The sequence below is a fragment of the Streptomyces sp. NPDC051452 genome (genome assembly GCF_044454765.1).
Taxonomy (GTDB): domain Bacteria; phylum Actinomycetota; class Actinomycetes; order Streptomycetales; family Streptomycetaceae; genus Streptomyces.
In genome coordinates, this window is record NZ_JBITEB010000003.1 from 170,820 (window position 1) to 399,808 (window position 228,989).

The window sequence follows — 228,989 nt, forward strand, 5'->3', positions numbered from 1 at the left end:
GATCAACGCCTTCGTACCGGAAGGGGTCTTCAGCCGGCTGCTGCCGCGGCGGCCCGCGCTCGCCGTCCCCGTCGCCGGCCTCGCCGGGGTGGTGCTGCCGGGGTGCGAGTGCGCCTCGGTGCCCGTCGCCGGCAGCCTGATCGGGCGCGGTGTCGCCCCGGCCGCGGCCTTCGCGTTCCTGCTGTCGGCGCCCGCCATCAACCCCGTCGTGCTCACCGCCACCGCCATCGCGTTCCCCGGGAATCCGGCCATGGTGCTGGCCCGGCTGCTCGCCTCCCTCGCCACCGCCGTCGTCATGGGCTGGCTGTGGCTGCGGTTCGGACGGTCCGAGTGGCTGCGGCCCGCCGTACGGCACACCGGGCACCGGCACGGGCGAAGCCGGTGGGACGAGTTCCGGCTCGGGTTCCAGCACGACTTCCTGCAGGCCGGCGGCTTCCTCGTACTCGGCGCCATGGCTGCGGCGACCTTCAACGTGGCCGTACCGCGCTCCGTGCTGGACACCTTCGCCGGGACGCCGTGGCTGTCCGTGCTCTTCCTGGCCGCGCTCGCCGTCCTGCTCGCCGTGTGCTCCGAGGCGGACGCCTTTCTCGCCGCCTCGCTGACCGGCTTCCCGGCCATCGCGCGGCTGGTGTTCATGGTGGTGGGGCCGATGGTGGACCTGAAGCTCATCGCCCTCCAGGCGGGGACGTTCGGGCGGGCCTTCGCCGTACGGTTCTCCGCCGCCACCATCGTCGTGGCCGTCGCGTGCGGCTCGCTGATCGGCGGGGTGCTGCTGTGAAACGGATCATGCAAGCGGCGCTGCTCGTGCTCTGCGGGCTCGGACTGCTGCACGTCTCCCTCTTCACCGACGTGTGCCTGCGCTACGTCAAGGAGGGGATGCGCCCCCTGCTGATCGCCTCCGGGATCGTGCTGCTGATGCTGGGAGTGGCCGCCGCCGTTCTCGACCGAGTCCGCGACCACCCCGGCGAGGACCAGGGACAGAGGGAGGAACAAGGGCACGAGCACGAGCACGAGCAGGGACAGGCGCACGGGCACGGGCACGATCACTCCGCGCTGCCACGTGTCGCCTGGCTGCTCCTGCTGCCCGCGCTCAGTCTGCTCTGCTACGCCCCGCCCGCCCTCGGCGCCTACACGGCCTCCCGGCAACCGGCCAAGCCCGTCACCCACACGCAGGACTTCGATCCCCTGCCGCGCACCTCACCGCTGCCCATGACGCTGTCCGACTTCACCAGCCGGGTGCGGCAGGACCGAGGGCAGGCCATCAGGGGGCGCGCCATCCGGCTGGTCGGGTTCGTCACGCCCGGCGGCCGGGACGGCGGCTGGGACCTGACCAGGATCATCCTCAACTGCTGCGCGGCGGACGCCCAGTCCGTGAAGGTACGCGTCTACGGCGGGCCCGCGCTGCCCGCGAACACCTGGGTGGCGGTCACCGGCACCTGGCACCCGGGCGGCGAGCTGGGCACCGCTTCCGCTCCGGTCGCGCTCGACGCCCGTACGGTCACCAAGGTCGCCCGGCCGTCGAACGGCTACCAGGACGCCCTGCCCCTGGGCTGAGTGCCGGGCATCGCCCCGCGGCTATGGCCAGTTGAAGCCGGTGCGCCTATCTTGCGTCCGGCTTCGGCTTCGGCTTCGGCTTCGGCTTCGTCCGTCGGGTCCGTCGGGTCCGTCGGGTTCGGCCGGTGCGCCGGTGGAGGTGGGTTCGGGTGCGGACGTCGTCGCGCGTGCGGGTCGTGGGGCACGGCGATCGGCGGAGGCGCACACGGCGACGGCGGGCACTGTGGGGCGGCGGCGAGCTGCTCGTCACCGTGGGGGTGCTGCTCATACTGCTGGTGGTCCACCAGCTGTGGTGGTCCAACCGGGAGGCTCGGCGCGGGGCCGAGCGGAAGGTGGAGGCGCTGGAACGGGAGTGGGGGAGTGACCGCGCCCGGGACGACATCGCCGGCGGCGCCGTGAACGGCGGCCCGAGTACGGTGCCCACGCCCGAGGCGGACGGCTCCGACGCCCCGGCGCGGCAGCGGCCGTCCACCCGGGTCACGCCACCCCGACGGTCCCAGGCCTACGCCGTGCTCACCATCGCCCGGCTGCATCTCCGGGTCCCCGTCGCCGAGGGTGTGGGCAAGGCCGACGTCCTCGACAAGGGGTACGTGGGCCACTACCCCGGCACCCAGCAGCCGGGGCACGCCGGGAACTTCGCGCTCGCGGGCCACCGGAACACGCACGGGGAGCCCTTCCGGTACCTGCCTCGGCTGCGGCCGGGGGACGACATCGAGGTGGAGACGCGGTCCGCGACGTACACGTACGACGTCGACCAGGTGCTGCCGCGGACCTCGGCGACGGACTCGGGGGTCGTCCGGCCCGTCCCGCGCTCCCTCGTCCGCCCCGGCCACGGCTACGACGCGCCGGGCCACTACATCACCCTGACCACCTGCACTCCCGAATTCACCTCGCGCTACCGGATGGTGGTGTGGGGGAAGCTCGTCTTCACGCGGTCCCGGTGAGGTCCGTCCCGTCAGCCCTCCAGGTGCGCGAGGGGCTCACCGGCGATGGTGTAGGGGCGTTCCGGCGGTAGCAGCCGGGCCGCCGAGTCCAGGTCACCGGCGGAGACGAGGGCATGGACCTCGTGGGAGAGCGGGGTCACGTCGCGGATGGCGACGGTCCACTCGTCGGCGTAGCGCCGTGCGGCCTCACCGGCGAGGCCGAGTTGCAGGGACCGCTACGGCAGGGGCCGTAGACGCAGGTCTCGCTCGGGGTCCCACTGCACACGCGTGGGCGCGCGCTTCAACTCCCGCTGCCAGGGCGGCCCGGTCGGGGGTGCACCCGGCTGAGGAGTCGGACCGGCCGGCTTGGGGGCTGACGCGGTGTCCGGGGTGAGGGTGCGCAGGGCGGTGCGGATGCGGTCGAAGGGTGCGATCGGGTATTGGCCGTCGTCGGACACGAACCGCAGGGGCCGTCAGGCGGTGATCTCCGCACAGCGGGCGGTGAGGCATTCGAGGGCGCCTTGAGCCTGCCCGATTCGCGGCGAGTTGTCTTGCTCGCCCAGTAGGCCGTTGCTATGCCTTGGGCACTCGACTCCAGGGAGCACGCTGTGTACCAAGAGCCCCCTCTTCCCACTCCTCCGCGTTCACGTGCCCGGGGATTCATCTGTGCCGTCGCGGTGATCGCCCTCGTGACGCTCACCGCCGCGACAAGTCCCTCCGACGCGCACACCGGGACCACGGCGGACCCGGCAGCCGTGGTCCGCGAGTGGAACGCCATCGCCACCGACACGATCAGGACCAGCCTCGGCCCACGCCCCTCCGGTCAGGCAGCGATCTGGGAGGGATTCGTCTCCGTCGCCGTGTACAACGCCGTGGTGGGGATCGAAGGCGGCTACGCCCTGTACAAATGGCACGAGCGCGGTCCGGCCAAGGCATCCTCCGCGGCGGCCGCCGCCACCGCGGCCCACGACGTGCTGCTCACCTACTTCCCCGCCTTCAAGGAGCGGCTCGACACCGCCTACGCGGACTCGCTCGCCGCTCTTCCGGCCGGTCATACCAGAGACCAGGGCGTGGACTACGGAAAGCGCGCCGCCGCCCGCATCATCGAACTCCGGGAAGGGGACGGAAGGTTCGCCGACGTTCCGTTCACCGCTGCCCCGGCACCGGGGGTCTGGCGGCCCACCCCGCCCGCGTTCCAGCCCTTCATCGACACCTGGCTCGCCAGGCTCCGCCCCCTCCTGCTCACCTCTCCGCAGCAGTTCCGGCCCGGCGGACCACCCGCCCTCTCCTCGGCCGCTTACGCCGAGGATGTCCAGGAGCTGAAGACCATGGGTGTGAAGACCGGCTCGGACAGGAGCGCGCAGCAGACCGGCACCGCCATGGGACGCCAAGCTCCATTACGGCACCTGGCGGCCGATCACCGCCATCCGCCTCGCCGACACCGACGGCAACCCCGCGACGACGGCGGACCCGGCCTGGGAGCCGCTGCTCCTCACCCCACCACACCCGGACTACATCGCCGGCCACACGACCGTCGCCGCCGCCGTGGCACGCGCCCTGACCGGCGTCCTCCGCACCTCGCACATCGACCTCTACGTCCCCTCCGAGGTCACCGGCACCACGCGGTTTTACGGGTCCGCCGACGACCTCAACCGGGACGTCGTCGACGCGCGTGTGTGGGGCGGCGTGCACTCCCGCACGGCGGACGTAGTCGGCTGCCGGGCCGGCACCCGCGTGGCCGCCTGGGCGCTGGACCACTACTTCACGCCGGTCGCCAAGGACGGCACCCAGCCGTCCCCGCCGACCCGAGCGGCGCGGCAGGACAGCCTCGCCGAGCCGGAGTGCGGCGACGACACCGACTGACCCACGGAGCCGCAGAGGATCCGGCGTCGAGCCGGGTCCTCTGCGCATCCTGCCTCGAGCGCTGGATCAGCGGGGAGACTTTTCCCTTGCGGGGGCCAGCCGCCAGCCACTTCCGACAGAGGGAAAAGGCCGTGAACGCGCCTTGATGACCCACGTCATCCTGTCCCGCTTCCACAGGGTGGGGAATCGGCCTTCGCGGGCGGCGGAGGGTGGTCAGCCGGGCAGGGTCGCCGGGCTGCCGCCGTTGGCCTCGTAGCCGGCTACGGCGAGGGCGCGGTAGACCGCGAACTCGGCTGCCGGGTCGGCGCACAGGGTCCAGGGCAGGGCGCCCACATGGCCGTCGACGTGTATCAGCTGGTGCATGGCCTCCGACCAGCGTTCCGCGCGGACCAGGAAGAAGATCAGCAGGTGGCGGACGTGGGCGAGGGTCGGGTCGTCCGGCCGCGCCGCGTGCACGGCGTGCAGCGCGCCGTGCACCGCCTTGGTGACCACCTCGCTCTGATGGAAGCCGACGACCAGGTTCACCTCCGGCAGGTGCTCGAAGACCGCGAAGAGCGGCAGCGCGGCGAGCATCGATCCCTGTGGGGCGCGGGCCGCGGCGGCCTCGGCGAAGGAGTAGGCCTGTTCCCGCGAACCGTGCCACTTCTCGCACCAGTAGTGCAGCGCGGCCAGATGCGCGCCCATGTGGTGCGGGGCTCGGTCCAGGATCTTCAGCCACAGCTGCTCGAACTCGGCCTGTGAGTAGTGAAGTCCCCGGCCGATGGACAGCTCGACGATGTACGGCACCGGGTCGCCGGGGGCCAGCAGGGCCGCCTGAGCGCAGGCGTCCCGGGCCTCCTCCATGATGATCCGGAAGTCGTCCGTGCCCGGTGTCGACGTACGCCAGGCCTGCTGCACCAGGAACTCCGCGTGTACGGCGGCGCCGCCGGCGTCCTTGGGCTGTTCGGCCCGCCAGATCCGCAGCCACTGGCCACCCGGCGTCTCGTGCACGCCGCCGGGGCGCTGCTGCAGCTCCAGCGCCGCCGCGCCGGCGAAGGCCTGTACCCGCTGCCAGCGCCGCTCGCCCTCGGTCTCGGTGCCGGCCAGCAACTGGGCGGCCGCCCGGTAGTCACCCGTGCGCTGCACCAGCTCCAGGACGTCCAGCAGGTCCTGGTCGGGGCCGGGCATGCGGATGTCCAGCTCTTCCTGGCGCAGGAAGCCGTAGTCCGCCGGGTCGGCGGCGTCGGGATGTCCCGGGGAGACCTGCTCGATCGCCCCGCGCCTGCGCCGCAGGACCGGGAGCAGCACGAAGCTCAGCATGAGCAGCGCCATGAGCAGCCAGAGAATCGCCATGCCCCAAGCGAACCAGACTCCGCGGACAATTGGCCAACCCCACCCGCGGCCTGTGGAAAACTCCGGAAAGGGCCATGACAAGGTGGGCTGCGGCGGGCCGAGGCGTGGCTCGCCGAGGTGTGGCAGATCGAGGCGTGGCAGGCCGAGGCGTGGCGGGTCGGCCTCGTAGGGAAAACCCTTCGGACCGTGCCGTATGACGGTGGCGGGCGTCAGCATCCGGCCAGGCGCACTACGCTCGGTGCAATGAGCGACAGGCACATCAGTCAGCACTTCGAGACGCTCGCGATCCACGCGGGCAACACCGCGGATCCCGCCACCGGCGCGGTCGTCCCGCCGATCTACCAGGTCTCCACCTACAAGCAGGACGGCGTCGGCGGGCTGCGTGGCGGCTACGAGTACAGCCGCAGCGCCAACCCGACCCGGACCGCCCTCGAGGAGAACCTCGCGGCCCTGGAAGGCGGCCGCCGCGGCCTCGCCTTCGCGTCCGGTCTGGCGGCCGAGGACACCCTGCTGCGTACGCTGCTCAGCCCCGGCGACCACGTGGTCATCCCGAACGACGCCTACGGCGGCACCTTCCGCCTCTTCGCCAAGGTCGCGACCCGCTGGGGCGTGGAGTGGTCCGTCGCCGACTCCGGCGACCCGGCCGCGGTCCGGTCCGCGATCACGCCGAAGACCAAGGCCGTCTGGGTGGAGACCCCCTCCAACCCGCTGCTCGGCATCACCGACATCGCCGCCGTCGCCCAGGTCGCCCATGACGCGGGCGCGAGGCTCGTCGTCGACAACACCTTCGCCACGCCCTATCTCCAGCAGCCGCTGGCGTTGGGGGCGGACGTGGTCGTGCACTCCCTGACCAAGTACATGGGCGGCCACTCGGACGTGGTCGGTGGTGCCCTGATCGTCTCCGACCAGGCGCTGGCCGACGAGCTGACCTACCACCAGAACGCGATGGGCGCGGTCGCCGGTCCCTTCGACTCCTGGCTGGTGCTGCGCGGCACCAAGACCCTCGCGGTGCGCATGGACCGGCACAGCGAGAACGCCACGAAGATCGCCGACATGCTGACCCGGCACGCGCGCGTGACGAGCGTGCTGTACCCGGGCCTGCCCGAGCACCCCGGCCACGAGGTCGCCGCCAAGCAGATGCGGGCGTTCGGCGGCATGGTGTCCTTCCGGGTCGAGGGCGGCGAGGAGGCGGCCGTCGAGGTGTGCAACCGCGCCCAGGTCTTCACCCTCGGCGAGTCGCTCGGCGGTGTGGAGTCCCTCATCGAGCACCCGGGCCGGATGACGCACGCCTCCGCGGCCGGTTCCGCCCTCGAGGTCCCCGGCGACCTGGTGCGCCTGTCCGTGGGCATCGAGAACGTCGACGACCTGCTGGCCGACCTGCAGCAGGCCCTGGGCTGAGCCCGACCCGTCCGAGGGCTGCCGCCCCGGCCGGGTCACCAGCCGGTGACCGGTGGAGTCGTCTGCGACGGCGGCTCCACCCACGGGTGCACCCGCGCCGCCCACACGGTGAACGCGACGGCCGCCGCGCAGGCCAGCAGCCACAGCGCGCGGCGGGCCAGCCGTCTGCGCCGCAGCAGCCGCTCGCCGCGGCGCACGGCGTCCGTGTGCACGTCCGGCGGCACCGGCGAGGGGACCCGCTCCATGATCTGCCGCACGGCCGCCTCCCGCTCGGCCCGATTCACCGCGGCCCCCTTCCCCGCCGGAGCCGACCGCACCTGAGCGGGCCATCCGCCTCCGCCGGCCGCGCTCGACCGCACCTGAGCGTTGCGTTCGCTTCCGCTCGCCGGAGCCGACCGCATCCGAGCGGGCTATCCGCCTCCGCCGGCCGCGCTCGACCGCACCTGAGCGTTGCGTTCGCTTCCGCCCGCCGGAGCCGACCGCACCCGAGCGGGCCACCCACCTCCGCCCGCCCGAGCCGACCGCATCCGAGCGGGTCACCCGCTTCCGCGGGCCGCGCTCGACCGCACCTGAGCGTTGCGTTCGCTTCCGCCCGCCGGAGCCGACCGCATCCGAGCGGGTCACCCGCTTCCGCCGGCCGCGCTCGACCGCACCTGAGCGGTGCGTCCGCTTCCGCTCGCCGGAGCCGACCGCACCCGAGCGGGCCACCCACCTCCGCCCGCCGCGCTCGACCGCACCCGAGCGGGCCACCCACCTCCGCCCGCCGCGCTCGACCGCACCCGAGCGGGCCACCCACCTCCGCCCGCCGCGCTCGACCGCGCCCGACCGGAGGGCCCACCTCCGCCCGCCGCGCTCGACCGCGCCCGACCGGAGGGCCCACCTCCGCCCACCGTGCCCGACCGCACCCGACCGGAGGGTCCACCTCCGCCCACCGTGCCCGACCGCACCCCGGTGGCCGGCTCGTGCTCCCCGCGCGGCTCATCGTGGCCCCGCCTTCGTCGGCAGGGCGCGCGGGGTGGGTGGATGCGTCGGGTGCAGCAGGGTGGCCGTCGCGCGGTCGCAGATGGTCCGGACGCGTTCCACCGGCAGTCCCAGCAGGGCTGCCGCCTGCTCCTCGGCGACTCCCTCGTACAGCCGTAGCACCAGGATCAGCCGTTCCCGCGGCGCCAGCGCGGCGAGCGGGTTGCGGGCGCTCGGCCGCCGGGCGTGGCAGAGGGGTCCGCGCTGGTGCCAGGTCGCGCGCGCGAAACGGGTGGCGAGGTGCTGCCGTGCGCTGTCGTACGGGTCCTCGCCGAGCAGCCGGTCCCAGCGGGCGTAGGTGTGGGCCAGCGCCAGCGACAGCAGGCGCCGCGCGCGCGGGTTGGCGTCCGGCGCCTCACCGGTGAGCAGGGTGGCGGTGTGCAGCAGGCGCCCGGCCGCGCCCGCGACGAACGACTCGAACTCCCTGGCCCGGCGGGCACCACGGGACATCCGCCGATCTCGCACCACGCCTCCCCCCGGAAGGGGCCCTGTCCGGTACGGGACAGGCGTGACCGCGTACGCCGCAGGGCCCGGTCTCATATGAGGCCAGCGGCGGCCCGGGGTCAAGGGCCCGGCGCCCACCGACCGGTACGGCGGCGGCACCGGGCGGTTCACGACATCGCGCGCGGCGCTCAGGAGGCGGGCGGCTGCTCCGTCGACGGCACTCCCTGCACCGTCATGCGCGCGGAGAGGGCGCTGTTGAAGCGGGTCAGCAGCGCGCAGAAATCCTCGCGCTCCTCCGTCGCCCAGTCCTGCGTCAGCTCGGCCATGAGCTGACGTCTGGACGAGCGCACCTCCTCCAGCCGTGCGGCCCCGCGCGGGGACAGCTGGAGCACCACCGCGCGGCCGTCCTCCGGGTGCGAGGTGCGCTTGACGAGCCCCGTGTCGACGAGCGGAGCCACCTGCCGGGTGACCGTGGAGGAGTCGATCCCCATGCTCGCGGCGAGTGCCTTGACGCCCATGGGGCCCTCGTTGTCGAGGCGGTTGAGCAGCAGATAAGCGGCTCGGTCCATGGAGTTGCGCACCTGCCCTACGCCGCCGAGCCGCGTCTGTTCGGCACGCCGGGCGAACACCGCCACCTCGTGCTGGAGGGCGTCGAGGAGGCCGGTGTCACCGACGGTCGTCATGTCCATCGACATTTCAGGTGTTGTGGGCATGGCCGGAGGCTCGCTTCATGAAGGGCTGCTGGTTGGGGGACAGGGTACGCGGCCCGGCGCCAGGTCGTACCGGCGCTGCGCAAACCGGTCTCGGAGCTTGGTCACACCCGTCGTGGACGACGGTGAACTGCGATGCTGGAACCATGAACTACGGCACGTCCGACGTCCTGCGTTCCGTCACCCTCGACGATGTGCGCGGGGCGCAGAAGATGCTCTCCGGCGTCGCACGGGCCACCGCGATGGAAGGCAGCCGGTACCTGTCCCAGCTGGTCGGCGCGCCGGTGCACCTCAAGTGCGAGAACCTTCAGCGGACCGGTTCGTTCAAGCTGCGCGGCGCCTACGTGCGCATCGCCGGGCTGCTGCCGGAGGAGCGGGCGGCCGGCGTGGTGGCGGCGAGCGCGGGCAACCACGCGCAGGGCGTGGCCCTGGCCTCCTCGCTGCTGGGCGTGCGCTCCACGGTGTTCATGCCGCAGGGCGCCCCGCTGCCGAAGATCAGCGCGACCCGGGAGTACGGCGCCGACGTGCGCCTGCACGGCCAGGTGGTCGACGAGACGCTGGCGGCCGCCGAGGAGTACGCGGCCGAGACCGGCGCGGTGTTCATCCACCCCTTCGATCACCCGGACGTCATCACCGGTCAGGGCACGGTCGGCCTGGAGATCCTGGAACAGTGCCCGGAGGTGCGCACGATCGTGGTCGGCGTCGGCGGCGGTGGGCTCGCGGCCGGCATCGCGGTGGCGGTGAAGTCGCTGCGGCCGGACGTCAGGATCATCGGCGTCCAGGCGGAGGGAGCCGCCTGCTACCCGCCCTCGCTCGCCGCCGGCCGTCCGGTGTCGCTGCGCAACCCGGCGACGATGGCCGACGGCATCAAGGTGGGGCGCCCGGGCGCGGTGCCGTTCGAGATCGTCGGCGAGCTGGTCGACGAGGTGCGCACGGTCGGCGAGGACCATCTGGCGGCCGGGCTGCTGCTCTGCCTGGAGCGGGCCAAGATGGTCGTGGAGCCGGCCGGGGCGAGCCCGGTCGCGGCGCTGATGGCGGCGCCGGACACCTTCGAGGGGCCGGTCGTCGCGGTGCTGTCCGGCGGCAACGTCGACCCGGTGCTGATGCAGCGCGTGCTGCGGCACGGCATGGCCGCGCAGGGCCGCTACCTGGCGGTTCGGCTACGGCTGACGGACCGGCCGGGCGCCCTCGCCACGCTGCTCGGGGTGCTCTCGCGGAGCGACGCCAACGTCCTGGACGTGAGCCACGTACGCACCGACCCCCGGCTGGGGTTCACGGAGGCGGAGGTGGAGCTCCAGCTGGAGACGAAGGGCCCGGAGCACTGTGTCGAGGTCGGCCAGGCGCTGCGGGACGCGGGGTACACGGTCATCGACTGAGGCCTCGCCCGGTCGGCGTGCGAGCCTTCCCGCCACGACGAATCTCCACGACGAACCCCTGACGACACATACCCGGATACCCACGACGAACCCCCGGCGCCATGCGCGGCTGCCGGGGGTTCTGGGTCGGCCGGACTCGGCCCGGGTCGGCCGGACTCTGCCGGAGGCCGGGTCAGCCGGAGTACGGCTCGGCCTTCAGGATCTTCACCGAGGCCTTCTTTCCGTTGGGCAGCTCGTACTCCGCGTCCTCGCCGACCTTGTGGCCGATCACGCCCGAGCCGAGCGGGGACTGCGGGGAGTACGTCTCGATGTCGGTGCTCGCGTACTCGCGCGAGGCGAGCAGGAACGTCATGGTGTCGTCCTCGTCACCGTCGAAGGCGATCGTGACGACCATGCCGGGCGCCACCGCGCCGTCCGCAGACGCCGGAGCCTCGCCGACCTGGGCCTTCTCGAGGAGCTGGGTCAGCTGGCGCACACGCAGCTCCTGCTTGCCCTGCTCCTCCTTGGCCGCGTGGTACCCGCCGTTCTCGCGCAGGTCGCCCTCCTCGCGCGCGGCCGCGATCTTGGCGGCGATCTCCGTGCGCGCAGGACCAGTAAGGTACTCAAGCTCGTCCCTGAGCTTGTTGTACGCCTCCTGGGTGAGCCAGGTGACGTTCTCGCTGGTCTGGGTCACAGGGTGCTCCTCGTCGGTACAGGGAATACAAAGCATCGCCCTACCCAGAAGAATGTTCCCTCTTGGATGGGCGAAACCACGAGCCTAACAATTCAACGGCGCAAGGGGGAGGACATAAGCCGTCAGAATTTCATCAATGCAGGTCAGCGGCGGTACGCCGACGGTGGACCGGGGAGTGTCCGGCGCAGACCTCAGCCCGCGTGGCAGCCGAGCAGCTCGGCCGTCGTCCCCCTGGCCGTCGTACGCAGCGTGACGACCCTGTCGATGCGTGTCGCCGATCCGGTGAACCGGAAGTCCGCGCGGCCCACCTCGGCGCCGCTCTCCCCCTGCGAGCGCAAGGTGCAGTAGCCGTCGGCGCCGGCGTCCTTGTGGACCTCCAGATGCACCTTGACGGCGTCGTCGGAGGCCCGGAAGGTGACGACCTGGGCGCTGATCTCGTTCTGCGCGACGTAGTGGTAGGCGAAGTAGCCGACCAGCGCGAGCAGCAGCGTGCCGAGGACGGCGGCGGCGATCCGGAGCCTGTGGTCGGCGCGCTCGTCCGAGGAACGGCCGTAGCGTCCCTCTGGCAGTCGCGTGCTCGCCGTGCTCATGATCGTCCTCTCGGCAAGGGGGGACGTATGTCCCGAAAGGGGCTGTGAGGTAGGACCCCGGAATTATTCGCCCCCCGATTCGGTCACTATAGAAGCCGCCGATCGCCCCCGAAGACACCGGGGCGCGCCGACTGACCGAGGATTGAGTCTTGACTGACCAGCTGCGACTGATGGCCGTGCACGCCCACCCCGACGACGAGTCGAGCAAGGGCGCGGCGACCATGGCGAAGTATGTGTCCGAGGGGGTGGACGTGCTGGTCGTGACCTGCACCGGCGGAGAGCGCGGGTCCATCCTCAACCCCAAGCTGCAGGGCGACGAGTACATCGAGGAGCACATCCACGAGGTACGCAAGAAGGAGATGGACGAGGCCCGGGAGATCCTCGGCGTCAGGCAGGAGTGGCTGGGCTTCGTCGACTCCGGCCTGCCCGAGGGCGACCCGCTGCCGCCGCTGCCCGAGGGCTGCTTCGCCCTCGAGGACGTCGACAAGGCGGCCGGCGAGCTGGTGAAGCAGATCCGCTCCTTCCGCCCGCAGGTGATCACGACCTACGACGAGAACGGTGGCTATCCGCACCCCGACCACATCATGACCCACAAGATCTCCATGGTGGCGTTCGAGGGCGCGGCGGACGCCGAGAAGTACCCCGAGGGCGAGTTCGGGCCCGCCTTCCAGCCGCTGAAGCTGTACTACAACCAGGGCTTCAACCGCCCCCGCACCGAGGCCCTGCACCAGGCGATGCTCGACCGCGGCCTGGACTCGCCCTACGGGGACTGGCTCAAGCGCTGGGCGGAGGCCGAGCGCAAGGAGCGGACCCTGACCACGCACGTTCCCTGCGCGGACTTCTTCGAGATCCGTGACAAGGCGCTGATCGCCCACGCCACGCAGATCGACCCCGACGGCGGCTGGTTCAAGATCCCGATGGAGCTCCAGAAGGAGGTCTGGCCGACGGAGGAGTACGAGCTGGCGAAGTCCCTCGTCGATACGTCCCTCCCCGAGGACGACCTCTTCGCGGGCATCCGGGACAATGCCTGACATGAGCGCAAGCGCAAGCCTGGCAACGACGCATCTTGTCTCCCTGGCCGACCAGTACGACAAGAACAAGGTCACCCCCGGTGTCCTCGGCTTCATCGTGTTCGCGGTGATGGCCCTGGCCGTGTGGGGCCTGATGAAGTCGATGAGCAAGCACATGCAGAAGGTCGACTTCAAGGAGGCGGACCTGGACGGCTCCGGCGAGGAGAGCCCGAAGGCCGGCAAGGCCGAGGCCGTCACCGCGTCCGAGCCACGCCAGAGCTGACACGGCGGCGGGCGCCGCGGGCGGCAGCGCTGGTCCGGCTCCGCCCGGCCCTCCGCAGGCCCGGCCGTCGCACCGGCCCTCCGAAGGCCGGCTGTCGGGCCGCGCCCGGCCGGCCGTAGGCCCCGCCTGTCGGCTCCATTCGGCCCCGTCGGCTCGATGGGGCCGGTTCCGCACGCCCCGCGGGCCGCGGCTCGCCGGAGCGGCGCACCGGCATGCCCGTACCCGTGGCCGTACCCGCTCACCGCGCCGACCGCACCCACCGCCGCGGCTCATACCTGCGCCCCCTCACCACTGCGCCCCGACCGTCACCCCCATCACCTCGCGGGCGTGCCGGCTGGGGGTCATGCCGAGCTGCCAGGCCTGCCAGCCCGCCTCCAGCTGGATGCCCCGCTCCAGCAGCAGGGCGTACGCCGGGGCGCAGTCGGTCAGCTTCTCGTCGCGCAGCGGATGCGCGGCGCGGGTCAGCCGGGCCAGCTCCTCCTGGGCGACCGCCGTGCCCACCTCCACCCCGCCCGGTGCCGCGTACGGCAGCAGCGTGCAGCGCAGGAACCGGGCCCAGTCCTCGCCACGCCGGTCCCCGTAGGACGTGAACAGGGCGAGTGCCTCGTCGCACAGGGCCAGCGCCTGCGGCGTACGGGCGTTGCCGGCGTCGACCACCGCCAGCTCCAGACAGGTCCAGGCCTCGCCGTGGGCGACGCCGATGCGCTGGAAGTCGGCGCGGGCGTCCACGAGCAGCTGACGGGCGAAGCCGGAGTTGCGCAGCGAGCCGGTCCGCGCGGCGCGCTGGTCGCGGGTGGCCCGCGCCGAGTGGTGGCGGGCGCAGGCCAGACCGTAGACGTCGCGCATCCGGGAGAACATCGTGCGGGACCGCTCCAGGTCGCGTACCGCCTGATCGAGCTCTCCGGACTCCTCCAGCGCCTGCCCCCGGTAGAACAGGGTCCACGCCTCGCCGCGCGCGTCCTCGTTCTCCCGGTGCCGGGCCGCCGCCTGCCCGAGGCTCTCCACGGCGGCCGAGGCGTCGCCGGCCACCAGCAGGGCCCGGGCCAGCTGGGTCAGCGCCCAGGCCTCACCCCGGGCGTCACGCGTACGGCCGTACCGCTCCAGGGCGGCCCGCAGCTCCGTCCGCGCGCGCGGTACGTCACCCAGGCGCAGCGCCAGCTGGCCGCGCTGGAAGTGGGCCCAGGCCTCGCCGTGCACCGAGCCGCCCTCGCGGTGCAGGGCCAGGGAGCGGGTGAGCAGATCCAGCGCCTCCGCGAGCCTGCCCCGGTCCCGCTGGACCGCGGCGAGAGCGTGCATGGTCCAGGCCCGGTCCGTGGCCAGCTCCGGCGCACCCTGTGCCTCCAGCGCCTCCTGGAGCCGGGCGGCCGCCTCGGTGAGGTTGCCCTGGTGGTGCAGGGTGATGCCGAGCGAGCACAGGGCGCGGGCCGCACCCGCGTCGTGGTGGGCCTCCCGGTACAGGTCGACCACCGAGGTCAGCGTGGTGCGCGCCTTGTCCAGCTCGCCCAGCTGCCGGGCCGCGATACCGGTGCGCCACTGCACCGAGCGCACCAGCAGCCCCTCGTCGACGGAGTGCGCCAGCTCGCTGATCTCGCCGAGCCGGTAGAGGTCGCCGCGCAGCAGGCAGTAGTCGCACAGGGCGCCGAGCAGGTTCAGCACCGAGGCCTGGTTCACGCCCTCCGCCTGGCGCAGGGCGGCGGTGATGAAGCTGGACTCGTCGTCCAGCCAGCGCAGCGCCTCGTCGAGGGAGGTGAAGCCGTGCGAGCCGAACCGGTTCGAGCGGGTCGACATGTTGCCGTCCACCAGCCGTAGCACCGACTCGGCCAGCTCCGCGTAGTTCGCGATGAGCCGTTCCTGAGCCGCCGCCCGCTCGGCGGGGTCCTCCTCGTCCGCCAGCCGGGCCTGGGCGAAGGCACGCACCAGGTCGTGCAGCCGGTACCGGTTGCCCCGCACATGGTCGATCAGCCCGGCGCGTGCGAGTGCCGCCAGATGCCGGCCGGCCTCGGTCTCGTCGGTGGCGAGCAGCGCGGCGGCCGCCGCGCCGCCCAGCGAGGCGCGGCCCGCGAGGGCCAGCCTTCGCAGCAGCCGGCGGGCGGGCTCGGGCTGATCGCCGTAGCGCAGCCACAGCACCCGTTCCACCGGTTCCACCGGGCCGTACGCGCCGAGGTCGGCGGCCAGCTGCCGGGGTGAGCGCGGGCCGAGCGCGGAGCCCGCGATCCGCAGCGCCAGCGGCAGCCCCCCGCACAACGCGCGGACCTGGCCGGCGGATTCGGCGTCGTACGGGCCCGGGTCGTCCTCGGCGGCGGCGCTCAGCAACTCCTCGGCGCCCGCCGCGTCCAGGGGTTCCACCGGCAGGTGGTGCACCCAGGCCGGGAGGTCCGCCGGCAGCTCCAGGGCGGTGCGGGCGGTGACCAGGACCAGACTGTCGGACCGTTCCGGCACCAGCGCCCGCACCTGCTCCGGATCCGACGCGTCGTCCAGGACGATCGTGACCGGCAGGCCCGTCAGATGCCGGTGGTACAGCTCGCCGAGCCGCTTGACCTGTTGGTCGGGGGAGGAGCGTTCCCGGAACAGCAGCTGCTCACGCGGCGCGCCCAGCCGGTTGAGCAGATGCAGCAGGGCGTCGCGGGTGGCCAGGGGAGCCTCCTCGCGGTTGTCGCCCCGCAGGTCCACGACCACCGCGCCCCGGAAGTGGTCGCGCAGCTCGTGTGCGGCGCGCACCGCGAGCGTCGTCCGGCCCGAACCGGACTCGCCGTGCAGGACGACCACCGTCGGCCGGGTCTCGGTGGCCACGCGGGCCGCCTGCGCCCACTGCCTGATCCGCCCCAGCTCCTGCCGTCGGCCCGCGAACGGCCCGTCGGGTTCGGGTAGTTGGCCGAACGACTGCTCCAGTACCGTGCGCCTGCGGGCCGCCGCGCTCTTGTCCGTGCCGCGCAGCACCGGACCGCCGCCCTTCTTCGGGCCGGTGGAGGCGCTGAGCATCCGCTGCTGGTCGAGGAACGGGCGGATGCCCCGCACCTCCAGCGCGGTCAGCCACTGCAACCGCAGCTGCTCCGGGCCGCCGGGCTGGCCGGCCCGGCCCGCGCGGTGATGCGCGGCCGGCAGATGCGACCCGGCCACCTTCACCACCGTCGCGGCGGCGCCCACCGCGCCCGCGACGGCACCGGCGCCCACGGCCGTGCCCGCGCCGGTGCCGAAGGACAGGTCCGCCACCGCGGCGGCCAGGGCGGTGACGGCGGCGGTCAGCAGGGCGGTGCCGGCACCCTCACGGGCGTAGCGCTGCCCGAAGGTCAGTCGGCCGGCCTCCGACTCGTCCAGGGCGCGGACGTAGGCCTCGTACTCCTCGCGGGCCGGCTCCGCCAGCGCGTCCAGCGCGGCGCGCGCCCGGGACAGCAGCGACTGACCGTCGTCGCGTCCGCCCGAGCGCCGTACCTCCTCCTCCACGGCCCGCGCCACCAGCCGCTCGGCCTCCGCCCGATGGTCGTCCCGCATGTCCCGTCCCCCTCCGGCGACAACTCCCTTGCCGCCCAGTGTCCTTCGGGGAGGGCGCGAACGCGAGGGGTGGTGATCCGTGAGCCGCCGGGGCGGCGCGCACAGGTCACGGGATGCCGCTGTCCGTCGCCCGCCTGCCGCGCTCGACACCGAACGCGTCCGGGGCTTCGTCGCCACCGGGCCGTGGGCGCTCCCGGGGACGTGGCCGGCCTGCTGGGCCTGGCGGTCCGGATCGTGCGACGGATGCCGGTATGAATCGACTGGCTGACTCCCAGTCGGGGAAGGGAAGGAGCCGCCCACCACGTAATGGCGCATCGGCGCGATTCGGCCAAGCGAGGCGGGCTCGTCAGTGTTTCGCCGGTCGCGGCGGACGCTGTGAGAGGCTGGGTCGTATGAACCGGTTGGCTGGTGTGACCTCGCCTTATCTGCTTCAGCATGCCGACAATCCGGTCGACTGGTGGCCGTGGGGACCTGAGGCGTTCGAGGAAGCAAAACGGCGTGATGTACCCGTCCTGCTGTCGGTCGGCTACTCCGCGTGCCACTGGTGTCATGTGATGGCCCACGAGTCCTTCGAGGACCAGGCCACCGCCGACTACCTCAACGAGCACTTCGTCAGCGTCAAGGTCGACCGCGAGGAACGCCCCGATGTCGACGCCGTCTACATGGAGGCCGTCCAGGCGGCCACCGGGCAGGGCGGCTGGCCGATGACCGTGTTCCTCACCCCGGACGCCGAGCCGTTCTACTTCGGCACCTACTTCCCGCCCGCCCCCCGGCACGGCATGCCCTCCTTCCGGCAGGTGCTGGAGGGTGTCGAGCAGGCCTGGAGCACCCGGCGCGACGAGGTCGGCGAGGTCGCCGGGAAGATCGTGCGCGATCTCGCCCAGCGGGAGATCGGCCACCAGGGCGCGCGGCCGCCCGGCGAGCAGGAACTCGCCCAGGCCCTGCTCGGCCTCACCCGCGAGTACGACCCGCAGCGCGGCGGGTTCGGCGGGGCACCGAAGTTCCCGCCGTCCATGGTGCTGGAGTTCCTGCTGCGCCACCACGCCCGCACCGGCGCCGAGGGTGCCCTGCAGATGGCGCGGGACACCTGTGAGCGTATGGCCCGCGGCGGCCTCTACGACCAGCTCGGCGGCGGCTTCGCCCGCTACTCCGTGGACCGTGACTGGGTCGTGCCGCACTTCGAGAAGATGCTCTACGACAACGCCCTGCTCTGCCGCGTCTACGCGCACCTGTGGCGGGCCACCGGCTCCGACCTGGCCCGGCGGGTCGCCCTGGAGACCGCCGACTTCCTGATGCGTGAACTGCGCACGCCGGAGGGCGGGTTCGCCTCGGCGCTGGACGCCGACAGCGACGACGGCACGGGCCGCAGCGTCGAGGGGGCGTACTACGTCTGGCGGCCGGAGCAGCTGACCGCCGTCCTCGGCGAGGACGACGGCCGGCTCGCCGCCCGGTACTTCGGGGTGACCGACGAGGGCACCTTCGAGCACGGCCAGTCGGTCCTGCAACTTCCGCAGAGCGACGGCGTGTTCGACGCCCAGAGGATCGAGTCCGTCAGGAGCCGGCTGCTCGCCGCGCGGGCCGGGCGTCCCGCACCCGGCCGGGACGACAAGGTCGTCGCCGCCTGGAACGGCCTCGCCATCGCCGCGCTCGCCGAGACCGGCGCCTACTTCGACCGGCCCGACCTGGTCGAGGCCGCCCTCGGGGCCGCCGACCTCCTCGTCCGGGTACACCTCGACGAGCACGCCCGTCTCGCCCGGACCAGCAGGGACGGCCGGGTCGGCCCCAACGCGGGCGTCCTGGAGGACTACGCCGACGTCGCCGAGGGCTTCCTCGCGCTCGCCTCCGTCACCGGGGAGGGTGTCTGGCTGGACTTCGCGGGGCTCCTCCTCGACCAGGTGCTGACCCGCTTCGCCGACCCGGAGACCGGCGCCCTGTTCGACACCGCCTCCGACGCCGAACAGCTGATCCGCCGGCCCCAGGACCCCACCGACAACGCCACCCCGTCCGGCTGGAGCGCCGCCGCGGCCGCCCTGCTGGGCTACGCCGCCCACACCGGCTCCGCATCCCACCGCACGGCCGCCGAGCGGGCCCTGGGCATCGTCGGCGCGCTCGGTCCGCGGGTGCCCCGGTTCGTCGGCTGGGGGCTCGCCGCCGCCGAGGCCCTGCTCGACGGGCCGCGTGAGGTGGCGGTCGTCGGACCGGCGAAGGACGACGAGCGGACGGCGGCCCTGCACCGCACGGCACTGCTGGGCAACGCTCCGGGTGCGGTGGTGGCGTACGGCACCCCGGACGGCGAGGAGTTCCCACTGCTCGCCGACCGCGCCCTCGTCGACGGCGCGCCGACCGCCTACGTCTGCCGCAACTTCGTCTGCGATCTGCCGGTGACGGACCCGGCGGCCCTGAAGGCGAGACTGGACGCCCGCTGACGGCGGCCTCGGCCGCGGGGGAGGGGGCTCCCGGGAGCCACCGCGGCCGAGGACCGGCGGGACCGGCGGGACCGGCAGGACCGGCGGCGACCGGGAGTTCCCGGGCGCTCCACCGCGGCAGCACGGCCCGGGCGCCGGTCACGCCCGTGATCGGCGCCGGTGCTCAACCGCCCTGGGTGCGCATGCCCAACGCCCGCTCCACGACCGCCTCCAGCTGTTCGTGGTGAGCGCCCTTCCAGTACGCGCGCCCGCAGGACGTGCACCGGGCGAAGACGTCGTAGGCGCGCTGCGTGCCACCCTTGAGCTGGTCGGCGACCTCCTCCTTGGTGGCCTCGGTCAGCAGGCCGTTGCAGGCGGTGCACCGGGTCCACGGGCGCAGGTCGGGGGCGAACCGGTCGAGGATGTCATCGAGCTGGTCCTCGGGGCGGGTGCTGTAGACGAAGGCGCCCGCCCACAGCTCGCGGCGGCGCAGCAGGCCCCGGTCGCGGCTGAGCATGACCCGTTTCTCCGCGGCCGAGCGGGCGGCGAGCGCCGGGTCGCCGATGTCGGTCGACTCGTAGGCGGCGTCCACGCCGAGGAGGCGCAGCCGGCGGGCGAGGGTGCCGAGGTGGACGTCGAGGAGGAAGCGGAGCGGGGCGCCGGGCACGCGCTGCGGCCGCCGGACCGGCCGGACGCTGACGTGTTCGCCCGCCCGTGGCACGTGCGAGGGTGGGGCCTCGCGGCCGTCCACCATCAGGGTGCCGACCTCGGTGAGCGGGACGCCGAGGGATTCCACGACATGACCGAGGGTCGCGACGCCGTCCGTGGTGAGTCCGGTGACGGCGGAGCGCCGGGCGGCGGGCACGAACACGTGCAGCGCGGGGGCGACTTCGACGTGGATCTCGGGTCCGTTCACCCCGTCAGGATGACACGGACCCCGACGCGGTCCGAGGCGTTTTGGTGGCAGCGGCCTCAGGAGCCCTCGGCGGGCAGACCGTGTTCCAGGACGTCCAGGGCCCGGTCGACGAGGTCGCGCGGCTCGCCCTCGAAGCCGTTCTCCGCCCAGTACAGGGAGACCTCCGTCAGACAGCCGAGGAGCGCGGTCGCGTAAATCCGGACCTCCAGGCTCTCGGGGTCGCGGCCGGTGCGTTCGGCGAGGGCCGGCCGCAGCAGGCGCCCGGTCTCCGACACGCTCTCGAACATCCGGGAGCGGACGGCGGGAACCTGGGCGCCGAGACGCGCCCGCAGGCGCAGCACCTCGGGTTTCTCCTCGCTGGACTCCATGGCCTGGGCCAGCACGTGCCGCAGCGAGTCCGTCCAGGGTTCGTCCGCGGGCCGCCCGCGCAGCTCCGCGAGCATCGAGGGGCCGTACGCGTCCGGCAGGACGATGTCCTCCTTGGCCGGGAAGTAGCGGAAGACGGTGGACTGCGACACCTCGGCCCGGCCGGCGATCTGCTCGATCGTCGTCGCCTCGTACCCCTGCTCCTCGATCAGCGCGTACGCGGCCGCGCGGATGGCCTCGCGGGTCTTGGTCTTCTTGCGTTCCCGCAGTCCGAGGCGGGAACGGCCGGCGGGGGAGACGGCGGGGGAGGAGGAGGGTCGAGCGGGTGTCATGGGGGTCATTCTCCGCCACCGGGGGCAAACGGGAACCGTTACGGGGGCACGGGAACCGCCACCGGGGGCGGACGAGAAACGGCCACGGCAGGGGAGCCGTGGCCGGGGAGCGCGTGGAACGGGAGGAGGGCAGGACGGGGGGCGACGGCTCTACGCGTGCTGGTAGGCCACCAGCGAGATGCCGACGTAGTGGACGGCGAACGCGGCGAGGGTGAGGGAGTGGAAGACCTCGTGGAAACCGAACCAACGCGGTGACGGATTCGGCCGCTTGATGCCGTAGACGACGCCACCGGCGCTGTAGAGCAGACCGCCGACGACCACCAGGACCAGGACGGCGATGCCGCCGGTGCGCATGAAGTCGGGCAGGAAGAAGACGGCCGCCCAGCCCATCGCGATGTAGCAGGGCGTGTAGAGCCAGCGCGGGGCGCCGACCCAGAAGACACGGAAGACGATGCCGGCCGCGGCCGCGCCCCAGACCCCCCACAGCAGCCACCGGCCCTTGCCGTCCGGCAGCAGCAGCATGGTCAGCGGGGTGTAGGTGCCCGCGATGATCAGGAAGATGTTGGCGTGGTCGAGGCGGCGCAGGATGCCGTCCATCCGGGGGCTCCAGTTCCCCCGGTGGTACAGCGCGCTGACGCCGAAGAGCAGACAGGCCGTCAGGACGTAGATGCCGCAGGCGATGCGGCCTCTGGTCGAGTGGGCGAGTGCGGTGAGCACGAGGCCGGCGATGAGTACGGCCGGGAACATGCCCAGGTGCAGCCAGCCACGGAGCCTGGGCTTGACCGGGTGCGGCAGGGATAGCGCGACCGGACCGCGGCCGTCGGCCGGCGGGTCCGTGGGCGCGTCGGAGGCGGACGCAGTCATGGGCGCATGGTACCGACGCCGCCGTAGGTCGTTCATCAACGCCCGGTCGAGAACGGCCCCGGATGGCCCGTCGGGCAAAAAGTCTTTCACCTGAACCCAACGTGTACGCAAAGAATCACGGAAACCGTGGGATTCCTCACGCCGCTCACCTGTGATGCCCTCTGGACAGATGGGCACTAAACTCGGATGATCAAATGAGTGCGGTCGGCACCGGATGAGCGGCTACGAAGCGTCCGGGCCGCGGCCCCCACGGGGCGAACAAGACAAAAATCCCTCATTTAGGAGCAATCGTGGCGCGCGACATCGCGGCTCCCACCGGCGTCCCCACCAAGCACCAGGAACTGATCTCGTGGGTAAACGAGATCGCCGAACTGACCCAGCCGGACAGTGTGGTCTGGTGCGACGGCTCCGAGGCCGAGTACGAGCGGCTGTGCGAAGAGCTCGTCGCGAAGGGCACCTTCACCAAGCTCGACCCGGTCAAGCGCCCGCACTCGTACTACGCCGCCTCCGACCCGACCGACGTCGCGCGCGTCGAGGACCGGACCTTCATCTGCTCCGAGAAGGAGGCGGACGCGGGCCCCACGAACCACTGGAAGGCCCCCGCCGAGATGCGGGAGATCTTCGCCGGTGACCAGGGCCTGTTCCGCGGCTCCATGCGCGGCCGCACGATGTACGTCGTCCCGTTCTGCATGGGCCCGCTCGGCTCCCCGCTGTCCGCGCTCGGTGTGGAGATCACCGACTCCGCCTACGTCGCCGTCTCCATGCGCACCATGACGCGCATGGGCCGGGCCGTCCTGGACGAGCTGGGCGAGGACGGTTTCTTCGTCAAGGCCGTCCACACGCTCGGCGCCCCGCTGGAGGAGGGCCAGGAGGACGTTCCGTGGCCGTGCAACTCCACCAAGTACATCTCGCACTTCCCCGAGGACCGCGAGATCTGGTCCTACGGCTCCGGCTACGGCGGCAACGCCCTGCTCGGCAAGAAGTGCTACGCCCTGCGCATCGCCTCCGTCATGGCCCGCGACGAGGGCTGGCTGGCCGAGCACATGCTGATCCTGAAGCTCACCCCGCCGCAGGGCGAGTCGAAGTACGTCGCCGCCGCCTTCCCGAGCGCCTGCGGCAAGACCAACCTCGCCATGCTGGAGCCCACGGTCTCCGGCTGGAGCGTCGAGACCATCGGCGACGACATCGCCTGGATGCGCTTCGGCGAGGACGGCCGCCTCTACGCGATCAACCCCGAGGCCGGCTTCTTCGGCGTGGCACCCGGCACCGGTGAGCACACCAACGCCAACGCCATGAAGACCCTGTGGGGCAACGCGGTCTTCACCAACGTCGCGCTCACCGACGACGGCGACGTCTGGTGGGAGGGCATGACCGAGGAGTCGCCCGCCCATCTGACCGACTGGAAGGGCAACGACTGGACGCCGGCCTCCGAGACCCCGGCCGCCCATCCCAACGCCCGCTTCACCGTCCCCGCCGCACAGTGCCCGATCATCGCGCCCGAGTGGGAGGACCCCAAGGGCGTGCCCATCTCGGCGATCCTCTTCGGCGGCCGCCGCGCCAGTGCCGTGCCGCTGGTGACCGAGTCCTTCGACTGGAACCACGGCGTCTTCCTGGGTGCCAACGTGGCCTCGGAGAAGACCGCCGCCGCCGAGGGCAAGGTCGGCGAGCTGCGCCGCGACCCGTTCGCCATGCTGCCGTTCTGCGGCTACAACATGGGCGACTACATGGGCCACTGGGTCGACGTGGCCAAGGGCCGGGACCAGTCCAAGCTGCCGAAGATCTACTACGTCAACTGGTTCCGCAAGAACGACTCGGGCAAGTTCGTCTGGCCGGGCTTCGGCGAGAACAGCCGGGTCCTGAAGTGGATCGTGGAGCGCCTCGACGGCAAGGCCGAGGGCGTCGAGACCCCGATCGGGATCCTGCCGACGCGGGACGCACTGGACACCAACGGCCTCGACCTGGCCGACTCCGACCTGGACTTCCTGCTCACGGTCGACAAGGAGATCTGGCGCGAGGAGGCCGCCCTCGTCCCCGAGCACCTGAACACCTTCGGCGACCACACCCCGAAGGAGCTGTGGGACCAGTACCGCGCGCTCGTCGAGCGCCTGGGCTGAGGCCCGCCGCACCCGAAGACCCCACGGCCGGCCCGGATGTGCCCTGACCAGCGATCGTCACGGCCGGCCGTGGTGCCGACACGAAGGCCCCGCACGCTGTGCGGGGCCTTCGCCGTCCACGGCGGCAGGGTGCGGGCGCCCGGGGGCCGGATCGGCCCCGGAGCCGCGCTGCGCGGCCGTCCGGGGGCGGACGCCGTGTTTGTGGCGCCCGGTCCGCGCGTCTCTTCGGGTGCGCGCGGACCGGGGCCGTTTCGGGGACCCCTGCGGGGTCAGTGGGAGGCGCTGAGTTCCTGCGGCCTGGACAGCGCGGCACCGTGCGCGTCCATCCGCTCGGCGGAGAGGATCGCCGCCGAGGTGTCGGCGCGGGAGGCGGCGACGACCAGCGCGCGCCCGGCGAGGGCGTGCGCACGGCGGTGCAGGGCGGCGCTGTCACCGGCGGCCGCCGGTGCCGTACGCAGGGGCGGGCGCCCTCCCCGCAGGCGGCTCACCTCGCCGGCCAGACGGTCCGCGGCCTTGTCGAGGTCCACGGACGTCAGCAGGGCGCGCAGCTCGTCGGTGACCGCGAGCAGGGCGGAGAGATGTCCGGCGAGCTGGATGTCCAGCTCCTCCTCGCGTGACCGGTGGGGGAAGTCGGAGGGGGTGCCGGCCATCGTGCTGTGGACCGACTTGGTGCGGATCGGCTCGTACATCGGGATGGCCTCCTGTGCTCTGACAGGAAACCATCCTAGCTTGGATTCCGTCTAAAGTTGAGTCGGCTCACGGATCGCGGTCCGCCGGCCCCGATCCGCTACGGCCGGCCGTGCTACGGCTGGCCGTAACCGTCCAGGAAGTTCCCGATGCGGGTCACCGCGTCCCTGAGGTCCACGACCGACGGCAGGGTCACCACGCGGAAGTGGTCCGGCTCCGGCCAGTTGAAGCCCGTGCCCTGGACGACCATGATCTTCTCCTGGCGGAGCAGGTCCAGGACCAGCTGCCGGTCGTCCTTGATCTTGAACACCCGGGGGTCCAGGCGCGGGAAGAGGTACAGCGCGCCCTTGGGTCGTACGCAGCTCACACCCGGGATCTGCGTCAGCAGCTCGTAGGCGGTGTCCGCCTGCTCCTTGAGCCGGCCGCCCGGAAGCACCAGGTCGTTGATCGTCTGGCGTCCGCTGAGCGCGGCGACCACGCCGTGCTGGCCGGGCATGTTGGCGCACAGCCGCATGTTGGCCAGGATCGTCAGGCCCTCGATGTAGGAGTCGGCGTGGGCGCGCGGGCCGGAGATCGACATCCAGCCGACGCGGTAGCCGGCCACCCGGTAGGCCTTCGACATGCCGTTGAAGGTGAGGGTGAGCAGGTCCGGGGCGACCTTCGCGGTCGGGGTGTGGGTGGCGCCGTCGTAGAGGATCTTGTCGTAGATCTCGTCGGAGCAGACCAGCAGGTTGTGCCGGCGGGCGATGTCCGTCAGCCCCTTGAGCATGGCCTCGTCGTAGACCGCGCCCGTGGGGTTGTTCGGGTTGATGATCACGATCGCCTTGGTGCGGTCGGTGACCTTGCGCTCGATGTCGGCGAGGTCGGGCATCCAGTCGGACTGCTCGTCGCAGCGGTAGTGCACCGCCGTGCCGCCGGACAGGGAGACGGCCGCCGTCCACAGCGGGTAGTCCGGCGCGGGGACGAGCACCTCGTCGCCGTCGTCCAGCAGGCCCTGCATGGCCATCACGATCAGCTCGGAGACGCCGTTGCCGATGAAGACGTGCTCGACGTCCGTCTCGATGCCGAGGGTCTGGTTGTGCATGACGACCGCGCGGCGGGCGGCCAGCAGGCCCTTGGCGTCGCCGTAGCCGTGCGCGGTGGAGACGTTGCGGAGGATGTCCTCCAGGATCTCCGGCGGGCACTCGAAGCCGAAGGCGGCGGGGTTGCCGGTGTTGAGCTTCAGGATGCGGTGACCGGCCGCCTCCAGCCGCATCGCCTCCTCGAGCACCGGGCCCCGGATCTCGTAACAGACGTTGGCGAGCTTCGTCGACTGGATCACCTGCATGCCCGCGAGCTTACGGGCCGCCACGCCCTCCCGGGCCGTGTTTTCCGACACGTGAGACGGGAGTTTTGCCCGGATATCGACATGTGCCGCCCGGGGGGCCGCGCGGCCTCCGGCGGTCGATGCCGTGTCCACCGAACGCGGGTGCGGGCGCGGCGTCCGTGGGGGCTCGCCCGGCCGGCCCGCACAGGGAAACCCCTATGACCTGATCCGGCTCCTTGTTCACACCCCTCCACGCATTGAGAATGCGCATGACAACCAAAGGGCGGCCGGAACGTGTCCGGTCGCCCAAGTCGTAAGAGGGGACCCCCACATGAACAAGCCTCTCCTTGCCGCGCTCTCCTCCCTGGCGATAGCCGGACTGGGCGCGACCCCCGCGGTCGCCGCGCCGCACACCGCGGCCAAGGTCGCCGCCAAGCCCGCCGCGGTGACCGTCAACTTCGCCGGTACCGTCTCGCTCAGCAACTGCTCCGGCTCGGTCATCCGCTTCCCCAACTCCGCGGACACCGACCCGGCGCTCGTACTCACCAACGGCCACTGCCTGGAGACCGGCTTCCCCGCGCCGGGCGAGGTCATCACCGGCCAGTCCTCCAGTCGCTCCTTCGGACTGTTGAACGCCTCCGGCAGCAAGGTCGCCACGCTCCGCGCCAACCAGGTCGTCTACTCGACCATGACGGACACGGACGTCACGATCTACCGCACCACCACCACGTACGCGGCGATCCGGAGTTCCTACGGCATCAGCCCGCTCACCGTGCAGGACACGCACCCGACCGCCGGCAGCGCCATCAAGGTCGTCTCCGGCTACTGGAAGCGGACCTACAGCTGCAACGTCGACGGTTTCGTGTACCGGCTGAAGGAGGGCGACTGGACCTGGAAGGACTCCCTGCGCTACACCTCCGCCTGTAACACCATCGGCGGCACCTCCGGCTCCCCGGTCATCGACACCGCCACCGGCAAGGTCGTCGCCGTCAACAACACGGGCAACGAGGACGGCGAGCGCTGCACCGAGAACAACCCGTGCGAGGTGGACGCCAACGGCAACGTGACGGTCCGCCAGGGCATCAACTACGCCGAGGAGACCTACATCATCCCGGCCTGCTTCACCACCGGCAACAAGCTCGACCTCAACGCCGCCGGCTGCACCCTGCCCAAGCCGTAGGCGCGGCCGCGGGCACGGCGGGGCGGGTGGTCACACCGGGGTACGACGGACCGCCCGCCCCGCCAGCACGTCCGTGCGCCTTCCGTCCTCGATCACGAACCGGCCGTCGATCAGGACGTGCGGGATGCCGGTCGGCAGGGTGCGGGGCTCGGCGAAACCGGCGCCGGCCGCCACCGTCCGCGGGTCGAAGAGCACCAGGTCGGCCCGGTACCCCTCGCGCACCAGTCCGCGGTCCGGCAGGCGCAGCCGGGCCGCGGGCCGGCCGGTGAGGCGGGCCACGCACTCCTCCAGCGTCAGCACCCCCAACTCCCGCACGTAGTGCCCGAGATAGCGCGGGAAGGTGCCGTACGCGCGCGGATGCGGCTTGGCGCCCTGGAGGATGCCGTCGGAGCCGCCGGTGTGGGCCCGGTGGCGCATGATCGCGCGGACGTTCTCCTCGTGCCCGACGTGCTGCAGGATCGTCGTGCCGAGCCGGTCCCCGACCAGCAGACGGCGGGCGGTCGTCCAGGGGCTCTCGCCGCGCATATCCGCCGCCTCGCGGACCGTACGGCCCACCAGGTCGCCGAGCGCGGGGTCGCGCACACCGGAGATCTCGATCGTCTCCCACTCCACCGGCACGCCGTGGCAGCCGTCCGAACCGGTCACCTCCAGGTCGTGCCGGATGCGCTCGGCCGTCGGCGGATCGGTGAGCCGCGCCAGGACCCTCTCCGGGCCGCCCTCGCTCGCCCAGCTCGGCAGCAGCGCGGCCAGCGTGGTGCAGCCGGGGGTGTAGGGGTAGGTGTCCAGCGTGATGTCCGCGCCCGCGTCCAGGGCGTCGTCGAGCAGGGCGAGCAGCTCGGGCGCCCGGCCCTCGTTCACCCCGAAGTTCATCGTCGCGTGCGCCAGGTGCAGCGGACAGCCGGCCTCACGCGTGAGGGCCACCATCTCGGCGTACGCCTCCAGGGCGCCGGCGCCGTAGGAGCGGTGGTGCGGGCAGTAGTAGCCGCCGTACCGGGCCACCACCCGGCACAGCTCGGTCAGTTCGGCGTCCCCGGCGTACATGCCGGGCGTGTAGGTGAGCCCCGAGGACAGTCCGACCGCGCCCTGCTCCAGCCCCTGCGCCACCAGTCGCCGCATCCGCTCCAGCTCCTCGGGGCCGGCCGCGCGGTCCTCCCAGCCGACGGCGAGCGCGCGGACCGTGCCCTGCGGGACCAGGTAGGCGGCGTTCACGGCGATCCCGCGGCCCTCGAAGCCGTGGTCCAGCCGGTCCAGGTACTCGCCGACCGTGCGCCAGGTGAAGTCGATGTCGTCGCCGTACCCGTTCCAGCCGGTGATCGCCCGCCGCACCTCCTCCAGCGTGCCGTCGTCCACCGGGGCGTACGACAGCCCGTCCTGCCCGATCACCTCCAGCGTGACCCCCTGCGCGGCCTTCGCGCTGTGGTCGGGGTCGCGCAGCAGGGCGAGGTCGGAGTGGGCGTGCATGTCGATGAAGCCGGGGGAGAGGACCAGGCCCTCCGCGTCCAGCTCCCTTATGGCGCGCGGCCGTTGGCAGCCGGCGCCGGCCGCCTCCTTGACGATCGAGACGATCCGGCCGCCGTCGAGCACGACGTCGGCGCGGTAGGAGTCCGCGCCGCTGCCGTCGACGACGTCGGCGTCCCGGATGACCAGGTCCTCCACGCGGGCCCTCCTAGAAGAACGTACGGATGTAGTCGACGACCGTTCCGTCCGCCTCGGCGACCGGGATCAGCTGCCACTTGTCGAACGACGTGCACGGGTGGGACAGGCCGAGGCCGATCCAGTCGCCCACCTCCAGGTCCGCCTCCGCCGTGGTGCGCAGCCAGGCGTGCTGGTCGGACAGGCCGGTCACGCCGACCCCGGCGGCCGGGCGCTCGGTGCCGTCCCGGCGGATCACCTGGGCGTCGGGCAGGTCCAGGTCGTAGGCCGCGTCGCGCTTGCCCGCGTTGGCGAAGGCCTGCTCGGGCGAGGGGCGGGACACCACCTGGGCCCACAGCCGGAAGGCGGGCTCCAGGGCGCCCTCCTCGGGGACGCGGGCGAACGGGGTGAGCCGGCGGTAGTGCCCGTCGTCGTGCGAGACGTAAGCGCCCGAGCGCAGCAGCTTCAGGACGGGCAGCGACAGCCCGGGGATCTCGGCGAACACGTCGGCCACCGCGTCGAACCAGGCGCTGCCGCCCGCGCTCACCACGATCTCCTCCGCCTCGCCGAACCGTCCGCGCTTGTCGAGGTCGGCGGCCAGCGCCGTGAGCCGGCGCAGATAGGCCGTCACCCGCTCCGGGTCGGCCCGCGGCACCTCGCCCTCGTACCCCGCGACCCCCACGAGCCGCAGCGTCGGTACGGCGGCCACGGCGTCGGCGACGGCGGCGCACTCGGCCTCGGTGCGCACCCCGGTACGTGCGCCCTCGCCCGCCGCCAGCTCCACCACCACGTCCACCGGGCGGCTCGCGCCGCGCAGGGCGGCGTCCATCAGCTCCACCCCGCGCACGGAGTCGACGTAGCAGACGAACCGGAACTCCGGATCGGCGGCCAGCTCACCGGCGATCCAGCGCAGCGCGGAGGCGTCCACCAGTTCGTTGGCGAGGAAGACCCGCTGGACACCGAACGCCCGGGCGACGCGCACCTGGTGGGGCACCGCCAGGGTGATACCCCAGGCGCCGCGCTCGATCTGGCGCCGGAAGAGCTGCGGGGCCATGGAGGTCTTGCCGTGCGGGGCGAAGGCGAGGCCGTGCCGGGCGGCGTACGTATCCATCAGCGCCAGGTTGTGCTCCAGGCGCTCGGCGGACAGGACGAGGACGGGGGTGGTGAAGCCGTCCGTGAACAGGTTGCGGCGCAGACCGGCCAGCTCGGCGACGGTGAGGCCCCAGGAGTCCGGCGGGAGGCCCTTGAAGCGGTGGTCGACCCGTTCCTCGGCGAGGCGGGCGAGCGCCTCGGTGCCGGTGTCCTGAGCCATCTGAGCCTCCTGATCAGGTGTGTTGCAAGTACTGCAACACCCATTGCGTATGTCGCTTACAGCTGTCTAACATCTCGGCCAACACGGGGTCAATGAAGCCGCCGCCCGGCGGACCCCACCCCGGAACCGACGAGGAGCCCCCACCATCGTGACCGCCGAAGGCCATCCGAGCGCCGCCCCCGAGGTCGTCGAGGTCGTCGCGCTCGGCGAGTCCATGGTCACCTTCCTGCCCAGCCGCCCCGGCCGCCTCGCCGACGTCCCGTCCTTCCGGCGGGCCATCGGCGGCGCCGAGTCCAACGTGGCCTGCGTGCTGGCGGCGGCCGGACACACCGCCCGCTGGGTGAGCCGGGTGGGCGCCGACGGGTTCGGGCAGCACCTGGTGGAGCGGATCGCCGGGTACGGCGTCGACACCGGCGCCGTACGCACCGACCCGGATCGGCCCACCGGCATCTACTTCCGCACCGCGGCCGACCGGGCCACCGACGCCCACGAGGTGGCCTACTACCGGGCCGGCTCCGCCGCCTCCGCGATGGCGGTGGACACCATGGACCTGGCCGCGGCACGGGCGGGCCGCGTCCTGCACCTGTCCGGCATCACGGCGGCGCTGTCGGCGCCGTGCCTGGAGCTGATGCGCGAACTGACCGCGCCCCGGCACGGCCGTCCGCTGATCTCCTTCGACGTCAACCACCGGCCCGCGCTGTGGCGCGACGCCGACGGACCGCAGGTCCTGCTGGAACTGGCCCGCCGCGCCGACATCGTGTTCGTCGGCGACGACGAGGCGCGCGACGCCTGGGGCCTGCACGGCCCCCGCGCCATCGTCGAAGCACTGCCCGAGCCGGGCACCGTCGTCGTCAAACAGGGCGGGGGCGGAGCGACCGTGTTCGCCCGGGACACCGGCCCGGCGCCGGACGGGCAGGGCGCGGGTGGAGGCGGGGGTGGAGTCGCCGCCTCCGCCCCGGACACCCGCCAGGCACGGGACGCCGGCGGCACCGCTACGTTCGTCCGCCCCCCGCGGGTGGACGTCGTCTCCCACATCGGTGCCGGGGACGCCTTCGCCGCCGGGTTCCTCTCCGCCACCCTGCGCGGCCTGTCCGTCAAAGACCGCCTCCGGCACGGCCACCTCTTCGCCGCCGCCGCCCTCACCGCCCCCGGCGACCTGGCCGCACCCCCCACGCGCGGCCACGCCGACCGCCTGGCCGCCCTGGACGACACGGCATGGGGGAGACTTCGACTCGGCCCCGGCTGGACGCAAGCCGAGCGGGCCACCGAGGAGGCGAACACCCCATGAGTCAGACCGTCGACCGCGCCCTGAGCATCCTGCCGCTGCTCGCCGAGGGCCCCGCCGACCTCGGCCAGGTCGCCGACCGTCTGGGCGTGCACAAGTCCACGGCGCTGCGCCTCCTGCGCACCCTGCACGAGCACGGCCTGGTGTACCGCCAGTCCGACCAGCGCTACCGCCTCGGCGCCCGCCTGTTCGCCCTCGCCCAGGAGGCGATGGAGAACCTCGACATCCGCGAGATCGCCCACCCGCACCTGGTCCGCCTGAACGAGCAGTGCGGACACACCGTGCACCTCGCCGTGCACGAGGAGGGCGAGGTCCTGTACATCGACAAGGTCGAGAGCCGCTACCCCGTGCGCATGTACTCGCGCATCGGCAAACCGGTGGCCATCACCGTCGCCGCCGTGGCCAAACTCCTCCTTGCCGACCTGCCCGAAGCCGAGCGCCGCGCCCTCGCGGACACCCTCGACTACCCCCTCTACACGGCCCGTTCCACCGCCAACGCGCCCGCCTTCCTGCGGGAGCTGGAGCAGGTGCGCGAACAGGGCTGGGCCACCGACCTCGGTGGCCACGAGGAGTCCATCAACTGCGTCGCGGCACCCATCCGCGGCGCCGACGGCCGGGTGGTCGCCGCGATGTCGGTGTCCGCGCCCAACGTCGTCGTCACCGCCGAGGAACTCCTCACCCTGCTCCCGCTGGTGCGCCGTACGGCGGACGCGATCAGCGGCGAGTACTCCGGCAGAACACCAGTAAGGGACCCCGCATGACCGACAAGACCGCGCTCACCCCGAAGACCCACACCACTCCGCCCGCGAAGTTCTCCCACGGGGTGCGCAAGGGCAACATCCTCCAGGTCGCCGGCCAGGTCGGCTTCCTGCCCGCAGAGGAAGGCAAGGCCCCCACACCGGCCGGCCCCACCCTGCGCGAGCAGACCCTGCAGACCCTCGCCAACGTGAAGGCGATCCTCGAAGAGGGCGGCGCGGGCTGGGACGACGTGATGATGATCCGCGTCTATCTGACCGACGTGGACCACTTCGCCGAGATGAACGACATCTACAACACCTACTTCGAGGAGCAGGGCCTCACCCAGCCCCCCGCCGCCCGTACGACGGTCTACGTCGGACTGCCGGCCGGCCTCCTCATCGAGATCGACGCGCTCGCCGTACTCGGCTGAGCCGCCGGCCCTCCCTCTCCACCCGCACCACGCACACGGCACGGCACCCCACGGGGCGCCGTGCCGCGCTCCCCCCTGCCCGAAAGCACGATGCACTTACAAAGAGGCCCCCCGTATGTCCCTCCCGCTCGCCGCGGCCGCCCCCGCCGCCCCGCCCCACACCGGCGGTCTGCTCCTGCTGATCGACGGCACCCCCGGACTGCTCATCGTCGCCGGGCTCGGCATAGCCCTGCTGCTCTTCCTGATCATCAAGGTCAGACTCCAGCCCTTCGTGGCCCTCCTCGCCGTCTCCATAGCCGTCGGCCTGCTGGCCGGCCTCTCGGTCACCGAACTCTTCGGCACCGTCCAGCGCTCCGACGCCGTCTCCACCATCGAGTCCGGCATGGGCGGCATCCTCGGTCACGTCGCGATCATCATCGGCCTGGGCACCATGCTCGGCGCGATCCTGGAGGTGAGCGGCGGCGCGGAGGTCCTCGCCTCGCGCCTGCTGACCCTCTTCGGCGAACGCCGGGCCCCTCTCGCCATGGGCCTGACCGGCCTGATCTTCGGCATCCCGGTCTTCTTCGACGTGGGCATCTTCGTCCTCGCCCCGCTCGTCTACGCGGCCGCCAAGCGCGGCGGCAAGTCGATCCTCCTCTACTGCCTGCCGCTCCTCGCGGGCCTGTCCATGACCCACGCCTTCCTGCCGCCGCACCCCGGCCCGGTCGCCGCCGCCGGACTGCTGCACGTCCAGCTCGGCTGGGTCATCCTCATGGGCGTCGTCTGCGGCATCCCGGCCGTGCTCGCCGCGTGGGCGTACGCCGCCTGGATCGGCAAGCGGATCTTCGTCGCCGTACCGCAGGACATGGTGGAGGCGGCCGAGGAGGCCAGGCGGGCGGTGGTGGCCGAACAGCGCGCCCAGGGAGTGGAGCCGCGGGAGAAGCCGGTGCCGCTCGGCACGGTGCTCGCGATCATCGGCACGCCCCTGATCCTGATCCTCGCCGCCACCTTCTCCTCGATCGCCCTGGACCCGTCCCCCGGCCGCTCGGTCCTGGAGTTCCTCGGCCACCCCTTCGTCGCCCTGACCATCGCCCTGCTGCTCGCCTACTACTTGCTCGGCATCCGGCGCGGCTGGTCCCGCAAGTCCCTGGAGGCGGTGTCCACGTCCTCCCTCAAGCCGGTCGGCAACATCCTGCTGGTGGTGGGCGCGGGCGGCGTCTTCGGCGCCGTACTGAAGGCGAGCGGGGTCGCCCAGGCGCTCTCGGACACCTTCCACGGCGTGGGCCTGCCGGTGATCGTCCTCGCGTATCTGATCTCCCTGGTCCTGCGGGTCGCCCAGGGCTCGGCGACGGTCGCGATCGTGACGACGGCGGGCATCGTCGCCCCGCTCCTCGCCGAGGGCCACCACTCCCAGGCCTTCGTGGCTCTCGTCATCATGGCGATCTCGGCCGGCTCCATCTTCGCCTCGCACGTCAACGACGGCGGCTTCTGGATGGTGGCCAAGTACTTCGGCATCAGCGAGCGCGACACCCTGAGGACGTGGACGGTCCTGGAGTCGGTGTTGTCCGTGGCGGGGTTCGCGGTGGCGGCGGTGGTGAGCCTGTTCGTGTAGGCGGCGCACCGGTGTTGCCGAAGTGATGGGCGGGCTGACTGGTTCCGGCACAGGAATGTCGTCCATACTGCCGCCGTGGAGCAGCGCATAGGATCGAACAGCAAGCCGTCCGAGGGCGAGCCGTTGAAGCCTGGGCCGACGGAGGCCGAGCCGTCACAGCCCGAGCTGCGGAAGGCGGAGCCGGTGAAGGCGGGTTCGGCGAACGCCGGGTCGGCCGCGACCGGGTCGGCCGACGCCGGTTCGGTGAAAGCCGAGTCCGTGAAGGCCAAGTCGGTCACGGTCGCGCCCGTGAAGGCCGAGCCCGTGACGGGGGCCGGTTTCGACCCGGCCTTCATCCCCGGCATCACGACTCCGGCTCCGGCGCGGGACGCGGGAGCGGAGACGGCCGCGGGAGCGGAGACGGCCGCGGGAGCGGAGACGGCCGCTCGGCCGGCGGAGCGGGAGGAGCCGGCGGAATCGGTGGAGCCGGTGGAGTCGGTGGAGTCGGCGGACGGCGAGGAGGCGGCCGAAGGCCCCGTCTTCGAGGCCGCCGACCGCCGCGCGAGGATAGTGGCCGACCGCAAGGGCGTCCGCCTCAGCCTCGACGAGGAGTCCTGCGAATTCCGCTGGGACGAGATCGCCGCGATCGAGACGGAGTCGCCCCGCTTCGGCAAGCGCTTCACGATCACCGTGCACACCCCGGAGCGCCGCTGGTACCCGATCGAGATCGAGGCGCCGGCCAGGGCGCGCTTCGAGGACTGGGAGTCGGAGCTGGACGCCGTACTGGACGCCTACTTCCAGGAGGCCTGACCGTCAGCTGCAGTACTGGGCGGCCTTGCCGATCGCCCGGTACATGCAGTCGGCGTTCTCCAGCAGCTGCAACACCGCGTCCCTGTTACGGGAGGTCTCCCGCTCGATCACCTCGTCGGGCGGGTAGAACCCTCCGTCCCAGGCGGACGTCGGGTACATCTCGAAGGTGTAGTCGAAGATCTTCTGCGTCCCCCACAGGTAGTCGTCGATGGATCCGTCGGTGATGTACAGGTCGCTGGACTGCTCCGCCGTGTACCCGTTGCTGGCGGCCATCTTCTGCCCCACGGCCTTGTACGCGGCGGCGTCGTCCGCGGTCATCCCCGTGGTGGTGTCGTCGTACGTCCACCCGAACGGCCACAGCACCAGCTCGCTGTAGGTGTGGAAGTCGATCCCGGCCTTGATCTGCTGCCTGCCCCCGACGACCCGGCTGCGCACGAAGTCGGCGACGACCTTCACCTCGGGCGCGGACTCGGGGGACGCCCCGCGATAGGTCTCGGACGACTTGGAGCCCGACGACCCGCCGCAGCAGCCCCACTTGTAGTCCCAGTTCCGGTTGAGATCGGTCCCGACGTACGACGAACCGGGGTTGGGCTGCCGGTTCTTCCGCCACGACCGGTACGAACCGGTGGCGATGTCGTACTCGCCGCCGTCCGGGTTCAGATCCGGGACGATCCATATCTCGCGGCTGTTGACGATGTTCGTGATCCGGGAGTCGGTGCCGTATCCCGCGCCCAGCTCGCGCAGCAGATACAGCGCCATCTCCACGGTCAGATGCTCACGGGCGTGCTGGTGGGCGGTGAACAGCACCTCGGGCTCGTCCTCGTCGGTGCCGACGTTGTCGCTGACCTTGATCGCGACGATGTCCCGCCCCTGGTACGACTTCCCGATCACCCGCTTGCTCATGATGCCCGGGTAGGCGGCGATCCGCTGGTCGATCTCGGCGTTCATCTCGGCGTAGTTGTGGTACTTCGAGTCGGAGGTCGGGAAGTCGCGCAGCCGCTGCCCGGGCCGCTGCGGGGCGGCACCCAGCGGGCTGACGTCGTACCCGAGCCGCCGCAGCTCGCGGATCTGGGCCGCCCGCCCGGACACGACGACGGTCTCCTCGTCGGCCTCGTCCACGGTGACGCCGGCGGCCTGGATGGCCGTACGGGTCACGGGGGTGGTGCTCTGGTGGATCTCGTACTGCCCTATGCCGTCCCCGGCGGGCGCGGCCTTGCGGGCGCTGTCGGCGCTGGCCTGGCCGACGGTGGCCGAGAGAGGGGCGGCGAGGGCCAGGGCCACCAGCGCGCCGAGGGCGGCGGTACGTCTGTTGGCGCGCGCGCCTGAGCCGCGGATACGAAGTCGCATGAACGCTCCTTGTGGGTGGAGGTGGGGTGTTCCATTGCGACGTGCGGGGTGCGGACCCGCCGGGACCGTTTCGTGGGGCTCCCTGTGGGCCCGCTGTGCGGGGTTGGCGTCATGGTGAGCCGCTGGCATGAACAGGTCAACACCGCGGGCGGCCGTTGGCGCGAACCGTTCGCCGACCGCGCACACCGGCGGCCCGAGGTCACCGCCCGTCCTCCCCCTGACCGCGTCACATGATCCGTGCCTGGTGACGGTCATGTCCGCAGTCGGTGACGAGGAACGTTCCAGTGCTGTGGTGCGGGCGGGGCGTTGCTACGGTCCCCACCGACGCGGCCGTCCGGGCCGCACTCGACCAGGGGGGACGACCCACATGAATGCCGACCGCCTCAGACCTGCCGTCATCGCCTGCGCGGCCGTCGCACTGGCCGCGGCGCTCACCGCGTGCCAGGGCAACGACTCCACCACCGGCGCCGACGCCACATCGAGCGCCTCCGCGAAGCCCGGCTCGACGCCGGGCACGTCCGGCGGCGGCAAGGGCGGCTCCACGGCGACGGCGGGGCCGGGCGCGGGGAGTTCGGGCGCGGGCAGTTCGGGCGCGGGGGGCGCCGGAACGCCTGCGGCGAAGCCCGCGTCCAAGACCACCGGGCCGGCCGGTACCACGGCCCCGGTCACCGGCTGTGCCACGAAGGCGCCGGACCCGGACCACGCCGACCCCGACGAGATCGTCGTCAACCGCGCCGAGGAACTCCCCGCCGGCACCGGCAAGGTGAATCTGGTCATCCAGCACGGGGCCTGGGGCTGCCCCGACAAGGAGACCGACGGCAGGCCATTCCTCACCGACGGCGAGGACAGCCGCTGGGCCCTCGACCAGGCCGCGTACGTCACCGCCACCAACCCCATCACCAGCAGCAGCAAGAACCAGCGCATCGGCGTCCAGGAACTGATCGACTGGCTCGACGCCCACCCCGACGCGGGCCTGGTGTTCAAGTACGAGACGGGCGACGACGGCGCGATCCACAGCCTGCAACAGGTGTACGCGCCCTGACCGCGGCACGGCCGACGGCTGCCCGGCACTCGTCCGGCCGGCGCCCTTGCCTGATCACCTGGCGACCAGTGGATCCATGCGTCGTGCCCGTACGAGATACGTCCTGTTCGATGTCGACGGCACGTTGATGGACGCGGACGAGGTCCGCCGAGTGGCCCTGCGGACGCGGCCGACGGAGACGTTCGCACAGGTCGCCGCGGACCGCGATCCGCGCGAGTGCCTGGCGGCGCTGCACGAGCTGGAGGACGAGGACGTACGGTCCGGTGTCTATGCGGCCTTCGACGGCGCGGCGGAGCTGCTGCACCGCCACTTCGGGAGCCTGCGTGCTGCGGTGCCGCACATCGTGGCCTTCGCCACCGGCGTCAACGGCCTGCTTCCTTGAGGGCTTCGACGAAGCGGCTGAAGGAGACGGTGGGGAAGGTGAGGGTGGCCCGGGCGGGGGATTTGGAGTCACGGACGGCTATGTGAGTGTCCAGGTGGGCGACTTCGACGCAGGCATTGCCTTCACCGCCTCCGGAGAAGGGCGACTTCCGCCATGTGCACGGCCTGGTCATGGTGGGCCTCACAGCTCCTCGGTCAGCTTGTGGATGAAGTCACGGGAACTCCCCGGTTCGAGTGACACCGCTTCTACCCTGTTCTCACGTGATGCGGCGGAGCCAGTCCTCCACGCGCTCGCCCACCTCGCCGACGGTGGTGACGTCGCCGTGTCCCGGGCACACCACCGTCTCGGGAGGCAGGGTGACGAGGCGCTCGCGGATCGAGTGGATCATCGCCTGGAAGTCGGAGTCCTCCGGCCCGATGACTCCAGGGCCGCGCGAGAGCAGCATGTCCCCGGTGAAGACGCGACGCAGCGCCGGATCGTACAGACTTACCGATCCCGGCGTGTGGCCCGGAGTGTGACGTACCGTCAGAGTGGTTCCGGCGACGTCGATCACCCGGCCGTCGACGAGTTCCTCGTCGGGGACACGGCTGGGAAAGCTGCGGCGCCACAGCTCCAGGTCGTCCGGGTGCAGCATGATGGGAGCCCCGGTGCGGTCCGACAGAGCCACCGCCGCGTCGACGTGTCCGCTGTGTGCGTGGGTGCATGCGATCGCCACCACGCGGCGGTCGCCGAGCGCCGTGGCGATGACGTCCGGCTCGTGTGCGGCGTCGACCACCATCGCCTGCTCGTCGTCACCGACGATCCACACGTTGTTCTCCATCGGCGTGGTGTCGGCGTCCGGCCCGGCCGCGACGCCGGTCGTCACCACGCACTCGACCCGGGCGGTCACGACATCACCGTCGGGAGCGCTCGGCCGCGGGCGGTCACCCGCGCACTGGGGTCCTTTGCCTGCCGTTCCATGGAACAGCCCCTTTCCGGATGAGGCCCTCTACCCAGTGGACCTCGCCGGGCATGCGGCAGCAACCGGCAGGTCTTCCCTCACCGGGGCGTACGCGTTGACCTGCAGGAACTCATGACCGCTGACCTCTAAGCGATGTCCCGTGCTTCCCGAGCGGCTGCGCGACTCCTTCACCCGCCGCACCCGCCGCCTCCTGCCGGACGCCGGCTGTGTGACCCGCATCATGGCGGGGCGATGTGGGCTCTGGCCATATTCTCACCCTCCGCTGAACTTCGCTTTTCATTCCGCGGTTACCTTCCAGCAGAGTCAAGGTCGGCTTTGCAGTCAGGAGACCGGAGCGGTGAAGCGACGCAACACAGGCGGCAGGTGCTACGCCTCGCTGGTCAGCGTGCTCCTGGCCGTGTCCGTAGGCGGCTGCGGCGTGAGCGGTGGCAACGCGACCGGTCCGGCGGCCACCTCGTCGGCGTCCGCCGGCGTCGGCGGCACGCCCGGGACCGCGTCGCACATCACGGCTGAGTCTGCCGCCTGGCACAAGTGGGGCCTGACACCACTGCCCGCGCCTCCCGAGCCCCCCGCGGACAAACCCATCAAGCTGTCCGCGACCGGCCCGATCCCGGTCTTCAGGCGTGTACCGACATCCCGGAAGGTCGTCTTCATCACCGTCGACGACGGACTGGAAAAGGACCCCAGGTTCATCGAGATGATGCGGGACCTGAAAATCCCGATCACGATGTTCCTGATGAACGACGCCATCAAGTCGGACTACGGGTACTTCAAGCCGCTGCAGGCGATGGGCAACCACATCCAGAACCACACCCTGCACCATCCCGCGATGAACACCATTCCGCTGAACCGCCAGAAGCAAGAGGTGTGCGGCGACCAGAAGATTCTCACCCAGCAGTTCGGCACCGCCCCCTTCCTCTTCCGGCCGCCCTACGGGGCGTACGACAACAACACCAAGATCGCGGTGGGAGATTGCGGGCCGCGAGCGATCGTCTGGTGGCGCGAATCCATGCAGATACGCAATATGCAGTACCAGGAGCCCGGCAAGAAGCTGCGTCCCGGCGACATCATCCTCGCCCACTTCCGCGGCCCTGCGGAGCTCAAGGGCGCCACCATGACGGAGATGTTCGCGAATCTGCTCAAGCGCATCCGGGAACAGGGCTTCGCGGTGGCCCGCCTGGAGGACTACATCCAGCCGCCGGCCGGACACTGAACCGACAGGAAATCAGTGTGCTTCATAGCCGTTGCACTCTTTCGGCATCGGGGCGCGGGCCGCGCGGCATACGCCGCGGCCGGCTGAATCGGGTCGGAACCTCGCCCGACATTTGCTCGTCTATCTGACAGACACCGCATCTCGTACTTGTGCGAGAAGACCCCCGATCCGGGCCCGATCGAACATCCGGCGACATTGCGTCCCTCGGGTCAAGGCCAAGGAAGGCCCCGAGCAAGCCCTCGCAACCAAGTGCGGGCGGCGCCGGGCAGAAAGCGCAGGCAGGTAACAGCCCATGGCTCTCACAAGCAACAAAGTGCTGATGCTGGCGATCGTCCTCGCCGCCGTACTGTGCCTTGGCACGGTATGGCTGTGGCCGCGCCTGGCCCGGCGGAACTGGCGGGCCGTCAGCGGACGTTTCGGGCTGCTGCTCGCCACCCAGGTGGCGGCCCTCGCCACGGTGGGACTCGCGACCAACCAGGCGTTCGGCTTCTACGCCAGCTGGTCCGACCTGTTCGGCCAGGAGACCGTCCAGGGAGTAGTCGTCGACCACCTGGCAGAGGGCGGCGGCAGCCCCGTCCAAGTGCTCTCCACCTCCCCTGTCATCGGTGCGAGCAGCGCGCTGCCGCAGCTGGCTGGGCAGGTCCAGAAGGTCGACATCATCGGCCGTACGACCCATCTCGCCGCGCCGGCGTTCGTATACCTACCCCCGGAGTACTTCCAGCCGCAGAATCACGCGCGCAAGTTCCCGGTGTCCGTCGTCCTCACGGGTTACCCGGGCACGGCCCAGGCGCTGGTGGACAAGCTGCACTACCCGACCACAGTTCAGCAGCTGGCCAAAAGCGGGAAGATGCAGCCGATGATCCTGGTGATGCTCCGTCCGACCGTGGCGCCGCCGCGGGACACCGAGTGCGTCGACGTTCCCGGCGGCCCGCACGCCGAGACGTTCTTCGCCAAGGATCTGCGCGATTCGGTGATGGCCCGCTACCGGGTCGACAAGACGCCCGCCAGTTGGGGCATCGCCGGCGACTCGACCGGCGGCTACTGCGCACTCAAGATCGCCATGCACCACCCGGGTTCGTACGCGGCCGCCGCGGGCCTGTCGCCGTACTACCGGGCGCTGATCGACCCCACCACCGGTGACCTCTTCCACGGCGACAAGAACCTGCAGCACCGTGCCGACCTCTTCTGGGCGCTCAAGCATCTGGCCGCCCCCGAGACGTCGCTGCTCGTCACCAGCAGCAGGGTCGGTGAGCACAACTACAAGGACACGCTCAAGTTCATAAAGGGTGTCCAGGGCACAAACGTGACCAGAATTTCGTCGATCATCCTTCCGAACGGCGGGCACAACTTCAACACCTGGAAGCGGGAGATCCCGCCGATGCTGCAGTGGATGAGCGAGCGGCTGGTCGCGCACTGAGCCACCGGTGCCTGACGCCCCCGAACGGGTGGTGTGGCCGGCCGCGAACGGCCCTACAGGCGCTCGAACGCCAGGCGTTCAGGCCGGACGGCAGATCACTCCTCTGGCGCCGACGACCGATCCGGGCGGGGGATTGTGACGGGAGCCTCCCGGTCAGCACCTCCCGAACTCCCGGCCCGCGTCGATAATGACCTTGTGCGCTCGCTAGCCAGGAATGCCATCCTGCCGCTGACGCTGGTCATCGTCGGGGCAGCCGCGGTGATGGGCGACGCCGCGAGGGAGACCCATGCGGCCGGAAGCAGCGGGCGCGGCGGCTTCGGCAAGTCCGGCGAGCCGGGCCAGTCCCAGCGGGATCAGGACCAGGACCACCCCGCTACGGCCCCGGCCAAGGACGGCATCGCGTACACCCCCCGCAGGACCGAGGGGAACGCCCGGATCGGCGCGGTCTTCGAGAAGGACGACCACGGCGCCCACTTCTGCACGGCGAGCGTGGTGCGGAGTCCGGGCCGGAACATGCTGATCACCGCGGCCCACTGCGCCTTCGACGCCGACTCCGGACAGCCGCTGAACGACTTGGTCTTCGCCCCCGGCTACCGCAACGGCGACGAACCCACCGGCCTGTGGAAGGTCGGCAAGGTGGTCGTCGACGACCGCTGGGCCACGTCGCAGGACGAGGACCTCGACGTCGCCTTCCTCATCCTGGACCAGAAGGACGGCAAGAACATTCAGGACTTCCTGGGCGGCAACTCTCTCGGCATCAACCGCGGCTTCGACAACAAGGTCAAGATCACCGGCTACCCCACCAGCCGCGACACCCCCCTCTCATGCCAGAACCGCACCACGAAGTTCAGCGACACCCAGCTGCGGATCCAGTGCACCCACCTCGAGGACGGGACCAGCGGCAGCCCCTGGCTCGCCGACTACGACCCCAAGAGCCACACCGGCACCGTCATCGGCGTCCTGGGCGGCTACGAGGGCGGCGGTGACCAGGACGATGTCTCCTACGCCGCATACTTCGACGACGACATCGCCAAGCTCTATCGGCGCGCCCAGGACGAGGACTGAGCCCGTCGAAGGGCTGAAGGAGCCACCGCCGGTGAGCCCTCATGTGCTGCTGCCCGGGCCCCTCTCGTGGCCCGGGCCGCAGTCGTACAGCGCCTCCGCATGGTCGCCGGAGCCGTAGGCCGTCGAGGGCACGACCGTGCAGTGGCCGACGGTCCAGCGCACGATCACGGCAGTGGAGGTGACCGCCTGGCGCAGGCTGCTGTTCGCCTCGGCACGCTTCAGGACGACGTAGCGCAGCCGGCCGGTGTCTATGAGCTCGCGGAAGCCACCGGACGTCGGATACGGGACCCGGCCGGTGAAGCCGCCCATGGGCAGCACATGCGCGTCGGCGGAGATGATGTAGGGCGCGGCCTCCCACCAGCCGGGTACTGCGGCCAGGTACTCGGCGCCGCCTCGGTGCGCGGTCAGGTAGGCCAGCAGGCGTTCCCGGGTCGGGCCGAGCTTCGCGGACGGGTTGCCCACCGGAAGGTTGGTGGGGCCCACTCGGCCCAGTGAGCCGGGCTGGTTGTAGCGCAGGGACAGCGCCGACGCCGACCAGGCGGCCGGGATGAGCAGGACCGCGGCGAGCCCGGCGGCCAGGCCGGCCGTGACGAGGCGCGGCCGTCGGCGGATGCGGGACAGCACCAGGGCGACCAGGCCGAGGGCCGCGGCGGTGGGGACGGACCAGGGGAGGAAGCGCGGGTACCACAGCGTCAGGGCCACGCACCAGGCGAGGTTCACGGCGATCACGCCGGGCAGCACCCAGGCCCGTCGACCGCCCCTGCGGCACGCCCGCCAGGCCTGTACGGCCCCGGCGCCGCCCATCGCGGCCAGCGCCACGGCGACGACACCCATGTAATAGGTGTGTCCGGTCACGCTGCCGAAGCTGAACACCAGGAAGAACGTGACCAGCCACGACCCCCACAGCACATGGCCTGCCAGCACTCGGTCCGTGCGGGCCGCGCGCCGCCGCCACAGCGCCCATGCGCCGCCCGCGATCCCGAGCGCGGCCAGCGGGTACAGCCATCCTGTCTGTGTGGCGATCCCGGGGCTGAACATCTTCCAGACGCTGTCGCCCAGGCCGGGCCCGGTGCCGGCCGTCCGCAAGCTCTCGTTGGGGGTGACGCTGCCGGCGGCGGCCGCGTCGAGGCCATGGAAGCGGGTCAGGAAGTTGTAGCCGACGACCAGACCGTACGCCGAGTTGTCCGTGGTGCCGTCGAGGTAAGGGCGCTCGGAGGCCGGGGCCAGCGTGGCCACCGCCATCCACGACAGCGACACGCCGAAGGCCACCGCACCGGCCAGCGCGACGTCCAGGAGCCGACGGCGCAGCGCCGTGGGCGCGGCGACGAGGTAGGTCACAGCGAGCGCGGGCAGCACCGCCCAGGCCTCCAGCATTTTGCACTGGAAGGCCGCGCCCACCCATACCCCCGCGAGCAGCAGCCGGCGGCCCTGGCCCCGCTCGGTCGCCCGCTGGGTGGCCGCGGCGGCCAGAAGCAGCAGAAGGGTGAACGGCGAGTCCTCCGTGACGGACCGCCCAAGGCCGACGAACACGGGAGTGAGGGTCAAAAAGCCCGCCGCCAGCAGACCGGCCGGCACGCCCGCCCAGCGGCGTACCAGTCGATGGAGCAGGACCACGCAGGCCATGCCTTCGATCGCCTGCGGCAGCACCAGCGCCCATGGACGAAAGCCGAAGACCAGCGCCGACAGGGCCTGCGGCCACAGGTAGCCGGGCAGCTTGTCGATCGTGATCGTGTTGCCCGGGTCGAAGGATCCGTAGAAGAAGGCGACCGGATCGTCGGTCATGCTGCGCACGCCGGCCGCGTAGAACGCGTGGAACGAGCTGTCGTCCAGGTCCCACAGGGTGAGCACGGCGGCCACCGCCACGATGCCCAGCAACACCGGGAGCTCGTACGTCGGCCGCGGCGTACCCGGGTGGGGCGCGGGTGGCGCCGACCCGCCGCCGCGGGGCCGGTTCAGCAGGGCGGAGATGGCGCGCACCGGCGCGGGCTCGGCGCCTCGCTCCTGGGTCGGCTGGCTGTGGGGCATGAACATGAACGGCCTTTCGGGACTCCCGAGAACTCGATCCGGACGCAGTGGGAAATCCGGACCCTGGGGAGTATCGGTCGGTCGACATGCACGGAACCTGAACGCGGACTTAACCGCGTACAGGTCTCACCGCCCTCTCACTCATCCATCGGCTCGCAGGACGAAGCGCCCGGGCCGGCGATGGCCCGGGCGCTCGTGTCGTGGGTTGCTCGCGCTACGGCAGCGCGTGCACGTGGGCTCCCACCGCGTTCGACCAGGCGTTGCCCGAGGAGGCGTCCCAGTTGGTGGACCAGGTCATCGCGCCCCGCAGGTCGGGGTAGGTCTTGGACGGCTTGAAGGTGCCGCAGCCCGTGCCCTTGGCCAGGCAGTCGAGGGCGTTGTTGACGACCGTGGGGGACACGTACCCGCTGCCCGCGCCGCTGGTGGAGGCGGGGAGGCCGAGGCCCACCTGGGAGGGGGAGAGGCCGCCCTGGAGCTGGATGCAGGCGAGGGCGGTGAGGAAGTCCACCGAACCCTGGCTGTAGACCTTGCCGTCACAGCCCAGCATCGAACCGCTGTTGTAGTACTGCATGTTGACGACGGTGAGGATGTCCTTGACGTTCAGGGCCGTCTGGAAGTAGGAGTTCGACGTCGACTGCATGTCGATCGTCTGGGGGGCCATGGTGATGATCAGGGACGAGCCCGCCTTCGCGGAGAGCGAGCGCAGCGCCTGGGTCATGTAGGTGGCGTTGAGGCCGTTCTCCAGGTCGATGTCGACCCCGTCGAAGCCGTACGTCTGCATCAGTGAGTACACCGAGTTGGCGAAGTTGGCCGCCGACGCCGAGTCGCTGATCGACACCGTGCCGTTCTGGCCGCCGATCGAGACGATGACCTTCTTGCCCGCAGCCTGCTTGGCCTTGATGTCCGCCTTGAACTGGTCGACCGTGTAGCCGCCGAGGCCGGCCGAGTCCAGGTTGAACGTCACCGCGCCCGGTGTCGGGGCCGCGTCCGCGAAGGCGACCGCGATGATGTCGTAGGCGGCGGGCACGTCGGACAGCTTCTGCACCGTGGCGCCGTTGTTGAAGTTCTGCCAGTAGCCCGTGACGGCGTGCTTGGGGAGTGTGCCTCCGCCCCCGCCGCCGGTGGTGGACGTGGTCCCGGTGACCGTCGCCGACTTCGCCGACTCGCCCGCCGCGTTGGTCGCCGTGACCTGGAAGGAGTACGACGTGGCGGCGGACAGGCCGCTCACCGTCGCGGACGTGCCCGTCACCGCCGTCACCTTCGTGCCGTCGCGATAGACGTTGTAGCCCGTCGCGCCCGACACGGTGGACCAGGTGAGGGAGACCGAGGAGGCGGTCGTGCCGGAGACCGCGAGACCGGACGGGGCGGCCGGGACGGTCGGGGCCGGGTCGCCGCCCCCGCCGCCGTCGGGGCCGTACAGCGAGACGTCGTCGGCGTAGTAGGCCGCCTGGCCGTACCAGCCGTGGGTGTAGAGCGTGACGGAGGTGGTGGAGGCGCCCGTGGTGAAGGTCGTCGACAGCTGCTTCCACGCCGCCGTGTCCGGAGTCCACGTCGAGACGTCGGTCGTGCCCGTGCCCGTCACGCCCAGGTAGGAGTAGCCGCCCTGGACCCACGCGCTCAGCGTGTAGGTGGAGTTGGGCTTGACCGCCACCGGCTGGGTGCACTGGGCGTTGTCCTGGCCGGCCGGGGTCGCCTTCAGGGCGGCGGAGCCGCCGTGGACCGGCGAGGAGACCGTCGTCCCGCTGCCGGACGTACAGGTCCAGTTCGTCAGGCCCGACTCGAAGCCCGCGTTCCTCACGTTGTTGACGTCCGCCGCGGAGGCGGGCGAGGCGGCGACGAGGCCGGTGACCGAGAGGGCGAGGGCGGTGGCGGCGGACCACGCCGCGAGCCGGGGTCTGCGGGATCTGGGTATGCCTGGTGCGCGGTCCACTGGAGCCTCCGGTGGGGAGTTCGGCGGGGAGGGAGTGCGGAACGGTGGCCACCGTCGGCTCTACAAGTTGGTCCAGACCAATCGGGGTGTCAAGAGGTCCAGACCAAAATGGTCCGTACCCGCGACCGCGTCCCCACCCGGACGGACGGAGCAACCTGTCCGCATTTGCCGTGAGTTGCGGCAAGAGAGATCCCCGCGAGCTTCACAAACGCTGTTCTCCGGCCAGACGGCCGTGGATACAGTGCTCAGGTAGTCACGCAATGAAGTCGTTCTGGCACGTCGGAGTCACCCCGACGGGCCGGCGGGTGTGAAGAGCGGGGAGCTGCGCGTGCCAACTGCCATCGCCGTGACCAGCGCCGACATGGCGCTGCCGGCGCAGGACGAACGGACCATGCCCGCCGTCGTCCTGCGCGACCTCGACCAACGGCCGCTCGACCAGGTCCTGACCGAACTCCACACCTGCCTGGAGCAGTACGGATACCTGGTCGTCGTCTGCTCGACGGCCACCCCGGAACCGGTCCTGCGACGGCTGCACACCCTGCGCTCGCTGCTGGAGAGCGACCGCATCGCCTTCTTCCGGCCCGAACTGCCGCCGCTCGGCGTCGCCGTCCTCGCCCGGCAGCTGCGCCAGCTGGCCTCCTGCGACCTGAGCCCGGGCGTGCTGGCCTCCGCCGGGCGCCTGCTCACCCACTACCTGCACGCCGGCGCCGTCCTCGGCTCCGTGGCCAGGCTGGACCGCGTCCCGGTCGGACTCAAGGCACACGCCAAGTCCTGGGTGCTCGGCAGCCAGTTCGCCGTCCTCGCCCACCCCGAGCCGCAGCTCGTGCGCGTCGGACCCGACGCCACACTGAAAGGCCCGGAGTTCGGCACCTGGATGCTCGTCGCCAAGGGGCAGCTGCAGAGCGAGTGGGCCGCGGGCCTCGGCACGCGGTGGAACGCGCACGGACTGCGCGAGACCCCGCTGCCCGCCGAGTCCCCGGTGTGGTGGGGGACCGGCCGGATGATCGAGTTCTGCGGCTACCTGGCCGACCTCTCCGTGCTCTACCAGCTCGTCACCTCCGTCCGGCAGAGCACCTGCCACTGGTGCGGCCTCGACGTCATCGGCGACCGCTGCGTCTTCTGCTCGGCCACCCCACCGCCCGCCCATGAACCACCCGCGCCACGCGCCCTGGACCAGCGCGCCCCCGTCTGACCGGCCCACGCGCCCGACCCGCACGCCCGACACTCACATCCCGCTCGACCGAGTCCCCCAATGAGGTTGCACGGTTCATGAACTCCCGTCAGCGCCGCGGCGTGATACTCCTGATCCTGTCGGCCCTGTGCGCTCTCGGCGCGTTCGCCGGCGTGCTCTCCGTCATCCGTGACGTGAACTCCAAGGTCGGCCCCGAGGTCACCGCCTACCGGGTGAAGTCCAGGGTCGAGCCGTACACCGCGCTGAGTACCGGACAGTTCGAGAAGATCCGGATGCCCAGGCGGTGGCTATCCGACAATGCCGTCACCGACCTCCGCCAGATCCAGGGCAAGATCGCCGTGACCACCCTCCAGGCCGGCTCCCTGCTCCAGCGGGACATGGTCGTCGACCAGCCCGCCCTCCAGCCCGGACAGCAGGAGGTCGCCATCATGATCGACGCGGCCACGGGCGTGGCCGGGAAGATCACGCCGGGCTCGCGCGTCAACGTCTACGCCACCTTCGCCGGCCGGAAGGAGAGCGACCCCGACCAGTCGAAGATCATCGTCACCAACGCCCGTGTCCTCGACGTCGGCCAGATCACCGCCCTCGACCCCAACAGCGACAAGGACCGGCAGCAACAGCCCAGCGAGGCCGTCCCCATCACCTTCGCGCTCTCCACCCTCGACGCCCAGCGCATCACCTACGCCGAGTCCTTCGCCCAGCGCGTCCGGCTCGCACTGGTGGCACCCGGCGGCGGGACCGGCGTCCCCGACAAGGACCGCACCTACGAACTCGCGACGGACAAGTGAGAGGCGCCCCGCATGCCCACCAGGATCCTCCCGGCCGGTGCGGACCCGGACGCCGTCCGCTCCCTGGTCACCCTGCTCAGCCAGCTCCCCGACGCCGAACCACAGCCACCGGCGACCGACTCCACCCAACTGGTCGACACCCTCGCCCGGCTCGCCGCGGAGTCCATCGACGAACTACCGGAAGTCGTCGTCGTCCATGAACGCATCGGCCCGGTCCCGGCCCTGGACCTGATCCGCGAGGTCGCCCTGCGCTTCCCGGCCGTCGGCGTCATCCTCGTCACCACCGACGCCGGTCCCGGACTGTTCGCCGCCGCTATGGACTCCGGCGCCCGCGGCCTGGTCGCGCTGCCGCTGTCGTACGAGGAACTCGCCGGCCGCGTCCAGGCCGTCGCCCAGTGGTCCACCGGGGTCCGACGGCACCTCGGCCACGGCGCCGACGTGTTCAGCGGAGCCGGCGGTACGGTCGTCACGGTCAGCGGCGCCAAGGGCGGCACCGGCGCCACCCTGACCGCCGTCCAGCTGGCCCTCGCCGCGCAGGCCTCCGGTCGCGCCACCGCCCTGGTCGACCTCGACCTGCAGACCGGTGACATCGCCTCCTACCTGGACATCCAGTTCCGCCGGTCCGTGGTGGACCTCGCGACGATCACCGACATCTCGCCCCGCGTCCTCGCCGACGCCGTCTTCCGCCACGACACCGGGCTCGCCCTGCTTCTCGCGCCCGCCGAGGGCGAACGCGGCGAGGAGGTCACCGACCGAGCGGCCCGGCAGATCGTCAGCGCCCTGCGCTCCCGCTACGAGGTCGTCGTCGTCGACTGCGGCTCGCAGCTCGGCGGGGCGGGCGCCGCGGCCGTCGAGATGGCCGACACGGCCCTGCTCGTCACCACCCCGGACGTCATCGCCGTACGCGCCGCCAAGCGGACCGTGCGGATGTGGGACCGGCTCCAGATCCGCAAGGCCGAGGAGACGACCGTCGTCGTCAACCGGCACACCCGGCACACGGAGATCCAGCCCGCCCTGGTGCAGCGCATCACCGGCACGGCCGTCGCGCGCACCGCGGTCCCCGCCAACTTCAAGGAGCTGCAAGGGGTGGTCGACGCGGGACGCATCCACGAACTGGACGGCAAGAGCACCGTGAAGCAGGCCCTGTGGGCGCTCGCCGCCGAACTGGGGCTGGTGAACGCCGCCGAGGGCACGCACCGGGGCGGAAGCCGACCGGCGGTCGGCTTCCGCCGGCGGAAGGAGTGAGCGTGCGATGAGACGGCCGGATCGTGATCGGGGACAGGTCAGCATCGAGTTGCTCGGGATGACACCGGTGATCCTCCTGACGTTGGTGCTCGTGTGGCAGGCCGTGCTGGTGGGGTACACCTTCACGCTGGCCGGGAACGCCGCCGACGAGGCGGTGCGGGCCGGAACGGCGGCACCCCCGGGAGGCGCGCGCCAGGCCGCCTGCGCGGAGGCGGGGCTGAGGCACCTGTCCGCGGCATGGCGGGGTGGCGCCTCGGTGTCGTGCGGCGGCACGGGCTTGGTGACGGCGAGGGTGAAGTTGCACGTTCCCGTCCTCTTCCCCGGCCTGATCGACTTCCCGGCCGAGGTGACCGGCCACGCCGGCGCCGTCGAGGAGGCGAAGCACTGATGCCGTACGGACGAGAGCGGCGCGACCGAGGCCAAGTGGCCATCGAGTACCTCGGGTTCGTCCCGATCCTGCTGATCGTGGCCTTGGCCGGCATCCAGATCGGAGCCGCCGCCTACGCCGCCGAGCAGGCCGGTACGGCGGCCCGGGCGGGGGCGCGGGCACAGTCGCTCGGGCAGAGCGCGACACAGGCGTGCGCGCAGGCCGTCAGCGGCGCACTGCACGTGGAGTGCAGCCGCACCGGAGGCGACGCCGACTCGGTCACCGTCACCGCCCGCGTCACCATCCCCAAGATCCTCTGGAACTTCGGCGAAGCCACCAAGTCCGCCACCATGCCGCGCGACCACCGAGCGAGGAGCAGCGCACCATGAGCCTGCGGGCACGGATCAACACCCCGGAGGAGCACGGCAGCCGGGGCGAGGACGGACACCTGGTCGCCTCCTACCGGGCCAAGCTGCTCCAGGAGATCGACCTCGCGGAGATGAGCTCGCTGGCCGCCGCCGAGCGCCGGGCCCGGCTGGAACGGGTCCTCGGGCACATCATCAGCCGCGAGGGCCCGGTGCTGTCGACGGTGGAGCGCGCGCAGCTGATCCGCCGGGTCGTGGACGAGGCGCTCGGCCTCGGCATCCTCGAACCGCTCCTGGAGGACGCCTCCGTCACCGAGATCATGGTGAACGGCCCCGACGCGATCTTCGTCGAACGCGGCGGCCGGGTCGAGCAGTTGCCGCTGCGCTTCGTCTCCACCGACCAGCTGATGCAGACCATCGAGCGGATCGTCTCCACGGTGAACCGCCGCGTCGACGAGTCCAACCCGATGGTCGACGCCCGCCTCCCCTCCGGCGAGCGGGTCAACGTCATCATCCCGCCCCTGTCCCTGACCGGCCCCATCCTCACCATCCGCCGCTTCCCGCGCTCCTTCACACTCCAGGAGCTGATCGCGTTCGGCTCGCTCGACGAGCACATGGTGTATCTGCTGGCCGGCCTGGTGCAGGCCAAGTTCAACATCATCGTCTCCGGTGCGACCGGCACCGGCAAGACGACCCTGCTGAACGCCCTGTCCGGGCTGATCCCCTCCCACGAGCGCATCATCACCATCGAGGACTCGGCCGAACTCCAGCTCCAGCAGACGCACGTGGTCCGCCTGGAGTCCCGCCCGCCCAACGTGGAGGGCAACGGCCAGGTCACCATTCGCGACCTGGTCCGCAACTCGCTGCGGATGCGGCCCGACCGGATCGTGGTCGGCGAGGTCCGCGGCGGCGAGTCCCTCGACATGCTCCAGGCGATGTCCACCGGCCACGACGGCTCCCTGGCCACCGTGCACGCCAACAGTGCCGAGGACGCCCTGACCCGGCTGCAGACCCTCGCCTCGATGTCCAACGTCGAGGTGCCCTTCGTGGCCTTGCACGACCAGATCAACAGTGCCGTCGACGTCATCGTCCAGCTCACCCGGTTCGCCGACGGCGCCCGCCGGATCACCGAGGTCGCCCTGCTCGACAGCCACGGCGGGGAGCCGTACCGGCTGGCGACCGTGGCCCGCTTCGACGCCCGGCCCATGACCCCGGACGGCCGGGTGCACGGCGCCTTCGGGTACTTCCCGCTGCCCCGCCGTACCGCAGACCGCCTCTACATGGCGGGCCAGCCCATCCCGCAGGCCTTCGGGGTCGCCCACTCCGCGGACCAGCTCGCCACCCGAGAAGCCAGGTAGGTAGGCCACCTGATGGAACTCCACGCACTCGTCCAGCTCACCACCGCGGTGGCGTTGCTGACCTGCGTCCTGGCGGTGGCCGGCGCGCACGCCTACGCCTTGGGCCGGGCCCGGCGCGCCGCCCTCGTCGACCGCCTCGCACTCACCGGATCGCCCCCGGCGACCGGCCGCCGGCGCCGCTTCGGCGACCTGGACCGGCGGCTGCGCCGTACCGGCTTCGGCCGCTGGCTCGAACTGCGGCTGGCGGCCACCGGACTGGACGTCACCCCGGGCGAGTTCCTCGTCTACATGCTCGCCGTGGTCGCCGCGCTCTGGCTCCTCGGCCAGGCCACCCTCGCCCCCTTCTTCGGCCCCCTGGCGGGACTCATCGGCATCTGGGCGGCCCTGCAGTTCCTCAACTGGCAGCGCCAGAAACGCATCGAGCGCTTCATCGGGCAACTCCCCGAACTGGCCCGCATCCTGGCCAACGCCACCCAGGCCGGACTCGCCCTGCGCACCGCGATCGGCATGGCGGCGGAGGAGCTGGAGGCCCCGGCGGGCGAGGAACTCGGCAAGGTCGCCGACCAGCTGGCCATCGGCCACTCCCTGGACGACGCGCTCGGTGAACTCGCCGACCGCCTCCCCTCCCGCGAGCTGGTCGTCCTGGTGACCACCCTCGTGCTGTCCAACCGGGCGGGCGGCCAGGTGGTGTCCGCGCTGCGGAACCTGACCGAGACGCTGGAGGAGCGCAAGGAGACCCGGCGCGAGATCCGCACCCAGCTCTCCCAGGTGACCATGACGTCGTACGCCGTCCCCGTCCTCGGGATCGGCGCCCTGTTCCTGATGAACGGCGTGAAGGACGGCGCCCTGGCGCGCATGACCGGTTCACCGGCCGGCCAGGCCTGCGTGATCATCGCGTTCGCCCTGTACGCCGTCGGCTTCGTCCTCATCCGGCGCATGAGCCGGATCGACGTGTGAGGGGGCGCTGACCCGTATGCCACTCGGATTCCTGCTCGCACTGCTGATGGGCGCCGGCGTCTGGGGCGTCTTCGCCGGCATCCGCATGTACCGCGCGGACGCCAAACTCCCCGGCGATCTCGCCGTGGCGCTCGAGGTCGGCGCCACGCGCACCGGCGCCGTCGGCTCGGTCGTCGACCGCCTGGGCATGCGCTACGCCCCGGCCGTCCTGCGTCTGATGGGCCCGCGGCTGGTCGCCAAGTACCGCCGCAGGATCGACCTCGCCGGCAACCCCGGCGGCCTGACCATCGACCGTTACGCGGCCCGGCGCGCGGTCTACGGCGCGCTGGGCGGCGTGGGCTGTCTGGTCTTCCTGCTGCGCGGCCAGTGGTTCGTGGCCCTGCTCCTGCTGCTGTTCGGCGCGTTCTGGACCGAGGTCGGCATCTGGTCGGCGATCCGCGTCCGCAAGGACGTCATCGAGCGCACGCTGCCCGACTTCCTGGACGTGCTCGCGGTGGTGGTCAGCTCGGGCCTCGGCTTCCGCCAGGCCCTGGACCGGGTCGCCTCCCACTACGAGGGTCCCTGGGCCGACGAACTGCGCATCACCCTCCGCCAGATGGACCTCGGCGTGAGCCGCCGCCAGGCCTTCGTCGAACTGCGCCGGCGCAACGACTCCGAGCAGGTCGCCATGTTCGTCACCGCCTTGCAGCAGGGCGAGGAGCTGGGCGCCCCCATCGTGGAGACCCTGGTCTCCCTGGCCAAGGACATGCGCCGCACCGACGCCCAGAACGCCCGCCGCAAGGCAGCCCGCGCGGTGCCCAAGGCCACGCTGATGATCACCACCTTCATGGTCCCGGCGACGATGCTCCTCCTCGGCGCGGGCCTGATCCTGGGCTCCGGCGTGGACTTCGGCTCGCTCACGGGGGGATGAGGCGGACGTGACGGTGACGGGTGTGACGCGGATGCCGGGGGTGGTGGGACGCGGGGGGCACGGCGAACGCCGTGCGGGCGCCCGGATCAGGGGGCGGCTGCGGACGGTGGCCGACCGGGCGGGGCGCCTGTCGAAGGGGGCGGGAGAGGCGCGGTCGGCGCCGGAGCCGGTTCCGGCGCCGGAGACCGAGCCGGTTTCGGCGCCGGAACCCGAGCCGGTTTCGGCGCACGTCGCCGGGCCGCCCGAGTCGGACCGCCTGGTCTGCCGGGCCGGACCCGAGCCCTCCGAGAGGATCCAGGTCCGCGCGCTGCAGGCGATGTGCCGCCAGGTCTTCGGCTTCCGGCTCGCCATGATCGCCGTGGCCGCCCCCGCCGCGCTGCTCAACGCCGCTCCCGGGCTGGGCGTCCGCCTGGTCGGCGCGGCCGTGGTCGCCACCTTCATGGTGTCCTACGTCCTCTTCCGCGACTGGGAACGCTTCGGCCCCCTGCTCCTGCGCCACCCCAGCCTCCTGGCGGCCGACACCGCGCTCGGTTCGCTCCTGCTGGTCTCGGCGGGCCCCGACACCACGCTCGCCTACGTCAGCGTCTGCACCCCGCTGCTGGCCGGTCTCGTCTACAGCTGGCGCGGCGCGGCCTGCTTCGCCTCCCTTCAGTCGCTGATCCTGCTCCTCGTCCACGCCGTCCTGAAGGCCGACCGGCACGCACCGGTCGCCGAGGCCCTGCTCCTGCCCGGCCTGTGCGTCATCGCCGGTGCCATGGGCTCGACCCTGCGCAATCTTCTGCTCCGCTTCGGCGCCGCCACCCAGGCCCTGACGGCGGCCCAGGCGCGCCTCGCGGCGACGGAGGCGGTGAGCGCGGAACGCGCCAGGCTGGCCCGCGAGATGCACGACTCCGTGGCCAAGACCCTGTACGGCGTGGCCCTGGCGGCGGACGGCCTGGCGGCGACCGCCTCGGCCGACGTGCCCGACCCGGTGCGCACGCGGCAGCAGGCGGAACTGGTGGCCCGCTCGGCGCGCAGGGCGGCGGCGGAGTCCCGGGAACTGCTGACGGACCTGCGACGGGAGCACCCCGGCACACCGGAGGAGACACCGGTGTGGCACCAACTGCGCTCTGTGGTGACCACGTTCACCGAGCGCACGGGCCTGCCGGTCTCCTTCCGCTGCCCCGACCCGGCCACCCTGCCCACGCTTCCCGTACCGCTGACCCGCCACCTCCTGGCCATCGCCGCGGAGGCGCTGGAGAACGCCCACCGCCACGCGTCCGCGAACCACGTCGAGGTGACGGTCACGCTCGACGGGGGCCTGCTCCGGCTCACGATCCACGACGACGGCACCGGTCTCCCGCCCGGCACCACCCTCGACCAGCTGCGTCTGCGCGGCCACTTCGGCCTGCTCGGCATGGTCGAACGAGCGGCGCGGTCGGGCGCCCGTATCCGGGTAGGCCGCGGTGGCCACGCCCGCGGGACGGAGGTGCGTCTGGAACTCCCCCTGCCCACAACGCCCGAGAGGGGGCCCTGATGCCGCCCCACACGCATCCCGCCCGGCCGCCGGACTCCGCCCCGCCCCTGCGGCTGCTGGTCGCCGACGACAACCCCGTGGTCCGCGCGGGCCTGACCGCACTGCTGTCGGGGCGGTCCGACACCACGGTGGTGGCGGAGGCCACGGACGGCCGCGAGGCCTGCGAGGCGGCGCTCCGGCACCGGCCCGACGTCATCCTGCTCGACGTCCGCATGCCCGGCGTGGACGGAATCTCGGCATTGCCGCACCTGGTGCGGCTGGCCCCGGTCATGATGCTGACGTACAGCCACGAGGCGGAGACGGTGCGGGAGGCGCTGCGGCGGGGAGCGGGGGGATACCTGGTGCACGGCGAGTTCACGACGGAGCAGCTGGTGCGGGCGGTGCGGGACGTACACGAGGGGCGTCCGCATGTGACGCCGGGTGCGGCCGAGGCGTTACTGACGGAGCTTCGGGCAAGTGCACCTGCACACGCCGTATCCCAATCTTCGGGCCGCTTAAGGGATTTTGCCTCCCCCACTCTTTCGCAACTGCAATCATCTGTGGGAGAGTCTTTCCGCTCGCGGTTCCGGCTGAGTACGAGGGAGGCGGAGATCATGGACCTCATCGCGTCCGGCATGAGCAACCAGCAGATCGCCGCCGTCTGCTTCATCAGCGAGAAGACGGTCAAGAACCACATCAACCGGATCTTCGCCAAGCTCCACACCACCACCCGCTCCCAGGCGACGGCTAAGTGGCTGGGGGTGGCCTGAGATGCCGACGGGCGCGATCGGCACCGACTGGGCCCGGGGTTGGGCCCTGGGGCCCTGGGCACGGATCTGGGCGAGTGCCTACGTTTGCGGGATCCGAAGCGAAGCCGGAGGGGAGCACCATGAGCGACTGGATGCTGAAGTTGATGGTGGCCATGCAGCGCGGGGGCGACGACAGGGGGCAGACCGCCGTCGAGTACCTCGGGATCATCGCGGTGGTGGTGGCGATCGTGCTGGCGATCACGGGCACGAGTATCGGGCAGTCGATCTACGACGCCATCACCAACAAGATCTCCGAGGTCACCGGGGGCTGATCCGGCGGTACACAGGCGACGACGCCGGGCAGGCCTTCCCCATCTACATCACGGTGGTGGCGGGCCTGCTCTTTCTTGCGCTCGCCTATCTCGCGGTGGGGCAGGCCGCGGTGAACCGTGGGGGCGCTCAGACGGCGGCCGACGCGGCAGCCCTGGCCGCGGCCCAGAACGGGCGGGCCCAGCTCGCGGCCATGTGGGACGCCGACGTGCGCGATCCGACGAAGTGGCCGGTCATCTTCGAGGGACGGGTACCCGTCGACAACCCGTGCCCGGACGCGGGACTGCTCGCGGCGCACAACGACGCGAAGCTCACCGGTTGCACCTGGCAGCCCCTGCGGTACACGGCCAAGGTCCGGACCGACAAGTCGGTCGGGGATTCCGTCGTCCCCGGGACGGAGGACTTCCACTCCACCGCTTCCGCCACGGCCGTGATCGAGTCGCGCTGCGAGTTCACACCTCCCGGTGCGGACGCCGGCGAGGACGCGTTGCCCCGACTCGTGTGTGACGGCACGCCTTGGACGCCGGACCCGGATGACAAAGCCACTCTGCCGGCGCCCGAGGACCTCTTCGACGTCCATCTGGCCGACTGACAAGCTCACGACGATCGATGAAGGAAGCACAGCGATGAGCATTCGGTTCACTGCGAAAGTTCGCAGGGGAACGGTCGCACTGACCGTCGTGGCCGGCCTGGCCGTCGGTATGGCCGGCTGCGGTGGAAGCGGCGGTGACGACAAGAGTCCGCGGAGTTCGGCCTCCGCGTCCAAGCAGGGTGGCTCCGACCCGAGCGCCCAGGAGGGGCAGTCGGACGAACCGCTGGCCGAGTTGAGAGGCTCGGCCGGTCTCATCCTCCAGATCACCTCCGCGCAACGCGACTCGGGTGGTTTCGTCACCGTCAACGGCACCTTGAAGAACGACGGGGCTCAGAGCGCCGTGGTCCCCGCGGCCCTGAGTGGCAACGAAACCGAGATCGTCAGGAACGGTCGGTCCCTGGGCGGCGCCACGCTGGTGGATCCTCAGGGGAAGAAGCGGTATTACGTGCTGCGGGACACCGAGGGCCGGCCCTTGACGACCACCGGGTTCTCGACCATCAGGGCCGGTGACAGCCTGGCGGTCTTCATGCAGTTCCCCGCACCCCCCGCGAACACGAGCGAGGTGGAGTTCCAGCTGCCGACCTTCGCCTCCGCCGGCATCAAGATCTCCGGGTGAGGCCCAAGTGACCACCACGCCCCGCCTCGGCCTCGTCCTGTCGGCAGCCGCCCTCCTCCTCGCGGCCCACCTCCGGGCAGCGGCCCCGGCACACGCCGACGACACCGACCCCGGCACACCCCCCGGCACCGAACCCTCCGCCACCGCGCCGGTGAAGGTGGATCCCACCGATCCGGAGCTGAAGCTGCCCGAGGGCGCCACCCTGGCGGAGCCCAAGGTGCTGGACATCAAGTCGGTCGTGGAGGACCAGAGCGGCGACGAGCGCAGGGAGGACACCAACGCCGACGTCACCTTCGCGCTCCAGGCGGAGGTGCTGTTCGGCAAGGACAGCGCCAAGCTCGGCGCGCAGGCGAAGGCTCGCATCGCGACGATCGCCGAGGAGATCAAGAAGCAGAACGCCACCCGGATCCGCGTCTTCGGCTTCACCGACAACCTCGGCACCTCCGCCCACGGAGACGTCCTGTCCAAGCAGCGCGCCAACGCCGTGCAGGCCGTCCTGGACCAGGACCTGAACGACCCGGAGGCCACCTTCGAGGTCCGTGGCTACGGCGAGCAGTACCCGATCGCCGACAACTCCACCGAGGCCGGCCGGAAGAAGAACCGCCGTGTCGAGGTCTCCTTCCCCCGAGCCGGGCAGTGAGGCGCGGCGGCGCGAGGCCGCCGCCCGTGACCTCAGGTGCGCGGCCCCTCGTGTACCTCCACCCGCGCTCCCTCCCGCAGCCCCCACCCCGCCATCGTCCCGGCCCGGGCCTCCAGCACATGCCGGGACCGCGGGCGGGGCAGGCCCAGGCGGCCCGGGGGCATCGTGCGGACGGCGAGGACGGTCAGCCCGCGGTCCAGATAGGCGACGTCGATCGGCATCCGCATCCCGAAGGTGTGCACTCCGCTCGCCGGTGACAGCAGCATCGCCCCGTCGATCGAGTCCCGGTCCAGCAGCCCTCTCGTACGGGCCCGATAGGACGTCGAGATCTCCAGGGGCACGGTCACGGCCGCCGCCTCCGTGCCGGCCCCCCGCACGATCAGCTCTCCTCGCCCGTCCCGCCAGCGCCCACGCCGCCCCATTCCCCGACCTCCCGCTCCACCGACACCGTCAACACCGCTCGTACGCCGCCATGTTCGTCCTCGTCCCGTCCTGCCCGCCAGAAGGAGCCGCGACGCCGAACCCGTCCGGCCGCTGTACGCCGACCCCTTCGCCGGCGACACCGCCTCGGTCCGGCTGCTGAAGAGACACGGCTTCACCCGCGAGGGCCACCCTGCGGCACGGGGGCGACGAACACGTCCTGTACGTCCTCGGCGGCCCCGAAGGCCCCACGGCCGGACGGCTCGGTCGGCAGACCGGTGAGCGGACCGGCTGACCGGCTGACGGGACGGGGACAGCCCGGGCCGCCCCGGCGACCGGGTCCCGGCGGGTGGCTCAGCCCGCCTGGGCCGCCGGCGGATGGTCGCCGGTCGCGCCGTCGATCAGCTCGCGCAGGATGTCCATGTGCCCCGCGTGCCGCGCGGTTTCCTCGATCATGTGGACCAGCGTCCAGCGCAGCGAGACCGGGTCGTCCCGCCAGGACGGGCGGCCCGCCGAGTCCAGGGGCAGGGCGGCGATCATCCGGTCCGCCGCGGCGCGGGCACGGCCGTAGAGGGCGACGATCTGCTCCGTCGTCTCCTCGGGGGTGATCCGCAGGTCGTCGTGCGGGGTGAACCAGAGGGGCTCGGCCACCCCGCCGAACGTCTCCACGAACCAGCCGTACTCGACCGCGGCCAGGTGCTTGACCAGGCCCAGCAGGCTGGTGCCGGTCGGTGTCATGGGGCGGCGCAGCGGCTCGTCGCCGAGGCCTTCCAGTTTCCAGAGCACGGCGTCCCGGTGCCGGTCCAGGCTCGCGCGCAGCGTGTCCTTCTCTCCGGCGAAGCAAGTCGTCATACGGGTGGAAAATAGCAGGGCCCACCGACAGGGCTTTGGGACCATGAAGGCATGACAGTGAACCGGACCTTCGAGGACCTCGTGGCCGAGGGCGCCGCCGCGCCGACCGAGGGGTGGGACTTCTCGTGGTTCGAGGGACGGGCCACCGAGGCACGGCCCTCCTGGGGATACGCCCGGTCGGCGGGGGAGCGGCTGGCCCGCGCCGAGTCCGCGCTCGACATCCAGACCGGCGGGGGCGAGGTGCTGGACTTCGCGCTGGGCGGGGTGGAGCCGGCCCGGCCGGGCGTCCTCGCGGCCACGGAGGGCTGGCCGCCGAACGTCGCCAAGGCCACGGCGCTGCTGCGGCCCCGGGGTGTGGTCGTCGTCGCCGCCCCGGACGACGCGCCGCTGCCGTTCGCCGAGGCGGCGTTCGACCTGGTGCTCAGCCGCCATCCGGTGCGCCCCCACTGGGACGAGATCGCCCGGGTGCTGCGGCCCGGCGGCACGTACTTCGCGCAGCACGTCGGGCCGGCCAGTGTCTTCGAACTGGTCGAGTACTTCCTCGGACCGCAGCCGGAGGAGGTGCGCGGTGTCCGTGATGCCGAGGGGGAGCGGGCCGGTGCCGAGGCGGCGGGCCTGGAGGTGGTCGGGCTGCGGGCCGAGCGGCTGCGGATGGAGTTCCGTGATGTCGGCGCGGTCGTGCACTTCCTGCGCAAGGTCGTCTGGATGGTCCCCGGGTTCACGGTGGAGGCGTACGAACCCCAACTCCGGGCGCTGCACGAGCGGATCGAGCGGGAAGGCCCGTTCGTCGCGCACAGCAGCCGGCACCTCTTCGACATACGCAAGCCGGGCGGCTGAGGGAGGCAACGGCCGGAAACGGGGCGTCGTTCACCTGAGGTTCGCCTGTGGTTTCCACATTGTTACCGAGACTGGTTCACAGACGTCCAGCGGGTCACGTAAGTTCAGACCAAGGTAATTCGCGTCAGCAAAGCCGCGCGAGACGGCACCGCGCGGTGGAGGGGGCTGCGCGGTGCCGGAGAGCCCGGTCATCGCGAGAGTCGGACTTCGCGTGGCGCGGGGGAGCCGCCGCGTCACCGTTCGCTGACCGGGTAGCCCATCGGAGGGATCCCCGGACAACTCACCGAACTATCACCAAGACGGGTTAATCCCTCTGGAAGTGTTCGTATCCGATCGAATCTTCCTGGGATTCCGCTGTGAATCGGCCATGAAACGCCCCGGAATTCAGTGTTCCGCCCCACCGCGCCGTCGCCGCGTAACTGCGGAGAGTAGTTGTCGCGCGCCAATGCACCCACCATCCCTCACGAAGGGTTATGGTGGAAACCCCCCCTCGGGCCGGTCCGTCTCCCCCCCACGGACCGGCCCGTTTTTCTTGGGGCACTCCCCGGCGCGCAGGACGCCGCGGCCCGCGTGCGACGGCGAAGACCGCAGCCGCGGCCCCCCAAGACCCAAGCCCCGGACCAGAACCAGGCCCCCAGCGGGGGTAGGCTCGACGGCTCCGGCACCCCGCATCCCGCGCCAAACCCCCGGAGGGTCACGTGAACCTGCGCGACAAGCTGCGCGGCCTGCTCGTCAGGCTCTACGCGCGCCGGGTGGAAGGCCACCTGGACCACGCTCAGGTGCCCAAGCACATCGGCGTCATCATGGACGGCAACCGCCGCTGGGCGAAGGCCTCCGGCTCCAGCGCCGTCCACGGGCACCGGGCCGGTGCCGAGAAGATCGAGGAGTTCCTCGGCTGGTGCAGCGAGACCGACGTCGAGGTCGTCACCCTGTGGCTGCTCTCCACGGACAACTTCGACCGCCCGCAGGAGGAACTGGTCCCGCTGCTCGGCATCATCGAGGACGTCGTCCGCACCCTCGCCGCCGACGGCCGCTGGCGGGTGCACCACGTCGGCACCCGCGACCTGCTGCCCGCGCCGATGCAGACGACGCTGAAGGAAGCCGAGGACACCACCGCCCACATCGACGGGATAGTGGTCAACGTGGCCATCGGCTACGGCGGGCGCCAGGAGATCGCCGACGCCGTGCGCGCCATGCTGCTCGACGCCCAGGACAAGGGCGTGCCGCTGGAGCAGCTCGCCGAGTCCGTCGACGTCGACATGATCGGCCGTCACCTCTACACCGGCGCCCAGCCCGACCCGGACCTGGTGATCCGCACCAGCGGCGAACAGCGCCTGTCCGGATTCATGCTCTGGCAGACCGCGCACTCCGAGTACTACTTCTGCGAGGTCTTCTGGCCGGCCTTCCGCAAGGTCGACTTCCTGCGCGCCCTGCGCGACTACGCCGCACGTCACCGCCGCTTCGGCGGCTGAGCGCGCACCCCGCCGCCCCGTCGCCTCCCGGCGGCGGGGCGGCTGCCGTATACCCCGATTCGGACAGAAGTAACAAGGAGTTCACCAGCGCGCTGTTGGCTGTATCTGCATGGCGGCGCATGTTCGAGGGCATAAGCCAGACAGGTCGACACCCGAACCACGGGCGTCGGATCTCAGCGGACGGCACGGGGCCGTCCGCCCGGGAGGCCCTTTGCACCAGCCCGACCGTGCGGTCACCGCGCGGAAGCAGCCGCGGAGGGCCGGTATCCGGCCCGCCCTGCGCGGAGGCCGGGAACCGGCCGCATTGCTCCCAGCCTCCCGGCCCGGCTTCCACTTCGTCGCTCCCCGACCTCATCCGAGGGGGTACGTCCTTCCGTGGTGACCAGCGTAAAGCGCCACAAGCCTGACCGGCGCACCTATGTTCTCGACACCAGCGTCCTGCTGGCCGACCCCAACGCCTTGACCCGCTTCGACGAGCACGAGGTCGTGCTCCCCATCGTCGTGGTCACGGAACTGGAGGCCAAGAGGCACCATCCGGAGCTCGGCTATTTCGCCCGCCAGGCCCTGCGCCTGCTGGACGACTACCGGGTGAAGCACGGTCGCCTCGACGCCCCCATCCCGATCGGGGAACTCGGCGGCACGGTCCGTGTCGAGCTCAATCACTCGGACCCCAGCGTGCTGCCCACCGGCTACCGCCTGGGTGACAACGACTCCCGCATCCTGGCGGTGGCCCGCAATCTGCAGGCCGAGGGGTTCGACGTCACCGTGGTGTCGAAGGACCTGCCCCTGCGGATCAAGGCCTCGTCCGTGGGCCTGCTGGCCGAGGAGTACCGGGCCGAACTCGCCATCACCGAGAACTCCGGCTGGACCGGCATGTCCGAACTGACGCTCTCGGGCGAGCAGGTGGACATCCTCTTCGACGAGGGCCATGTGTACGTCCCGGAGGCCGCCGACCTCCCCGTGCACACCGGGCTGACCATCCAGTCCGAGCGCGGCAAGGCGCTCGGCAGGGTCTCCGCCGAGGGCAACGTCCGCCTGGTGCGGGGCGACCGCGAGGCGTTCGGCATCAAGGGCCGCAGCGCCGAACAGCGCATCGCGCTCGATCTGCTGCTCGACCCGGACGTCGGCATCGTCTCGATGGGCGGCCGGGCCGGCACCGGCAAGTCGGCCCTGGCGTTGTGCGCGGGCCTGGAGGCCGTCCTGGAGCGCCGCCAGCACAAGAAGGTGATGGTCTTCCGTCCGCTGTACGCGGTCGGGGGGCAGGAGCTGGGCTATCTCCCGGGCAGCGAGGCGGAGAAGATGAGCCCGTGGGCGCAGGCCGTCTTCGACACGCTCTCGGCCGTCACCAGCCGCGAGGTCATCGAGGAGGTCACCGCGCGCGGGATGCTGGAGGTGCTCCCGCTCACCCACATCCGCGGCCGCTCGCTGCACGACGCGTACGTGATCGTGGACGAGGCGCAGTCCCTGGAGCGGAACGTCCTGCTCACCGTGCTGTCCCGTATCGGCGCCAACTCGCGGGTCGTGCTGACCCATGACGTGGCACAGCGGGACAATCTGCGCGTCGGGCGCTACGACGGTGTGGTCGCCGTGGTGGAGAAGCTGAAGGGACACCCGCTCTTCGCGCACGTCACGCTGACCCGCTCGGAGAGGTCCCAGATCGCCGCCCTGGTCACCGAGATGCTCGAGGACGGTCATATCTAAGGACAACCACGGTATATCCGGTCAAGCCGCACAGGCGTCGTCCGGCAAGGCGTAGGAGCCTAGCCGGGCGGCGCCTTCGCGTGTGGCCGTTTCCTGAAATCCCTGGAGCGAAACGGGATGTGAGCTTTCACACGCAACTCGGAATTGCCACCTGCCACCGGGTTACGGCAGAGTCTCAGTCCTGTCAGGCCCCGCATACGGCACACGTGTACCCCCAGCGGTATCGCATATCAGCAGCATCACCAACTCCATAGCGCCGCCGTATGCCGCCCGAGCACCAAGTGGCGCTCCCGTCGAGGGAGTTGCCCACCGGGCCCGTGCCTCCCGTGACCCCGCAGTTGGGAGGCCAGTGTTCAGGGGCACGATTGCGTCCGCCAGGGTCACCGAAGCGGGCGATGCTGGAAGGAAACCGTGTGAGCCGGATTTCGGTCCGGGGATTCGCAGTGGCCTCGGCCACCGCGGTCACCGCCGTCGGAAGCGTCGTCGGAGTTGCCTCGGGCAGCGTCGCGCAGAACAACGACGCCGAGCCGACGGCTGCCGACACCACGCTCCTCGCGGACATACCCGCGGGTCAGCAGGCCCAGGTGCAGACCGCGTCCCTGACGCAGCAGGCTGACGCGCAGGCCATCGCCGCGGACGTGAGCGCCAAGAAGGACGCCGAGGAAGCGGCCCGCAAGGCCGCCGCCGAGACCGCCATCGCCAAGAAGGCGGACGCCGAGAAGGCGGCGGCCAAGGCGGCCAAGGACGCCAAGGCGCGCGCCGAGGCGAAGTCCCAGGCCACCACCCGCTCGACCCGCGACTCCTCCAGCTTCCCCGTCCAGGGCAGCTACACCGTCGCGCAGATCCAGGCGATGGCCCGTCAGATGGTGGCGGGCGACCAGTTCCAGTGCTTCAGCAACATCGTGGACCACGAGTCCAGCTGGAACTACCACGCGGTCAACGCCTCTTCCGGTGCCTACGGCCTCTTCCAGGCGCTGCCCGCCGGCAAGTACGCCTCCGCCGGTGCCGACTGGCAGACCAACCCGGCCACCCAGATCAAGTGGGGCCTCAACTACATGAACTCCCGGTACGGCAGCCCCTGCCAGGCCTGGTCGTTCTGGTCGGCGAACCACTGGTACTAGGCCCGCCGATCCCGCTCGTCCTCGCGCAGCCCCTCCCCGTCCCATGGGGAGGGGCTTTCGCCCTGTACGGTCGTAACCGAACGACTCAAAGGGAGTGGTGGCGAGCACCCGGGTACGCGGGGGAGAAGGACGGATGATGTCGCGAGTGCCAGGGTGGCTCGGCCGACTGGGCGCACGTCTCACCGAGGTGAGCGAGCGGCTGGACGAGCGCCGCGCCGAGGTGGAGAAGGAACGGACCGGACCGGAGACGGACGCCGCGCCCGCCACCGCAGACCCGGTGCCGGCCGCCCGGCGGCCCGCCGCGTCGCCCGCGCCCCGCCCCGACCCCGTCCAGGCCGTGCCCTGGGGCGTGCGGGTCGCGGCCGAGGCGGGCTGGCGTCTGCTGGTCCTCGCCGGCACCGTGTGGGTGCTGATGCGGGTCATCAGCGCCGTCCAGCTGGTGGTGTTCGCCTTCGTCATCGCGCTGCTGGTGACCGCGCTGCTCCAGCCGACGGTCGCCCGGCTCACCCGGCGCGGGGTACCGCGCGGTCCGGCCACCGCGCTCACCGCCATCAGCGGCTTCGTCGTCATCGGCCTCATGGGCTGGTTCGTGACCTGGCAGGTCATGGAGAACATCGACACGCTCTCCAGCCAGATCCAGAACGGCATCGACGATCTGCGCAACTGGCTGCTGAAGAGCCCCTTCCACGTCACCGACAAGCAGATCAACCAGATCGCCAAGAACCTGCGCGAGGCGATCGGCGCGAACACCGACCAGATAACGTCCGCCGGGCTCGAGGGAGTTCAGGTCGTCGTCGAGGCGCTCACCGGGATCCTGCTGGTCTTCTTCTCGACGCTGTTCCTGCTCTACGACGGCAAGCGCATCTGGGAGTGGTTCCTGAAGCTGGTGCCCGCCGCCGCCCGGCCGGGTGTGGCCGGTGCCGGTCCGCGCGCCTGGCGCACCCTGACCGCCTACGTCCGCGGCACGGTCCTGGTCGCCCTCATAGACGCGATCTTCATCGGCATCGGCATCTACTTCCTCGATGTGCCGATGGCCGTCCCGCTGGCCGTGTTCATCTTCCTGTTCTCCTTCATCCCCCTGGTCGGCGCGGTCGCCTCAGGCGCGCTGGCGGTGATCGTGGCGCTCGTCACCCAGGGTGTCTTCACGGCGCTCATGACGCTCGTGGTCGTCCTCGCGGTCCAGCAGATCGAGGGCCACGTCCTTCAGCCGTTCATCCTCGGCCGCGCGGTCCGTGTCCATCCGCTGGCGGTGGTGCTGACGGTGGCGGCCGGCGGGATGGTGGCCGGCATCGGCGGCGCGGTGGTGGCCGTACCACTGGTGGCGGTGACGAACACGGTGGTGGGGTATCTGCGGCAGTACTCGCTGGAGACGCGGGAGCAGCCCGGGCTGCCCGGACAGCCCGCGCCGGTCGAGCCCGTCGAGTCCGTCGAGTCCGTCGAGCCGGCCGGGTCCGACGCGCCCGCCGACGCGGTGCCGGTGCCGAACGCGGAAGACCCCGCCCACCAGGGGTGAGCGGGGTCCGGGTACAGCCGTCTACTCGGCCAGCACGGCCTCGGCGTCGAGGGTGACGCCGACCGCCTGCACCACGGAGGCGATCTTGAACGCCTCCTGGATCACATCGCGCTCCACGCCGGCCTTGCGCAGCACCTGCTCGTGCGAGTCCAGGCACATGCCGCAGCCGTTGATCGCGGAGACCGCGAAGGACCACAGCTCGAAGTCGACCTTCTCCACGCCCGGGTTGCCGATGACGTTCATCCGCAGACCCGCGCGCAGGGTGCCGTACTCGTGGTCGGACAGCAGGTGCCGGGTGCGGTAGAAGACGTTGTTCATCGCCATCACCGCGGCGGCGGCCTTGGCGGCCGTGTACGCCTCCGGCGACAGGTTCGCCTTCGCCTCGGGCTCCAGCTCACGCAGCACGATCGGGGAACGGGAGGCGATGGCGGTCGCCAGCACCGTGCCCCACAACTGCTGGGCCGGCAGGTCCGAGTTGCCGATGACCGAGCCCAGGTTGAGCTTCAGGTCCTTGGCGTAGTCCGGAACACGGGACTTCAGGGAGTCGAGCGACATGGGTCACTCACCAGCCAGCAGCGCGACCGGGTCGAGGGTCTCGTCGCCCTTGCTCCAGTTGCACGGGCACAGCTCGTCGGTCTGCAGCGCGTCCAGGACCCGCAGGACCTCCTTGGGGTTGCGGCCCACGGAACCGGCGGTGACCATGGTGAACTGGATCTCGCGGTTCGGGTCGACGACGAAGACGGCGCGCTGGGCGAAGCCGTCCTCACCCTCGATGCCGAGCTCGCGCATCAGCTCGTGCTTCGAGTCCGCCATCATCGGGAACGGCAGGTCGGTCAGGTCCGGGTGGTCCTTGCGCCAGGCGTGGTGCACGAACTCGGAGTCACCGGAGAAGCCGAGGATCTGGGCGTCGCGGTCGGCGAACTCGTCGTTCAGCTTCCCGAACGCGGCGATCTCGGTCGGGCACACGAACGTGAAGTCCTTGGGCCAGGCGAAGACGACCAGCCACTTGCCCTCGTAGGACTTGTGGTGGATCTGCTCGAACTCCGAGCCCTTCTCCAGCGAGACGCAGGCGGTCAGTTCGAACTCGGGGAACTTGTCACCGACAGTGAGCACAAACTCTCCTTGCAGCGAGGAAACACCCCTTTTGAGGATCTTTCCCATGGGTTGGACTTCGTTGATGTTGGCACACGGTGCATTGATTAGGGAAATAGCTATACTCGGTCAGGTTGATCGGAGGTAGCTATCAGTGACCATCAGTAACGGCAAGCGGAAGCAGCCGAGTCTCGCGCAACTGCGTGCCTTCGCCGCCGTGGCCGAGCATCTGCACTTCCGGGACGCGGCGGCCGCCATCGGGATGAGCCAGCCCGCCCTGTCCGGCGCGGTCTCGGCGCTGGAGGAGACCCTCGGGGTGACCCTCCTCGAGCGTACGACGCGCAAGGTGCTGCTCTCGCCCGCGGGGGAGCGGCTGGCCGTACGCGCGAAGGCGGTGCTGGCGGCGGTCGGGGCTCTGCTGGAGGAGGCCGAGGCGGTCCGCGCGCCGTTCACCGGGGCACTGCGCCTCGGGGTGATCCCGACGGTCGCGCCCTATCTGCTGCCCGCCGTGCTGCGTCTCGTCCACGACCGCTATCCGCACCTGGACCTCCAGGTCCACGAGGAGCAGACGGCCAGCCTCGTCGACGGCCTGCACACCGGCCGCCTCGATCTGCTGCTGCTCGCCGTACCGCTCGGAGTCCCCGGTGTCGTGGAACTCCCGCTCTTCGACGAGGACTTCGTGCTGGTCACCCCGGTCGACCACTGGCTCGGCGGCAGGGAGGGCATTCCGCGCGAGGCCCTGCGGGAACTCAATCTGCTGCTCCTGGACGAAGGTCACTGCCTGCGCGACCAGGCCCTGGACATCTGCCGGGAGGCCGGCCGCGCGGACGCGCCGGTCACCACGACCGCGGCCGGGCTGTCCACGCTGGTCCAGCTCGTCGCGGGCGGTCTCGGCTGCACCCTGCTGCCGCGCACCGCGCTGAAGGTGGAGACGGCCCGCAGCGGCCAGTTGCTCACCGGCTCCTTCACCGAGCCCGCCCCGAGCCGCCGCGTCGCCTTCGCCATGCGGGCGGGCGCGGCCCGAGCCGCCGAGTACGAGGAGCTGGCCACGGCCCTGCGCGGGGCGCTGGGCGCACTGCCGGTGCGGGTGCTGCCCGGGCAGCCCTGACGCGGAAGGGCTCCTCCCCGCCTTCGGGAAGGAGCCCTCGCGCGGCGGGGGAGCTACTCGGTGCGCAGCCCGTCCGGGCGCATCAGCCGCAGCAGGGGCGGCAGGCTGAGCAGGGTGACCGTGACGACCACCACCGCGCCGGCGCCGGTCATCGTCAGCACGCTCGGCCAGTCCACGCCCACCGTCGCGCCCACCATCTTCAGCAGCACCGCGCCCAGCGTCAGCCCCACGGTCGAGGCGAGCAGCAGGCCCAACGCGATCGGGATCGCCGTCTGCCACAGCACCGACAGGCCGAGCGTGCGCCGCCGGGTGCCGAAGGCGACCAGCGCCGACAGCAGCTTCCTGCGCTCGCGCAGCTGCTCCAGCTGGGACACCAGCAGGCTCGCGCCGATCAGCGCCAGCACACAGATCGCGCCGACGAACATACCGGTGCGGATGGAGGTGAACTTCGCGGACTGCTCGGTGGACGACCACACCAGCGCGTTCGCCAGCGGGTCCACCCGCGCGGCCGTGTTGCGCACGTGCTCCTGCGCGTCGGGCACCGATGAGTCGAGCGAGAGGAACACCGCTCCGCCCAGCGTCGCGGCCAGCCGGTCGGGCATGGCGGCCGGGGTCAACAGCACGCCGCTGTCCTTCATCCCGGTCGGGCCGGTGACCGCCTGGACCCGCTTCAGGCCGCTGGGCACGGTCCACGTCACATCGGGTTCGTCGTTGTTGCCGTCGACGGTCTCCGCGTGCAGGGTGCGACCCGGCCGGATGAGCTTCGCCACGTCGTCGTCGGCCTCACCGCCCCGCGCCACGAACACGTCACCGTCGTGGCAGGAGTCCAGCCGGGCCACCTCGCGCAGGGAGGCGCAGTCGCCCACGGTCAGGCCCGCCGTGGTGGTCGGCGAGTGCTTCCAGTCCCGGTCTCCCAGCTCGGTGTTGCCCAGGGCGCTGGCCTTGCGCACCCCTTCGGTGGCGGAGAACTTCGCGGCGGCGGGCAGGAAGTCCACGCCGTGGGAGAGGTTGACCTGCATCTGGGCGCGGGTCGTGTCCTGCCCGGTGGCCTTGGTGTAGTCGCCCTGGACGCCCGCGAACAGCATCTGGATCGCGATCGCCCCGGCCACCGCGACCGCGATGCCGTTCACCATGCGGGCCGCGGAGCCGCTGCTCAGCTGGAGCCGCCGTACCGCCAGTTGCCAGGCCACACCGCCCTGGCCGAGCCGGGCCACGACCGCCTCGACGACCCACGGCAGCAGCGCCGTCACGCCGATCAGCAGCAACAGGACACCGCCGGTCACCAGGTACTCGTTGAAGCTGCCGTTGCTGCGGCCCTGCCCGATCATCGGGCTGAGCATCGCGAGGCCCGCCAGCGGCAGCAGCAGCCGCCACCACAGCCTGCGGCGCGCGGGCTTGGCCGTACGGACCACGCCCAGCGGCTCGATGACCACTCCGCGCAGCGCGAACAGGGTGACCAGCACGGCCGCCGCCGGAACGGTGACCGTGACCAGGGCGGCCAGCGTCGGCGTCGGGTTGAGATAGCTGGGGAACACGCTGACGCCCAGGATCTCGACCGAGCCCGCGAGCTGACGGCCCACCAGGAAGAAGACGGTGCCGAAGAGCAGTCCGACGAGCGAGCCGGCGAGTGCCTCGCCGGCCGCGATCCGCCGGGTCATCCGGCTGTCGGAGCCCACCAGGCGCAGCGCTGCCAGTCTGCGGTCGCGCCGCTCGCCGCCGAACCGCACGGCCGTCGCGATGAACACGGCGACCGGCATCAGCAGCACCACGAAGACGACCAGCACCAGCAGGATCAGGACCGGGTCCAGATGGCTGGCGGGCCGGTTCTGCGGCGGACCGAACCTGGTGATGCGGGCGGTCTGCCAGCCGTTGACGCGCGAGGCCAGGTTCTTCGTCCCGGCGTAGTAGGAGAGTTCTCGCGAGCCGATGAGCCCGGGCTCCCCGATCGTGCCGACGATCCGGTACGGCAGCCTCTCGCGCAGCAGCTTTCCGGCGCCGGAGCCGAGCAGCTCCCTCAGCGCGGGCGAGACGACCATGTCACCGGGCGCGGGGTACTTCGACAGGCCCGGTGCGACCGGGGCCCGCGGCCCCTCGGGCTCCACCAGCCGACCACGGACGTCCTTGCCCCGGTACGTGGTGTCGGCGTCGGCGATCACCAGGGTGTTGGCGGCCTTCGGCCGTTTCGGGCCGTAGGTGTAGTCGAGCCGGGCCTCGTCGCGGTCGTGCCGTACCGCCATCGCGCTCGGGATCGCCGTCGTCAGCAGCAGCAGGGCCACGCCGAGTCCGACACCGATCGCCGTCAGCAGGACCCGGACCCGGCCCTCGCGTCCGCCCGTGAAGGCGAACTTCATCCCCATGCCCAGGTCCCGGCCCCATTGACGGGCACTCATATGGCGCGCTCCATGTCCCGGGACTTGCCGTCGCGTACGACGATCTCGCGGTCGGAGTACGCGGCCACCCGGGCCTCGTGCGTGACCAGGACGACGGCCGCGTTGGTGGAGCGGGCCGCGTCGGTCAGCAGCTCCATCACACGCTCTCCGTTGAGGGAGTCCAGCGCGCCGGTGGGCTCGTCGGCGAAGAGCACGCGCGGACCGGTGACCAGCGACCGGGCCACCGCGACCCGCTGGCCCTGGCCGCCGGAGACCTCCCCGGGCCGTTTGCCCTTGAGGTCGTCCACCTCCAGACGCTCCATCCAGGTGAGCGCGGCCCGCTCGGCCTCCTTGCGGGGGCGGCCGTTCAGCCTGAGCGGCAGGGCCACGTTCTCCACGCAGGTCAGCTCCGGGACGAGCTGGCCGAACTGGAAGACGAACCCGAACTCGCTGCGGCGCAGCGCGCTGCGTTCGGTGTCGCTCATCCGCGCCAGCTCGCGGCCGGCGTAGAGGATCGAACCGGAGTCGGGCGGCACGATCCCGGCGAGACAGTGCAGGAGTGTCGACTTGCCGGAGCCGGAGGGGCCCATCACGGCGACGACCTCACCGGGGTGGATGGAGAACTCGGCGCCGTCGAGGGCGACGGTCGGGCCGTAGGCCTTGCGCAGGTTCTCGGCGGTGAGCAGGGAGCCGGGGGGAGGAGTCACTTGGCCACCGCCTCACGGAGCTTGTCCAGACGGGCCGCGGTCAGTTCGAGCCAGCGCAGGTCCGCCTCCAGGTGGAACAGGGCGTGATCGCAGATCAGCTGGTCCGAGAGGTCGCCCTTGCGCTTGCGCTCGGTCAGGATCCGCATGCTGCGCAGGTGCTCGGCCCGCTGGGTGTCGAGGATGTCGGCAGCGTTCCGCTCGGTGAGGAGCGCGAGGACGACCTTGGTGTAGAGGGTCGACTGGAGATACTCCTGCGGCTTCTCCGGGGTGGCGAGCCACTGCTCGACGTCGGTGACGCCGGCGTCGGTGATGGCGTACCGCTTGCGCTCGGGGCCGTCGCCCGCCTCGATGCCGTCGACCTGGACGAGGCCGTGCTTCAGCAGGCGGGACATCGTGGAGTAGACCTGGCCGTAGTGCAGCGGCCGGTCGTGACCGAACTTCTCGTCGAAGGCCCGCTTGAGGTCGTAACCATGGCGCGGGCCGGACTCCAGGAGCCCTAGAAGGGTGTGACCGATGGACATGCCGAGCACTCTACACACGGTGTATACGTCGTGTGTATACGCGGAGTGCACGGAGCCTGGCAGGGTGTACGGCGGTGCAGGTGGGAGCCGATTGTCACGGTTCCGAAACAGGCGGCCGGCCCCGGCGGGGCAGCGGGCCGGCGTCCTTGGGCAGCCGCCCCGCGTCCGCCAGCGCCTTGCGCAGCAGGAACTCGATCTGCGCGTTCGCCGACCGCAGCTCGTCACCGGCCCACCGGGCGAGCGCGTCGTACACCGACGGGTCCAGCCGCAGCAGCACCTGCTTGCGCTGCCGCGGCCGCCGCTTCGGGGTTTCCGGGGAATCGGTCACTGGTAGAGGGTTCCCGTGTTGAGGACCGGCTGCGGGGCCCGGTCGCCGCACAGCACCACCATCAGGTTCGACACCATCGCCGCCTTGCGTTCCTCGTCCAGTTCCACGATGTCCCGCTCGGCGATCCGTGACAGCGCCGCCTCGACCATGCCGACGGCGCCGTCCACGATCTGCCGGCGGGCCGCGACGACCGCCCCGGCCTGCTGCCGCTGGAGCATCGCCGAGGCGATCTCGGGGGCGTAGGCGAGGTGGGTGAAGCGTGACTCGACGACCCGGACCCCGGCCGCCTCCACCCGCGCCTGGAGTTCGACGGCGAGCTTCTCGGTGATCTCCTCGGCGTTGCCGCGCAGCGACAGGCCGTCCTCCTCGTGCGCGTCGTAGGGGTACTCGATCGCGATGTGCCGCACGGCCGTCTCGGTCTGCGTGGCGACGAACTCGACGAAGTCGTCCACCTCGAAGGTGGCCTGGGCGGTGTCCTGGACCTTCCACACCACGACCGCGGCCAGCTCGATCGGGTTGCCGTAGGCGTCGTTGACCTTCAGCACGGCCGTCTCGTGGTTGCGCACCCGGGTGGAGACGCGGGTCCGGGAGGTGAAGGGGTTCACCCAGCGCAGACCGTCCTGCCGGATCGTGCCCCGATAGCGCCCGAAGAGCTGCACGACCCGCGCCTCGCCGGGCGCGACCGTGTTCAGGCCGCGCATCGCGATGACCGCGGCGAGGAAGACGAGGACGCCGGCGGCGCCGAGCCCGCCCTTGGCGCCGGAGGCGGAGACCGCGGCGGCCCCGGCGAACAGCGCGGCGGCGCCGCCGAGCCCGACCAGGCCGAGCAGCAGGGCGAGTCCGCCGCCGATGCTGTGCGCGGCGAACTCCCGTACCCGGGGAGCGGGCATCTCGGGTACGTCGGCGGTGGCGGCCGGCTCGGATATGGACATGGGGACCCCCGTTCTCGTGGACGCTCCCCACGGAGCGTCTAGCACGTTCCTAGCTAACTGCTATCACTTAAATCCGTCAAGCAACCTTACGGTGCCGCTACCCGTCGGTTCCTTGGGGGCGGGTGCTGATTGTCACGTCCGTAAAAGAGCGGATCGGACGGTCTTTGTCATATAGAGGGGTGTTAGCTTTCGGAGCTGACCCCGAGACGGAAGCGAGCAGGGATCCATGGGACGAGCGGAAGAGAGACGAGCGCGTCAGAGCGGTGGCCACCGCGCGGCGCCCAAGCGCCGCCGCTCCGCACCCGGAACGGGTCCCGCGGGCGCCGCCCCCACGGCCGGCGGGAAGCCCGCCAAGAGCCTCATACGCAGGCTGTTCGGCTGGAAGAAGATACTCGGCACGTTCCTCGGGGTGTGTCTGCTGGGCATCGCGGCCTTCATCGGCCTGTACCTCTACGTGGACATCCCCGCGGGCAACGCCGCCGCCCGGCAGCAGAGCAACGTCTACAAGTTCAGCGACGGAACGGTCCTCGCCCGCAGCGGCAAGACCAACCGCGAGATCGTCGACCTCTCCAAAGTGCCCCGCAAGGTCCAGCTGACCTTCGTGGCGGCCGAGAACAAGAGCTTCTACCACGACGCCGGCGTCGACTTCAGGGGCACGGCCCGCGGCCTCCTCAACACGCTGGCCGGCAAGGGCAAGCAGGGTGGTTCGACGATCACCCAGCAGTACGTCAAGAACTACTACCTCAGCCAGGACCAGACCGTCTCGCGCAAGCTGAAGGAAATGGTCATCTCGCTGAAGGTGGACCGCGAGGAGTCCAAGGACGACATCCTCGCCGGCTACATCAACACCAGCTACTACGGCCGCAACGCCTACGGCATCCAGGCCGCCGCCCAGGCCTACTACCACATCGACGCCCAGGACCTCTCGGTCCAGCAGGGCGCCTACCTCGCCTCCCTGCTCCAGGCGCCCAGCCAGTACGACTGGGCCGTCGCCACGGACACCGGCAAGAAGCTGGTCCAGCAGCGCTGGAACTACGTCCTGGACAACATGGTCGAGGAGGGCTGGCTGTCCAAGGCCAAACGCGACGCCATGACGTTCCCGAAGCCCAAGGAGCCCAAGGGCGCCCCGGGCCTCGACGGACAGAAGGGCTACCTGGTCGAACTCGCCAACCAGCAGCTCGAGCGACAGCTGATGGACGTGGACGGACTGAGCGCGGGCCAGGCGGAGAACGCGGTCATCGACAAGGGCTGGACCATCACCCTCAACGTCGACCGCAAGAAGCAGGCCGCGCTGGAGAAGGCCGTCAAGACGGAGCTGACGAGCAAGCTCGACAAGAAGAGGCGCAAGGTCGACGCCGACGTCCAGGCCGGCGCCGTCTCCGTCGACCCCAGGACCGGCAGGATCGTCGCGATGTACGGCGGGCAGGACTACTACAAGCACTACTACAGCAACGCCACCCGCACCGACTACCAGCCCGCCTCGACCTTCAAGCCGGTCATCCTCGCCGCCGCGCTGGAGAACAACGCCGTCACACAGGACGGCAAGCCGATCACCGCCGACACGATCTACGACGGCACCAGCCGCCGCCAGGTCCTGGACCACGGTGCCAAGGTCGGCTTCGCCCCGCCGAACGAGGACGACCGCAACTACGACAAGATCACGGTCCAGAACGCCATGAACGCGTCCGTCAACTCCGTCTTCGCGCAGATGGGCGTCGACGTGGGCATGGGCAACGTCATGAGCACGGCGAAGAAGCTCGGCATGGACACCAAGGGCATGCAGGCCGTGCCCGCACAGACGCTCGGCTCGATGGGCGCCAGCCCGCTGCAGATGGCCGGGATCTACGCCACCCTCGCCAACCACGGCGACAAGGTCACCCCGAGCCTCATCAAGTCGGCGGAGAGCAAGGCCCGTACGGTACGGATGCCGAACGCGGTCGGCGGCTCGGTGCTCAGCAGGACGGCCGCGGACACGGTGACCTCCGTGCTCACCGGCGTGGTCGACGACGGTACGGCCAAGGACTCGGTGGCGAGCAACCCGCTGCGCAACGGCCGCCAGGTGGCCGGCAAGACCGGCACGTCCGACTGCAACCGCTCGGCCTGGTTCAACGCCTACACACCCGACCTGGTCACCTCCGTCGGCCTGTTCGGCGAGGCGGCCAAGTCCGGCGGCACGGGGTGCGACGGCCGGCCCGTGAAGAAGGGGGACCACGTCTCCCTGAAGGGCGCGATGGGCGGCGGCCGCGTGAACGGCGGCGGCCCCCCGGCGAAGATCTGGGCCGCCTACACCTTCGGCGTCACCGACAGGGCCAGGTTCGACCTGAACACCACCCAGGGCGCAGCCGTCGAGCCGACCCCGACCCCGACCTGGACCCAGCCCCCGTCCCATACGCCGTCGCAGACGCCGAGCAGCGAGCCGCCGACGTCCCACAGCCCGTCCCATACGCCGTCGCAGACCCCCTCGCAGACGCCGTCCCAGACCCCCTCCCAGTCGCCGTCGCAGACACCGAGCACCAGTCCGTCGACGACACCCAGCACGGAGGATCCGCTCAACCCCCCGGACGGCTTGGACCCGCGCTAGACACAGACCGAAAGGGGCGCCCGGAATACTCCGGGCGCCCCTTTCCATGCCGTCACCGCGCCGGGCGGACTCAGCCCCGGTTCAGCTCGAACCACACCACCTTGCCGGTGCTCAGCCGGGTCGCGCCCCAGCGCCGGGCCAGCCTGTTGACCAGATACAGACCGCGGCCGCCCTCGTCCGTGGCCCGCGCCTGCCGCAGCCGCGGCAGCTGCGGCACGTCGTCACCGACCTCGCAGCGCAGCACATGCGTGCGCAGCAGCCGCAGGGTCACCGGCCGGGACGCGTACCGCACCGCATTGGTGACCACCTCGCTGACCAGCAGCTCCACCGAGTCCGTCAGCTCCTCCAGATCCCAGCGGGCGAGCGCGCGCCGGGCCAGCCGACGGGCCTGGCCGGGCGCGGTGTCCTCCGGGTCCAGCGTCCAGTACGCGACATCGCTCGGCGCGATCCCGTCGAAACGGGCCGCGAGCAGGGCGATGTCGTCGTCCCGGTCGCCCGGGCCGAGCATGTCCAGCACCTCGTCGCACAGCGCTTCCAGCGGCGGCGGATGATCCGGGCCGGTCAACTGGGCGGTCGCGGCGAGCTTCTCCCGCAGCTGTTCGATACCGGTCCACACATCCCGCAGCCGGGACTCCACCAGACCGTCGGTGTAGAGCAGCAGCGTGGCCCCGGCCGGCGCGTCCAGCTCGACCGCCTCGAAGTCCACCCCGCCGACGCCGATCGGCGCGCCCGGCGGCACGCGCAGCACCTCCGCCCGGCCGCCCAGGTGCAGCAGGACCGGCGGCGGATGGCCGGCGTTGGCGATGGTGATGCGGTGCGTCACCGGGTCGTAGACGGCGTACAGACAGGTCGCCATGCGGTCGGTGCCCAGGCGCTGCGCCTGCTCGTCCAGATGGTGCAGCACCTCCTGCGGCGGCAGGTCGAGACCGGCCAGGGTCTGCGCGGTGGTGCGCAGCTGGCCCATGATCGCCGCCGAGGTCATGGAGTGCCCCATCACGTCGCCGACCACCAGCGCGACCCGGCTGCCGGGCAGCGGGATCGCGTCGTACCAGTCGCCGCCGACCCGCGCGGTCTCCGCCGCCGGCAGATACCGCGACGCCAGCCGCACACCGGTCGGACGGGGCAGGGTCTCGGGCAGCATGGTGCGCTGCAACTCGTCGGCGATGTACGCCTCGCGCCCGTAGAGCACCGCCTTGTCGATGCCGAGGGCGCTGTGGGTGGCCAGCTGGGCGGCGACCAGCAGATCGTCCGCCTCGAACGCGAGCCGCTCCGGGCGACGCAGGAACAGGGCCGCGCCGATCACCCGGCGCCGACCGCGCAGCGGCGCGAGGATCGCGTGCTGCCCGTCCGGTACGACGGCCTCGCCGCCCTCGCCCAGCAGCTCGGGCAGCGCGGCCCGGGCGGCGGGCGCGTCGGCGAACACCGGCCGCACCCCGCGCAGCACCTCGTTCAGCGCGCCGCCGGGCCGCACCTCGCACAGCTCGGTCGTCAGCGCGGACAGATCCGCCAGCGCGGTCGGCTCCGGCTCCGGGTCGAAGGCCGGCGGCAGCAGCACCCCGTCGGTGTCCCGCTCCTCCGGTATCCGGTCGGTGCGGCGCAGCCGCAGCACCACCGGTCCGGTGGGCCGCTCGTCACCGACCGGCAGCGGGTCGCGCAGATAGACCAGGATCGCGTCCGAGAACGTCGGCACGGTGGCCCGGCACAGCCCCATCACGATCTCGTCGAGGTCGAGCCCACGGGCGATCCGCCGGGTGGCCGCGCCGACGAAGCGCAGCCGGTCCCCGTCGCGTCGCATCGGCATGGGCCGCCCCGGCGGCAGACCCCGCCCGGAACGGCGCTCCTGGGTGCCCGCAGCCCGGTCCTGCTGGGCGCCGGGCTGCGGCGGAATGCCGTCCGGCGCGGGGCGCGGGCGGTGCGCGCCGGGCTCGGCGGCGGCGGGCTGGGAGTGCTCGGGGCCGTTGACTGGGGGCTCCTTCCCCTCGCCGTCCTTCGCGGTGCCACAGGACGGGGCCGCGCCCGGCCCGGACGGTGTCCCGTCGGCCCGGGCCTGCACCGGTAAGCCCTGGCTGCCGGGCGGCTTCGGGGTACGCAGGAGCGCCCCGCGGGCCTCCGCGGGGTCGACGCCCGGCTTGGGGCGTTCGTAGGAGGTGGGCTGCTCCGTCACGCGTGTCGCATCCATCCGTCCGGGACTGCGCGCCGGGCGCGCAGACGGTCCCGCAGAAATCCCGATACCCGCAATACGTGTCCCAGGAACGGAATTCCCGCATGCTCAGCGGTTGTCGCCGGGTCGGCCGCGGGGCCGCGGCGCCCGGCGATGTTGCCCTGGTGCCCCTCGCTCACGTCCTGCCGCCCCTCGGTGACGATCGGTCAAGCCCAGCCCATGCGCCGGGGGTTGCACTTAAGCGCCCTTGCGGAGGACGATCCTACGTTTCTTGCCGGGGGGCGCATCAAGGGTCTCATGTGGACATGTGCGCGGGTGTACGGTCCCAGTCATCGGGGAGTGACGGTACCCCCCAGGACGGATCCGGGCGCCAGCGCGGCCAGTCGTCCGAGAACGGGGTCTTCCAGGCCTCGATCGCGGCCACCGCGTCCCGCCCGGCCGCACGCACCCGCCCCGCGGTCTCCTCGTCCATCAGCCCGTCCCGCCCGGCCTGGGCGAACTCGTCCTCGTCCCGCCAGTGCCAGCTGCGGTCCGGATGCACGGAGATGTCCAGAAAATAGTCCTCGGAGTCCACCCCGCCCGACCAGCGGGCCAGAGGCTGCTCGAGGTTGACGTACCAGTTCTTGAACCGCCAGCCGGGCTCCCAGAACAGCCACACCGACCAGGGCCGCCCGGGCTCGGCGAGCTTCAGCACGCCCGTACCGAACCAGCGGTCGCGCTGGACGGCACGCGGCTTGGTGTAGCGGGACTCCAGCGGCTCCAGATGCACGGGCGTGCCGTCCGCCAGCACCGGGCGCACGCACTCGGTACCGGGCGCCAGCCACACCGCGAGCAGTTCGGCGTCGTCGCGCACGACGGTGACGGGCCGGGCGATGTGGAAGCGCTCGCCGGCGTTCTCCCGGTAGCGCCACAGGATCCGCGTTCCCGGGGCCCAGTACGTGGCAGATCCCGCGTCCACTCGTCTCACCGCTCCGTCGTCCGTCATGCAGAGATATTAGGTGCCGTAGGCATACGACGCTGCGGTGCGCGTCACGGTTGTACGGCGGTGGCCGGAAAGATTCGCCCGCTGTTACGGATGCGTCATCCGCAGGACATCCAGGGCCTCGTCGAGCTGCTCCCGGGTCAGGTCGCCGCGTTCGACGTACCCGCCTTCCAGCACCACCTGACGGATCGTCTTCCGCTCCGCGAGGGACTTCTTGGCGACCTTCGCGGCCTCCTCGTACCCGAGGTACTTGTTCAGCGGGGTGACCACGGACGGGGAGGACTCGGCGTACTCGCGGGCGCGTTCACGGTCGGCGGTGATGCCGTCGACGGTCCGGTCGGCCAGCAGCCGCGAGACGTTGGCGAGCAACCGGATCGACTCCAGGACGTTCTTGGCGATGACCGGGAGCATCACGTTCAGCTCGAAGTTGCCGGCCGCCCCGGCGGTGGTGATGGTGACGTCATTGCCGATCACCTGCGCGGCCACCATCAGGACGGCCTCGGGGACGACCGGGTTGACCTTGCCCGGCATGATCGAGGAGCCCGGCTGGAGGTCGGGCAGCCGGATCTCGGCGAGACCGGTGCGCGGCCCGGAGGCCATCCAGCGCAGATCGTTGGCGATCTTCGTCAGGCCCACCGCGATGGTCCGCAGCTGCCCGCTGGTCTCCACGACCCCGTCCCGGGCGCCCTGTGCCTCGAAGTGGTCGCGGGCCTCGGTGAGCGGCAGCCCGGTGACCCGGGCGACCTCCTCGATGACGGCGGCGGAGAACCCCGGCGGGGTGTTGATGCCGGTGCCGACCGCGGTGCCGCCGAGCGGCAGCTCCGCCAGCCGGGGCAGCGAGGCGCGCAGCCGCTCGACGCCGTGGCGCATCTGGGCCGCGTACCCGCCGAACTCCTGCCCCAGCGTCACCGGCGTGGCGTCCATCAGATGCGTCCGCCCGGACTTCACCACGTCGGCGAACTCCGCCGACTTGCGCTCCAGCGACGCCGCGAGGTGCTCCAGGGCCGGGATCAGGTCGTGGGTGACGGCGGCGGTGGCCGCGATGTGGAGGGAGGACGGGAAGACGTCGTTGGACGACTGCGAGGCGTTGACGTGGTCGTTGGGGTGCACGTCCCGGCCCAGCCGCTGTGTGGCGAGGGTCGCGATCACCTCGTTGGCGTTCATGTTGGACGAGGTCCCCGACCCCGTCTGGAACACGTCCACGGGGAAGTGCTCGTCCCATTCGCCCGCGGCGACCTCGGCGGCCGCCTCCTGGATCGCCTGGGCGACCTCCTTGTCCAGCACCCCGAGTTCGGCGTTCACCTTCGCCGCGGCGCCCTTGACGCGCGCCAGCGCCTCGATGTGGGCCCGCTCGATCCGCTGCCCGGAGACGGGGAAGTTCTCCACCGCGCGCTGGGTCTGCGCCCGCCACTTGGCGTGGGCCGGCACCCGTACCTCACCCATGGAGTCGTGCTCGATCCGGAACTGCGGCTCTTCGGTCGTCATCGTCGTACCTCCGAAAACGTGAGCGGTTGTCGCGGCACACGTATTCCCCGTCCGGTCACCGGCCACCACGGCCCGGGCGCATCCGACCCGGAAGCGTTCCGGAAGCGGGCGCGGGCCCGGTGGCCGGGCGGCGCGATCGGTTCGGGGGCGTGCGGCCGGGCGCGCCACCGGGAAGCACGAGAGCCCCCGGCCGGCGGCCGGGGGCTTGGTGCACGGGGGCTTGGAGCGGGTCAGCCCAGACCGGGACCGCGGACCGGGATGGTGGTGAACGTCGGTGCGGGCGCGGGGTCCTGGAAGAAGTCGTTGCCCTTGTCGTCGACCACGATGAACGCCGGGAAGTCCTCGACCTCGATCTTCCAGACGGCCTCCATGCCCAGCTCCTCGTACTCCAGGACCTCCACCTTCTTGATGCAGTCCTGGGCGAGGCGGGCGGCGGGGCCGCCGATCGAGCCGAGGTAGAAGCCGCCGTGGGCGTCGCACGCGTCGGTGACCTGCTTGGAGCGGTTGCCCTTGGCGAGCATCACCTTCGAACCGCCCGCGGCCTGGAACTGCTCCACGTAGGAGTCCATGCGGCCGGCCGTCGTCGGGCCGAAGGAGCCGGAGGCGTAACCCTCGGGGGTCTTCGCCGGACCCGCGTAGTACACGGGGTGGTCCTTCAGGTACTGCGGCATCTCCTCGCCCGCGTCCAGCCGCTCCTTGATCTTGGCGTGCGCGATGTCCCGGGCCACGACCAGCGGGCCGGTCAGGGACAGCCGGGTCTTGACCGGGTACTTGGTCAGCTCGGCGAGGATCGCGTCCATCGGCTGGTTCAGGTCGATCCGCACGACGTCGCCGGCCTCGTCGAGGTGCTCCTGCGTGGTCTCCGGCAGGAAGCGCGCCGGATCGGTCTCCAGCTGCTCCAGGAAGACGCCCTCGGCGGTGATCTTCGCGACGGCCTGGCGGTCGGCCGAGCAGGAGACGGCGATGGCGACCGGACAGGAGGCGCCGTGCCGGGGCAGGCGGACCACGCGGACGTCGTGGCAGAAGTACTTGCCGCCGAACTGGGCGCCGATGCCGATCTTCTGGGTCAGCTCGAAGACCTTCTCCTCCAGCTCCTTGTCCCGGAAGCCGTGGCCGAGCGGCGAACCCTCGGCCGGGATCTCGTCCAGGTAGTGCGCGGAGGCGTACTTCGCGGTCTTCAGCGCGAACTCGGCGCTCGTGCCGCCGACGACGATCGCCAGGTGGTACGGCGGGCAGGCGGCCGTACCCAGCGAACGGATCTTCTCCTCCAGGAACTTCATCATGGAGGCCTCGTTCAGGACGGCCTTCGTCTCCTGGTACAGGAAGGACTTGTTGGCCGAGCCGCCGCCCTTGGCCATGAAGAGGAACTTGTAGGCGCCGCCGTCGGTCGCGTACAGCTCGATCTGGGCCGGCAGGTTGGAGCCGGTGTTCTTCTCCTCCCACATGGTGAGCGGAGCCATCTGCGAGTAGCGCAGGTTGAGCTTGGTGTACGCGTCGTAGATGCCGTGCGAGAGGTGCCGGTCGTCCTCGCCCTCGGTGAGCACGTTCTGGCCGCGCTTGCCCATCACGATCGCCGTGCCGGTGTCCTGGCACATCGGCAGCACTCCGGCCGCCGCGATGTTGGCGTTCTTCAGCAGGTCGAGCGCGACGAACTTGTCGTTGGCCGACGCCTCGGGGTCGTCGATGATGCGGCGCAGCTGCGCGAGGTGGGCCGGGCGCAGATAGTGCTGGATGTCGTGGACGGCCTCCGCGGCCAGTCTGCGCAGCGCCTCCGGCTCCACCTTGAGGAACGTCCGCCCGTCCGGTCCCTCGACGGTGGAGACACCCTCGGAGGTCACCAGCCGGTAGGGGGTGGTGTCCTCTCCCTGGGGGAGCAGATCGGTGTACGCGAACTCAGGCATCGCAGCCCATTCCTCACTCTACGGACGGCTGCCCGCCGACGCTGGCGGGCCCGACCAGCGTAGAACCTGCCGCGGGCACGGATCCTGTGAGGTAAGGCTCAGTTCGACACGCCCGAGGTTGTCCACACCCCTGGTCGCGATCTATCGCGTTTCGGTACGCTGCTGTCGTGGACCTCCAGAAGCCCGCCCCCATCCAGGACGCCGGACCGCGCGTCGCCGAACTGCGTGCCTCGGACGCCGACCGCGACCGGGTCGCCGACATCCTCCGAGAGGCCCTCGCCGAGGGCCGGCTCACCGCGGACGAGCACGCCGAGCGCGTCGAAGGCGTGCTGCACGCCAAGACGGTGGGCGAGCTGCAGGTCTTCATCCGGGATCTGCCCGCCGCCCATCAACGGTCGGCCGGCGCCGCCTACGCCACCGCCCCGTCCCGCCCCACGCCCGGCGCGATACCGGCCGAGGCCGACGCCAACGTGGTCGCCGTCTTCAGCAGCGCCATGCGCCGGGGCCGCTGGCACGCCGGGCGCCGACTGCACGCGTACGCGATCTTCGGCTCGGTCGAGATCGACCTCAGCGAGGCGATCTTCGAGTACCAGCAGGTGGTGATCAAGGCCGTCTCGGTCTTCGGTGACGTCCAGATCCGCGTCCCGGAGAACATCTCGCTGCGCGGCACGGGCGGCGGGGTGCTGGGCAACTTCGAGGTGAGCCCGCTGGACTCGGCCGAGCCCGACGCCCCGGTCGTGTACGTCGACGGATGGGCCGTCCTCGGCAACGTGGAGGCGCGCCCCAAGCGCGGCAAGCTGGTGGGGGACATCCTGGAACGCGTCCAGGACAAGCTGGAGCGCGTCCAGGACAAAGTGGACCGGAAGATGCGCAAACACCTGGACCGTTGACGGCCGCGGATCCGCCGGAGCCCGGAGGCGTCCGGCCCGCCGCGGCGCCGCCGCGGCCGCATCGCGGGGCTCCACGGGGCCGCTGCGGGGGCGTGAACGCGCCGCCGTGCGCCCGCGCTCGGAAACGCTGTGCATAGGCGCGCGTACAGCGGGTAGGCCTTGCTGCATCGTCTCTCGCTCGCGAAGCCGTCGTCAGGAGTAGACCGTGCTGCAACCGCCGCATTCGTCCGTGCAGGTCGCTGCCGTCCCGGCTCAGCGGGTGCCGGCGCGAGACAGGGACCAAGACGCCCCCTGGCACACCGAGGCGGTGTGCCGGCGCGACGAGGCCGGCCTGTTCTTCGCTCCATCGAAGGAGCCGACCGCCGCGCGGCTGTCCCGCGAGGAGGCGGCCAAGCGGGTCTGTGCCCGCTGCCCGGTCATGGTCGAGTGCCGCGAACACGCACTCCTCCAGCCCGAGCCCTACGGCGTCTGGGGCGGCCTGACGGCGGCCGAGCGCCGGGTCGTCCTGGCGCGCCGCCGCCGCCGGGAGATGGAGCTGAAGAAGGCGGCGGGCGCGACGGCCGGGAACCGTATAGCGGGCTGAGTGCACCGGGGCGCTCCGGGCGCCCTTTTCGCACCGCGTGCGTGACGGGGGCTCCCTCCTCGCTCGGAGGGCGCGTTCGTGTCGGCCGCACCGGTGCGGGGGCGGGTGCTCTCGCGGTGCGCGGGGCCACACCCCGCTTCCGGGGTGCGGCAGTCGCGCGACGGGCCGCTGTGCGTCGGCGCGCGAGGCGCCGCAACGTCGGGCGGCCGGGCTTACCCGCGAGGGATCGCACCTCGGGCTGCTCGGGCGCGACCGCGAGTTCCCGTGCACTGGAGGGGCGGGCGGACGCCGATGGCCGTGCCCTGGGGGCGCTGCGCCTCCCGCCGGCGCGAGCCCAGGCCCCGGACGGCAAGGCAAGGGCCCGCCAGGTCGGCCCAGGGTCGGGCACCCTGGTCGGCCAGGGTGCCGTTCGTCTCCCGGTAGGCGCTACTTCGCCCGGTCGAAGTCGACCGCGCTGTACGCCCGCAGCTTGCGCAGCCGGTGCTCGGAGTCGATCCGGCGGACCGTCCCCGACTTCGACCGCATGACGATCGACTCGGTCAGCGCGGTGTCCGAGCGGTACCGCACACCGCGCAGCAGCTCGCCGTCGGTGATGCCGGTCGCCACGAAGAAGACGTTCTCGCCGGAGACCAGGTCGTCCGTGGTGAGCACCCGGTCCAGATCGTGCCCGGCGTCGATCGCCCGCTGCCGCTCCTCGTCGTCCTTGGGCCACAGCTTGCCCTGGATCGTTCCGCCGAGGCACTTCACGGCGCAGGCCGAGATGATGCCCTCGGGGGTGCCGCCGATACCGAGCAGCAGGTCGACGCCGGTGCCCTCGCGCAGCGCGTACACCGAGCCGGCGACATCGCCGTCGGAGATGAGCTTGATCCGCGCGCCGGCCTCCCGGACCTCCCGGATCAGACCCTCGTGGCGCGGCCGGTCCAGGATGACGACGGTGACGTCCTCGGGGGTGGCCCGCTTGGCCTTGGCGATCCGGCGGATGTTGACCTTCACCGGCGCGTTGATGTCGACGAAGTCCGCCGCCTCGGGACCGGTGACCAGCTTGTCCATGTAGAACACCGCGGACGGGTCGAACATGCCGCCGCGCTCGGCGGCGGCGAGGACGGCGATCGCGTTCGGCATGCCCTTGGCCGTCAGCGTGGTGCCGTCGATCGGGTCGACGGCGATGTCGACCTCGGGGCCGGTGCCGTCGCCCACGTGCTCCCCGTTGAAGAGCATCGGGGCCTCGTCCTTCTCGCCCTCCCCGATGACGACGACGCCGTTCATCGACACGGTGGAGACGAGGGTCCGCATGGCGCGCACCGCGGCGCCGTCGGCGCCGTTCTTGTCGCCTCGCCCCACCCAGCGGCCCGCTGCCATGGCGGCGGCTTCGGTCACCCGGACGAGCTCCAGGGCGAGATTGCGGTCGGGAGCCTCGGAGGGAACATCGAGCTCGGACGGCAGGTGATGATTTTCGGTCATCGGAGCGCACCTTTCTGATACGACGACGGCCGGATGAGGGTAATGATCTGACTCTATCGCTGAGCAGACAAAATGAGCAGGGGACCCCACGTATGAGCGCTTGGGGCACCTGCGACGATAGGGGGCGTGGCAGGTTCGAACGGCAAGCAGAAGACGGCCCGGGACATGATTCTCTCCCTGGCCCTCATCGGGATCGCGGCGGCGGTCGTCTATTTCCTCAGCATCCCGCACGACGATCACGCGCCCGACCTCAAGCGGGTCGACTACCGCGTCGAGCTGCTCACGGCCCGGCGAGCGGCGAGTTACCCGGTGGCCGCCCCCGAGGGTCTGCCGAACACCTGGAAGGCGACCTCCGTGCGCTACCAGGGCGAGAACTCCCATCGCTGGCACCTGGGCTTCCAGACGCCGGACGGCCAGTACGCGCAGGTCGAGCAGTCCACGCGCAAGCCCTCCGACTTCATCGACGAGGCCAGTCAGGGCGCGTCGGCTACGCGGCGGACCGAGCGGATCGGCGACCGCACCTGGACCCGCTACACCGGCGGGCGCTACGACGCCCTCGTGCTGCGGGACACGCCCGGCTCCACCACGGTCGTGGCAGGCACGGCGTCCTTCGCCGAGCTGACGAAGATGGCGGCGGCACTGAAGACCGGCTGAAGACCCGGTGGGAACCCGGTGGCGCGGACGGTGCCGTCGGGAAAAGGCGTGTGAGGAAGGAGGGCCCCCGGCGACGCCGGGGGCCCTCCTTCCTCACACGCGGTCGTGGTGGCTCAGACGGTGGTGACGACGTCCTCGTAGCCCAGTCGCGGCGAGCGCGGGTACCAGGCGTCCGGGCCCGGCTTGCCGATGTTGACGACCATCAGCGGGGTGTGGTCGTCGTCCAGGAACTCCTTGCGGACGCCCTCGAAGTCGAAGCCGGTCATCGGGCCGGCGGCCAGACCGGCGGCGCGGACACCGACGATGAAGTAGGCGGCCTGGAGGGCGGCGTTCAGCGTCGCGGAACCCTCACGGGCCGGGCGCTCGGCGAAGAAGACGTCCTTGGCCTGCGGGAAGGCCGGGAACAGGGCCGGCAGCTCCTCGTGGAACTCGTTGTCCGCGGAGAGGATGGCGACCAGCGGGGCGGCGGCGGTCTTGGCCCGGTTGCCCTCGGCCATGTGCCCCACCAGGCGCTCGCGGGCCTCGGCGGAGCGGACCAGGGTGATGCGCAGGGGGGTCTGGTTGAAGGCGGTGGGGCCGTACTTGACCAGGTCGTAGATCGCCTGGACCTGCTCCTCGGTCACCGGCTCGTCGGTGAAGGTGTTCGCGGTGCGGGCCTCGCGGAACAGCAGGTCCTGGGCGGCGGGGTCAAGAACGAGAGACATGCGTGACTTCCTGGGGGGTGCTTCCGGTCCGGGGAACGGACCGCTGACGCACTCGACCCTACGCCACTGGAAGTTCAACCTTCAACAATGTCGGGGGTGCGGTGATCCGCCTCACAACCGCCTGGTGCCCCACACCGGCACGGCGACGCGACCGGGACCGGGGGACGCGGGGCCAGGAGTGGCCGGGGCCGGGGGGAGTCGGGGCCAGGAGTCGCCGGGCGCAGCCGTGCCCTACCCGGCGTCCACTTCCTCGGCCTCCTCCGCCAGCGCCGCGTCCAGCCGGGCCCGCGCGCCCTCCAGCCAGCGCCGGCACACCTTGGCCAGCTCTTCGCCGCGCTCCCACAGCGCCAGGGAGTCCTCCAGCGTCGTACCACCCGCCTCCAGCCGCCGTACGACCTCCACCAGCTCGTCCCGCGCCTGCTCGTACGAGAGCGTCTCGTCCACCTTGCTCGTCATTCGCCCACCTTCACTGTGAATTCACCTTCGGCCACCCGGGCCCGCAGCAGCTCGCCGGGCGCCGTCTCCTCCGGGTTGCACACCACGTGTCCGTCCGCCTTCTGCAGCACCGCGTAACCGCGCTTGAGCGTCGCGGCGGGGGAGAGGCCCACCACGCGCGCGTGCGTGTGCGTCAGCTCCGAGTCCGCGCGGTCCAGCAGATGCCCGAGGGTCCGCCGGTTCCGCTCGACCAGGGACACCACGTGATCCAGGCGTTCGTCGAGCATCCGATGCGGGTCCTCCATCGCGGGCCGGGCCAGCGCGTGCGCCAGGCCGCGCTCCTCCCGTTCCAGCAAGGCGTTCAGACAGCGCCGGGACCGGTCGCGCAGCATCCGCACCCGCTCGAACTCCTCGCCCACGTCCGGTACGACCTTCTTCGCCGCGTCGGTCGGGGTGGAGGCGCGCAGATCGGCGACATGGTCCAGCAACGGGTTGTCCGGCTCGTGCCCGATCGCGGACACGACGGGCGTACGGCACTCGGCCACCGCCCGCACGAGCTGTTCGTCGGAGAAGGGCAGCAGGTCCTCCACGCTGCCGCCACCGCGCGCGACGACGATGACGTCCACCTCGTCGATCGCGTCCAGCTCCTTCACCGCCTGCACGACCTGTGGGACGGCGTGCACGCCCTGCACGGCGACGTTGCGCACCTCGAAGCGGACGGCGGGCCAGCGGTGCCGGGCGTTCTCCAGCACGTCACGCTCCGCCGCGGAGGCCCGACCGCACACCAGGCCGATCAGCTGCGGCAGGAACGGCAACGGCTTCTTGCGCTCCGGGGCGAACAGTCCCTCGGCCGCCAGCGCCTTCTTCAGCCGCTCCAGCCGGGCCAGCAGCTCACCGACGCCCACGGGCTTGATCTCGGCGGCCCTGAGCGAGAGCTGACCACGCGGGGCGTACCACTCGGGCTTCGCCAGGACGACGACACGGGCACCCTCGCCGACGACGTCCGCGACGGCGTCGAAGACCTGCCGGTAGCAGGTCACACTGACGGAGATGTCGTACGACGGGTCGCGCAGCGTCAGGAACACGACACCCGCGCCGGGCCGCCGCGACAACTGGGTGATCTGCCCCTCGACCCACACCGCTCCGAGCCGGTCGATCCAGCCCCCGATCAGCCGGGACACCTCGCCGACGGGAAGCGGGGTCTCGGGGGATGTGTGAGCAGCCATGCGATCGAGAGTAGTGGCCCCCACCGACAACACGGCGCCCCCGCCCGCGCCGGGCCCGGCCCATCGCGCCGCTCCGCCCACGCGGGCAACCGAGCACCCCACAAGCCCCCGCCATCCCCGCCCCGGCGCACACCCACTGCCGGGGCGTGGCCCCATTGCCACGAGGCGCCCGCGCGAGCCCCGCTACCCCAGGCCTTCCAGCGACCCCGTCGGACCCACTCGCCCCCGCTGCCCCACCAGTACCAGCGCGCCGATGACCAGCCACACCGCGCCCACCAGCTGGGCGACGCCGGAGGCCTCCGCCATCACCGCCACCGTGATCGCCGCGCCGGTCACCGGCATGAGCACGTGCCGCCACGAGCTCACCGGGCCGCCGTTGCGTCGTACGGCGAAGTAACCCACCACGCTCGCGTGCAGCAGCGTGAACGCCGTCAGGGCGCCGATGTCGACCACGGAGACCAGCTTGTCGAGGCCGTCGTCGCGCCGCGCGGCCCAGCCCGCCGCCGCCAGGGTGATCACCGCGGCGCACAGCAGGGCGACCCGCGGTACCCCGGCGTCCGTCCGGGCCAGGGCACGGGGCAGTCGCCGGGCCCGCGCCATCGCGAACAGCAGCCGCCCGGCCGCCGCCTGCCCCGCCAGCGCCGCGAACGCCGCCCCGATCGCCTTGCTCGCGGCCACGAGGTCGTGCAGCCAGGTGCCGACGGAGACGTCGACCGCGTCGTAGAAGGCCGACCCCTGCCTGTCCGGAGCACGGGCCAGTTCCGCCGACGTCGTCGGCTCGAGCAGCGCCACCAGGTAGGTCTGCGCCACGAACAGCACCCCCGCAAGCGCCAGGCAGAACAGCAGTGCCCGCGCCACCTTCGCCGAGCCCCCGGTCGCCTCCTCGGCGAACGAGGCGATCGCGTCGAAGCCCAGGTACGACAGCACCGCCACCGACACCGCGCCGATCACCGCGGACAGCGCGAACGCCCCCTGCGTGCCGTCGCCCGACAGCGGCGAGAGCAGCCCACGGGCCGCCCCGTCCCGCGCCAGCACCACGCTCGCCGCCACCACGAACACCAGCAGGACGACGATCTCCAGCACCAGAACGAAGAAGCCCACGCGCGCGGCGGCCCGTACGCCCCACAGGTTCAGCAGGGTCGTGACGACGACGGCCAGCGCCGTCCACACCCACCGGGACACCTCCGGGACCAGCGCGTTCATCGCGATCCCGGCGAACAGGTACGCCACCGCCGGGATGAGCACGTAGTCGAGCATCGCCATCCACCCGGCGATGAACCCGGCCCGCCCGCCCAGCCCCGCGCGCGCGTGGGCGAACACCGACCCCGCCCGCGGTACGACCCGCACCATCTGCGCGTAGCTGAAAGCGGTGAACGCCATCGCGGCCGTGGCCACCACGTACACCAGCGCCACGGCACCGTGCGATGTCGCGTCCAGCGTGCCGAAGACCCCGACCGGCGCCATCGGGGCGATGAACAGCAGCCCGTAGACCACCAGGTCCCGGAAGCCGAGACCGCGTCGCAGCCGGTCCCGCGCGTCGACCGCGGAGGCCGTCGTTCCGGTGTCGGACATGGCGACCAGTCTTCCCCGCCGGACCGGGGGCACGCGATCTCTGCGCCGCCGAACGCGGCCTTACGATGGGACGCATGACCGCTTCGCCTGGCCGCCGTGTCCTGCTCGCCGCACCCCGAGGCTATTGCGCGGGTGTGGACCGCGCCGTGATCGCCGTCGAGAAGGCCCTCGAGCTCTACGGTGCCCCGATCTACGTCCGCCACGAGATCGTCCACAACAAGTACGTCGTGCAGACCCTGGAGAGGAAGGGCGCCGTCTTCGTCGAGCGGACGGAGGAGGTCCCGCCCGGCAACATCGTCATGTTCTCGGCGCACGGCGTCGCCCCCGTCGTGCACGAGGAGGCCAAGCAGGGCCGGCTCGCCACCATCGACGCCACCTGCCCCCTGGTCACCAAGGTCCACAAGGAGGCCGTCCGCTACGCCAATGAGGACTACGACATCCTCCTGATCGGGCACGAGGGTCACGAGGAGGTCATCGGCACCTCCGGTGAGGCCCCCGAACACATCCAGCTCGTCGACGGCCCCGAGGACGTCGCCAAGGTCGAGGTGCGCGACCCGTCCAAGGTCGTGTGGCTGTCCCAGACCACCCTCTCCGTCGACGAGACGATGGAGACCGTCGACGCCCTGAAAACGAAGTTCCCGGGGCTCGTCTCCCCGCCCAGCGACGACATCTGCTACGCCACGCAGAACCGCCAGATCGCCGTGAAGCAGATGGGCGCCGAGGCCGAGCTGGTCATCGTGGTCGGCTCGCGCAACTCCTCCAACTCCAAGCGGCTGGTCGAGGTCGCCAAGCTCGCCGGCTCCCGTGCGGCCTACCTGGTGGACTTCGCCGACGAGATCGACGAGGCCTGGCTGGAGGGCGTCACCACGGTCGGCGTCACCTCCGGCGCCTCCGTGCCCGAGGTGCTGGTCGAGCAGGTCCTGGAGTGGCTCGCCGCCCGCGGCTACGGCGACGTGGAGATCGTCAAGACGGCCGAGGAGTCCATCACCTTCTCGCTCCCCAAGGAGCTGCGCCGCGACCTGCGCGACGAGGCGGCCGCGCTGGTCGCCGAGCGCGGCGGCTCGGGCGCCCCGGGCGCCGCCGCCGAATGACCGGGTGGCGGTCGGCCGTCCGAGCCGGGGGGGCGGCCCCGACCGTAGTGACTGTCAGTGGTCCGTCGTAACGTGGTGCCATGCAGATCTTCGGCGTGGACATCGGCGGATCCGGGATCAAGGGCGCCCCTGTGGACCTCGACAGGGGCGACCTGGCCCAGGAGCGCTGCAAGGTGCTCACCCCGCACCCGGCGACGCCCGACGGCGTGGCCGACGGGGTCAAGCAGGTGATCGACCACTTCGGCTGGACCGGACCGGTCGGGCTGACCTTCCCCGGAGTGGTCACCGGCGGGGCGACGGTCCTCACGGCGGCGAACGTCGACAAGAGCTGGATCGACACCGACGCGCGCGCCTTGTTCAGCGACAGACTCGGCGGGCTTCCGGTGACCGTGGTCAACGACGCGGACGCGGCGGGCGTCGCGGAGATGCGGTTCGGCGCCGGCCGGGACCGAAGCGGCCCGGTCATCCTGCTCACCTTCGGCACCGGCATCGGCAGCGCCGTCTTCGTGGACGGCGTCCTCCTCCCGAACACGGAGCTCGGCCACCTGGAGCTGGACGGTCACGAGGCGGAGAAGCGCGCCTCCAGCAAGGCCAAGGACGATCACGAGCTGAGCTGGGAGCGGTGGGCGCACCGCGTCCAGAAGTACCTGGCCCACGTGGAGATGCTGTTCTCGCCCGAGCTGTTCATCATCGGCGGCGGGGTCAGCCGCAAGTCCGACAAGTTCCTGCACCTGATCGACGGCATCCGGGCCGAGATCGTGCCGGCCCAGCTGCAGAACAACGCGGGAATCGTCGGAGCGGCGATGAGAGCGGCCGAGCACGCCTAGCCGCAGGGGGGCAGGCCGCTCAGCCGCTCGTGGGACCGCCCGCTCGGACATCCCGGGCCGACCGGGCGCCCCCACGTCTCGGACATCGCGTCTCCGACCATCCGCGTCTCGGGCACCCGCGGGTCGGCACCCGCGCGTCCGTTACTCGCGTGTCCGTTACCCGCGTCTCAGACGTCCCGCCCCCGCCGGCGCTGTCGTACCCAGCGCACCCGGCGGACGAGGGTGAAGGCGCAGGCGATGAGCGCACCTCCGTACAACCAGCCGGCCTGTGTGGCCAGCCCGGTCACCAGCCCCATCAGACGGTCCAGCAGCCCCCCGCCGGCGGCGAGGGGCAACAGCCCCACGGCGAACGCGATCGGCACGACCACCGGCGCGGTGAGCAGGTCCCCGTCCCGCACCCACAGCGCGGTCAGGGCGCACACCGGCAGGAACAGCACCCCGTAGAGCGGCAGGGACCCGCCGAACAGGAAGTGGTCCGCGCAGCCGAGCAGGAACATCGTCACCACACAGAAGAGACCGCCGCCGAGTCCGGTGAGTCGGAGGTTCGACAGGCGCGCACCGGGCGGTACCGTTCGGGCGGCCTGGTCCGGCCGTAAGGCCCGTGCCGGGCACGATCCGGGCCCGCGCTCACCGCCGGGCCGGGCCTGGGACGGCAGTGAGCCCTGCGGCATGCCTCGTCGCCTTCCATCGTTCGGGGGTCGCGACCTGTGTTGCTCCACTGGACCAACTTAGGTCTGTTTATGTGGGGAATCACCCGTCAGACACGCCGGTGCGCGGAGCTTGACCGAGCCTGTGACGCTTCCGCGAGCCCCTCACCCGGGACGCCGTAGACTGGTGGATCGGCCAGTGTCTCTGGCCCCCTGGCAGCCCCTGGCCCTCTCATCTACGGGAAGTCGCAACGTGTCGCTCACGATCGGAATCGTCGGCCTGCCGAATGTCGGCAAGTCGACCCTGTTCAACGCCCTGACCAAGAACGACGTGCTGGCGGCCAACTACCCGTTCGCCACGATCGAGCCGAACGTCGGCGTGGTCGGCGTGCCCGACGGCCGGCTGGCCCAGCTGGCCTCGATCTTCTCCTCCGAGCGCATCCTTCCGGCCACGGTCGACTTCGTGGACATCGCGGGCATCGTGCGGGGCGCCTCCGAGGGCGAGGGCCTGGGCAACAAGTTCCTCGCGAACATCCGTGAGTCCGACGCGATCTGCCAGGTCATCCGCGCTTTCAAGGACGAGAACGTCGTCCACGTCGACGGCAAGGTCTCGCCGAAGGACGACATCGAGACGATCAACACCGAGCTGATCCTCGCCGACCTCCAGACCATCGAGAAGGTCCTGCCGCGGCTCCAGAAGGAGTCCCGGATCAAGAAGGACGTCGCACCCAAGGTCAAGGCGGTCGAGGAGGCCAAGGAGATCCTGGAGAAGGGCGACACGCTCTTCGCGCACGGTATCGCCCAGGGCACCGAGCGCGACGAGCTGCTGCACGATCTGCACCTGCTCACCAGCAAGCCCTTCCTCTACGTCTTCAACGTGGACGAGGACGAGCTGACGGACGAGGAATTCAAGAACGAGCAGCGCGCCCTGGTCGCCCCCGCCGAGGCGATCTTCCTCAACGCCAAGCTGGAGGCGGACCTCGCCGAGCTGGACGAGGAGGAGGCCCTGGAACTGCTGGAGTCCGTCGGCCAGCACGAGCCCGGTCTGGCCACGCTGGCCCGTGTCGGCTTCGACACCCTTGGCCTGCAGACCTACCTGACGGCCGGCCCCAAGGAATCCCGCGCCTGGACCATCAAGAAGGGCGCCACGGCCCCCGAGGCGGCCGGTGTGATCCACACCGACTTCCAGAAGGGCTTCATCAAGGCCGAGGTCATCTCCTTCCCGGACCTGATCGAAACCGGCTCGGTAACCGAGGCCCGCGCCAAGGGCAAGGCCCGCATGGAGGGCAAGGACTACGTCATGCAGGACGGGGACGTGGTGGAGTTCCGCTTCAATGTGTAGGGCGATTTCCCTTGATCGCTGAGAGGGCTGGTCAAGGGGCATAAGCGCAGGTCAGAGGCCGGATCTTCGGATCTGGCCTCTACTCGTTCATCCCCGTTGAAACCCGCTGTTACGCGTTCCCGTGGTGACTTGGTGGTGACTCCAGGACGGAGGCTGCATCGCTTTGACCTGGGCTTTCTCTTGGAGGCGGTTCAGGCGTCGATGCGGTGCCCTCTGTGGTGCCGAGGCCGCCTTCGAGGCTCCCGAGCATTGTCACGGAGAGTCACGATGTTGGACGTTTGTCATAACGTGCTGTAAGTTCACCGCGCAAAACAAAGACCCCCCAGGGACGGGAATCCCTGAGGGGCAACAGCAGGCCCGGCTGCAACCGGGCACTACCACACACCTGAAGGGTTCAGCTTCAGATGCGGATTCATCGTACGCGTTTGGCGCGTCAGTACGTGCAGGTCCCGAACGCCATAGCGAGACACGGGAACCTCTCCCTTGAGGCCGTGGGCCTCCTCGTTCGTCTCCTCTCCCTCCCCGATGGTTCGGGGGCAACGGTCGAGAGGATTGCCCAGCTCGTTCCCAACGGACGCCGTTCCGTTCAGAAGGCCATGGCCGAGCTGATCGAGGCCGGTTACGTCCACAGGGCCAAGCTCCAGGACCCCGAGACGGGCCGATGGGTCACCATCACCACCGTCACGGACACTCCGGAAGGCCAGGTCAGCCCGACTGACCGGTTCCCGACGGTCGGTGCCCCGAAGGCCCGTACGTCGGCGGCTATCCCGAATGGGATAAAGACAGAGAGCAAGAAAGACACCACCCCAACCCAGGAGCCTGCCGAGGAAGCGGCCCAGGAGCCGTCTGGGAACTCCGAGAAGGGGCGGGAGGGGGAGAGTGCCTTCCTCGCCAAGATCACCCAACAGATGACCCGTGAGGCCCGCAGCATCCTTGAGCGGCTGCCCGAGCGTCTGTTCCTCACCGACAGGGAGATCTCCCGCCTGGTTCCGAGCATGGTGCCGTGGCTGCGTGAGGACTACTCCCGTAACGAGATCCTGAAGTGCCTCACTGAGGCGACTCCCAAGGAGGTCGAGTCGGCGGCCGGCCTGATCGCGTGGCGGCTGAAGAACTTCACCCCGGAACGCACGCCCTCTGCTGCGGTTCCGGAACCTCGTCCTGCGGCCCCTGTGCGGGTCGAGTGCAACGCGTGCCAGCGGCCGGTCAGGAACGGCACCTCTGGCGACATCTGCTCTGACTGCCGGGCCGAGATGACCCGTGCCGCCGATCACCTCGGCGTGGAGCTTCAGCCCGCCCTCTGAGCCGAGACCCCCTTCGACTTCCCTCGATTGAGAGGACTCCCATGCCTACTTCAGCCATGCCTTGGTACATCAAGGCCGTTCTTCGGGTGGCTCTCCCCGCGGCCTGCCTCGCCGCGCTGTACCTCTCCATCCCCGGAGAGGTGGCTCTCGCCAAGACGGCGGGATGGTCGGCCAGGTACGCCCCTGCCATGCCGGTGTGCCTGAGCGTCTACGCGCTCTCAGCAGGCGCCATCGCTACGTACCGGAGGAAGGCCAAGCTTCCGGGGCAGGCAACGGCTCTCATCGGGGCCCTGATGGCTCTCCTGCTGGCCATGTCGGCTCAGTCGATCTCTCACCTGATCGAGCAGACGTATATGGAAGGCTCGGCGCTTCTCACTGTGGCTGTCTCCTGTATCCCGCCTCTCGTCATCGGCCACCTGATCCACATGGCTGAGACGCCCTCTCAGGCCGTCTCGGCTTCCGAGGAGATAGACGAGCTGAGAGAGGCCAACTCTCATCTGCTCATGGCCTTGATCGAGCACGAGGGGAGGGCTCTGCTCTCTCGCACCGTGGCTGTTCTCGATGTGACCAAGCGTCTGGAAGTGGAGGCCGGCACGGCTGTTGAGGAAGCCGCGGTGACTCTCGACAGCATCGAGCTGGACATGTCCCCGAGGAAGCGCGGGGGCACCAGGGTCACGGGCCAGGACATCGAGGAGGCCCGCGAGAGGCTGGCCAGGGACAGCGGTGAGAAGCCGACTGTGGCCCGTGTCTGCGAGTTCCTGGGGATCTCTCCTGCCACCTACTACCGCCACAAGCCCGCCGAACAGCACACGGCTGACGCCCTGTTCGCCACTGCCTGACAGGCTAAAGCTGGGGTAGGGGATGCGCCTCGATCTGAAAGACGGAAATAGATTGCCCCCGGCCTTCTGGTCGGGGGCATCTCTGCGTGATGGAGCTTGTCCGTCCTAACTCGCCGGTCATCACTACTCCCAGGGCTGCTTGGGGATGTACATCCCGAAGTTCCGCAGACCATCGACGCAGCCAGCCGACCACTCAACCAACTGCTGATCGCTGTAGTAGATGGTCTTCTCGTCCAGTTGACCGAGCACACCGTCGTGCGCCACGCCCGCTTCGCAGTCGTTGAGCGCGGTGTCCGCGTCCTCGTAGACGAACGACCACTTACCCGCGTCGGTCTGACCAGCCTTGAACGCGGCAGACGAGCGGTCGATGCCGCTACCGCTGTCGTCGCCGGTGGTGGCCTTGACGACTCCGACGAGGATGATCACGGCCCAAGCGCAGCCGATGACTGTCCATACCCGCTTCTTGCCGTATCGCTGGATGAGCGTTTGCATGTAGATGTAACCCCCACATGGTTCGTTGTGGTCGCTGATCATAAGTGGTTGATCCGTGAACGAGTAGAGGGGGGCCTGTGAAGGCAGCACCCCTTCCCTCGACGCGTCCCGGCTCGCCTGACGCCCCTCAGAGGCCCTGTGAGGCCTACGTACGGCCCCGTTTATGCGAACACGCGCATAGTCGCCAGAGTGCATAGACGGCCCCGCGTGGGCCTCGTACCGTCGTACGCGACGGCCCAACCGGGGCAACCACTCAGGGGGTTCGTATGGCACGCGAGGAGCTGACCCGTCTCACCGGTAACGGCAATGGGGAGTGCGGCGAGAACGACTGCCCGAACGTCTATCTCACCAAAAGGGGGACTCTCGTCGTCCAGGGCGATGTCTCAGAAGCGTTCACCCCACCTGAGGGTGAGGGCCTGGTGGAAATCCCTGAGAGTGTTCTTCGGGAGGCTATTCGTGCTCTTGGATGGTGAGGAGTGGCAAAAGACTCTCAGGGCCTTTCAGGCGGAAGCCTGGAGACTTGAGACACTGCCTCAGTATCTCGTCCCCCAAGAGGCCGACGAGATAGAAGCCTTTCGAGCCGGTAAACGGATCGACCCTGAGACTTATACGTCTCCGTACGCGGAAGACCTGAAGAGGCTCCGCGGAGAGGGGAAGCACAAGGGGCGCGTTCACATCGTGCGTCGACCTCTCTCTGAGTATCTGCAATTCGAGTTCTCCCGCTACTACGCACCACACGTACTCGCAGGAGAAGAAATCCGCATCCTCGACATCACAGACCGAGAGAACCCCTTGGAAGGCATCCAAGACTTCTGGATGTTCGACAAAACACGGGTCGTTCTCATGCACTACGAGGCAGACGGAACACAGATAGGCCGAGAGCTGTACGAGGGCGATCCAACGCCGTTCGTGGAATACCAGAGCATCGCACTTGCTGAGTCGGTGCCGTTCCTGGAGTACGTGAAGGATTGACGTTCGAGCCCGAGCAACTAGGCCGCTCCGGGCAAGAGCTGGCCTCGATGCTCCGAGATCTACGCAAGCGGGCCGGACTCTCAGGGGTCCGGCTTGCGGCGCGTTGCAACATGTCTCAGTCCAAGGTGAGCCGTATCGAGAACGGCAAGGTACGGCCGTCCCTGGTGGACGTTGAACAGATCCTGCGGGCCTTGGATGCTGAGCCGGCACTCGTGGCAGAAGTGACTGCGCTCACCCGGATTGCAAATACCGAATGGCAGGATTCACGGTCACTCCGCCGTAAGGGACTGCACACAAAGCAATTTGAGCTGGCCGGCCTCGAAGCCTCCTCGACAGAGTTTCGCTTCTTCCTGCTCTCCATGATTACCGGCCTGCTAGCCACCCCGGAATACATCAGAGCCAGTCTCGCCCATGTGCCCGGCGACCACAGCCGGGCCATAGCAAAGAAGCTGGAACGACAAGAAGTCCTCTACGACCGGTCGAAGAGATTCACCTTCATTCTCACCGAACAGGCGGCATGGTCCCCGTTCCTGCCTCCGGACGCCATGGCCATACAGATTGACCGGCTCGCATCACTTACCCATCTGCCGAATGTTCGCCTCGGGGTTATCCCGCTGGACATGCGAATGCCGGGTAATCCGTTGAACACCTTCACCATCTATGACGAACGGCTGGCCACGGCAGAACTGTCCACCGGTGCAATGGTGTTCAGGGACCCTAGAGACGTACGGGCCTACCTCGAAGAGTTCGCGGCCTACGAGGAACTAGCCCTCTTCGGAGAGGAAGCCCGAGGGAAGTTCTCCGAATGGTCGAACGCCTGCCGTTCATGATCTTCAGTCCAATGCACGCATAAAGCGGTGAGGTTGGCGTGTTTCACGAGATCATGCATAGAGCAGGACAGGAAGCCGCGGGGAGGTCATTACGGAATGAGCGTGACCCAGACAACGCAGGGCGAACCGGTGCACCTGGCGGTCCCGGTCCGGGACCCTGATCCCGTGGCAGGGTGCCGAGAATGTCTCAGCATCGCGTTGGCTCGAACCAATGCCCGATCGGTCGGGGACTACTCGAAGGCGTCTGATGCGAACGTGAGCCTGCGGACGCACCTCAAGGAAGAACACGCGGCCGAGTGATGGCCCGTTCCGTCCTGCGCTACGTCGAGCACCGGATCACCCAGCACCCGGACACTGACGTGACCTTCGAGGCTGAGTGTCTGGCATACGAGTGTCGCTGGCAGGCCACTCCGTCAACGGACGGGGCCGCCGTGGATGTCGAGTGCATGAGCCATACCGGCCGGACGGGACACGGTGGCTTCCGGCGTCTCTGCACGTCCTTCGCCCTGGTGGTGCGGAACGAGTAGGGGGCCGCACGGGCATTGAAAACGAGGAAAGCCCCCGCCAGTCGGCATCAGCGATGCTGACGCGTAGCGGGGGCCTTACATCCGAGCGTTAGACCAGGGCAGCGAACGGATTGTCAGTCTCAACGGCCACAGGCGCGGCCTGGCGGCGAACGACGTTCGTCGTCTCGTGGGCAGGGATACGAACCGTGACCTGCTTCGGCGTGGGCCTGGTGGCAGCCGCTACCGCCTTGGGACGCTCGGCCGTAGGTTCGGCCGGCTCCTGCTTTTCCCTAAATGAGTAGAACGTGACCGGGCGGCCCTGCTTCCCGTTGCGGGCCTGGCTCATCACGATGCCCGGGATAGCTTCCACAGCAGCCTTGGACACTCGCAGGAACGGCAGCAGATCACTGGAGGACGCCTTACCTCCGAGGCTGGCAATGCGCTCCCGAACCTTCTCCTCAAGCGTCCTCACGGGGGCCTTGGCGGCAGTCGCCTGCCCGCGGGTGAGCACCAGGACGTCACGGACGGAACGACGCACCAAAGAAAACGCAGCCAAGAGGATGTCTTCGGTGATCACCTCGGTCATGTCGGCTGCCGCGAGGCAGGCCGCAACTCTGAGGGTTTGCTCTGCCGTGCGCTGGATCATCGCAGCCTCAACCTCAGGCAGGGACTCACTGAGAATGGACGCGTAACGACGGATCACGTAATAGAGGTCCTCGGCCCACGCGTCCATGACCATCACGCGAGGCTTGACCGTGGCCCAGGCGTACGCCTCAGAGAACGGGTCGACGTGAGGCAGGGCCGACCGCTTCCGGATCAGGTGTGCACTGCCCAGGATCACAGGCAGGATGCGGTTGTACGAGCCGCCCGCGGCCTCATCAGCACTGACGTACTTGTTCCAGTCAGACGGGGTGCAGTGCGTGTGCATGACCATTCGCGGGTCACGCACTTCCTGAGGCCCTTCCTTGGTCGTGTTCCGCAGCACGGAACCGTCCCAGGCCAACCGAAGCTTGCCCGTGAAAGACGGGTCACGCTTCACGCGCCGAAGCGTCTCCTGCCATTCCTCCTCTTCCACAAAGAGGCGCACGTCAGTGCCGTGCTCAGTCTCGGAAGAGTTCTCCTGAGCCTCATAGAGAGCGTTCACCAGGGAGGCCCCCGAGGTGAGGCCAGAGGCAGTGTGAGTGTCCAGGAACCGACCGATGCCGGGCCCAGCTATGTGCTTGGCTGCCCGGAGGGCGGTGCCCTTACCGCGGCCCGTCTTGGCCACCAGGGCGGACCACACCAGGGGTGCACGGCCCTCCACCGTGACCGTGCCACTGATGGCAGCAGACCACAGGCTGAGCGTCGCCATGTAGATGCCGACCGGATCAGTCTCCACCTTGGGTGCCACCGTCCTCACGGCCTCCCCAACCGGCCCGTACAGCTCGACCTGCGTGCTCACGCTGCGTCCTCCATATCCATTCGCTGAACTTGGACCCATCGGCCGGCCTGCTTGGCCTCGGCCCTGTGATGGTTCGAGTTGGGCAGTGCCAGGGGCAGAATCTCTGAGCCATCGGCCGGAATGATGACTGCCTTCACCCGGGCCGATCGGCTGCCCGTCGCCACCTCACCAGTGACCTGATGGAGCGTGGCCCTGTCGGTCGACACGATTCCCTGGTAGTCACGGCCGTTCGTGCCGGTCCACTTCACCCAGGAGCCTGCGGAGAACGCCTTACGGCTCGGCTTGGTGGGGAGGCTGCCCCGGGCCGACCGCCATACCGTCGTGTCCTTGGGCGTTGGGTGCTTGTGCTTGCGAGTGGCCTGCTTGGGAGCGGGGGCCGCCACTACCGCGGCCCCGTTCTCAGACTCCCTCAGGCCGCAGCTTTTCCCGCCATGTCCGCCTTGTAAGCCTCACGGATGCGGGCACTGATCCGGCCCTTCGAGGCACAGGGCACACCGTTGGCCTTGGCCCAGGCCCGGATCGCTTCCGGGCTACCGACCTCGGGCTCAGTGCTACGAACGGCGTAGACCTTGGCCGGTGCCGGAACCTCGTGCGGGAACGTGAGGACACCAGACTGAACGGCAGCCTTGAATGCGCCCGGCTGCTCAATCGTGCTCAGGCACGGGAGCGTCTTCTCACTGGCGTCCAGGAGCTTGCCCACGGCGTTGGCCCCGTTGGTGCCGACGATGATGCCCACGGTGTCACCCTGCGCCTTGTGCACGGTCTTGTAGCCCAGGTTGGTCAGGGCCGCACGGTAGTCGCTCACGTCGTAGTCATCAGGCAGGCCAGCCACAACCACACTGCCCTTGCGCTCCACCTCAGCCACAGGCTCAGCCTCGGCAGGCTGCTCAGCAACGGCCTCGGGCTCAACCTCGGTCACCTCCTGGTGCTCATCCACCTCAGGCACGGGCACAGGTGCAGCAGCCTGGGGCACAGTGCCATCACCCACGCCCAGGGTGTCTATGAGGTACCTGCCGAACGTGATGCTGTGCTCAAGGCAAAGGTCCCATGCACGGTCCTGTGCGTCCTCAACAGAGGTGGCCAGAGTCAGAACCTCTGTGGCCTCCGCCTCCACACCCTTACGCACGCAGGCATCGCAGTACGTCTTCTCGACCTCAATCACAACCGTCTTGCGCATTTGCCCGCTTCCTTTGCCTTGAGAGTCGACCGATATCGGCCCGTCACCTGACGTCTGCCTACGTCTCTATTCTCTCATCCATTCAAAGAAAACCTATCCCGAGACGATCACGCTCAGATTTCGAAACGATAACAGAAAATAAACTCAATTCGAATTAAATGTATGATACAACTGAGGGTAATGCTTGAATTCATTTGAAAAGGACCCACCGGGGGTGCTGTCCTTTCATCGTGTACGGGTTTCAAATATTCGGGGTTTTATCGAATAACCCACGGAAAAGCACCCTCGCAGTGCCCTTGCAGGGCTCTGACCTGCACGTTTGCCGTGATAAAAGAGCCCTAGAGAGTGATCTGGGTCTCATTTTTGACGGTTCTCAGGGGCAAAATCCGTTTTGACACCGACAGTGCTTGATGTTTGTCGTGAGGGTCATCAAGCGAAGCAAATCTATCCACCGTGGCGTTCTGGCTACGGAGCTAGACGATGCTCTAGAAGGCATCGCGGCCAGGTAACGGAGTGGGCGTTGTCAGTCGGTGCATGTATCTTCAAATTAGGGCCGAGGATGGCCCAAAAGAGAGCCCCAAATGGGGAGGAGTAAGACCATGACCAAGGCCGAGAGAGTCGCACTGCTGAGCGGCCTGGGGGAGGCCGTATGGCACGGCGGCATGAAGCCCGAGTGCGCCATCTGGCTTCTGCACAAGGTCTGCGGGACCACCTACGAGGAAGGCCGGGACCTCATCGCGGGGCGCATGGCAGAGCTGGCCGTGGAGGGCCTTGAGGCGGGCCTGGGAGTCCTGGCTGAGCAGAACGAGATAGATGCCCGCCTGGAGCGGGTCTACGAAGAGGAGATGACCTATGGCAACTGAGATTGAGCCCGCACGGAGGGCTACCTACCTAGACCCGTTCGACGGACGGCCGGCCTGGGAGATATTCAACGAGGAAGAGGAGAAGCGGCGCCAGGAAGAGGCCAGCGAGGCCGCGGAGGCCCGGAAGAGACCCGAGCCGGCCAACGAGGACGGGTCCGGCCTCACGCAGGCCCAGGCCCCAGCTCCCCAGCAATCCGGAGCCGTTGGACGGAACGGCCTAGTCCTGATCAATGACCTTGACTGGGTCGACATGACAGACAGGAACTGGGACTACATGGGTCTTGTCTTCCGGTCGAGCCTGAACGCTACTGACAAGGTTGTCCTTGGTGTGGTGGCCCGGCACTGCGGGGTGAACAGCTACGGATGCACGGCTTCCAATGAGACCTTGGCCAACGAAGCCAACGTGGAGAAGGCCAACTTCCGGAAGCGTCTGAGTCGACTCACCAAGGAAGGCTGGGTCAGGGAGAACGGCTCGATGCCCGCTCCCAAGGGCAAGAAGGACGGAACCAAGATCCGTCACATTGGTGTCAAGAGGGCTTGGCTCCAGGGTGGGGGGTCCTGACCACCCCCCTTATGGGGGGTCAGGGCAACCCTCCAAACATACGTTTCTAAACATACAAAAATAAGTAAGTAGTAATAGGGGGGTCAGGATGACCCCCAATCTGACTGTGTTCGATCTTCAGGGATCTCACACGGCCCAGGCAGAGACCGAACGGAGAGAGGGAACAAGTCGAACTAGCCAGAGCCTTAGTGCTCTGGCAGGAGACACGAGACTTAGTCGAGTGGAGAGACCTCATGTCTCGACTAGAGATTGTCCCGCCTCGCCAGAGCCTCTATACGGCTCTGTGCGGGCCTAGCAGAGTCTCCCTGGTGTCCTTTGTTCAATGAGCGCCCACAAGTCGCTCCTAGAGCCGCTAAGAGTCGCTTTGATGGCGCAAGAGCACCAGGGGCTCCAGGAGGATGCTTCTGGCTCCACAGAAGGCCGTACAGGGCCTCTGCTTCCCTGTGGGCTCCTACTCGCCCTGGCCTCTGTGATCTCCGCCTCAATCCCCATTGGGGTGACCCCAGATCCACGCCATTGACACCTACATCAGTGTGTAGGGAGTTGAACTTCTCTTCTAGGTGTGGCTTGTGCGTCTCTGTGATCTGTGTCGCACTTCCTCTGCCTGATGTGGTAGTCCCGAGGAATCCTCACCGACGTACTAGTTAGAAGAAGAGTTTGAGCTTCTCTCTTGGGTGTCTGAGTCTGTGACACACCTCACGACTCTTACCTGTCCCGAACCTGGGCCCAGTGACACCGACATAAGTAGTAGAAGGAGAGTTTAGAACTCTTCTTTGTTGAGCTGTGAGTTAGTCAGAGTTTGCCCCCTCGGTGAGGGGGCTTTCTCTTTTTGTCTGTGACCCATCACACCTACACCACCTACATCCCTGGGAGGGGATCCGATGACTTATGACCCGGATCGGTTTCGAAAGGCGCGGCAAGCCCGGGGCTGGTCTCAGGTCCGCCTCGCCCAGGAGGCCGGGCTGAGTGCGAGCACCATCGAGAAGTACGAGCAGGGCCGCCGAACCCCGTCGGCAGAGAATTTCGAAAGCATGGTCAACGCTCTTGGTCTCAGTGAGGAGGTCAACTGATGGCAGCAATTACGAACTGGCAGGGCTTCGAACAGGACAAGGACGCTGAGCGGCTGATGAAGCTCCATGAGGAGTATTGGCAGGCGTCGGCCCGTGAGGTTGAGCGAGCCGCGGAGGCTCCTTCTCCTGTCCAAGAGAACGCACTGTACGCACAGAACATCGGCCTTGGTCGGCAGGGTGCTCCCGGCGCTAACCAGCTCTCCCGGGCCGATCTCCGGAACATGTCCCACCAGGAAATCATGCAGGCCCGTAAGGACGGGCTCCTTGACGGTTTTATGAAGGGTCTCTGATATGAAGCTGACTGATGAACGACTCGAATTCATTCGGGACAATTTCGAGCCCTCCAGTGATTTTGCGAAGCTGCTGAAGAAGTACGACGAGGCGCAGGCCGCCCGGGATGCCTTTGTGGCGGACAACAAGGACTGCCACGCTCTTCAGTGGACGGAGGAAGGCCCCGTCCAGATCACCCCTAAGGTGATCACAGAGGCCAAGGTGAAGAAACATGCGAAGGACAAGCTTGATATTGCGTCGGGTAAGCCTCTGGGTGATCACTCGAAGCTGGTGAGGGACGCTGAGGCCACGGTCGCCAGGTATCGGGCGACTCTCAAGCTGCATGACGAGCTAATCCGGGACGCTCGTAAGGCGATTGAGGATGCCTGGCCGGCTGAGCTTCCCCAGTGGGCGGAGACTGCCGTTCCTGCCGCGGACGCTGCCAAGGAGAAGTACCTCAAGGCTCAGGCTGCTCTGCGGGCCGCCGACGCGGAGCTGGGGAAGGCAGTGAAGGCTGCTCTCTTCTCGGTCACACGAGGCAGTGATACAGCCCAGAATGCCTTTGTCGGCTCGGCCAACCAGGGCCGTACGCACCTGCACCCTGCGCAGGCGTGGCAGACCAGCGGCGGCACGCTGACCGAGGAGTCGATTCAGGCGCTTCAGATCACAACCATGGTTGACCGGAAGCTGCCCCAGGTGCCTACGTTCGATGCCAAGGCAATGCAGCTCCACGGTTGGGCTCGCCTTGAATACCTGCGTTCCCAGATTCTTGAGCTGATTCCTGCCGCCCACGTGCGGGTCAGGAATGATCTCTGTCAGAGTTTCCTCAATGAGGACATTGAGCTTGGTCGAGTCACCGTCTCGCAGGAGATCAGGACGGCTGAGGGGCATCCGACGATCACTCAGCGACCCTATTCGGAGTGGTCCAAGTCGGCTAAGGATGCTCTGGAGAACTTCGACTTCGCTGACTGGATAAACCTTTGATGGGGAATGTGATTCCCGCAAACCAATAGACCGCCCGCTACCTCACGGGTATGGAAGAGGGGCCCTGGATTAAGCCACCAGGGCCCCTCGCTCATTTGGAGTGAAAACGATGCAGAATCCTTGCTGGTCTTACGAATGCACTTCCCCTGGGGTGATTACTGCCCCTCGTTCTGCCGCTCGGTACTGTCCGGAACACTGGCTTGAGCTATTCGGTCGCCCCTCGGACCCGCGGCCCGAAAGCAAGTCATGTGAGGACTGCGGTGAGGAGAAGCCGATCAGTTCCTTCCCTCGGAACATCGTGCAGCCTGACGGCCTCTCTGTCCGCTGCCATCCGTGCTCGTCGGCCTGGCATAAGCGCCGTGCCGTTCAGCGTGAAATGGGGGCCCTGTGATGGAGGAGTGGAAGCCGATTCCCGGCTTTGATGGGTGGTATGACGTCAGCTCTGTTGGGCGCGTCCGGTCCTGGAAAGTTCGTGGCCGGCCTGGGCGTGCCACAGAGCCGACGATGCTTCGGGACCAGCCACACAAGAACGGCCTGCGCTATGTGTCGCTACGGAGAGACGGGAAGTACGTGCGCCAGCTCGTGCATCGTCTCGTGATGCTTGCCTTTGTGGGGGAGCCGCCCGAGGGTGAGGAACTTGTCCTTCACCTGAACAAGGACAACGGCGACAACCGGCTGGTGAACCTCGAATACGTGTCTCCAGAGGTCATGTCTGCCTTTTATCTGCATGGATGTGTCCGCGGTGAGGATCACCCGAACGCCAAGCTGACTGAGAGCATCGTTCGTTTCTGTCGCCGCGTTTATGTGTCTGGTGATCCTGGGGTGGGTGCATCTGCTCTGGCCGAGGACTTCGGAGTGACGCCGACCGCGATGCACCTGGCATTGACGGGTAAAACGTGGCAACACGTCGAATAGATCGGAGAGAAAATATGTCGGCTGGAGGATCTAACCGTCTCATGAGTCCGAATGAGATGGCGGAGTACCTGGCAATATCTAAGAAGACGTTGTATGCGCAGTACCGGGCCTGGGGCATCCCCCATGTTCGTGTCGGCCGCCATCTGAGATTCCGTGTTCGGGACGTTGAGCACTGGTTGGAGCAACACGAGAACCAGTAGTGAAAGCCCATTGTGCGGCATGGTCTTTGTGGTGTAGGAGTTGGTTCAGTCGAAGGAACACCCTCCGGGCGTTCGTTAGGGCAGAGGAGAACAACGCGCGTGGCGAGCATCTTCCAGAAGTGCAAGACCGATAAACAGAGCAAAGATTTCCCGTGTGAGAAGACGCGATGCGGTCACTCCTGGACTGTCTCCTATCGAGAGCCCGGAGGTAGGCAGGGAAGGAAGCGGGAACGCTCGTTCAAGCTAAAGCGCGAGGCCGAGATATTCGCGGCCCAGACGGAAAGTGACAAGAACCAGGGCGTATACGTCGACCCGGACCGCGGGAAGCTTCCTGTCCGTGTCTGGGCTGAGGAATGGCTTTCTCGCCACATCGTTCACGAATCAACTCGTCGGAACTATCAGGGCTTCATTACGAACCATTTGGTGCCGAACCTTGGGCGGAAGACGATAGCCGGTCTCACTGCCGCAGATGTCAAGACGCTTCAGGCCGAGATGGTGAGGGGTGGCCTTGCTGCTGCCACGGTCAACGACCGCATGAACGTCCTGCGCTCCATGATGTCGGCGGCCGTGAAGGAGCGACGTATCCCGTTCAATCCGTGCGATGACGTGCCCCAGCTCAAGACAGGGACGCTCGCAGTAGACCAGGACGAGATCCCGACCCTGGCCGAGGTGAACGCTCTGGCAGATGCGATCTCGCCTCAGTACCGGCTCACTGTTTGGTTGATGGCCGGTGCCGGGCTCCGGATCAGTGAGACCTTGGGCTTCTCCATGGACTGTCAGCGTGACGGCTTCCTGCGGCTGCGTCGCCAGGTCAGCGCCAAGGCCAACCGCGGGGACTGCGTGACTCGGCTGGTGCCTCTGAAGCACCGCACCGTCGAGGAGTACCGGGACGTACCCACGGCCCCCTTCCTGGACGAGGAGATCAATGCTCACCTGGAGCGGTGGGGGACGGTCGAGGTAGACGGCCTGGAAGTGCTCTTCTCGCCCCGTGAGCGGGGCAAGGGCACGATGCCCACGGCTTCGACCTACGGCTATCACTTCAAGAAGGCGTGCAAGGCGGCCGGCCTGGTGGACGGGCGGGGACAGGCACGGTTCACCCCGCACTCACTGAGGCACTTCTTCGCCTCGACGGCTCTGGCGAACGGCGTAAGCCTCTTGGAGGTCTCCCGGTGGCTCGGGCACAAGTCGATCAACGTCACCGCGAACACGTACGGTCACATCGTCCCTGAGGCTTGGGACCGATGCCGGGACGTGATCCAGAGTGCACTTCGCCCTAGTTCGCCGGTTTCCTTGGCTGTGGCTGCCTGAGTGGCAGTTCTCTGGACGGTGGTGATTCGGTGGTGACTTGGCGGCCTGAGAGGGGGCGGAACCCTTGGGATCACTGGGCAGTATGGCCCTCGTTGAAAGTTCCGGTTCAACGTGTGACCGGATGAAATAACCCACGTCGCTGACGCGGCAACCATGCAGGTCAGAAGGGGTCGGACTCTGTCGAGTCCGACCCCTTCGCTGTCACCGTGCTGGATATTCTGACGCGGGGTCAGCGGCAATCATGTCTCGTAGACGGTGGACCGGTGTCCCACGTGCACGACCCAGATGACTAGCTCGCCGTTGTCGATCGTGTAGACGACGCGGTAGTCGCCGACGCGGAGGCGACGTCGTTCCGGCTGTGACACGAGTGCAGTGGTGTTGAAGCCGAGGGGGTCGGTCTCCAGCTCGGTCAGTTTGGCCAGGATGCGCAGGGCCATGTCGCGGGGGATCTTCCGAAGCTCGGCCTGCGCCTCTGGGCGGAAGACGGTTCGGTACTCACTCACCGCGTGCCAGCGTCTCCCTCATGATCTCCTCGATCGGGATGCCGGGTGCGGGGTTGGCCATGCGTTCGTCGATGATCCGGTTGATCTCGCGCTCTTCCCACTCCTGGTACTTGCGCAGTGTCTCGATGGAGACCACGGCGGCCACTTCCTTGCCCCGGCGCGTGATCACCGTGGGCACGTCATCGCGGTCCGCGCGCTCCACGACCTCCGCCAGATGGGCGCGCACATCGCGGATGGACTCTATGGGCAGCGGCTGGGTCATGCCCCCAAGGGTACCGAGTGTCCCATGTGTACACAACTCAGGTCTCGCTGGACGGCGATGGGTGGGGCAACGCGATGGACACGACCGCCCCTCCCTCGTTCACGCAGGCGCGAAGCTCAGGCCCGCGTTCAGGTGTGAGGCTCGTCCGGGGTGAGCACCTATACGGGAGAGAAAGTGCCTGCGTAAAGGGCTCCCGGCCCCCATGTCATCACATCGAGTGATTCTCTGGCCTTTGCTTGCATGGCACAACCCACGGTTGCCAGTCTGTTGCTGTCTGTACAACCTGATGGGAGCGGCCAGTGACTTTCGGTGAGCAACCGGCGTACCTGCGTGTCGCGGGTGATCTCCGCAAGAAGATCGTCGACGGTTCGCTGCCGCCCCACACCCGGCTCCCCTCCCAGGCCCGCATCCGCGAGGAGTACGGCGTCTCGGACACGGTCGCGCTGGAGGCCCGCAAGGTGCTGATGGCCGAGGGGCTGGTCGAGGGTCGCTCCGGCTCGGGCACCTACGTGCGCGAACGCCCCGTGCCCCGGCGGGTGTCCCGCTCGGGATACCGGCCGGCCGGAGGCGCGACGCCGTTCCGGCAGGAGCAGGCCGACGCGTCGGCGCGCGGCACCTGGGAGTCCAGCACCGAGCAGGCCGAGGCCGGGACCGCCCTCGCCGAGCGCCTCGCCATCCAGGCCGGTGACCGGGTCATGCGTACCCGGTACCTGTACCGGGAGGGCGGCGAGCCCATGATGATCTCCACCTCCTGGGAGCCGCTCGCCCTCACCGGCCGCACCCCCGTGATGTTGCCCGAGGAGGGTCCGCTCGGCGGCATGGGCGTGGTCGAGCGCATGAGGGCCATCGACGTCATCGTGGACAACGTCACCGAGGAGGTCGGCGCCCGCCCCGGCCTCGCCGAGGAACTGAGCGTGCTCGGTGGCGTCCCCGGTCATGTCGTCCTGGTCATCCAGCGCACCTACTACGCCTCCGGCCGGCCGGTGGAGACCGCCGACGTGGTGATCCCCGCGGACCGCTACCGGGTCGCGTACCACCTGGCCGTCAAGTGAGGTGACCTTCCGCCACACCCCAGGGTGCCCGGGCCCGGGTCCGGGCGGGGCGGCCGGGTTTCGCGCGCCCCCCGAGTGAGGTAGCGCACACCCTGGCGCGCCCACCCGGCGGCCGCCGTGGTCTTCGGGCCGCGAGCGGGGCCCGACCGGCCGCTGCGATCCGGCCGTCTTCGCAGGTGGTGTCCGTTTTCGCCGTCAGGTCTCCGACCCTGGACGGGGTCCCGCGCGACGGCGCGTTCGGTCCCGTGCGCCCCCGTCGTTCTGGCTGGTTGCGTACCTCTTTGTGAAAAGCCGTATTCGGTGCGTGAAGGTTGGGCGTACGCTCGGGCATATGCGGATTGCGGTTTCCTTAGGCGGGGCGCGGCGGAGGCCCGGGACGGGGTCGGGGTCCCCTCGCGCGAGCGCAGCCGGATGTGGGGGAGGGTGGGGCGGTGCGCGAAGGTGCGACGGGGTCGGTGGGCCCCATGAGTGAGGGCACGGTCTCCCTGCCCTGGATCGTCATACGGCAGGACGACAACGGCAATCGCTACCGCGTCGGCCGGTACGCGACCCGGGCCGAGGCCCAGAAGATGGCCGACAGTCTCGAAGGCCGGGGCCACAAGCAGCTCTACTGGGTCGAACGCATCGGCCACAGCGGGGACGTCGCCCGCAACTGAGCCGCCCCGCGCCCGACTAGGCTCCGCCTCATGACGCCCGAGACGACCGAGACACCCAACACGCCCGAGGCGGAGCGGATCCTGGTGGTCGGTGCCGCCCTACTCGACGGCGGTCGGCTGCTCGCCGCGCGGCGCAGCGCGCCCGCCGAACTGGCCGGGCGCTGGGAACTGCCCGGCGGCAAGGTCGAGGCGGGCGAGCGGCCCGAGGACGCCCTGGTGCGCGAACTGCGGGAGGAACTCGGCATCGACGCCGAGCCGGTCGCGCGCGTGGCGGGGGAGTGGCCGCTGCGGGCGCCGTACGTCCTGCGGGTGTGGACCGCCCGTCTGCTCCCCGGCTCCCCTGCCCCGGAACCCCTCCAGGACCACGACGAACTGCGCTGGCTGACCCCCGCCGAGCTCTGGGCCGTGCCGTGGCTGGAACAGGACGTGGCGGCGGTCCGGCAGATCGAGGCCTCGCCGCTCTTCTGACATCCGGCCGGGCGCTCGTGTGGGTGCTGCCCGCCCCGGCGCTGTGCCGGCGCCGCCGCTGTCCACCCCGGCGCCCGAGTCCCCATGGCCGGCGCTCGTGTCCGGCGTGCGGAGGGGCTCGTACGCCGTTCGTGCCACAGTGCGACCTTCGGCGCGGTACTGCCCGCTGGATATCGGGTATGTGCCCATTAACCCCACGAAACCGGACATGGGTGGGCTCGCTGGCCTGGGAAGTGATCGGCGTGATCGACACCGATGGCGACTGCGCCGAGTGGTCCTTTCCCGCGGAACCGGGCGCTGTACGCACCGCCCGGGCCGCGGTACGCGGCCAGTTGCACGGCTGGAACCTCGACTGCCTGGCCGACCTGACCGCGTTGCTGGTCAGCGAGCTGGTGACCAACTCGATGCGGCATGCCACCGGACCCATCGGCGTACGGCTGGTCCGCCCCGCCGGCAGCGATGACGCGCTGCTGGTGGAGGTCTCCGACCCGCTGCCGGACCCGCCGCGCGAACGCGTCGCCCGGCCCGAGGACGAGAGCGGCCGCGGACTGCAACTGGTCGCCGGTTCCTCGCGCCGCTGGGGCACCCGCCCCGGGGTGAGCGGAAAGACCGTTTGGTTCGAACTGGCCGTGCCCGGGTGAGGCGCGCGTCCACCGCGGCGGTCGCACGGGGGGTGTACGACCGCGCCCGTACCGTCCATCACGCGCGCCGGTGCGGCGACCGGACCCCGGGTGGGGGGTTCGCGGGCGTGTTCCCTGGTTAGAAGAGTGGAAGTGTTGTCACGGACCGGTCCGAAAAACACCTGGACCGAGCTGTGATCGTGAACACCGTGTCGTGCGGCACCGTAGTGCTGGATACTGCGGGCAGCCGCCTCCGGTGACCGGTGCCGGACGCGGTGAGCTGGAGGGGACGGTTCGCGTGAGCGAGATACCAGCGAAGGCCACGGAGTCCGAGGACCCGTCGGACGGCGCTAGGAGGCGGGACGCGGATTCAGCCGCGGCACCCGGCGACGCCATGTGGCAGAGCAGTCCGCCCGGTTCGATCTACGACTACATCAAGGTCGCCTCCTTCTCCATCAGCCCCGGCGGACTCGTCGACCAGTGGAGCCTGCGCGCCGAGCAGCTGTTCGGCATCCCCGCCGCCCGCGCCGTCGGCATGGACCCCATAGAAGCCTTCGTCGACCCCGACCTGCGGGCACGCGGCCAGCGCAAGATGGCCGAGATCCTCGACGGACGCGAATGGACCGGGGTGATTCCCTTCCGGATGCCGGACGGGCCGGACGGCGCGCGGGGCGAGGAGGGCCTCGCCGAGGTCTACGTCATGCCCACCCGGACCGCCGAGGGCGACAAGGCCGCCGTCTGCATCGTCGTGGACGTCCGCACCCTGCGCAGCATGGAGACGGATCTGGCCGCCTCGCAGGCGATTTTCGGCCAATCGCCTTTCGGATTCCTGTTGATCGACGCGGATCTGAGGGTCCGTCGGGCCAACGAACGGTTCGCCTCCGTCTTCGGCGGAACCCCGGACGACCACCGGGGCCGCGAAGTCCACGACTATCTGCCGCGGGGCGAGTCCGAGCGGGTTTCGGCCACCCTGCGGCGGGTGCTGGAGACCGGCGAGTCCATCACCGACATGCACGTCACCGGATTCATCCCCGGCTCCGAGGAACGCCGGCACTGGTCGGTCAACCTCTACCGGGTGCACAGCGGCACCGGCCGGCCCATCGGGGTCGCCTGGCTCGGTACCGACATCACCAGCCGCCGGGCCGCCGCGCGCGAGGCCGCCGCCGCCCGCCGCAACCTGGCCCTGCTCAACGAGGCCGGCGCCCGCATAGGCAACTCCCTGGACCTGGAGACCACGGCCCGCGAACTCCTCGACGTGGTCGTCCCCGGCTTCTGCGACCTGGCCACCGTCGACCTCTACCAAGGACTGCTGGCCGGTGACGAGGCCCCGCCCGGCCTCGCGGACGGCAGCGCCGAACTGCGCCGCGTCGCCTTCGCCAGTGCCGTCTCCGACGCGCCCTTCGGCGGCTCCGGCGAACCGGTCGCGCTCGGCGCGGTCCACCACTTCTCCTTCACCTCGCCCTGCGCCGACGCGTTGCGCACCGCCCGCCCGCAGGCCGTGCCCGCGGAGGAGGGCGGTCTCGTGCAGTCCACGCTGGCCGTGCCGATGGTCGCGCACGACACGGTCGTGGGCCTCGCCCAGTTCGCGCGGACCAAGGGCAGCGAGCCCTTCGGCGACCGCGACCGGGAACTCGCCGTGGAGCTGGCCGCGCGCGCCGCGGTCTGTATCGACAACGCCCGCCTGTACCGCCGCGAGCACGAGCGGGCGCTGATACTGCAACGGTCCCTGCTCCCACCCGGCGACCCGGAGGCCTCCGGGCTGGACATCGCCTGCCGCTACCTGCCCGGCAACGCGGCGACCGAGGTCGGCGGCGACTGGTTCGACGTCATCGAACTGCCCGGACACCGTACGGCGTTGGTGGTCGGCGACGTGATGGGCCGGGGCCTGCGCGCTGCCGTCGCCATGGGCGAACTCCGCACGGCGGTGCGCACACTGGCCCTGCTGGACCTCGAACCGGCCGAGGTCCTCTCGGCGTTGGACGAGATCGCCCGCGGACTGGGCACCCCCGGCGGCGTCCAGCAGGCCACCCGTACGGCCCGCCAGCCCCGCGACGCCGACCTCTCCGAGGTGTACCTGGCGACGTGCGTATACGCCGTCTACGACTCCGTGACCAGGCGCTGCACGTTCGCCAACGCGGGCCATCTGCCGCCGGTCCTGGTCGAGCCCGGCGAGGCCGCCCTGATGCTGGACGTGCCGCCCGGCATGCCGCTCGGCGTCGGCGGCGAGCCGTTCGAGGAGGTGGAGGTCGAACTGCCCGAGGGAGCGCTGCTCGCGCTCTACACGGATGGACTGGTCGAGTCCCGCCACCACCCGCTGGACGAGGGGCTGCAGGCCTTCGTGGGCGCGCTCACGGATCCCTCCCGCCCCCTGGAGGACGTCTGCGACCACGTCCTCAGCACGCTCGACACCCATCACGGCGAGGACGACATCGCCCTGCTGATGGCTCGCGTCCAGGGACTGCCCGCGGACTCCGTCGGCGACTGGACGCTGCCGCGCGAGCCGCGCAGCGTGGGCAAGGCCCGGGAGTACGCTCGCACCCGGCTGCTCGGCTGGGATCTGGAGCCGCTGGTCGACACCACCGAGCTGCTGGTGAGCGAGCTGGTGACGAACGCGCTGCGCTACGGCGAGGGAGAGATCCGGCTCCGGCTGCTGCTGGACCGGACACTGGTGTGCGAGGTGTGGGACTCGGGGCTGGTCCAGCCCCGGCGGCGGCGGGCCCGCGACACGGACGAGGGGGGCCGGGGCCTGCAACTGGTCGGCCTGCTGAGCGCGGCGTGGGGCTCGCGGCGGACACCTCGCGGCAAGACCGTGTGGTTCGAACTCCCGTTGCCCGGCGCGGAGAACGGCCTCACCGACCCGGCCGAGGCCCTCCTGAGCCTCTTCTGACCCTTTGATGCTCCCTTCGTCCGTCGCGCCGCCCGAGGGAGTCAGGGGTTCCAGGGAAGCGGTGTCCTCGGCTAGGCGGTCCGTGGGAAGCGGCGCCTGCCACGGGTCCGGGGGCCGCCGAAGCTCGCCGGGGGGCCGCCGTCCGGGTCCTCGGCCAGGAGGATCCCGCCGAGGATCGCACCGACCAGACCGGCCGCCTCGCCGTCGCCGCCGGCGTACGGGTCGCCGTGCCCCCGCACATCCCGTTCCGCCAGTTCACGCGCCTGACCGGACTGTGTGTCGGCCTCCTCGGCGTCCTGGGCCGCGAGCGAGCGCACCGCCTGCGCCAGACGGGCCCGCGCCTGTGGGCCCACCGCGCCCCGGTGCACCGTCACATAGGCCTGCGCCCCGGCGACGGAACCGCGGGCCACCAGCAGCGCGGCGGTGTTCAGCACCCCCGACCGCCCCGCCCCCAGCCGTGCCAGGGCGCGCGTGATCCGGCGCAGGGCGTCCAGCGGGTCGTACGGCCCCGCGGTCGACTCGGCCCGTACGCCCGCCAGCACGGCGTCCGCGTGGGCGAGCCGGACCTCGGGCGCGCCGGCCCCCGGTGTCCCCTCGCCCTTGCGTGCCAGCGCGAGTCTCGCCTCGGCGTCGGTCAGCGCGGGTGGTACCAGACGGGCGGCGCCGCCCAGCCGGGAGGCGAGCCGTTCCACCGCGTCCACGAGGATGCCGGACTGGGCGATGGCGCCCTCGGCGGCGCGCAGATGGGCCGCCGCCCGCTCCCGGTCACCGCGGTCGTCGGCCTGGCGGCTCCGGTTGAGGTGGGTGGTGGCGAACAGCAGCCGGTCCTTGGCCTGTTCGACGTACCCGATGACGGGTGCGGCGGCCGTGGGCGGGTACCGCTCGCGCAGTGTCGTGAGGGTGTTCCCGGCGGTCGCCGTCCGCGCCGTCAGCTCCCGGAACCGGCCCTCGGCGACCTCCAGCGCACCGCCCACCCCCTCTTCCAGCCCACGCGACCGGTCCAGGGCCGCGGCCTCGGCGTCCAGTCGCCGGCCCGCCTCCGCGCACCGCCCGATCACCCCCACCAGCGCCTGCCGCCGCGCGTCCGGTTCCCCCGGCACCCCCTCCTCGTAGCGCCGCCAGATCGCGAACGCGGCCGACAGCTCGGTCTCGGCGGCCCGCAGCGCGTGCGTGAACGGCTCGGCCTCCTCCTCGCCGAACCGCTCCCGGACGAAGCCCAGTTCCTCCCGGCTGGTGCGCACGCAGTCGTCGGCCAGCACCAGGGCGGCGCGTGCCTGGCGTTCGGACTCGGCCGGCGCGGGTGTGGGCGGGGCGGCGGAGACGATCCCCGGTGTCGTCCGGGAGCGGGCGCGCCGGGTACGCCGCAGATAGCCGTATCCGGCCAGTACGACCGCGGCGCCGCCCACGGCCAGGGGCAGTACGAGGTCGGCGGCCGACGTCTCGTCCTGCTGCGGCGCGGCGGCGCTCGCGGTGGGCCCGGCGGGGCTCCCGGGAACCGGAGCCTGAGCGGCCACCGTGGTCACCGGCAACACCAGCCACCCGGCGCCGACCGCGGCACCCAGCACGGCATGCGTCAGCCGCATCCGTATCTGCGCCTTGGCGTGCCGGGGGCGGCCCCGGATCGGGGAGGTCGTCACGTTTCGGAGCGTATGGGCAGGTAGGCGGCTCCGCGAGTGGGGTGGATACGGGTGGGGGACGAGACGGACTGAGAGACGGGATGGACGACGGAAGGGCGATCGGGACGCCGGGAGCCGACGGTGCCGGCCCGCCGGTTCCCGCGACCACCGGCACCGCGGACACCCGGCCGGGCGGCGGCCGGGTGGGCACGGGAGTGGGGACTTCGCGACGGGCGGACTGGCGGGCGTACCGGGAGGACCGGGCGGGGCGGCACCCCGGCGACACCGGCGCGATGCCAAGCCCTGGGCCTCTAGGAGGACCGCCTTCCGATCTTGGTGCCCAGCCACACGAGCGGGTCGTACTTGCGGTCGACGGCCCGCTCCTTCAGGGGGATCAGGGCGTTGTCCGTGATCTTGATGCCTTCGGGGCAGACCTCCGTACAGCACTTGGTGATGTTGCAGTAGCCGAGGCCGTGCTCGTCCTGGGCGGTGCGCCCCCGGTCCAGGCCCCTCTCGGCGGCCGCGTCCAGCGGGTGCATGTCCAGTTCCGCGACGCGCATCAGGAAGCGCGGGCCCGCGAACGCCGGCTTGTTCTCCTCGTGGTCGCGGACCACATGACAGGTGTCCTGGCACAGGAAGCACTCGATGCACTTGCGGAACTCCTGCGAGCGGTCCACGTCCTCCTGCGTCATCCGGTACTCGCCGGGGCCGAGCCCGGCGGGCGGCACGAACGCCGGAACCTCCCTGGCCTTCTGGTAGTTGAATCCGACGTCCGTCACCAGGTCCCGGATCACCGGGAACGCGCGCAGTGGTGTGACGGTGATGGTCTCGTCGCGGTCGAACACCGACATGCGGGTCATGCACATCAGCCGCGGCCGGCCGTTGATCTCCGCCGAGCACGAACCGCACTTGCCGGCCTTGCAGTTCCAGCGCACGGCGAGATCGGGCGCCTGGGTGGCCTGGAGCCGGTGGATGATGTCGAGCACCACCTCGCCGTCGTTCGCCTCGACCGCGTAGTCGGTCAGGCCACCGCCCTCGACATCGCCCCGCCACACCTTGAAGCGGGCCTCGTAGCTGCTCATTCGTACAGCTCCTCTTCGGCGAGGTACTTGACCAGCTCCTCCTTCTCGAAGAGGGCGAGCAGGTCGGGGCGGACGGGATCGGTGTGCTCACGGGTCAGCCGGATCTGGCCGTGGGCGGGGGAGGCCGCCGCGAGCGCGCCGGTGGGGTCGGCCAGGGCGCAGATCAGGTTCACGTTGCGCCAGGCGCGGTCCATCGCCGGGTGGTCCTCGCGGGTGTGCCCGCCGCGCGACTCGGTGCGCTCCAGCGCGGCCCGCGCCACGCACTCGCTGACCAGCAGCATGTTCCTGAGGTCCAGGGCGAGGTGCCAGCCGGGGTTGAACTGGCGGTGCCCCTCGACGCCGGCCCGCCGCGCCCGCGTCCGCAGCTCGGCGAGCTTGTGCAGGGCCTGTTCCATCTCGCCCTCGCGGCGGATGATGCCGACCAGGTCGTTCATGGTCTGCTGGAGTTCCTGGTGCAGGGTGTAGGGGTTCTCCGGCGGGCCGCCCTCGCCCTCCGTCTCGGCGGAGAAGGGCCGCAGGGCCTCCGCGGCGGCCGTGTTGACCTGCGCCTCGTCCACCCGCGGCCGCGGCTGGGCCGGCCCCCGCGCGTACTCGGCCGCGTGCCAGCCCGCTCGCCGTCCGAAGACCAGCAGGTCCGACAGGGAGTTGCCGCCCAGGCGGTTGGAGCCGTGCATACCGCCGGCCACCTCACCGGCCGCGAACAGCCCCGGCACCCCGCGCGCGGCGGCCGTGTCCGACTCGACGGCGATACCGCCCATGACGTAGTGGCAGGTCGGGCCGACCTCCATCGCCTCCGCCGTGATGTCGACGTCGGCGAGTTCCTTGAACTGGTGGTACATCGAGGGCAGCCGGCGCCGGATGACCTCCGTCGGCATCCGGGTCGAGACGTCCAGGAAGACGCCTCCGTGCGGGGAGCCGCGGCCCGCCTTCACCTCGGCGTTGATCGCGCGGGCCACCTCGTCGCGCGGGAGCAGCTCCGGGGGACGGCGGTTGTCGTCGGGGTTCTCGTACCACCGGTCGGCCTCCTCCTCCGACTCGGCGTACTTGTCCTTGAACACGTCCGGGATGTAGTCGAACATGAACCGCTCGCCGGCGGAGTTCCGGAGCACCCCGCCGTCCCCGCGCACCGACTCGGTGACGAGGATGCCCTTCACCGACGGCGGCCAGACCATGCCCGTCGGGTGGAACTGCACGAACTCCATGTTCAGCAGCGGCGCCCCGGCCAGCAGCGCGAGGGCGTGACCGTCACCGGTGTACTCCCAGGAGTTCGAGGTGACCTTGAACGACTTGCCGATGCCGCCGGTCGCGACGACCACCGACGGGGCCTCCAGGACGAAGAAGCGGCCGGTCTCACGGTCGTAGGCGAAGACCCCCGACACGCGCCGGCCGTCCTTGAGGATCCTGGTGACGGTGCACTCCTGGAAGACCTTCAGCCGCGACTCGTACTCCCCGGTCTCCGCCAGGTCCTCCTGCTGGAGCGAGACGATCTTCTGCTGAAGGGTGCGGATCAGCTCCAGGCCCGTGCGGTCGCCGACGTGCGCGAGCCGCGGGTACTCGTGGCCGCCGAAGTTCCGCTGGGAGATCCGGCCGTCCTTCGTACGGTCGAACAGCGCGCCCCAGGTCTCCAGCTCCCACACCCGGTCGGGGGCCTCCTGCGCGTGCAGCTCGGCCATCCGCCACTGGTTGAGGAACTTGCCGCCGCGCATGGTGTCGCGGAAGTGGACCTGCCAGGTGTCGTGCTCGTTGGCGTTGGCCATGGCCGCCGCGATGCCGCCCTCGGCCATCACCGTGTGCGCTTTGCCGAACAAGGACTTGCAGATCACCGCCGTACGGGCGCCCCGCTCGCGCGCCTCGATCGCGGCTCGCAGCCCGGCGCCGCCCGCGCCGACCACGACGACGTCCCACTCCTGCCGGTCCACCACGGGCATCAGTCAGTCCCTCACTGGAATCTCTAGAAGAAGCGCGGATCGTCGAAGACGCCGGACGCGACCAGATAGACGTAGAAGTCGGCGAGCGCCACGCTCAGCAGCGACGCCCAGGCCAGTTGCATGTGCCGGGCGTTGAGCCGGCCGACGAACCGCCACGCCCGGTAGCGCACGGGGTGTCGGGAGAAGTGCTTGAGCTTGCCGCCGACGATGTGCCGGCAGGAGTGGCAGGAGAGCGTGTACGCCCAGATCAGCACGATGTTGGCCAGGAAGACCAGGGTGCCCAGACCCATGTGGCCCCAGCGGTAGTGCGTGTCCCGGAAGGACAGCACCGTGTCGTAGGTCAGCACGCCGGCGACCAGGAGTGCGGCGTAGAAGAAGTACCGGTGGACGTTCTGCAGGATCAGCGGGAAGCGGGTCTCACCGGTGTACGTGCGGTGCGGCTCGGCCACCGCGCAGGCGGGTGGGGACGCCCAGAAGCCGCGGTAGTACGCCTTGCGGTAGTAGTAGCAGGTCAGCCGGAAGCCGAGCGGGAAGATCAGGATGATGATCGCCGGTGAGATGCCCCACCAGCCGCCGAACAGGTCCGCGTTCGGCCCGGCGTGCATGGGCCGGCAGTTCTGCGCCAGGCAGGGCGAGTAGAACGGCGAGACGTACGGCGCCGCGTAGTAGTGCGCGTTCCCGAAGGCCCGCCAGGTCGAGTAGACGACGAAGGCGAGCAGACCGGCCGCGGTGCCGGCGGGCGCCAGCCACCAGCGGTCGGTCCGCAGATGCGGGGCGGCGATCGCGGCGCGCGTACGGGAGCGCACTCCGCCGCTGTTCTGTTGGGGTTCCGTACCAGTAGCCAAGGGGGACTCCGGTCGGTTCGGGTGTCAGGGGGCGCGGCGGTCGCGGGCGCCCAGGCCCTCGTCGTCCGAGTCCGTCCACAGGCTGATGTCGTAGGGCGTGTCGGAGATGGTGACGAGGTCGGGCCGGACGGCGGCGTCCGGGGCGGCCGCCGCCTGCCGCAGCAGGGCCACGCTCTCGCGCAGGTGCTCGGCGTCCAGCCGGACCCTGCGCATCTCCAGGCCGCCGCTGCCGAGGTGGTGCTCCAGGCGTCCCAGCGATCGGTGCAGATCGTCGAGGGAACGCAGGACGGAGGTGATGTCGTCGTGCACGGTCATGACTTGCCCCTCACTTCCATGGATCCGGCGCGGAACCTGGGCGGCAACGTTCATGCGCCTTGGAGTGTTGCGCGCCGCACGTGCCGGTGTGAAGGCGTGTGCAGCGATTGGCGGAGGCGTACGGATGCGAACTCCGGATGATTGCGCCGCACGGGTGGGGTTACCGCCCGTCGTCGCCGTGTCGCCCGCTGTGGCCGGATCCTTTCCACTTCAGTGGCCGCATAGATCTGATCAGCTCCATATACCGCCAAAAGTGATCAGGTCCACATACCGACACAAATGAGCATAAAGCCCGCGGCTTCCCGGAGGTAGCAGAGATGTCCCACGACGGCGTCGGCCTGCGCGCGGTCATGCGCTCGGTCGCCTTCCTCACCGCGGGCGCCCTCGCGGTGCCGCTCCTCGCCGGCTGCGGCTCCGACGACGAGGCCACCAAACCGCTCGCACCGCAGGACATCGCCCTCGCCGCCCGCGACCAGGTCGCCGACGGCGGCACCCTGAAATGGGCCGTGGACGCCGTACCGGAGACCCTGAACAACTTCCAGGCCGACGCCGACGCGGGCACCGCGCGCGTCGCCCAGGCCGTGCTGCCGTCGATGTTCCGGCTCGACGCGAACGGTCGCCCGACGGCGAACCCGGCCTATCTGGAGTCGGCCAAGGTCATCGAGACCGAGCCGCGCCAGGTCGTGCTGTACAAGCTGAACCAGCAGGCCGTCTGGAGCGACGGCCGGGAGATCGGCGCCGCCGACTTCGTCGCCCAGTGGCGCGCCCTGTCCGGCAAGGACAGCGCCTACTGGACCGCACGCAACGCCGGCTACGACCGCATCGCCAAGATCGAGCGCGGCGCCAACGACCTCCAGGTCCGGGTCACCTTCTCCCGCCCCTACGCCGACTGGCGGTCGCTGTTCTCCCCGCTGTACCCGAAGGACGTCATGGGCACCCCGGACGCCTTCAACGACGGCGCCCGGCGCAAGCTGGCCGTCACCGCGGGCCCCTTCAAGGTCGACCGGATCGACACCGCGAAGAAGGACGTCGTCCTCACCCGCAACCCGCGCTGGTGGGGCAAGCCCGCCAAGCTCAACGAGATCGTGCTGCACGCCGTACCCCGCGACAAGCGGGCCGCCGCGCTGGCCGACGGCGAGGCCGATCTCGCCGAGGTCGATGCCGCCCAGGCCCAGCAGATCAGCCTCGCGGCCGGCGGGAAGACCGGCAGCCCCCTCCAGGGCAGCGGCAGGACCTCGGCGAGGAGACTGCGCTCCTGGGCGCTGGCGCACGGCTTCGACTCCGACGAGGTGAAGGCCGGCCGCAAGGAGCTGCGCAAGTCCATCGCGCGCTACCTCGACCAGCAGCAGGACCTGCGCTCCTTCACCGTCCGCAAATCCCTGGAGCCCGCCTACACCCAGCTCGCCCTGAACGGCTCCTCCGGGCCCCTCACCGACGAACGGGTCCGGCAGGCCGTCGCCCGCGCGCTGGACCGCCAGGAACTGGCCAAGCTGGTCCTCACCCCGCTGGGCCTGCCCGCCGTCCCGGTCGGCAGCCACCTCGCCCTGTCCGGGCAGCCCGCCTACGCCGACAACAGCGGCGCCATCGGCGGCCAGGACACCAAGGAGGCCCAGGCGCTGCTCACCGACGCCGGCTGGGTGGCGGGCGGTCCGGTCAAGGAGGAGAAGAAGGCGCAGAAGGCCGCCGGCGGCGAGAGCGAGAAGAAGGGCGACAAGGACGAGACGTCCGAAGGCGGCCAGGACGGCGAGTACATCGTCGGCGAGGACGACAAGGGTCACGACGACAAGGGCGACGACGACAAGACGCGCACCGGGGGCACCCGCGAGCACGGCGAGGACGGCGGCCGGCATCTGGCGCAGGAGGGCAGGCAGGGCGGCGCGGCCGGTGCCTACGCCCCCAAGGGCACGGCCGCCCCGGCCGCCGCACCCGCCGGACCGCTGGCCAAGGACGGCAAGGCGCTCGCGCTCAACTTCGTCCTGCCCTCCGGGCCCGGCTCCGAGCCCCTGAACAGCGTCGCCCAGCGGATCACGGCGATGCTGGAGCAGGTCGGCATCCGCACCACGATCACCAAGGTGTCGGACGAGAGCTACTTCAAGGACCACATCGCCTCCGGCGACTACGACCTCGCCCTGTACTCCTGGCCGGCCTCCGCCTTCCCCGCGACCGACGCCCGGCCCATCTACGCCAAGCCGGTGCCCGCGGCCGACGGCTCGGTCAACGTCGAGCAGAACTACACGCGGGTCGGCACCGACCAGGTCGACCAGCTCTTCGACGAGGCCGCGGCGACGCTGGACGAGGACGAGGAGCGGGACCTGATCAGAAAGGCGGACGCCCGGATCTGGGCGGCCGCCGGATCCATCCCGCTCTATCAGCGGCCGCAGCTGGTCGGAGTGCGGAAGAGCCTGGTCAACGCCGGAGCGTTCGGCTTCCAGACGCCGGTCTTCGAGGACATGGGCTACCTGAGGAAGGGGGCCAAGGTCTCCCCGAGCCCGTCGGCGAAGTGAGGCCCGCGTGGCCCTGGGAGGCCGACCCTCTCAGGGCCACGTAACATGGGGTGAGGCCGTGGCATGTCAAGCCCGGCAGGGCCCGCGTCACACGGACGTACACAGAGGGCCTTCCTCACACTCTGGGAGTACGTCGCAATATGGCCACGCGCCACGACATCCGCAACGTCGCCATCGTCGCCCACGTCGACCACGGCAAGACCACCATCGTCGACGGCATGCTGAAGCAGGCAGGTGCGTTCGCCGCCCACCAGCTCGAGGGCGTCGACGACCGCATGATGGACTCGAACGACCTGGAGCGTGAGAAGGGCATCACGATCCTCGCCAAGAACACGGCGGTGAAGTACCACCCCAAGGACGGCGGGGACCCGATCACGATCAACATCATCGACACCCCCGGCCACGCCGACTTCGGCGGCGAGGTCGAGCGCGGTCTGTCGATGGTCGACGGTGTCGTGCTGCTCGTGGACGCCTCCGAGGGCCCGCTGCCGCAGACCCGGTTCGTGCTGCGCAAGGCCCTCCAGCAGCGCCTGCCCGTCATCCTGTGCATCAACAAGACGGACCGTCCCGACTCCCGGATCGACGAGGTCGTCAACGAGACGTACGACCTCTTCCTCGACCTGGACGCGGACGAGGAGCAGATCGAGTTCCCGATCGTCTACGCCTGCGGCCGTGACGGCATCGCCTCGCTGACCAAGCCCGACAACGGCACGGTCCCGGCCGACAGCGACAGCCTGGAGCCGTTCTTCTCCACCATCCTGGAGCACATCCCGGCCCCGACCTACGACGAGGACGCGCCGCTCCAGGCCCACGTCACCAACCTCGACGCGGACAACTTCCTCGGCCGTATCGCGCTGCTCCGCGTCGAGCAGGGCGAGCTGCGCAAGGGCCAGACGGTCGCGTGGATCAAGCGGGACGGCACGATCGCCAACGTGCGCATCAGCGAGCTGATGATGACCGAGGCGCTCACCCGCAAGCCGGCCGAGAAGGCGGGCCCGGGCGACATCTGCGCGGTCGCCGGTATCCCGGACATCATGATCGGTGAGACCCTCGCCGACACCGAGAACCCCATCGCGCTGCCGCTGATCACGGTCGACGAGCCCGCGATCTCGATGACGATCGGTACCAACACCTCGCCGCTGGTCGGCCGGGGCGGCACCGGCAAGGGCGCCGACGCCAAGGCGGCCGTGAAGGACCGCAAGGTCACCGCCCGCCAGGTCAAGGACCGCCTCGACCGCGAGCTGATCGGTAACGTCTCCCTGCGCGTGCTGGAGACCGAGCGTCCGGACGCCTGGGAGGTCCAGGGCCGTGGTGAGCTGGCGCTCGCCATCCTGGTCGAGCAGATGCGCCGCGAGGGCTACGAGCTGACCGTCGGCAAGCCGCAGGTCGTCACCAAGGAGGTCGACGGCAAGACCTACGAGCCGGTCGAGCGCATGACGATCGACGTGCCCGAGGAGCACATGGGCGCCGTCACCCAGCTCATGGGCGTCCGCAAGGGCCGGATGGACAACATGTCCAACCACGGCTCCGGCTGGGTCCGCATGGAGTTCGTCGTCCCCTCCCGCGGTCTGATCGGCTTCCGTACCGAGTTCCTGACCCAGACCCGTGGCACGGGCATCGGTCACTCCATCCACGAGGGCTTCGAGCCCTGGTTCGGCAACCTGACGACCCGTAACAACGGTTCGCTGGTCGCCGACCGCTCCGGTGCCGTCACCGCCTTCGCGATGACGAACCTCCAGGAGCGCGGTGTGCTGTTCGTGGAGCCGGGCACCGAGGTGTACGAGGGCATGATCGTCGGTGAGAACTCCCGCTCCGACGACATGGACGTCAACATCACCAAGGAGAAGAAGCTCACCAACATGCGGTCGTCCTCGGCCGACTCCTTCGAGGCGATCGTCCCGCCGCGCAAGCTCTCGCTGGAGCAGTCGCTGGAGTTCTGCCGCGACGACGAGTGCGTCGAGGTGACCCCGGAGGCCGTTCGCATCCGCAAGGTGAACCTGGACGCCCGCGAGCGCGCCCGCGCCGCGAGCCGCGCCAAGCACGGCTGATCTGAAGGCTGTTGAGCCCGGGTCCCCCCGAGGATGGGGGGACCCGGGCTTTTTGCAACCCGTTTTCCGGTGCACGGTGATCGGGAACCCGGTACCCGGTGTCCGTAATGCGGAGATCCTCGACCGATAGGCATGTAACACGTCCGTTTCGCGGCCTTATCCGTGCGAACAGTTTGTCCAGTTTTTGGAAGTTCTCCGCGTCAGCTGTGACTGAATTGAGATTTAAAGACAGTGGTCGCCACTTGGCTCATGGCAGATAGTTAGCCGCGTAGCGCTCGGGTCAATGGGTCTCGCCGCTGTGGGGACAGCGCCGCGACTCACGAGCACCAGGGGGTGTCTGACCTTCCGTCAGGGGTGTCGGAAGGTGGACGGTAACCCTCTCCTGTTGGTGAACACGTGAAGTCATGAGGAGGAACCCCCATGCGCGGTGTCACAAACACCAAGTGGGTCAGTTCGTCGCTTCCAGCAGTGTGATTCGGCTGTAGAACTACGCGCGTCCGACTGCGGTTTCGGCCGTCGGTCCGACGTGTTTCCGGAGTACCCGGGCACCTCTCACACTCATATCTGTGAAACGGACGAACCGTGACAAGTCCTATCGACATTGAGGGCGGCGGTACTTCGGTCGTCGTCGACGGCGAACCAGGGCCGGAGACGAGGAGCGAAGCCGTCAAGCTCGAAGGCCGGTCCCCCGGCCAGCTGATGTGGGTGCGCTTCAAGCGCGACCGCACCGGTGTGATCTCGGCCTACGTCGTGGGCTTCTTCTTTCTGATCGGCCTGCTCGCCCCGCTGATCTCCAAGCTGTACGGAAAGAACCCGTACACGGTCTACGCGGACGAGCGCCCGGACCTCTTCGACAGCGCCGGCGTGCCGCTCCAGCCCAACGGCGGTATCAGCGGCGACTTCTGGTTCGGCCTCGAACCCGGCAACGGCTACGACGTCTTCACCAAGCTGATCTACGGCATCCGCACCTCGCTGATGATCTCGGTCGCCGTCACCGTCGCGGTCGTGGTGACCGGCATCCTGCTCGGCGTCAGCGCCGGCTACATCGGGGGCAAGACCGACTACTTCATCGGCCGGCTCATCGACTTCCTGCTCGCCTTCCCCGCGCAGCTGTTCTTCATCGCGAGCATGCCGGTCGTGGTCTCGCTGTTCGTCAGCCCGCGCGACGAGACACCGACGTACGTCCGGGTGGTGGCGCTGATCCTGGTCCAGTACCTCCTCGGCTGGATGGGCCTGGGCCGGCTGCTGCGCGGCACCGCACTCGCCCTGCGCGAACGGGAGTTCATCGAGGCGGCCAAGGTCAGCGGGGCCTCGCCGTGGCGGATCATCCGCAAGGAGCTGCTGCCGAACATCGTCACCCCGCTGCTGGTGCAGTCGACTTACCTGCTGCCCGGATTCGTGACCGCCGAGGCCGGTCTGTCCTTCCTGGGCGTGGGCATCGTCGAACCGACGCCGGACTGGGGGCAGATGTTCTCCAAGGCGTCCACCGAACTGGTGATGCAGAACGACATCACCTACATGTTCTTCCCCGGCATCTCGATGATCATCTTCGTCGTCGCGTTCAACCTGCTCGGGGACTCGGTCAGAGACGCCTTCGATCCCAAGACCGCGCGCTGACCTTCGTACGCGCACCGCAATCCCACGGAACGTCGGTTCCGGGGCCTCGCACGGCACTTCCAGCACTTTTTCGCACTGGTGACACACAGAACGCACTGGTGACTCACAGATGGGTGGGAATCTTCGTGATGAGTAGGGGCGGACGCCACGCATACGGCGCACTCTCCGTGCTCGCGGCCGGGGCTCTTGTGCTCACCGGTTGCAGCAAGGGCGGCAGCGACAGCGGCGACAACGGCAAGAAGCAGGAGGAGAACGCCAAACGCCAGCAGGCGTCGATCAAGTTCGGCGACGCGGCGGACTCCACCGGCCCGGCCGCCGCGGTGCCCGGCGCCAAGACCGGCGGCACGATGGAGGTGCTCCAGCGCGACAGCTACGCCCACCTCGACCCGGCCCAGATCTACGTGTCCGACGAGGGCTCGCTCGCCTCGCTGCTGCACCGCGGTCTGACCGGCTACAAGGCCACGAGCGGCGACGGCAGCAAGCACGAGGTGGTCGGTGACCTGGCCACCGACTCCGGCACCACCACCGACGGCGGCAAGACCTGGAAGTACACGCTCAAGGACGGCATCAAGTTCCAGGACGGGTCCCCGATCACGTCCAAGGACGTCCGGCACAGCGTCGAGCGGCTCTTCGCGCCGTTCATCAACCAGGGCCCCACCTACCTCCAGCAGTGGCTGGCCGACAAGCCGGGCACCGCCTACCGCGGCCTCCTCAAGGGCGGCCCGTTCACGGGCAAGCACCTGCCCGCCTCCCTCCTCGAGACGCCGGACGACAAGACGATCGTCTTCCACTTCAAGACCGCCCACCCCGACCTGCCCTACGCGCTGGCGATGGCGGGCTACGCGGTGGTCTCGGAGAAGGGCGACACCAAGGAGAAGTACGACAAGGCGCCGGTGGTGACCGGGCCGTACAAGGTCCAGTCGTTCAAGTCCGGCAAGTCGATGGTCCTGGTCAAGAACACCAACTGGGACCCGAAGACGGACCCCATCCGCCACCAGTACGTCGATCGGTTCAACTTCACGTTCAACCAGCAGTTCGAGACCTCCACCAAGGCCCTGCTCGCCGACTCCGGCGCGGACCGGACCGGCGTCAGCTTCAACAACCAGGTCGACGCGGGCAACCTGTCCCAGGTGCTGCGCGACCCGAAGATGAAGTCCCGTACGGTCTCCGGCTACCAGCCGTACGTGGGCCAGATGAACATCAACATGAGCCACCCGGCGCTGAAGGACAAGACGGTCCGCGAGGCCATCGCCTACGCCCTGCCGATCACCCCGTTCGTGCGCGCCTACGGCGGCAACGACGCCATGGAGGTCGCGGGCGGACTGATCTCCCCGACCGTCTCCGGCTACGACGCCGCCTTCGACCCGTTCGGCAAGAAGAAGAAGCCCGCCGGTGACCCGGCCAAGGCCAAGGAGCTGCTGAAGAAGGCCGGCAAGCTCAACATGAAGCTGACCTTCGGCTACATCAACACCCCCGAGGGCCAGCAGTACTCCACCGCCATGGCGGCGGGCCTGAAGAAGGCCGGCTTCAACGTCCAGCGCCAGGAGATCCCGGCCGAGACCTACTACGACCAGGTCTCCAAGCTGGACAACAACTACGACATCTTCCACACCGCGTGGGGTGCCGACTGGCCGTCCGCCTCGACCGTGCTCCCGCCGCTGTACGACGGCCGCGTGATCGCCGACGGCGCGCAGAACTACTCGCAGGTCAACGACCCCAAGGTCAACAGCGAGATCGACCGGATCAACCAGATCACCGACCCGGTCAAGTCCGCGGCCGAGTGGGAGAAGCTCGACCAGTACCTGGTGAAGGACGTCGTCAACGTCGTCCCGACCGCGTACTACAAGCAGACCCAGATCGCCGGCTCCAAGGTCGGCGGCCTCGTCTACGACGACGTGATCGGCGGCGTCGACCCGCGTCGCCTCTTCATCAAGTAACCGTCCCCTCCGGTACCCGGCGCGCCCGCACGGCGGGGGCGCCGGGTACCGCCCGGACCGCCGACGTCTGAGAGCTGCCCTGTCATGCTGCGCTTCCTCGTCCGCCGGATCATCGGTGCCGTCGTCATTCTGTTCCTGCTGAGCATCGTCACGTTCGTGCTGTTCTTCGGGGTGCCCCGGGACCCGGCGCTGCTGATGTGCGGCAAGACCTGCAACCCGGACAGCATCGCGAACATCCACCATGTGCTCGGCCTGGACAAGTCCATCCCCGAGCAGTACGGGATCTTCCTGCACAACCTCGTCATGGGCAGCGGCCAGTTCGCCCAGGGCCCGTGCCCGGCCCCCTGCTTCGGCTACTCGTACCACACCAACGAGCAGGTCTGGGTCACGCTGCTGGACCGCCTGCCCACCACCGTCTCGCTCACCCTGGGCGCGGCCGTGTGCTTCCTGATCGTCGGCCTCGGCACCGGTCTGATCGCCGCCTGGCGACGCGGCACGCTGGTCGACAAGACGGCCACCGCGGGTGCGATGGTCATCAGCGCGCTGCAGATCTACTTCCTCGGCCCGCTCGCGCTGGCGGTGCTCGTCTACCAGACGCACTGGTTCGACAAGCCCTCCTACACCGACTTCACCAAGGACCCCGCCACCTGGTTCGCGGGCCTGATCATCCCCTGGGTGGTCCTCTCCACGATCTTCGCCGCGCAGTACACCCGTATGGCACGGTCCTCGATGATCGAGCAGCTCCAGGAGGAACACGTCCGCACCGCCCGCGCCAAGGGCATGTCCCGCAGATACGTCTTCTTCCGCTACGCCTGGCGCGGCTCCCTGATCCCGATCGTCACCATCTTCGGCATCGACCTGGGCTCGCTGCTCGGCGGCGCGATCATCACCGAGTACACCTTCTCGCTGCCCGGGCTCGGTCAACTGGCCGTGCAGTCGGTCAACTTCAGCGATCTGCCGCTGCTGCTCGGCGTGATGCTGTTCGCCTCCACCATGATCCTGCTGTTCAACATCGTCGTCGACGCCGCGTACGCCTTCATCGACCCGCGCGTGCGGCTGTCCTAGGAGCACTGTCGTGACCACTGTGACCAAGCGGGCCGGCGTTCCGGTCCCGGCCGGCTCCGGGCCCCTGCTCTCGGTACGGGACCTGCACGTCAGCTTCAAGACCGAGGACGGCGTCGTACGGGCCGTGGACGGACTCTCCTTCGACCTGGAGCGCGGCCGGACGCTCGGCATCGTGGGCGAGTCCGGCTCGGGCAAGTCGGTGACGAACCTGACCGTCCTCGGCCTGCACAACCCGATGTTCACCACGGTCGAGGGCGAGATCCTGCTGGACGGGCAGGAGTTGACGACGGCCCGGGAGCAGGAGCTGGAGAAGCTGCGCGGCAACAAGGTCGCCATGATCTTCCAGGACCCGCTCACCGCGCTGTCCCCCTACTACACCGTCGGCCGGCAGATCGCCGAGCCCTACATGAAGCACAACGGCGCCTCCAAGAAGGAGGCCTGGGGCCGTGCGGTGGAGATGCTGGGCAAGGTCGGCATCCCCAACCCCAAGGAGCGGGCGAAGGACTATCCGCACCAGTTCTCCGGCGGTATGCGCCAGCGCGCCATGATCGCCATGGCGCTGGTCTGCGACCCGGACCTCCTGATCGCCGACGAGCCGACGACCGCCCTGGACGTGACGGTCCAGGCGCAGATCCTGGACCTGCTCAAGGACCTTCAGCAGGAGTTCGGCTCGGGCATCGTCTTCATCACCCACGACCTCGGCGTCATCGCCGACATGGCCGACGACATCATGGTGATGTACGCGGGCGGTGCGGTGGAGCGCGGCACGACCGACCAGGTGCTGCGCGCCCCCCAGCACCCGTACACCTGGGGCCTGCTGAACTCGATGCCGCGTCTCGACTCCGACCTCGGCGCCCAGCTGTCCCCGATCCCCGGGAGCCCGCCCTCGCTGCTGACCCCGCCGTCCGGCTGCCGCTTCCATCCCCGCTGCACCTTCCAGGACCGGGTGGAGGGCACGGGGCGCTGTGTGAACGAGCGCCCGGCGCTGGCCCCGGACCGGGCGTCGGCCTGCCATCTGACCGCGGACCAGAAGCGGACCATCTTCATCGAGGAGATCAAGCCCCGACTGGGCTAGGTCGTCATAGGAGGACACCGTCATGAAAGAGGACCTGGTCCTCCCGGTCCCGCGCGAGCAGAGCGCCGGCGCGGACGGGGAGCCGCTGCTGGAGGTCTCGGGGCTGACCAAACACTTCCCGGTGAAGGGCGGCTTCCCGATCCGCCGTACGGTCGGCGCGGTACAGGCGGTGGACGGCATCGACCTGGCCGTGCACGCCGGGGAGAGCTTCGGCCTGGTCGGCGAGTCGGGCTGCGGCAAGTCGACCACGGGCCGGCTGATCACCCGGCTGATGGAGCCGACCGAGGGCACGATCACCTATCGCGGCCGGGACATCAGCCACGCCTCGCGCCGGGATCTGGCGCCGATCCGCTCCGAGATCCAGATGATCTTCCAGGACCCGTACTCGTCGCTGAACCCGCGGCAGACGGTCGGCAAGATCATCTCGGGTCCGATGGAGATCAACGACATCAACCCCGCCGGCGGCCGCGAGGCACGCGTGCGGGAGCTGCTGGAGATCGTCGGTCTCAATCCGGAGCACTACAACCGCTTCCCGCACGAGTTCTCCGGCGGTCAGCGCCAGCGCATCGGCGTCGCCCGGGCGCTCGCGCTGGAGCCGAAGCTGATCGTCGCCGACGAGCCGGTCTCCGCGCTCGACGTCTCCATCCAGGCCCAGGTCGTCAACCTGCTGCAGAAGGTGCAGAACGAACTCGGCATCGCCTTCCTCTTCATCGCCCACGATCTCGCGGTGGTGCGGCACTTCTCGCAGCGCGTGGCCGTCATGTACCTCGGCAAGATCATCGAGGTGGGGGACCGGGACTCCATCTACACCCGCCCGCGTCACCCGTACACCCACGCCCTGCTGTCCGCCGTGCCCGAGGTCAGCCTGGAGGAGGGCGGCGCGCCCGCCCGCGAGCGCATCCGGCTGGCCGGTGACGTGCCGTCCCCCATCTCACCGCCCTCCGGCTGCCGGTTCCGCACCCGGTGCTGGAAGGCGCAGGACAAGTGCGCCTCCGAGGAGCCGCCGCTGGTCCGGATCTCCGGCAACCGGGTCGGCCACCTGACGGCCTGCCACTTCCCGGAGGAGCCGACCACCGGGGCGAGGGACGAGGACATCGTCCTGGACCCGGCGCTGGCGGCGCTGGAGGAGGCGGCCGGGGCCGCGGAGCCGGGGGAGCCGGGCACGCCGGGCGCGTCGGGGCAGGACGAGCGGGAGTAGCGCCCGCGGCGGGGGCCGACCGCCGCCCCCGCCACGGGGAGAGGGGCGGACGACCCGGTACCGGGCACCGGCGGGTCGGTCAGCGGGCCGGTCCGGCGACGGTGATGATCTCCGGGCCGGCCGGGGTCAGCGGGCCCCGCCCCCAGTCCCCGTACTGTTCGACGACCGTCAGGCCGGCCTCCGCGAGGAACTCCCGCAGGGCGTCGGCGTCGAGGAAGCGCAGGACGCTGTGGCTGACCCGGGGGCCGGGCCAGCGGTCGCTGTGGAACGTCTCGGTGAAGCGCACCCGCCCCCCGCTCAGCCCGCCGTCCCGCACCTCGTGCCACACCCGCACCGGCGTACCGTCGGCGGCGGTGATCTCGCGGACCCGGTCCGGCGTCCACCCCTCCCAGGCGCGGGCCCCCGGATTGCGGGTCTCGAAGACGAACCGGCCGCCGTCGGCGAGGGCCGCGCGGACCGCCCGCAGACAGGCGCGGATCTCCTCGTCCCGGGTCAGCGCCTGGAAGGCGTGCCCGGTCATCACGACGAGGTCAAACTCCCCGTCCCAGCGCCGCACCCGCATGTCCCCGAGCACCCACTCGACGTCCGGGCGGTCGCGGCGGGCCTGTACGAGCATGGCGGCGGCCGGATCGAGCCCCATCAGCCGGCCCGGATGGCCCTCGGCCCGGGCCCGCCGCAGCAGTTGCCCGGTACCGCAGCCGATGTCCAGCACCGAGCGGGCCTCCATCACCAGACCGAGGTAGAAGTCGTCACCCGGTCCCCAGGGGTTGAGGTCGTCGTACAGCGCGGCGAGCGAGAGATCGGCGAACGAGTGATCTACCACCGCGGCAGTCTGACACACGATTCTGAACGGTGTGTCAGTTTCCGGATCGGTTCATGAGGGCTTCTCAATTCCGTTGCGCGGGCGGTGCTTTCGCCTGCGGCAGGACATACCGAAGGCCCGCGTCCAGCAGGACGCGGGCCTTCGATCCCTGGAGCGGACGTTCATGGGCTCGGGTCAATGGGCCGGGAAAGTCCGTTCCGCGAGGGGGCGGCCGACGGAAAAGGGGTGTGTCAGGCCGCCGCCTCGGGGTCCTTGGTGAGACGGGGAGCCGGGACGGTCTCCGCCGTCTCCGGGTAGTGGCACGCCGTCAGGTGGCCGGGCTTGTTGCCCTCCACCTGCACCAGCGGGGGAGCCTCCGTCGCGCACTTCTCCGTCGCCTTCCAGCAGCGGGTGCGGAAGCGGCAGCCGGAGGGCGGGTTGATCGGCGAGGGCACGTCACCCTTGAGCCGGATGCGCTCGCGCGGCTCCTCGTCCACCGTGGCCTCGGGCACCGCGGACAGCAGGGCGCGGGTGTAGGGGTGGCGCGGGTTGCCGTAGAGGTCCTCGCGGTCGGCGATCTCCACGATCTTGCCCAGGTACATGACGGCCACGCGCTGCGAGAAGTGCCGCACGATCGCGAGGTCGTGCGCGATGAACACGAATGCGATGCCGAGTTCCCGCTGCACCTTCTGCAGCAGGTTGACGACCTGGGCCTGGATGGAGACGTCGAGCGCGGAGACCGGTTCGTCGGCGACGATGAGCTTCGGCTCCAGGGCGAGCGCCCGGGCGACGCCGATGCGCTGGCGCTGACCGCCGGAGAACTCGTGCGGGAAGCGGTTGTAGTGCTCCGGATTGAGACCGACGATCTCCAGCAGCTCCCGCACGCGTGCCTCGCGGCCGCCGGCGGGGTTGATGTCGTTGATCTCCATCGGACCCGAGATGATCTTGCCGACCGTCTGCCGCGGGTTCAGCGAGGCGTAGGGGTCCTGGAAGATCATCTGGATCTCGGAGCGGATCGGTGCGAGCTGCTTGCGGCCCGCGTGGGTGATGTCCTGGCCGCGGTAGACGACCTTGCCGGCGGTCGGCTCCATCAGCCGGGTGATCAGCCGGCCCGTGGTCGACTTGCCGCAGCCCGACTCGCCGACCAGGCCCAGGGCCTCGCCCTCGCCCACCTGGAAGTCCAGCCCGTCCACGGCCTGCACGGCGCCGACGGTACGGCGGATGGGGAAGCCACCCTTGATCGGGAAGTGCTTGGTCAGCCCGGAGACGTCCAGGAGGGGGTTCGTGTTGCTCATGATCTTGAAGTCCCGTCTCGTGTCCGTCAGTGGTGCCGGGTTGTGGCGAAGTCCGCGAAGAGTTCCCGCTTCTGCTCCGAGGTGAGGTGGCAGGCGGAGCCACGGCCCTCGACCACCTCCAGCAACGGCCTCTCGGTGGAGCACAGGCCGCCCGAGACCTTCTCGGCGAACGCGCACCGCGGGTGGAAGCGGCAGCCGGTCGGCGGGTTGAGCAGCGAGGGCGGCGAACCGGGGATGGGCGTCAGCGGTACGTCCACCGGCCCGGTCAGGCTCGGCATGGAGTTGAGCAGGCCCACGGTGTAGGGGTGCTGTGGGTCGCGCAGCACCTCCTGCTTGGTGCCGCGCTCCACGCAGCGGCCGCCGTACATCACCAGCACGTCGTCCGCGATGTCGGCGATGACGCCGAGGTCGTGGGTGATGAAGATGATCGCGGTGCCGAACTCCTGCTGGAGGTCCTTGAGCAGGTCCATGATCTGGGCCTGCACGGTCACGTCCAGGGCGGTCGTCGGCTCGTCCGCGACCAGCAGCTCGGGGTCGCAGACCAGCGCCATCGCGATCATCGCGCGCTGGCGCATACCGCCGGAGAACTGGTGCGGGTAGTCGTCGACCCGCATGTCCGGCTGCGGGATGCCGACCCGGCGCAACATCTCGATGGCCCGCTTGCGGGCCTCGGACTTGGAGCAGCCCGTGTGCTTGCGGTAGGTCTCGCCGATCTGCGTGCCGATCGTGTGGTACGGCGAGAGCGAGGCCAGCGCGTCCTGGAAGATCATGGACATCTTGTTGCCGCGCAGCCGCTCCAGCTCCCGCTCGGTCGCGGTGAGCAGCTCCTTGCCGTCCAGGAGGATCTCGCCCTCGATCGCGGTGCGATCACGGTCGTGCAGACCCAGGATGGTCAGGTTGGTGACGGACTTGCCGGAGCCCGACTCGCCCACGATGCCCAGCGTCTGGCCCTTGACCAGGTCGAAGCTGAGCCCGTCGACGGCCTTGACGATGCCGTCCTCGGTGGAGAAGTGGACCTTGAGGTCCTTGATGGAGAGGAACGGCTGCTGATCGGTGCTCGTCACGGGGACGCTCCTGGGGGGTGATGCGAGGTCGCCGGGTGGGGCGGTGGGATGGACACGGCGGGGCGGAGGGTCAGGCGAGCCGGATCCGCGGGTCGATGAGGGCGTAGACGGCGTCGACGACGATGTTGAAGACGACGATCGCGCCGGCGGACAGCAGGGTGACGCCGAGCACCATGGGCAGGTCGCTCTTGTTCACGGCGTCCACCGCGAGCCGGCCGACACCCTGGAGGCTGAAGACGGTCTCGGTGATCATGGCACCGCCGATGAGCGTGCCGAGGTCGATGCCGAAGATGGTGACGATCGGGCCCATCGCGCCGCGCCAGGCGAACCGGAAGAAGACGTTACGGCGGGACAGACCCTTGGCGCGAGCCGTGCGGACGTAGTCCTCGGTGAGCGTCTCGGCCAGCTGGGAGCGCGTCATACGGGTGTAGTTGGCGGTCCAGATGAGCGCCAGCACCAGCCACGGCAGCAGCAGGCCGGAGGCCCAGCTCGCCGGGTTCTCGGTGATCGGCGTGTACGACGGGTTGTCCAGGATGCCGAGCTTCGAGACCAGGAAGTACATCGCGATGTAGCCGACGAAGTAGATCTGCAGCGAGGAGGCGACCAGCGAGGTGGAACTGGCCAGCTTGTCCTGCCACTTGCCCTGCTTGACGGCGGCGATCATGCCGGCGCCGACACCGATGATGAGGAAGACGACCGCGGAGCCGAACGCGAGCGACAGGGTCAGCGGAAGCCGGTCCATGATCGTGCCGAGCACGGGCTCACGGTTGGCGAACGAGTACCCGAGGCAGGGCGCGGCGCAGTTTCCGAAGTCACCGTAGCTGCGCCCGACGAAGATGCCCTTGATCCAGTACCAGTACTGGACCGGGACCGGGTGGTCGATGCCCAGGTTGTGCCGGACCTGCGCGAGCATGTCGGGCGTGCAGTTCTTGCCGCAGGACATCATGGCGGGGTCACGCGGGATGGCGTAGAAGAGCCAGAAGGTGACGGCGCTGATGACCAGGAGGATGACCAGCGCGCCGAACATTCGGCGGACAAGGAAGCGGAACATGGGGCGTGACTTTCCGGACGGGGCGCCGTCGCCGGGTGCAGGGGGGTGGGCCGGAGGGGGCGGCCGGATCGTGACCGCCCCCGAAGGTTCGAGCGCTTACTTCTTGGCGTACAGCTTGCAGAGCGCGACGCAGGTGTTGCCGGCGTCGTACACCACGTTGCCGACCTTGGATCCGTACATCCAGTTGCGGATGGAGTGGTAGTCCGGAACCACCGCGGCCAGTTCCATGACCTGGCGGTCGATGGCGCCCCAGGCCTTGTTGGCGGCGTCGACGTCGGCGATCTTGGACGCGGCGTCGATCGCCTTGTTCACGCTCGGGTCGTTCAGCTGCGCGTAGTTGCTGCGGCCGTCACCGATGTTCTTGCCACTCCAGCAGGGGTAGAAGACGGAGTAGCCGTTCGGCCAGTCCGGGCTCCAGCCGGCGGCGAACAGGTCGTACTCGTTGTCGACCTTGCCGATCTGCGTGTAGAAGGTCGACTTGTCGACCTGCTTGTTGACGACCTGGAAGCCGGCCGCCTCCAGGGCGTTCTTGATCTGGACGGCCTGCTTCACGGCGTTGTCCGAGTGCTGGTAGGCGATGACCAGCTTCTGGCCGAGCTTGCCGGCCTCCTTCAGCAGGGCCTTGGCCTTGACCGGGTCGCCGGCGGGCTTCTTGTCCGTCCCGTAGAGGTCGAACTTCTGGTAGCCGGGGGTGACCGGGCTGAGGATGGTGGTGGCCAGCTCGCTGGTGGCCTTGCCGCCGCGGATGGTCTGCAGCTGCTGGTGCGGCCACGCCCAGTTGATGGCCTGGCGGACCTTGACGTCCTTGATCCGGGTGGTGTTGATCGGCCAGTAGTAGGTGACCGTGTCGACCTGGGTCAGGACGCGCTGCTTCAGCTTGGCGTTGGTGAGGACCTGCGCGGTGCGCTCGGGAGCGACCTCGTTGAAGATCGACATCGCGTACTGGTCGTTGCCCTTGTCGGCGACGTAGCGGTCGGTCGAGGCGATGGGCTCGAAGCCGAACTGGAAGACGAACTTGTCCGGGTAGGCGTTGCGGATCGGGTCCGTCTTCGCGTCCCAGTGCTCGTTGCGCACGTAGGTCATCGACTTGCCGACGCTACGGCTGTCGATCTTGTACGGGCCGAGGGCGAACGGCCGCTTGTCGTACTTCTCCTTGGTGTCGTGCTTCTTGTTCACCAGGGAGTAGCCCGGCATGGCGAGCGTGTAGTTGAAGTCGGCGCGCGGCTCGGTGAGGTGGAAGGTGATGGTCTTCCCGGACACCTCGAGCGAGTCGATGTGCTTGCCGTCGTAGGGGCCCTTGTACTTGTCGCCGCCGACCAGCCACTGCTGGACGTAGCGGGGACCCTCGGTGACGAAGGAGGCGAAGAGGCGCTCGTAGGTGTGGCGGACGTCGTCGATGGTGAGGTCGGACCCGTCCTCCCACTTGATGCCGTCCTTGATCGTGAACGACCAGGTCTTGCCGCCGTTCTTCATGGTGCCGCCGTCGGTGGCGACGTCACCGACGAGGGTCGCGCCGCCCTTGTCGTCGACCTTGTAGCCGGTCAGACCGCGCAGGATCGGACGGGTGATGGCGCCCTCGGTCGAGACGTAGATCTGGGCCGGGTCCAGGTGGTCCATGTCGAACTGGTCGAGCGAGTAGATCGTCCCGCCCTTGACCGCGCCCGGGACCTCGGGGGCCGGGCCCGTCGAGTCGGCCTTGGTGCCGACCGGGATGTTCATGGTCTTGGCCTTGCTGACCGACGGGATGTTGTTGTCGGACGAGCCCTTGTCGCCGCTGCTGCAGGCACTCAGCACGGTGGTGGAGGCCGCGGCCACACCGGTGGCGATCAGGAAGTTTCTACGAGAAAAGGACATGCTGAGCCTGCCTAAAGGGGTCAATTGAGACGGGCGGGAACCAGCCGGACGTCATCGAACCGGGCCGGGTGGAACGGAAGTGCTACCGCTTCGACTTCGGGTCGAGTGCGTCGCGCACGGAGTCGCCGAGCAGGTTGAAGGCGAGGACGAAGACCACCATCGAGACGCCCGGGAAGAGCATGAAGGTGATGTCCTGGGAGTAGAACTGGGACCCCCGGGCGATCATCACACCCCAGTCCGGGGTCGGGTCGCTGATGCCGACGCCGAGGAAGGACAGGCCCGCCTCCGCCGTCACGAATGCCGGCAGCATCAGAGTGGCCTGGATGATGATCGGTGTCCACAGGTTCGGAAGCAGCTCCTTGAACACGATGCGCATCGGCGACGCGCCCGTGACCTTGGCCGCCTCGACGAACTCGCGCTCACGCAGGCCGAGTACCTGACCGCGCAGGAGGCGGGCTATGGACGCCCAGCCGAAGGCCGCCAGCACGATGATCATGGAGGTGGCGATCAGCCCGGTCGGGACGTTGTCGGTGCCGGCCACGAAGAGGCCGTAGACGACCGGCATGAAGGCGATGAAGAACAGGGTGGACGGGAACGACAGCAGGATGTCGATGATCCGGCCGATGAGGTAGTCGGTCTTGCCGCCCAGATAGCCCGCCGTGACGCCGATCACGACACCAAGGAGCATGGTGAGGACCGTCGCGGCCAGGGCGATGCCCAGCGAGTTGCGGATGGCGTACAGCAGGAACGTGAAGACGTCCCGGCCGAGTTGCGGCTCGACGCCGAACCAGAAGTCCGAGCTGATGCCGCCGTTGGAACCCGCGGGGTACGAGAAGGCGTCGAGCAGGTTCGGGTCCTGGCTGGCGTAGGTGGTGTAGGGGTCCTTGCCGTACAGCTTCGCTATCAGCGGAGCCGCGATCGCGATCACGAAAAAGAAGATCACGACATAGGCGGATATGACACCCGTCTTGTCGCGCTTGAAGCGCTTCCAGGCAAGCCGTCCCGGAGAGCGGCCTTCACTGCCCTTGGAGGCGCCCGGGACGGCCGACTTCTCGACGGTCTCGTCGGTCACCTCAAGCGGGACAGCCGCAGATGGAGTTGGGGTGGTCATGGTGCTCCTGGCCCAAGGGAGGGTCTGATGACTCCGCAGGGCGCTCCCCTACGGGCTACGCCGGACTTTTTCAACGCAATTCATTCAAGGTCAATAAATTCTCGACCGCCTTGGTTGCCTCTTTACCTTCTTTACTCCAGCTTGACTGATTCGTAGCTACGCGGGTAGCGCCCTGTAATCAATCCGTGCTTCACATCGGACCAACTGGACTAATCGGTCAATGAGTTCGATATGCGGACGGTGGAGTGTCGAAATGCGTACATCGGAACGTCGCAATCCAACGTTTCGGCATCGTTACGTGAAGATCTATTGCGCTCGTGGCGCATGATCATCAAGGCGTCGGCCGGGGGATGACTGCATTCGGATGACGTGTCCCCCTAAAGGCCCCTCAAACGGGCGGTGGGCCTGCGGTGTGCGCGGTATGGGTCGATATTGGCCGGTACTGGATCATGCTCTTCGAGGAGGCACGCCATGCGTGGAAGCGCGCACGCCAGGTGGGCCGTCTGCGTGGCCGGCGCGGCGCTCCTGGCCACCGCCTGCGGGGGCGGCACCGGCGTCATCGGCGGCCCGGGAACGCTCACCTCCTCCTGGGGCGACCCGCAGAACCCCCTGGAGCCCGCCAACACCAACGAGGTCCAGGGCGGCAAGGTGCTCGACATGATCTTCCGGGGCCTGAAGAAGTACGACCCGAGGACGGGCAAGGCCCAGAACTGGCTCGCCCGGTCCATCGACACCGACGACTCCCGCCACTTCACCGTCAGGATCAAGGACGGCTGGACCTTCTCCAACGGAGAGAAGGTGACCGCCCGCTCCTTCGTGGACGCCTGGAACTACGGGGCGAGCCTGAAGAACAACCAGAAGAACGCGTACTTCTTCGGCTACATCGACGGGTACGACAAGATCCACCCCGCCGGGGGCCGGCAGAGCGCCGACACCCTGGCCGGGCTGAGGGTGGTGGACGACCACACCTTCACCGTCCGGCTCAACCAGACCTTCTCCAGCTTCCCCGACACCCTCGGCTACGCCGCCTTCGCCCCGCTCCCCAGGGCCTTCTTCACCGACCACGCGGCCTGGGTGAGCAGGCCGGTCGGTAACGGCCCCTACCGCATCCGCTCCTACGCCAAGGGTTCCGCGATGTCCCTGGAGAAGTGGGACGCCTACCCCGGCCCCGACCGCGCCCGCAACCAGGGGGTGAGCCTGCTGGTCTACACCGACAGCAACACCGCGTACACCGACGTGCTGGCCGGCAACCTCGACCTGGTCGACGACGTGCCCGCCACCCAGCTCAAGAACGTCGCCACCGACCTCGACGGCCGCTACATCAACACCCCGGCCGGCATCCTGCAGACCCTCGCCTTCCCCTACTACGACCCGAAGTGGAACACCGCCGGCGCCCGCAAGGTGCGCACGGGGCTGTCCATGGCGATCAACCGCGCCCAGATCACCAAGACCCTCTTCCGCGGCACCCGCACCCCGGCCACCGACTGGACCTCGCCGGTCCTCGGCAAGGAGGGCGGCTTCCAGGCCGGACTGTGCGGTCACGCCTGCGACTACGACCCCGTGCGGGCGAAGCGGCTCATCGAGGAGGGCGGCGGGATCCCCGGCGGCCGACTGAAGATCACCTACAACGCGGACACCGGCTCGCACAAGCAGTGGGTGGACGCCGTGTGCAACTCCATTAACAACGCCCTCGGCAACGGCAAGGCCTGCGTCGGCAACCCCATCGGCACCTTCGCCGACTTCCGCAACCAGATCTCCCAGCACAAGATGCCGGGTCCCTTCCGGGCCGGATGGCAGATGGACTACCCGTTGATCCAGAACTTCCTCCAGCCGCTGTACTACACGAACGCCTCCTCCAACGACGGCAAGTGGTCCGACAAGCGGTTCGACCGGCTCGTCGACCGGGCCAACGCCGAGACCGACGCCGCCAAGGCCGTACCCCTCTTCCAGCAGGCCGAGGGCGTGGTCCGGGACAACATGGCCGCCATCCCGCTCTGGTACCAGAACGGCAGCGCCGGCTACTCCGCGCGGCTCTCGCAGGTGGCGCTCAACCCCTTCAGCGTTCCGGTCTACAACGAGATCAAGGTCGGCTGACCGGCATGGGGCGCTATGTCGTCCGGCGGCTGCTGCAGATGGTCCCGGTGTTCATCGGGGCCACCCTGCTGATCTTCGTCATGGTGAACGTGATGGGCGACCCCATCGCCGGCCTGTGCGGGGAGCGGGCCTGCGATCCGGCGACCGCCGCCCAGCTGAAGCGGGAGTTCGGCCTCGACAAGCCGCTGTGGCAGCAGTACCTGACCTACATGGGGAACGTCTTCACCGGTGACTTCGGGACGGCGTTCAACGGGCAGCCGGTCACCGAGCTGATGGCGTCGGCGTTCCCCGTCACCATCCGGCTGACCGTCGTGGCCGTCCTCCTGGAGATCGTCATCGGCATCACGCTCGGGGTGGTGACCGGCCTGCGGCGCGGGCGGCCCGTCGACACCGGGGTGCTGCTCGCCACCCTGGTCGTGATCTCGGTGCCCACGTTCGTCACCGGCCTGCTGCTCCAGCTGCTGCTGGGCGTGCGGTGGGGCTGGATCAAACCGTCCGTCTCCCCGTACGCCACCTTCGGTGAGCTGATCGTGCCCGGCCTGGTCCTCGCCTCCGTCTCGCTCGCCTACGTCACCCGGCTCACCCGCACCTCCATCGCGGAGAACAAGCGGTCCGACTACGTGCGCACGGCGATCGCCAAGGGCCTGCCCCGGCACCGGGTCGTCACCCGGCACCTGCTGCGCAACTCCCTGATCCCGGTGGTCACCTTCATCGGCACCGACATCGGCGCGCTGATGGGCGGCGCGATCGTCACCGAGCGGATCTTCAACATCCACGGCGTCGGCTACCAGCTCTACCAGGGCATCCTGCGGCAGAACACCCAGACGGTCGTCGGCTTCGTGACCGTCCTGGTGCTGGTCTTCCTGGTCGCCAACCTGCTCGTGGACCTGCTCTACGCCGTACTCGACCCGAGGATCCGCTATGCCTGAGCAGTCGTACGAGCCCGAGGGCGCGATCGCCGGCACCGGCATGGGCGGCGCGATGGACCTGGCGGCCGGCGAGGCGGCCAGCCTGCAGCGGGCACCGGGGGCGCCGGGGGCTCCGCAGGGCGGCGAACCCCAGGGCAAGGCGCGTTCCCTGTGGTCCGACGCCTGGCGCGACCTGTGCCGCAACCCGGTCTTCATCGTCTCGGCGCTGGTCATCTGCTTCCTGGTCTTCGTCTCCCTGTGGCCCTCGGCCATCGCCTCCGGGGACCCCCTGAGCTGCGACCTGGCCAAGGCCCAGGAGGGCCCCGGCCCCGGCGCCCCGTTCGGGTACGACGGGCAGGGCTGCAACGTCTACACGCGCACCGTCTACGGCGCCCGTACCTCGGTGACGGTCGGCGTCCTGGCCACGCTCGGGGTGGCCGTCCTCGGATCCGTCCTCGGCGGACTCGCGGGCTACTTCGGCGGGATCTGGGACGCGGTGCTGTCCCGCGTCACCGACGTCTTCTTCGCCATCCCCGTCGTCCTCGGCGGTCTCGTCCTCCTCTCGGTGGTGACCAGCAATACGGTCTGGCCGGTCATCGGGTTCATGGTGTTGCTGGGCTGGCCGCAGATCTCCCGCATCGCGCGCGGCGCGGTCATCACCGCCAAGCACAACGACTACGTCCAGGCGGCCCGTGCCCTCGGCGCCTCCGACTCCCGCATCCTGCTGCGTCACATCGCCCCGAACGCCGTGGCTCCCGTGATCGTCGTGGCGACCATCGCGCTGGGTACCTACATCGCCCTGGAGGCGACCCTGTCCTACCTCGGCGTCGGCCTCAAACCGCCCAGCGTCTCCTGGGGCATCGACATCTCCGCCGCCTCCCCCTACATCCGCAACGCCCCGCACGCCCTGCTGTGGCCCTCGGGAGCGCTGGCGCTGACGGTGCTGGCCTTCATCATGCTCGGCGACGCCGTGCGCGACGCCCTCGACCCGAAGCTGAGGTGATGGTGCGGTGCTGCTCGAAGTCCAGGATCTGCACGTGGAGTTCCGTACCCGGGACGGCGTCGCCCATGCCGTCAACGGAGTGAGTTACGCCGTCGACGCCGGGGAGACGCTCGCGGTGCTGGGGGAGTCCGGCTCGGGCAAGTCGGTGACCGCGCAGGCCGTGATGGGGATCCTGGACACGCCGCCCGGCCGGATCTCCGGCGGCCGGATCCTCTTCCAGGGGCGGGACCTGCTCACGCTGAAGGAGGACGAGCGGCGCGCGATCCGGGGCGCCGGGATGGCGATGATCTTCCAGGACGCGCTGTCGGCCCTCAACCCCGTGCTCTGCGTGGGGGACCAGCTCGGCGAGATGTTCGTCGTGCACCGGGGCATGTCACGCAAGGACGCGCGGGCCCGGGCCGTCGAGCTGATGGACCGGGTGCGCATCCCGGGCGCCGCCCAGCGGGTGCGGGACTACCCCCACCAGTTCTCCGGCGGTATGCGCCAGCGCATCATGATCGCCATGGCGCTGGCCCTGGAGCCGGCCCTCGTCATCGCCGACGAGCCCACCACCGCCCTGGACGTCACCGTGCAGGCCCAGGTCATGGACCTGCTGGCTCAGTTGCGCCACGAGTACCGCATGGGGCTGATCCTGATCACCCACGACCTGGGCGTCGTCGCGGACGTCGCCGACCGGATCGCGGTGATGTACGCCGGGAAGATCGTCGAGTCCGCGCCCGTGCACGACATCTACAAGGCGCCGGCCCACCCCTACACGCGCGGCCTGCTGGACTCCATCCCGCGCCTGGACCGCAAGGGGCAGGAGCTGTACGCCATCAAGGGCCTCCCGCCGAACCTGACGCACATCCCGCCGGGCTGCTCCTTCCATCCGCGCTGCCCGATGGCCCGGGACGTCTGCCGCACCGACGAGCCCGCGCTGTACGAGGTGTCCGGGGAGCGGGGCAGCGCCTGCCACTTCTGGAGGGAGTGCCTGCATGGCCACGACCAGTGAGCCGATCCTGGACGTCACCGGCCTCGTCAAGCACTATCCGCTCACGCGGGGGATCCTGTTCCGGAGACAGATCGGCGCGGTGAAGGCGGTCGACGGCGTCGACTTCACGCTCGGCAAGGGCGAGACGCTGGGCATCGTCGGGGAGTCGGGCTGCGGCAAGTCCACGGTCGCGAAACTGCTGTGCAACCTGGAGCGCCCGACGGCCGGGGCGATCCGGTTCAAGGGCGAGGACATCACCCGTCTGTCCGGCCGTGCGCTGAAGGCCGTGCGCCGCAACATCCAGATGGTCTTCCAGGACCCGTACACCTCGCTCAACCCCCGGATGACCGTCGGGGACATCATCGGGGAGCCGTACGACATCCATCCCGAGGTCGCGCCCAAGGGCGACCGGCGGCGCAGGGTCCGGGAACTGCTGGACGTGGTGGGCCTCAACCCCGAGTACGTCAACCGCTATCCGCACCAGTTCTCCGGCGGCCAGCGCCAGCGCATCGGCATCGCGCGCGGGCTGGCGCTGCGCCCGGAGGTCATCGTCGCCGACGAGCCCGTCTCCGCCCTGGACGTCTCGGTCCAGGCCCAGGTGATCAACCTGCTGGACCGGCTGCAGTCGGAGTTCGACCTCTCCTACGTCTTCATCGCGCACGACCTGTCGATCGTCCGGCACATCTCGGACCGGGTCGCGGTCATGTACCTGGGCCGGATCGTGGAGACCGGGCGGGACGCCGAGATCTACGACCACCCCACGCACCCCTACACCCAGGCGCTGCTGTCGGCGGTTCCGGTCCCCGACCCCGTGGCCCGCGAGCAGCGCGAGCGGATCATCCTCACCGGTGACGTGCCCTCGCCGACGAACGTCCCCTCCGGCTGCCGCTTCCGCACCCGCTGCTGGAAGGCGCGGGAGCGCTGCGCCCGGGAGGTCCCGGCCCTCGCGGTGCCCGCCGTCTTCCGGGAGACCACCTCGCCCGCGGCCCACGACTCGGCCTGCCACTTCGCGCAGGAGATGGCCGTCGTGGCGCCGGAGGATCCCGGCGGGCACGGCAACGGGCCGGGATGACATGGCGCATCCCGGCCCGTTCACGGCACCCGCACGGCCGTACGGCGTTCAGCCTGCCGCGTCCGTATATCGGTGCCGCTTCGGTGAAGTTGCCCGCGTGTTAACGGGGTTCACCCGGATTCGCCCCTGTTCGCCAGGGCCCGCCGGAGGAAGTCCACCTGGAGCAGCAGCAGGTTCTCGGCGACCGTCTCCTGCGGGGTCATGTGGGTCACCCCGGACAGCGGCAGGACCTCGTGCGGGCGGCCCGCGGCCAGCAGGGCGGAGGACAGCCGCAGGGAGTGGGCGACGACCACGTTGTCGTCCGCCAGGCCATGGATGATCATCATCGGGCGGTGTGGCTCGGCCGGGTCGACCAGGCCCTCGTCGTCGATCAGGGAGTTGCGGCGGTACACCTCCGGCCGCTCGTCCGGAAGCCCCAGATAGCGCTCCTGGTAGTGGGTGTCGTACAGCCGCAGATCGGTGACGGGCGCGCCGACCACCGCCGCGTGGAAGACGTCCGGGCGGCGCAGCGCCGCGAGCGCGGCCAGGTAGCCGCCGAAGGACCAGCCCCGCATGGCCACCCGGCCCAGGTCCAGCGGGAACCGCTCGGCGAGGGCGTGCAGCGCGTCGACCTGGTCCTGCAGTACGACGGCCGCCACCTCGTCCCGGATCTCCTTCTCCCAGGCGGGCGAGCGGCCCGGGGTGCCGCGGCCGTCGGCGACGATCACCGCGAAACCCTGGTCGGCGAACCACTGCGAGGTCAGATGGGCGTTGTGCGCGGCGACGACGCGCTGTCCGTGCGGCCCGCCGTAGGGGTCCATGAGCACCGGCAGGGGAGTGTCGCCGTGGTAGTCCCGTGGCATAAGCACGGCGCACGGAATTCGGCGTGCGCCCCCCTCTGTCAGGGTCACCCGCACAGGCATGCCCGGATCATCGGCATATGACCGGACAGTGGCCACCGGTTTTCCGTCACACATCACCTGGACACGGGCGCCCGGCCTGTCCAGGTTCGCGGACACCAGCACGGTCACCGACCCGGCCCGCGCCGCCGTGTGCACCCCGGGCTCCCGCGACACGCGCTCCACGCCCAGTTCGTTCACCCGGTACACATGGACCTCGCCGATCTCCGGCGTCTGGGCCTCCGCCCCCGACGAGGCGGAAACCAGTACGTCGTCCGCGCCTACGTCCAGGACCGCGCGCACGTGCAACTGCCCCCTGGTCAACGGTCGTTCGCCGACCGCCAGGACCCGCGCGCCGCCCTCGTCCGCGATCCGGACGAGCTGCCCGGAGGGGCTCCAGCAGGGCACGCCGGGGAAAAGTTCAAGCCATGTTGGATCTTCGTCGGCGTGCACCATCCGGGTCGCGCCCGTGTCCGGGTCCACCCGCCAGGAACAACTGGCTGCGCTGATCGCGCGCCTGGACGAGCAGCAGCGGTGCGCCCGCCGCTGACCAGTGCACACGGGCCAGGTAGGGATAGCGGGCCCGGTCCCACGCGACCTCCGTGCGCCCCCCGTCGAGCCCGATCACGAACAGCCGTACGTCCGCGTTAGGCGTGCCCGCGGCGGGGTACGCGACACTGCTCGGCTCCCGCCCGGGCTGGGACGGGTCCGCGATCCACCACCGCCGCACCGGCGTGTCGTCCACCCGCGCCACGAGCAGCCGGCCGGAGTCCGGAGCCCACCAGAACCCCCGCGAGCGGCCCATCTCCTCGGCCGCGATGAACTCCGCCAGGCCGTAGGTGACGTTCGGGGACTCGGGTTCCGCCAGCGCCCGGTCGTCGGCACCCTCGGCGCCCACCACCCGCAGGGCACCCCCCGCGACATACGCGACGTGCCGTCCGTCCGGGGCGGGACGCGGGTCGATCACCGGCCCCCGGACGCGGATCTCCCGTGCCGCGCCACCCCGCAACCCGACCGTGAAAAGCCGACCTGACAAGGTGAAAGACGCCAACTCCACTGCCGCGTCGGTGGCATAGCCGACGATGCCGGCACCGCCCTCCCGGCTGCGCTCGCGACGCGCCCGCTCCTGCGGCGAGAGCTGTTCGGCGGCGCCGTCCAGAAGGGCCCGGGGGTCGGCCGCCAGGCGCTCCCCACCGTCCGGAAGGTCCAGCACCCACAGGGAGTTGGCCCGGTCGGTGCCGGAGCCCGAACGCAGGAACGTGACACGGGAACCGTCGGGCGCCACGGTGAACGCGCGCGGCGCGCCGAGCGTGAACCGCTGGGTCCTGGCGTGCCGACGGGGGAAGGAGTCAGCCTCGGTCGTCATACCCCGACCATATTGGCCATGCGCCCCCTTGTGCGGCCGTGCGCCGAGCGATGCGCGAGCACGGATAGTTATGATCACTACCGCTGCGTGGGTATGAACCTGCCGGCGTCCGCATGGGATTGCTCAACTGATCTGGATCTCACGATCTTTGGAGGTGAGCCGCCGTGGCACTCTCGATTTCGGCGGTGGTGCTGCTGGCGATCATCGTCTTCCTGCTGATCAAGAAGTCGGGGCTGAAGGGCGGTCACGCGGTCATCTGCATGTTGCTCGGCTTCTACCTCGCCTCCTCGACCGTCGCGCCCACGATCAGCGAGCTGACGACGAACGTCGCCAGCATGATCGGCAGCATCAAGTTCTGACGGCGCCCGCCGGGTCACGCGGCGGGGCCCCGCACCGGCGACCTCGTAGGGTGGTGCCATGACGGAACTGCCAGCCCGGCGTCTGCTGCTGGTGCACGCGCACCCGGACGACGAGTCGATCAACAACGGCGCGACCATGGCCAGGTATGCGGCCGAGGGTGTCCATGTGACCCTGGTCACCTGCACCCTCGGGGAGCGCGGCGAGGTCATCCCGCCGGAGCTGCGGGGTCTGACCGGCCCCGCGCTCGGCGCGCACCGGCGCGGCGAGCTGGCCGCCGCCGTGCGCGAGCTGGGCGTGAGCGACGCCCGGCTGCTCGGCGGGGCGGGCCGCTACGGCGACTCCGGGATGATGGGCGCCCCCGACAACGACGACCCCGGCTGCTTCTGGCGGGCCGACGTGGACGAGGCCGCCGGCCACCTCGTCGAGGTCATCCTGGAGGTCCGCCCCCAGGTCCTCGTCACCTACGACGACGACGGCGGCTACGGCCACCCGGACCACATCCAGGCCCACCGGGTCGCCATGCGCGCCGTCGACCTCGCGGCCGAGCGGGGCCACCGCGTCGCCAAGGTCTACTGGAACCGCGTCCCGCGCTCCGTCGCCGAGGCCGCCTTCGCCCGCCTCCAGGACGAGCTGCCCGTCCTGCCGTTCGACAAGAGCGCGGTCGTGGACGACGTACCGGGCGTCGTGGACGACGAGCGGATCACCACCACCGTCGACGGCGGCGCGCACGCCGCGGCCAAGGCCGCCGCGATGCGCGCCCACGCCACCCAGATCGAGGTGGCCGAGCCGTACTTCGCGCTCTCCAACGAACTCGCCCAGCCGCTGTTCACCACCGAGTACTACGAGTTGGTGCGCGGGCCCGGACAGCCCGGGGAGAGCGACCTGTTCGCCGGTCTCGACGCGGGGGAGGGCGCATGAGCGGCGCCGGACACGGCTCCCCGCTCGCCCAGCCGCTGCGGCGCCCTCCGATCGGCCGGGTGGCCGCCTACGCGGGCCTCTTCCTGCTCGGCGCGCTCGCCGGACTCGCCGGGGCCCTCGTCCAGCCCGCCTGGTTCCCCGGCGGGCTGCTGCTCGCCCTCGCCGGCGCGGCCGGACTGTTCCGCGGCGGGGCGTATGCCACCGGCGGCCGGGGCGGGGCGGTGGCACCCGCGGCCGGCTGGATCATCGCCGTCATCCTGCTCACCACCCCGCGCCCCGAAGGCGACTTCCTCTTCGGCGCCGGAGGCGGATCGTATCTCTTCCTGCTCGGCGGCATGGCCCTGGCTGTGATCTGCGCCACCCTTGGTGCCGGGAGGCAACCCGAGGGCGTCTCCGCCCGACTTGGGAAGTGACGTACCACTTCGCGATACGGCGCGCGTGCGAGTCCGGTGTGGGTTTCCGCAGCGGTCATGGGATAAGCGCCAGAAGTGGCCAGTATGGTGGTGCGCGCCGCCGAGCCTCCCCCAAGCTCTCGACTTCGCTCGGGTCGGGGCGACCTTGGAGCCACGAGGGTCGTAACGGGCGGTGGAGCCAACTGGGAGAACCTGCCTTGAGTCGTGAAACTGACACTCCGTCCTCCGGGCCCGACGGGCGCGGCGGAGCCGCATACCCGTCCGGTACGCCGCCGTACGGGACCCCCATGGCTACCGACGGCGCTACGGGTGCGGGCCGTTCGGGCTCGCAGCCGGAGGACAAGAAGACCGAGACCACGCTGACGACCCGGATCCGGATCAACATCCCCGGATCGCGGCCCATCCCGCCGGTCGTCGTGCGCAAGCCCGTCGGGGACACCGACGGCGCCGGCATCCCGGCGCCGGCCGCCGAACCGCGGCCCGCCGAGCGGAGCACCGCCGGCCCCGCGGAGCCCCAGGCCCCCGCCGAGCCCGCGTCCCCGGCCGAGGAGAAGACCAGCGACTGGTTCGCGCCCCGCAAGTCCGGCTCCGGCAAGGGCGGTCCGGCCGGCGGCGGCACGAACGGAGCCGGGTCCCCCGGCGGTTCGGCCCCTGCCGGTGCCCCGGACGCCCGTTCGGGTGGTCCGGGAGCGTCCGGTGCGGCCGGTACCACCGGCGCACGCTCGGGCCCCGGCCGTCCCGGCGGTGTGGTCGGCTCCATGAGCGCGCCGGGCGCCCCCCGCTCCGGCGGTACCAACGGCAAGGGCCTGTCCGGCGCCACCGGCGGCCCCGTCGCCCCGGGCCACGGCGGCGGCACCGGTTCCTTCGACGTGACCGAGGCGCTGACCGCCGGCCCCCTCGGCGCCCGCCCCGGCGCGAGCGGCGGCGGCGAGGCGCGCCGCGACAACCTGCCCTACTTCGCGGAGAACGGCGGCGACGGGCTCCCCGGCGCGAGCGCGGACGCCCGGGACGGCCTCGGCGGTTCGGGCCCGCAGGCCCAGGACTGCTTCGGCGCCGGCGCGGCCGGCCACGACGGCTACGGCGCGGGCGCGGACGGGCGCGGTGGCCCCGGTGGCCCCGGTGGTCCCAGTGGCTTCAACGGGCCCGGTGGCCCCGGCGGCCTGAGCGGCCCCGGCGGTCCGCAGGGACCCGCCGGTCCCACCGGCGGCCCGGTCACCGGCGACGGCACCCTGCTCCCGCCGGCCGGCGGCTTCCGCCCGGGCACCGGCGAACCCTTCTCCGGTCCCGGCGGCCCGCTCGGCGCGGGAGGGGTGGCAGGCGCGGCCGGTACGGGCGGCTACGGCACCCCCGGCGGCCCGAACACCCCGGCCGCCCGCAGCGCCCTCGCCGATCTCGGCGCCCCCGCCGTACCCGGTGGCCCCGCGTCCGGTCCCGCGGGCGGTCCCGCGGGGCGCGTGCCCGGGGGCGGGCTCAGCGACGACACCGCGATCCTCACCCCGCAGAAGCCGGCCGACCCGAGCACGCCCGGCTACCGCTCCCCGGCCGCCGACAACGTCTCCGGACAGACCGTCACCAGTGGTATCCCGGTCGTTCCCGGCGCCGGCTCCGGCCCGTTCGGCGCCGCCGGACAGCCCGGCGGCCCGGCGACGCGGCCGGCTCCCACGACCGGATCCCCGGCCGCGCCCAAGGCGGCGGGCAAGCCGAAGAAGAAGGGCCGCAGCAAACTCGTCCTGCTCGTCGCGGCCGCGGTCGTCGTCGCGGGCGGTGCCTACGGCGCCGGACTGCTGATGAACCGCACCGACGTCCCCAAGGGCACCACGGTCCTCGGTGTCGACATCGGCGGCGGTACCCGCGACGACGCCGTCAAGAAGCTCGACGACGCCTTCGGCGGCCGGACCGGCAAGCCGCTCAAGCTGTCCGTGGGCGGCAGGACCGTCACGGTCACGCCGGAGAACGCAGGGCTGCAGTTCGACTTCCAGGCCACGGTGAGCCAGGCCGCGAAGAGCGACTACAACCCCGTGCACGTCGTCGGCTCCCTCTTCGGCGAGAAGCGCGTCGTCCAGCCGGTCATGCCGGTGGACGAGGAGAAGCTGCAGGCCGCCCTCCGGCAGGCCGGCGGCGGCTCCGGCTCCGTCACGGACGGCACCATCAGGTTCGAGCGCGGCAAGGCCGTCGCCGTCTACGGCAGGCCGGGCAAGGCCATCGACGCGGGCCGGTCGACCCAGGCCGTCGAACAGGCCTACCGCGCGCTGGTGGAGAAGGGCGCGGCCGCCCCGGTCACCGTGCCGACGACGACCAGGCAGCCGACGGTCTCGAACGCCGAGGTCGACCGGATGATGAAGTCGTTCGCGCAGCCGGCGATGTCCGGCCGGGTGACCGTGCAGACGGACGCGTCCCACTCGGTGCCGATGAGCCCCCAGAACTCGCTGTGGAAGTTCCTGAGGGTGACCGCGGTCAACGGCAAGCTGGTCGACCAGCCCGACCTGGCCGCCCTCCAGCGGCTGTACGGCCAGGCCTTCGACGGCGTGCTGATCACCCGCGGCAACGGCAAGAAGACGGCCGTCACCCCGCAGGACGTGTACGCCGCCCTGCGCCAGGCCCTCATGAGCCGGACGAACCGGGTCGCGGTCATCGCCACGAACCCGAGCTAGACCGCCGACGGGGGCGCCCTCGCGGCGCCCCCGTCCGGGGGCCGTCACCCGATCCGCATGACATCTGTCATCCGGTGCTCAGGACCGGCGACACTGCCGGGCCCTGGGCCTTACCGGCCAGCATGGTCCCCATGACGACGACAGCGGCACCGGTCACCACCACCCCGGTGGTCGGATTCGATCAGGTGACCAAGACATACGGCGGCAACCGGGCCGTCGACGGACTCTCGCTCCGACTGCACCCGGGCGAGACCGTCGCCCTCCTCGGCCCGAACGGGGCCGGCAAGTCCACCACCCTCGACCTGCTCCTCGGGCTCAAGCAGCCCGACAGCGGCCGGGTGAGCCTCTTCGGCGGCGGCCCGCGCGAGGCGATCGTCGCCGGCCGGGTCGGAGCCATGCTCCAGAGCGGCGGCCTGATGGACGAGGTCACCGTCGCCGAACTGGTGAAGCTGGCCTGCTCCCTGCACCCCAAGGCGTACAAGGCCACGGACGTGCTGGCCCGCGCGGGCATCACGCAGATCGCGGACCGCAAGGTGAACAAGCTCTCCGGCGGCCAGGCCCAGCGCGTCCGCTTCGCCCTCGCCACCGTCGGCGACAGCGACCTGATCATCCTGGACGAGCCCACCACCGGCATGGACGTCTCCGCCCGCCAGGCCTTCTGGGCCACCATGCGCGAGCAGGCCGACCAGGGCCGTACGGTCCTGTTCGCCACCCACTACCTCGAAGAGGCCGACGCCATCGCCGACCGGGTCCTGGTGCTGCACCGGGGCCGGCTGCTGGCCGACGGCACCGCCGCCGAGATCAAGGCCAAGGCCGGTGCCCGCCGGGTCTCCTTCGATCTGGAGGGGCCGATCGACGAGGCCGCCCTGCGCGCCCTGCCGTTCCTCACCACCGTGGACGTCTCCGGCCAGACCGTCCGCATCCAGTCGTCCGACGCCGACGCCACCGTCCACGCCCTGTACGGCCTCGGCCTCTACCCCCGCAACCTCGAAGTCGCCGGCCTCGGCCTGGAGCAGGCCTTCGTCGCCATCACGGAGGCCGAGGAGGCCAAGCAGTCATGAACTCGCTGATCAAGCTCGAACTGGCGCGCGCCCTGCGCAACAAGAAGTTCCTGTTCTTCTCCGTGTGCTATCCGGCGATGCTCTTCCTGATCTTCGCGGGCAGCGCCGGCGCCGACCAGAAGGTCGACGGCACCGGCCTGACCGTCGCCACCTACCTGATGGTCTCCATGGCCTCCTTCGGCGCCCTGACCGCCGTTCTGATGGGCAACAGCGAACGCATCGCCAAGGAGCGCGAGAGCGGCTGGGTACGGCAGCTGCGGCTGACCCCGCTGCCCGGCCGCGGTTACGTCCTCGCCAAGACCGCCAGCGCCGCCGTGGTGAGCCTGCCCTCCATCGTCGTGGTGTTCCTCGCCGCCGCAGTCGTCAAGGACATCCGCCTCGACGCCTGGCAGTGGCTCGCCCTCACGGGGGTCATCTGGGCCGGCAGCCTGGTCTTCGCCGCGCTCGGCGTCGCCATCGGCTACCTCGCCTCCGGGGACGCGGTCCGCCCGATCACGATGATCGTCTACTTCGGTCTGTCCATCCTCGGCGGTCTGTGGATGCCGTCCACCACCTTCCCGCAGTTCTTGCAGGACATCGCGAAGTGGCTGCCCACGCACGCGTACGCTGCCCTGGGACGGGCCATCGAACAGAGCCAGGCCCCGCACGCGACGGACGTCGCCCTCCTCGCCGTCTACTTCGTCCTCTTCGCGGGCGGCGCCGCCTGGCTGTACCGGAAGGACACGCTGAAGGCGTGAGCACCATGACGCAAGACGCGCGAGCCGGCGAGAAGTGCCGGGAGCCGCAGGTGCGGATCGGCCAGGGGCCCCGCAACCGGCGCGAGCTGATGGCCAAGGTGTTGTGGATCGGCGTCTGGCTGGTCTTCCTCAGCGCCCCGATCCGCGATCTCGTCTCGGGCCGGCACTCCACCGGCGCCACGGTCGCCGGCGCGCTCGGCCTCACCGCCTTCGTCGCCGTCTACCTGGCGCTGGTCTTCCGCAACATGGGCCGGCCCTTCTCACCGCGGTTCGTCGTCTCGCTGCTCGCCGTCCTGGCCGTGCTGGCCCCCGCCCTCGCCTACGGCCTGGGGGCCCACTGGACCGGACTCTTCGTCTACCTCTCGGTGGCCTGCGGGTCGACCCTGCCGGTCCGGGCCGCGTACTGGGCGATCCCGGCGACGGCCGGCGTGATGGTCCTCGTCGGACTGCACACCGGCGAGGACCAGATCGACAACGACCTGCTGCTCGTCGTGCTCATCGGATTCGCGATGGTCGGCGTGGGCCAGCTCATCCGCACCATGGGCGAGCTGCGCAAGGCCCGGGCCACCGTCGCCCAGCTCGCCGCCAACGAGGAGCGCCTGCGCCTCGCCCGGGACCTGCACGACCTGCTCGGTCACTCGCTCTCCCTGATCACGCTGAAGAGCGAGCTGGCCGGCCGGATGCTGCCCGACCAGCCCGAGAAGGCCGCCCAGCAGGTCGCCGACATCGAACAGGTCAGCCGGCAGGCCCTGGTGGACGTCCGGGAGGCCGTCACCGGCTATCGGCGCCCCCGGCTCGCCGCCGAACTCGCGGGCGCGCAGGTCGCCCTGACCGCCGCGGGCGTCACCGCCGAGGTGCCCGCCGAGCCCGACCTCGACGGAGTCCCCGAGGAGGCCGAGGCCGCGCTCGCCTGGGCGCTGCGCGAGGCGATCACCAACGTGGTCCGGCACAGCGGGGCCGAGCGCTGTCTGATCCAGCTCACCCACCGCCAGACCCTGGACGGCCCGGTCCTCGAACTCGGCGTCGAGGACAACGGCTCCGGTGGCTCCGGCAAGGGCCCCGGCAACGGCCTGACCGGCCTGACGGAGCGTCTGGAGAAGGCCGGCGGAGCGCTGGAGGCGGGCCGGGTCAAGCACGGGTTCCGGCTGGTCGCCCGCGTGCCCACGAGATCCCCGGGGGACGTAGGATCCGGGGCATGACGAGCTCGATCAGGGTCCTGCTGGCGGAGGACCAGTCGATGGTCCGCGAGGCGCTGGCCGCCCTGCTCGGTCTGGAGGACGACATCGAGGTCGTCGCCCAGGTGGCGCGCGGCGACGAGGTGCTGGCGGCCGTCGGCGCGCACGACGTGGACGTGGCGCTGCTCGACATCGAGATGCCGGGCTGCACCGGCATCGAGGCGGCGGCCCAGGTGCACCGGGCGCACCCGGGGGTCGCACTGGTCGTCCTCACCACCTTCGGCCGGCCCGGCTATCTGCGCAGCGCCATGGAGGCGGGCGCCGACGCGTTCCTGGTCAAGGACGCCCCGGCCGCCCAGCTCGCGGAGGCGATCCGCAAGGTGCTCGCCGGCGAGCGGGTCATCGACCCCACGCTCGCCGCCGCCGCGCTCGCCGGGGGCGCCAATCCGCTCACCGAACGCGAACGCGAGGTGCTCCGCGCGGCGGCCGACGGCTCCACCAACGCCGAACTGGCCAAGGCCCTCCACCTCTCCCAGGGGACGGTCCGCAACTACCTCTCCACGGCCATCCAGAAGCTGGCGGTGCGCAACCGGGCGGAGGCGGTGCGCACCGCCCGGGAGAAGGGGTGGCTCTGACCCCCCGGTGACACCGCGCGCCTGCCTCAGTTGAGCATCGCCCGCGCGATGTGGGCCTGTTGGCGCACCTTGCGGGCGGCCGGCTCGTCGATGACCTCGATCAACTCGGCGTAGGCGGTCAGTTCCTCGGCGCCCGACACGAACTCGCCGCGCTGGACGAGGAGTTGACCCCGCTCGTAGCGCAGTCTGGCCGGGTGCGAGGGCACCAGCAGCGCCAGCTCCACCGCGCGCAGGGCGACATCGGACCACTCGGGCCGGGCCGCGGCCCAGGCCCGGATGTTGTTCAGGACGCGCTGGACGACCTCCAGCGGCGGCGCGGGCTCCAGCATCGAGGCGTCCAGCGGCGAACCCGTGGACCCCGCCACCAGCAACTCCGCGTCCGCACCGGTCAGTACGCGCCCCGCGTCGAACGGATCGGCGAGCACCTGTTCCTGAGCCGCGCCGAACCCGATGACGAAATGCCCCGGCAGCGCGACCCCGTACACCGGGGCGCCCGCCCGGCGCGCTACCTCCAGCCACACCACCGACAGCAGGATCGGCAGCCCGCGCCGGCTCCGCAGCACCTCGTGCAGCAGCGAGGACTCGAGCCGCTGGTAGTCGGCCGGGGTCCCGTGGAACCCGTACCGGGCGCCCAGCAGCCGTCGTACGGCCTCGGCCCAGGCGCGCGGGCCGCCGGGACGGTACGGCAACTCGCCCGCCAGCCGGTCCAGCTCCAGCTGCGCGGCGTCGATGCCGGCCTCGTCCAGCGAGCCGTCCGCCTCCGCGCCGATCAGCAGGCACAGCGCCGACAGGTCCGGCCGCTCGGCGCGGGCCTCCTCGGCGAACCGCCGCCGCAGCTCGGCGGACCGCTCCGGCGGGGGCGGGTACGGGGGCGGCAGATACGGGTGGCCCATGTCTTGCTCTTGCCCTTCCACGGTGCTTCCTACGACGGTCCGGGCGAGCGGCGCGCGGCGTCGGGGGTGTCCCCCGGGTCCCGGTAGTGGTGGTAGGCGTGATGCGGGGCGAAGCCCAGCGCGGCGTAGAGCCCGCGCGCGCCCTCGTTGTCCGTCTCGACCTGCAGCCAGGCCGCCGAGGCCCCCTCGTCCAGCGCCCGCCGGGCCAGCGCGGCCATCACCTCGGTGGCGAGCCCCTGTCGCCGCCGGCCGGGATCCACCTCGACCGCCGCGAACCCGGCCCACCGCCCGTCCACGACACACCGCCCGATCGCCGCCGGAGGCTCACCCTCCGCGCCGGGCACGGACGCGAACCACACCGACGGGCCGCCGCCGAGCACCCTCAGGGCCATCTCGCTCACCCCTTTGCGCTGGTACCGCGCGAGCCACGACTCGTCCGCCGTCCGGTCCAGGACCACCTGCGCGCCCTCCGCCCGGTCCGCGACCGGCGCCAGGGCCCCGGTCCACAGCTCGGCGGTGACCTCCCGCACCCAGCCGCGCCGCTCCAGCTCCGCGCACAGCAGCTCCTGCGCGCCCTCGGCGCCGGTGGCGGCCTGCACATAGGCGGGCAGTCCACGCTCGCCGTACCAGCGTCGTACGACCGCCAGGGCCGCGTCGAGCGGAAGGCCGGGATCGCCGAGCGGCAGCACACTGTTGGCGCGCCGCGTGAACCCGCCGGACGCCCGCAGCTCCCACTCGCCGAGCCGCTCGCTCTCCACCGGCCGCCACCCGCGCGCCGCGATCCGCGTGAGCTCCGCACAGCTCGCCGCGGGCCCCCGCCGACGGGCCGGAGCCGCGGGTACGACCTTGCCCGCCACCAGGGCGGCTTCCGCGATGCGGACACTTTGGCCGTCCCGGCGTGTGATCATGAGCACGGCGTCGTCCCATGATGTGAGAACACCGACCGTGTCGGTGAACTTCTCCTGCGACGCACCGGGGTCGCTCAAACACCGTACCGACACCCGTTTTCCCACGTCATCAGGGGTGATGCGGACTTCCAGACGTCCTGCGGCCGAGATTTCCACCAGACAGTTCACCCCTCCTGTTCGGATCATGCTCCGGAACGGAGATACTAGGGGCGGGCATCGACGACGCCGCGCTCCCGCGCGCCGGGCGGCGGAGCCTGAGGAGGCCCGCCAGCGCCCTATCGAGGAGGAACGACAGCGTGACCTACGTCATCGCGCAGCCTTGTGTCGACGTCAAGGACAAGGCGTGCATCGAAGAGTGCCCGGTCGACTGCATCTACGAGGGCCAGCGGTCCTTGTACATCCACCCGGACGAATGCGTCGACTGTGGTGCCTGTGAGCCGGTCTGCCCGGTCGAGGCGATCTTCTACGAGGACGACACTCCCGAGGAGTGGAAGGACTACTACAAGGCGAACGTCGAGTTCTTCGACGAGCTGGGGTCTCCCGGCGGTGCCAGCAAGCTGGGGCTGATCGAGCGCGACCACCCCTTCGTCGCCGCGCTGCCGCCGCAGGGCGAGTGACCGTTTAAGCACCAAGCGGCCCGCCCCACGCGCCGCCTCGGTCCCGTACGGCCCGATCGCCCGATCGACGCCGTACGGGACCGATGTGTTTGCCGCACCAGACGAAAGTGAGCCACAGACCGTGTCCGCAGTCTCGAATCGCCTGCCCGCCTTCCCCTGGGACAAGCTGGACCCGTACAAGAAGACCGCCGCGGCCCACCCCGACGGCATCGTCGACCTCTCCGTCGGCACCCCGGTCGACCCGGTCCCCGAGCTGATCCAGAAGGCCCTGATCGACGCGGCCGACTCCCCGGGCTACCCGACGGTGTGGGGCACGCCGGCCCTGCGCGACGCGATCACCGGCTGGCTGGAGCGCCGTCTGGGCGCCCGTGACGTCACCCACCGCCATGTCCTGCCGGTCGTCGGCTCCAAGGAACTGGTGGCCTGGCTGCCGACCCAGCTGGGCCTCGGCCCCGGCGACAGGGTCGCCTACCCGCGTCTCGCCTACCCGACGTACGAGGTCGGCGCCCGCCTGGCCCGCGCCGACCACGAGGCCTACGACGACCCGCGCGACCTGGACCCGGCCGGTCTGAAGCTCTTGTGGCTCAACTCCCCGTCCAACCCCACCGGTCGGGTCCTGTCGAAGCAGGACCTGACCGAGATCGTCGCCTGGGCCCGCGAGCACGGCGTCCTGCTCGTCTCCGACGAGTGCTACCTGGAGCTGGGCTGGGAGGCCGACCCCGTCTCGGTGCTGCACCCGGACGTCAACGGCGGCTCCTACGACGGCATCGTCGCCGTCCACTCCCTGTCCAAGCGCTCCAACCTGGCGGGCTACCGCGCGGCCTTCATCGCCGGCGACCCGGCCGTCCTGGGCCCGCTGCTGGAGATCCGCAAGCACGGCGGCATGATGACCTCCGCGCCGACCCAGGCGGCCGTCGTGGCGGCCCTCGGCGACGACGAACACGTCCGCGCGCAGCGCGAGCGCTACGCGGCCCGCCGGGAGTCCCTGAGGGCCGCGCTGCTCGCCCACGGGTTCCGCATCGAGCACAGCGAGGCCAGCCTCTACCTCTGGGCCACCCGGGACGAGTCCTGCTGGGACACGGTCGCCCACCTGGCCGGGCTGGGCATCCTGGTGGCGCCCGGGGACTTCTACGGCACGGCCGGCGAGCGGTTCGTACGCGTGGCCCTCACGGCCACGGATGAGCGAATCCGGGCGGCGGTCGCGCGCCTGACGGCGTAGCCCTCGCCACGCCCGACGGCGGCCGGACAGGCGGACGGGGCCCGGGGAGTCGGACTCCCCGGGCCCCGTCGCCGTCGGGCCGAGCGGACCTCAGCCGCCCAGCGGCAGACCCTGCGTCGGCAGCGACGAGGTCGGCAGCGACGAGGTGGGCAGGCCGCCCTTGGTCAGCGCGTCCGTCGGCAGTCCACCCTTGGTCGCGGTGGAGGCGGCGTCCCCCAGGACGCCCCCGGCGGCCCCGGCCGCGTCCCCCGCGGCCTTCTGCGCCGCGGGCGCCGTCTTCTTCACGGCACCGCCGCTGGTCTTGCCGGCGGCCGGCACCGTCTGCTTGACGGCCTTGCTGCCCGCGTCACCCGCGAGAGCGGTGGTGCTCTGCGCGGCACTGTCGACGGTGTTGCCTACGTGTGCGCCGTCCAGGGCGGTCAGGCCGCCCAGGTTGGGGGTGGCCGCCGGCAGGCTCGTGGCCGCACCGGCGGAGCCGGCCGCACCGACCCCGGCTGCCGCTCCCGCTGCGACGAGCAGCGCGGCACGGGCGATCCGGCGGGTCAGAGGGAGGGACATGATGCTCCATTCGACGGGAGAGAACGGTCTGCGTCCGGGCTCTGGACGGGGCCCGGACGCCGTGACTACCGCTCGAAGCCCGCGAAGGTTGCGGACGCCCCAGGTAAAGAATGGATAACGCATCGCATTATCAGGTGTGGATAAAAACGGGCAAAGGACTTCTGGCCGTCTTCCCGCAGAATCCTTACAGCCCTTGATTTCCAAGGGAACGCGGATGCGGCGCACCGCTCACCCGGCCGCCCCGGCGAATCGGAGCCGCACAACCCGCGAGGGTGAGACCCCGCACTACTGTCCGGTCACGATCCGGACGGCCCCCGCCGAGTTCTCCGCACCGGCGGCCCCGCCCGAGGTACGCACCGTCCGCCACTGGTCGCTGCTGCTCCCGACGGTCCACTGCCGCCCCGCGTACGACACCCGCTCGATGCGCAGCGCCGAGGAGTTGGCGACCGCCCACTGCGCCAGCTGCCAGCCCCGCTCCCGCTCCGTGCGCCCGGAGCCGCCCCGCCGCGCGCTCCCGGCCACGGGAACGGTCACCGTCCGCCCGTGCGCGGTCGCGGTCACGCTCGGCGCGGGGGACGGTGACGGCACCGGCGTGCCGCCCACCTCCGCGCCGGTCTCCTGCAGCGCGTCTCGCCCGAAGTCCCGTACCAGCGCCGCGCGTACCGCGTCCGGGCCGGTCGCCGTGGCCGTGTGCTCCGGCCGCCCGTCACAGGTCAGCGCGGCCGCCGCCTGCCCGGTCAGCGCCGCCGCCAGCAGCGTGGCGTCCGGCTCGTGCTTGGCGTACGCCTCCGGATAGCCGCTGCGCTGCACCCGCTGCGCGGCCACCGTGAGCGGCAGGTCGGCGTAGTCGGGCACCTTTGCCAGGTGCGCGTAGAAGATGCCCGCCGCGTAGGCCGGGTCCATGATCTGCCGCTCGGTGCCCCAGCCCTGCGAGGGCCGCTGCTGGAACAGGCCCAGCGAGTCCCGGTCGCCGTGCTCGATGTTGCGCAGTCCCGACTCCTGCAGAGCGGTCGCCAGCGCGATCGTCACCGCCCGCCGGGGCATCCCGCGCCCGGTGCCGACGGCGGCGATGGTCGCCGCGTTCGCCGCCTGCTCCGGTGTGAACCGGTACGACGTCCCGCCGCCCGGCGACGAGACCACCTCGCAGCCGCGCGCTCCGCCGCCTCCGGTGATGTACTGCACCACCAGGTACGCGGCGACGCCGCACAGGACCAACAGGGCCGCGAGGGAACGGACAAGGCGGCCACGGCGCTTGGCAGGGGTGGGGGACGGCTCTGACACGCGTACAAGGTACTGGAGCCGTTCGAAGAGCTCGCGTGGGGCCCGCCCGGTGCCGCGGACGGGGCCCCGGCGGGGTGCGCGCCGGGGCCTGTCGTCACCTTCACGCCGACGCCCGAAGGGCCGGGCAGACGGAATCCGACGACAGGCCCTAGGGTCGTGAGCATGGCCGACACCTCGCTTGACCTCACGCTCGACGCCGCCGAGCTCACCGCGCGGCTGGTGGACTTCGCCTCCGAGAGCGGCGCCGAGAAGCCGCTCGCGGACGCGATCGAGACCGCCCTGCGCGCCCTGCCGCATCTGACGGTCGACCGCCACGGCAACAACGTGGTCGCCCGCACGAACCTGGGCCGCGCCGAGCGGGTGATCCTGGCCGGCCACATCGACACGGTCCCGATCGCGGACAACGTGCCCTCGCGCCTCGACGCGGACGGCGTGCTGTGGGGCTGCGGCACCTGTGACATGAAGTCCGGCGTGGCGGTGCAGCTGCGCATCGCGGCCACGGTGCCGGCCCCCAACCGGGACCTGACGTTCGTCTTCTACGACAACGAGGAGGTCGCCGCCGAGCTGAACGGCCTCAGGCACGTCGCCGAGGCGCACCCGGACTGGCTGGCGGGCGACTTCGCGATCCTGCTGGAACCCTCCGACGGCGAGGTCGAGGGCGGCTGCCAGGGCACCTTGCGGATGCTGCTGCGCACCACCGGTGAGCGCGCCCACTCCGCGCGGAGCTGGATGGGCTCCAACGCCATCCACACGGCGGCCCCGATCCTGGCCCGGCTGGCGTCCTACGAGCCCCGCTACCCGGTGATCGACGGCCTGGAGTACCGCGAGGGCCTGAACGCGGTGGGCATCGGCGGCGGCGTCGCGGGCAACGTCATCCCCGACGAGTGCGTGGTCAAGGTCAATTTCCGCTACGCCCCCGACCGCACCGAGGAGGAGGCGATCGCGCACGTCCGCGAGGTGTTCGCGGACTGCGGTGTGGAGGAGTTCGTGGTCGAGGACCACAGCGGCGGCGCGCTGCCCGGCCTCTCCCATCCGGCCGCGGCCGCCTTCATCGAGGCGGTGGGCGGCGTCCCGCGGCCGAAGTACGGCTGGACGGACGTCTCCCGGTTCTCCGCGCTCGGCATCCCGGCGGTCAACTACGGCCCGGGCAACCCGCACTTGGCGCACAAGCGGGACGAGCGTGTGGCGACGTCGAAGATCCTCGCCGGCGAGGAGCGCCTGCGGAACTGGCTCACCGCGTCGTAGAACGTGCCGGGCGCCGCTGCGCGCCGGACATACCGAGGTCCCCCCGCGGTAACCCGCGTAGATCTACGCTGAGATCGAACTACCGGCAAGCGGAGGGAGCGCACATGGCTACCGGAAACCCCGAGGGGAAGAAGCAGCCGCCGGACGAGCAGCGGCTCGGGCCGGTCCTCCGGCGGCGGTCACAGGTCACGCCGAGTACCACCGACCAGCGGCTGCTGGACGAACGCGCGCCCTCGGACTGGGTGCACACCGACCCCTGGCGGGTCCTGCGCATCCAGTCCGAATTCATCGAGGGCTTCGGCACACTCGCCGAACTGCCCCCCGCGATCAGCGTGTTCGGCTCGGCCCGGACGCCGGCGGACTCGCCGGAGTACGACGCGGGCGTGCGGCTCGGGCGGGGCCTGGTGGAGGCCGGGTTCGCGGTGATCACCGGCGGTGGGCCGGGCGCGATGGAGGCGGCCAACAAGGGTGCGTCCGAGGCGGGCGGCACCTCGGTGGGGCTCGGCATCGAACTTCCCTTCGAGCAGGGGCTGAACCCCTACGTCGACATCGGGCTGAACTTCCGGTACTTCTTCGTCCGCAAGATGATGTTCGTGAAGTACGCGCAGGGGTTCGTGGTGCTGCCCGGCGGCCTCGGCACCCTCGACGAGCTGTTCGAGGCGCTGACCCTGGTCCAGACCCAGAAGGTCACCCGCTTCCCGATCGTCCTCTTCGGCAGCGAGTACTGGGGCGGTCTGGTGACCTGGCTCAAGAACACGCTGGTCGCCCAGGGCAAGGCGGCGGAGAAGGACCTCCTGCTGTTCCACGTGACCGACGAGGTGGAGGAGGCGGTGGCCCTGGTGTCCAAGGAGGCGGGCCGCTAGGCCGACGGGATCCGGGCGCCCCGGCGGGTCAGGCCAGGCCCCGGCGGGTCAGGCCAGGCCCCGGCGGGCGACCGCGGGGGCGCGGTGGCCGGCGATGGAAGCCACCATGTCCAGCACCTGACGGGTCTCGGCCACCTCGTGGACCCGGTACACCTGCGCCCCCAGCCACGCCGAGACCGCCGTCGTCGCGAGCGTGCCGATCAGCCGCTCCTTCACCGGCCGGTCCAGGGACTCGCCGACGAAGTCCTTGTTGGACAGGGACACCAGTACCGGCCACCCCGTCGCGACCATCTCGTCCAGCCGCCGTGTCGCCTCCAGGCTGTGCCGGGTGTTCTTGCCGAAGTCGTGGCCGGGATCGATGAGCACCGACTCCCTCGGCACCCCCAGCGCCACGGCCCGCTCGGCCAGCCCCACGGTCACCCTCAGGATGTCGGCCATCACGTCGTCGTAGGCGATCCGGTGCGGTCGCGTCCGTGGCCGCACCCCACCCGCGTGCGTGCACACCAGTCCCGCCCCGTGCCGCGCGGCGACCTCCGCCAGCCCCGGGTCGACCCCGCCCCAGGCGTCGTTCAGCAGGTCCGCGCCCGCCTCGCACACCGCCTCGCCGACCTCGGCCCGCCAGGTGTCCACACTGATGATCACATCGGGGAACCGGCGCCGTACCTCGGCGACGAAGCCGACCGTGCGCCGTGCCTCCTCCTCGGCCGTGACCTCTTCGCCGGGGCCGGCCTTCACCCCGCCGATGTCGATGATCGCGGCGCCCTCGGTCACCGCCCGCTCCACGCGCGCGAGGGCCGGCTCGTCGCGGAAGGTGGCCCCCTGGTCGTAGAAGGAGTCCGGGGTCCGGTTCACGATCGCCATGATCACCGGTTCGCGAGGCCCGAATTCCCGCCTGCCCAGCCTGAGCATCCGCTGTGACCTCTCTAGTACGTCCCGCAGTACGGCCGCCTGTGACCCTAACTGTCAGACTCGCATGGCACGATCGGACCCTGACAGATTCAGCGTCCGGCACAGTGTCCGGTACCGAGCGTGGGGACCTTCGGCGATGGTGATGTTCTTGTTCCTGGTCGTCGCGCTGGCCGTGGTGGTGGCCGCGGTGACGCTCGCCGTGGTGGGCGGCGGCGAGAGCGGCCCGCTGCCCGAGGCGGCGCCCGAGCGGCTGCGCGACCCGCTGCCCGCCGACCGCCCGGTGGACGGCGCGGACCTGGAGAGCCTGCGCTTCCCGGTCGCCCCGCGCGGCTACCGCATGGCCGATGTCGACGACGCGCTCGGCCGGGTCGCCGCCGAACTCGCCGAGCGGGACGCGCGGATCGCCGACCTGGAGTCCGCGCTGGCCGGAGCCCGGGCCGCCGCCGCGTCCGCGCGCCCCGACCAGCCCGGGCAGGGGGACCGGCGATGACCGGGCAGGGTGCCGTCCCGGGGCCCGATGGCGCCCCGCGCTGTCCCTGGGCGCTGTCCACCGACGACTACGTCTCGTACCACGACGAGGAGTGGGGCCGTCCGGTCCACGGCGACGACGCCCTTTTCGAGCGGGTCAGCCTGGAGGCCTTCCAGTCGGGGCTGTCCTGGATCACCATCCTGCGCCGCCGCCCGGGTTTCCGTGCCGCCTTCGCCGGCTTCCGCGTCGAGAAGGTCGCCGCCTTCACCGACGAGGACCGCGAGCGCCTGCTGGCCGATCCCGGCATCATCCGCAACCGCGCCAAGATCGACGCGACGCTCGCCAACGCGCGCGTGCTCGCCGGCTGGGCGGAGGGCGAGCTGGACGAACTGATCTGGTCCCACGCCCCCGACCCGGCCGGGCGCCCCGCCCCGAAGACCCTCGCCGACGTTCCGGCGGTCACCCCGGAGTCGACGGCCCTGGCCAAGGACCTGAAGAAGCGGGGCCTGAGATTCGTCGGCCCGACGACGGCGTACGCCCTGATGCAGGCGTGCGGGCTGGTCGACGACCACCTGGAGACCTGCGTGGCCAGAAGGGCCCGCTGAAGGCGCGGGGAGGGGGAGGGGACGGGCGGAAGGTGCCGTCCGCCCCGGCCTCCCGCCCGCCCCGGCCTCCCGCGCCGGGTCACCGCCCCAGGTACTTGGGCTTCTCCTTGTTCACGAAGGCCTGGACGGCGATCGCGTGGTCCTCGGACCGTCCCGCGCGGGTCTGCAGCTCGTCCTCCTTCTCCAGCGTCTCCTCGAGCGTGTGCGTCAGGCCGTAGGCCACCGCTTCCTTGAGCGCCGCGTAGGCCACCGTCGGCCCCTCGGCCAGCGCCCGCGCCACCTGCTCCGCCTCGGCGCGCAGCGAGGCCGGGGACACGATCCGGTTGGCGATGCCCAGATCGAGCGCGTCCTGGGCGCTGATGCTGCGCGGGAAGAGCAGGAGATCGGCGGCCCGGCCCGGCCCGATCACCCGGGGAAGCGTCCAGGAGATCCCGGAGTCGGCCGTCAGGGCCACGCCCGCGAACGACGTGTTGAAGGACGCCGTGTCGGCCACCACCCGGTAGTCCGCGGCGAGCGCGAAGCCGAAACCGGCGCCGGCCGCGACGCCGTTCACCGCGGCGACCACCGGCTTGGGCGCCCCGGCCAGGGCCCGCACGATCGGGTTGTAGTGCTCCTTGACCGTGCTCATCGTCTGCCCCGCACCGGTCTCGCGGTCCTGGGCGAGCAGCCCGATGTGTTCCTTGAGGTCCTGGCCCACGCAGAACGCTCGCTCCCCGGCGGCGGTCAGCAGGATCGCCCGTACGGCCGTGTCCCCGGCCGCGGATTCCGCGGCCTCGCGGAGGGCGACCTTGGTCGCGACGTTCAGCGCGTTCATCGCCTCGGGGCGGTTCAGCGTGATGGTGGCGAGTCCGTCGCTCACCTCGTAGAGCACGGTGTCGGCCATGGCGCATCCCCTCCGGTGTCACGGCTGGTGACGTACCGCTCGGTACGCCCCTGTCAGGGGACAGCATGGCGGAGATCGGCGTCCAGGGATCGGACCGGACGTGTGACCTGCGTCAAAGAAATTCGCGGCCCGTTCGGTCGGCGGAAGCGCGTGCGGGGGCGAAGTATCGCAGCCACCTCCCCGAATTGAGTGGTTTTGCTCGCGTGCGTTGCCCAAGCGATGCCTACTGATGTTGGTCATCGGGTCCTGCGATGCGGGATAATGGCCTGGAAGCAATGTGTTCGATGCCGGTGACGCGTGTCCGTTCCGGGCGGCGGGAAGGCCCTCCCTGGGCTGTCGGCAGACGATGAGCTGGTTTCAGGAAGGGGAACGAGCATGGCGGCCATGAAGCCGCGGACGGGTGATGGCCCGCTCGAGGTGACCAAGGAGGGGCGGGGCATCGTCATGCGCGTTCCGCTCGAAGGCGGCGGTCGACTCGTCGTCGAGCTGACCCCTGACGAGGCCGAGGCGCTCGGCGACGCCCTGAAGAAGGTCGTCGTCTGACGTCCCAGCGATCCTGTCCTCGTGGCTGCCCCGGCATCGTAGACGGTGTCGGGGCAGACGCGTCCGAGGGCGCGGTGTCAGGGGGCGCGGTGTCCGGGGGTGTGGCGCGGCCGTCGGTCAGCGCTTGACGGCGCACAGCAGGCCGTCGCCCACCGGCAGCAGCGAGGGGACGAGTTCCTGGCTCTCGCGGACCGTGCGCAGCAGCTCCCGCAGACGCAGCACCTCCGCGGGCTGCGGCCCGATGTCGATCGTGCGGCCGTCCGCGAGCACGCCCTCGAAGACCACGAGCCCACCCGGGCGCAACAGACGCAACGATTCAGCGAGGTAGTCCAGATACTCGTGCCGGTCGCCGTCGCAGAAGACCAGGTCATAGCCCGCGTCCGCGAGACGGGGCAGCACCTCCAGGGCGCGGCCGGGGATGAACCGGGCCCGGTTGCTCGCGAAACCACAGGCCCTGAAGGCCTGCCGGGCGAACTGCTGGTGCTCCGGCTCCGGATCGACCGTGGTGAGCACGCCGTCCGGGCGCATGCCGTGCAGGAGATGGATTCCGGACACCCCGCAGCCGGTGCCGATCTCCGCGACCGCCTTCGCGTCCACGGAGGCGGCGAGCAGTCGCAGCGCGGCGCCGGTGCCGGGCGCCACCGAGCGCAGCCCCGCGTCGCGGGCCCGGTCGCGGGCCCAGCGCAGCGCTTCGTCCTCGGCGACAAAGGCGTCGGCGAACGCCCAGCTCGTCTGCCGGTTGCCGGTAATGACCCTCTCCTGTCCCCATGGGTGCCTCGGCGTGACTGTATCCGTTGGCGTCGGGAACCCGCAGATGAGGCCGCGCGTTTAACGGGTCGGAGCCGGTGGCCCGGGACGCGACGGGGGGGTAAGAGGTGGATCAGGACGCCGCGCAACTGCTGACGCAGCCGTATGAGCCGTATCAGCGTGTATCAAATTCTCGTAAAACCGCTTATCCGGAGCTAACGGGCGAGGTGGCTATGGTAGGGGCTCCACTGGACACCACCAGAGCCGACAGGGGAGGTGCGGCCACGCCTGGGGACCGAGTGGGAGTGCTGCGGCGCTTCCTCGGGTCGGCGGGCAGGCCGAAATCCGTGACCGACACCGCTGCTGACAGCCACGCCGCCGGCATCGCCGCGCGCGACGCCCAGACCGCGACCTTCTCCACCGACGCGGACGGGCAGGCGTGGACTCCGCCCACGTGGGACGAGATCGTCAGCACGCACAGCGCCCGGGTCTACCGTCTGGCCTACCGCCTGACGGGCAACCAGCACGACGCCGAGGACCTCACCCAGGAGGTCTTCGTCCGTGTCTTCCGCTCGCTGTCGACGTACTCGCCGGGCACCTTCGAGGGCTGGCTGCACCGCATCACCACCAACCTCTTCCTGGACATGGTCCGGCGCAAGCAGCGCATCCGCTTCGACGCCCTCGGCGACGACGCGGCCGAGCGCCTGGCCAGCCGCGAGCCCACTCCCCAACAGCTCTTCAACGACGCCCACTTCGACGCCGACGTCCAGCAGGCCCTGGACACACTCCAGCCGGAGTTCCGGGCCGCGGTCGTCCTGTGCGACATCGAGGGACTGTCCTACGAGGAGATCGCCGCGACGCTCGGCGTCAAGCTCGGCACGGTCCGCTCCCGTATCCACCGCGGCCGCTCCCAGCTCCGCAAGGCCCTCGCCCACCGCTCCCCGGAGGCCCGGGCGGCCGAGCGGCGCTCCTTCATCACCCGTGTCCCCGCTCTGGGAGGAGGGGGCGCTACCGCGTGAGTGGATCCCAGCCGAAACCCGCGCAGAAGGCACACCTCGCGGAGCAGCACCTCGGAGACCGGCTCTCCGCCCTGGTGGACGGGGAGCTCGGTCATGAGACACGGGAGCGCGTCCTGGCCCACCTGGCCACCTGCGCCCGATGCAAAGCGGAGGCGGACGCCCAGCGTGCGCTGAAGAACGTCTTCGCGGAGGCGGCCCCGCCGCCGCCCTCGGAGAGCTTCCTGGCCCGTCTCCAGGGCCTGCCCGGCGGAGGCGACCTGGACGGTGGCGGCCCGCCCCCGCCCGGGGACGGCTTCCTCGGACGAGACCCGGACGCCGGATTCACCGGCGCCTTCAGCGTGAGGCGCCCCGACCGTTTCGCGTTCGGATACGTCCCCGCCCGCCCCCGGCACACCGCGCCCGTCCCCGACGACCGCGGTTTCCGCATCCATCCCGTCGGCCGCCAGGACGACGGCCGCGCCGCCTCGCGCGGACTGCGGTTCGCGTTCGCCGCCGCCGGTGCCGTCTCGCTCGCCGCGGTCGCTCTCGGCGGCATGACCACCGCCGCTCCGGGCGACCTGACCAGCGAGGCGCGCGGCTCCGGCACCGGCAGCAACATCACCCCGGCCCGCTCGGCGGGCACCGGCGGTGGCGGCGCGGCCACGCCCGACGGCCAGCGTCGCCGCGCCATGGGACCGCTGCTCGCCCCCGGCGGCGCGCGGCTCGCCCAGACGCCGGTGGCGCCGACCTCCATGTCCGCGCCGCTGTTGCCCGGATCGCCGCTCCTGGCCGCCGGACAGACGCGGGAGGACCGCGTGGGGGGTCTGACCGCCCCGGTGACCGCCGGCGCGGCCGCCGTGTCCCCGCTCATACGCCCGCTGGACGAGAGCATGGCGCTCCCGCTCGCGGACTGGTCCACCACTTCCCGGGTGACGGGCTCCGGCCTGCCGTCCGGCCCCGCCCCCGTCCCCGGCACCGCCCCCTCGACGTCCTCCGCGGCCTCCGCCGCGCCCCACCGGTTCCCCTGACCGGCCACTTCGCCACGGCCCGCGAACCTGGTTGAATCCGGGGAGGGCCGTGCCCGCGGCGATGCCCCGGGCACGTAGTCGACGTTTCCGCTGCCGCCGCCCGAGCGCGTGGCCGCGGTCAGCCGTGGGGAGAGCATGAACGAGGGGAACCCTGTCCCGCCGGAGAACGGCCCGGCGGGAGCGGCGGGGACGCCTGCGGCGGACGTGTCCGAGGGGAGCGCGCGGGACGCGGCGGGGGCGATACCGGCCGACGTGTCGAAGGGCGCCAGGCGGGACGTCTCGGCCGCGACCGCGGTGGACGTGTCCGAGGGGGCCGCGCCACCGGACGCCGGCCCGGCCGGCTTCGAGCCGGCCCGTCCGGCGACACCACTGGTGCCCCGGGCCCGGCCCGAGTCGGGCACGGTCTCGCCCGTCGGGGACTTCGAACTCGCCCGCCCCGCACCGGCCGAGGCGTTCGGCACCCCGCGGACCGAACCGGGTACCGGGGCGGCGGAGGAAGGGCACGGGTCCGGACACACCGCAGGGGCGGCTCCGGTCGAGCGCCCGAAGCCGTTGCACGACCCCGACCCCTACGGCACACCGCCCTACGGCGAGCCCGGCCCCTGGGCCCCGGCGCCACCCGTACAACACCCGTCGGCCGCACCGGCGCCGGGCACCACCGCGCTCCCGGCCGGGCCGACACCACCGCCGCCTCCGGTGGGAACGGCGCCCGCGCACCGGCCTCTACCCCCGATGCCGTCCGCGGCCGCGGGTTCGGCTTCCGGGGTGCCGTCCGCGCCCTCGGCCGTGACGCCCGAACCGGCGCACGGTACGGCGACGCCCCGGCCGGGGGCGCCCACACCGGGACATGCCGGCCCCCTTCCCCTGTCGCCCGCCCCCGAACCGGCCCCCGTCGCCCCGGTGCCGGAACCGGCTCCCGCGCGGCAGGACCAGGGGCGGCCCGGGTGGCGTTACGACCCCTGGGCCGCCGGGACGCCCACCGAGCAGGCCCTCGGCTGGGGGCCGTCGCGGCAGGGCGGTGTCGCCGGGGCGGCGGTTGCAAGGCGCGGCCTCCGGGGGAGGCGGCCCGGGCCGGCTTGGACCCTGCTGGTCGCCGTCGTCGCCGCGACCGTCGGCGGAGTCGTGGGCGCGTACGTGGAGCGCGCGGGCCTGGCCGACGAGGTGCGCCTGCCGGGGGCCGGGAGCGTGCCGGCCGGCCGGGCGCCGGACAGCGTGGCCGGGATAGCCGCCCGCGCCATGCCCAGCGTCGTCACCCTGCACGTCACCGGGACCGACGAGGCGGGCACCGGCACCGGCTTCGTGCTCGACGGCCAGGGGCACATCCTCACCAACAACCACGTCGTCGCGCCCGCCGGCTCGGACGGCCGGATCTCCGTGACCTTCAGCAGCGGCGACACCGTCAGGGCCGAGGTCGTCGGCCGGGACAGCGGGTACGACCTCGCCGTCGTCCAGGTTCACGGCGTGCACGGGCTCACCCCGCTGCCCCTCGGCAACTCCGACGACGTCGAGGTCGGCGATCCGGTCGTCGCCATCGGCGCGCCCTTCGACCTGGCCAACACCGTCACCTCGGGAATCATCAGCGCCAAGGAACGGCCCATCACGGCCGGCGGAGAAGGGAACGCCGGCGGCGACGTCAGCTACGTCGACGCGCTCCAGACCGACGCGCCCATCAACCCCGGCAACTCCGGCGGCCCCCTGCTCGACTCCCGGGCCCGGGTCATCGGCATCAACTCGGCGATCCGCTCCGCCGACGCCGGCTCCGGCTCCGAGACGGAGGGCGGTCAGGCCGGCTCCATCGGTCTCGGCTTCGCCATCCCGGTCAACCAGGCCAGGCGCGTCGCCGAGGAACTGATCGACGACGGACACGCCACCCATCCCGTGATCGGCGTCAGGCTCGACACGCGCTACACCGGCGACGGCGCCCGTATCGACGGCGAGGGCGCCGATGGCGGCCCCGCCGTGCTCAAGGGCGGACCCGGTGAGCGGGCCGGTCTACGGCCGGGCGATGTCATCACCGCGGTCGGCGCGGACCGCGTCCACTCGGGGGCGGAGCTGATCGTCAGGATCCGCGCCCACCGGCCCGGCGACCGGCTGCGCCTGACCGTGGAACGCGGCGGCACGGAACGGAAGATCCCACTCGTGCTGGGCACCTCGGCGCAGAACTGACGGAAGTCTCACCTTGGGACGGTACCGGTCGGACAGGAACGCCGGGTACCGTGGAGCGACCGAGGACTCGCGAGGAGCGTCAGGTGTTCAATGACATAGGGCCACTGGAGCTGGTGACCATCATCGTGCTCGCCGTGCTCGTCTTCGGTCCGGACAAGCTCCCGAAGGTCATCCAGGACGTGACGCGCACGATCCGGAAGATCCGGGAGTTCTCGGAGAGCGCCAAGCAGGACATCCGTCAGGAACTGGGACCGGAGTTCAAGGACTTCGAGTTCGACGACCTCAATCCCAAGACGTTCCTGCGCAAGCAGCTCGACAACGAGGACCTGGGGCTCAAGGAGATCCGCAACGGCTTCGACCTGAAGAAGGAGATGGCCGAGGTCACGGACGCCGTCAACAGCCGCGACAGCGACTCCACGGGCTCCTCGTCCCTCTCGTCCCCCTCGTCCTCCTCCTCCGGCGGGCGCATCGACATGACGAAGAAGCCCGAGGACCCCGGCAAGGACGACCGGCCGGTCTTCGACGCGGACGCCACCTGACGGACGCGGAAGCCGCCCGGCGGAAGCAGCGCCGCTCGGCGGACGCGGACGGCACCCGGCAGGGTCCCGCCGCGCCGACACGCGGGCGCGGGGGTACACGTGACGCGTTTCATAGCGCGGACCTGGCACCCACGGCCTGAACAGGCCGTTCCCGCGACCCACGCTCCCGGCGCCTGCCCTGTCGCCGTCACGGGTGTGGATATGCTGCCGAGTTGTTGTGCGGACCGGACGCGTACGCCCGAAGGGGGGCGGGCGACCCCGGTCCGACGAGAGCGAGGAGGCGTCCGGGCAGATGGAGACGACGAGTCGGGTGGGCGCGAACACGCCGGCCTCGGAGGGCGGACAGTCCTCCGGCCGGAGTACGGTCGACGGTTACCTGCGGGCGCCTTTCCCGTGGTACGGCCTCGACGAGGCGTTCACCGGGCCGCGCTGGCTGATGCAGGTCGGTACGGCGGCCGACGGTGCCGTCGAACACGGTTCGATCGGGCACGGTGACGAGCCGTCCGTGCGTGCCGAGGCCGTTTCCGCCGGTGAGTCGCGGGAGAAGTTCGCGGTCGTGGTCACCGTGGCCGCACAGCCCTCCCGCAGGAGCGCGGACGGTACGGGGCTGCTGGAGGCGACGTCCGTCTCCTCGGCGGCCTGGCTGGCCGGCGTGGGACTGCTGTCCTTCACCTGGCCCGGGCAGATGGACCACAGCCTGCGGGACGACTGGCTGGACCAGCAGACGGAGACGGCCTGGTCCCTGGCCGACGACCTCGACGGCGCGGAGTGGTCCAAGCTCTCCCTCCCGGTGGACGGGGTGGCCGTGCCGTTCCACTACCGGGAGTCGGAGTTCGGCTGGGTGCTGGCCGGCACCACCGAGGCGGGCGTCCACCTGGGCGCCTACGGCCGGGGCATGAGCGCGTACGGGCTCGGCTTCGCCGTGGTGAAGGACGTCGCCGCGTACGCGTAGAGCCGCGCCCGCGGTCCGCACGCTCACGGGGCTGGAAGACCGGGCCGACGACAGCGGGAGCGCGAGGATGCATGATCCCGCAGGCCGAGTCCTGGTGACGCACGAGGTGTCGCGCCATCCCGGCGGCCGGGCTGCGGGCACCGGGCGCCACGGCTCGTCAACGGTGACAAACGCCGACGGCTCCGCCGCTGGTCAGAAGGCTGACCAGGGACGGAGCCGCCGATCGCGGGCGCGCGAACTCAGAACTTGTTCTTCGGTGTGATCCCCAGCGACAGGCCGGAGAGCCCTCGCTGACGGCCCCCCAGCTTTCCGGCGATCGCGCGCAGCGCGGAGCCCGCCGGGGAGGACGGGTCGGTCAGGACCACCGGCTTGCCCTCGTCGCCGCCCTCGCGCAGGCGCACGTCGATCGGGATCGAGCCGAGGACGGGTACGGACGTGCCCGTCGTACGGGTCAGGCCGTCGGCGACCGACTGGCCGCCGCCCGTGCCGAAGACGTCGACCATCTCACCGCAGTGCGGGCAGGGCAGGCCGGACATGTTCTCGACCACGCCGACGATCTTCTGGTGGGTCTGGACCGCGATGGAGCCGGCGCGCTCGGCCACCTCCGCCGCCGCCTGCTGCGGGGTCGTCACGACCAGGATCTCGGCGTTCGGGATGAGCTGGGCCACGGAGATCGCGATGTCGCCGGTGCCCGGCGGGAGGTCCAGGAGCAGGACGTCCAGGTCGCCCCAGTACACGTCCGCGAGGAACTGCTGGAGCGCGCGGTGCAGCATCGGGCCACGCCAGACGACCGGGGCGTTGCCCGGGGTGAACATGCCGATGGAGATGACCTTCACGCCGTTCGCCGACGGCGGCATGATCATGTTCTCGACCTGGGTGGGGCGGCCGTCGGCGCCCAGCATGCGCGGCACCGAGTGGCCGTAGATGTCGGCGTCCACGACGCCCACCTTCAGCCCGTCGGCGGCCATCGCGGCCGCCAGGTTCACCGTCACCGAGGACTTGCCGACGCCGCCCTTGCCGGAGGCGACCGCGTAGACCCGGGTGAGGCTGCCCGGCTTGGCGAAGGGCACCTCGCGCTCGGCCTGGCCGCCGCGCAGGGCGTTCGCCAGCTCCTTGCGCTGTTCGTCGCTCATCACGTCGAGGGTGACGTCCACGCCGGAGACGCCCTCGACCCGCGAGACCGCCTCGGTGACGCGCTGGGTGATGGTCTCGCGCATGGGGCAGCCGGAGACCGTCAGGTACACGGTGACCGCGACCGTTCCGTCCGCGCCGATCTCCACCGATTTCACCATCCCGAGTTCGGTGATGGGACGGTTGATCTCGGGGTCGTTCACCGTCGCCAGTGCCTCGCGCACCGCGTCTTCCGTAGCCATAAGGACGATGGTACGGCGCGCCGAGGTGCCTTCGGGTAGCCGGTCAGCGGTCGTCTGCGTCACGTCCCGGCGACCGTTCCGCCCGCTCTGCCGGGAATACGACATGGCTCTCGTGGCGCCGTCGCTCCTCCAGGTCCTTGAGCAGGTCCTGAAGCTCCGACCGGATCCAGTCGCGGGTGGCCACCTCGCCCAGGCCCATGCGCAGCGCGGCCACCTCCCGGGTCAGGTACTCGGTGTCGGCGATGGACCGCTCGTTCTGCTTGCGGTCCTGCTCCAGGTTGACCCGGTCGCGGTCGTCCTGCCTGTTCTGCGCGAGCAGGATCAGCGGGGCCGCGTAGGAGGCCTGCAGGGACAGCATCAGGGTCAGGAAGATGAACGGGTACTGGTCGAAGCGCAGTTGGCGGGGCGCGGCGATGTTCCACACCACCCAGGCGATGATGACGATCGTCATCCAGACGATGAAGCGTCCCGTGCCCAGGAAGCGGGCGATCTTCTCCGACAGCCGGCCGAATGCCTCCGGGTCCCACTCGGGCAGGATCCGGCGCCGGGGCGGGCGCGGCTGGTCCAGCCGGGCACGGGGCCGGGAGGCGGCCGTGGCGCCCGCCGGGGTGCGCTCGCGGGTGCTCTCGCGCTCAGGAGCCATGAGCGGCCGCCCCCTGTCCCTCGTCCTCGTCCAGATGGAACTCCGTCTCCCGCCAGTCGTCGGGCAGCATGTGGTCCAGTACGTCGTCCACGGTCACCGCGCCGACCAGCGAACCCGACTCGTCGACCACGGGCGCGGCGACCATGTCGTAGGTGGCGAAGAACCCGGCGATCACGGGCAGCGCCGCGTCCGGGGCCAGCGGTTGCAGATCGTCGTCGACGAGCGAGCTGACGAGGGTGTACGGGGGGTCGCGCAGCAGCCGCTGGAAGTGCACGGTGCCCAGGTACTTGCCGGTGGGCGTCTCGTCGGGCGGACGGCAGACGTACACCTGGGCGGCCAGGGCAGGGGAGAGATCCTGGTTGCGGACCCGGGCGAGCGCGTCGGCGACGGTGGCGTCCGGGCGCAGCACGATCGGCTCGGTGGTCATCAGACCGCCCGCGGTGTGCTCCTCGTACGACATCAGGCGCCGCATCTCGGCCGCGTCGGCGGGCTGCATCAGGCTCAGCAGCCGCTCCTTGTCCTCCTCCGGCAGCTCGCCGAGCAGGTCGGCCGCGTCGTCGGGGTCCATGGCCTCCAGGACGTCGGCCGCGCGCTCCTCCTTCAGCTTGCCGAGGATCTCGATCTGGTCGTCCTCGGGCAGCTCCTCCAGGACGTCGGCGAGCCGGTCGTCGTCCAGGGCGGCGGCGACCTCGGCGCGCCGCTTGGGGGAGAGGTGGTGCAGGACGTTGGCGAGGTCGGCGGGGCGCAGCTGCTCGAAGGTGGCGAGCAGGCTCTCGGCGCCCTGTCCGTGCTCCTCCAGGGAGAACCCGGTGACGGCCGACCACTCCACGGTCAGCGTCTCGCCCCTGGCCCGCCGGAAGGCGCCGCCCTTGCGTCCCTTGCGGACGAAGACGCGGTCGATCTCCCAGTCCCGGCGAGCGGGCAGTTGTTGCAGGGAGACGTCCAGGACGGTGGCCTCCTCGCCGGTCTCCACCAGGGTCACCCGCCGGTCCAGCAGCTCGCCGAAGACGAGGCGCTCGGTGGGCCGCTGCTCGAAGCGGCGCACGTTGAGCACGCCGGTGGTGATGACCTGGCCGGACTCGATGCCGGTCACCCGGGTCATGGGCAGGAAGATCCGGCGCCGGGTGGACAGTTCGACGACCAGTCCGAGGACGCGCGGGGGCCGCCGCCCGACGCGCAGCATGACGACCAGATCGCGTACGCGGCCGACCTGGTCGCCGGCCGGATCGAAGACGGGGACCCCGGCGAGGTGCGAGACGAAGATCCGGGGTGCGCCGGCTGCCATGGCTCTGCTTCCTTTGCCTGGAGATCGCTGGAGAACTTGTGGGGAGGCCGGGGAGGTCGAGTACCGGCGGTGAGGCTGGAGTCCTGGGTGTGGAGAGGGTGTGAATTGCTCGGATTTGCCCACTCGGCTGCGCTTCAGGCTAGCCCGTACCGGTCGGATACGCCCTGGTGGGGGGTCCGGACGGACTGGCTCCACCGGGCACCCGGCGTCCCGGTACGCTGCCGTACGCCGCTCAGGAACCGTCAGAAAGGCAGCTGCACCTGTGACTGCGATGCCCCGGGGCCGTACCCGCCGGACCTCGCTGGTGACCGCGATCGGCGCACTGGCCGCGACGGCGGCGATGGTGCTGTCGGGGTGCGGCGGCGCGGACGATCCGGACGCGGGGACCAACGGCGTGGGCAAGCTGCCCGCCGCCCGGATCCAGTCGAAGTCCCGTGCGGCGGCGGACGCGGCACCGGCGGTACGGCTGTCCGGGACCGTCGTCACCAGTGGCCGCACGTACGAGCTGGACATGCGGCTCAAGACCGGCGGCGGCACCGGTTCGGTGACCTCGCAGGGGGCCACCTTCAAGCTGCTGCGGGTGGGGCGGCAGCTGTACCTCAAGGCCGACTCGGACTTCTGGAACCACGCCGGCGGCCACGACGGCGCCACCGGCAAGCTGGACGGCAAGTACGTGAAGGTGCCGCAGGGCGATCCCGCGTACAAGAAGTTCAGCGGCTTCACGGACAAGGCTGTCCTCCTCGACGGACTGCTGACACTGCACGGCGCGCTGGCCACGGACGGCCACCACGACCAGTCCGGTACCCCGACGATCCGGATCACCGGCGACAAGGGGGCCGGCGGCACCCTGGAGGTCTCCCTGCGCGGCGAGCCCTATCCGCTCCGGTTGGAGCGGGCCGGCGGCGCGGGCACCCTGCGCTTCTCGGACTGGGGCCGGGACTTCAGCGTCGCGGAACCGGCCGGGTCCGACACCGTGGACTACGGCAGGCAGCTGCCGACGTCGTAGAACACGGGGCGCCGCGGAGCACCGGCGTCACGGGGGAGGGGGGGCTCGCTCCGGCGGGCCGGTGTCACTTCCGGCGGCGCTTGGCCAGCAGTCTGGGCAGGGCCGCCGGTGCCGGCCGGCGGGTCGTCGCCGGGGACGGCACCGGACGTTCCGCCAGGCTGCCGGAGGGCAGCGACTCGATCGCGCCCGACGGCACCAGCCGGAGCACCCGGCACTCCCGCGCCCAACGACCGGTCATCAGCTCGCCGTCGGGGGCGTTCAGGCGCTTGCCCTTCAGCTCGGCGACGGCCGCCTCCCACTCCTCGGTGCCAAAGGCCAGCTCGCTCACCGTCACCGGGAACGACACCAGCCGGCCGCCCTTGTCCTTGCTGCGGACGGTCACCTCGGCCGAGCCGCCGTCCACCAGCGACGGCAGCGGCTGCTCGCCGGGCCCGTCGCCGACCAGGCACACCGCGCCCTCGTGCCACACGTGCCACAGCGCCCGCGCCGCGGGAGCGTCCGCGCCCCTGACCCAGACGAGGCCGGACTTCTTGGCGGCCTCCTCGACGAGGGCCCGGTCGAGCAGCTGAAGTGTCATGCGCCCAGCCTATCGAGACCCGCTCACAGCCAGCCGTTGCGCTTGAGCGTGCGGTGGATGCCCAGACACAGGACGACCGTGATGCCCATGATCACCGGGTAGCCGTACTTCCAGTGCAGCTCGGGCATGTGCTTGAAGTTCATGCCGTACACCCCGCACACCATCGTCGGCACGGCGATGATGGCCGCCCACGCGGTGATCTTGCGCATGTCCTCGTTCTGCGCGACGGACGCCTGGGCGAGGTTGGCCTGGAGGATGGAGTTGAGCAGTTCGTCGAAGCCCAGCACCTGCTCCTGGACCCGGGCGAGGTGGTCGGCGACGTCCCGGAAGTACTTCTGGATGTCGGGGTCGATCAGCCGCATCGGCCGCTCGCTCAGCAGCTGCATGGGCCGCAGCAGCGGGGCGACCGCGCGCTTGAACTCCAGTACCTCGCGCTTGAGTTGGTAGATCCGCGCCGAGTCCACACCACGCGAGACGCCGCCCTTGCGGCCCGGCGAGAAGACCTCTGTCTCCACGTCGTCGATGTCGTCCTGCACGGCGTCGGCGACCGCGATGTAGCCGTCCACCACATGGTCGGCGATGGCGTGCAGCACGGCCGAGGGGCCCTTCGCGAGCAGCTCCGGGTCGTCCTGGAGGCGGTGCCGCAGCGCCCTGAGCGAGCCCTGGCCGCCGTGCCGCACGGTGATGAAGAAGTCCCGGCCGGTGAAGCACATGACCTCGCCGGTCTCGACGACCTCGCTGTTGGCGGTGAGCCGGTCGTGCTCCACGTAGTGGATGGTCTTGAAGACCGTGAACAGCGAGTCGTCGTAGCGCTCCAGCTTCGGGCGCTGGTGGGCCTGCACCGCGTCCTCGACGGCCAGCGGGTGCAGTCCGAACTCGCCGGCGATACCGGCGAACTCCGCCTCGGTCGGCTCGTGCAGACCGATCCAGACGAACCCGCCGTCCCGGCGCACCAGCCGCATCGCCTCCTGCGGGGTCAGCGGTCCCGCGCTCTGCAGGCGGGCCCCGTCGCGGTAGACGGCGCAGTCGACCACGGCCGAGGGCGTGGCGGGGTCGCGGGTGGTGTCGTACGACGTGCTCGTGTCCTTGCGCAGCGAGACGCGGGACGACGGGCGGACCACGGCACGCAGGTCGCGGATCATCGACATGGGCAGGCTCCTTCGCGGGCGGGCAGCGAATGCGCGCGGCGACGGGTGGAACTACCCGGAATGGGGACGTTCTGACTGCAGATGTTTGGCACGTCCACAAAGCGGGGAGCACCGCACCGTCGCGGTGGCGACTTCGCTACTGATACAGAACTGATTCAGATCAGGCAGATCAGGCAAAGCGAGACGAAGTGCTCTTCCGAACGACGAAGCGAACGTGAGGGCGGCAGCCGGCCAGGAACTACGTCAGCGGCCGGAAGAGCGAGTGGTACTACCAGGTCGACTTCGATCCATGACAGCCCCACCTCCTCCGGCCGGTCCCTCGTAAGGGAGTCTCGTCGGCTTCGGGACTCGATAGCGACGCTCTGCGTGCTGCCCCGAACCGCCGGCTCACAGTACCAGCCGCCCGTACTGTCAAGGCGCCGCTTTGCCCGCTGCTGGCGAGTTCTATGCTCGCCGCATGGTTGATGTTCTTCCTCTGGTCGAGGCACGGTTGACCACCGCGCTCGGCGAACCGGACGCGCGCGCCGCGGTCACCTTCCTCGGTACGGACCGCATCGAGGTGCTCCGCTTCCAGGAGGGCGACGTCGTCCGCTACGCCACCCTCGGCATGTCCCGGCACCCCATGGCGGACCCCACCGCCGTGCTCGCCGACCCGGTCAAGGGCCCCCGCGCCGAGCTGGTCCTGTCCGTGCGCGCGGGCGTCGCCGACACCGACGCGGTACTCCGCCCGCTCGCCGTGCTCGCCGCGTCGCCGCAGGTGGAAGGCCTGGTGGTGACTCCGGGTGCCTCCCTGGACGTGGGCGAGGCGCTGTGGTCGGGCGCCCCCTTCACCTCGGTGCTGGTGGGCGAGCCCGGCGGCCTGGTGGAGGACCTGGAGCTGGACGCTCCGCTGGACCCCGTACGGTTCCTGCCGCTGCTGCCCATGACGCCGAACGAGGCCGCCTGGAAGCGGGTGCACGGCGCCCAGGCCCTCCAGGAGCGCTGGCTGGCCAACGGGACGGACCTGAGGGATCCGTCCCGCAGGTCCGTCCCACTTCAGCCGTGAGCCGGCCGAGTGAGCAAGCTCACCAAATCCCGGCGCGGACCGGTCAGTTGGCGAAGACGCCGACGCCGTCCTCGGTGGCGTGCCCCGGCGCCAGCTCCTCCGCCTCGTGTGTGAGCGCCTTGCGCCGTACGGCGACCACCGCCGCCCCCAGCACCGCGGTCACCGCCGCGACCACGAACGGGACGTGGATGTCGCTCCACTCCTCGATCTTCGGCGCGAAGTAGGGAGCGGCGGCGGCCGCGAACCAGCGGACGAAGTTGTAGCCCGCGCTGGCCACCGGGCGCGGCGCGTCCGACACGCCGAGGGCCAGCTCGGTGTAGACGGTGTTGTTCACGCCGATGAACGCGCCGGACAGGATCGTGCAGACGACGGCCGCGGTGTGGCTGCCGTAGCCGAGCACGAGCACGTCCACCGCCAGCAGCACCAGCGAGCCGCCGAGCACCCGCAGCGAGCCGAACCGCTTCTGCAGGCGCGGGGCCACGATCACCGAGAAGACGGCGAGCAGCACACCCCAGGCGAAGAACACCCCGCCGGAGCGGTAGGGGGTCATGTTCAGCACGAACGGGGTGAAGGCGAGCACGGTGAAGAACGTGTAGTTGTAGAAGAACGCCGAGACCGCCGCCGAGGCCAGACCGCCGTGGCCGAGCGCCTTGAGCGGATCCAGGATCGAGGTCTTGCGGGCGGGCTTCGGCTGCTCCTTCAGGAACGCCGTGATGCACAGGAAGCCGATCGCCATCAGCGTGGCCGTGCCGAAGAAGGGGTAGCGCCAGCTGATGTTGCCGAGGACCGCGCCGAGCAGCGGGCCGCAGGCCATGCCGAGGCCGAGCGCGGACTCGTACAGCAGGATCGCCGCCGCGCTGCCGCCGGCCGCCGCGCCGACGATCACCGCCAGGGCGGTCGAGACGAACAGCGCGTTGCCGAGTCCCCAGCCGGCCCGGAACCCGACCAGCTGCCCGACCGAGCCGGAGGTGCCGGCCAGGGCCGCGAAGACGACCACGAGCGCGAGCCCGAGCAGCAGGGTCCGGCGGCCGCCGATGCGGCTGGAGACGAAGCCGGTCAGCAGCATGGCGACCGCGGTGATCAGGAAGTACGAGGTGAAGAGCAGGGACACCTGGCTCGTCGTGGCGTTCAGGCCCTGCGCGATGGACGGCAGGATCGGATCGACGAGGCCGATGCCCATGAAGGCGACGACAGAGGCGCCGGCCGTGGCCCAGACCGCCTTGGGCTGTCGCAGGATGCCGCCGGCTCCCGCGTCGAGGGGGTCCATGTGCTTCTCCCATCCCGGGCAACAAGTAGTTGGTGTATGCACATAGTAAGTTAGCCGTGCTAATTAATGCAAGGTACATCTAGTTTCACCTGGTCGGTGGCACCCCCGGACGGGTGATCGTCCTTGACGTGGCGCGGCAGGGGTAGGACCGTGGAGCCCTATGAGGGGCGAACCCAGTTGCCCGAAGTGCGGTGGCCGGGTCAGGGCTCCCGGACTCTTCGCCGATTCGTGGCAGTGCGATGTACACGGGCCGGTGTATCCCCTGCAGCCCGTGATCCCGCCCAGCGTCGAGGCCCTCGGCGTCGTCGTGCGTCACACCCAGGTGCCGGTGTGGATGCCGTGGCCGCTGCCGGTCGGATGGCTCTTCACCGGCGTGCGCTACGCGGGCGACGAGCGAAGTGGCGGTCGCGCGACCGCCGTCGCCTGCTCGGGCCCCGGCCCGCTCGGCGGTCCCGGCGAGCTGATCCTGGTCGCCGAGGAACTCGGTGTCGGCCTCGGCGCGCGGTACGCGGGCATCGACGGCCCGGACCCGGGGTCGTACATGAACGTCGAGAAGCCACCCCAGGCCAAGCTCCTGGCCGCCGGCCGCCCGACCCCGCTCTGGCACGTCTACCGCACCCCGGACGACCGCGCGGTCTTCGCCGGCGAGGCCCTCGGGATGTGGCTGTGGGCGGTGATCTGGCCCGAACAGGCGGGGCTGCTCATGTACGACGAGCTGGTGCTGACGGATCTGCGGGACGCGGGCGCGGAACTGGACCTGGTGCCCTGCGGCGCGTTGTCGCCGCGCCTGCTTCAGCCTTAGCGGACACGCCGGTCGCCGAGGGGCCGGTGGCGCGGTCCGTCGTCCTCCTGTCGTCCTGTCGCCCGCGTTGCCCGTAGGGGGCGCTCCCTGGGTGCGGGTGTGACAGGGCGGGGTCGAATCCCCGCTATCCTTAGGTGTCCCCCTGCCGTAGCGTCCCGTCTGGAGTCACCGTGCGCGTCGATCTGCACTGTCACTCCACGGCCTCGGACGGTACGGATACCCCGGCCGAGCTGGTGCGCAACGCCGCCGCGGCCGGACTGGACGTCGTCGCCCTGACCGATCACGACACCACCCGCGGCCATGCCGAGGCGATCGCCGCGCTGCCCGCCGGTCTCACCCTGGTCACCGGCGCCGAGCTGTCCTGCCGGGTCGACGGAGTCTCCCTGCATCTGCTGGCCTACCTCTTCGACCCCGAGGAGCCCGCCCTGCTCGCCGAGCGTGAGCTGGTCCGGGACGACCGGGTGCCGCGCGCCCGGGGCATGGTCGCCAAGCTGAACGCGCTGGGCGTGCCGGTCACCTGGGAGCAGGTCGAGCGGATCGCCGCCGGCGGTTCCGTCGGGCGCCCGCACGTCGCCTCCGCACTGGTCGAGCTGGGCGTCGTGCCGACCGTGGGTGACGCGTTCACCGAGGAGTGGCTCGCCGACGGCGGCCGGGCCTATGTGCCGAAGCACGAGACCGACCCCTTCGAGGCGATCCGGCTGGTCAAGGGCGCGGGCGGCGTGACGGTCTTCGCGCATCCGGCCGCCGCCAAGCGCGGTCGTACGGTTCCCGAGGCCACGATCGCCAAGATGGCGGCGGCGGGCCTCGACGGCGTCGAGGTCGACCACATGGACCACGACCCGGACACCCGGGCCCGGCTGCGCGGCCTCGCCGAGGAGCTGGACCTGCTGGTCACGGGCTCCTCGGACTACCACGGCAGCCGCAAGACCGTGTCGCTGGGCGCGTACACGACCGACCCCGAGGTCTACGGGGAGATCACGCGACGGGCCACCGGCGCGTTCCCCGTCCCGGGCGCCGGCGGAATCTGACGGTCGGCATCCGGCGTCCGCCGGCCGAACGACCCGCCCCTCGCTCTTCCCCCCTCCACCCTTCCTTCCGCACGTCCGCCGTGCACGCGCGTCCGCTCCGCCGGACGGGTGCCGTCGGCGGTGGCTCCATCATGCAAGGCGCACCATGTTCGACATCGCCGTCTTCGGCTCTCTGTTCCTGACCCTCTTCGTCATCATGGATCCCCCGGGGATCACCCCGATCTTCCTCGCCCTGACCGCCGGACGTCCGGCGAAGGTCCAGAAGCGGATGGCCTTCCAGGCCGTCTGCGTGGCGGGCGGGGTCATCGCCGTCTTCGGCGTCCTGGGCCACCAGATCCTCGACTATCTGCACGTGTCCGTCCCGGCGCTGATGATCGCGGGCGGTCTGCTGCTCCTGCTGATCGCGCTGGACCTGCTCACCGGCAAGACCGACGAGCCGAAGCAGACCAAGGACGTCAACGTGGCCCTGGTCCCGCTGGGCATGCCGCTGCTCGCGGGGCCCGGAGCCATCGTCTCCGTGATCCTGGCCGTGCAGAAGGCCGGCAGCGTGGCCACGCAGGTCTCGGTGTGGTCCGCGATCCTCGCGATCCACGTCGTGCTGTGGCTGGTGATGCGTTACTCGCTGCTGATCATTCGGGTCATCAAGGACGGCGGCGTGGTGCTCGTGACTCGGCTCGCCGGCATGATGCTCTCCGCGATCGCGGTGCAGCAGATCATCAACGGGGTCACTCAGGTGATCCGGGGGAGCTGAGCCGGCGTCGGCTCGGCACCCCCGGAAAGCTTGAGTGGCAGCGCCCGTTTACGAGGCCTGGGTCTCGGCCGGGCGGATCCACAGGCGCTGTCCGATGGCGGCGGCCTGTTGAACGATCCTGTTGACGGAGGCGGCGTCCACGACGGTGCTGTCCACGGTGGTGCCGTCGACCTCGTCGAGTCGCATGATTTCGAAGCGCATGGGCTTCTCCCTTCGTCTGGTCATCCTCCTGCGGAGAACTACTTGGTGTGCACGGGATGTGTATCCCGTGTTCTGTGTAGTCAACGTGCTGCTTGTTACAAACATTCCCTACGCTAAATAAATTTTTCGAACAACTAATTACTGACCGGTAAGCGGAGGTTGTGAGACCCACCGGGACCGGTTGTGTTCGCAGCGTGACCGACGAGACAATAGGCCCGATGAACGACGACCTGGCCGCCGTGGGCGCCCGCATCGACCACACGAACGAGCTGCTGGAACGCATGCTCGCCGAAGTGGCGAAGACGCCCTCCACCCACGCGATCTTCGTCGACGCGGGGTACCTCTACGCGGCCGCGGGGCGGCTGGTCTCCGGCACCGAGGACCGCCGGGCCTTCGACCTCGACGCCGAGGGCCTCATCGACGCCCTGATCGACAAGGCCCGCACGATCTTCGCGGACAGCCGTCTGCTGCGCGTCTACTGGTACGACGGCGCCCGCCGCCGCATCCACACCGCCGAGCAGCAGACCATCGCCGAACTCCCCGACGTCAAGGTCCGCCTCGGCAACCTCAACGCCAACAACCAGCAGAAGGGCGTCGACTCCCTGATCCGCTCCGACCTGGAGTCCCTCGCCCGGCATCGCGCGATCAGCGACGCCGCCCTGCTCGGCGGTGACGAGGACCTGGTCTCGGCGGTCGAGGCGGCGCAGGGGTACGGAGCCCGCGTCCACCTCTGGGGCATCGAGGCGCCCGAGGGCCGCAACCAGGCCGAGCCGCTGCTCTGGGAGGTCGACAGCCAGCGCACCTTCGACCTGGAGTTCTTCAAGCCCTACGTCACCCGGCGCACGGCCGCCGCCTACGAGGCCAACGCCGGCACCCGCCCCACCCGGGACGACGTCCGCTTCGTCGGCGCCCAGATCGCGGCGAAGTGGCTGGCCTCCCGGGGCCGCGAGGCGATGGGCGAACTGCTCCCGGGCCACCCCTACCTGCCAGGCTCCGTCGACCAGGACCTGCTGGTCGAGGCCGAGGGCCTGCTCCAGTACTCCCTGCGCGGCCAGGCCGACCTGCGCCGCTCCCTCAGGGACGGCTTCTGGGACCACCTGCAGTCGCAGTACTAGGGCTTTCCTCGGGATCAGGCCGGCCGGGATCGGGGGCGCCGCGCGTCAGGCCCCGCGTCCTCGTCCCAGAATCCGGCGATCGCGCGGGCCGTCGCGAGCGGGCGGTCGGTGTTGGGGGAGTGCTCGGCGCCCTCGACGACCGTCCGCCGCGCCCCGAGCCGTAGCGCCATGTCGTCGAGCAGGGGCAGCGGCCAGGTGTCGTCCTGTGAGCCCGACAGTACGTGGAACGGCATGGACAGCGCGGCCAGTTCGGCGACCCGGTCCGGCTCCGTACACAACTGAAGCCCGGTGGCCAGGAGTTGGGCGGGCCTGGTGCTCAGCCAGCGGCGCCGCAGATCGTTCCGGTCGTCCAGGCCGCCGTCGAGCGAGGGCGTGTCGGTCTCCTCCGGCGGCTCCATCGCCTGGATCGCCGCCCACACCTCGGCCATGCTCATCACCGTGAGCGCGTCCCGCAGCAGCTTCACCCGCTTCTGCTGGGACACCGAGATCTGCGCCGGACCGGAGGCCATGAGGGTGAGCGACCGGAAGGGCGAGCGGTCGAGCAGCACCGCCGCGCGCGCGATCTGGCCGCCCAGGGAGTGCCCCAGCAGATGCACCGGCTGCCCGAGCGCCTCGGCCTGCGCGAGCACATCACGCGCCAACTCCTCCTGCGCGTAAGCCGATTCGTCCGACTCCGGGCCGTCCGACTCGAACTGTCCGCGCCCGTCCACGGCCACGGTCCGGTATCCGCGCTCCGCCAGCGGCACATGCAGCTGGTTGAAGTCCTCCTTGCTGCCGGTGAATCCCGGCAGCAGCAGCGCCACACCCCGGGGCTCGACTCCGGAGGCCACCGGGGCGTCTACGACGGCGAACTCCCCACGCGCCGTCCGCAAGGAGTAGGCGCGAGCGCCGGGGGGCGGGAGAAAGGTGGCGGGCCTGCTCATGGGGAGAGGTTATCGGGGGATGGGGAGGGGCGCTGAAGAGGGCGCAGGGGCGCGCGGGTGGTGTGCGGGGTGGTCCGGGCGGGGCGATCGGCGCGGGCGGCTGTCGCAGGAACGCCGATGGCCCGGCCCCCATCGGGTGGGGACCGGGCCATCGGCGGCTGACGGTGCTACCGCTGCCGTGGGGCCGGATCAGGCCTCGGAGGCTTCCACGGCCGCCGTCGCCTTGCGGGCACGGCGGCGCGGCTTGACCTCCGGCTCGTCGGTGGCCTGCGCCGGAATCTCCGGAGCGGCCGCGACGGCCTTACGGGTGCGCCGAGCCTTGGGAGCGGCGGCCGGCTCGGTCCCCTCGGCCACGTCCGCCGGGGCGGCCGCGGTCTTGCGGGTGCGGCGGGGCTTGGTCTCCGCGACCTCCGTGACCTCCGTGGCGGTCTCGGCGGCCACCGCGGTCTTGCGGGTGCGGCGCGGCTTGGCCTCCGCCTCGGGCGCCTCGGTGGCGGCCGCGGTGGCGGCCGTCTTCCGGGTGCGGCGGGGCTTGGCCTCTACGGCCTCCGCGGTATCCGCGACGGCCGCCGGGGCTGCCGCGGTCTTGCGGGTGCGGCGGGGCTTGGTCTCCGCGACCTCCGCGACCTCCGTGGCGGTCTCGGCGGCTGCCGCCGTCTTCCGCGTGCGGCGCGGCTTGGCCTCCGCGACCTCCGTGGTGGCCTCGGCGGCTGCCGCGGTCTCCGCGGTCTTCCGGGTGCGACGCGGCTTGGTCTCCGCGACCTCCGCGACCTCCGCGACGGCCTCGGGGGCTGCCGCGGTCTTGCGGGTGCGGCGCGGCTTGGTCGCCGGGGCGGCTTCCTCCACGACCGGGGCCTCGGCCACGGCGGGCGCCTCGGCCACCGGCTCCGCAGCCTTGCGCGTACGCCGGCGCGGCTTGGCCTCCGCGGCCTCGGCGGTGTCCACCGCGGCCTCGGCCGGAGCGGCCGGTTCGGCCGCCTTGCGAGTGCGACGGCGCGGCCCCGCCTCCGCGACCGGTTCGGTCACGGGCGCGGACTCGGTCACGGGCTCGGCGGCCGGGCTGTCCGCCACCGGCTCCACGACCGTCTCCGGCGCCTGACGCTCCGCCGTCCTACGGGTACGGCGACGCGGCCTGGCCGGAGCGTCCGGCGCGGCCGGACCCTGTGCGGTGTCCACCGACTCAACGACGGCCTCGACGGGCTCGGCGATCACGGGCGCCTCGGCGGTCACGGGTGCCGTGGCGGCCGACACCGCCTCCGCCGTGCCCGCGCCACGGGTGCGGCGACGGCGGCGCGGCGTACGGGACTCCGTCGCCTCCTCGGCGCCGGACTCGACGGTCGGGGCCGTGGCGGCGGAGGCGTCCAGCGTGGTGCCGCCGCGCGTACGGCGGCGACGGCGCGGCGTACGGGCCGGACGCTCGCGCTCGGACGGGGCGGCCTCGGCACGCTCGCCGTGACCGCGACGGTCGCCGCGGCCGCGGGCGCCGCGCCCACCGGTCTCGCCCAGGTCCTCCACCTGCTCCGCGGCCAGACCCGCGCGGGTCCGCTCCGAGCGCGGCAGGGTGCCCTTGGTGCCCGCGGGGATGCCGAGGTCCGAGAACAGGTGCGGCGAGCTCGAGTACGTCTCCACCGGGTCGTTGAAGTCCAGCTGCAGCGCCTTGTTGATCAGCTGCCAGCGCGGGATGTCGTCCCAGTCGACGAACGTGATCGCCGTACCCTTGGCGCCCGCGCGGCCGGTGCGGCCGACCCGGTGCAGATACGTCTTCTCGTCCTCGGGGGACTGGTAGTTGACGACGTGGGTCACGCCCTCGACGTCGATGCCGCGCGCGGCGACGTCGGTACAGACCAGGACGTCGACCTTGCCGTTGCGGAAGGCCCGCAGCGCCTGCTCGCGGGCGCCCTGGCCGAGGTCGCCGTGGACCGCGCCGGAGGCGAAGCCCCGGCGCTGCAACTGCTCGGCGATGTCGGCGGCCGTCCGCTTGGTGCGGCAGAAGATCATCGCCAGTCCGCGGCCCTCGGCCTGCAGGATGCGGGAGATCATCTCCGGCTTATCCATGGAGTGCGCGCGGTAGACGAACTGCTTGATGTTCGCGACCGTCACGCCCTCGTCGTCCGGCGCGGTGGCACGGATGTGCGTGGGCTGCGACATGTAGCGGCGGGCGAGGCCGATGACCGCGCCCGGCATGGTCGCCGAGAAAAGCATGGTCTGGCGGCGGGCCGGCAGCAGCTTGATGATCTTCTCGACGTCGGGCAGGAAGCCCAGGTCGAGCATCTCGTCCGCCTCGTCGAGGACCAGGCTCTTGATGTGGCTGAGGTCGAGCTTCTTCTGCCCGGCCAGGTCCAGCAGCCGGCCCGGGGTGCCGACGATCACGTCGACGCCCTTCTTCAGGGCCTCTACCTGGGGCTCGTAGGCCCGGCCGCCGTAGATCGCCAGCACGCGCACGTTGCGGACCTTGCCGGCGGTCTGCAGGTCGTTGGTGACCTGCGTGCACAGCTCGCGCGTGGGGACGACGACGAGCGCCTGCGGCGCTTCGGTGAGGGCCTCGGGAGCGGCGCGTCCGGCCTCGACGTCGGCGGGGACGGTGACGCGCTCGAGGAGCGGGAGGCCGAAGCCCAGCGTCTTGCCGGTGCCGGTCTTGGCCTGGCCGATGACGTCCGAGCCGGAAAGGGCGACGGGGAGCGTCATCTCCTGGATGGGGAAGGGGTTGATGATGCCGACGGCCTCCAGGGCCTCGGCCGTCTCGGGAAGGATTCCGAGATCTCGAAACGTCGTAGTCAGGGTTATGCCTCTTCTGTGTGGCGCGGTGCGAGGCGAGCGCGGGGGTCTTTGACGGACCGTGCCGGGGACGTCGGCTGCCATACGGGCGAACCACTCGGGCCAGCCGTAAAGCACGGGACCTCTGCCGACGCTCTAGCGCTCGTACCGCTGAGGGTGTCCCTCCGGTCGTCGTACGCAGAGACGTCGTACGGCCAGGGAGGGCTGTCAGGTCGGAGCCGATCGGGCCACCGACCGGGCATCCTCATGCGTGCACCCCGTCGGACACGTCGAACAGCGTCGACGCACTCAGCAGGCGCATTACCACCATACCCCGGAATCGTGCACATGTGATGGCCGAATAGGTCACGTAGTCGTGGTCACACTGCTTGACCAGGGCCTTCCACGGATCGTCAGGCGGGCTATTGTGCGCCTCATGACTAGCTCTGACAAGGCTGTGAACGCGTCCGCCGCCTCCGCCGAACCGACCGGTGTCGCCGCCCAGGACTGGGCGCGCGCCGCCGCCGAGCCGCAGTACCGCGCCGCGGTCGTGGATCTGCTCGGAGCGCTGGCGTACGGGGAGCTGGCGGCGTTCGAGCGGCTGGCCGAGGACGCCAAGCTGGCGCCGACCCTCGCGGACAAGGCCGAGCTGGCGAAGATGGCCTCGGCCGAGTTCCACCACTTCGAGCGGCTGCGCGACCGGCTGACCGAGATCGGCGAGGAGCCGACGGCGGCCATGGATCCCTTCGTCGCCGCGCTCGACGGCTTCCACCGGCAGACGGCGCCCTCCGACTGGCTGGAGGGCCTGGTCAAGGCCTACGTCGGCGACTCCATCGCGAGTGACTTCTACCGCGAGGTCGCGGTCCGCCTGGACGTCGACACGCGCGAGCTGGTGCTCGCGGTGCTCGACGACACCGGGCACGCCGGGTTCGCGGTGGAGAAGGTGCGGGCCGCGATCGACGCCGATCCGCGGGTGGGCGGCCGGCTGGCGCTGTGGGCGCGGCGGCTGATGGGCGAGGCGCTGTCGCAGTCGCAGCGGGTCGTCGCCGACCGGGACGCGCTGTCCACGATGCTCGTAGGCGGTGTGGCCGACGGCTTCGATCTCGCGGAGGTCGGCAGGATGTTCTCGCGGATCACCGAGGCGCACACCAAGCGGATGGCCGCGCTGGGCCTGGCCGCCTAGGGCCCGTCCGGGCGGCGCGGCGCGGGCCGCCAGCGCGGTCGCCGGGCAGGGTGCGCCGGGCAGGGGGTCCGCCGGTTACGCGGTAAGCCGGGCCGGCGGTCCTTCCGTTACGCGATGGCCGATCGGCTACGCGGTGGCTGATCGGCGCATCCGGCCTCGGGCCGGGCGCAGGAGCAGGGACAGGGACGCCGCGGAGACGATCACGGCGCCCAGGACGCTCGGCAGCACGCTGCCCGTCCCCAGGGCGCTGTGGGTGACGAAGTCGCCGCACAGGGCTCCGGCCACGCCGGTGGAGTACACGAGCGGGTGGTTCGGCAACCGGTGCGACAGGCGGTGCGCGGCCGCCCACGCGAGCACGAGTCCGAGCACAGCGGAGCCGAGTGCTTCCAGGATCATCGCGAGGTCCCTCCCACCGCCGGACTGGTCTTGTCGGTCGTAGCCCGTCATACCCGTGACCTGCGGATTGCAATCATCGACTGTGGGGGAGTCGTGCTCCTTCCGTGTGCGCGGCGCACGCGGAAGGGCCCGGCGGCACACGGCCGCCGGGCCCTTTCACGACTTCGGACTACAGCGTGCCGAAACCCACCTTGCGCACGGTCGGCTCGCCGATCTCCACGTACGCCAGACGGTCCGTCGGTACCAGGACCTTGCGGCCCTTCTCGTCCTGGAGGCTCAGCAGCTGCGTCTTGCCGGACAGAGCCTCGGACACCAGGCGCTCGACCTCCTCGACGCTCTGACCGCTCTCCAGCACGATCTCGCGGGGCGCGTGCTGCACGCCGATCTTGACCTCCACGGCTTATGTCCCTCCGACGGTCAGTGATGTGCGCGATCTTCCGCGCCGTACGCAGCACACATTAGCCCGGTGAGGCGACGTACACGCTGTGGGCCCGAACGCCGTCAGCGAACAGCCGGCGGAACGAACGGCCCCACGCGTCCTCAGTGGTGTTCGCTGCCGTGCAGCGGGAAACCGGCGATGCCCCGCCAGGCCAGCGAGGCCAGCAGCTGCACCGCCTGGTCGCGCGGGACGCTGCGGTCGCTGTGCAGCCAGGAACGGGCCACGACCTGGGCGAGGCCGCCGAGGCCGGAGGCGAGCAGCATCGACTCCGCGCGCGAGAGACCCGTGTCCTCGGCGATGACCTCGCAGATCGCCTCGGCACACTCGTTGGTGACCTTGTCGACGCGCTCACGCACCGCCGGCTCGTTCGTCAGGTCCGATTCGAAGACCAGCCGGAAGGCCCCGCCGTCGTCCTCGACGTACGCGAAGTAGGCGTCCATGGTCGCCCGCACGCGCTGCTTGTTGTCGGTCGTCGAGGCGAGCGCGCTCCGCACCGCCTGGATCAGCGACTCGCAGTGCTGGTCCAGCAGGGCCAGGTAGAGGTCGAGCTTGCCGGGGAAGTGCTGGTAGAGCACCGGCTTGCTCACACCGGCCCGCTCGGCGATGTCGTCCATCGCCGCCGCGTGGTAGCCCTGTGCGACGAAGACCTCCTGGGCGGCGCCCAGCAGCTGGTTCCGTCGGGCTCGGCGCGGCAGTCGTGTGCCACGCGGGCGTGCTGCCTCAGTCTGCTCGATGGCTGTCACGCCGCCTCCCAATGTCGTCCACATGCGGTGTCGACCGCGCGGCCATCGTACTTTTCGGTAACCCACATGTGCGCGGTGCGAACGCAGAATTTCACGTACCGGACCGCCGCGAAAGCCGCACAGCGGTCCTCGCGCGGCCACGGCGCGCGGAACGGTCCCGCGAGGTCAGCGGTAATCGTCCTCGTCCAGTGAGACGACGCGTGCCTGTTCCACCTGGTCGGCGACGTTCGCCTGCCCGGGATCCACCTCGGTCAGCGGGTCGTCACGGACCGGCGCGACGTCGGCGTGCTGCTCGGCGGCGTCCACCTCGGGGGCCTCGACGTCGATCTCGGTGACCGCTTCGGGCTCCAGATCCTCGACCGCGTCGGGCTCGGTGGGGTCATAGGCCATGGTGGGCTCCCTTCCTACGAACGTCCCTGGAAGCAGCAGAAGCCACGCGAGGGTGCCCTCTGTACGAGCCTAGGAGACGGCTGATGCGGACGCCATGCCATCGCGTCCGTCGGCTGTCCGGTTCACCACTCGGCCGTGGTTCACACACGCCCGGGCCCACGTCGCCGAACTCACATGACGTCAGGCGCCTGCCGGAACCGAGCCGTGAGTGCCGCCCGGGCTCACGGGAAACGGGTCGGGAGTGACACGTGGACCACGGGAAACGCGCCGGGAGTGACCCCTGGGGCCCCTGGGAATGAGGCCTGAGTGGCCCCTGAGGCCGGATGAAGGGTGTGCTGTGACGGCGAACACACGGGTTCCGGCGTGATCACCTCGTAACATTGCCACATGTCTTCGACCGAATCGCCGTCCGTCTCGGCCGCCAGTGTGCTTCCCCGGGTGGCGCCCGTCCGGGTCGGCGAGGGCGAGCGGCTGCGGTCCGTGGGCTTGCCCGGCGTCACCCTGACGATCCGTTCCCGGACCCCCGCGCGCGAGGGACTGCCGCCCGCGCTGTTCGTGCACGGCCTCGGCGGTTCCTCGCAGAACTGGTCGTTGCTGATGGCCGAGCTGGACGGCGTGGTCGACGGCGAGGCCGTCGATCTGCCCGGCTTCGGCGACTCCCCGCCCCCGGACGACGGCGACTACTCCGTCACCGGCCACGCCCGCGCGGTGATCCGCCTTCTCGACGCGGCCGGCCGCGGCCCGGTCCATCTCTTCGGTAACTCGCTCGGCGGCGCGGTCGCCACGCGCGTGGCCGCCGTACGCCCCGACCTCGTCCGCACGCTCACGCTCGTGTCGCCGGCGCTGCCCGAGCTGCGTATCCAGCGCTCCGCGGTACCGACCGGGCTGCTCGGCGTGCCCGGTGTCGCCGCCCTGTTCACCCGGTTCACCCAGGAGTGGACGGCCGAGCAGCGGGTGCGCGGGGTCATGGCGCTCTGCTACGGCGACCCGGGGCGGGTGTCGCCTGAGGCGCTCCAGCATGCCGTCGAGGAGCTGGACCGGCGGCTCCAACTGCCGTACTTCTGGGACGCGATGACGCGTTCCGCGCGAGGTATCGTCAATGCCTACACGCTCGGCGGCCAGCACGGGCTGTGGCGCCAGGCCGAACGCGTCCTCGCGCCGGTCCTGTTGGTCTACGGCGGCCGCGACCAGCTGGTCGGCTTCCGGATGGCCCGCAAGGCCGCCCGAGCCTTCCGGGACTCCCGCCTGCTGTCCCTGCCGGACGCGGGGCACGTGGCGATGATGGAGTACCCGGACGTGGTCGCCAGGGCTTTCCGGGAACTCCTGACGGAGGTGGACGACTTGACCGAGCGGGAAGCGACCGGGCGGGACGCGGGCAGACCCGCGGACGCCGGTCCGCGCGGCACCGCCGAGGACGCCACCGTCACCGGCGCGGGGAGCTGAGGGCAGGGGTGGGACGTCACAGCCGCCGTGGACCCGTTCCGAAGGACGACTCCGCGGACATAACCGCACAGCGCGCGCGCCGGCTCGGCACCCCTTCCGGCGATGGCCGGGAGATACCGGGACAGCGGAGCGGACCGCAGCCCGCGCCGTCGAACCGGGAGGGTGCGGCCGGCTCCGGGAATCCGGGCGGCTCCCGGCCCCCCGGTGACGGGCGCCGTCCGGGCGCTCCGGGTGCTCCGGGCGGTCCGCGGGTTCCGGGTGCTCCCGCCGACCCGTCCGCGCCGGGGTCTTCCCAGAGGTCCGCTCCGGGATCTCCGCGAGGGGGGCATCCGCGCGAGGGGTATCCGCGCGAGGGGCACCCGCGCGAGGCGGAGCGTCCCGACGGCACCCCCGACCGGGGCTCGGCCCGGGCCTCGGATGGCACTCCCGCCCACGGTGTGCCCCGGCTCACCGAGGGTGGTCCGGCCCGTGGCGGGCACCCCGAACAGCGGGAGGCGGGCGGTGGCTGGGGGACCCTCGGCGGGCCGGCCGAGGGCGGGGCGGGGACCGGCGCCACGCTGCCCCGGCAACGGCAGGGAGGCCGAGCCGGCGGTTCCGGACGACGCTCAGGGCCCCGGCAGGATTACCTGGACGCCTTCGAGGGCGCGGGCGAGGCCGCCGAGGACGCGGACGTCTCCGCCTCCCGCGCGGACCGTGGGCGCCCTGCCGAGGAGGCACCGGCCACCGAGGAGCGACAGGCCGGTACGCCCGGGACGGACGACACACGCGTGCCCGCGCAGCGGGGCGGCGGCAAGGGGCGCGCCTTCGCCGGCGTCGCCGCGGCGGCCGTCACCACCGTGCTCGCGGTGATCGTCGCCGGGCAGGTGGCCGACAGCCGGGACGGCGACGCCGCGCGGGCCGGGTTCGGAGCCGATGCCGGACAGACCCGCGGCGCGCGTGCCGTGGGTGGAGTGGCGCCCTCGGCTCCGCAGCGCGCGGCGTCGCTGACGTACGAGCAGAAGATGGGCAGGAAGTACCCGCTCGGCGCCACGCTGAAGGGCTCGGGCAAGTTCGAGACCGTGCCCGGCTTCGCCAAGGCGCCCGGGACCGGGCAGAAGTACCGCTACCGGGTCGACGTCGAACGGGGACTGGCGCTGGACGGCGAGCTGTTCGCCGAGGCCGTGCAGAAGACGCTGAACGACGACCGCAGCTGGGGCCACGGCGGCGTCCGTACCTTCGAGCGCGTCTCCTCCGGCAAACCCGACTTCGTGATCACCCTCGCCAGCCCGGGCACCACCGCCGAGTGGTGTGCCAAGTCCGGCCTGGACACCACGGAGGACAACGTCTCCTGCGACTCGGCCGCCACCGAGCGCGTGATGATCAACGCCTATCGATGGGCGCAGGGCAGCAAGACGTACGGGGACAAAATGGTCGCGTACCGGCAGATGCTCATCAATCACGAGGTCGGCCATCGCCTCGGCCACAACCATGTGACGTGCCAGAAGGACGGCGAGCTCGCTCCCGTCATGCAGCAGCAGACCAAGTTCCTCGACCACGACGGAATCCACTGCCTGCCCAACCCGTGGCCCTATCCCGGGAGTTGACAGGGGCCGCTTATGTCACATTGACATGAGCCGCGAGTTCGTTCATATTTCTGCGCATGTGGTCTAGTCACGCCGTCTCCGACAGCGCCGCCATCGAGCTGGCGCTCATCGGTGTGACCGCACTCTGCGTGGCCGACATCCACTGTCGCTGACGCCGCCTCCTGGCGTTCGCGTCGCGACCTTTTCTCTTCTGTTGTCCGTGACCCGTGTCACGGACTTTTCGACGACCCGGCGCCGGGGCCGACGTCTGTCCGCAGCCGTCTCATTCCTCGTTCACACGTCTCACCCTTCGAGAAATCCTCGATCGGCTCCCCGAGAGGTCGTCATTCCGATGCGTCAACCGTCCCTCAGAGCGCGCCGCGTGGCCGCGGCATCCGTCAGCCTGGTCGTGGCAGCGGGCGCCGCCGCCTGCGGTCCGAAGGACAACGATGCCAAGGGTTCCGGTGGCGACTCGGTGCCCCACAAGGGCGGCACGCTCCACGTGCTGAACGCCGAGCCGCAGTCCGACTTCGACCCGGCCCGCCTCTACACCTCCGGCGGCGGAAACGTTCCCTCCCTCGTCTTCCGCACCCTCACCACGCGCAACCGCGAGAACGGCGAGGCCGGCGCCAAGGTCGTCCCGGACCTCGCCACCGACACCGGCCGGCCCAACAAGGACGCGACCGTGTGGACGTACACCCTGAAGAAGGGGCTCGCGTACGAGGACGGCACGCCGATCACCTCCGCCGACATCAAGTACGGCGTCGAGCGCTCCTTCGCCGCCGAACTCTCCGGCGGCGCCCCCTATCTGCGGGACTGGCTGGTCGGTGCCGCCGACTACCAGGGCCCGTACAAGGACAAGAAGGGGCTGTCCGCGATCGAGACGCCGGACGCCCGGACCATCGTCTTCCACCTGAACAAGCCCGAGGGCGAGTTCCCGTACCTCGCCACGCAGACCCAGTTCACCCCGGTGCCCAAGGCCAAGGACACCGGCACCAAGTACGAGTCGCACCCCGTCTCGTCCGGCCCGTACAAGGTCGTCAAGAACGAGAACGACGGCGAGCACATCGTCCTGGCGCGCAACACCCACTGGTCGACCGCCGTCGACGCCGAGCGCAAGGCCTACCCGGACACGATCGACGTCCGCTCCGGCCTCGACTCCTCCGTGATCAACCAGCGGCTGTCCGCGTCCCAGGGAGCGGACGCCGCCGCCGTCACCACGGACACCAACCTCGGCCCGGCCGAGCTGGCGAAGGTCGGCGGTGACAAGGCGCTGGCCGCGCGCGTGGGCACCGGCCACTTCGGCTACACGAACTACATCGCGTTCAACCCGAAGGTGAAGCCTTTCGACGACCCCAGGGTGCGTCAGGCGATCTCCTACGCCATCGACCGGTCCTCCGTGGTCAACGCGGCCGGCGGCAGCGCGCTCGCCGAGCCCGCCACCACCTTCCTGCCGAACCAGAAGTCCTTCGGCTACACGCCCTCGGACCCGTTCCCGGCGGGCAGGTCCGGCAACCCGGCGAAGGCCAGGGAGCTGCTGAAGGAGGCCGGCTTCAAGAACGGGCTCACCATCACCCTGACGCACTCCAACAACAAGGACTTCGAGACCAGCCCGGAGATCGCCACCGCCGTCCAGGACGCGCTGAAGAAGGCCGGTATCACCGTCAGGCTCCAGGGTCTGGAGGACAACGACTACAAGGACCGGATCCACAGCGTCAAGACCGAGCCGGGCTTCTTCCTGGCGCACTGGGGTGCCGACTGGCCCTCCGGCGGTCCGTTCCTCGCCCCGATCTTCGACGGCCGGCAGATCGTCAAGGACGGAGCGAACTTCAACACGGGCCTGCTCGACGACAAGTCGGTCAACGACGAGATCGACGCGATCAACAAGCTGACCGACCTCGGCGCGGCCGCCGAGCGATGGGGCGCACTGGACAAGAAGATCGGCGAGAAGGCCCTCGTCGTGCCGCTGTTCCACCCCGTCTACAAGCGCCTGTACGGCTCGGACGTCAAGAACGTCGTCATCAGCGACTGGACCGGCGTGCTGGACATCTCCCAGGTCGCGGTGAAGTGACGCCGTGAGCGAGGTACTTGTCGCCGTCGAGGCCGCCGGGACGGATCCTTCCGTCCCGGCGGCCTCGGGGGCACGTCGGTTCTGGCGGCGGCTGCGGGGGCAGCGCGCCGCCCTGGTCGCCGCGGCCGTCGTCGCGCTGCTCGTCCTGGTCGCGCTCGCCGCGCCGCTGCTCACCGCGCTGGAGGGCCAGGACCCCACCACCTACCACCCCTCGCTGATCGACTCCGCGCGCGGGGGCGTCCCCCTCGGCTCCTTCGGCGGCATCGGCGCGGACCACTGGCTGGGCGTCGAACCGCAGACCGGCCGGGACCTGTTCGCGCGGCTCGTCTACGGCGCGCGGGTCTCGCTCGGGGTGGCGCTGGCCGCGACGGTGGTGCAGGTCGCCGTCGGCGTCGCCGTCGGTATCGGCTCGGCGCTCGGCAACCGCTGGGTCGATCAGCTGCTGAGCCGCGCCACGGACATCATCGTCTCCATGCCGTTGATGATCATGTCGTTGGCGCTGCTGGCGATCGTGCCGTCCAGCTTCCCGCGGCCCGTTCTGGTCAGCCTGGTCATCGGCCTGATCGCCTGGGGCAACATCGCGAAGATCGTCCGCGCGCAGACCCTCTCCCTCAAGGGGCTCGACTACGTCTCCGCCGCCCGGCTGAGCGGCTGGAACACCTGGCGGATCGCCCGCCGTGAACTGCTCCCCGGCCTCGCCGCGCCCGTCATCACCTACGCGGCGCTGCTCGTGCCCATGAACATCACCGTCGAGGCGGCCCTGTCCTTCCTCGGCGTCGGCGTCAAACCACCCACCCCCTCCTGGGGACAGATGCTCACCGCCGCCGACGTCTGGTACCAGGCCGCGCCGCAGTTCCTGCTGCTGCCCGCCGGCGCCCTGTTCGTCACCGTCCTCGCCCTCACCGTCCTCGGTGACGCCGTGCGCACCGCCCTGGACCCGCGCGCCGCCTCACGCCTGCGCGTCGGCACCGGCCGCCGGGGCAAGGGCGGCGGCACGAAGGCGACCGGCGGCGAGGCCGGCACGAGCACGACCGGCACGAGCACGACCGGCACGAGCACGACCGGCACGCGGGCGGACGGCGGCGGGAGCGCGCACGGCGACACGAGCCGCGAGGGTGCCCACGGCGGCGCCCGCGGCGACAAGGAGGCGACCACATGAGCGGCTTCGGCGGGTTCCTGCTGCGCCGGGCCGTCGGCACGGTGATCACCCTGCTCGCCATCTCGGTGATCGTCTACGTCGTCTTCTACGCCACCCCCGGCAACGTCGCCCAGATCACCTGCGGACCGCGCTGCTCGCCGGCCCAGGTGCACCAGGTCGCCCAACAACTGCACCTGGGCGACCCTCTCTACCTGCGCTACTGGCACTTCCTCGAAGGCTTCTTCGTGGGCCAGGACTTCTCCACGGGCACCTCGGTCGAGCACTGCGCGGCACCCTGCCTGGGGCAGTCGTACCAGACCGACCGGCCGGTCCTGGACATCATCCTGACCAAGCTGCCCGTCAGCCTCTCGCTCGTCCTCGGGGCCATGGTGCTGTGGCTCGTCCTCGGCGTCGGCACCGGCGTGCTCTCCGCCTGGCGGCGCGGCCGGGTCAGCGAGCGCGTCCTGACCGCGATCACCCTGGCGGGCACGGCCACGCCCGTGTTCGTCATCGGGCTGGTCCTGATGATCGTCGTCTGCGGCGAACTGCGACTGCTGCCCTTCCCGCAGTACGTGAACCTCACCGACGACCCCGAACAGTGGGCGTGGAACCTGCTGCTGCCCTGGCTCTCGCTCGCCCTGATCGAGGCCGCGACCTTCGCCCGCCTCACCCGCGCCGCGATGCTGGAGACCCTCGCCGAGGACCACATCCGCACCTTCCGGGCGTACGGCGTCGGCGAGCGGGCCGTCGTCGGGCGGCACGCGCTGCGCGGCGCGTTCGCGCCCGTCATCGCGCTGAACGCCAACAACGTCGGCTCCGCCGTCGGCGGCGCCGTCCTCACCGAGACCCTCTTCGGACTGCCCGGCATCGGCCAGGAGCTGGTGCACGCCGTGAAGGTCGTCGACCTGCCGGTGGTCGTCGGCATGGTCCTGGTCATCGGCTTCTTCGTGGTCCTCGCCAACGCCGTCGCGGACGTGCTGTACGCGGTGGCCGACCGACGGGTGGTACTGGCATGAGCCTGGTGGAAGTCTCCGACCTGAGTGTCGAGTTCGGCTCCCTGCGGGCCGTGGACGGCCTCTCCTTCACGCTGGCGAAGGGCGCCGCCCTCGCCCTCGTCGGCGAGTCCGGCTCCGGCAAGTCGACGGTCGCGGGCGCCCTGCTGGGCCTGCACCGGGGCACCGGGGCCAGGGTCACCGGCTCGGTCCGCGTCGCCGGGACCGACGTCCAGGAGGCCTCCGAGGAGGAGCTGCGGCGGCTGCGCGGCGCCAAGGCCGCCATGGTCTTCCAGGACCCGCTGTCCTCGCTCGACCCCTACTACGCGATCGGCGACCAGATCGCCGAGGTCCACCGCGTCCACACGCGCGTGTCACGCCGGGCCGCACGCGCGCGTGCCGTGGAGGTGCTGGACCGGGTGGGAATCCCGGACGCGGTACGGCGCTCCCGCTCCCGCCCGCACGAGTTCAGCGGCGGCATGCGCCAGCGTGCCCTCATCGCCATGGCCCTCGCCTGCGAACCGGAGTTGCTGATCGCCGACGAGCCGACCACCGCCCTCGACGTCACCGTCCAGGCCCAGATCCTCGATCTGCTGCACACGCTGCGCGAGGAGACCGGCATGGGCCTGCTGCTCGTCACCCACGACGTGGGCGTCGCCGCCGAGAGTGTGGACGACGTCCTGGTCATGCGGCACGGCAGGGCCGTCGAACACGGAACGGTCGGCGCGGTCCTCGCCGCGCCCGCGCGGGCGTACACCCGCGAGCTCCTCGACGCCGTCCCGCGCGTGGACGCCCGGCGTACCGGCTCCCGCGTCCTCGACGAGGTCGTGCTGGAGACCCGGGGCGTGCGGCGCGAGTTCGGGCGCGGCAAGCGGGCGCTCGCCGCCGTCGAGGACGTCTCGCTGACCGTCCGCCGCGGCGAGACCCTCGGCGTGGTCGGGGAGAGCGGCAGCGGCAAGACCACGCTCGGCCGCATGCTGGTCGGGCTGCTGGAGCCGACCGCGGGCGAGATCCGCTACGCGGGGCGCCCGCACACCGGTGTGAACCCGGCCGTCCAGATGGTCTTCCAGGACCCCGTCTCCTCCCTCAATCCCCGCCGCAGCGTGGGCGAGTCCATCGCCGACCCGCTCCGCGCGCGGGGCGGACACGACGAGGCGGGCATCCGGGGGCGCGTGCGGGAACTTCTGGAGCGCGTGGGGCTCGAAGGGGCGCACTACGACCGCTACCCGCACGAGTTCAGCGGTGGTCAGCGGCAGCGCATCGGCATCGCCCGGGCGCTCGCCGCCGAACCGCGCGCCATCGTCTGCGACGAGCCCGTCTCCGCGCTCGACGTCACCACGCAGGCCCAGGTGGTGGCCCTGCTCGGCGAGCTGCAGCGGGAACTCGGCCTGGCGCTGGTCTTCATCGCGCACGACCTCGCCGTCGTCCGCCAGGTCAGCGACCGGGTCGCGGTGATGCGCCGGGGCCGGCTCGTCGAGTACGGGCCGGCCGACGAGGTCTACGACAGCCCGCGCGAGGCGTACACCAGGCAGTTGCTGGCCGCCGTACCCGCGCTCGATCCGGAGCTGGCGGCCCGGCGGCGCGCGGCCCGGCGCGAACCCGCCGCCGTGTGACGTTCGGTGAGCCACTGATCACCGTGTGATCCCTTAGCGCGACTGAACGCGGTCCGCACGCGAAAGTTACGACCGTTCACCCCTTTTGGTGGCGCGATGGACAACCGTCCGTCGCGCCACCGCCTTGTCCGCTTACGTTCGTCCCGCTGCGAGCCGTCGGGCAACGGCGGCTCCCCAGACGGGAGATCGGGGGTGCACACGTGCGCATCGGACTGTTGACAGAGGGTGGCCACCCGTTTGTGGGCGGTGACGCCGGACTCTGGTGCGACCGGCTCGTGCGCGGGCTCGAACAGCACGAGTTCGAGATCTACGCGCTCGGCCGCGACCGGCACCGGGAGGAAGAGGGCCCCGTCCCGCTCCCGCCGCAGGTCCGCCGGGTGCGTACGGCACCGCTGTGGATGCCCGCGGAAGACGGCTCCGGATACGGGCGGCGCGCGCGCCGGCGCTTCGCCGAGTACTACGGGGAGCTGGCCGGGGCGGTGTGCGCCGGAGCCGACGCGGAGCCCGGTCCCGGATCCGATGACCTGGCGGACCGTTTCGCCAGCGCGCTGTACGGGCTGGCAGAACTCGCCCGCGAGCAGGGCGGACTGGTCGGCGCCCTACGGTCCGACACCGCCGTACGCGCCCTGGAGCGCGCCTGCCGCGCCCCGGGCGCATTGCGCACGGCGCGCGAGGCGCGCGTACCGGATCTGCTCACCGTCGCCGCACACCTCGAACGCGCCCTGCGCCCCCTCTCCCTCGACTGGTACGACGACGACGGCCTCGCCGCGGCCGACCTGTGCCACGCCGCCGCGGGGGGCCCCACCGCCCTGCCCGGCCTGCTCGCCCGGCACCTGTGCGGCGTACCGCTGCTCGTCACCGAGTACGGCGTCCAGCTCCGCTCGCACTATCTGACGCTCGGCGCCGGCGCCGACACCCCCGCCGTCCGCACCCTCCTCGCCGCCTTCCACGGCCGGCTCGCCACCGAGATCTACCGCCGCGCCGAGATCCTCACCCCGGGCAATGCCCACGCCCGCCGCTGGCAGGAACGGTGCGGCGCCGACCGCGGCAGGATCCGCACGGTCTACCCGGGCCTGGAGGCCGACCGCTTCGCCGAGGCCGGCGAGGCCCCGGACCGCTCGGACCCCGACACGCTGGTCTGGCTCGGCCGGGTCGAGCCGGCCAAGGACCTGGTCTCCCTGCTGCACGCCTTCGCCGAGGTCCACAGGGAGGAGCCGAAGGCGCGTCTGCGGATCGTCGGCTCGCACGCCGGACCCGAGGGCGAGACCTATCTGCGCCACTGCCGGGCGCTCGCCGCGCAGCTCTTCCCGGACGAGGCGGAGGGCGCCCACGCCGTCGGCGACAACCCGGTCTCCTTCGAGGAGATCGGCGGACCGGAGGCCCCGACCCTGTCCGACGCGTACGCGGCCGGTGCCGTCGTCGTGCTGTCCAGCGTGGTGGAGGGATTCCCGATCAGCCTCATCGAGGCCATGCTCTGCGCCCGGGCGACGGTCTCCACGGACGTCGGCGCGGTGGTGGAGGTCATCGGCGGCACGGGTCTCGTCGTGCCACCCCGCAATCCACGGGCGCTCGCCGAGGCGTGCGTGGCACTGCTGCGCGACCCCGAGCGCCGTGCGCGGCTCGGTGCCGCCGCGCGCGCCCGGGCGCTCGAACTGTTCACCGTCGAGCAGAACATCGCGGCATTTCACGGCATTTACCTGGAGATCGTGTCGCACTGCCCGGTCCGCCGGGTCGTCCTCGACGAGGCCGGCGAGCTCCTGCCGTTCGCCGCTCCCGCCGAGTCCCAGGTCCCGGGCCACTGGACCGGCCCCACGGCCCGCGTCCTGCCCCGGAGTACCCCCGGCTGGGCCACGGGCGCGACGGTCCGCGCGACGGTCCGCGCGACGCCGTTGGCGGCTGCGGAGGGCGCGTGATGAACCCGTACGACGAGCAGCCCGGCGGCCGGAGCGACGCCGCGCTCGATGAGGGCAGTGGACCGTGTGCGAGTCATGTGCCCGGCGTGAGTCATGTGCCCGGCGTGAGGCCTTTGTCCGGTGAGACCGGCGGTGTGGACTGCCCGAGGACGCCCCGGGGCGCCGTTCCGTGGGACGCGCGGTCGGGGGAGTGGGTCTCGGGAGGGCCGGGCGGCGAGTCGGCCCCGGCGGAGGCCACCGCGGCGGCCTGGCGTGAGGAGGCCGAGGCCGGCCGTTCGACGGCCACGGACCTCGTGAGTGCCGCTGAACCTTCGATATCGATGGCTTCCATCGGCGTTTCGGGCTTCCCGGCGCCGCGCGGGCCCGAAAGAGACACGCCTGCCCCGGTGACCGCCGCCACGCGCCCCGCGTTCTCGTCGGCGTGCGGCTTCGATGAGGCGGGCTTCGCCGAGCGCGGTGGTGGGCGGGGCGGCAGGGAGCCCGGCGCGGACGTCGTGCCGGAGCCGAAGCCCGGACCGAGACGTGCCCCCGCCTCCCGGCGTGGGGCCGGGGACCCCGTCAAGGCCCTGCTGCACCGGCACCGCGAGCTGTGTGAACGGGCCGTGGACCCGCTGGAGATCGCCGCCGGCCTGGAGGCGCACGGGGTCACCGACCGGGCCGCCGCCCGCTTCCGGCACCGGGACGTCTTCTCGCTCGCCGAGGAGCTCTACGCGCGCGTGCCCCGAGGCGCGGGGCCCCGCCCGGAGTCCCGGAGCCAGGCCCTGCCCGTGCCGCGCGTCCGCGTCGGCTGGGTCCTGCTCACCCTTCTGCCCGGTCTCCTCGGCGCGATCACCGCAGGCGCACTGCGGTCCACCCACGGGCACCCTCGCGCGCTGGTGGCCCTCGGCGGCGCCCTCACCGTAGCGCTCGCCACGCGCGCGGCCCTGCGCCACGGCCCCCTCGCGAGCCCGCCCGGCACGCGCGCCCGGCGCGCGGCGAGCGGTACGCGCGCCAGCACGCTCTGGCTGCTGGGCTACGCCCTCCTCGGCGACGGCCTGCTCCACGCCGTCGTGACCGGTGGCCCCCACGCCTGGCCCACCGGCGCCGCCCACGGCTCCTGGCCCACGGCCGCCGCGCCCCTGCCGGCCCTGACGCTGGCCTGCGCTCCGGCGGCGTGGTGCGCCCATCTGCTCACCGCCGGCGCCCGCCGCAGGCTCGCCGGCAGCCGGGGCCTGGAGGACTTCACCTCCGCCGCGAAACCCCTCCTACTCGGCACGTTCACGCTGTTCCTCGGCGCACTCGCGGCACTGCTCGCGCTGTGCGGCACCGCGCTGCGCGAACCCTCGGCCTACCCCGGGACACTCGCCCTGGGCGCCCTGCTCCTGCTCGCCCGTCTGCTGATCGTGCACCACCGCCGGCACGCGCCCGCCGTCGCCCTCGGTGCCGCGGCCACGACGGAGGCGGCCGTCCTGCTGCTGCCCCTGGCCGCCCGACTGCCCGGCTGCGCCGCCCTCGCCGCCCCCACGCGGTTCCTCGTGCACGCCTGGGGCGCCGCCGCCGCCCCGGCCCTCGCCTGCGGCGCCGCCGCCCTCGCCCTGCTGCTGCACGCCGTCCGCACCCTCACCCAGGCCTCGGCCCACGTGCCCACGGGAGCAGCCGAGTGAACCTTCCGCCACCGGACCGAACCGAGCCCCACGCCGACCGCCCGGGAGCGCCCGGCAACAGGGGGCGACGGCAACCGGCGGCGCCCGGCCCACGCCGGAGGCACCCGCACCACCCCTTTGAAGGAGACCACCAGATGACCACCTCCCGACCCGGAGCGCCCACAGCCCCCGGATTCGCCGGATTCGCGGGAAGCGCCGGAAGCGCCGGAGCGGCCGGAGCGCCCGCGGAGGCCTTCGCACCGGCCCGTTCCACCGGCGAGCTCACCACGGGGGGCGCCCGATGAGGGTCCTGCTGATCGGAGCCAACGGATACCTCGGCCGCTTCGTCGCCGACCGCCTCCTCGCCGACCCGGCCGTCCAGCTCACCGCGCTCGGCCGCGGCGACGACGCCGACGTCCGCTTCGACCTCGCCACCGGCAGCCCGGGCGCGCTCACCCGCTTCCTCGACGCGGTGCACCCCGGGGTCGTCGTCAACTGCTCCGGCACCACCCGGGGCGGCGCCCGCGAACTCACCCGGCACAACACCGTCGCCGTCGCCACCGTCTGCGAGGCCCTGCGGCGCAGCGGCTGCGGCGCCCGCCTGGTGCAGCTCGGCTGCGGCTCCGAGTACGGCCCGAGCCAGCCCGGTTCCTCCACGGCGGAGGACGCCGTGCCGCGCCCCGGCGGACCGTACGGCGTCAGCAAGCTCGCCGCCACCGAACTGGTCCTCGGCTCCGGCCTCGACGCCGTCGTCCTGCGCGTCTTCTCGCCCGCCGGCCCCGGCACCCCGGCCGGCTCCCCGCTCGGCCGCCTCGCCGAGGCCATGCGCCGCGCCATGCAGTCCGGTGACGGCGAACTCAAGCTCGGCGGGCTCGGCGTCCAGCGCGACTTCGTGGACGTACGCGACATCGCCCGCGCCGTGCACGCCGCCTCGCTCTCCGCCGCGCAGGGCGTCATCAACATCGGCTCCGGCCGTGCCGTCCGCCTCCGCGACGCCGCGGCCGTCCTCGCGCGCGTGGCCGGATACGGCGGCTCCCTGCACGAACTCGATGCCCCGCCCGGCCCCCTGCGCGCCGCCATCGGCCACCCGCGACCCGACTCCGACCACGCCGGCCAGCCCGCGTACCCGTACCCCGACGGCTGCGGCAGCTGGCAGCAGGCCGACGTGCGCACCGCCCGCGACCGGCTCGGCTGGCGGCCCCGGATCAACCTCGAGGAATCCCTGGCGGACATCTGGATGGAGGCGGCATGCCGCATCTGACCCGCGGCACCGGGAGCACCACGAGCACCGGTGTGCGCACCGCCCTCGGCATCCCCGGATACGCCCACCCCTTGGTCGCACCCGCCCAGTGGGCGGAACTGGCCCGCCCGGGCACCCCGCTGGACTGGGTCGTCCTCGACGTGGCCGCGGGACCCGGCAGCCGGCCCGACCCGCACTGCCTGGAAGCCGTGGTCCGGCTGCGCGCCGCGGGCGTCCGCGTCCTCGGCCACCTCGACCTCACCTACGGCGCGCGCACCCTGGCCGACCTCCTCTCCGACGCCCACCGCCACCTCGACTGGTACCGGGTCGACGGCTTCCTGCTGGACCGCTGCCCCACCGAACGCGCCGAGCTCTTCGAGGTCCGCCGCGCCGTCGGCACGCTCCGGGCGATCAGCGAGACCGCGCACGTCGTCCTCGGCCACGGCAGCCACCCGCACCCGGGCTATGCCGAGACCGCCGACCAGCTCGTGACCTTCGCCGGCCCCTGGTCCGACTACCGCTGGTCGCAGGTGGCCGAGTGGACCGCCGACTACCCGCCCGACCGGTTCTGCCACTTCGTGCACGGCGTGCCCCTCGGCCACCTGGACGAGGCGCTGCGCATCGCCCGCTGGCAAGGAGCCGCCACGGTCTACTTCACGGACCGCACCGACGGAGGCGGCCGCACCAACCCCTGGGAGACCATGCCCGGCTACTGGGACGACATCGTCTCGCGGGTCGGAACAGGTGTCTCGGAATGAAGAAGCCCATGGCAGTGTTACGAGGAGTACATCTGTAGTGATCGACCGACCAACGGAGTTCCCGTGTCGCTGCCACCCCTGGTCGAGCCAGCTTCTGAGCTCACCGTAGACGAGGTCCGCCGGTACTCCCGCCACCTGATCATCCCGGACGTCGGGATGGCCGGGCAGAAGCGGCTGAAGAACGCCAAGGTGCTCTGTGTGGGCGCCGGCGGCCTGGGCTCGCCGGCGCTGATGTACCTGGCCGCGGCGGGCGTCGGCACGCTCGGCATCGTGGAGTTCGACGAGGTCGACGAGTCCAACCTGCAGCGCCAGATCATCCACAGCCAGGCCGACATCGGCCGGTCCAAGGCCGAGTCCGCGCGGGACAGCGTCAAGGGCATCAACCCGTACGTGAACGTGATCCTTCACGAGGAGCGGCTCGAGGCCGACAACGTGATGGACATCTTCAGCCAGTACGACCTGATCGTCGACGGTACCGACAACTTCGCGACCCGTTACCTGGTCAACGACGCCTGCGTGCTGCTGAACAAGCCGTACGTGTGGGGTTCGATCTACCGCTTCGACGGCCAGGCCTCCGTCTTCTGGTCCGAGCACGGCCCCTGCTACCGCTGCCTGTACCCGGAGCCCCCGCCCCCCGGCATGGTTCCCTCCTGTGCCGAGGGCGGCGTCCTGGGCGTGCTGTGCGCGTCCATCGGCTCCATCCAGGTCAACGAGGCCATCAAGCTCCTCACGGGCATCGGCGAGCCGCTGGTCGGCCGCCTGATGATCTACGACGCCCTGGAGATGCAGTACCGCCAGGTCAAGGTCCGCAAGGACCCGGACTGCGCGGTCTGCGGCGAGAACCCGACCGTCACCGAGCTCATCGACTACGAGGCCTTCTGCGGCGTCGTCTCCGAAGAGGCCCAGGCGGCGGCCGCCGGCTCCACGATCACTCCCAAGCAGCTCAAGGAGTGGATCGACGACGGCGAGAACATCGAGATCATCGACGTCCGCGAGCCGAACGAGTACGAGATCGTCTCCATCCCGGGCGCCAAGCTGATCCCGAAGAACGAGTTCCTCATGGGCTCCGCGCTGGAGGCCCTGCCGCAGGACAGGAAGATCGTCCTGCACTGCAAGACGGGTGTCCGCAGTGCGGAAGTCCTCGCCGTCCTGAAGTCCGCGGGATTCTCCGACGCCGTCCACGTCGGTGGCGGCGTCATCGGCTGGGTCAACCAGATCGAACCGGAGAAGCCGGTCTACTGATCCGGTGGCCCGGTGCGGGATTCGGGGGCTTCGGGTGCGTGCCGCGTCCGGAGCCCCCGCCCGCGTCAGGAGCAGACCGCTCCGTCCTTCGGCACCACACCCTTCAGTAGGTAGGCGTCCACCGTCGAGTCGACGCAGTCGCTGCCGTTGCCGTAGGCCCCGTGTCCCTCGCCCTTCCAGGTGAGTTCCACGCCGACACCTTTGCCCAGCTCGTCGGCCATCCTGCGGGCGCCCTCGTACGGAGTGGCCGGATCCCCGGTGTTGCCCACCAGCAGGATCGGCGCCGCTCCCGGAGCACTGACCTTCGGGGTGTCGGCCTGTCCCGGTATCGGCCAGTCGTGGCACCAGCCGGCCGTGTCCCAGCCCAGGAAGTCCCCGAACACCGGCGAGATCCGCTCGAACTCCGCCAGTCGCCGTTTCGTCTCGGCGGGCGTCGGCCGCTGCCTGTCGTCCAGACACGATATGGCCCGTTGGGCGTGGGACGTCGTGCCGTAACGGCCCGAGGCGTCGCGCTCGTCGTAGTCGTCGGCGAGGGCGAGCAGCGCCGAACCGTCGCCCTTCTCCGCCGACTCCAGCGCATCGGTCAGCGACGGCCAGCCGGCCTCGCTGTACAGCGGCAGGACGATCCCGGTGACCGCGAGCGACTGGGTCAGCTTCCGTCCGGACGATGTCGGCAGTGGCTTCGCGTCGAGCCGGTCGAGCAGGGCCGCGATCTTCCGTGAACCCCGCTTCGGGTCCTGGCCGGTGGACTTCAGGTAGTCGTCCAGCGCCCGCTGGAAGCCGCGGGCCTGGTTCTCGGCATGGCCGACCGTGTCCGCGGTCGGGTCCACCACCGCGTCGAGGATCATCCGGCCCACTCGCCCCGGGAACAAGTGGGCGTACACACCGCCGAGTTCGGTGCCGTACGAGATGCCGAAGTAGTGCAGCCTGGCGTCGCCGAGGACCTGGCGCATCAGGTCCATGTCGCGTGCGGTGTCGATGGTGGACACATGGGCCAGCAGCGGGCCGGCGGCCTTCCGGCAGCCCTGGCCGAAGTCGGCGGCGTCCTTCAGATACGCCTTCTCCTCGGCCGGGGTGTCCGGGGTGGCGTCCACGTCCTCGGCGGCCGCGATGTCCCGGTCGGTGCGGCAGCGGATGCCCCCGTCGGCGCCGACCCCCCGCGGATCCCAGCTCACCAGGTCGTAGCGTTTCCGCAGCGAGGAGACAGTGGCGGCGTAGGAGGGCATCGTCGAGACCCCCGAGCCGCCGGGGCCACCGAAGTTGAACAGCAACGAGCCGATGCGGTCGCCGCCGGTCGCCTGTGCGCGGATGAGGGCGAGGCGGATCGTCGCGCCGTCCGGTGCCGACCAGTCGAGCGGCACCTTGAGCGTCGCGCACCGCCAACCCTCGCCCGGCGCCGGCGCGTCACCGTCGGCCGCGCAGCGACGCCAGTCGAGGCGCTGGGAGGTGAGGGAGGCCGGGAGGTCTCCGCCGGACGCCGACGAGGCGCCACGGCCCGAGGACGCCGCCGGGGGAGCCGTGTCGGTCCCCTTGCCCCCGTTCCCGTCCGACGAGCCACCGCCGCAGCCGGCCATCAGCAGCGCCGCGGCCACGACGGCCGTCCGGCGCGGAAATCGCCACATGCGCACCCCCCTCACAGGCCCCTCGCGTCGTGCCGCGCAGGGCGTCCCCGCCATGTTAGGCGCACCGGCCCCAGCCCGTTACGGCCTGTGGATAACCCTCTGACCTGCGGCTTCAATGTGCCGTCGGGTACTTCCATGGAGTGTCGGGTCAGGGTGTCGGGCCGTCGGACCGTCGGCTGTGGTCATGGGCGACCGGACTCCAGCCGAGGTTCGTGGGGCCGGAGGCCGGGGGTCCGGGGGGTTGAGGTTCGTGGGGCCGAGGGGCCCGGTGCCGAGGTTCGTGGGGCCGGGGCCCGGGTGTCACGAGCAGACCGTCCCGGCCTTCGGGATCTTCCCGTTCAGCAGGTAGCCGTTCACCGCGTTCTGCACGCACTTGTTCTTGCTGTCGTACGCCCCGTGTCCCTGCCCCTTGTACGTCAGTTCCACCGCGACGCCCTTGCCGAGCGCGTCCACCATCTTCTTCGCGCCCTCGTACGGAGTGGCCGGGTCACCGGTGTTGCCGACGACGAGAATGGGCGCCGACCCGGGTGCGCTGACGTCGGGATGGTCGGCGGCGCCCGGCACGGCCCAGTCGGTGCAACTGATCATGCCCCAGGCCAGGTAGTCCCCGAAGAGCGGCGAAGCGGCCCGGAACTCGGGCACCTTCCCCTGCACGTAGTCCGCCGTGTACCGGGGCTTCTGGTCGGCGCAGTTGATCGCGATGTTCGCCGCGGTGATGTTGCTGTACTCCCCGCTCTCCTCGCGGCCGTTCATCGAGTCGGACAACAGCATGAGGATCTTGCCGTCGCCGTCGTAGGCCTCCTCGAGCCCTTCGGTGAGGTACTGCCAGAAGTCCTTCGAGTACAGGGACTGCGCGATGCCGTTGGTCGCCGCGGTCTGGGTGAGCTGGCGCGGGACGATGCCGGGGATCGGCTTCTTCTCCAGGTCGTTCAGCAGTTTCGCGATGCGGTTCTTCACGTCTTGCGCGGTGTCGCCGATCGGGCATTCGGTGGTCTTCGACGTGCAGTCCTCGGCGAAGTTGTCGAGTGCGAGCTGGAAGCCCTTGGCCTGCCCGAGCGCGCCCTGTTCGGGGTTCTGCGTGGGGTCGACCACACCGTCGAGGAGCGCCCGGCCCACGTGGTGGGGGAACAAGTGGGCGTACACACCGCCGAGTTCGGTGCCGTACGAGATGCCGAAGTAGTGCAGCTTGGCGTCGCCGAGGACCTGGCGCATCAGGTCCATGTCGCGGGCCGCGTCCGTGGTGCGCACGTGCGGCAGGACCTTCTTGGAGTTCTTCTCGCAGGCCGCGTTGAACTGCTTGGTGCGCTTGACGAGGTCGGCACGCTCGGCGCTGTCCTCGGGTGTCGCGTCCTGCTGGAAGTAGGCGTCCAGCTGGGCGTCGCTCTCACACTGGACCGGTGCGCTGCGGCCGACCCCGCGCGGGTCGAAGCTGACCAGGTCGTAACGGGTGCGCAGGGTGGCGTAGTCCGAGGCGAACGCCGGCAGGGTGGTGACGCCGCTGCCGCCGGGGCCACCGAAGTTGAACACGAGTGAGCCGATGCGCTTGTTCGCCGGCCCGCTGGCCTGGGCCCGGATCAGGGCGATGCCGATGGTGTCGCCCTTGGGCTTGGACCAGTCCAGGGGCGCCTTCATCGTGGCGCACTGCCACGAGGTCCCGTTCGGGAGCGGGGAGGGGGCACTTCCGCCGCCCTCCGCCTCGGACGGGGCCGGGCAGTCCTTCCAGTCGAGCTTCTGCTGGGTGACGTCCCCGTCCTTCGCGCTGTCCCCGCATCCGGCCAGCAGGACGGACAGCAGCACGACGGTGGTGGTCAGAGCGGCGGCGCGCAGCCGGGAGGGGTTCGCCATGCCTCCATCCTGGGGCCGCGCGGGCCGCCGCGCTCGGGCACGGGCCGTACGAGGTACGCCCCGCACGTCCACCACACCCGGTCCGCCTGGCTTCCCGCGCGGCCGCGGAGAGCCCACCGCGCGGAGCCGGCTTTCCGTCCCGGGGCCGGAGGCCTCCGTCCTGGGGCTGGAGGCCTCCGTCCCGGGGCTGGAGGTTTTCCGCCCGGGACTTTCACTCGGCCCTAGAGGGCTCCCTTGCGGGTCAGCTGGTTGAAGGCCAGCCAGCCCGGCAGCACCGGCAGCCACAGGGTCAGCAGCCGGAACAGCAGGACGGCCGGGGCGGCGACCTCCTTGGGCAGGCCGAAGGCGATCAGACCGAGCGTAAGGCTCGCCTCCACCGCGCCCACACCGCCCGGGGTGGGCGCCGCCGAGCCGAGCGCGTTGCCGGCGAGGAAGACGACCGCGACGCTGGCGATGCTCAGCGATGTCGAGCCGTCGCCGAACGCGCGGACGGAGGCGTCCAGGCACATCACGAAGCACGCGGTCAGCAGGAGCATGCCGCCGATGCCGGTGACGAGTTTCTGCGGCCGCTGGAGCACGTCGAGCATGCGCGGTACGACACCGGCGAACAGCGACCGCACGCGCGTGACGACGAATTTCCGCAGGAACGGCACCGAGGTCACCACGAGGACCAGCACCGCCACGGTCAGCAGGCCCGCGATGACCGTACGGGACGGCGACAGGGACGGAGTCTTCTCGGTACCGGTCAGATAGCCGAAGGACAGCAGCATCAGGATGTGGCAACCGAGCCCGAACAGCTGGGAGGCGCCGACACTCGCCACCGCGAGCCCCGGGCGCACGCCGGTGCGCTGCAGGAAGCGGGTGTTGAGGGCGACGCCACCGACGGCGGGCGGCGCCACGATCTTCACGAACGAGCCCGCGACCTGCGCCGCCACCGTCCTCAGGAAGGGAACGCGTTCCGGTACGAAGCCCAGCAGCGCCATCGCCGCGGCCACGTAGCTGAGCGCGGAGAACAGCACCGCGGCCGCCACCCAGCCCCACTGTGCCTGCGCGAACAGCGTGCCGAACTGGATGTGGGTGAGCTGCGTCAGCAGGTAGTACGCGCCGATCGCGCCCGCGATGAAGCTTATGAGCGTGCGTGGCCGCACCCGCTCCAGCCGGGCCGGTTCCACGGGAGCCTGCGGTCTGATCCGCAGCACCTGGTGCCGGATCTGGGTGAGCAGGTCTTCCTCGCGGGCCTCCTCACGGGCCTCTTCGAGGGCTTGGTCGATCGCCCGTCGCTCCGCGCGCTGCTCGGCGCGGACCGCTTTCTTGTCCGGCTTCTCGAGGTCGGCCGGTGCCGTCTCGGCCGCCTCCTCCAGCCGGGCCTGCTTGGCCTGGCGGGAGGCCTCCAGCAGGGCCTCGCGTTCCCGCTGGGCTCGTTCCCGCCCCAGCCGGCGCAGCGTCGCGCGCGTGGAGCGCGTCAGCGCGATCGGCTGGAGCATCGGCAGACAGTCGGCGACCGCGTCGGGGCCGAGCACTCCGACCGCCGAGGCCACCGCGCGTTCGGCGCCGACCCGCAGGGCGAGCGTGCTGACCAGCTGGGCGATGTCCATGCGCAGCAGCAGATCACCGGCCGCGATCTCACCGCCGCGCAGCTCGGCGAGGATCACCTTGCCGGAACGATCCACCAGGATCGCGTCCCCGGCCAGTCTGCGGTGCGCGATGCGGCGCGACTGCAGCGCCTGCACCTGGTGCCAGGCGTTGCGCAGCAACTCGTCGGTGATGTCCTCGTCGGGCAGCGAGTCCAGCGTGCGTCCACCGGTGTGCTCGTAGACGAGCATGACCGCGTCGGGGCCGAGTTCGGAGGTGGCGATCAGCTTGGGCGCGTGGGCGCCCGCCGCGATCGCGGCGTAGGCCAGCAGGGCCTCCTGCTCCAGCGCCTGCCGGAGCGACTGGAGGCTGGAGCGGGTGGCGAAGCCCCGCAGGGTCAGATTGCGCCACGCGCGGTAGAAGAAGCCCTGCGCCTGCTGTTCCCGGTCGACCACCGTGACGTCCAGCGGCGGGCCGTCCTCCAGGGTGACGAAGTAGCGCCGGCCACGGTCGCCGTTCTCCGTCTCGCCCGCGTCCTCGCGGGCCGCGCTGACGGGGTGGAAGCCGACGTGTCTGAGGCCCGCCATCAGGGTCTGCCCGGTGGGCCGGACGTTGGGGGAGCCGACCGCGTACAGGGTGCCGTAGGCGACGGTCCAGCCGATCAGCACCGTCAGGATGATCGAGAAGGGGGTGGTGTAGCCGGTGACGAGCATCGAGAACGCGTCGAGCAGCAGGACGATCCACAGCACCGCGCGCCATCTGGGGCGGCGGGACATGCCGACCGCCGTCATATAGGCGATGACCGGCGCCAGATAGCCGTGCACGGGGTCGGTCAGGGCGTGGATGTCGCCCGGCGAGGGCTGGGTGAGCGCCTCCTGGATCGAACCCGGGGCGGCCTGTGCGACCCACAGGTCGGTGGCGAGGGTCACCCCGTGGGCGAGGACGGCCGCCAGGACGCCGTCGGCGATGCGCAGCCCGTCCCGTTTGATCAGCCGTTCGATCGCGAAGGCGACCGGGACCAGAAGGATCGCGATGCTGGACGCGAGCCCCGCGATCTTGATGAGGAGGTCGGGTGCCTGGCCGGTGCCCTTGTTGATGTCCTGTTCGAGACCCGAGGTGGTGCCGTGCGCGAACGCGGCGATCGCGAACAGTACGACGATGGCGAGCAGGCCCACCAGGAGCCGCATGAGGTCGGAGGGGCGGTGCACGCGCGCGGGGAGCAGCGGTTCGTCGCCCTCGACCTCCTCCGCGTGGGGGTCGGCGTCGGCGCCCGGACCGCGGCCGGGGGGCTGGTTCTCCGGCACGTGCGCCCCCTCGCCTGCCTCGTTGTCGTCCTCACGCGCGCGTGAGCCTTGGTCGTCTCGGGCCGGGCGGCTGTCCTCACGGCCCTGCCGGCCGTCGGATCCGTCGGCCCCGCCGCCATCCTGCCGCGCGCGCGAGCCGTCGTCGCCTTCGCGCGTCTTGACGGGATCCCCCTCGCGTGGGGAGGGGTCCGCCCGGTGCGCGTCGGCCTCGCCCGCGCCGGCGGTGCCCGGGCGCGCGGCGGCGTCGGGGGTGCCCGCCGCGTCTCCGGGGTGCACGCCCTGCTGCTTCATCTTCTCTTCTCGGTCTCGTATCACCGGTCACCGCCCGCACGATGGTGGCATGCCCCACCGACACACACGGCCATCAGGGTGTGGATGCGCGGGCGCACAGTCTGCCGGAAGCGCCGTCCCGGGGCGAGGGGACCGCCGGGCACGGTCGCCGACCGGATGTCGGTGGGGTGCGGCAGGATGGGGTGGATGAGCGAGCACAGGCAGGCCGAGGAGGCCCACGAGGAGCACCCGGGCGCGCTGCCCGAGTACGCCGAGCGGGTCCTGGAGGTCGCCGAGCGGATCCCGCCCGGGCGGGTCATGGCGTACGGCGACGTCGCCGAGTGGCTGGCGGAGGGGGGTCCGCGTCAGGTCGGCCGGGTGATGGCCCTCTACGGGGGCGCCGTCCCGTGGTGGCGCGTGGTGCGTGCCGACGGCGTGCTGCTGCCGGGACACGAACTGCGCGCGCTCGGGCACTACCGCGCGGAGGGCACGCCGCTGAAGGACGCGGGCAGAAGCGCCGAGGGGCATCTGCCGCGGCTCGACATGCGGCGGGCCCGGTGGGACGGCGGCGCGGACGCGGAGGGTCACACCTGACAGCTTCCGCCATCGGATGCCACCGGGGAGAGGCTGTGGTCCGTACGGGGGACAGAGGGGACGTCCGTGGCATGACGTACGTTCGTGAGGTGAGGGACGCACGGGGCGGGACGCCCACGAGGGCCTCGAGAGCCGTAAGGGCCGGGAGGGCCGACCGGGTCGTGGGGGCCGCGAGGGTCGCCGGGGAAGAAGCGGAACGTCTACTTCCATCCGGAGTGGCGGCGTAGCGTCGGCCGCACGTGTCCCCCACACCCCACGGTCACCGTCTCGCACGCGCGACCGCCCGACCGCCGGCACAACCACCAGGATCCGCCAAGCACGTGAGCTCCTCTTCCTCCACCAGGCGCCTGCCGCACCACCCCCGGGTGGTACGGCAGGGGAGCCATGGCGCCTACCGACTGGTCCGCACCCCCGCGGCCCGGGTGGAACCGCCACGTCTGGACGCCGCGCAGCGCGCCGTGGTCGACCACCGCTCCGGGCCGCTGCTCGTCCTCGCCGGGCCCGGCACCGGCAAGACCACCACCCTGGTCGAGTCTGTGGCCGAGCGGATCGCCCGGGGCGGTGACCCGGAGCGGATCCTGGTGCTGACCTTCAGCCGCAAGGCCGCCGTCGACCTGCGCGACCGCATGGCCGCGCGCATGGGCGCGGCCCGCGCCCCCCGGGCGACCACGTTCCACTCGTACTGCTACGCCCTGGTGCGCGCCCACCACGACAGCGACCGGTTCGCCGAGCCGCTGCGCCTGCTCTCCGGCCCGGAGCAGGACGTCGCCGTCCGCGAGCTGCTCGCCGGTCAGCCCGCGCTGGAGCGTCTCGGGCTGACCCGGGTGCGCTGGCCGGACGAGCTGCGCGCCTGCCTGACAACGCGTGGCTTCGCCGACGAGGTTCGCGCGGTCCTCGCCCGCAGCCGCGAGCTGGGTCTCGGACCCGACGCCCTTGACGCCTTCGCGCGTCGCATCGGCCGCCCCGACTGGCGGGCAGCGGCCGCGTTCCTCGCCGAATACCTCGACGTCCTCGACTTGCAGGGCGTGATCGACTACGCCGAACTCGTCCACCGCGCGGTCCTGCTCGCCCGCCGTCCCGAGACGGCCGCGCGGCTCGCCGCCCAGTATGACGCCGTGTACGTCGACGAGTACCAGGACACCGACCCCGCCCAGGTACGGCTTCTGGACGCGCTGGCCGGCGGCGGGCGCACTCTGGTCGCCTTCGGCGACCCGGATCAGTCGATCTACGCCTTCCGGGGCGCCGACGTCAACGGCATCCTCGACTTCCCGGCTGCCTTCCCGCGCGCGGACGGCCGGCCCGCCCCCGTCGAGGTGCTGCGCACCTCCCGCCGCTCGGGTGCCGCCCTGCTGGCCGCGACCCGTCTGATCACCCAGCGCATGCCGCTGCCCCGGCTGCCCGCCGAGCGGGTGCGCGCCCACCGCGAGCCGGCCGCCGTGCGGGACGGCGGCCGGGCCGAGGTCTACACGTACCCGACGGCCGGCACCGAACAGGACAACATCGCGGACATCCTGCGCCGCGCGCACCTGGAGGACCAGGTCCCCTGGAGCGACATGGCCGTACTGGTCCGCGCCGGAGCCCGCTCCCTGCCCACCCTGCGCCGCGCCCTGACCTCGGCCGGCGTCCCGCTGCACATCGACGGCGACGACCTCCCCCTACGGCACGAACCGGCGGTGGCCCCGCTGCTGTCGGCCCTGCGGGCGGTGGCCACGGCGGAGACCCACCTCCGCGAGAAGGACCCGGCCGCGACCGCCGACGGCCCCGCGACCGACGATGCCGCGGAGCCGGTCGCCGCCACCCCCTGGCTCGACACCGAGACCGCCCTCGCCCTGCTCGCCTCCCCCCTCGCCGGCATGGACGCCGCAGATCTGCGCCGGCTCGGCCGGGCCCTGCGCGAGGAGGAGCGGGCCGCCGGCAACGCGCTGCCGCCCCCGTCCGACGAACTGCTCGCCCGCGCGCTCGCCGAGCCCGAGCGGCTCGCCGTGCACGACCCGGCCTACGCGCGCGGGGCGCAGCGCCTCGGCGCGCTGCTCCGCAAGGCCCGCGAGCGCCTCGCGGGCGGCGGCACGGCCGAGGAGGCGCTGTGGGACCTGTGGGAAGGCACCCCGTGGCCCACCCGCCTGGAGCGGGCCGCCCGGCGCGGCGGCGCGGCCGGCCGCAACGCCGACCGGGACCTGGACGCCGTGTGCGCGCTGTTCGCGACTGCCGCGCGCGCGGAGGAACGCACCGGCGGCCGCGGCACCCTGAACTTCCTGGCGGAGATCGAGGCCGAGGACATCGCCGCCGACACGCTCACGCGCCGCGCGGTACGCCCCGACGCCGTCCGCCTGATGACCGCGCACCGCGCCAAGGGCCTGGAGTGGCGGCTGGTCGTCGTCGCCGGCGTCCAGGAGGGGCTGTGGCCCGACCTGCGCCGCCGGGGCTCGCTGCTGGAGGCCGACCGCATCGGCCGCGACGGACTCGCCGAGCCGCTCACGCCGGGCGCGCTGCTCGCCGAGGAGCGCCGCCTGTTCTACGTGGCCGCCACGCGTGCGCGTGAGCGTCTCGTCGTCACCGCTGTGAAGGCACCGGCCGACGACGGCGACCAGCCCTCCCGGTTCCTGACGGAACTGGGCGTCGAGGCGAAGGACGTCACCGGGCGCCCCCGCCGCCCGCTGTCGGTCGCCGCGCTCGTCGCCGAGCTGCGCGCCACCACCGTCGACCCGCGCGCGTCCGCCGCCCTGCGCGAGGCCGCCGCCCGCCGCCTGGCCCGGCTCGCCGCGCTCACCGACGAGGACGGCCGCCCCCTGGTCCCCTCCGCGCACCCCTACCGCTGGTGGGGCATGTTCGAGCCGACCGAGAGCAAGGTGCCGCTGCGCCACCGCGACCAGCCGGTGGTGCTCTCCGGCAGCGCCCTCGACCAGCTCGCCAACACCTGCGCGCTGCAGTGGTTCCTGGGCCGCGAGGTGAAGGCCGACGCGCCCGCCACCACCGCGCAGGGCTTCGGCAACGTCGTCCACGTCCTCGCCGACGAGGTCGCCTCCGGCCGTACCCCGGCCGACCTCGACGTCCTGATGGAACGCCTGGACTCGGTGTGGAACGCGCTCGCCTTCGACGCCCCCTGGAAGTCGCAGCAGGAGAAGGCCAACGCGCGCGTGGCGCTCGAACGCTTCCTGAACTGGCACGTGCTGAACCGCACCGGCCGCACCCCGGTGGCCAGCGAGCAGGACTTCGACGTCACCCTCGAAGCGGGCGACTACGAGGTCCGCGTCCGCGGCCAGATGGACCGCGTGGAGAGGGACGGGGACGGCCGGGCCTACGTGGTCGACTTCAAGACCGGCAAGCAGGCACCCAGCGCCGCCGAGGTGGGCCGCCACCCCCAGCTCGCCGTCTACCAGCTCGCCGTCCGCGAGGGCGCCCTCGACCCGGCCTTCGACGGCGTGCGCCCCGAACCGGGCGGCGCCGAACTGGTGCACCTCAGGCAGGGCGCCGCCAAGCGCGACGGGGGCGAGAGCCTGCCCAAGGTGCAGACACAGGAGCCGCCGACGGGGGAGTGGGTCGGCGAGCTGCTGGCCAACGCCGCCGGAAAGGTCCTCGACGAACGGTTCACCCCCAGCGCCGGCCAGCACTGCGCGCACTGCGCGTTCCGCGCCTCGTGCAGCGCACGCCCCGAGGGACGCCACGTGGTCGAGTGAGAGGCCGGCGAGGCCGGGGTGACGTACGGCACCCCACCCGCTGACCTGCGGTTCTTCCCGGGCGGCCGGTCGACGCGGCCCCGACTGTCAGTCCCCGCCGCTAGCCTCTTGCGACATGCCCGCCCGTATCACCGACCCCGAGCAGCTCAAGGAGCTCCTCGGCATCCCGTTCACCCCGGAGCAGACGGCCTGCATCGTGGCGCCGCCCGCCCCGCAGGTCATCGTGGCCGGAGCCGGGTCGGGCAAGACCACCGTGATGGCCGCCCGCGTGGTCTGGCTGGTCGGCACCGGGCAGGTCGCCCCCGAACAGGTCCTCGGCCTGACCTTCACCAACAAGGCCGCCGGAGAGCTGGCCGAACGCGTCCGCAAGGCACTGATCAGGGCCGGCGTCACCGACCCCGACGTCATCGACCCGGACAACCCGCCCGGCGAGCCGGTCATCTCGACGTACCACGCCTTCGCTGGCCGGCTGCTGACCGACCACGGCCTGCGCCTGGGCCTCGAGCCCACCTCGCGGCTGCTGGCGGACGCCACCCGCTACCAGCTCGCCGCACGCGTGCTGCGCGAGGCGCCCGGCCCCTACCCGGCGCTCACCCGCTCCTTCGCCGACCTCGTCAGCGATCTGCTCGCCCTCGACTCCGAACTCGCCGAGCACCTGGTCGCCCCCGAGGAACTGACCGCCTGGGACACCGGTCTGCTGCGCACCCTGGAGGGCGCCAAGCTCACCAACGCCGATCTGCGCAAGGTCCCCGAGACGGCCGGGGCCCGCCGTGAACTCGCCGGACTCGTCCAGCGCTACCGGACCGCCAAACGCGAACGGGATCTGCTCGACTTCGGCGACCAGATCGCCCTGTCCGCCCGGCTCGCCCGCATCCCGGAGGTGGGGCGAGTGCTGCGCGAGGAGTTCCGCGTGGTGCTCCTGGACGAGTACCAGGACACCTCCGTCGCCCAGCGCGTGCTGCTCGCCGGCCTGTTCGGCGACGGCACCGGCCACCCCGTGACCGCCGTCGGCGACCCCTGCCAGGCCATCTACGGCTGGCGCGGCGCCTCCGTGGCCAACCTGGACGACTTCCCCACGCACTTCGCCCACGCCGACGGCCGGCCCGCCGCTCGGCAGGCACTCAGCGAGAACCGTCGCAGCGGCGGCCGCCTCCTCGACCTCGCCAACGGCCTGGCCGAGCCGCTGCGGGCCATGCACGCGGGCGTGGAGGCCCTCCGCCCGGCCCCCGGCGCCGAACACGACGGCAAGGTCCGCTGCGCCCTGCTGCCGACCCACGCCGAGGAGATCGACTGGATCGCGGACTCCCTCGCCCACCTCGTACGCACCGGCACCGCCCCCGGCGAGATCGCCGTACTGTGCCGCACCGCGACCGACTTCGCCGAGATCCAGGGCGCCCTGGTGGCCCGTGACGTCCCCGTCGAGGTGGTCGGCCTGTCCGGGCTGCTGCACCTGCCGGAGGTCGCCGACCTCGTCGCCGTCTGCGAGGTCCTGCAAGACCCGGGCGCCAACGCCTCCCTGGTACGGCTGCTGACCGGACCGCGCTGGCGCATCGGCCCCCGCGACCTCGCCCTCCTCGGCCGCCGCGCCCGTCTGCTGGTCGCCCACGCGCGCGTGGGCGACACCGACGACCCCGACCGCCGGCTCGCGGCGGCCGTCGAGGGAGTCGACCCGTCCGAGGTGATATCGCTCGCGGACGCCCTCGACACGTTCCTGGAATCCCCGCCGGCGGGGGACTTCGGGGAAGACGCCGACGACGGGCTGCCGTTCTCCCCCGACGCGCGTGTACGGTTCGCCCGCCTCGCCGCCGAACTGCGCGACCTGCGCCGCTCGCTGTCCGACCCGCTGATGGACGTCCTGCACCGCGTCCTCGCGGTCACCGGCCTGGAGGTGGAACTGTCGGCGTCCCCGCACGCCCTGGCCGCCCGCCGCCGCGAGACGCTGTCCAACTTCCTCGACGTCGCCGCGTCCTTCGCCGCGAGCGACGGCGAGGCCACCCTGCTGGCCTTCCTGGGCTTCCTGCGCACCGCCGCCCAGTACGAGAAGGGTCTCGACAACGCCCTGCCCGGCGGCGAGAACACCGTCAAGGTGCTCACCGCCCACAAGTCCAAGGGCCTGGAGTGGGACGTCGTGGCCGTCCCCGGACTCGTCCGCGGCACCTTCCCGAGCGCACAGGGCCGCGAGAAATGGACCGCGCAGGCCAAGGTCCTGCCGCACGCCCTGCGCGGGGACACCGACACCCTCCCGGACATCGACTCCTGGGACTCACGCGGCATGAAGGCCTTCCACGAGGCCATGAAGGACCACCAGCACACCGAGGAACTCCGCCTCGGCTACGTCACCTTCACCCGCCCCCGCTCCCTCCTGCTCGGCTCCGGCCACTGGTGGGGCCCCAGCCAGAAGAAGCCGCGCGGACCCTCCGACTTCCTCCAGGCCCTGTACGACCACTGCGCCGCCGGGCACGGCGAGATCGAGGCCTGGGCCGACGAGCCCGCCGAGGACGAGGAGAACCCGGCCCTGCACACGGCCGCCACCGATCACGTGTGGCCGCTCCCGCTGGACGACAGCGCCCTGGCCCGCCGCCGCGCGGCCGCCGACACCGTCCTCGCACACCTGGAGACCCTCGCCGCCCGGGACGCCGCCCGCCAGCCGGCCACCCCCGACCCCGCCGCCGTCGACGACCCCGACTGGCCCGCACCACCGGACGAAGACCCCTACGGCGAGGAGCCGTACGAGGACGACCTCCCCTACGAAGAGGATCCCTACGAAGAGGATCCCTTCGACGAGGATCCCTTCGACGAGGAGAGCCCGTACGAGGGGGACGCTCGAGGTACCGCCCGGCCGACGGTCCCGCACCAGTCCGCCGTACCGCCGGACGCCCCCCGGCCCGCCGCACCGCGATCGCCCCATACCGACCTCACCCCGGAGGAGAGCCGCGCCATCGCGTCCTGGGACCGTGACCTCGACGCGCTCACCGGCGAGCTGCTGCGCGCCCGGCGGACCGTCACGGACGTGGTGCTGCCCGCCACGCTCAGCGCGACGCAGCTGCTGCGACTGGTCGAGGATCCGGACGGGCTCGCGCGAGAACTAGCGCGCCCCATGCCGCGCCCACCGCAACCCGCCGCACGGCGGGGCACCCGGTTCCACGCCTGGGTCGAGGCACGCTTCGAGGAACTGACCCTGCCCCTGCTCGAACCGGACGACCTGCCCGGCGGCGACGCCGAGATCGCCGACGAACGCGACCTGGAGGCACTGAAGGAGGCCTTCGAACGCACCGAGTACGCCCGGCGCACCCCCTACCGCGTCGAGGTTCCCGTCCAGCTCACCCTCGCCGGCCGCGTGGTACGGGGCCGGATCGACGCCGTGTACAAGACCGGCGACGGCGACGGGACGACGTACGAGATCGTCGACTGGAAGACCAGCCGCACCCACGCCGCCGACCCCCTCCAGCTCGCCGTGTACCGGCTGGGCTGGGCCGAACAACAGGGCATATCGCCTGAATCGGTCACCGCCGCCTTCGTGTACGTGCGCAGCGGCGAGGTCGTGCGCCCCGAAGGCCTGCCGGACCGGGAGGCCCTGGAGAGGCTGCTCACGGACGAGCCGGACAGGGCCCGGGAGGTCACCTGAGAGTGGCGTGCGCGACAACCCGTATGTGACGAACCGCCGCCGAGGATGTCGGCGCGGACGGATAGGCTCGTGAGCATGAGCCAGACCCCGGACAACGCCGTCCGTTCGTACATCGAGCAGCACCGCGCCGCCTTCCTCGACGACCTCACCGCGTGGCTGCGCATCCCCTCCGTGTCGGCACAGCCCGACCACGCGCCCGATGTACGGCGCAGCGCCGACTGGCTCGCCGGGAAGCTCCGGGAGACCGGCTTCCCGACCGCCGAGGTCTGGCCGACCGCTGGCGCCCCGGCCGTCTACGCCGAGTGGCCCGCGGACGACCCCGAGGCGCCCACCGTCCTCGTCTACGGCCACCACGACGTACAGCCCGCCGCCCGCGAGGACGGCTGGGACAGCGAGCCCTTCGAGCCGGTCGTCCGGGGCAACCGGCTCTACGCGCGCGGGGCGGCCGACGACAAGGGCCAGGTGTTCTTCCACACACTCGGCGTCCGCGCCCACCTCGCCGCCACCGGCCGCACCGCCCCCGCGGTCCATCTGAAGTTGCTCGTCGAGGGGGAGGAGGAGTCCGGCTCGCCCCACTTCCGCGCCCTCGTGGAAGAGCGCGCGGGACGGCTCGCCGCGGACGCCGTGATCGTCTCCGACACCGGCATGTGGTCCGAGGACACCCCGACCGTGTGCACCGGTATGCGCGGCCTCGCCGAGTGCGAGATCCGTCTGTACGGCCCCGCCCAGGACATCCACTCCGGATCGTTCGGCGGCGCCGTGCCCAACCCCGCCACCGCCGCCGCCCGCCTGGTCGCCGCGCTGCACGACGAGCACGCGCGCGTGGCGGTCCCCGGCTTCTACGACGGTGTCGTCGAGCTCACCGACCGCGAGCGCGAGCTGTTCGCCGAGCTGCCCTTCGACGAGGAGCGCTGGCTGCGCACCGCCAAGTCGCACGCCACCCAGGGCGAGGCCGGGCACACCACCCTGGAGCGCATCTGGGCCCGCCCGACCGCCGAGGTCAACGGCATCGGCGGCGGCTACCAGGGCCCCGGCAGCAAGACGATCATCCCGTCCTCGGCGATGGTGAAACTGTCCTTCCGGCTGGTCGCCGGCCAGGACCCCGCCCACATCGAGAAGGTCGTCCGCGCCTGGACCGCCGACCAGGTGCCCGCCGGCGTGCGGTACGAGATCGAGTTCGCCTCCGCCACCCGCCCGTGCCTCACCCCGCTCGACCATCCGGCGCTGCGGTCCGTCGTCCGCGCCATGGGCCGCGCCTTCGGGAAACCGGTCCTCTTCACCCGTGAGGGCGGTTCCGGTCCCGCCGCCGACCTCCAGGACGTGCTCGGCGCCCCCGTGCTCTTCCTGGGCATCTCCGTCCCCTCCGACGGCTGGCACGCCCCGAACGAGAAGGTGGAACTCGATCTCCTTCTCAAGGGCGTCGAGACCAGCGCCTACCTGTGGGGCGAGCTGGCCGACACCTGGCGTCCCACGCCCTGAGGGCCGGCGCCGTACGGAGGGGCACCGCGCGCGGGGCACACTGGAGGGACCGCCCCGAACGCCCACCGCCGGCCCGCCGCCGCTCGGACCGGTGCCCTGCCGCCTTACGCCCTGCCGAACCGATCGCCGATACGAACCGCTGCACTGGGGGAGTTGGAACCACCCGTGACCACCTGGACCGACGACACAGCAGACCGACCCATCTCGCTGACCGCCCCGAGCGGCATCGACCGCGCCGCCCACCACCGGCTGGACGAGGCCTGGCTCGCGGCGGCGTGGAGCCACCCCACGACCCGCTGCTTCGTCGTCTCCGGCGGCCAGGTACTCATCGACGAGACCCCGGAGGGCCGGACGGAACTCGTCATGACCCCGTCCTTCGAGGCCCCGCTCACCGAGGCGCACCGCTACTTCCTCGGCACCGACGAGGACGGCGTCAGCTACTTCGCGCTCCAGAAGGACGCGCTGCCCGGCCGTATCGACCAGTCCGCCCGCCCGGCGGGCCTGCGCGAGGCGGGCCTGCTGCTGTCACCGCGCGACACCGGGCTCATGGTGCATGCCGTGGGCCTGGAGAACTGGCAGCGCACCCACCGCTTCTGCTCCCGCTGCGGTGAGCGCACGGTCATCGCGGCCGCCGGCCACATCCGCCGCTGCCCGGCCTGCGGCGCCGAGCACTACCCGCGCACCGACCCGGCCGTGATCATGGCGGTGACCGACGCCGACGACCGCATCCTGCTCGGCCGCCAGGTCCACTGGCCCGAGGGCCGCTTCTCCACGCTCGCCGGATTCGTCGAGCCGGGCGAGTCCATCGAGCAGGCGGTGCGCCGCGAGGTGTGCGAGGAGGTCGGCGTCACCGTCGGCCCCGTGGAGTACGTCGCCAGCCAGCCCTGGCCGTTCCCGTCCAGCCTGATGCTGGGCTTCATGGCCCGCGCGACGACGACCGAGATCGACGTCGACGGCGACGAGATCCACGAGGCCCGCTGGTTCTCCCGTGAGCAGCTCCACGAGGCCTTCGAGTCCGGCGAGGTGCTGCCGCCCTACGGCATCTCCATCGCGGCCCGCCTGATCGAGATGTGGTACGGAAAGCCACTGCCCACCCGCAGCTTCGTCTGAGGGCCACGGGTGGCCGGAAGCTCGCGGCCCGCGCGGAGACGGTCACCGGCGTGGACCGCTCACCGGAGCCTTGCCGGACCGGCTGATCAGCGGCTGCGGTGTGCCCGCGAGCCGGGTGTGCGCGCGTAACGCAGTGGGGTGGCCCTGAACGTTCAGGGCCACCCCACTGTTGTCCTCACCGCGCAAGCCCGCGGAGCGTCACGCGGCAAGCTTCTGCTTCACCTGGGCCAGCGACGGGTTGGTCAGCGTGCTGCCGTCGGTGAAGAGCACGGTCGGGACCGTCTGGTTTCCGCCGTTCGCCTTCTCCACGAACGCGGCGGACTCGGGGTCCTGCTCGATGTTGATCTCGGTGTAGGCGATGCCCTCCCGCTCCATCTGGCTCTTCAGCCGCCGGCAGTACCCGCACCAAGTCGTGCTGTACATCGTCACGGTGCCCTGCATGTCTCGCGCTCCTCAGGCAGCTCGGAAAGTCGTCCAGCACAAGAACGTAAGCGATCGGCCCGCCATTCCCCGCCCCGGAACGCACCCCCGCTGTGACTCCTGCCGCATTAATACGACCGCGGGGGCCCGCCTGTGGACAACCGGCACAGCGGTCTCCGGCGACCTGGCAGCATGGCGGTGTGACAGCAGCAACGCACTCCCCTCTCTTCCCGCAGGTACCGGACTCTGCCGACGCGGTGCTCGAAGGGCTCGATCCCGAGCAGCGCGAGGTGGCCACCGCCCTGCGCGGGCCGGTGTGCGTGCTGGCCGGAGCGGGGACGGGCAAGACGCGGGCGATCACCCACCGCATCGCCTACGGGGTGCGCGCCGGGATCCTGCAGCCCTCCAGCGTGCTCGCCGTCACCTTCACCAACCGTGCGGCCGGAGAGATGCGCGGCCGGCTGCGCCAGCTCGGCGCCCAGGGCGTCCAGGCCAGGACCTTCCACTCCGCCGCCCTGCGCCAGCTGCAGTACTTCTGGCCGAAAGCGATCGGTGGCGGCATGCCCCGGCTCATCGACCGCAAGGTCCAGCTCGTCGCCGACGCGGCGGCCGCCTGCGGCACCAGGCTCGACCGGGGCGAGCTGCGGGACGTCACCGCCGAGATCGAATGGGCCAAGGTCACCCAGACCGTCCCCGCCGACTATCCGTACGCGGCTGTGAAGGCCGGCCGCGAGGCACCACGCGACCCCGCCGAGATCGCCCATCTCTACGCCGCCTACGAGGACCTCAAGCGGGACCGCGCGGTGATCGACTTCGAGGATGTCCTGCTCCTGACCGTCGCCGTCCTCCAGGACCGAGGCGACATCGCCGACCAGGTCCGCTCGCAATATCAGCACTTCGTCGTCGACGAGTACCAGGACGTCAGCCCCCTCCAGCAGCGACTGCTGGACCTGTGGCTCGGCGACCGCGACAGCCTGTGCGTCGTCGGTGACGCCAGCCAGACCATCTACTCGTTCACAGGAGCAACGCCAGACCATCTGCTCGACTTCCGTGCCCGGCACCCCGGGGCCACCGTCGTGAAGCTGGTCCGTGACTACCGCTCCACCCCCCAGGTCGTCCGCCTGGCCAACGGGCTGCTCGCCCAGGCCCGGGGCCGTGCCGCCGACCACCGGCTGGAACTGGTCTCCCAGCGCGCTGCGGGACCCGAAGCCCTGTACATGGAGTACACCGACGAGCCGGCCGAGGCCGAGGGTGCCGCCCGCCGCATCCGGGAGCTGATCGACGCGGGCGTCCCGGCCGCCGAGATCGCCGTCCTGTTCCGCACCAACGCCCAGTCCGGGACCTACGAACAGGCCCTCGGCGACGCCGGTGTGCCCTACCAGTTGCGCGGTGCCGAGCGCTTCTTCGACCGGCCCGAGGTGCGCAAGGCCGGGGCCGCCCTGCGCGCCGCTGCCCGCTTCGGCGGCAACGACTCCCTGCTCGACGACATCGTGGACCTGCCCTCGCAGGTGCGCGCGGTGCTCTCGGGTGAGGGCTGGAGCGCCCAGCCCCCGGCCGGTTCCGGCGCCGTCCGAGAGCGCTGGGAATCGCTCGCCGCGCTGGTCAACCTCGCCCAGGACCTCGCCGCCGCCAAGCCCGGCGCCACCCTCGGCGACTTCGTGACGGAGTGGGACGAGCGGGTGGCCGCCCAGCACGCCCCCACCGTCCAGGGCGTCACCCTCGCCTCGCTGCATGCCGCCAAGGGCCTGGAATGGGACGCCGTCTTCCTGGTCGGCGTCGCCGAGGGCATGCTGCCGATCACCTACGCCCGGACGGACGAGCAGATCGAGGAAGAGCGCCGGCTTCTCTACGTCGGTGTGACCCGGGCCCGGGAGCGGCTCCACGTCTCCTGGGCCCTGTCCCGCTCACCGGGGGGCCGTCCCAACCGCCGCCCCAGCCGTTTCCTGGACGGTCTGCGCCCCGGTACCGCCGTCACCGCCGGCCCCACCGGCACCGGTGCGGGCGCGGGCGTGGAGCGCGGGGTGGCCGGGGTGAGCGTCGCCGTCCCCCGACGCACCCAGCGCACCCCGGCCCGCTGCCGGGTGTGCGGGCGCACGCTGACCGAGGCGGGCGAGATGAAGCTGATGCGCTGCGAGGACTGCCCCTCGGACATGGACGAGGGGCTCTACGAGCGGCTCCGCGAGTGGCGGGCGGTCCAGGCCGAGCGCAGCGGGCAGCCGGACTTCTGCGTGTTCACCGACCGGACCCTGATCGCCATCGCCGAGGCGCAGCCGGAGAGCCCCGCCGAACTCTCCCGCATCCCCGGTGTCCTCAGCCGCAAGCTGCGCAGCTACGGGGCCGATGTTCTGGCCATCTGCGCAGGCCAGGTGGCTGGTGAGGGCGGCGGAAGCGACTGATGCGAACTCGTCGGAAAAATAGTTTGCGCATGCCCCGGCAATCCCCATAGGTTCTAGGCACGGAAGCAGCGGCCTTCTAAAAGACCGCGGTTTCGTGTTGTACTTGCATACCCGAGTGGGCTGGTTCATCCCAGTCCCTGAGACGCCGAGAGGAGGCGAGTCCTGTGATCAGCATCAACTTCAGCACCATCAGCGCGGCCAAACTGACCGATCGCTCGACCGTCTCCACGTGCCTGCTCGGCGCCTCGAACCAGGGCACCGGTCTGTCCGGCATTCGTGCCGTCCGTCCGGCGTCCTCCCTGTCTCTCGCGGGTCTTCCGGTCCGTGAGCGCAATGAGCGACCGACCAAGGCACTGGAAGCGGTAACGGCACAGGCGCACGCCTATGCCTTTGCGGCGGCCGGTGCCGGATTCCGGAAGCAGGCGACGCAGCACCACCTGATGTGGGCCTTCCGTGGGCCAGAACCCTGGAGTGATCCAGCCTGATCGCCGATCAGGCAGGCGCCTTCAGGGCCGCGGAACCCCACCCGGGATCCGCGGCCCTTTTGTTTGCCCCGAACGGGGTGACGGAGCGAAGGGGCTTCGGGACAAGAAAAGAACCCGGTACCAAGCCGACACCCGGTCAACCGGCCGGAACGACCAGACGAGGAAAACAAACCGTGCAACTCGAAGCGCACGCCCCGTCCGTACCGCCTTCACAGACGTTCCCCCCGCCCGGCCTCACGGAGGACTCCACCTTGATCCCCCTCACCGCGCTCACCGCGCTCGACGACGCCATCGAGAACCTCGGCGTACCCGTCCCGTGCCGCTCCTACGACCCGGAGGTCTTCTTCGCCGAGTCGCCCGCGGACGTGGAGTACGCCAAGTCCCTCTGCCGTACCTGCCCCCTGGTCGAGGCCTGCCTCGCCGGCGCCAAGGAGCGGCGTGAGCCCTGGGGCGTCTGGGGCGGCGAGCTCTTCGTCCAGGGTGTCGTCGTCGCCCGGAAGCGGCCGCGTGGCCGCCCGCGTAAGAACCCGGTCACAGCATGAACATCGCAGGAACAATCGACCGCCCCCTCACGCACGACCCCAAGAAGCAGGCCCCGATGAAGCCGTCCACCAGCGAGCCCGCAGGCTCCGCGACCTCAGACTTCACCACCACCGGCGCTACCGAAGCGCGACAGAACAGGAACCGAGAGATGCAACTCATGCAAGAAGCCCTGGCTCGTGCGCATATGCACGAGCGACGGCACGAAGCCGAGCACGAACGCCGGGCCATGCGCCTGGCGGTGGCTCAGCGGATGCAGCGCCGGGCCGAGCGCGCCTCGATGCGCGCCCGCCGTGCGCTCGCCATGGCTGTCATGCAGTAATACGAACCCGCATGCAGTAATACGCACACCCGAGAAGCAGTGGCCTCCCGGCGCAGGGAGGCGATGTCCTCCCCGCGGGGGCCGGTCCGAGCGAACGGACCGGCCCCCGCGGGGCGTTGCGCGTGGGGATCCGCCGGTCGCGGGGCTATCGTCGCCCCATGACGAGTCTTCCCGGAGACAGTGACCAGGGCGGCTCCACGGCGAGACGCCGCACTCTCGTCTGCGCACGCTGCGGCGCCCCCGCCGACGGCACCCCGTCGGTCACCTGGACCTGTTCCGTGGAGAACGGCGTCCGTCAGTACTTCTGCGACACCTGTTCCCGGGAGAACCTGCGGGCGATCGAGGGCCGGCTGGACTCGTCCTGGTGGTGAGCCCGGCCCGGCGGGAACGCTCCGGCCGGGCCGGCGCCGACCACTCACCCGCCCGCGCCTCACCTCAACCGACCGCACCCAGCGCGCCCACCGCTCACGCGCCCGCCGACTCCTCCTCGGGCGGGTCGTTCTCGACCGCGAAGCCCGGCAGCCACTCCTCGAGTTCCCGTCGCAGTCCGACCGTGGCACCCAGCTGGCACAGCACACCGATTGTGCTGAGGGTCACCCGATGGATGAGCAGATAGGCCGGCGGCAGATTGAGCCGCTTGCCCAGCTGGTAGGCGGGCGAGCGGGGGTCACCCACGCGGGCGGCCTGGCCGCGCATCCAGGAGCGGGTGAAGGTGAACGCCTCGACCCGGGCCGGCTCGATGATCGGCAGCAGGTAGTCCAGAACCGCGTCCGGGTCCAGCTCTATGGACTCCTTGACGAAACCCTCCGCGCAGAGCAGTTCGTAGACCTTCTCGGCGTCCCCGTCCAGGGTCAGCCGCAGCGAGACCCCGATCGTCCGGGGCAGGCCGCCCGGGAGCCGGTCGACCGTACCGAAGTCGAGCACACCCAGACGCCAGTCGTCCTCGCCCGCCGGACCGCCGGGCAGCAGCCGGAAATTGCCCGGATGGGGGTCGGCGTGCAGCAGACCGGTGCGGGCCGGCCCCGAGAACAGGAAGCGGGCGAGCAACTGGCCGGCCCGGTCGCGCTGCTCCTGGGTGCCATCGGCGATGATCTCCGACAAGGGGATGCCGTCGATCCACTCGGTCACCAGGACCTGCTCGCACTGGTGCACCACCGCCGGGACCACCACGTCCGGGTCGTCTTCGAACTCCGCCGCGTGCGCGCTCTGGGCCTGGGCCTCCAGCCCGTAGTCCAGCTCCTCGGAGACGCGGTCCCTCAGTTCCGCGATCAGCGGCTTGATGTCCATGCCCGGGATCAGCGGGCCCAGCAGCTTCGCGAAGCGGCTCAGCTGACCGAGGTCGGACAGCAGGGCCTCGCCGGCGCCCGGGTACTGCACCTTGACGGCCACCTCGCGGCCGTCCTGCCACACCGCCCGGTGCACCTGGCCGATCGAGGCCGCCGCCGCCGGCTTGTCCTCGAACTCCTCGAACAGATCGCGCCAGTCCGGTCCGAGCCGCTGCTCCAGCACCCCGTGCACCGTACGGGTCGGCATCGGGGGTGCCGCCTCCTGGAGCTTGGTCAGGGCGGCGCGGTAGGGGCCGGCGATCTCCTCGGGCAGCGCGGACTCGAAGACGGACAGGGCCTGCCCGAACTTCATCGCGCCGCCCTTGAGCTCCCCGAGGACCTTGAAGAGCTGCTCGGCCGTGCGCTGCTGCAGCTCGCGGC

Annotated in this window: 206 protein-coding genes and 4 pseudogenes (2 of these 210 cut by a window edge); 129 read left to right on the forward strand and 81 right to left on the reverse strand. The window is 71.0% G+C overall.

Annotation, left to right across the window (positions count from 1 at the left end; genetic code table 11):
* From ACIBA9_RS10145 to ACIBA9_RS10155, 3 genes are all read left to right on the forward strand, one after another.
* Nucleotides 1-778 carry the 3' portion of a permease gene (locus tag ACIBA9_RS10145; RefSeq protein ID WP_399361494.1) on the forward strand. 305 nt of this gene lie to the left of the window's left edge, so 778 of the gene's 1,083 nt are visible here — the last part of the coding sequence; its start codon lies off the left edge, out of view; its stop codon occupies nt 776-778.
* Entirely contained in the window at nt 775-1,554 is a 780-nt protein-coding gene (locus tag ACIBA9_RS10150; protein ID WP_399361496.1) for a TIGR03943 family putative permease subunit, read from the forward strand. The genes ACIBA9_RS10145 and ACIBA9_RS10150 overlap by 4 nt, the downstream gene beginning before the upstream one ends.
* A gap of 149 nt (nt 1,555-1,703) precedes the next feature.
* On the forward strand, nt 1,704-2,498 hold the full coding sequence (locus tag ACIBA9_RS10155; protein ID WP_399361498.1) for a class E sortase: 795 nt from the start codon (nt 1,704-1,706) through the stop codon (nt 2,496-2,498).
* Nucleotides 2,499-2,509: 11 nt separating this feature from the next.
* Here ACIBA9_RS10155 and ACIBA9_RS10160 read toward each other — a convergent pair.
* Nucleotides 2,510-2,818, reverse strand: a pseudogene (locus ACIBA9_RS10160) (DUF4291 family protein); the annotation flags it as partial.
* 1,204 nt (nt 2,819-4,022) lie between these two features.
* Here ACIBA9_RS10160 and ACIBA9_RS10165 point away from each other — a divergent pair.
* Nucleotides 4,023-4,340, forward strand: coding sequence for a hypothetical protein (locus tag ACIBA9_RS10165; RefSeq protein ID WP_399361500.1), 318 nt, complete (start codon nt 4,023-4,025; stop codon nt 4,338-4,340).
* A gap of 213 nt (nt 4,341-4,553) precedes the next feature.
* Here ACIBA9_RS10165 and ACIBA9_RS10170 read toward each other — a convergent pair whose 3' ends face one another.
* Nucleotides 4,554-5,672 carry a hypothetical protein gene (locus ACIBA9_RS10170; protein WP_399361502.1) on the reverse strand — a complete coding sequence of 373 codons (1,119 nt, stop codon included), beginning with the start codon at nt 5,670-5,672 and terminating at the stop codon, nt 4,554-4,556.
* Nucleotides 5,673-5,915: 243 nt separating this feature from the next.
* Here ACIBA9_RS10170 and ACIBA9_RS10175 point away from each other — a divergent pair, with 243 nt between their 5' ends.
* On the forward strand, nt 5,916-7,070 hold the full coding sequence (locus ACIBA9_RS10175; RefSeq protein WP_399361503.1) for a cystathionine gamma-synthase: 1,155 nt from the start codon (nt 5,916-5,918) through the stop codon (nt 7,068-7,070).
* Nucleotides 7,071-7,105: 35 nt separating this feature from the next.
* Here the strand turns inward: ACIBA9_RS10175 and ACIBA9_RS10180 are convergent, their stop codons facing one another.
* From ACIBA9_RS10180 to ACIBA9_RS10190, 3 genes are all read right to left on the reverse strand, one after another.
* Nucleotides 7,106-7,354, reverse strand: coding sequence for a hypothetical protein (locus tag ACIBA9_RS10180; protein ID WP_399361505.1), 249 nt, complete (start codon nt 7,352-7,354; stop codon nt 7,106-7,108).
* Nucleotides 7,355-8,048: 694 nt separating this feature from the next.
* On the reverse strand, nt 8,049-8,555 hold the full coding sequence (locus ACIBA9_RS10185; RefSeq protein WP_399361507.1) for a sigma factor-like helix-turn-helix DNA-binding protein: 507 nt from the start codon (nt 8,553-8,555) through the stop codon (nt 8,049-8,051).
* Between the two features lie 167 nt (nt 8,556-8,722).
* Nucleotides 8,723-9,247 (reverse strand): MarR family transcriptional regulator, encoded by a 525-nt coding sequence (locus ACIBA9_RS10190; RefSeq protein WP_362154422.1) that lies wholly within the window; start codon nt 9,245-9,247, stop codon nt 8,723-8,725.
* 143 nt (nt 9,248-9,390) lie between these two features.
* Here ACIBA9_RS10190 and ilvA point away from each other — a divergent pair, with 143 nt between their 5' ends.
* Nucleotides 9,391-10,620 carry a threonine ammonia-lyase gene (ilvA, locus tag ACIBA9_RS10195; RefSeq protein WP_399361509.1) on the forward strand — a complete coding sequence of 410 codons (1,230 nt, stop codon included), beginning with the start codon at nt 9,391-9,393 and terminating at the stop codon, nt 10,618-10,620.
* Between the two features lie 172 nt (nt 10,621-10,792).
* Here the strand turns inward: ilvA and greA are convergent, their stop codons facing one another.
* Together greA and ACIBA9_RS10205 are read right to left on the reverse strand one after the other, a co-directional pair.
* A complete protein-coding gene (greA, locus tag ACIBA9_RS10200; protein WP_399361511.1) occupies nt 10,793-11,293 on the reverse strand; it encodes a transcription elongation factor GreA in 501 nt (166 codons plus the stop codon).
* Between the two features lie 191 nt (nt 11,294-11,484).
* Nucleotides 11,485-11,883, reverse strand: a complete 399-nt coding sequence (locus ACIBA9_RS10205) for a DUF4307 domain-containing protein (protein WP_399361513.1) — start codon at nt 11,881-11,883, stop codon at nt 11,485-11,487.
* A gap of 149 nt (nt 11,884-12,032) precedes the next feature.
* Here ACIBA9_RS10205 and mca point away from each other — a divergent pair, with 149 nt between their 5' ends.
* Both mca and ACIBA9_RS10215 read left to right on the forward strand, forming a co-directional pair.
* Nucleotides 12,033-12,914, forward strand: coding sequence for a mycothiol conjugate amidase Mca (gene mca, locus ACIBA9_RS10210; protein ID WP_399361515.1), 882 nt, complete (start codon nt 12,033-12,035; stop codon nt 12,912-12,914).
* Nucleotides 12,907-13,176 carry a hypothetical protein gene (locus tag ACIBA9_RS10215; protein WP_362154407.1) on the forward strand — a complete coding sequence of 90 codons (270 nt, stop codon included), beginning with the start codon at nt 12,907-12,909 and terminating at the stop codon, nt 13,174-13,176. The genes mca and ACIBA9_RS10215 overlap by 8 nt, the downstream gene beginning before the upstream one ends.
* Nucleotides 13,177-13,461: 285 nt before the next feature.
* Here the strand turns inward: ACIBA9_RS10215 and ACIBA9_RS10220 are convergent, their stop codons facing one another.
* Complete coding sequence (locus ACIBA9_RS10220; protein WP_399361517.1) at nt 13,462-16,665, reverse strand: tetratricopeptide repeat protein; 3,204 nt, start codon at nt 16,663-16,665, stop codon at nt 13,462-13,464.
* Between the two features lie 392 nt (nt 16,666-17,057).
* Here ACIBA9_RS10220 and ACIBA9_RS10225 point away from each other — a divergent pair, with 392 nt between their 5' ends.
* Complete coding sequence (locus tag ACIBA9_RS10225; protein ID WP_399361519.1) at nt 17,058-19,091, forward strand: thioredoxin domain-containing protein; 2,034 nt, start codon at nt 17,058-17,060, stop codon at nt 19,089-19,091.
* Between the two features lie 163 nt (nt 19,092-19,254).
* Here ACIBA9_RS10225 and ACIBA9_RS10230 read toward each other — a convergent pair whose 3' ends face one another.
* The 3 genes from ACIBA9_RS10230 to ACIBA9_RS10240 form a co-directional block, all read right to left on the reverse strand.
* The gene (locus ACIBA9_RS10230) at nt 19,255-19,986 is read right to left on the reverse strand and encodes a Mut7-C RNAse domain-containing protein (RefSeq protein WP_399361521.1); all 732 of its coding nucleotides are present in this window, start codon (nt 19,984-19,986) and stop codon (nt 19,255-19,257) included.
* A 56-nt stretch (nt 19,987-20,042) separates the two neighbouring features.
* Nucleotides 20,043-20,684, reverse strand: a complete 642-nt coding sequence (locus ACIBA9_RS10235) for a TetR/AcrR family transcriptional regulator (RefSeq protein WP_399361523.1) — start codon at nt 20,682-20,684, stop codon at nt 20,043-20,045.
* Between the two features lie 150 nt (nt 20,685-20,834).
* Nucleotides 20,835-21,548 (reverse strand): hemolysin III family protein, encoded by a 714-nt coding sequence (locus ACIBA9_RS10240; RefSeq protein WP_399361525.1) that lies wholly within the window; start codon nt 21,546-21,548, stop codon nt 20,835-20,837.
* 290 nt (nt 21,549-21,838) lie between these two features.
* Here ACIBA9_RS10240 and ACIBA9_RS10245 point away from each other — a divergent pair, with 290 nt between their 5' ends.
* Nucleotides 21,839-23,662 (forward strand): phosphoenolpyruvate carboxykinase (GTP), encoded by a 1,824-nt coding sequence (locus ACIBA9_RS10245; protein WP_399361527.1) that lies wholly within the window; start codon nt 21,839-21,841, stop codon nt 23,660-23,662.
* Between the two features lie 269 nt (nt 23,663-23,931).
* On the opposite strand, the gene ACIBA9_RS10250 is transcribed toward ACIBA9_RS10245, so the two are convergent.
* Complete coding sequence (locus ACIBA9_RS10250) at nt 23,932-24,351, reverse strand: hypothetical protein (protein ID WP_399361529.1); 420 nt, start codon at nt 24,349-24,351, stop codon at nt 23,932-23,934.
* 113 nt (nt 24,352-24,464) lie between these two features.
* Nucleotides 24,465-25,676 (reverse strand): pyridoxal phosphate-dependent aminotransferase, encoded by a 1,212-nt coding sequence (locus tag ACIBA9_RS10255; protein ID WP_399362090.1) that lies wholly within the window; start codon nt 25,674-25,676, stop codon nt 24,465-24,467.
* Between the two features lie 310 nt (nt 25,677-25,986).
* Here ACIBA9_RS10255 and ACIBA9_RS10260 point away from each other — a divergent pair, with 310 nt between their 5' ends.
* Complete coding sequence (locus ACIBA9_RS10260; protein ID WP_399361531.1) at nt 25,987-26,835, forward strand: serine protease; 849 nt, start codon at nt 25,987-25,989, stop codon at nt 26,833-26,835.
* Between the two features lie 30 nt (nt 26,836-26,865).
* On the opposite strand, the gene ACIBA9_RS10265 is transcribed toward ACIBA9_RS10260, so the two are convergent.
* Both ACIBA9_RS10265 and ACIBA9_RS10270 read right to left on the reverse strand, forming a co-directional pair.
* Entirely contained in the window at nt 26,866-28,491 is a 1,626-nt protein-coding gene (locus tag ACIBA9_RS10265) for an amidohydrolase family protein (RefSeq protein ID WP_399361533.1), read from the reverse strand.
* Between the two features lie 10 nt (nt 28,492-28,501).
* Nucleotides 28,502-29,779, reverse strand: a complete 1,278-nt coding sequence (locus tag ACIBA9_RS10270; RefSeq protein WP_399361535.1) for an amino acid deaminase — start codon at nt 29,777-29,779, stop codon at nt 28,502-28,504.
* 148 nt (nt 29,780-29,927) lie between these two features.
* On the opposite strand from ACIBA9_RS10270, the gene ACIBA9_RS10275 reads away from it, so the two are divergent.
* The 5 genes from ACIBA9_RS10275 to ACIBA9_RS10295 all read left to right on the forward strand — a co-directional run bounded on the left by ACIBA9_RS10275 (nt 29,928) and on the right by ACIBA9_RS10295 (nt 34,612).
* Nucleotides 29,928-31,067 (forward strand): sugar kinase, encoded by a 1,140-nt coding sequence (locus ACIBA9_RS10275; RefSeq protein ID WP_399361537.1) that lies wholly within the window; start codon nt 29,928-29,930, stop codon nt 31,065-31,067.
* On the forward strand, nt 31,064-31,825 hold the full coding sequence (locus ACIBA9_RS10280) for an IclR family transcriptional regulator (protein WP_399361539.1): 762 nt from the start codon (nt 31,064-31,066) through the stop codon (nt 31,823-31,825). Before ACIBA9_RS10275 ends, ACIBA9_RS10280 begins: the two co-directional genes overlap by 4 nt.
* Nucleotides 31,822-32,232 (forward strand): RidA family protein, encoded by a 411-nt coding sequence (locus ACIBA9_RS10285; RefSeq protein ID WP_362154377.1) that lies wholly within the window; start codon nt 31,822-31,824, stop codon nt 32,230-32,232. Before ACIBA9_RS10280 ends, ACIBA9_RS10285 begins: the two co-directional genes overlap by 4 nt.
* A gap of 115 nt (nt 32,233-32,347) precedes the next feature.
* Nucleotides 32,348-33,823, forward strand: a complete 1,476-nt coding sequence (locus ACIBA9_RS10290) for a GntP family permease (RefSeq protein WP_399361542.1) — start codon at nt 32,348-32,350, stop codon at nt 33,821-33,823.
* Between the two features lie 75 nt (nt 33,824-33,898).
* Entirely contained in the window at nt 33,899-34,612 is a 714-nt protein-coding gene (locus ACIBA9_RS10295) for a hypothetical protein (protein WP_399361544.1), read from the forward strand.
* Between the two features lie 3 nt (nt 34,613-34,615).
* Here the strand turns inward: ACIBA9_RS10295 and ACIBA9_RS10300 are convergent, their stop codons facing one another.
* Entirely contained in the window at nt 34,616-35,959 is a 1,344-nt protein-coding gene (locus ACIBA9_RS10300) for a M14 family metallopeptidase (protein WP_399361546.1), read from the reverse strand.
* Nucleotides 35,960-36,326: 367 nt separating this feature from the next.
* Here ACIBA9_RS10300 and ACIBA9_RS10305 point away from each other — a divergent pair, with 367 nt between their 5' ends.
* Nucleotides 36,327-37,001, forward strand: a complete 675-nt coding sequence (locus tag ACIBA9_RS10305; RefSeq protein WP_399361548.1) for a hypothetical protein — start codon at nt 36,327-36,329, stop codon at nt 36,999-37,001.
* 76 nt (nt 37,002-37,077) lie between these two features.
* Nucleotides 37,078-37,302 (forward strand): annotated as a pseudogene (locus ACIBA9_RS10310) (phosphatase); the annotation flags it as partial.
* 61 nt (nt 37,303-37,363) lie between these two features.
* Here the strand turns inward: ACIBA9_RS10310 and ACIBA9_RS10315 are convergent.
* Together ACIBA9_RS10315 and ACIBA9_RS10320 are read right to left on the reverse strand one after the other, a co-directional pair.
* Entirely contained in the window at nt 37,364-37,555 is a 192-nt protein-coding gene (locus ACIBA9_RS10315; protein WP_399361550.1) for a DUF397 domain-containing protein, read from the reverse strand.
* Nucleotides 37,556-37,639: 84 nt separating this feature from the next.
* Nucleotides 37,640-38,272, reverse strand: a complete 633-nt coding sequence (locus ACIBA9_RS10320) for an MBL fold metallo-hydrolase (RefSeq protein WP_399361552.1) — start codon at nt 38,270-38,272, stop codon at nt 37,640-37,642.
* A 409-nt stretch (nt 38,273-38,681) separates the two neighbouring features.
* On the opposite strand from ACIBA9_RS10320, the gene ACIBA9_RS10325 reads away from it, so the two are divergent.
* The 3 genes from ACIBA9_RS10325 (at nt 38,682) to ACIBA9_RS10335 (ending at nt 42,039) form a co-directional block, all read left to right on the forward strand.
* Entirely contained in the window at nt 38,682-39,557 is an 876-nt protein-coding gene (locus ACIBA9_RS10325) for a polysaccharide deacetylase family protein (RefSeq protein ID WP_399362092.1), read from the forward strand.
* 292 nt (nt 39,558-39,849) lie between these two features.
* Nucleotides 39,850-40,974 (forward strand): alpha/beta hydrolase, encoded by a 1,125-nt coding sequence (locus ACIBA9_RS10330; protein ID WP_399361554.1) that lies wholly within the window; start codon nt 39,850-39,852, stop codon nt 40,972-40,974.
* 195 nt (nt 40,975-41,169) lie between these two features.
* The gene (locus ACIBA9_RS10335; RefSeq protein WP_399361556.1) at nt 41,170-42,039 is read left to right on the forward strand and encodes a trypsin-like serine peptidase; all 870 of its coding nucleotides are present in this window, start codon (nt 41,170-41,172) and stop codon (nt 42,037-42,039) included.
* A 39-nt stretch (nt 42,040-42,078) separates the two neighbouring features.
* On the opposite strand, the gene ACIBA9_RS10340 is transcribed toward ACIBA9_RS10335, so the two are convergent.
* Together ACIBA9_RS10340 and ACIBA9_RS10345 are read right to left on the reverse strand one after the other, a co-directional pair.
* On the reverse strand, nt 42,079-44,064 hold the full coding sequence (locus ACIBA9_RS10340; RefSeq protein ID WP_399361557.1) for an ArnT family glycosyltransferase: 1,986 nt from the start codon (nt 44,062-44,064) through the stop codon (nt 42,079-42,081).
* A gap of 214 nt (nt 44,065-44,278) precedes the next feature.
* Nucleotides 44,279-45,994 (reverse strand): chitinase, encoded by a 1,716-nt coding sequence (locus ACIBA9_RS10345; RefSeq protein WP_399361559.1) that lies wholly within the window; start codon nt 45,992-45,994, stop codon nt 44,279-44,281.
* Nucleotides 45,995-46,355: 361 nt separating this feature from the next.
* Between ACIBA9_RS10345 and ACIBA9_RS10350 the strand changes: the two genes are divergently transcribed.
* From ACIBA9_RS10350 to ACIBA9_RS10415, 14 genes are all read left to right on the forward strand, one after another.
* Nucleotides 46,356-47,186: a hypothetical protein gene (locus ACIBA9_RS10350; RefSeq protein ID WP_399362094.1), complete on the forward strand. Its 831-nt coding sequence runs from the start codon at nt 46,356-46,358 to the stop codon at nt 47,184-47,186.
* 77 nt (nt 47,187-47,263) lie between these two features.
* Nucleotides 47,264-47,974 (forward strand): Flp pilus assembly protein CpaB, encoded by a 711-nt coding sequence (gene cpaB / locus ACIBA9_RS10355; RefSeq protein ID WP_362154345.1) that lies wholly within the window; start codon nt 47,264-47,266, stop codon nt 47,972-47,974.
* A 12-nt stretch (nt 47,975-47,986) separates the two neighbouring features.
* On the forward strand, nt 47,987-49,219 hold the full coding sequence (locus ACIBA9_RS10360) for a CpaE family protein (protein WP_399361561.1): 1,233 nt from the start codon (nt 47,987-47,989) through the stop codon (nt 49,217-49,219).
* Nucleotides 49,220-49,226: 7 nt separating this feature from the next.
* Entirely contained in the window at nt 49,227-49,607 is a 381-nt protein-coding gene (locus tag ACIBA9_RS10365) for a pilus assembly protein (protein ID WP_399361563.1), read from the forward strand.
* The gene (locus tag ACIBA9_RS10370; RefSeq protein WP_399361565.1) at nt 49,607-49,975 is read left to right on the forward strand and encodes a TadE/TadG family type IV pilus assembly protein; all 369 of its coding nucleotides are present in this window, start codon (nt 49,607-49,609) and stop codon (nt 49,973-49,975) included. The genes ACIBA9_RS10365 and ACIBA9_RS10370 overlap by 1 nt, the downstream gene beginning before the upstream one ends.
* Nucleotides 49,972-51,309 carry a CpaF family protein gene (locus tag ACIBA9_RS10375; RefSeq protein ID WP_399361567.1) on the forward strand — a complete coding sequence of 446 codons (1,338 nt, stop codon included), beginning with the start codon at nt 49,972-49,974 and terminating at the stop codon, nt 51,307-51,309. Before ACIBA9_RS10370 ends, ACIBA9_RS10375 begins: the two co-directional genes overlap by 4 nt.
* A gap of 12 nt (nt 51,310-51,321) precedes the next feature.
* Nucleotides 51,322-52,266, forward strand: a complete 945-nt coding sequence (locus tag ACIBA9_RS10380; protein ID WP_399361569.1) for a type II secretion system F family protein — start codon at nt 51,322-51,324, stop codon at nt 52,264-52,266.
* 16 nt (nt 52,267-52,282) lie between these two features.
* Nucleotides 52,283-53,176 carry a DUF5936 domain-containing protein gene (locus ACIBA9_RS10385; RefSeq protein WP_399361571.1) on the forward strand — a complete coding sequence of 298 codons (894 nt, stop codon included), beginning with the start codon at nt 52,283-52,285 and terminating at the stop codon, nt 53,174-53,176.
* 316 nt (nt 53,177-53,492) lie between these two features.
* Nucleotides 53,493-54,692, forward strand: a complete 1,200-nt coding sequence (locus tag ACIBA9_RS10390) for a sensor histidine kinase (protein WP_399362096.1) — start codon at nt 53,493-53,495, stop codon at nt 54,690-54,692.
* On the forward strand, nt 54,692-55,441 hold the full coding sequence (locus ACIBA9_RS10395; RefSeq protein ID WP_399361573.1) for a response regulator: 750 nt from the start codon (nt 54,692-54,694) through the stop codon (nt 55,439-55,441). Before ACIBA9_RS10390 ends, ACIBA9_RS10395 begins: the two co-directional genes overlap by 1 nt.
* A gap of 119 nt (nt 55,442-55,560) precedes the next feature.
* Complete coding sequence (locus ACIBA9_RS10400) at nt 55,561-55,752, forward strand: Flp family type IVb pilin (RefSeq protein ID WP_399361575.1); 192 nt, start codon at nt 55,561-55,563, stop codon at nt 55,750-55,752.
* Nucleotides 55,749-56,342, forward strand: a complete 594-nt coding sequence (locus ACIBA9_RS10405) for a pilus assembly protein TadG-related protein (RefSeq protein ID WP_399362098.1) — start codon at nt 55,749-55,751, stop codon at nt 56,340-56,342. Before ACIBA9_RS10400 ends, ACIBA9_RS10405 begins: the two co-directional genes overlap by 4 nt.
* 34 nt (nt 56,343-56,376) lie before the next feature.
* Nucleotides 56,377-56,958, forward strand: coding sequence for a hypothetical protein (locus ACIBA9_RS10410; protein WP_399361577.1), 582 nt, complete (start codon nt 56,377-56,379; stop codon nt 56,956-56,958).
* 7 nt (nt 56,959-56,965) lie between these two features.
* Nucleotides 56,966-57,598 carry an OmpA family protein gene (locus ACIBA9_RS10415; RefSeq protein WP_399361579.1) on the forward strand — a complete coding sequence of 211 codons (633 nt, stop codon included), beginning with the start codon at nt 56,966-56,968 and terminating at the stop codon, nt 57,596-57,598.
* Between the two features lie 32 nt (nt 57,599-57,630).
* Here the strand turns inward: ACIBA9_RS10415 and ACIBA9_RS10420 are convergent, their stop codons facing one another.
* Together ACIBA9_RS10420 and ACIBA9_RS10425 are read right to left on the reverse strand one after the other, a co-directional pair.
* Nucleotides 57,631-58,020, reverse strand: coding sequence for a DUF192 domain-containing protein (locus ACIBA9_RS10420; protein ID WP_399361581.1), 390 nt, complete (start codon nt 58,018-58,020; stop codon nt 57,631-57,633).
* 352 nt (nt 58,021-58,372) lie between these two features.
* Nucleotides 58,373-58,870: a DinB family protein gene (locus ACIBA9_RS10425; protein ID WP_399361584.1), complete on the reverse strand. Its 498-nt coding sequence runs from the start codon at nt 58,868-58,870 to the stop codon at nt 58,373-58,375.
* A gap of 51 nt (nt 58,871-58,921) precedes the next feature.
* On the opposite strand from ACIBA9_RS10425, the gene ACIBA9_RS10430 reads away from it, so the two are divergent.
* The 5 genes from ACIBA9_RS10430 (at nt 58,922) to ACIBA9_RS10450 (ending at nt 65,514) form a co-directional block, all read left to right on the forward strand.
* A complete protein-coding gene (locus ACIBA9_RS10430; protein ID WP_399361585.1) occupies nt 58,922-59,707 on the forward strand; it encodes a methyltransferase domain-containing protein in 786 nt (261 codons plus the stop codon).
* A 698-nt stretch (nt 59,708-60,405) separates the two neighbouring features.
* A complete protein-coding gene (locus tag ACIBA9_RS10435; protein ID WP_362154308.1) occupies nt 60,406-61,179 on the forward strand; it encodes an isoprenyl transferase in 774 nt (257 codons plus the stop codon).
* A 375-nt stretch (nt 61,180-61,554) separates the two neighbouring features.
* Nucleotides 61,555-62,880 carry a PhoH family protein gene (locus tag ACIBA9_RS10440; protein WP_399361588.1) on the forward strand — a complete coding sequence of 442 codons (1,326 nt, stop codon included), beginning with the start codon at nt 61,555-61,557 and terminating at the stop codon, nt 62,878-62,880.
* Nucleotides 62,881-63,275: 395 nt separating this feature from the next.
* Nucleotides 63,276-64,001 carry a transglycosylase SLT domain-containing protein gene (locus ACIBA9_RS10445; protein WP_399361590.1) on the forward strand — a complete coding sequence of 242 codons (726 nt, stop codon included), beginning with the start codon at nt 63,276-63,278 and terminating at the stop codon, nt 63,999-64,001.
* 136 nt (nt 64,002-64,137) lie between these two features.
* A complete protein-coding gene (locus ACIBA9_RS10450) occupies nt 64,138-65,514 on the forward strand; it encodes an AI-2E family transporter (protein WP_399362100.1) in 1,377 nt (458 codons plus the stop codon).
* Between the two features lie 21 nt (nt 65,515-65,535).
* Here ACIBA9_RS10450 and ACIBA9_RS10455 read toward each other — a convergent pair whose 3' ends face one another.
* A complete protein-coding gene (locus ACIBA9_RS10455) occupies nt 65,536-66,069 on the reverse strand; it encodes an alkyl hydroperoxide reductase (protein ID WP_362154299.1) in 534 nt (177 codons plus the stop codon).
* Between the two features lie 3 nt (nt 66,070-66,072).
* Complete coding sequence (locus tag ACIBA9_RS10460; protein ID WP_393899991.1) at nt 66,073-66,627, reverse strand: peroxiredoxin; 555 nt, start codon at nt 66,625-66,627, stop codon at nt 66,073-66,075.
* A 133-nt stretch (nt 66,628-66,760) separates the two neighbouring features.
* Between ACIBA9_RS10460 and ACIBA9_RS10465 the strand changes: the two genes are divergently transcribed.
* Nucleotides 66,761-67,714 carry a LysR substrate-binding domain-containing protein gene (locus tag ACIBA9_RS10465; protein ID WP_399361593.1) on the forward strand — a complete coding sequence of 318 codons (954 nt, stop codon included), beginning with the start codon at nt 66,761-66,763 and terminating at the stop codon, nt 67,712-67,714.
* 53 nt (nt 67,715-67,767) lie between these two features.
* On the opposite strand, the gene ACIBA9_RS10470 is transcribed toward ACIBA9_RS10465, so the two are convergent.
* The 5 genes from ACIBA9_RS10470 to ACIBA9_RS10490 all read right to left on the reverse strand — a co-directional run bounded on the left by ACIBA9_RS10470 (nt 67,768) and on the right by ACIBA9_RS10490 (nt 72,571).
* On the reverse strand, nt 67,768-70,104 hold the full coding sequence (locus ACIBA9_RS10470; protein ID WP_399361595.1) for an ABC transporter permease: 2,337 nt from the start codon (nt 70,102-70,104) through the stop codon (nt 67,768-67,770).
* Nucleotides 70,101-70,790 (reverse strand): ABC transporter ATP-binding protein, encoded by a 690-nt coding sequence (locus tag ACIBA9_RS10475; protein WP_399361596.1) that lies wholly within the window; start codon nt 70,788-70,790, stop codon nt 70,101-70,103. The genes ACIBA9_RS10470 and ACIBA9_RS10475 overlap by 4 nt, the downstream gene beginning before the upstream one ends.
* The gene (locus ACIBA9_RS10480; RefSeq protein WP_399361598.1) at nt 70,787-71,311 is read right to left on the reverse strand and encodes a PadR family transcriptional regulator; all 525 of its coding nucleotides are present in this window, start codon (nt 71,309-71,311) and stop codon (nt 70,787-70,789) included. Before ACIBA9_RS10480 ends, ACIBA9_RS10475 begins: the two co-directional genes overlap by 4 nt.
* Before the next feature lie 94 nt (nt 71,312-71,405).
* Nucleotides 71,406-71,639 (reverse strand): hypothetical protein, encoded by a 234-nt coding sequence (locus ACIBA9_RS10485; RefSeq protein ID WP_393899995.1) that lies wholly within the window; start codon nt 71,637-71,639, stop codon nt 71,406-71,408.
* Entirely contained in the window at nt 71,636-72,571 is a 936-nt protein-coding gene (locus ACIBA9_RS10490; RefSeq protein WP_399361601.1) for an SPFH domain-containing protein, read from the reverse strand. The genes ACIBA9_RS10485 and ACIBA9_RS10490 overlap by 4 nt, the downstream gene beginning before the upstream one ends.
* 226 nt (nt 72,572-72,797) lie before the next feature.
* Between ACIBA9_RS10490 and ACIBA9_RS10495 the strand changes: the two genes are divergently transcribed.
* On the forward strand, nt 72,798-75,152 hold the full coding sequence (locus ACIBA9_RS10495; protein ID WP_399361603.1) for a transglycosylase domain-containing protein: 2,355 nt from the start codon (nt 72,798-72,800) through the stop codon (nt 75,150-75,152).
* 70 nt (nt 75,153-75,222) lie between these two features.
* On the opposite strand, the gene ACIBA9_RS10500 is transcribed toward ACIBA9_RS10495, so the two are convergent.
* The 4 genes from ACIBA9_RS10500 to ACIBA9_RS10515 all read right to left on the reverse strand — a co-directional run bounded on the left by ACIBA9_RS10500 (nt 75,223) and on the right by ACIBA9_RS10515 (nt 81,681).
* Nucleotides 75,223-77,316, reverse strand: a complete 2,094-nt coding sequence (locus ACIBA9_RS10500) for a SpoIIE family protein phosphatase (protein ID WP_399361605.1) — start codon at nt 77,314-77,316, stop codon at nt 75,223-75,225.
* A gap of 292 nt (nt 77,317-77,608) precedes the next feature.
* A complete protein-coding gene (locus tag ACIBA9_RS10505) occupies nt 77,609-78,298 on the reverse strand; it encodes a DUF402 domain-containing protein (RefSeq protein WP_393899999.1) in 690 nt (229 codons plus the stop codon).
* An 84-nt stretch (nt 78,299-78,382) separates the two neighbouring features.
* On the reverse strand, nt 78,383-79,780 hold the full coding sequence (locus tag ACIBA9_RS10510; RefSeq protein ID WP_399361607.1) for a class II fumarate hydratase: 1,398 nt from the start codon (nt 79,778-79,780) through the stop codon (nt 78,383-78,385).
* Between the two features lie 230 nt (nt 79,781-80,010).
* On the reverse strand, nt 80,011-81,681 hold the full coding sequence (locus ACIBA9_RS10515) for a fumarate hydratase (protein WP_399361609.1): 1,671 nt from the start codon (nt 81,679-81,681) through the stop codon (nt 80,011-80,013).
* A 167-nt stretch (nt 81,682-81,848) separates the two neighbouring features.
* On the opposite strand from ACIBA9_RS10515, the gene ACIBA9_RS10520 reads away from it, so the two are divergent.
* The gene (locus ACIBA9_RS10520) at nt 81,849-82,571 is read left to right on the forward strand and encodes a DUF1707 domain-containing protein (protein WP_399361611.1); all 723 of its coding nucleotides are present in this window, start codon (nt 81,849-81,851) and stop codon (nt 82,569-82,571) included.
* 205 nt (nt 82,572-82,776) lie between these two features.
* Nucleotides 82,777-83,154, forward strand: coding sequence for a WhiB family transcriptional regulator (locus ACIBA9_RS10525; RefSeq protein ID WP_362154263.1), 378 nt, complete (start codon nt 82,777-82,779; stop codon nt 83,152-83,154).
* A 426-nt stretch (nt 83,155-83,580) separates the two neighbouring features.
* Here ACIBA9_RS10525 and glpX read toward each other — a convergent pair whose 3' ends face one another.
* The gene (glpX, locus tag ACIBA9_RS10530) at nt 83,581-84,615 is read right to left on the reverse strand and encodes a class II fructose-bisphosphatase (protein WP_362154260.1); all 1,035 of its coding nucleotides are present in this window, start codon (nt 84,613-84,615) and stop codon (nt 83,581-83,583) included.
* A 126-nt stretch (nt 84,616-84,741) separates the two neighbouring features.
* On the opposite strand from glpX, the gene ACIBA9_RS10535 reads away from it, so the two are divergent.
* Nucleotides 84,742-85,269 carry a DUF4245 domain-containing protein gene (locus ACIBA9_RS10535; protein ID WP_399361613.1) on the forward strand — a complete coding sequence of 176 codons (528 nt, stop codon included), beginning with the start codon at nt 84,742-84,744 and terminating at the stop codon, nt 85,267-85,269.
* A gap of 113 nt (nt 85,270-85,382) precedes the next feature.
* On the opposite strand, the gene ACIBA9_RS10540 is transcribed toward ACIBA9_RS10535, so the two are convergent.
* The 4 genes from ACIBA9_RS10540 to ACIBA9_RS10555 form a co-directional block, all read right to left on the reverse strand.
* On the reverse strand, nt 85,383-85,973 hold the full coding sequence (locus ACIBA9_RS10540) for a malonic semialdehyde reductase (protein ID WP_362154255.1): 591 nt from the start codon (nt 85,971-85,973) through the stop codon (nt 85,383-85,385).
* A 231-nt stretch (nt 85,974-86,204) separates the two neighbouring features.
* Entirely contained in the window at nt 86,205-86,429 is a 225-nt protein-coding gene (locus tag ACIBA9_RS10545; RefSeq protein WP_362154253.1) for an exodeoxyribonuclease VII small subunit, read from the reverse strand.
* A complete protein-coding gene (xseA, locus tag ACIBA9_RS10550; protein WP_399361616.1) occupies nt 86,426-87,634 on the reverse strand; it encodes an exodeoxyribonuclease VII large subunit in 1,209 nt (402 codons plus the stop codon). The genes ACIBA9_RS10545 and xseA overlap by 4 nt, the downstream gene beginning before the upstream one ends.
* Nucleotides 87,635-87,817: 183 nt before the next feature.
* Nucleotides 87,818-89,206, reverse strand: coding sequence for an APC family permease (locus ACIBA9_RS10555; protein WP_399361618.1), 1,389 nt, complete (start codon nt 89,204-89,206; stop codon nt 87,818-87,820).
* Between the two features lie 65 nt (nt 89,207-89,271).
* Between ACIBA9_RS10555 and ACIBA9_RS10560 the strand changes: the two genes are divergently transcribed.
* Nucleotides 89,272-90,297, forward strand: coding sequence for a 4-hydroxy-3-methylbut-2-enyl diphosphate reductase (locus ACIBA9_RS10560; RefSeq protein ID WP_399361620.1), 1,026 nt, complete (start codon nt 89,272-89,274; stop codon nt 90,295-90,297).
* 80 nt (nt 90,298-90,377) lie between these two features.
* Nucleotides 90,378-91,124, forward strand: a complete 747-nt coding sequence (gene ppgK, locus ACIBA9_RS10565; protein ID WP_362154243.1) for a polyphosphate--glucose phosphotransferase — start codon at nt 90,378-90,380, stop codon at nt 91,122-91,124.
* A 167-nt stretch (nt 91,125-91,291) separates the two neighbouring features.
* On the opposite strand, the gene ACIBA9_RS10570 is transcribed toward ppgK, so the two are convergent.
* Nucleotides 91,292-91,795, reverse strand: a complete 504-nt coding sequence (locus tag ACIBA9_RS10570; protein ID WP_399361622.1) for a DUF6542 domain-containing protein — start codon at nt 91,793-91,795, stop codon at nt 91,292-91,294.
* Between the two features lie 229 nt (nt 91,796-92,024).
* Between ACIBA9_RS10570 and ychF the strand changes: the two genes are divergently transcribed.
* The 3 genes from ychF (at nt 92,025) to ACIBA9_RS10585 (ending at nt 95,253) form a co-directional block, all read left to right on the forward strand.
* Nucleotides 92,025-93,113: a redox-regulated ATPase YchF gene (ychF, locus tag ACIBA9_RS10575; protein ID WP_362154237.1), complete on the forward strand. Its 1,089-nt coding sequence runs from the start codon at nt 92,025-92,027 to the stop codon at nt 93,111-93,113.
* Between the two features lie 425 nt (nt 93,114-93,538).
* A complete protein-coding gene (locus tag ACIBA9_RS10580; RefSeq protein ID WP_399361624.1) occupies nt 93,539-94,414 on the forward strand; it encodes a helix-turn-helix domain-containing protein in 876 nt (291 codons plus the stop codon).
* A 56-nt stretch (nt 94,415-94,470) separates the two neighbouring features.
* The gene (locus ACIBA9_RS10585) at nt 94,471-95,253 is read left to right on the forward strand and encodes a hypothetical protein (RefSeq protein ID WP_399361626.1); all 783 of its coding nucleotides are present in this window, start codon (nt 94,471-94,473) and stop codon (nt 95,251-95,253) included.
* Between the two features lie 123 nt (nt 95,254-95,376).
* Here the strand turns inward: ACIBA9_RS10585 and ACIBA9_RS10590 are convergent, their stop codons facing one another.
* On the reverse strand, nt 95,377-95,787 hold the full coding sequence (locus ACIBA9_RS10590) for a hypothetical protein (RefSeq protein ID WP_399361628.1): 411 nt from the start codon (nt 95,785-95,787) through the stop codon (nt 95,377-95,379).
* 224 nt (nt 95,788-96,011) lie between these two features.
* Here ACIBA9_RS10590 and ACIBA9_RS10595 point away from each other — a divergent pair, with 224 nt between their 5' ends.
* The 4 genes from ACIBA9_RS10595 (at nt 96,012) to ACIBA9_RS10610 (ending at nt 98,074) form a co-directional block, all read left to right on the forward strand.
* Nucleotides 96,012-96,218, forward strand: coding sequence for a hypothetical protein (locus ACIBA9_RS10595; protein WP_365579609.1), 207 nt, complete (start codon nt 96,012-96,014; stop codon nt 96,216-96,218).
* A complete protein-coding gene (locus ACIBA9_RS10600) occupies nt 96,202-96,717 on the forward strand; it encodes a DUF6879 family protein (protein WP_399361631.1) in 516 nt (171 codons plus the stop codon). Before ACIBA9_RS10595 ends, ACIBA9_RS10600 begins: the two co-directional genes overlap by 17 nt.
* The gene (locus tag ACIBA9_RS10605; RefSeq protein ID WP_399361633.1) at nt 96,714-97,547 is read left to right on the forward strand and encodes a helix-turn-helix domain-containing protein; all 834 of its coding nucleotides are present in this window, start codon (nt 96,714-96,716) and stop codon (nt 97,545-97,547) included. The genes ACIBA9_RS10600 and ACIBA9_RS10605 overlap by 4 nt, the downstream gene beginning before the upstream one ends.
* A gap of 299 nt (nt 97,548-97,846) precedes the next feature.
* Entirely contained in the window at nt 97,847-98,074 is a 228-nt protein-coding gene (locus tag ACIBA9_RS10610; RefSeq protein ID WP_399361635.1) for a hypothetical protein, read from the forward strand.
* A gap of 88 nt (nt 98,075-98,162) precedes the next feature.
* Here the strand turns inward: ACIBA9_RS10610 and ACIBA9_RS10615 are convergent, their stop codons facing one another.
* Nucleotides 98,163-99,494: a hypothetical protein gene (locus ACIBA9_RS10615; protein WP_399361637.1), complete on the reverse strand. Its 1,332-nt coding sequence runs from the start codon at nt 99,492-99,494 to the stop codon at nt 98,163-98,165.
* A gap of 409 nt (nt 99,495-99,903) precedes the next feature.
* Nucleotides 99,904-100,671: a histone-like nucleoid-structuring protein Lsr2 gene (locus ACIBA9_RS10620; RefSeq protein ID WP_399361639.1), complete on the reverse strand. Its 768-nt coding sequence runs from the start codon at nt 100,669-100,671 to the stop codon at nt 99,904-99,906.
* Nucleotides 100,672-101,252: 581 nt separating this feature from the next.
* Between ACIBA9_RS10620 and ACIBA9_RS10625 the strand changes: the two genes are divergently transcribed.
* The 9 genes and pseudogenes from ACIBA9_RS10625 to ACIBA9_RS10665 all read left to right on the forward strand — a co-directional run bounded on the left by ACIBA9_RS10625 (nt 101,253) and on the right by ACIBA9_RS10665 (nt 106,843).
* The gene (locus ACIBA9_RS10625; RefSeq protein ID WP_399361641.1) at nt 101,253-101,534 is read left to right on the forward strand and encodes a hypothetical protein; all 282 of its coding nucleotides are present in this window, start codon (nt 101,253-101,255) and stop codon (nt 101,532-101,534) included.
* A complete protein-coding gene (locus tag ACIBA9_RS10630) occupies nt 101,524-102,096 on the forward strand; it encodes a hypothetical protein (protein WP_399361643.1) in 573 nt (190 codons plus the stop codon). The genes ACIBA9_RS10625 and ACIBA9_RS10630 overlap by 11 nt, the downstream gene beginning before the upstream one ends.
* An 881-nt stretch (nt 102,097-102,977) precedes the next feature.
* Nucleotides 102,978-103,166, forward strand: coding sequence for a helix-turn-helix domain-containing protein (locus ACIBA9_RS10635; RefSeq protein WP_399361645.1), 189 nt, complete (start codon nt 102,978-102,980; stop codon nt 103,164-103,166).
* Nucleotides 103,166-103,456, forward strand: a complete 291-nt coding sequence (locus ACIBA9_RS10640) for a hypothetical protein (RefSeq protein ID WP_399361647.1) — start codon at nt 103,166-103,168, stop codon at nt 103,454-103,456. The genes ACIBA9_RS10635 and ACIBA9_RS10640 overlap by 1 nt, the downstream gene beginning before the upstream one ends.
* Nucleotide 103,457: 1 nt before the next feature.
* The gene (locus ACIBA9_RS10645; protein WP_399361649.1) at nt 103,458-104,420 is read left to right on the forward strand and encodes a hypothetical protein; all 963 of its coding nucleotides are present in this window, start codon (nt 103,458-103,460) and stop codon (nt 104,418-104,420) included.
* A 390-nt stretch (nt 104,421-104,810) separates the two neighbouring features.
* A pseudogene (locus tag ACIBA9_RS10650) lies at nt 104,811-104,963 on the forward strand (NUMOD4 domain-containing protein); the annotation flags it as partial.
* A gap of 27 nt (nt 104,964-104,990) precedes the next feature.
* Nucleotides 104,991-105,335, forward strand: coding sequence for an HNH endonuclease (locus tag ACIBA9_RS10655; protein WP_399362102.1), 345 nt, complete (start codon nt 104,991-104,993; stop codon nt 105,333-105,335).
* A 41-nt stretch (nt 105,336-105,376) separates the two neighbouring features.
* Nucleotides 105,377-105,535 carry a helix-turn-helix domain-containing protein gene (locus ACIBA9_RS10660; protein ID WP_399361651.1) on the forward strand — a complete coding sequence of 53 codons (159 nt, stop codon included), beginning with the start codon at nt 105,377-105,379 and terminating at the stop codon, nt 105,533-105,535.
* 99 nt (nt 105,536-105,634) lie between these two features.
* The gene (locus ACIBA9_RS10665; RefSeq protein ID WP_399361653.1) at nt 105,635-106,843 is read left to right on the forward strand and encodes a tyrosine-type recombinase/integrase; all 1,209 of its coding nucleotides are present in this window, start codon (nt 105,635-105,637) and stop codon (nt 106,841-106,843) included.
* A 239-nt stretch (nt 106,844-107,082) separates the two neighbouring features.
* Here ACIBA9_RS10665 and ACIBA9_RS10670 read toward each other — a convergent pair whose 3' ends face one another.
* Together ACIBA9_RS10670 and ACIBA9_RS10675 are read right to left on the reverse strand one after the other, a co-directional pair.
* On the reverse strand, nt 107,083-107,346 hold the full coding sequence (locus ACIBA9_RS10670; protein ID WP_099130288.1) for a type II toxin-antitoxin system RelE/ParE family toxin: 264 nt from the start codon (nt 107,344-107,346) through the stop codon (nt 107,083-107,085).
* Nucleotides 107,339-107,608, reverse strand: coding sequence for a type II toxin-antitoxin system Phd/YefM family antitoxin (locus ACIBA9_RS10675; RefSeq protein ID WP_399361655.1), 270 nt, complete (start codon nt 107,606-107,608; stop codon nt 107,339-107,341). Before ACIBA9_RS10675 ends, ACIBA9_RS10670 begins: the two co-directional genes overlap by 8 nt.
* A 299-nt stretch (nt 107,609-107,907) precedes the next feature.
* On the opposite strand from ACIBA9_RS10675, the gene ACIBA9_RS10680 reads away from it, so the two are divergent.
* The 5 genes from ACIBA9_RS10680 to ACIBA9_RS10700 all read left to right on the forward strand — a co-directional run bounded on the left by ACIBA9_RS10680 (nt 107,908) and on the right by ACIBA9_RS10700 (nt 113,291).
* Entirely contained in the window at nt 107,908-108,660 is a 753-nt protein-coding gene (locus ACIBA9_RS10680) for a GntR family transcriptional regulator (protein WP_362154234.1), read from the forward strand.
* Between the two features lie 464 nt (nt 108,661-109,124).
* Complete coding sequence (locus tag ACIBA9_RS10685; protein WP_399361658.1) at nt 109,125-109,316, forward strand: SPOR domain-containing protein; 192 nt, start codon at nt 109,125-109,127, stop codon at nt 109,314-109,316.
* Between the two features lie 30 nt (nt 109,317-109,346).
* Entirely contained in the window at nt 109,347-109,784 is a 438-nt protein-coding gene (locus ACIBA9_RS10690) for a (deoxy)nucleoside triphosphate pyrophosphohydrolase (protein ID WP_399361660.1), read from the forward strand.
* 212 nt (nt 109,785-109,996) lie between these two features.
* Nucleotides 109,997-110,425, forward strand: a complete 429-nt coding sequence (locus ACIBA9_RS10695; RefSeq protein ID WP_399361662.1) for an ATP-binding protein — start codon at nt 109,997-109,999, stop codon at nt 110,423-110,425.
* Between the two features lie 277 nt (nt 110,426-110,702).
* Nucleotides 110,703-113,291: a SpoIIE family protein phosphatase gene (locus ACIBA9_RS10700; RefSeq protein ID WP_399361664.1), complete on the forward strand. Its 2,589-nt coding sequence runs from the start codon at nt 110,703-110,705 to the stop codon at nt 113,289-113,291.
* Nucleotides 113,292-113,362: 71 nt separating this feature from the next.
* On the opposite strand, the gene ACIBA9_RS10705 is transcribed toward ACIBA9_RS10700, so the two are convergent.
* The 5 genes from ACIBA9_RS10705 to ACIBA9_RS10725 all read right to left on the reverse strand — a co-directional run bounded on the left by ACIBA9_RS10705 (nt 113,363) and on the right by ACIBA9_RS10725 (nt 119,077).
* Nucleotides 113,363-114,928: a hypothetical protein gene (locus ACIBA9_RS10705; protein WP_399361666.1), complete on the reverse strand. Its 1,566-nt coding sequence runs from the start codon at nt 114,926-114,928 to the stop codon at nt 113,363-113,365.
* A 290-nt stretch (nt 114,929-115,218) separates the two neighbouring features.
* Entirely contained in the window at nt 115,219-115,989 is a 771-nt protein-coding gene (locus tag ACIBA9_RS10710; RefSeq protein WP_399361668.1) for a succinate dehydrogenase/fumarate reductase iron-sulfur subunit, read from the reverse strand.
* Nucleotides 115,986-117,917: a fumarate reductase/succinate dehydrogenase flavoprotein subunit gene (locus tag ACIBA9_RS10715; RefSeq protein ID WP_399361670.1), complete on the reverse strand. Its 1,932-nt coding sequence runs from the start codon at nt 117,915-117,917 to the stop codon at nt 115,986-115,988. The genes ACIBA9_RS10710 and ACIBA9_RS10715 overlap by 4 nt, the downstream gene beginning before the upstream one ends.
* Before the next feature lie 23 nt (nt 117,918-117,940).
* Entirely contained in the window at nt 117,941-118,762 is an 822-nt protein-coding gene (locus ACIBA9_RS10720; protein ID WP_362154209.1) for a hypothetical protein, read from the reverse strand.
* A gap of 24 nt (nt 118,763-118,786) precedes the next feature.
* A complete protein-coding gene (locus tag ACIBA9_RS10725) occupies nt 118,787-119,077 on the reverse strand; it encodes a hypothetical protein (RefSeq protein WP_362154207.1) in 291 nt (96 codons plus the stop codon).
* 317 nt (nt 119,078-119,394) lie between these two features.
* On the opposite strand from ACIBA9_RS10725, the gene ACIBA9_RS10730 reads away from it, so the two are divergent.
* From ACIBA9_RS10730 to ACIBA9_RS10760, 7 genes are all read left to right on the forward strand, one after another.
* Nucleotides 119,395-121,581 carry an ABC transporter family substrate-binding protein gene (locus ACIBA9_RS10730; RefSeq protein ID WP_399361672.1) on the forward strand — a complete coding sequence of 729 codons (2,187 nt, stop codon included), beginning with the start codon at nt 119,395-119,397 and terminating at the stop codon, nt 121,579-121,581.
* A 140-nt stretch (nt 121,582-121,721) separates the two neighbouring features.
* A complete protein-coding gene (typA, locus tag ACIBA9_RS10735) occupies nt 121,722-123,629 on the forward strand; it encodes a translational GTPase TypA (protein ID WP_362154201.1) in 1,908 nt (635 codons plus the stop codon).
* A 582-nt stretch (nt 123,630-124,211) separates the two neighbouring features.
* Complete coding sequence (locus tag ACIBA9_RS10740) at nt 124,212-125,246, forward strand: ABC transporter permease (RefSeq protein ID WP_362154198.1); 1,035 nt, start codon at nt 124,212-124,214, stop codon at nt 125,244-125,246.
* Nucleotides 125,247-125,374: 128 nt separating this feature from the next.
* Nucleotides 125,375-127,183 (forward strand): ABC transporter substrate-binding protein, encoded by a 1,809-nt coding sequence (locus ACIBA9_RS10745; protein WP_362154196.1) that lies wholly within the window; start codon nt 125,375-125,377, stop codon nt 127,181-127,183.
* Between the two features lie 84 nt (nt 127,184-127,267).
* Nucleotides 127,268-128,248: an ABC transporter permease gene (locus tag ACIBA9_RS10750; protein WP_399361675.1), complete on the forward strand. Its 981-nt coding sequence runs from the start codon at nt 127,268-127,270 to the stop codon at nt 128,246-128,248.
* Nucleotides 128,249-128,258: 10 nt separating this feature from the next.
* Nucleotides 128,259-129,323, forward strand: coding sequence for an ABC transporter ATP-binding protein (locus ACIBA9_RS10755; protein WP_362154190.1), 1,065 nt, complete (start codon nt 128,259-128,261; stop codon nt 129,321-129,323).
* 22 nt (nt 129,324-129,345) lie between these two features.
* Nucleotides 129,346-130,521 carry an ABC transporter ATP-binding protein gene (locus ACIBA9_RS10760; protein WP_399361677.1) on the forward strand — a complete coding sequence of 392 codons (1,176 nt, stop codon included), beginning with the start codon at nt 129,346-129,348 and terminating at the stop codon, nt 130,519-130,521.
* 79 nt (nt 130,522-130,600) lie between these two features.
* Here ACIBA9_RS10760 and ACIBA9_RS10765 read toward each other — a convergent pair whose 3' ends face one another.
* From ACIBA9_RS10765 to ACIBA9_RS10790, 6 genes are all read right to left on the reverse strand, one after another.
* Nucleotides 130,601-131,344, reverse strand: a complete 744-nt coding sequence (locus ACIBA9_RS10765; protein ID WP_399361679.1) for a class I SAM-dependent methyltransferase — start codon at nt 131,342-131,344, stop codon at nt 130,601-130,603.
* Between the two features lie 230 nt (nt 131,345-131,574).
* Nucleotides 131,575-132,618, reverse strand: coding sequence for an ABC transporter ATP-binding protein (locus ACIBA9_RS10770; RefSeq protein ID WP_399361681.1), 1,044 nt, complete (start codon nt 132,616-132,618; stop codon nt 131,575-131,577).
* Between the two features lie 26 nt (nt 132,619-132,644).
* A complete protein-coding gene (locus ACIBA9_RS10775) occupies nt 132,645-133,682 on the reverse strand; it encodes an ABC transporter ATP-binding protein (RefSeq protein ID WP_399361683.1) in 1,038 nt (345 codons plus the stop codon).
* A gap of 70 nt (nt 133,683-133,752) precedes the next feature.
* Nucleotides 133,753-134,733: an ABC transporter permease gene (locus ACIBA9_RS10780; protein WP_362165171.1), complete on the reverse strand. Its 981-nt coding sequence runs from the start codon at nt 134,731-134,733 to the stop codon at nt 133,753-133,755.
* A 96-nt stretch (nt 134,734-134,829) separates the two neighbouring features.
* Nucleotides 134,830-136,587 (reverse strand): ABC transporter substrate-binding protein, encoded by a 1,758-nt coding sequence (locus ACIBA9_RS10785; RefSeq protein ID WP_399361685.1) that lies wholly within the window; start codon nt 136,585-136,587, stop codon nt 134,830-134,832.
* A gap of 82 nt (nt 136,588-136,669) precedes the next feature.
* A complete protein-coding gene (locus tag ACIBA9_RS10790) occupies nt 136,670-137,698 on the reverse strand; it encodes an ABC transporter permease (RefSeq protein ID WP_399361687.1) in 1,029 nt (342 codons plus the stop codon).
* Between the two features lie 471 nt (nt 137,699-138,169).
* Here ACIBA9_RS10790 and ACIBA9_RS10795 point away from each other — a divergent pair, with 471 nt between their 5' ends.
* Genes ACIBA9_RS10795 through ACIBA9_RS10815 form a run of 5 tightly spaced genes read left to right on the forward strand, consistent with a single transcriptional unit; the run spans nt 138,170 to nt 143,745 of the window.
* On the forward strand, nt 138,170-139,792 hold the full coding sequence (locus ACIBA9_RS10795; RefSeq protein WP_399361689.1) for an ABC transporter substrate-binding protein: 1,623 nt from the start codon (nt 138,170-138,172) through the stop codon (nt 139,790-139,792).
* Between the two features lie 5 nt (nt 139,793-139,797).
* Nucleotides 139,798-140,721: an ABC transporter permease gene (locus tag ACIBA9_RS10800; protein ID WP_362165181.1), complete on the forward strand. Its 924-nt coding sequence runs from the start codon at nt 139,798-139,800 to the stop codon at nt 140,719-140,721.
* Nucleotides 140,714-141,703, forward strand: coding sequence for an ABC transporter permease (locus ACIBA9_RS10805; RefSeq protein WP_362165183.1), 990 nt, complete (start codon nt 140,714-140,716; stop codon nt 141,701-141,703). The genes ACIBA9_RS10800 and ACIBA9_RS10805 overlap by 8 nt, the downstream gene beginning before the upstream one ends.
* 7 nt (nt 141,704-141,710) lie before the next feature.
* Complete coding sequence (locus tag ACIBA9_RS10810) at nt 141,711-142,694, forward strand: ABC transporter ATP-binding protein (protein WP_399361691.1); 984 nt, start codon at nt 141,711-141,713, stop codon at nt 142,692-142,694.
* Nucleotides 142,678-143,745 (forward strand): ABC transporter ATP-binding protein, encoded by a 1,068-nt coding sequence (locus ACIBA9_RS10815; RefSeq protein WP_399361693.1) that lies wholly within the window; start codon nt 142,678-142,680, stop codon nt 143,743-143,745. The genes ACIBA9_RS10810 and ACIBA9_RS10815 overlap by 17 nt, the downstream gene beginning before the upstream one ends.
* A 110-nt stretch (nt 143,746-143,855) precedes the next feature.
* Here the strand turns inward: ACIBA9_RS10815 and ACIBA9_RS10820 are convergent.
* A pseudogene (locus ACIBA9_RS10820) lies at nt 143,856-145,989 on the reverse strand (alpha/beta fold hydrolase).
* 164 nt (nt 145,990-146,153) lie between these two features.
* On the opposite strand from ACIBA9_RS10820, the gene ACIBA9_RS10825 reads away from it, so the two are divergent.
* The 8 genes from ACIBA9_RS10825 to ACIBA9_RS10860 all read left to right on the forward strand — a co-directional run bounded on the left by ACIBA9_RS10825 (nt 146,154) and on the right by ACIBA9_RS10860 (nt 153,939).
* The gene (locus ACIBA9_RS10825) at nt 146,154-146,348 is read left to right on the forward strand and encodes a hypothetical protein (protein ID WP_020942059.1); all 195 of its coding nucleotides are present in this window, start codon (nt 146,154-146,156) and stop codon (nt 146,346-146,348) included.
* Between the two features lie 58 nt (nt 146,349-146,406).
* Nucleotides 146,407-147,267: an N-acetyl-1-D-myo-inositol-2-amino-2-deoxy-alpha-D-glucopyranoside deacetylase gene (gene mshB, locus ACIBA9_RS10830; protein WP_399361695.1), complete on the forward strand. Its 861-nt coding sequence runs from the start codon at nt 146,407-146,409 to the stop codon at nt 147,265-147,267.
* A complete protein-coding gene (locus ACIBA9_RS10835; RefSeq protein ID WP_362165197.1) occupies nt 147,264-147,680 on the forward strand; it encodes a DUF6113 family protein in 417 nt (138 codons plus the stop codon). The genes mshB and ACIBA9_RS10835 overlap by 4 nt, the downstream gene beginning before the upstream one ends.
* 197 nt (nt 147,681-147,877) lie before the next feature.
* Nucleotides 147,878-150,331, forward strand: coding sequence for a hypothetical protein (locus ACIBA9_RS10840; RefSeq protein ID WP_399361697.1), 2,454 nt, complete (start codon nt 147,878-147,880; stop codon nt 150,329-150,331).
* 131 nt (nt 150,332-150,462) lie between these two features.
* Nucleotides 150,463-151,392 carry an ABC transporter ATP-binding protein gene (locus ACIBA9_RS10845; RefSeq protein ID WP_399361699.1) on the forward strand — a complete coding sequence of 310 codons (930 nt, stop codon included), beginning with the start codon at nt 150,463-150,465 and terminating at the stop codon, nt 151,390-151,392.
* On the forward strand, nt 151,389-152,129 hold the full coding sequence (locus ACIBA9_RS10850; RefSeq protein ID WP_399361701.1) for an ABC transporter permease: 741 nt from the start codon (nt 151,389-151,391) through the stop codon (nt 152,127-152,129). The genes ACIBA9_RS10845 and ACIBA9_RS10850 overlap by 4 nt, the downstream gene beginning before the upstream one ends.
* 5 nt (nt 152,130-152,134) lie before the next feature.
* The gene (locus ACIBA9_RS10855; protein WP_399362104.1) at nt 152,135-153,328 is read left to right on the forward strand and encodes a sensor histidine kinase; all 1,194 of its coding nucleotides are present in this window, start codon (nt 152,135-152,137) and stop codon (nt 153,326-153,328) included.
* Nucleotides 153,325-153,939 (forward strand): response regulator transcription factor, encoded by a 615-nt coding sequence (locus tag ACIBA9_RS10860; RefSeq protein ID WP_362165206.1) that lies wholly within the window; start codon nt 153,325-153,327, stop codon nt 153,937-153,939. Before ACIBA9_RS10855 ends, ACIBA9_RS10860 begins: the two co-directional genes overlap by 4 nt.
* A 26-nt stretch (nt 153,940-153,965) precedes the next feature.
* Here ACIBA9_RS10860 and ACIBA9_RS10865 read toward each other — a convergent pair whose 3' ends face one another.
* Nucleotides 153,966-154,832 carry a tetratricopeptide repeat protein gene (locus tag ACIBA9_RS10865; RefSeq protein ID WP_399362105.1) on the reverse strand — a complete coding sequence of 289 codons (867 nt, stop codon included), beginning with the start codon at nt 154,830-154,832 and terminating at the stop codon, nt 153,966-153,968.
* 29 nt (nt 154,833-154,861) lie between these two features.
* Nucleotides 154,862-155,896 carry a GNAT family N-acetyltransferase gene (locus ACIBA9_RS10870; protein WP_399362107.1) on the reverse strand — a complete coding sequence of 345 codons (1,035 nt, stop codon included), beginning with the start codon at nt 155,894-155,896 and terminating at the stop codon, nt 154,862-154,864.
* Between the two features lie 140 nt (nt 155,897-156,036).
* Between ACIBA9_RS10870 and fdxA the strand changes: the two genes are divergently transcribed.
* A complete protein-coding gene (fdxA, locus tag ACIBA9_RS10875) occupies nt 156,037-156,357 on the forward strand; it encodes a ferredoxin (RefSeq protein ID WP_030746389.1) in 321 nt (106 codons plus the stop codon).
* A 121-nt stretch (nt 156,358-156,478) separates the two neighbouring features.
* Nucleotides 156,479-157,576: a bifunctional succinyldiaminopimelate transaminase/glutamate-prephenate aminotransferase gene (locus ACIBA9_RS10880; RefSeq protein ID WP_399361704.1), complete on the forward strand. Its 1,098-nt coding sequence runs from the start codon at nt 156,479-156,481 to the stop codon at nt 157,574-157,576.
* Between the two features lie 90 nt (nt 157,577-157,666).
* On the opposite strand, the gene ACIBA9_RS10885 is transcribed toward ACIBA9_RS10880, so the two are convergent.
* Together ACIBA9_RS10885 and ACIBA9_RS10890 are read right to left on the reverse strand one after the other, a co-directional pair.
* Complete coding sequence (locus ACIBA9_RS10885) at nt 157,667-158,134, reverse strand: ATP-binding protein (protein ID WP_362165212.1); 468 nt, start codon at nt 158,132-158,134, stop codon at nt 157,667-157,669.
* A 285-nt stretch (nt 158,135-158,419) separates the two neighbouring features.
* Complete coding sequence (locus ACIBA9_RS10890; protein ID WP_399361706.1) at nt 158,420-159,415, reverse strand: heavy metal transporter; 996 nt, start codon at nt 159,413-159,415, stop codon at nt 158,420-158,422.
* Nucleotides 159,416-159,577: 162 nt separating this feature from the next.
* On the opposite strand from ACIBA9_RS10890, the gene dapE reads away from it, so the two are divergent.
* Both dapE and ACIBA9_RS10900 read left to right on the forward strand, forming a co-directional pair.
* Nucleotides 159,578-160,660 carry a succinyl-diaminopimelate desuccinylase gene (gene dapE / locus ACIBA9_RS10895; RefSeq protein WP_399361708.1) on the forward strand — a complete coding sequence of 361 codons (1,083 nt, stop codon included), beginning with the start codon at nt 159,578-159,580 and terminating at the stop codon, nt 160,658-160,660.
* A 104-nt stretch (nt 160,661-160,764) separates the two neighbouring features.
* On the forward strand, nt 160,765-161,523 hold the full coding sequence (locus ACIBA9_RS10900) for a TIGR00730 family Rossman fold protein (RefSeq protein WP_399361710.1): 759 nt from the start codon (nt 160,765-160,767) through the stop codon (nt 161,521-161,523).
* 48 nt (nt 161,524-161,571) lie between these two features.
* On the opposite strand, the gene folP is transcribed toward ACIBA9_RS10900, so the two are convergent.
* A complete protein-coding gene (folP, locus tag ACIBA9_RS10905) occupies nt 161,572-162,432 on the reverse strand; it encodes a dihydropteroate synthase (RefSeq protein ID WP_399361712.1) in 861 nt (286 codons plus the stop codon).
* 136 nt (nt 162,433-162,568) lie between these two features.
* Between folP and ACIBA9_RS10910 the strand changes: the two genes are divergently transcribed.
* Nucleotides 162,569-162,922: a DivIVA domain-containing protein gene (locus ACIBA9_RS10910; RefSeq protein ID WP_399361714.1), complete on the forward strand. Its 354-nt coding sequence runs from the start codon at nt 162,569-162,571 to the stop codon at nt 162,920-162,922.
* Nucleotides 162,919-163,506, forward strand: a complete 588-nt coding sequence (locus tag ACIBA9_RS10915) for a DNA-3-methyladenine glycosylase I (RefSeq protein WP_362165227.1) — start codon at nt 162,919-162,921, stop codon at nt 163,504-163,506. Before ACIBA9_RS10910 ends, ACIBA9_RS10915 begins: the two co-directional genes overlap by 4 nt.
* Nucleotides 163,507-163,585: 79 nt before the next feature.
* Here ACIBA9_RS10915 and ACIBA9_RS10920 read toward each other — a convergent pair whose 3' ends face one another.
* The gene (locus ACIBA9_RS10920; protein ID WP_399361716.1) at nt 163,586-164,389 is read right to left on the reverse strand and encodes an enoyl-CoA hydratase/isomerase family protein; all 804 of its coding nucleotides are present in this window, start codon (nt 164,387-164,389) and stop codon (nt 163,586-163,588) included.
* A gap of 375 nt (nt 164,390-164,764) precedes the next feature.
* Here ACIBA9_RS10920 and ACIBA9_RS10925 point away from each other — a divergent pair, with 375 nt between their 5' ends.
* On the forward strand, nt 164,765-164,932 hold the full coding sequence (locus ACIBA9_RS10925; RefSeq protein WP_018544333.1) for a DUF3117 domain-containing protein: 168 nt from the start codon (nt 164,765-164,767) through the stop codon (nt 164,930-164,932).
* Between the two features lie 117 nt (nt 164,933-165,049).
* Here the strand turns inward: ACIBA9_RS10925 and ACIBA9_RS10930 are convergent, their stop codons facing one another.
* Nucleotides 165,050-165,748, reverse strand: coding sequence for an O-methyltransferase (locus tag ACIBA9_RS10930; protein ID WP_362165242.1), 699 nt, complete (start codon nt 165,746-165,748; stop codon nt 165,050-165,052).
* A 236-nt stretch (nt 165,749-165,984) separates the two neighbouring features.
* On the opposite strand from ACIBA9_RS10930, the gene sigE reads away from it, so the two are divergent.
* From sigE to ACIBA9_RS10955, 5 genes are all read left to right on the forward strand, one after another.
* Nucleotides 165,985-166,698: an RNA polymerase sigma factor SigE gene (gene sigE / locus ACIBA9_RS10935; protein WP_362165245.1), complete on the forward strand. Its 714-nt coding sequence runs from the start codon at nt 165,985-165,987 to the stop codon at nt 166,696-166,698.
* Entirely contained in the window at nt 166,695-167,705 is a 1,011-nt protein-coding gene (locus ACIBA9_RS10940) for an anti-sigma factor family protein (protein WP_399361718.1), read from the forward strand. Before sigE ends, ACIBA9_RS10940 begins: the two co-directional genes overlap by 4 nt.
* 135 nt (nt 167,706-167,840) lie before the next feature.
* Entirely contained in the window at nt 167,841-169,871 is a 2,031-nt protein-coding gene (locus tag ACIBA9_RS10945; protein ID WP_399361720.1) for a trypsin-like peptidase domain-containing protein, read from the forward strand.
* Between the two features lie 83 nt (nt 169,872-169,954).
* Entirely contained in the window at nt 169,955-170,410 is a 456-nt protein-coding gene (locus ACIBA9_RS10950) for a sec-independent translocase (RefSeq protein WP_399361722.1), read from the forward strand.
* 292 nt (nt 170,411-170,702) lie between these two features.
* Nucleotides 170,703-171,362 (forward strand): hypothetical protein, encoded by a 660-nt coding sequence (locus ACIBA9_RS10955; RefSeq protein ID WP_399361724.1) that lies wholly within the window; start codon nt 170,703-170,705, stop codon nt 171,360-171,362.
* Between the two features lie 239 nt (nt 171,363-171,601).
* Here ACIBA9_RS10955 and ACIBA9_RS10960 read toward each other — a convergent pair whose 3' ends face one another.
* From ACIBA9_RS10960 to ACIBA9_RS10970, 3 genes are read right to left on the reverse strand one after another with little or no spacing between them, the layout of a single operon-like run.
* Complete coding sequence (locus ACIBA9_RS10960; protein WP_362164809.1) at nt 171,602-172,735, reverse strand: Mrp/NBP35 family ATP-binding protein; 1,134 nt, start codon at nt 172,733-172,735, stop codon at nt 171,602-171,604.
* Between the two features lie 43 nt (nt 172,736-172,778).
* Nucleotides 172,779-173,378, reverse strand: coding sequence for a DUF1003 domain-containing protein (locus ACIBA9_RS10965; RefSeq protein ID WP_399361726.1), 600 nt, complete (start codon nt 173,376-173,378; stop codon nt 172,779-172,781).
* Nucleotides 173,368-174,663, reverse strand: coding sequence for a magnesium transporter MgtE N-terminal domain-containing protein (locus tag ACIBA9_RS10970; RefSeq protein WP_399361728.1), 1,296 nt, complete (start codon nt 174,661-174,663; stop codon nt 173,368-173,370). Before ACIBA9_RS10970 ends, ACIBA9_RS10965 begins: the two co-directional genes overlap by 11 nt.
* 262 nt (nt 174,664-174,925) lie before the next feature.
* On the opposite strand from ACIBA9_RS10970, the gene ACIBA9_RS10975 reads away from it, so the two are divergent.
* On the forward strand, nt 174,926-175,669 hold the full coding sequence (locus ACIBA9_RS10975) for a hypothetical protein (RefSeq protein WP_399361730.1): 744 nt from the start codon (nt 174,926-174,928) through the stop codon (nt 175,667-175,669).
* 64 nt (nt 175,670-175,733) lie between these two features.
* Here the strand turns inward: ACIBA9_RS10975 and ACIBA9_RS10980 are convergent, their stop codons facing one another.
* Both ACIBA9_RS10980 and ACIBA9_RS10985 read right to left on the reverse strand, forming a co-directional pair.
* Nucleotides 175,734-176,246, reverse strand: a complete 513-nt coding sequence (locus ACIBA9_RS10980) for a hypothetical protein (protein WP_399361732.1) — start codon at nt 176,244-176,246, stop codon at nt 175,734-175,736.
* Nucleotides 176,247-176,269: 23 nt separating this feature from the next.
* On the reverse strand, nt 176,270-177,394 hold the full coding sequence (locus ACIBA9_RS10985) for a magnesium and cobalt transport protein CorA (RefSeq protein ID WP_399361734.1): 1,125 nt from the start codon (nt 177,392-177,394) through the stop codon (nt 176,270-176,272).
* A 457-nt stretch (nt 177,395-177,851) separates the two neighbouring features.
* On the opposite strand from ACIBA9_RS10985, the gene ACIBA9_RS10990 reads away from it, so the two are divergent.
* A complete protein-coding gene (locus ACIBA9_RS10990) occupies nt 177,852-178,439 on the forward strand; it encodes a suppressor of fused domain protein (RefSeq protein WP_399361736.1) in 588 nt (195 codons plus the stop codon).
* 43 nt (nt 178,440-178,482) lie between these two features.
* Here the strand turns inward: ACIBA9_RS10990 and ACIBA9_RS10995 are convergent, their stop codons facing one another.
* A complete protein-coding gene (locus ACIBA9_RS10995; RefSeq protein ID WP_399361737.1) occupies nt 178,483-179,706 on the reverse strand; it encodes an MFS transporter in 1,224 nt (407 codons plus the stop codon).
* A 160-nt stretch (nt 179,707-179,866) separates the two neighbouring features.
* On the opposite strand from ACIBA9_RS10995, the gene ACIBA9_RS11000 reads away from it, so the two are divergent.
* From ACIBA9_RS11000 to ACIBA9_RS11010, 3 genes are all read left to right on the forward strand, one after another.
* A complete protein-coding gene (locus ACIBA9_RS11000) occupies nt 179,867-180,508 on the forward strand; it encodes a DUF6758 family protein (protein WP_399361739.1) in 642 nt (213 codons plus the stop codon).
* Between the two features lie 170 nt (nt 180,509-180,678).
* Nucleotides 180,679-181,536: a PHP domain-containing protein gene (locus ACIBA9_RS11005; protein WP_399361741.1), complete on the forward strand. Its 858-nt coding sequence runs from the start codon at nt 180,679-180,681 to the stop codon at nt 181,534-181,536.
* A 145-nt stretch (nt 181,537-181,681) separates the two neighbouring features.
* Nucleotides 181,682-182,287, forward strand: a complete 606-nt coding sequence (locus ACIBA9_RS11010; protein ID WP_362164786.1) for a MarC family protein — start codon at nt 181,682-181,684, stop codon at nt 182,285-182,287.
* Between the two features lie 48 nt (nt 182,288-182,335).
* Here ACIBA9_RS11010 and ACIBA9_RS11015 read toward each other — a convergent pair whose 3' ends face one another.
* Entirely contained in the window at nt 182,336-182,488 is a 153-nt protein-coding gene (locus ACIBA9_RS11015; protein WP_099054875.1) for a hypothetical protein, read from the reverse strand.
* A 218-nt stretch (nt 182,489-182,706) separates the two neighbouring features.
* Between ACIBA9_RS11015 and ACIBA9_RS11020 the strand changes: the two genes are divergently transcribed.
* Nucleotides 182,707-183,603, forward strand: a complete 897-nt coding sequence (locus tag ACIBA9_RS11020) for an NYN domain-containing protein (RefSeq protein ID WP_362164784.1) — start codon at nt 182,707-182,709, stop codon at nt 183,601-183,603.
* Nucleotides 183,604-183,617: 14 nt separating this feature from the next.
* Here the strand turns inward: ACIBA9_RS11020 and ACIBA9_RS11025 are convergent, their stop codons facing one another.
* Entirely contained in the window at nt 183,618-184,526 is a 909-nt protein-coding gene (locus tag ACIBA9_RS11025; RefSeq protein WP_399361744.1) for an alpha/beta fold hydrolase, read from the reverse strand.
* Between the two features lie 189 nt (nt 184,527-184,715).
* Entirely contained in the window at nt 184,716-187,211 is a 2,496-nt protein-coding gene (locus tag ACIBA9_RS11030) for a DEAD/DEAH box helicase (RefSeq protein WP_399361746.1), read from the reverse strand.
* Between the two features lie 505 nt (nt 187,212-187,716).
* On the opposite strand from ACIBA9_RS11030, the gene ACIBA9_RS11035 reads away from it, so the two are divergent.
* Nucleotides 187,717-188,463 carry a ferritin-like fold-containing protein gene (locus tag ACIBA9_RS11035; RefSeq protein WP_399361748.1) on the forward strand — a complete coding sequence of 249 codons (747 nt, stop codon included), beginning with the start codon at nt 187,717-187,719 and terminating at the stop codon, nt 188,461-188,463.
* A 126-nt stretch (nt 188,464-188,589) separates the two neighbouring features.
* Here the strand turns inward: ACIBA9_RS11035 and ACIBA9_RS11040 are convergent, their stop codons facing one another.
* The 4 genes from ACIBA9_RS11040 to ACIBA9_RS11055 all read right to left on the reverse strand — a co-directional run bounded on the left by ACIBA9_RS11040 (nt 188,590) and on the right by ACIBA9_RS11055 (nt 190,431).
* Nucleotides 188,590-188,859 carry a hypothetical protein gene (locus ACIBA9_RS11040; protein WP_399361750.1) on the reverse strand — a complete coding sequence of 90 codons (270 nt, stop codon included), beginning with the start codon at nt 188,857-188,859 and terminating at the stop codon, nt 188,590-188,592.
* A gap of 169 nt (nt 188,860-189,028) precedes the next feature.
* A complete protein-coding gene (locus tag ACIBA9_RS11045; protein ID WP_163010685.1) occupies nt 189,029-189,256 on the reverse strand; it encodes a DUF3107 domain-containing protein in 228 nt (75 codons plus the stop codon).
* A 143-nt stretch (nt 189,257-189,399) separates the two neighbouring features.
* A complete protein-coding gene (locus ACIBA9_RS11050) occupies nt 189,400-190,041 on the reverse strand; it encodes a TetR/AcrR family transcriptional regulator (RefSeq protein WP_362164773.1) in 642 nt (213 codons plus the stop codon).
* Nucleotides 190,042-190,206: 165 nt separating this feature from the next.
* On the reverse strand, nt 190,207-190,431 hold the full coding sequence (locus ACIBA9_RS11055) for a hypothetical protein (protein WP_399361752.1): 225 nt from the start codon (nt 190,429-190,431) through the stop codon (nt 190,207-190,209).
* Between the two features lie 387 nt (nt 190,432-190,818).
* Between ACIBA9_RS11055 and ACIBA9_RS11060 the strand changes: the two genes are divergently transcribed.
* The 12 genes from ACIBA9_RS11060 (at nt 190,819) to moeZ (ending at nt 206,025) form a co-directional block, all read left to right on the forward strand.
* Nucleotides 190,819-191,874, forward strand: coding sequence for an alpha/beta fold hydrolase (locus tag ACIBA9_RS11060; protein WP_399361754.1), 1,056 nt, complete (start codon nt 190,819-190,821; stop codon nt 191,872-191,874).
* Between the two features lie 8 nt (nt 191,875-191,882).
* A complete protein-coding gene (locus tag ACIBA9_RS11065; protein ID WP_399361756.1) occupies nt 191,883-193,457 on the forward strand; it encodes a DUF3152 domain-containing protein in 1,575 nt (524 codons plus the stop codon).
* A gap of 56 nt (nt 193,458-193,513) precedes the next feature.
* Entirely contained in the window at nt 193,514-193,609 is a 96-nt protein-coding gene (locus ACIBA9_RS11070) for an Ms4533A family Cys-rich leader peptide (RefSeq protein WP_317933593.1), read from the forward strand.
* Between the two features lie 179 nt (nt 193,610-193,788).
* On the forward strand, nt 193,789-195,507 hold the full coding sequence (locus ACIBA9_RS11075) for an ABC transporter substrate-binding protein (protein ID WP_399361759.1): 1,719 nt from the start codon (nt 193,789-193,791) through the stop codon (nt 195,505-195,507).
* A 4-nt stretch (nt 195,508-195,511) separates the two neighbouring features.
* Entirely contained in the window at nt 195,512-196,666 is a 1,155-nt protein-coding gene (locus ACIBA9_RS11080; RefSeq protein WP_399361761.1) for an ABC transporter permease, read from the forward strand.
* A complete protein-coding gene (locus tag ACIBA9_RS11085) occupies nt 196,663-197,661 on the forward strand; it encodes an ABC transporter permease (RefSeq protein ID WP_399361763.1) in 999 nt (332 codons plus the stop codon). Before ACIBA9_RS11080 ends, ACIBA9_RS11085 begins: the two co-directional genes overlap by 4 nt.
* Nucleotides 197,658-199,250, forward strand: coding sequence for a dipeptide ABC transporter ATP-binding protein (locus ACIBA9_RS11090; RefSeq protein ID WP_399361765.1), 1,593 nt, complete (start codon nt 197,658-197,660; stop codon nt 199,248-199,250). The genes ACIBA9_RS11085 and ACIBA9_RS11090 overlap by 4 nt, the downstream gene beginning before the upstream one ends.
* Nucleotides 199,251-199,489: 239 nt before the next feature.
* Nucleotides 199,490-201,163 carry a glycosyltransferase gene (locus ACIBA9_RS11095; protein ID WP_399361767.1) on the forward strand — a complete coding sequence of 558 codons (1,674 nt, stop codon included), beginning with the start codon at nt 199,490-199,492 and terminating at the stop codon, nt 201,161-201,163.
* 386 nt (nt 201,164-201,549) lie between these two features.
* Complete coding sequence (locus ACIBA9_RS11100; RefSeq protein ID WP_399361769.1) at nt 201,550-202,806, forward strand: hypothetical protein; 1,257 nt, start codon at nt 201,550-201,552, stop codon at nt 202,804-202,806.
* Nucleotides 202,807-203,086: 280 nt separating this feature from the next.
* Entirely contained in the window at nt 203,087-204,046 is a 960-nt protein-coding gene (locus tag ACIBA9_RS11105; RefSeq protein WP_362164753.1) for an NAD-dependent epimerase/dehydratase, read from the forward strand.
* On the forward strand, nt 204,034-204,783 hold the full coding sequence (locus tag ACIBA9_RS11110; RefSeq protein ID WP_399361771.1) for a spherulation-specific family 4 protein: 750 nt from the start codon (nt 204,034-204,036) through the stop codon (nt 204,781-204,783). The genes ACIBA9_RS11105 and ACIBA9_RS11110 overlap by 13 nt, the downstream gene beginning before the upstream one ends.
* A 63-nt stretch (nt 204,784-204,846) precedes the next feature.
* Nucleotides 204,847-206,025 carry an adenylyltransferase/sulfurtransferase MoeZ gene (gene moeZ, locus ACIBA9_RS11115; RefSeq protein WP_399361773.1) on the forward strand — a complete coding sequence of 393 codons (1,179 nt, stop codon included), beginning with the start codon at nt 204,847-204,849 and terminating at the stop codon, nt 206,023-206,025.
* Nucleotides 206,026-206,090: 65 nt separating this feature from the next.
* Here the strand turns inward: moeZ and ACIBA9_RS11120 are convergent, their stop codons facing one another.
* From ACIBA9_RS11120 to ACIBA9_RS11130, 3 genes are all read right to left on the reverse strand, one after another.
* The gene (locus ACIBA9_RS11120; protein WP_399361775.1) at nt 206,091-207,647 is read right to left on the reverse strand and encodes an alpha/beta hydrolase; all 1,557 of its coding nucleotides are present in this window, start codon (nt 207,645-207,647) and stop codon (nt 206,091-206,093) included.
* Between the two features lie 300 nt (nt 207,648-207,947).
* A complete protein-coding gene (locus tag ACIBA9_RS11125) occupies nt 207,948-209,492 on the reverse strand; it encodes an alpha/beta hydrolase (protein ID WP_399361777.1) in 1,545 nt (514 codons plus the stop codon).
* A gap of 221 nt (nt 209,493-209,713) precedes the next feature.
* Nucleotides 209,714-212,659 (reverse strand): lysylphosphatidylglycerol synthase domain-containing protein, encoded by a 2,946-nt coding sequence (locus ACIBA9_RS11130; RefSeq protein ID WP_399361779.1) that lies wholly within the window; start codon nt 212,657-212,659, stop codon nt 209,714-209,716.
* Nucleotides 212,660-212,845: 186 nt separating this feature from the next.
* Between ACIBA9_RS11130 and ACIBA9_RS11135 the strand changes: the two genes are divergently transcribed.
* The 5 genes from ACIBA9_RS11135 (at nt 212,846) to nudC (ending at nt 223,120) form a co-directional block, all read left to right on the forward strand.
* Nucleotides 212,846-213,232, forward strand: a complete 387-nt coding sequence (locus tag ACIBA9_RS11135) for an MGMT family protein (protein ID WP_399361781.1) — start codon at nt 212,846-212,848, stop codon at nt 213,230-213,232.
* A gap of 320 nt (nt 213,233-213,552) precedes the next feature.
* Nucleotides 213,553-216,906: an ATP-dependent helicase gene (locus ACIBA9_RS11140; protein WP_399361783.1), complete on the forward strand. Its 3,354-nt coding sequence runs from the start codon at nt 213,553-213,555 to the stop codon at nt 216,904-216,906.
* A gap of 115 nt (nt 216,907-217,021) precedes the next feature.
* Nucleotides 217,022-220,531: an ATP-dependent helicase gene (locus ACIBA9_RS11145; RefSeq protein WP_399361785.1), complete on the forward strand. Its 3,510-nt coding sequence runs from the start codon at nt 217,022-217,024 to the stop codon at nt 220,529-220,531.
* A 75-nt stretch (nt 220,532-220,606) separates the two neighbouring features.
* Complete coding sequence (locus ACIBA9_RS11150; protein WP_399361787.1) at nt 220,607-222,010, forward strand: dipeptidase; 1,404 nt, start codon at nt 220,607-220,609, stop codon at nt 222,008-222,010.
* Between the two features lie 165 nt (nt 222,011-222,175).
* Nucleotides 222,176-223,120: an NAD(+) diphosphatase gene (nudC, locus tag ACIBA9_RS11155; RefSeq protein ID WP_362160292.1), complete on the forward strand. Its 945-nt coding sequence runs from the start codon at nt 222,176-222,178 to the stop codon at nt 223,118-223,120.
* Nucleotides 223,121-223,318: 198 nt separating this feature from the next.
* Here the strand turns inward: nudC and ACIBA9_RS11160 are convergent, their stop codons facing one another.
* Nucleotides 223,319-223,561 (reverse strand): mycoredoxin, encoded by a 243-nt coding sequence (locus ACIBA9_RS11160; RefSeq protein ID WP_362160295.1) that lies wholly within the window; start codon nt 223,559-223,561, stop codon nt 223,319-223,321.
* Nucleotides 223,562-223,740: 179 nt separating this feature from the next.
* Between ACIBA9_RS11160 and ACIBA9_RS11165 the strand changes: the two genes are divergently transcribed.
* The 5 genes from ACIBA9_RS11165 (at nt 223,741) to ACIBA9_RS11185 (ending at nt 227,654) form a co-directional block, all read left to right on the forward strand.
* Nucleotides 223,741-225,936 carry an ATP-dependent DNA helicase UvrD2 gene (locus ACIBA9_RS11165; protein ID WP_399361790.1) on the forward strand — a complete coding sequence of 732 codons (2,196 nt, stop codon included), beginning with the start codon at nt 223,741-223,743 and terminating at the stop codon, nt 225,934-225,936.
* Nucleotides 225,937-226,100: 164 nt separating this feature from the next.
* Entirely contained in the window at nt 226,101-226,421 is a 321-nt protein-coding gene (locus ACIBA9_RS11170) for a hypothetical protein (protein WP_393900954.1), read from the forward strand.
* Between the two features lie 173 nt (nt 226,422-226,594).
* Nucleotides 226,595-226,963 carry a WhiB family transcriptional regulator gene (locus tag ACIBA9_RS11175; protein WP_393900953.1) on the forward strand — a complete coding sequence of 123 codons (369 nt, stop codon included), beginning with the start codon at nt 226,595-226,597 and terminating at the stop codon, nt 226,961-226,963.
* A complete protein-coding gene (locus ACIBA9_RS11180; RefSeq protein ID WP_362160304.1) occupies nt 226,960-227,283 on the forward strand; it encodes a hypothetical protein in 324 nt (107 codons plus the stop codon). Before ACIBA9_RS11175 ends, ACIBA9_RS11180 begins: the two co-directional genes overlap by 4 nt.
* Before the next feature lie 158 nt (nt 227,284-227,441).
* Nucleotides 227,442-227,654 carry a hypothetical protein gene (locus ACIBA9_RS11185; protein WP_362160306.1) on the forward strand — a complete coding sequence of 71 codons (213 nt, stop codon included), beginning with the start codon at nt 227,442-227,444 and terminating at the stop codon, nt 227,652-227,654.
* Between the two features lie 94 nt (nt 227,655-227,748).
* Here the strand turns inward: ACIBA9_RS11185 and ACIBA9_RS11190 are convergent, their stop codons facing one another.
* Nucleotides 227,749-228,989, reverse strand: partial view of an ABC1 kinase family protein gene (locus tag ACIBA9_RS11190; RefSeq protein ID WP_399361793.1) — the 3' portion only. 127 nt of this gene lie beyond the right edge of the window; only the last 1,241 of its 1,368 coding nucleotides appear in the window; its start codon lies beyond the right edge, outside the window; its stop codon occupies nt 227,749-227,751.

Bases quoted from the DNA above. Each gene is read 5' to 3' on its own strand.
- ACIBA9_RS10170 (WP_399361502.1), bottom strand. From the start codon at position 5,672: ATGGCGATTCTCTGGCTGCTCATGGCGCTGCTCATGCTGAGCTTCGTG.
- ACIBA9_RS10175 (WP_399361503.1), top strand. From the start codon at position 5,916: ATGAGCGACAGGCACATCAGTCAGCACTTCGAGACGCTCGCGATCCAC.
- ACIBA9_RS10190 (WP_362154422.1), bottom strand. From the start codon at position 9,247: ATGCCCACAACACCTGAAATGTCGATGGACATGACGACCGTCGGTGAC.
- ilvA (WP_399361509.1), top strand. From the start codon at position 9,391: ATGAACTACGGCACGTCCGACGTCCTGCGTTCCGTCACCCTCGACGAT.
- ACIBA9_RS10205 (WP_399361513.1), bottom strand. From the start codon at position 11,883: ATGAGCACGGCGAGCACGCGACTGCCAGAGGGACGCTACGGCCGTTCC.
- ACIBA9_RS10215 (WP_362154407.1), top strand. From the start codon at position 12,907: ATGCCTGACATGAGCGCAAGCGCAAGCCTGGCAACGACGCATCTTGTC.
- ACIBA9_RS10220 (WP_399361517.1), bottom strand. From the start codon at position 16,665: ATGCGGGACGACCATCGGGCGGAGGCCGAGCGGCTGGTGGCGCGGGCC.
- ACIBA9_RS10225 (WP_399361519.1), top strand. From the start codon at position 17,058: ATGAACCGGTTGGCTGGTGTGACCTCGCCTTATCTGCTTCAGCATGCC.
- ACIBA9_RS10235 (WP_399361523.1), bottom strand. From the start codon at position 20,684: ATGACACCCGCTCGACCCTCCTCCTCCCCCGCCGTCTCCCCCGCCGGC.
- ACIBA9_RS10240 (WP_399361525.1), bottom strand. From the start codon at position 21,548: ATGACTGCGTCCGCCTCCGACGCGCCCACGGACCCGCCGGCCGACGGC.
- ACIBA9_RS10250 (WP_399361529.1), bottom strand. From the start codon at position 24,351: ATGTACGAGCCGATCCGCACCAAGTCGGTCCACAGCACGATGGCCGGC.
- ACIBA9_RS10255 (WP_399362090.1), bottom strand. From the start codon at position 25,676: ATGCAGGTGATCCAGTCGACGAAGCTCGCCAACGTCTGTTACGAGATC.
- ACIBA9_RS10260 (WP_399361531.1), top strand. From the start codon at position 25,987: ATGAACAAGCCTCTCCTTGCCGCGCTCTCCTCCCTGGCGATAGCCGGA.
- ACIBA9_RS10270 (WP_399361535.1), bottom strand. From the start codon at position 29,779: ATGGCTCAGGACACCGGCACCGAGGCGCTCGCCCGCCTCGCCGAGGAA.
- ACIBA9_RS10280 (WP_399361539.1), top strand. From the start codon at position 31,064: ATGAGTCAGACCGTCGACCGCGCCCTGAGCATCCTGCCGCTGCTCGCC.
- ACIBA9_RS10285 (WP_362154377.1), top strand. From the start codon at position 31,822: ATGACCGACAAGACCGCGCTCACCCCGAAGACCCACACCACTCCGCCC.
- ACIBA9_RS10290 (WP_399361542.1), top strand. From the start codon at position 32,348: ATGTCCCTCCCGCTCGCCGCGGCCGCCCCCGCCGCCCCGCCCCACACC.
- ACIBA9_RS10300 (WP_399361546.1), bottom strand. From the start codon at position 35,959: ATGCGACTTCGTATCCGCGGCTCAGGCGCGCGCGCCAACAGACGTACC.
- ACIBA9_RS10305 (WP_399361548.1), top strand. From the start codon at position 36,327: ATGAATGCCGACCGCCTCAGACCTGCCGTCATCGCCTGCGCGGCCGTC.
- ACIBA9_RS10315 (WP_399361550.1), bottom strand. From the start codon at position 37,555: ATGACCAGGCCGTGCACATGGCGGAAGTCGCCCTTCTCCGGAGGCGGT.
- ACIBA9_RS10330 (WP_399361554.1), top strand. From the start codon at position 39,850: ATGGCTCTCACAAGCAACAAAGTGCTGATGCTGGCGATCGTCCTCGCC.
- ACIBA9_RS10340 (WP_399361557.1), bottom strand. From the start codon at position 44,064: ATGCCCCACAGCCAGCCGACCCAGGAGCGAGGCGCCGAGCCCGCGCCG.
- ACIBA9_RS10350 (WP_399362094.1), top strand. From the start codon at position 46,356: ATGGCGCTGCCGGCGCAGGACGAACGGACCATGCCCGCCGTCGTCCTG.
- cpaB (WP_362154345.1), top strand. From the start codon at position 47,264: ATGAACTCCCGTCAGCGCCGCGGCGTGATACTCCTGATCCTGTCGGCC.
- ACIBA9_RS10360 (WP_399361561.1), top strand. From the start codon at position 47,987: ATGCCCACCAGGATCCTCCCGGCCGGTGCGGACCCGGACGCCGTCCGC.
- ACIBA9_RS10365 (WP_399361563.1), top strand. From the start codon at position 49,227: ATGAGACGGCCGGATCGTGATCGGGGACAGGTCAGCATCGAGTTGCTC.
- ACIBA9_RS10370 (WP_399361565.1), top strand. From the start codon at position 49,607: ATGCCGTACGGACGAGAGCGGCGCGACCGAGGCCAAGTGGCCATCGAG.
- ACIBA9_RS10375 (WP_399361567.1), top strand. From the start codon at position 49,972: ATGAGCCTGCGGGCACGGATCAACACCCCGGAGGAGCACGGCAGCCGG.
- ACIBA9_RS10380 (WP_399361569.1), top strand. From the start codon at position 51,322: ATGGAACTCCACGCACTCGTCCAGCTCACCACCGCGGTGGCGTTGCTG.
- ACIBA9_RS10385 (WP_399361571.1), top strand. From the start codon at position 52,283: ATGCCACTCGGATTCCTGCTCGCACTGCTGATGGGCGCCGGCGTCTGG.
- ACIBA9_RS10390 (WP_399362096.1), top strand. From the start codon at position 53,493: ATGTGCCGCCAGGTCTTCGGCTTCCGGCTCGCCATGATCGCCGTGGCC.
- ACIBA9_RS10395 (WP_399361573.1), top strand. From the start codon at position 54,692: ATGCCGCCCCACACGCATCCCGCCCGGCCGCCGGACTCCGCCCCGCCC.
- ACIBA9_RS10400 (WP_399361575.1), top strand. From the start codon at position 55,561: ATGAGCGACTGGATGCTGAAGTTGATGGTGGCCATGCAGCGCGGGGGC.
- ACIBA9_RS10410 (WP_399361577.1), top strand. From the start codon at position 56,377: ATGAGCATTCGGTTCACTGCGAAAGTTCGCAGGGGAACGGTCGCACTG.
- ACIBA9_RS10420 (WP_399361581.1), bottom strand. From the start codon at position 58,020: ATGGGGCGGCGTGGGCGCTGGCGGGACGGGCGAGGAGAGCTGATCGTG.
- ACIBA9_RS10425 (WP_399361584.1), bottom strand. From the start codon at position 58,870: ATGACGACTTGCTTCGCCGGAGAGAAGGACACGCTGCGCGCGAGCCTG.
- ACIBA9_RS10430 (WP_399361585.1), top strand. From the start codon at position 58,922: ATGACAGTGAACCGGACCTTCGAGGACCTCGTGGCCGAGGGCGCCGCC.
- ACIBA9_RS10445 (WP_399361590.1), top strand. From the start codon at position 63,276: ATGCTGGAAGGAAACCGTGTGAGCCGGATTTCGGTCCGGGGATTCGCA.
- ACIBA9_RS10450 (WP_399362100.1), top strand. From the start codon at position 64,138: ATGTCGCGAGTGCCAGGGTGGCTCGGCCGACTGGGCGCACGTCTCACC.
- ACIBA9_RS10455 (WP_362154299.1), bottom strand. From the start codon at position 66,069: ATGTCGCTCGACTCCCTGAAGTCCCGTGTTCCGGACTACGCCAAGGAC.
- ACIBA9_RS10470 (WP_399361595.1), bottom strand. From the start codon at position 70,104: ATGAGTGCCCGTCAATGGGGCCGGGACCTGGGCATGGGGATGAAGTTC.
- ACIBA9_RS10480 (WP_399361598.1), bottom strand. From the start codon at position 71,311: ATGTCCATCGGTCACACCCTTCTAGGGCTCCTGGAGTCCGGCCCGCGC.
- ACIBA9_RS10490 (WP_399361601.1), bottom strand. From the start codon at position 72,571: ATGTCCATATCCGAGCCGGCCGCCACCGCCGACGTACCCGAGATGCCC.
- ACIBA9_RS10495 (WP_399361603.1), top strand. From the start codon at position 72,798: ATGGGACGAGCGGAAGAGAGACGAGCGCGTCAGAGCGGTGGCCACCGC.
- ACIBA9_RS10505 (WP_393899999.1), bottom strand. From the start codon at position 78,298: ATGACGGACGACGGAGCGGTGAGACGAGTGGACGCGGGATCTGCCACG.
- ACIBA9_RS10510 (WP_399361607.1), bottom strand. From the start codon at position 79,780: ATGACGACCGAAGAGCCGCAGTTCCGGATCGAGCACGACTCCATGGGT.
- ACIBA9_RS10515 (WP_399361609.1), bottom strand. From the start codon at position 81,681: ATGCCTGAGTTCGCGTACACCGATCTGCTCCCCCAGGGAGAGGACACC.
- glpX (WP_362154260.1), bottom strand. From the start codon at position 84,615: ATGACCGAAAATCATCACCTGCCGTCCGAGCTCGATGTTCCCTCCGAG.
- ACIBA9_RS10540 (WP_362154255.1), bottom strand. From the start codon at position 85,973: ATGTCTCTCGTTCTTGACCCCGCCGCCCAGGACCTGCTGTTCCGCGAG.
- ACIBA9_RS10545 (WP_362154253.1), bottom strand. From the start codon at position 86,429: ATGACGAGCAAGGTGGACGAGACGCTCTCGTACGAGCAGGCGCGGGAC.
- xseA (WP_399361616.1), bottom strand. From the start codon at position 87,634: ATGGCTGCTCACACATCCCCCGAGACCCCGCTTCCCGTCGGCGAGGTG.
- ACIBA9_RS10555 (WP_399361618.1), bottom strand. From the start codon at position 89,206: ATGTCCGACACCGGAACGACGGCCTCCGCGGTCGACGCGCGGGACCGG.
- ACIBA9_RS10560 (WP_399361620.1), top strand. From the start codon at position 89,272: ATGGGACGCATGACCGCTTCGCCTGGCCGCCGTGTCCTGCTCGCCGCA.
- ppgK (WP_362154243.1), top strand. From the start codon at position 90,378: ATGCAGATCTTCGGCGTGGACATCGGCGGATCCGGGATCAAGGGCGCC.
- ACIBA9_RS10570 (WP_399361622.1), bottom strand. From the start codon at position 91,795: ATGCCGCAGGGCTCACTGCCGTCCCAGGCCCGGCCCGGCGGTGAGCGC.
- ACIBA9_RS10585 (WP_399361626.1), top strand. From the start codon at position 94,471: ATGCCTTGGTACATCAAGGCCGTTCTTCGGGTGGCTCTCCCCGCGGCC.
- ACIBA9_RS10590 (WP_399361628.1), bottom strand. From the start codon at position 95,787: ATGATCAGCGACCACAACGAACCATGTGGGGGTTACATCTACATGCAA.
- ACIBA9_RS10595 (WP_365579609.1), top strand. From the start codon at position 96,012: ATGGCACGCGAGGAGCTGACCCGTCTCACCGGTAACGGCAATGGGGAG.
- ACIBA9_RS10610 (WP_399361635.1), top strand. From the start codon at position 97,847: ATGGCCCGTTCCGTCCTGCGCTACGTCGAGCACCGGATCACCCAGCAC.
- ACIBA9_RS10620 (WP_399361639.1), bottom strand. From the start codon at position 100,671: ATGCGCAAGACGGTTGTGATTGAGGTCGAGAAGACGTACTGCGATGCC.
- ACIBA9_RS10625 (WP_399361641.1), top strand. From the start codon at position 101,253: ATGGGGAGGAGTAAGACCATGACCAAGGCCGAGAGAGTCGCACTGCTG.
- ACIBA9_RS10630 (WP_399361643.1), top strand. From the start codon at position 101,524: ATGGCAACTGAGATTGAGCCCGCACGGAGGGCTACCTACCTAGACCCG.
- ACIBA9_RS10635 (WP_399361645.1), top strand. From the start codon at position 102,978: ATGACTTATGACCCGGATCGGTTTCGAAAGGCGCGGCAAGCCCGGGGC.
- ACIBA9_RS10640 (WP_399361647.1), top strand. From the start codon at position 103,166: ATGGCAGCAATTACGAACTGGCAGGGCTTCGAACAGGACAAGGACGCT.
- ACIBA9_RS10645 (WP_399361649.1), top strand. From the start codon at position 103,458: ATGAAGCTGACTGATGAACGACTCGAATTCATTCGGGACAATTTCGAG.
- ACIBA9_RS10660 (WP_399361651.1), top strand. From the start codon at position 105,377: ATGAGTCCGAATGAGATGGCGGAGTACCTGGCAATATCTAAGAAGACG.
- ACIBA9_RS10675 (WP_399361655.1), bottom strand. From the start codon at position 107,608: ATGACCCAGCCGCTGCCCATAGAGTCCATCCGCGATGTGCGCGCCCAT.
- ACIBA9_RS10685 (WP_399361658.1), top strand. From the start codon at position 109,125: ATGAGTGAGGGCACGGTCTCCCTGCCCTGGATCGTCATACGGCAGGAC.
- ACIBA9_RS10690 (WP_399361660.1), top strand. From the start codon at position 109,347: ATGACGCCCGAGACGACCGAGACACCCAACACGCCCGAGGCGGAGCGG.
- ACIBA9_RS10710 (WP_399361668.1), bottom strand. From the start codon at position 115,989: ATGAGCAGCTACGAGGCCCGCTTCAAGGTGTGGCGGGGCGATGTCGAG.
- ACIBA9_RS10715 (WP_399361670.1), bottom strand. From the start codon at position 117,917: ATGCCCGTGGTGGACCGGCAGGAGTGGGACGTCGTCGTGGTCGGCGCG.
- ACIBA9_RS10725 (WP_362154207.1), bottom strand. From the start codon at position 119,077: ATGACCGTGCACGACGACATCACCTCCGTCCTGCGTTCCCTCGACGAT.
- ACIBA9_RS10730 (WP_399361672.1), top strand. From the start codon at position 119,395: ATGTCCCACGACGGCGTCGGCCTGCGCGCGGTCATGCGCTCGGTCGCC.
- typA (WP_362154201.1), top strand. From the start codon at position 121,722: ATGGCCACGCGCCACGACATCCGCAACGTCGCCATCGTCGCCCACGTC.
- ACIBA9_RS10745 (WP_362154196.1), top strand. From the start codon at position 125,375: ATGAGTAGGGGCGGACGCCACGCATACGGCGCACTCTCCGTGCTCGCG.
- ACIBA9_RS10750 (WP_399361675.1), top strand. From the start codon at position 127,268: ATGCTGCGCTTCCTCGTCCGCCGGATCATCGGTGCCGTCGTCATTCTG.
- ACIBA9_RS10760 (WP_399361677.1), top strand. From the start codon at position 129,346: ATGAAAGAGGACCTGGTCCTCCCGGTCCCGCGCGAGCAGAGCGCCGGC.
- ACIBA9_RS10770 (WP_399361681.1), bottom strand. From the start codon at position 132,618: ATGAGCAACACGAACCCCCTCCTGGACGTCTCCGGGCTGACCAAGCAC.
- ACIBA9_RS10780 (WP_362165171.1), bottom strand. From the start codon at position 134,733: ATGTTCCGCTTCCTTGTCCGCCGAATGTTCGGCGCGCTGGTCATCCTC.
- ACIBA9_RS10785 (WP_399361685.1), bottom strand. From the start codon at position 136,587: ATGTCCTTTTCTCGTAGAAACTTCCTGATCGCCACCGGTGTGGCCGCG.
- ACIBA9_RS10790 (WP_399361687.1), bottom strand. From the start codon at position 137,698: ATGACCACCCCAACTCCATCTGCGGCTGTCCCGCTTGAGGTGACCGAC.
- ACIBA9_RS10795 (WP_399361689.1), top strand. From the start codon at position 138,170: ATGCGTGGAAGCGCGCACGCCAGGTGGGCCGTCTGCGTGGCCGGCGCG.
- ACIBA9_RS10800 (WP_362165181.1), top strand. From the start codon at position 139,798: ATGGGGCGCTATGTCGTCCGGCGGCTGCTGCAGATGGTCCCGGTGTTC.
- ACIBA9_RS10805 (WP_362165183.1), top strand. From the start codon at position 140,714: ATGCCTGAGCAGTCGTACGAGCCCGAGGGCGCGATCGCCGGCACCGGC.
- ACIBA9_RS10815 (WP_399361693.1), top strand. From the start codon at position 142,678: ATGGCCACGACCAGTGAGCCGATCCTGGACGTCACCGGCCTCGTCAAG.
- mshB (WP_399361695.1), top strand. From the start codon at position 146,407: ATGACGGAACTGCCAGCCCGGCGTCTGCTGCTGGTGCACGCGCACCCG.
- ACIBA9_RS10835 (WP_362165197.1), top strand. From the start codon at position 147,264: ATGAGCGGCGCCGGACACGGCTCCCCGCTCGCCCAGCCGCTGCGGCGC.
- ACIBA9_RS10845 (WP_399361699.1), top strand. From the start codon at position 150,463: ATGACGACGACAGCGGCACCGGTCACCACCACCCCGGTGGTCGGATTC.
- ACIBA9_RS10850 (WP_399361701.1), top strand. From the start codon at position 151,389: ATGAACTCGCTGATCAAGCTCGAACTGGCGCGCGCCCTGCGCAACAAG.
- ACIBA9_RS10855 (WP_399362104.1), top strand. From the start codon at position 152,135: ATGACGCAAGACGCGCGAGCCGGCGAGAAGTGCCGGGAGCCGCAGGTG.
- ACIBA9_RS10860 (WP_362165206.1), top strand. From the start codon at position 153,325: ATGACGAGCTCGATCAGGGTCCTGCTGGCGGAGGACCAGTCGATGGTC.
- ACIBA9_RS10865 (WP_399362105.1), bottom strand. From the start codon at position 154,832: ATGGGCCACCCGTATCTGCCGCCCCCGTACCCGCCCCCGCCGGAGCGG.
- ACIBA9_RS10885 (WP_362165212.1), bottom strand. From the start codon at position 158,134: ATGTCCCTCCCTCTGACCCGCCGGATCGCCCGTGCCGCGCTGCTCGTC.
- dapE (WP_399361708.1), top strand. From the start codon at position 159,578: ATGGCCGACACCTCGCTTGACCTCACGCTCGACGCCGCCGAGCTCACC.
- ACIBA9_RS10900 (WP_399361710.1), top strand. From the start codon at position 160,765: ATGGCTACCGGAAACCCCGAGGGGAAGAAGCAGCCGCCGGACGAGCAG.
- folP (WP_399361712.1), bottom strand. From the start codon at position 162,432: ATGCTCAGGCTGGGCAGGCGGGAATTCGGGCCTCGCGAACCGGTGATC.
- ACIBA9_RS10910 (WP_399361714.1), top strand. From the start codon at position 162,569: ATGGTGATGTTCTTGTTCCTGGTCGTCGCGCTGGCCGTGGTGGTGGCC.
- ACIBA9_RS10915 (WP_362165227.1), top strand. From the start codon at position 162,919: ATGACCGGGCAGGGTGCCGTCCCGGGGCCCGATGGCGCCCCGCGCTGT.
- ACIBA9_RS10920 (WP_399361716.1), bottom strand. From the start codon at position 164,389: ATGGCCGACACCGTGCTCTACGAGGTGAGCGACGGACTCGCCACCATC.
- ACIBA9_RS10925 (WP_018544333.1), top strand. From the start codon at position 164,765: ATGGCGGCCATGAAGCCGCGGACGGGTGATGGCCCGCTCGAGGTGACC.
- ACIBA9_RS10945 (WP_399361720.1), top strand. From the start codon at position 167,841: ATGAACGAGGGGAACCCTGTCCCGCCGGAGAACGGCCCGGCGGGAGCG.
- ACIBA9_RS10955 (WP_399361724.1), top strand. From the start codon at position 170,703: ATGGAGACGACGAGTCGGGTGGGCGCGAACACGCCGGCCTCGGAGGGC.
- ACIBA9_RS10960 (WP_362164809.1), bottom strand. From the start codon at position 172,735: ATGGCTACGGAAGACGCGGTGCGCGAGGCACTGGCGACGGTGAACGAC.
- ACIBA9_RS10965 (WP_399361726.1), bottom strand. From the start codon at position 173,378: ATGGCTCCTGAGCGCGAGAGCACCCGCGAGCGCACCCCGGCGGGCGCC.
- ACIBA9_RS10970 (WP_399361728.1), bottom strand. From the start codon at position 174,663: ATGGCAGCCGGCGCACCCCGGATCTTCGTCTCGCACCTCGCCGGGGTC.
- ACIBA9_RS10980 (WP_399361732.1), bottom strand. From the start codon at position 176,246: ATGACACTTCAGCTGCTCGACCGGGCCCTCGTCGAGGAGGCCGCCAAG.
- ACIBA9_RS10985 (WP_399361734.1), bottom strand. From the start codon at position 177,394: ATGTCGATGATCCGCGACCTGCGTGCCGTGGTCCGCCCGTCGTCCCGC.
- ACIBA9_RS10990 (WP_399361736.1), top strand. From the start codon at position 177,852: ATGGTTGATGTTCTTCCTCTGGTCGAGGCACGGTTGACCACCGCGCTC.
- ACIBA9_RS10995 (WP_399361737.1), bottom strand. From the start codon at position 179,706: ATGGACCCCCTCGACGCGGGAGCCGGCGGCATCCTGCGACAGCCCAAG.
- ACIBA9_RS11000 (WP_399361739.1), top strand. From the start codon at position 179,867: ATGAGGGGCGAACCCAGTTGCCCGAAGTGCGGTGGCCGGGTCAGGGCT.
- ACIBA9_RS11010 (WP_362164786.1), top strand. From the start codon at position 181,682: ATGTTCGACATCGCCGTCTTCGGCTCTCTGTTCCTGACCCTCTTCGTC.
- ACIBA9_RS11015 (WP_099054875.1), bottom strand. From the start codon at position 182,488: ATGCGCTTCGAAATCATGCGACTCGACGAGGTCGACGGCACCACCGTG.
- ACIBA9_RS11020 (WP_362164784.1), top strand. From the start codon at position 182,707: ATGAACGACGACCTGGCCGCCGTGGGCGCCCGCATCGACCACACGAAC.
- ACIBA9_RS11025 (WP_399361744.1), bottom strand. From the start codon at position 184,526: ATGAGCAGGCCCGCCACCTTTCTCCCGCCCCCCGGCGCTCGCGCCTAC.
- ACIBA9_RS11030 (WP_399361746.1), bottom strand. From the start codon at position 187,211: ATGACGCTCCCCGTCGCCCTTTCCGGCTCGGACGTCATCGGCCAGGCC.
- ACIBA9_RS11035 (WP_399361748.1), top strand. From the start codon at position 187,717: ATGACTAGCTCTGACAAGGCTGTGAACGCGTCCGCCGCCTCCGCCGAA.
- ACIBA9_RS11040 (WP_399361750.1), bottom strand. From the start codon at position 188,859: ATGATCCTGGAAGCACTCGGCTCCGCTGTGCTCGGACTCGTGCTCGCG.
- ACIBA9_RS11055 (WP_399361752.1), bottom strand. From the start codon at position 190,431: ATGGCCTATGACCCCACCGAGCCCGACGCGGTCGAGGATCTGGAGCCC.
- ACIBA9_RS11060 (WP_399361754.1), top strand. From the start codon at position 190,819: ATGTCTTCGACCGAATCGCCGTCCGTCTCGGCCGCCAGTGTGCTTCCC.
- ACIBA9_RS11070 (WP_317933593.1), top strand. From the start codon at position 193,514: ATGTGGTCTAGTCACGCCGTCTCCGACAGCGCCGCCATCGAGCTGGCG.
- ACIBA9_RS11075 (WP_399361759.1), top strand. From the start codon at position 193,789: ATGCGTCAACCGTCCCTCAGAGCGCGCCGCGTGGCCGCGGCATCCGTC.
- ACIBA9_RS11085 (WP_399361763.1), top strand. From the start codon at position 196,663: ATGAGCGGCTTCGGCGGGTTCCTGCTGCGCCGGGCCGTCGGCACGGTG.
- ACIBA9_RS11090 (WP_399361765.1), top strand. From the start codon at position 197,658: ATGAGCCTGGTGGAAGTCTCCGACCTGAGTGTCGAGTTCGGCTCCCTG.
- ACIBA9_RS11105 (WP_362164753.1), top strand. From the start codon at position 203,087: ATGAGGGTCCTGCTGATCGGAGCCAACGGATACCTCGGCCGCTTCGTC.
- ACIBA9_RS11110 (WP_399361771.1), top strand. From the start codon at position 204,034: ATGCCGCATCTGACCCGCGGCACCGGGAGCACCACGAGCACCGGTGTG.
- ACIBA9_RS11120 (WP_399361775.1), bottom strand. From the start codon at position 207,647: ATGTGGCGATTTCCGCGCCGGACGGCCGTCGTGGCCGCGGCGCTGCTG.
- ACIBA9_RS11125 (WP_399361777.1), bottom strand. From the start codon at position 209,492: ATGGCGAACCCCTCCCGGCTGCGCGCCGCCGCTCTGACCACCACCGTC.
- ACIBA9_RS11130 (WP_399361779.1), bottom strand. From the start codon at position 212,659: ATGAAGCAGCAGGGCGTGCACCCCGGAGACGCGGCGGGCACCCCCGAC.
- ACIBA9_RS11135 (WP_399361781.1), top strand. From the start codon at position 212,846: ATGAGCGAGCACAGGCAGGCCGAGGAGGCCCACGAGGAGCACCCGGGC.
- ACIBA9_RS11145 (WP_399361785.1), top strand. From the start codon at position 217,022: ATGCCCGCCCGTATCACCGACCCCGAGCAGCTCAAGGAGCTCCTCGGC.
- ACIBA9_RS11150 (WP_399361787.1), top strand. From the start codon at position 220,607: ATGAGCCAGACCCCGGACAACGCCGTCCGTTCGTACATCGAGCAGCAC.
- ACIBA9_RS11160 (WP_362160295.1), bottom strand. From the start codon at position 223,561: ATGCAGGGCACCGTGACGATGTACAGCACGACTTGGTGCGGGTACTGC.
- ACIBA9_RS11180 (WP_362160304.1), top strand. From the start codon at position 226,960: ATGAACATCGCAGGAACAATCGACCGCCCCCTCACGCACGACCCCAAG.
- ACIBA9_RS11185 (WP_362160306.1), top strand. From the start codon at position 227,442: ATGACGAGTCTTCCCGGAGACAGTGACCAGGGCGGCTCCACGGCGAGA.